Here is a 223,476-nt window from a genome sequence, read left to right on the forward strand (position 1 = left end):
GTGCCAGGCCTGGCGCCACGATATAGCCGACCAGCATGACCACGCTGGACACGTACACCGGCAGCATGCGCCGCGTCAGTGCCGCCAGCACGAAGAAGATGGCGCCGAAGATGAACAGGTTGGGCAGCAGCGACAGTGCGTAAGGCAGCAGGTAATGCAGCAGGTTGAACGGTCCGAGGCGCTCGGGATCGATGCCTGGCACCTGCGTGCCAAGCCATACGCCAAGCGGGATCGAAGCAAACACCACGCACAGCACCAGCCAGGCGCCGAGAAAGCGGCCCAGCATGTACTGGAACTTGCGGATGGGGGCGGAGAAGAAGAAGTGCTGCGTCTCGTACTCGAAGTCCTGCTGCACCGAGCGTCCCATCATGGCAGCGATGATGATCACGCCCATGCAGCCGAGGAAGGAGGAGGTCAGCATGATCGAGCGCGGCGCATTGATGAATACGCGGCCGCCGAAACTGACGATGGCTTCCTTGAACACGCCGCCGGCGGCCGCCATCCACAGGATGGCCAGCAACAGGAACATGCCGAAGTAGACCCAGGTCGAGAACAGCTTTAGGCGCTGCTTTGCTTCAAAAAGGGCGATGGCAAACATGGCGGCCCCGGTCAGTCGCAGGCTTTGCTGACGTCGTGGCGGCCGAGGATGGTCGCGAAGTACAGGTCTTCCAGGTCGCCCAGTGCTTCCTCGAAGCCATCGCCCGGATCGTCGTCGTTGTAGACGTGGATCAGGGTGCGGCCGGACATCAGGCGGGTCGAAATCACGGCATGGCGCTGCTGGAAGTACGACAGTTCCTTCTTGTCGATGAAGCGCGCCCAGATCTTGCAGCTCACGTCATCGATCAGTTGCTGGGTGGCGCCCGCCACCAGCAGCTTGCCCTTGTTGATGATGGCCATGTTGGCGCACAGGTCGGCCACATCGGACACAATGTGGGTCGACAGGATCACGGTGCGGTCTTCGCCGATGTCGGACAGCAGGTTGTGGAAGCGCACGCGCTCCTGCGGATCCAGGCCGGCGGTCGGTTCGTCGACGATGATCAGCTTCGGGTCGCCCAGCAGGGCTTGCGCGATACCGAAGCGCTGGCGCATGCCGCCGGAAAAGCCGCCCAGGCGCTGGTTGCGCACTTCGAACAGGTTGGTTTGCTGCAGCAGGCCATCGACTACTTCGCGGCGGCGGGAACGGTTCGACAGGCCTTTCAGGATCGCGAAGTGATCCAGCATCTCGTATGCGGTGACTTTCGGGTAGACACCGAAGTCCTGCGGCAGGTAGCCGAGCAAACGGCGGATTTCGTCCTTCTCATCCAGCACATCAAGGTCGCCGAAGAAGACCGAACCGGAGTCGCATTCCTGCAAGGTGGCCAGGGTGCGCATCAGGGTCGACTTGCCGGCGCCATTCGGGCCCAGCAAGCCAAACATGCCGGAAGGGATGGTCAGCGACACGTTGTCGAGCGCGACGACCCCATTGGCATAGGTCTTCGATAAATTCTTGATGCGCAATTGCATGGTGGCTCCGCTAACCCCTTTTTACATGATGGCATTGTATTGAATGCGCGACATACCGGTTGCCCGTATGCGATAGCCCGCACAATCCGCGCCCCAGGATGCACTTTATTGGGAACGAAAAGTGCGCTTCCGGCCTTGGTTTAGCATTAAAGTTTCAAGGGTAACAAGGTTGATACCCCCGCGCAAGGAACAATTCCGGATCAAAGTGCTATATAGTCCCTAGCCATGCAAGCAAACCATCCAAAACTTGACGCTGCAGTGCAGGAGAAAATCCTGACCGTCACCCGTTGCGGGCTGACTGCCGGCGAGTCCACCGGTTTTTTCCGCACCGCGATCGGCTTGTATTACCTGGCCAGCCTGATGACCAAGGAACAGCTGGACTTCAAGGCGCTGGACAAGGCCTTCAACCGTTTCGTCTACCGCACCATCGGCGGTGGCCACAGCATGACCAGCATCCTGCAGTTCATGAGCGGGGGAAAAGTGGTAGAGGTGCTGGAGTCGCCGCGCTTCATGCGGGCGATGGCGGACTACCTGCCGGAGGTGCCGGTGGATTCCATTCCCTTCCTGCTTGGCCTGAACCTGGGCGTGGCAAAGGACATCTCCAAGATCGACGCCCGCGGCCCGGTGGCGGACTGGCTGGAAAAGCAGCGCATCCTGCGGGAGGGGAGCTGACGCTTGCCTGGGTTGCGCTGGCCCTGTTCGTATGGCTTGGTTGGCTGCTACGCCGGCGGAGCGGCAGCCGGCACTGGTGTTTGAAGTCGCCAGTCACGGAGCTGGGCCTGGGCGTTTTAAGATACCTGATTAACGCTGGTTGCTATGAGGTTCAATAGCGATAGAGAGGAGCATTTGGTGGAGATGTTGATTGGCGGTTTGGTAGTGGTGTTGACGCTGTTGGCCAAGGCGGTAGCCTGGGGGGGCAGGCAAATACAAATTGACGTGGTGGCGAGCGTTCTCGTTCGGCGCCGCGGTGATCATGGTGTGGATGCTTTTGTGGGACTTTGTTTTCAAGCCCGCCAATACGGAAGTGGCGGCAGTGCTGGTACTGCTGGTGCTGGGCGCCGGCGTTGGCGCTGGGCTTCTTGCGAATCGGTCCGATGATGAACCGGAGCGATCTATCGGTCGCCAGCGCGGGGCTGTGTTCGGCGCTGTGGCCGGCCTCATTGGTTGCGTCGCGCCCTACCTTTTTCTGATCAATCTTGAATTCCCGCGGATAGGGTAAAAGAAGGACAGCGGATGCGTGTCCCGGCTATGCGCGGTGGTGAGTTATCCGCAGTACCGGGCATATAATGTGGTTTTCCGAACAAGCTGGACGAACCATCATGAACCGCTACCATAACCCCCTCGACCGTTTCATCACTGGTGCCGACAAGGCCTTGCGCGTGCTGGCTGGCGTGCATTCGGCGTCGCGCCCGAACCCGGCGGTGCATGCGGCCGATGCGGAAATGACGGAGCAGGAGCACCGCCGCAGCGCCGGCCTGATGCGGGTGAACCATGTGGGAGAGGTAATGGCGCAGGCGCTGTATAACTCCCAGTCGCGCTTCGCCAAGAGCGACGAGGCGCGTGCGGCTTTCGATAAGGCCAGCCGTGAGGAAGAGGATCACCTGGCCTGGTGCGCGCAGCGCTTGTCGGAACTGGGCTCGCAACCGAGCTTCCTGAATCCCTTGTTCTATGCCGGTGCTTATGCGCTGGGCACCGCCGCCGCATTGGCGGGCGATAAGCAAAGCCTGGGTTTCGTGGTGGAGACCGAACGCCAGGTTGAAGCCCACCTGGCCAGCCACCTGGACCGCTTGCCGCCGCAGGACGCCAAGTCCCGCGCCATCGTCGAACAAATGCGTGTCGATGAAATCGCGCACGGCAAGGCAGCCGAAGAGATGGGCGCCGAGAAGACCCCGTTGCCGATTCAGTTGGCAATGAAGGCCATGTCCAAGGTCATGACCTCAACCACCTACTACATTTGACGCGAGTTCGTCCTTGAGTGAGGCCTGGTAGTCGGCCAGCGCCTGGGCACGCGGCGTGCCCTCGTTTTCCCATGCGATGGCGTTGTCGACGCGCTTGATCACGACAGGCAGGGCCGCGGTCCAGTCGTCCTTGCGCAGCAGGCGGCGGCCGGCGGACACCAGCTCTTCGGATGGCGCTACGCGCCAGCTGATGTGGCGCACCAGGTTCAGGGCGAAAGGTGGGCAGGTCAGGGATTCAAAGGCGAGTGTGCCGACTTGGCGGCCTGTCAGCAGCAAGGTGCTGCGTTGGAACCAGATATAGGCCAGCGCAAACAGCGCGGTGGCGTAGAACAGCAGGATGCCGGCGGCGATGGCCACGTTGCCGTAGCGGGAAAACAGGCCAGCAGGAATCAGGCCGAACAGGGACAGCGCCATCAGCCATACAAACGGCGCCAGCACTTTGTAAGGAGCGAAGGAGGGCGGCGCCCAGCGTTGCGAGGCAGGCACGCCAGCACCGACCTGGAGCTTCCAGCGCAGGGGAAATACCGGGCGGTGCGGCAGCAGGGGATGGGGCAGGAACGGTTCCTTGCCGCGCAAGGTGTAGTTGCCGGCGCCGAAATGCAGCGACCAGCGGCCACCCAGGGTGGCCGCCAGCACGCCTTCGTTCGAATGCAGCAGGCGCGCCGAGTCGTACAGATAGAGGCCAAGCATGGCCGCTACCAGCAGGATTTCGGCGTGGAGTGCGATCAATTGCTGCTATCTTTCTTCTTGAACAGCGACCTCAGGCCCGCGATCACCGCAATGCCGCCGATCGCAACTAGCTTCCACATCTTGGCCAGGAAGAGTGCCGCGGCAGCCCAGAAACCTTTTTTGGTGGCGATGGCAGCTGCGCCGCCGGTGACCAGTGCGGCCAGGCCGAATTCGGCCACGTGGTCGCCGGCCTTGAACTCGGAGTAGCGTTCGCCATCGTTGTAATCGAAGCCGGTCAGGACCTTGCGGAAGCTTGCCACGTCAGCGTCCAGCGTTTCCGGCGACGACACCAGGGTCGCGCTCATCACACCGCTGCGGCCCAGCAGCCGGATCGTGTAGTTCAGCGAAACGCCGTCTTCAGAGCGCAGTTTCAGGCCCCATTCCAGGCGCTTGGTCTTTTCGTCGTAGTGCGGCGGAACATACCAGCCTTCGGTAGTCAGCGTGCCCATGCCGAGGCGCTTGCGCTCTTCGTTGGCCGGCCCATCGTTCTCTTTCAGGGTTTTCAGCAGCGCGTCGGCGTCGATCTTCTCGCCTTCCTTGACATAACCGCTCTGGTCAAAGGAGAACGCAGCCCACCAGTCGCTTTCGGAATCCAGCACGATGAAGTTGCCGTTTTCCGGCAGGTTGCCGGTCAATTCCAGGAAGCGGCGCGAGTTCTTCTCATCCAGGAACAACACCTTGTCGTTGGGCGTCTTTAGAGTTGCCTTGGAGGCAATGGCTTCGGCGCGCGGGCCGGCATGCCAGTCAAGCTTGTCGAATTCCGCCTTGCGCTGCTCGGGAGTCATCGGTTCCGCGATAGCCATTAACGGCACCAGTGCAAGCGCAACCACCCAGTGACGAATCTTCATTTTAATTTCCCCGTTGAGTTAATTTTTGTGATAAACCCAAGAGGATAGCAGCCGCGACCCCTTTCAAAATGCGCGCTTTCTCACATCCGCAAGCTGCGCTCGATGGCGCCGGAAGCGGCTGCTTTCAACAGGCGCTGGAATTTCGGGCATTCCGCATGGCTGGGCGCGGGGCAGGCGGCTGCGTGCCGCAGGCCCTCGCTCATGGCCTTCAGGCGCTTGGCCAGGGCATCGATTTCTTCCGCTTTGGCCAGCAGGAAACCGCGGTCGATCGAGGTGCCGCCGTCAGGCGTGAACATGGAACCGATTTCATCCAGCGACAAGCCGGCTGACTGGCCGAGCGAAATGATGGCCAGCGTATCGAGCACGCCTGGCGCATAGGTGCGGCGCAAGCCATTGCGGCCTGTGGGCCTGATCAGGCCTTTTTTCTCGTAATAGCGCAGCGTGGAGGCGGCCATGCCCGAACGCTGCGCGACTTCGGCGATATCCATCAAAAATCCCTTGACTTGAAGTTGACTTCAACTTCTACAGTGTGCACACCAACCAGGGAGATTGCAATGGAAATCATCGTTATCGGCATCGGCGCCACCATCGTGTTCGACTTATGGCTGCTGCTGCTCAAGCACATGGGTGTGAAGACCATGAACATGGCCTTTATCGGCCGCTGGGCCGGGCATCTGGCACAAGGCCGCTTTGCCCATGAATCAATTGCGGCCTCGCCGGCCGTCAGCGGCGAACACGCGCTGGGATGGCTGGTGCATTACGCGACCGGCGTGGCGTTTGCCGCGGCGCTGGTAGCCGTGGCGGGCCAGGGCTGGCTGCATGCGCCGAGCATCGGTCCGGCGCTGGCGGTCGGCATTGCAACCGTCGGCGCACCGCTGTTCGTCATGCAGCCATCGATGGGCCTTGGCGTGGCATCGAGCAAAACGCCGGCGCCGCTGAAGAATTGCCTGCGCAGCCTGGCCAACCATACCGTCTTCGGCCTCGGCCTCTACTTTTCCGCCTTACTCATCAAAGGAATTGCGCAATGAAGAAACTCGCCGTCATTTACCACAGCGTCAACGGCCACACGGAGCATATCGCCTCGCACATCGCCCACGGTGCCGCCAGCGTGGCGGGAACGGAAGTACATGTGCTCAAAGCTTCGGCGCTGGCAGGGGCGCCGGACGCGCTCCTGCAGTACGATGGCGTTCTGCTCGGTTCCCCAACCTACCTTGGCGGCGTGTCGGGCGTGTTCAAGACCTTCATGGATGCCACCGGCAAGATGTGGCGCACGCAGCAACTCAAGGGCAAGCTGGCGGGCGGCTTTACCGTGTCGTCGCTGCCGTCGGGCGACAAGCAGTCCACGCTGGTGTCGATGTTCACGTTCTGCATGCAGCACGGGATGATCTGGGCCGGCAATCCTATCCTGCCGGAGCAGCATGCCGGTGTGCCTTATGAGGAAGCGGCCAACCGCCTGGGGTCATGGTCGGGCCTGATGGCGCAGGCCGGGCACGGCACGGCGGCGCATGAATTCCCCGCCGGGGATACCAAGACTGCCCGCATGTTCGGGCAGGGCTTTGCCGAGACCTTGCTCAGGCTTCGATAATTTCGAAGCTGTGGGTGATCTGCGCCGTCTTGGCCAGCATGATGCTGGCGGAGCAGTACTTGTCGTGGGACAGGGTGATGGCGCGGTCAACCACTTCCGGCTTGAGGTCTTTGCCGGTGACGACAAAGTGGAAGTTAATGCTGGTGAAGACTTTCGGTTCGGTATGCGCGCGTTCGGCTTGCAGTACGACTTCGCAGCCGCGCACGTCGGCACGGCCCTTCTTCAGGATCAGGACGACGTCGTACGCGGTGCAGCCGCCGGTGCCCAGCAACACCATTTCCATCGGCCGCGGCGCCAGGTTATGGCCGCCGCCTTCCGGTGCGCCGTCCATGGCGACCATGTGGCCAGAACCCGTCTGGGCGCGGAAACTCATGCCCGACGGGCCATTCCAGCTAACTTTAACTTCCATCTGAACTCTCCGTTAAATGCGTCCGGGCATTATACGGTCATCATGTATTTCTCGCTCTTCATGCGCCGCTCGGTATACCAGACGCATAGCATGGCCAGCAGCAGGCTGCTGAAGAAGGTTTGCAGGAAAGGCAGCATGCCGATGCTGCCGCCCTTGGCCAGCTCGCGCAGCAAGGTCTGGTTGGACAGCACGGGCACCATGTACATCCACCAGCTGTTGGTCAGGTTCATCATCGGCACCAGGATTACCGGCACCAGCGGCACGATCATGGTGAAGCTGACCAGGGTCTGCGCCTCCTTGAAGGAGCGGGCGTTGATGGCCAGCGCGATCTCCAGCGCCGCCGCGAACAGCGACAAGGTGGCGGACGCCAGGCAGACCATCGCCAGGTCGCGCCAGCCCAGGCGCCAGGACAGGCCGATTTCCTCCAGCGGCAGCCATTTCAGGATGCCGTGCGCGATTGCCAGTTCCAGCGTGATGCCCACAATCGACAGCAGCGAAGCGGCCAGCCATTTGCCGACGATCAGGTCGGCCGGGCGCACCGGCTGTGCCATCAGCACCTCCAGCGACCGCCGTTCGCGCTCGCCGGCCGTGCTGTCGACCGCAGTGCTCATGCAGAACATGAAGGCCGGAATGAAGAAGATACCGAGCATGGTGCTGATGGTATTGGCCGAACGCGAGGCGCTGGTGCCGGCGTCGTAGCGCTGCACCAGCACCGGGTTCAGGTTGACGGGCGAGACGCCGTGGGCCAGCAGGCGCGCACTGGCGATGTTGCGGCTGTAATCGCGCAGCACATACTCCACCTCATCGATCTTGCGTGAACTGTCGGAGGCGGAATCGAACCACAGTTCGACGCGCGCCGGACGCATGGCGTGATAGTTCTCCGCGAACTCCGGCGCCAGGCGCAGCACGGCAGTGACGGTCTGGCGCCGCAGCAGGGCGTTGATTTCTTCCTCCCCCATCGGTTCCAGTTCCGTGATGTTCACATTGCGCTGGCGCAGCTGGTTCATCAGCGTTGGCGCCTGGTCGCTGCCTATCACCGCGATCTCCACGCCTTCGCGCTCCGGCTTGGTGGCGCGGTCGATCTGCCGGTGCAGCATGAAGCCGACCAGGATGGGGTACATCAGCACGAACAGCAGCAGCAGGCTGAGGGCGCGGCGGTCGCGCAAGGTTTCCACCAGTTCCTTGCGCAGCACGATGGGGAATTTCAGCTTCATAGCTCGATGCCCTCCTCGGTGCCGACCAGGCGCACGAAAGCGTCCTCCAGGCTTGGCAGGCCCGCCTGTTCGCAAAGCTGTTGCGGCGTGCCCTGGGTGACGGTGGTGCCGTTGGCGATCACGATCACGTCGTCGCAGGAGTGGATCACTTCCTGCATCACGTGGGTTGCCATGATGACGCAGCAGCCGTCCGCCTTCAGTGCAGCCAGGGCACGGCGCAGGGCCCGTGTGCTCATCACGTCCAGGCCGCGGCTTGGTTCGTCAAGCAGCAGGTGGCGCGGACGGTGCAGCAGGGTGCGCGCCAGGGCGACCTTGATGCGCTGGCCTTGCGAAAAACCTTTGGCGCGGCGGTCGATGATGTCTTCCAGCGACAGCAGTTCAGTCACTTCCTTCGTGCGCTGCTCGATCGCAGTGTCTTGCATGTCGTTCAACTCGCCGAAATAGCGCAGGTATTCGCGCGTGGTCAGGCGTTCGTACAGGCCAAACTGGTCGGTCAGCACGCCGACATTGCGCCGCACCGCCATCGGGTCGACGGCGGGATCGACGCCGTCGATGGAGATGGTGCCGTGGTCGCGCTGCAGCAGCCCGACCAATGTGCGCAACAAGGTGGTCTTGCCGGCGCCGTTCGGGCCGAGTAGTGCGGTGATGATGCCGTCGCGCGCGGTGAAGCTGGCGCCGGCCAGTGCTTGCACCTTGCCGAAGCGCTTGCAGAGGTTCTGGACTTCGATCATGGTTGTGGCCCTGCGCTATTGAGCTGGAAAGTGGGAGCGGGGATCTCGTTGAGGCATTGCGCCTTCACCGGCGCTCCAGGCTGGTCGAGGAAGCCGCGCAGCAGGCGCGGCATGCATCCAAGCGGCGACACGATGTGGCCGCCGTTCCTGACGATCAGGTGCTGGGCGTTCTTCATGTACTTGCGCGCGGCTTCAGCGCGGCGGGGCGGGGTGACCGGGTCGAGTGCGCCGGACATCAGCAGCACCGGCGCTTCGATCATGGCCGGCTCCTTGTATGGCACGGGGGGTACCGCCATGGTTTCGCACATCTTCCCAATGCGCATGATCTGCGGCGCGCCGAGGAAAGAACCCTTCGTGTCTTCCTCCAGCAGCTGCGGCGTCAGGCGCGGAAAGTCTTCGGCGCAAACCACGGCCAGGTGCAGCGGCATGGCCGGCCCGCCTTCGGAGGAGAAATCGCGCGACACGTTGCTGCGCGCGATGAAGGGCTGCCAGCGGTCCTGGTAGGCGCTGTGGATCAGGAAGGGCAGGCGCCGGCTGTCCGCCTGCGAATACAGGATGTTATGCACGGTGCCGATGAAGCGCATGCTGGTCATTTCGACCTTGGTGGTTTCCGCCGTTCGCGGATCGGGCAAGGTCAAGGTCTGCGGCGACCTCGCCAGGCGTGCCGCCAGCGAGTCGAATTCGGAGCGCAGGCTGGGGAAGGCGGTGGCGCAGACGGTATCGTCGGCGCATTGCTTGAACAGGGCGTCGAGCGCCGCTTGCGCGTCGCGCGCGCCGGCCGGCACCACCTGGTCGGGCGCCGCCACGCCATCCAGCACCAGGGTGCGCACGCTGCCGGGGAAAAGGCGGGCGTAGGCCTGGGCCAGGCGGCTGCCGTAGGAGCCGCCCCAAAGATTGATGCGGCCGTAGCCCAGGGCGCCGCGCACCGCTTCGATATCGCGCGCCGCCTGCTCGGTTGTGTACAGGTTGAAGCGCTTGTTCAAGCCCTTGATGCAGGCGCGGGTCTCGGCCAGCAGCTCGTCTTCCGTAGCCGTTTCGGCATTCTTGCCGGGTTTGCAATCGAGCTTGCCGGATAACCCGGTGCCGCGCTGGTCGATCAGCACGATGTCGCGCGTGGCGCGCACCTTGCGGAAGGTGGTGTTCAGCAGGGGCACCAGGTCGGAACCCGCCTCGCCCGGGCCACCGGCCAGCAGGAACAGCGGATCGCGCCGCGCCGATTCGCGCAGGGCAGGGGCGACAGCGACGTGCAGGTTGAGGGTGGCGCCGGGCGCATGATGGTCGAGCGGCACCGCAAGGCGGATGCAACGCAGGGCTTCTTCGGCACCGGGCAGATGGCAACTTTTGCCGGGTTGGGCCTGTGCCATGGCCGGCCCGAGGCACAGGGCAAGCAATGTGGCCAGCAGGGGCAATCGCATGGCCGTCTCCTCTCGTGATTCTGGGGTTCCATAGTATCCCGGCAATATCTGCTTAGCAACGGCAACCCGGTACGGGGCGGGGTTGACCCAGCGGGCCGGGCCGGGCTATAATCGCCAGCTTTCCGTTCGCTCAGGAAAAGCATATAAGAAGGATGCGTCCGCTGAAGTAACCGGGCGGAACCACCGATTGAGCGTTTTTAATCTTTCACAGAAAGTTCAAACATGAAAACTTTTTCCGCTAAGGGCCATGAAGTCCAGCGCGATTGGTTCGTGATTGACGCGACGGACAAAGTCCTCGGCCGTGTTGCCAGCGAAGTGGCACGCCGACTGCGCGGCAAGCATAAGCCAGAATTCACCCCTCACGTTGACACCGGCGACTTCATCGTTGTCGTGAACGCAGGCAAACTGCGCGTGACCGGTACCAAAGCAACCGAGAAGACCTACTACCGTCACTCCGGTTACCCAGGCGGCATCTACGAGACCAACTTCCTGAAGATGCAACAGCGCTTCCCAGGCCGCGCCCTGGAAAAGGCAGTGAAAGGCATGCTGCCGAAGGGTCCTCTGGGCTACGCCATGATCAAGAAGCTGAAAGTGTACGCTGAGGGTTCCCACCCACACGCTGCCCAGCAACCTAAAGCACTCGAATTCTAAGGAACTGACATGATCGGTAACTACAACTACGGCACCGGCCGTCGCAAGAGTGCAGTAGCTCGCGTGTTCATCAAAGCTGGCACCGGCCAGATCATCGTGAACGGCAAGCCAGCAGCTGAGTACTTCTCCCGTGAAACCGGCCTGATGGTGATCCGTCAGCCGCTGGAACTGACCGGCAACGTTGAACGTTTCGACATCAAAGTCAACGTGCACGGCGGCGGCGAGTCCGGCCAGGCAGGTGCAGTGCGTCACGGCATCACCCGCGCACTGATCGACTACGATGCAGGCCTGAAGGGCGACCTGGCACGTGCCGGCTTCGTCACTCGCGATGCGCGTGAAGTTGAACGTAAAAAAGTTGGTCTGCGCAAAGCACGTCGCGCAAAGCAATTCTCGAAGCGTTAATCTTTACGCTCTCGTACAGAAAGCCGCTGGTTTCCAGCGGCTTTTTTGTTTTCTGGAACCGGCAAACCAGGTGTCTGACCCTGTGGGTCAGACACCGATTTACCGGTTTTGATAAAATGACCCCTCATTCAAAATTACCTCGCAAGGAAGAGATCATGATCAAAGTAGGCATCGTCGGCGGCACAGGTTACACGGGTGTGGAACTGCTGCGACTGTTAGCCGCACACCCTGAAGCCGAACTGACCGCGATCACGTCGCGCAAAGAGGACGGCTTACCGGTGGCTGAGATGTATCCCTCCCTGCGTGGCCGCGTGAACATCGCCTTCTCCTCCCCGGACAAGGTCGACCTGACCCAGTGCGACGTGGTGTTCTTCGCCACCCCGCACGGCGTCGCGATGGCGCAGGCGCCTGAACTGCTGGCCAAGGGCGTGAAAGTGATCGACCTGGCGGCGGACTTCCGCATCAAGGACCGCGCCGTGTTCGAGAAGACCTACAAGATCGACCACAGCGCGCCGGAACTGCTGGAGCAAGCCGTATACGGCCTGCCAGAGCTGAACCGCGAAGACATCAAAAAAGCAAACCTGATCGCCAATCCGGGCTGCTACCCGACCACCATGCAACTCGGTTTCGTGCCGCTGCTGAAGGCCGGCCTGATCGATGCCGGCCACCTGATCGCCGACTGCAAATCCGGCGTATCGGGCGCGGGCCGCAAGGCGGAAATCGGCACCCTGTTCTCCGAATCGTCCGACAACTTCAAAGCCTACGGCGTGAGCGGCCACCGCCACACGCCGGAAACCGCAGCCCAGTTGCAGCGCTACACCAGCGAGAAGGTCAACCTGATCTTCACCCCGCACCTGACCCCGATGATCCGCGGCATGCACTCGACCTTGTATGCGCGCCTGACCAGGGAAGTGTCGAACGAAGAGCTGCAAAAGCTGTTCGAAGACGCCTACGCCGGCCAGCCCTTCGTCGACGTGATGCCCTGGGGCTCGCACCCGGAAACCCGCAGCACCCGTGGCGCCAACATGCTGCGCCTGGCGCTGCACCGCCCGAACAACGGCGATACCCTGATCGTGCTGGTGGTGCAGGACAACCTGGTCAAAGGCGCGTCCGGCCAGGCCGTGCAGTGCATGAACCTGATGTTCGGCCTGGACGAAGGACTGGGCCTGCAAACCATCGCCCTGATGCCTTAAGTGGAAGCCGGTACGGAGCAGGCGCGCGCGCCAATGCTGGTGCGCGTGCTGGGCCTGGCTGCCGTCCTGGTCGCCGGCGGCGCGCTGGCGGTGTGGGGCGTCGACCTGGGCAAGCGCGTGGTTGGCCTGTCGAAGGGCGAATCCGGCCCTGCGCTTGCCAAACAGCTTGCCGCGGCTGAGCTGGAGTTGGCGCGGGTGTCGGCCGAGCGCGATGCAATGGCCGAGCAGTTGAAGGCAGCGCCCACTGCCTCTGCTGCCTCGAATGCCGAATTGGCAAAACTGAATGCCGACCTGGCGCTACTGGAAGCAGTGCTACCGCCGGCCAAGGCCGGTTCCGGCCTGGCCATCCTCGGCATGCAAGCCCGCATGGCGGCGCCAAAGCTCTTGCATTACACGGTTTTGCTGCAATATGGTGCGAAGAAGAAGGGCCCCTCCGCCTTCGATGGCCGGCTCAAGCTGGCAGTCGCCGTCATTCAAGATGGCAAAAAGGCGGTACTCGAATACCCCAAGGAAGGCGCCGAGCGCTACGACCTGACAGTGGACCGCTACCAGCGGGTCGACGGCACGCTGGAGCTGCCGGAAGGCGCCAAAATTGTGGCGGTCAGGGCCAGCCTGTCGGAAAATGGCAAAATTATTGCCGATGAAACAATGACAGTGCGCAGCCTCTAAAGCGGCCAAGTCCGGCATGGACTATAATGGGACAACTGATTTTAAGTAGGAGTAACACATGACTGCAGTAGCCGAAGACGTGATTCCGGCACCGATCGTTTTCACCGACGCCGCGGCCGAGAAAGTAGCGCAACTGATCGAAGAAGAAGGCAATCCGGACCTGAAGCTGCGCGTATTCGTGCAGGGTGGCGGTTGCTCCGGCTTCCAATACGGCTTCACCTTTGACGAAATCGTCAACGAAGACGACACCACCATGGTGAAGAACGGCGTCCAGCTGTTGATCGACTCGATGAGCTACCAATACCTGGTCGGCGCTGAGATCGACTACAAGGACGACCTGGAAGGCGCGCAATTCGTGATCAAGAACCCATCCGCAACGTCGACCTGCGGCTGCGGCTCCTCCTTCTCCGTCTAAGCTTTTCCTCACGGCTCAGCCCGTGTCACACCATGGGGTCACACCCCAACTGTGACACGGCCTCAGCTATGACACGGTCGAGCCCGTGTCACACTTCGGGTGTGACCCCATGGTGTGACACGGGCTCGGCCGTTAACGGGGATACAATGCGCCGAGGATGCGCTCGCCACGGGCGCCGGTGACCGTGGGCAGGTTGCCGGATTGACGCTCGCCGAAGCGGTAGGCGAGCCAGGCGAATACCATCGCTTCCACGCGGTTGGGCGGCACGCCCAGCGCATCTGTTGACTGTACTTTGGTCGATTCCCCCAGTTCTGCCTGCAGTTCACGCATCAGTGTGGCGTTGTAGGCGCCTCCGCCGCATACGTAGAGCGCGTCCGCGCCGTGCGGGGCGATGTCGCGCGCCAGACTGACCGCTGTCAGGCGAAGCAGGGTGAACATCACGTCTTCCGGTTTGGCGCTGGCGAAGGGCGCCAGGCGGGCATCAAGCCAGTCTGCGTGGAACAGGTCGCGGCCTGTGCTTTTCGGCGCGGGCAGGGTGAAATAGGGTTCTGCCAGCAGCGCGGCCAGCAGGCCGGGAACTTCCTGGCCACTGGCTGCCCAGGCGCCGTTATCGTCGAATTCCACGCCTTTGTGGCGCGAGATCCAGGCATTCATCAACACATTGCCGGGCCCGGTGTCGTAGCCACCGACGGTACCGTCCTTATGCAGCAAGGAGATGTTGGCGATGCCGCCGATATTGGCCAGCACGCGCATCTTGCCTTCCTTGCCGAACAGTGCCTTGTGGCCGGCCGGCACCAGCGGTGCGCCCTGGCCGCCTGCCGCCACGTCGCGCGAGCGGAAATCGGCAATCACGTCGATGTCGCTCAGCTCGGCCAGCAGGGCGGCGTTGATGATCTGGCGGGTGAAGCCCAGCTCGGGGCGGTGGCGGATGGTTTGCCCATGGGCGCCAATGGCGCGCACGTCGGCCGATTTCATCTCGGCCTTGGCCAGGAGTTCGGCCACGCAGTCCGCGTAAAGCTCGGCCAGCTTGTTGGCGGCCAGCGCTTCGCGTTCGATCTCGTTTGGCGATGCTGCCTGCAGCGCCATCAGTTCGTCACGCAGCGATTGCGGGAATTCCACATAGGCTGCGGACATGGTGCGCGCAGCCCCAGCCCAGAAGTCCACGAGGACGCCATCGACGCCGTCCAGGCTGGTACCCGACATCATTCCGATATATAGGCTCATGGTCTTATTGTAGTGCGGTGCCGGGTCTGTCAAATGGACAAAAGGCGCACAAATGTGCGCCTTTTGTCCATTTGACAGACCCGGCACCGACTTTCTACTTGGCAGCGAGGTTGTTGGTGTTGTTGTTCGGGCGCAGCAGGGCGAAGCGGTGGATCATGTCGCCGGCCACCGATTTGAAGCGGGCCAGTTCGGCCGCGGTCAGCGGGGCTTGCGCTGTAATGTTCAGCTTATTCGGGTCCTTGGCTTCGCCGGCTACGCGGAATTCGTAGTGCAAGTGGGCGCCGGTCGACCAGCCGGTCGAGCCGACGTAGCCGATGATGTCACCCTGGCTGACCTTGGCGCCCTTCTTCATACCGGCGCCAAAGCGGCTCATGTGCGCATACGCGGTGGAGTAGTTGGCCCAGTGCTTGATCACGATCACGTTGCCGTAGCCGCCCTGCACGCCGGCGAAGTCGATCACGCCGTCGCCCGCTGCGCGGATCGGGGTGCCGGTCGCTGCGGCGAAGTCGGTGCCTTTGTGCTGCTTCCAGTTGCCGGAAATCGGGTGCGAGCGCATGCCGAAGCCGGACGAAATACGCGAGAACTCCAGCGGCGATTTCAGGAAGGCTTTCTTCAGCGATTTGCCGTCGAAGCTGAAGTAGCCGCCGCCCGATTTGGTCAGCGGATCTTCAAACCACACGCTCTGGTAGGTGGTGCCCTTGTTGGTGAATTCGCCAGCGAGGATGCGGCCGGCACGCACGAACTCGCCGTCCTGCCAGAAGGTTTCGTACACCACATTGAAACGGTCGCCGCGCTTCAGGTCGGAGCGGAAGTCGATGTTGGTGGAGAACATTTCAATGATCTGCGCGACGATGGAGTCGGGCAGGCTGCTGCCGTCGGAGCTCGAGTCGGTCGCGGCATACAGGGTGGTGGTAATTTCACGCGCGCGCATTTCAACGCGACGTTCCAGCTTCGCGGCCGTCTCTTCGGCCGTGAATTCTGCGTCGCCCGAACGGGTGACCATAATATTCTTGACGGGATTGTCCTTGCCGTCCACAACGGTGGCCTTCAGCCACAGCAGGTTGCCGTTATCGTCGGTCTGCGCCTGCACGCGTTTGCCGCTGCGCAGCTGCATGATGGCGCGCGCGGTCTTGTCTTTCTTGATGAAGTTTTCTGCGGCGTCGTCTTCCACGCCCAAACGATTGAGCAGCGTGGCGAGCGTGTCGCCGGCGCGGATCTTTTCTTCGTGGACGTATTTCTGGGAAGCTTCTTGCTGCTGCAGGGCGGTGATCTGCGAGGACAGGTCAGGTAGCTGGATATCCTGGGCAATGGTCTTCACGGGCAGGTCGCTCGCATCAGGGGCGAGCGGGGCCACGCCAGCAGCGCCAAAAGCGCACACGGCAAGGAAGATCGCCGATGCGCTGATGATTCGCGACTTACGCGTCGAACCTAGCAGATTGTGCAAGCGCGAGCTTGCGAACTTGTTTATAGGGTTCATGCAATCAGTTAAAATTTGCCGCTTGAACTTTTAGGATTCTTGGTATTTTGTTCTAAGTTGTTGATTTAATTCGTTTTCATCGGGCAAGATTGATGGGATCGGGCATTATAACAAAGTCCTGGGCCGTGCCAACAATTTGAGAGAATTTCGCAAAAATGGATACAGACAACAAAATCCTGCCGCTGACCGATAGCGTCCAGGAAGCCCTCGCCATCACCAAGCGTGGTGTGGACGAGCTCATCATCGAAAGCGAATTCGCTCAAAAACTGGCGCGCTCGGAAAAGACCGGCGTGCCGCTGCGCATCAAGCTGGGCCTGGACCCGACCGCTCCGGACTTGCACCTGGGACACACTGTGGTGCTGAACAAGATGCGCCAGCTGCAGAACCTGGGCCACCAGGTGATCTTCCTGATCGGCGATTTTACTTCCATGATCGGCGACCCTTCGGGCCGCAACGTGACCCGTCCGCCGCTGACCCGCGAGCAGATCGAGCTGAACGCCCAGACATATTTCAAGCAGGCATCGCTGGTGCTGGATGCTGGCAAGACCGAAATCCGCTACAACTCGGAGTGGTGCGATCCGCTGGGCGCACGCGGCATGATCCAGTTGTCCTCGCGCTACACCGTGGCGCGCATGATGGAACGCGACGACTTTTCCAAGCGCTTCAAGAACGGTACCCCGATCTCGGTGCACGAGTTCCTATACCCGCTGATGCAGGGTTACGACTCGGTGGCGCTGAAGGCTGACCTGGAACTGGGCGGCACCGACCAGAAGTTCAACCTGCTGGTGGGCCGCGAGTTGCAAAAGGATTATGGCCAGGAGCAGCAGTGCATCCTGACCATGCCGCTGCTGGAAGGCCTGGATGGCGTCGAGAAGATGTCCAAGTCCAAGAACAACTATATTGGTATCACCGAGCCGGCCAACACCATGTTTGCCAAGGTGATGTCGATTTCGGACGTGATGATGTGGCGTTACTACGACCTGCTGTCTTGGCAGTCGATAGAGCACATCGCTGGCCTGAAGAAGGCGATCGAAGGCGGCGCGAACCCGCGCGATGCCAAGGTGGCGCTGGCGCAGGAAATCGTGGAGCGCTTCCACTCCCGTCAGGCGGCGGAGGATGCGCTGGCGGACTTCGTCAACCGTTCCAAGGGTGGCATTCCGGACGACGTGCCGGAAGTTGCCTTGTCCGGCGCTCCAGTTGGCATTGGCCAGCTGCTGAAGCAGGCTAACCTGTGCGCTTCGACTTCCGAGGCGCTGCGTATGATCGACCAGGGTGGCGTGCGGATCGACGGTACCGTGATCAGCGATAAGGCGCTGAAGATCGAGCCGGGCGTGTTCGTGCTGCAGGTTGGCAAGCGCAAGTTCGCCAAAGTGACCTTGTCGGCATGATCGGGCTGCTGCAGCGGGTTACTTCGGCCAAGGTTGTTGTTGATGGCGAGACGACCGGCGCTATCGACGGCGGCCTGATGGTGCTGGTGTGCGCGGAGAAGGGCGATACGGAGAAGGAGGCGGACCAGTTGCTGGCCAAGCTGCTGTCGTATCGCGTGTTTTCCGATGACGCCGGCAAAATGAACAAATCGGTGACCGATGTGGCGGGTGGATTGCTGCTGGTGCCGCAGTTTACGCTGGCGGCGGATACCAATTCGGGCACGCGGCCTTCATTCAGCCCGGCGGCGGCGCCGGCTGATGGGAAGCGGTTGTTTGAGTATTTTGTTTCGCAGGCGCGGGTCAGGCATGCTGTCGTAGGTACTGGCGTTTTCGGGGCGGATATGAAGGTGTCGCTGACCAATGATGGGCCGGTGACGTTTTGGTTGCAGGTGAATCCTAAAACATAAAACCGGGAGGGCGGTGTCTGACCCGCAGGGTCAGACACCAGTCATGCGGCAGCCGCGTACCGGGTGTCAGACCCTGCGGGTCTGACACCGGTTTGCCGGTTTAAAAAGCAGCTGGGAGATGAAGATGAAAATCTGGAGCGATTCCTTCAAGGATGGCGCCGCCATCCCCGGCGAGTTTGCCTTCGCGGTGCGCGACAAGGCGACGAAAGTGCGCCTGTCCGCCAACAAGAACCCGCACCTGGCCTGGTCCGAAGTCCCTCCCGGCACCGAATCCCTGGTCCTGCTCTGCATCGACGGCGACGCCCCAACCGACGGTACCCACGTCAACCAGGAAGGCCATACGCTGCCGGCATCAATGCCGCGCGCCGACTTCTACCACTGGTCGCTGGTCGACATCCCCGCCACCCGTACCAGCATCGCCGCCGGTGAATTCTCGAACGAAGTCACGCCCAAAGGCAAACCGGCCAGCCTGCCGCCGCCGCTACGCCACGGCATCAACGACTACACCGGCTGGTTCGCCAGCGACAAAGACATGGCGGGGGATTACTACGGCTACGACGGCCCATGCCCGCCCTGGAACGACGAGCGCACCCACCACTACATTTTCCGCCTGTACGCGCTGGACACCCCACGCCTGGAGCTGGAAGGCCGCTTCACCTGCCAGGACGTGCTGGGAGCGATCCACGGCCATATCCTCGACGAGGCACAGGTAATCGGCAGCTATTCGCTATTCGAATGACAAGAATCCTCCTGATACGCCATGGCGAAACCGCGTGGAACGCCGTGCGGCGCCTGCAAGGCCACACCGACATTCCCTTGAGTCCCACCGGCGAGCGCCAGGCTGAAGCCCTGGCGCGCGCGCTGGCGTCCGAGCCATTGGACGCCATCGTCGCCAGCGACCTGGGACGCGCCCTGCAAACCGCGCAGGCGGTGGCTGCCCACCACCCCGGTCTGCCGCTGCACACCGACCCAAACTTGCGCGAACGCGGCTACGGCGCCTTCGAAGGCCTCTTATATACAGAGATCGCCGAACGCTACCCGGTCGAATTTGCGGAATGGCAAGCGCGGGACGTGGATGCCGTGATGCCGGCCGGCGACCGGGTGGCCGAAAGCTTCCGGCAGTTCTTCCAGCGCTGCCAGGAAGGTATCGCGCGCTGGGCCGAGCGCTACCCGCAGCAATCCATCCTGATCGTCGCCCACGGCGGCGTGCTGGAATGCGCCTATCGCGCCGCCCGCGGCCTGTCGATCGACGGCCCGCGCGATTTCCAGGTCAAGAACGCGAGCATCAATCGCTTTATCTTTGATAAAGGGGCGTTGTCGCTCGAGCAATGGGGCGAGGTGGCCCACCTGTCCGCAAGCCTGGACGACATTGTTTAAAAAAGTGATTAGTTTTTGGGCAGTGGATCGGTTAAAATAGCCCCCTTTCCCGCACTGTCTTACGGATTTACTAAGTGAATATCGGACCTCACGAGCTCCGCAATAACGTCTTTGTCGCGCCTATGGCAGGTGTGACGGACCGCCCGTTCCGCCAATTGTGCAAGGAACTGGGCGCGGGTTACGCCGTGTCCGAGATGGCCGCTTCCAACCCGCGCCTGTGGGCCAGCGAAAAGTCGTCGCGCCGCACCGACCACACCGGCGAGATGGAGCCGAAGGCAGTGCAGATCGCCGGCGCGGTGCCGGAAGAACTGGCCGAATGCGCCAAGTTCAACGTGGACCGCGGCGCCCAGATCATCGATATCAATATGGGCTGCCCGGTGAAAAAAGTGTGCAACAACTGGTGCGGCTCCGCCCTGTTGCAGCATGAAGACCTGGTCCAGCGCATCCTGGAAGCGGTCGTGCCGGCAGTGAACGTGCCGGTGACGCTGAAATTCCGCACCGGCTGGAACCGAGAGAACAAGAACGCCCTGCGCATTGCCCGCATCGCCGAGCAAGCCGGTATCCAGATGCTGACGCTGCACGGCCGCACCCGTGCCGACGGCTACACTGGCGACGCCGAATACGACACCATTGCCGCCGTCAAGGCAGCAGTAAAAATCCCGGTGGTTGCCAACGGCGACATCACCACCCCTGAAAAAGCGCGTTATGTGCTCGACAAGACCGGCGCCGACGCCGTGATGATCGGCCGTGCCGCCCAGGGGCGACCATGGATCTTCCGCGAAATCGACCATTTCCTGCGCACCGGCGAACACCTGCCGGCGCCGCTGGTGGCCGAGGTGCGCAAGCTGATGGACGAACACCTGCAGGCCCACTACGCCTTTTACGGCGAATTCCTGGGCGTGCGCACTGCGCGCAAGCATATTGGCTGGTATGTGCGCGACCTCCCGGGCGGGGAGGAGTTCCGTCAGGAGATGAACCGCCTCGAGTCGACCGCAGAACAACTGCGCGCAGTCGACAGTTTCTTCGAATCCCAATGGAAGTACGGCGAGCGGTTACAATACCGCCTCGCCGAAGAACCGCTGGCTGCGTGAACCGCGCCTGCATTGGCAAATATTTAGCAAGATCGATAAGAAAATGAGCAAAGAAAGCATTCAGGAAGTGGTCCAGAAGAGCCTGGAAGACTACTTCAATGACCTGGGCGAGCAGCAGGCATCGAACGTATATGACATGGTAGTGATGACTGTTGAACGTCCGATCCTCGAAGTGGTGATGGGCCGCGCCGACGGCAACCAGTCGCACGCAGCCCAGATGCTGGGTATTAACCGCAATACTTTGCGCAAGAAATTACAGGAACACGGCCTGCTGTAAGGCTGATTCCGCGTCCCGGTCCCTATTGGCCGCGACGGGCCGTGGGGCCAGGTGGTTTTGTACAGATTTCCGTAACCTTCCCCCACAGCTATGATCAAACAAGCTCTCATCTCCGTATCCGACAAGACCGGCGTGCTGGATTTCGCCAAGGCCCTGTCGGCCATGGGCGTCAACATCCTGTCCACCGGCGGTACCGCGAAACTGCTGGCCGATAACGGCGTGCCGGTCACCGAAGTGGCCGACTACACCGGTTTCCCGGAAATGCTCGATGGCCGCGTGAAGACGCTGCACCCGAAAGTCCACGGCGGCATTCTGGCCCGCCGCGACTTCCCTGAGCATGTCGCCAAGCTGGAAGAGCACAGCATTCCGACCATCGACATGGTGGTGGTGAACCTGTACCCGTTCCAGGCGACCGTGGCCAAGGCCGAGTGCTCGCTGGAAGACGCGATCGAGAACATCGACATCGGCGGCCCGGCCATGCTGCGTTCCGCAGCCAAGAACCACAAGGACGTGGTGGTGATCTGCGACCCGACCGACTACGGCGTGGTGCTGGCGGAGATGAAGGGCACCGACAACGCCCCTGGCTACGTGTCGTACGACACCCGCTTCAACCTGGCCAAGAAGGTCTACGCGCACACCGCGCAGTACGACGGCGCCATTACCAACTACTTCTCCAGCCTGGGCCCGGACCGCAAGCACGAGACCCGTTCCGCTTACCCGGCAACCCTGAACGTGGCCTTCGAGAAGGTGCAGGACATGCGCTACGGTGAAAACCCGCACCAGTCGGCGGCTTTCTACCGCGACCTGGCTCCGGTAGCCGGCGCGCTGGCCAACTACCGCCAGCTGCAGGGCAAGGAACTGTCATTCAACAACATCGCCGACGCTGACGCAGCGTGGGAATGCGTGAAGTCCATGGGCTCCACCGCTTGCGTGATCATCAAGCACGCCAACCCATGCGGCGTAGCCTTGGGCGCGACCGCCCTGGAAGCCTACCAGCGCGCGCTGAAGACCGACCCGACCTCCGCTTTCGGCGGCATCATTGCCTTCAACGTGGAAGTGGATGGCGCGGCCGCAACCGAACTGGCCAAGCTGTTCGTGGAAGTGCTGATTGCACCTTCCTTCACCGCCGAGGCACGTCAGATCATGTCCGCCAAGCAGAACGTGCGCCTGCTGGAGATTCCACTGGGCGAAGGCGTGAACGCGATGGACTTCAAGCGCGTGGGCGGCGGCCTGCTGGTGCAGTCGGCTGACTCGAAGAATGTGCTGCAGTCGGAACTGCGCGTTGTGACCAAGCTGCAGCCTACCCAGCAGCAGCTGGCTGACCTGATGTTCGCTTGGCGCGTCGCCAAGTACGTGAAGTCGAACGCCATCGTCTTCTGCGGCGGCAATATGACCCTGGGTGTGGGTGCGGGCCAGATGTCCCGTATCGACTCCGCGCGCATTGCTTCGATCAAGGCGCAGAATGCCGGCCTGTCGCTGGCTGGCTCCGTGGTGGCTTCGGATGCATTCTTCCCGTTCCGCGACGGCCTGGACGTGGTGGTTGATGCAGGTGCGACCTGCGTGATCCAGCCGGGCGGCTCGATGCGTGACCAGGAAGTGATCGATGCTGCCGACGAGCGCGGCGTGGTAATGCTGTACACCGGCACTCGCCACTTCCGTCACTAAACCGGTAAACCAGCCGGATGGCCGGCTACCGTCGCGTATTGGTGTCAGACCCTGAGGGTCTGACACCGGTTTACCGGTTTCTACCGTAAAATCCGGGAATGATAATTCTCGGCATCGACCCCGGCTTACGTACCACTGGCTTTGGCGTCATCCAAAAAGTGGGCAACAAGCTGCGCTACATCGCCTCCGGCACCATCAAGAGCGGCGAGGGCGACCTGCCGCAACGCCTGAAAGTCATCCTCGACGGCGTGGCCGAAGTCGCCGCCACCTACAAGCCCGATTGCGCCGCAATCGAAAAAGTTTTCGTCAACGTCAACCCGCAATCGACCTTGCTGCTCGGTCAAGCCCGCGGCGCCGCGATCTGCGCCCTGGTAACGCACGAGCTCAAAGTTGCCGAATACTCCCCAACGCAACTGAAGCAAGCGGTCGTCGGTACCGGCCGCGCCACCAAGGCGCAAGTGCAAGACATGGTCGCACGCCTGCTGGCGCTGCCCGGCCTGCCCGGCACCGACGCCGCCGACGCCCTCGGCATCGCCATCTGCCACGCCAACAGCCAGGCCACGCTGTCTGTCGTCACCAACGCCCATCCCGCCCTGTCCGGCCTGCGTATGAAGCGCGGCCGCCTGGTGGGCTAACTGCACCCAAAGGAAAAATATGATCGGACGTCTCACCGGCATCCTGCTCGAAAAGAACCCCCCGCAACTGCTGGTAGACGTACAAGGCGTCGGCTATGAAGTCGACGTACCGATGTCCACCTTTTACAACCTGCCCGGCGTGGGCGAGAAGGTCAGCCTGTTCACTCACCTGACGATCCGCGAAGACGCGCACCTGCTGTTCGGCTTTGGCAATGCGGAAGAACGCGCCGTGTTCCGGCAATTGATCAAGATCAGCGGCATTGGCGCCCGCACCGCGCTATCAATCCTGTCCGGGCTCTCGATCGCGGACTTGGCGCAAGCCGTCACGCTGCAGGAAGCCGGCCGCCTGGTGAAGATCCCGGGCATCGGCAAGAAGACCGCCGAACGCCTGCTGCTGGAACTGAAGGGCAAGCTTGGCGCCGATATTGGCGCCGCCGGCGCACACCCGGTCCACGATTCGCAAGCCGACATCCTGAACGCGCTGCTGGCGCTGGGCTACTCGGACAAGGAAGCGTTGCAGGCATTGAAGACCGTGCCTGCCGGGTCGTCGGTCTCCGACGGCATCAAGCAAGCCCTGAAAGCCTTGTCCAAAGGCTGACAATTGAGGTCTCCTCGCCTTCGAACAACGCTAAGCAGCAAAGCTTGTCGTGCAGTTAATAACGCTGGATGCTCCTGATGGCGATGACTTGCCACGGCAGGTTACTTCCGCATAAACTGAACGGTACCCCACCAACAACAAGCTGTAATTATGAGAACACTTATCGTATTGGCTATCCTTGCGTCGACCATGGTCGGTTGCGCAGTTTACACACCGTCCGGCTCCGTCGTGGTTGATCCTTCTGCGCGTCAGGAGTCCGGCAAAGGGAAGTTCTGCCCGCCTGGTCAAGCCAAGAAGGGCAACTGCTAACTACCCGCATCGTTTGAACCTGTCTGACGGTTGTGGTAGCCGTTCAGACAACACTTCCATGCGAGCAATCTGGCAAGATTGGGCCAGCCTGTTGCTCGTACACGAAGCCTACGACAATGAGGTCCCATGAAGATCGAGAGAATCCACGGTCCACTGGTAGCGGCTCTCGATCGCGAAGAGAACACGTTCACGTCCAGCGAAGTATTCGACATCAGCTTTGTCGAGGACGAATTCCGGCTTAGCACTCGTACCGTTGAACGGTTCTCCAAACGCTACGACACGGATGGCGAATGCGACGACGACATTGAAGCTTACGGAGCATTTGTGGATGGAGCGCTGGCAGGCAAGATCGAGCTCACATCAACCTGGAACGAGCTTGCTTCTATCGAACACATTCTCGTCGCCCGCAATTTTCGTCAACGCGGCATTGCAACTGCGCTGATCGACTTCGCCAAATCGTGGGCGCAGAATGCGCAGCTTAAGGGACTGCGACTGGAAACGCAGACCAACAACGTCGCGGCCTGCAAACTCTATTTGCGCAACGGCTTCAAGGTAGGTGGCTTCGATCGGTTCGTCTACCGCACGCAAGAGCATGTGGCCAATGAGACCGCACTGTATATGTACTGGTTTCCCGAGCGGTAGAAGTTGTAAGAAAAGTAGTATGCTTCGGTTCTCTGAAATCAACTGTACGTCACGTGAAATCGATTGTCCGCAAGAGCCTCTTCGCCTTGGTGTTGTGTAGTCCAATGTTCGCGAGCGCGGGTTCCAAAACCCTGACGGTCGCCTTCTTCGATTACTCGAACGGCATCGGCAAAAAGTCCTTCAAGGCGCTGCGCGCGAGCGGTTACGAGCACCAGTGCTGGCGTGAGAGTTTCGTAGAAATCAATGGGATTGACACCGCCTATATTGAAAGACCGCCAGCGAGTCTCCAAGGCGATCTGCTGCTGCGAGCAGTGCGCGGCGACGCGGCTGCGGCAGAACAATTTCGCCAGCAGCTTAGCAATGCGAGGCTTAATGGAGCCTATGCGTTTGTCCCCGATCCCTCCGGGGAATACGCCACCATATATGGCTTGGGCTACCAGACGATCGCAGTAACGTCGTCGGCCTCCGTCAGCATTCCGGAGGACGGCAAGCCGATCGCCAATAGCACCTTTTCCAAGCGCCTGTGCGAGGCTGGCAAGGCGATGGATTGAACCGCAGGCTCGTGATTAGCGGTCCAATGGGCTGAGAACTGCATTGCCACCGCGGTTGAGAACATGCGTATAGATCTGGGTTGTACGAACATCTTTGTGACCGAGTAATTCCTGGACGGTCCGAATGTCGTACCCGCTTTGCAGCAAATGCGTCGCAAAACTATGCCGTAGCGTATGAGGCGAGACCTTCTTCTGAATGTTCGCGTCCTGCGCCGCTTGCCTTACAGCGCGCTGCACACGCTGTTCGTCAATATGGTGCCGCCGGAGGACACCAGAGCGCGGGTCCTCCGACAGACCGTCGGCTGGAAGGATGTACTGCCATTTCCACTCTCGTGCCGCCGCCGGATACTTTCGATCCAGGGCAAACGGCAAATAGACTTCTCCACCGCCTTGATCGCAGTCGCGCTGATGCTGCAGCATGATCAACTCCAAATGGGATTTGAGTGGAACAACGAGAGAGCCTGGCAACATCGTCACGCGGTCTTTCGCGCCTTTTCCGTTGCGGATAGTGATCTGCCGCATATTGAAATCGATATCGAGCACGCGCAAGCGGCAGGCTTCCATGAGGCGCAGACCGCTGCCATATAATAGCGATGCGACCAGCCAGGTTTCACTTTTCATGTGCGAGAGCAGCGTTCGAGTTTCGTCGATCGTCAATACAGTTGGCAGGCGCTGAGGCTGCTTCGCTGCGACGACATCTTTCAACCATTCGACCTCCAGTTTCAGTACCTTCTGGTACAGGAAGAGCAAAGCGGCCTTGGCCTGCGATTGTGTGGACGCCGCGACTTTGCGGTCGACCGCGAGATGGGTCAAGAAGGCCTCGATCTCAGCTTTACCCATCTGAGAGGGATGGCGCTTATTATGAAAGAGGATGAAGCGCCGCATCCAATCAACATAAGCTTCCTCGGTTCGAATGCTGTAATGCATGGTTCGGATCAATGCTCGCGCCTGATCCAGTAGCTTTGGCTCATTTGTCGGCATGACGTAGTTCTCCGGTGTTAGGAAGAATTATGTTCACCGACTTTTGGCACGCGGATATAGACATTGATCAATGAGACATTAGGCGTCATAATGAAATTTATTAAAACGTCAATATGACGTCGACTTTACGTTATGCTTCCGAGCCCCGATGATCGCTGACAAATTCGATACCGCTGCTGCCGCAGCAGCCGTCGCCGCCGGCGACGCAGCTGATCCGGCTTTGCTCCAGTGGGTTCAGGACTTGAATTGGCCTGTTGCCACTGTATTGGCTCCGTTTCTTGCTTGCGGTGGACGCACTGTTGTTCCAGGTATTCGCCAGGTGTTCGCTTCGAGCGACGATACTTGGAAGTACAGCATTCTTGTTGGTGTGGTCGCAAAATCATCTGAACTGGTTGCGCTCCTTCGGAGTGACCTCGAACGCCTCGCTAGCCAAGCTACGCCTGGGGAGCGCGCTGAAGAACTTGATAAATTAGCGGCGGATCTCCTGGAATCGAAATGACGCAATTGCATAACAACTCATTCCAGCGGACGCCTACGGCGCCGCTGAATTCAACACGTTAGGCTCAATCCATGATCTCCTTAGCTGAAGCTCGCGCCTTGGTGGAGCAACGCCTTTTTACGTACGAGGCGTTGCCCGATGACGATGCCTGGGTCTTGATCCCCGAGAGCACGGTCGAACGTAACTTCGGTTGGGTGTTCTTCTATAATTCTCGCAAGTTCCTTGAGACTGGGGATTTGCAATTTGCGCAGGCTGGAAATGCTCCTCTTCTGGTCAAAAGAGATAGCGGAGAAATTGTTGTCCTTGGCACCGCTTATCCGGTAGAACACTACATAACTGAGTATGAAAAACGTACTGCGCCTAACACTTAAATCAACTGGACGCGCTAGAGCGCGCCAGTTATTGTCACGTTGGGCCCCGCTTTGAACTTCATGCATGCATCGTCCTCTCCGCTTGGCTCTTTGGCCGCTGGCAAATCAGCCAGTGCGGCTTATGCCGGCGCATGGGCCGCTGGCGGCGCCACCATCTTTGGCATGCACTTTCAGGTGCGGTATGCTGCTGTCCGTGTGGGCGCTGACGCGGACACGCAATCGGTGGGCATTCGCTGCGAGTTCACGCGCGGTGTCCAACATTCCATTCAAGCGGACGCGCTAAAGCGCGCCGCTTAACGCAACGTTGGGCTGCCGAACTCCGATGAAAAATCCTACAAACGAAGAAATCGAAGGCCTGTTGATAAACATCCTTAGCGACGGCTTCAATCGCTCTCTTAGCGAATTTAGAAGCGTCGGCGTCGTCGACCAAAAAAAGTTGAGTGAAAGGTACAAGGGCGTTGGATCTGAGTACTACGATCGAGTGACGGAACAGATTGAGCTAACCGCAAGGTTGGCAGCTCCGGCTGTTCGACGCCTTTTTTTGGACGAGCCGCAATGAGGTCCTCCGACGTGAACTTCTTTGCCCAACCATGCATTCCAGCGGACGCCTTCGGCGCCGCTGAATTGAGACGTTAAGCCTCAATGATCTTCACCCGAGAAAACTGCAAACCCGTCTTCGCTCCTGGCGCAAGAAAGCTTGCTCTTGACCTGTCGCGGACAAAGCAATCATTTGCAAATTTAGCTGCCGAAGATGGCTCCTTTATGCAAGTGGCGGGCGGCCCAGGATTATTCCTGTTGGAACGCAAGGAGCACTCGGGGTCACATAGCCGCGCCTATCAGGATCATCCGGTTGCAATTCACCCTGACGGAACACTCCTTCAGTCCAGCGCCGGCAATTTTAATCTGGCACAAGATGAATGGTTCTTGCTAAGGCAGGTCGTGGAAATCTTTGAGGCATTTTCGAATGGCCAGCCAATGCCACCGTACGTACGTTGGCGAGAGTTGGGATACAACTATGCTGTTAAAGCTTAACTATTCCGTCGAGCGGACTGCCAACGGGCTTCGCCCGCAGGCGGCCGCTCACGTCAAACGTTAGGACTTTGACCGTAATTGTGCGTTGGTCGCCGATGACACCCAATGAAGAAAAATTTCGCCGCCCTTGACTCTTCGATTCTCGAGACGCTTACCGAGCGCCCGTTGCGCCGAAACGAACTTTTGGCGGTGGTTTCTATTCGTGAGGAAGCACTACGCCTTAATATTCGGCGAGCCGGCGTCTCTCCGAGTGAAAGTGCCGACGCGACCGTGAATGAGCGATTGCAAGCTTTGCGACGTGATGGCCGAATTATTTACGATCCAGCGACAAGTCGCTGGGAAAGTAAAGTGATGGATCAATGAACTATTTGCCTAACCTCTCAATCAACCGGACGTCTTCCGCGCTGCGCGCTCCAGCCGCCGGTTATCGGCCACGTTGGGCGTCGGGTACAGAGACGTTGACGCAACGCTCTAGTATCTAAAGCGCTTGCTCCTGCCAAAATCCTCAAGGAAAAAAATGAACACTCGATTAGTATTCAGTATTTCGCTTTTTCTTGCGACGATCAGTCCTCTCAGCGCGCAAAACTCATCTTCAAGCCAAGCAGTAGGGGATGCATCAGGCAGGATCGAACAATATCAGCAAGAGTCCAAGAAACTGGATCCGCAGAGCATATTCAACGAATTGGAGCGCTTGCGCACTATCATTGCGCTCAAGAGACAAGACCATGCCTGGCCTGACCTCACAGATGACGATACGCTTAAAGCTACTGCTTACGCTATGGCGTTGGAAACAAAACGGAAATTGCGAGATCCTGCGGCGTCCTATTACTGGGGAATCTACAACGCACGCATTTGTGGAGCCCTGGATGCTAGCAAGATCTCAGGGGCGCCTTCCGCACAATGTTGGAGCGACACGTTGGAAAGCTTCAAGATCGCGAACGAAGGTGGAATTCTCCGTGCTTCCCTCAACGTGGGCCTTATGTACGAGAACGGGTGGGGCGTTCCTAAATCCAGGTACGTGGCTGCGGACTGGTACTTCAAGGCGGCCGACAAATTCAGCTTAGTTGGAGAGCGGGAAGGCGCACTCGAAGCCCTTGAAGCTACCATTCGCATGGTTCCCGACCACCCTGCTGCAACTCGACTGCGCGCCCAGTTGCAAAGATAATGACGCTATGCCCAACCAATCATTCCATCGGACGCCTGCGGCGCCGCTGAATTCAAAACGTTAGGAATTACATGATCTGTCGAAGCTGCAGCACACAAAATCTACCGACAAGCATGCGCTGCATTCAATGCGGTACAGGACTTGTCAACGAAACTACTGAAACTACTGAAACTACTGAAACTACTGATGCCTACCGTGCCGCGGCCCGGGCCGTAGATGCTCGAATGTATGGTGGTATCGGCGCATTCGTTGGTTTTGCGCTCACCTTCGTCGTTCTCAAATTCGTTCTTGAGGATATGTACTTTGATACTCGTGAAATTTATGGCGGCGCCCTTGCTGCCGCGGTTGTTTGCGGGGCCGCTGGTCGCCTCATCGCACACAAGAAGTGGAAATAATCCTAACCTTATGCTCCAGCCGACGCCTTTGGCGCGGCTGAACCGGAACGTTAGCCCATTGCCGAACACGGCCTGGATGAAGCGATGAAGCTAATCAACTGCAAACCTAATGGTCCTCCTTGGAGCGAAGAACTTGTTCGACGGATCTCAGAAGACCATTTCGACGACGGACACGCTTGCGTCATCTCAGACCCGGACGCGTTTGACGATTTGCGCGTTGACGCATACCGCTACAATGATGAACCGGGGTTCGCAGTCGATCACGATCTGGCTATGAACAACGAGCGCTCGGACTTTACTGCACTATTTGAGTTTAAGAAGACCGAGCATGGATATGAAATTCTTCTCGAAGATATTCACGTTCTCTTTGAAAAAGCCCAACAATCCAAGCCAGCGGTCGCCTGAAGGTGGCGTTGATCGACAACGTTGGGACCAATTCGAATGAAGCAACTTCTCATGCTCTTGCTCGTGTCCGTTCACCTTGAAGTCCTTGCGCTTGACGGTGCGGCATCACTCGACTGCCTGCGGAAGGGGAGTCACTTTTGGCTTCGAGCGAGTTTTTGAAGGCATTGGATGCCTACCGCCAGGGGCTGAGGATTCTTGGAGATGGCTACTCGTCGCCCGAGTTGATTGATGACACCGATCTCAAGCTCTTTGCAGCGTCCCTTCGAGAAAAAGAAGGGCAGCTCGACGATGCTGCGCCGGTGACATGCCGCATTCTGCGAAGTCGGTACGAACTATGGCAATCGAAGATCCATATGGGCAGAGAAAAAATCAACCGTTCATTCAACATGGACGTGCTAAAGGGCGCCGGTTAATTCACGCACGTTAGATTCAATTTTGCACACGCCGATGGCAAGACATTGGAAAGAAGAGCTGGACCCGGGCAAGCACCGAGACTTCATGCACGGTCATCAAAACGCCGGCGGATTACCCGTGGAACCGCCACGGGACAACCTCCTGTCTGCGTGGATTTACTTTGTCGATGTCGCCGGCTTCACATTTCAGTTCGCTTCAACTGATCAAATTCATGAAGCATTGCGCTACTTTGAAGAAAAGGTCCATCCAAGCACTAGAGAATACAACAACGGGCTCGAACATTTTTGGCAACCATGGTACTGCCGTCTTCCCCCTGGAATAAAATCAGAAGCCAGGCGTACCAAAGTGGTCAAAGCACTCAAGGCAGCATTGATTGAATTCGCACCCAAGACCTAACTTCATGCTGAATCTCGCTCACTTCGTTCGCTGGACACGCCAAAGCTGCGCTTAGTCCGTGCCGGTTAGCGTGAACGTTCGCCGGTGTAACAATGGATACTAGAAAGCTTAATGTTCTACCCGCTCCAAATGCATACACGTGGCCGAGTGGGGACTGTGTAGATCTAGCGCTATTGCCCATAACTCCAAGGGAGGTGGCCGCTTCAGTTGGTTCGACGGCGATAGCAGGTGTCGAAACCGGGCTTGGACCTTGGACAGCTGTTGGGATTCAGTTGCCATCCGGCGTTGTTGTCGAACTCATCGAATACGTTGAACGCCCTGGCCCTGTCGGTACAATTGCACGGGTAGACCGGAATTTTGCGCTGGCGAATGTCCTTGATGAAATACTTCGCGTTTTTGAACTGCAATTTTCAGATTTACCTTGGGTCTCGCAGCTGATGGCGCCGAACAACGCATTCCAGCCGATGCCTTCGTCGCGGCTGAATTGAGACGACATACGCTGGATCTACACCGGCTATCGTCGCGTCAATTGCGGCGTGCTGGGAAGTTGCCGATCGGAAGGTCGGGTATGGGCCGTCGCTCGGTTTGCTGTCCCGGGCTAACGACACAGTCGGGCGGTCGCTGCGCGATGAAGGCGGGCAGCGACTGCAATAATGCGGGCATGAGGGCAACCATCGAAGGTGGTGCGCTTACGCCATAGGATGTGCAAGGGCGAGCGTTACGGCGGTCGGGATATTAACGCGGCCCCTGTTTTCGGGACGCCCTCCTACATTTCAAATCAATACTCGTATGCTTAAAAAACTTACAGGCCTGTTTCTCATCGCAGCCTTCTTCGGAAATGCTGTTGCCGCTCAAGACTATTCGACTACCCAGTGCGCAAAATATGGCCAGCCGGAGTTTGTTTTCTCTGTCGATGACGGATCGCTAGGTGAAAAGGACGCGCAGTGGTTCCGTGCGACCTTGGAAGGGATGGTCGCAGATGGAGAAAAGTTCAAGGCAGGCGAAACACTTCTCGTCGGCCCTGTGCCTCTGAAACTTGAATCGGCGGATGGCGGCAAGCTTCGCGTCCTGGAACCTGACATGAAGTCGATTCCGTTTAAGTTCGTGCCAAGCGTTGCCAGGACACTCAGGATCGTACGGAGGCAGCGCTATGCAGCCGACAGCCTGGGAGCTGCGAGCGCAATGCGATTCGCGCCGTTGCATCATCCTCTCATGGTGACTCCCGGTGCATTGAAGGCGCCTGCGATCATTATGATCAGGGCGAAGAAGCAAGACGGTATCACCGGCTGGGTTCTGACGGATTTGGAGAACAAGAACAGGACAAAGGATGATTTGGAGGTCATTTCTGTCTACGAAGCCATGCTCCAGCGGCCGGATATCATGGACTTCCTGGCATTGCCGGAGCAGTTCTCAGTCGTCGTTTCAAGCCGCACGAAGTTCGAAATTTTCAAAGATGGCAGCCCTGTCGAACCGCGGAAAGGCAGCTATCTCGATTTACGTTCAAAGCAGTAAGGGAGATTCTTGTGGGACTAAGTATTCAAGTTGGCGGCCTTGAAGAGGCGGAAATGTATGAGCCCTTGTCAAAGGCCTTGGTGGAGGCCGGCCTGCCGCCCCACACGGAACCGGATTCGGAGGGGGCGGAAGAGTTCTTTTCATGCCAGATGTGGGGCTATTCCGGCGTGCATTACCTGAGGCGGATCGCCGCCTACGTCGGGCTTGGCAAGGAAGTCCCAGGCCCGGGCGGCGATAACCCGGCGAGTGATCCGGTCTTGGAGGAATATTACGATCATCTCGCTCCAGGCTTTGAGCACCTGGTCATGCACAGCGACGCGGAAGGCTTTTACGTGCCACTGGACTTCGAGGATGTTATATATCCGAGCGAAGAACTTGGCGTCGCTGGAGGCATTGTCGGTTCCTCCGTGCGCCTGCTGTCCGAGTGTAAGCGCCTTGCTGCATGGCTGGAATTGCCGCTGGATCTTGATCCTGAAAGCGAGGAGGTGTGGGACGCTGCGAATTCGCCTGAAACACACGGCCCCAAATGGAAACGATATGGCAAGGAGTCCTTTGCCTGCATTCGCCTCATCAGGGCTGCCGAGGCTTCGATTGATTCTGGCGCCGCCATCGTGTTCTGCTGACTGAGGCATGACCTTGTACCAAAGCGGCCTGCCCAACACGCGACGGCTTGAGCTGGTCTCTGCGAAGCCGCTCAGTAACGGCGCGGTTGCCATGCACTACCGGCGCGTTCTTGAGCAATAAACGATTGTTGCGCAGCGCGACTTCCCGACCACTTAACTCAAAGATTCATTAAAATGCCGCTGAACAAACGACTGCTTATCATCATGTCCCTCTTCTCATACTTCGGGATCGCCTCAGCCCAAGACTTTGCAGAAGGGCAGGTGTGGAGCTATAAAGCTCGCAAAGGTGAAGAAGAATCGCGAGTCCTCATCAACAAGATCGAAACCGATCCCAAGCTTGGGAAGATTTTTCACATCAGCGTATGGGGCGTTAAAGTAAAGAATCCTCATATCGCGGGCGGCATCTCAACGGATCTTCCCCATTTTCCCGTTTCGGAAGAAACGTTGAAGAAGAGCCTTACTAAGCTCGACAGTAACAAGAAATCCAACCCCGATTACCGCGAGGGTTACCAGACTTGGAAAGCCGCTTTTGACAAAGGGGAGGCGGGGATCTTCACCATTGGCGTGGCCGATATCGTTGGTGTAGTTGAGCAATCGATCAGCAAGCGATGACCCATTGCGCGGGCATTGGATGCCGAAGGTAAGCAGGTCCCTGCGTTGCTGTGGCGACAAACAGTCCCGTAAGAGCTTGCTTATCCTGCATATCAAAGAACAACTATGACATCGGAAGTTTACTGGATTCGCGATATCGAGCCTTTAAGGCTAGCGATGATGCCTCGGCCTGGCCTCACTGTGGCCTGTGTGTTGCTAAAACTTGGTGTACCCGCATCGGAGGTGTTTACAATGTTGTCGCGGGCGCGTCGCCTGCCGATGCCTGATACGGAATCTCAGATCGAGTGGTTTCAATCCGTCGCAGTCCCACGGCTCCTGCGCTCCGCCGAAGTACGATCGCAGGAGGCATGGTGACAGTCAAGCGCATGGACAACGTGGGCATCGTGGTTGAGAACATCGATGCCGCTATCGAGTTTTTTATCGAACTTGGGCTCAATCTCGAAGGGCGCGCGCCAATTGAGGGCGACTGGGCGGATGGCGTCACCGGGTTGTACGGCATGCGTGTCGAAATAGCGATGATGCGTACGCCGGATGGTCATAGCCGCCTCGAACTGTCCCGTTTCTCCGCGCCGGCGGTCGTTGACGATCACCGTGGCGCACCCGTCAATGCGCTTGGCTACCTGCGCGTCATGTTCACTGTGGATGATATCGATGACACGCTGGCCCGGCTGGGAAAGCTGGGGGCGCGGCTGGTGGGCGAAGTGGTGCGGTATGAAAACGCGTACCGGCTCTGCTACATTCGAGGGCCGGAAGGAATCCTTATCGGGCTGGCGCAGGAACTCGAACAGGTGTGACGTTTCAATATGATCTCACGGCGACTGGCTGAAATGGTTGAAGCGCTGCCACTGCAGCCAGGCATGCGCGTGCTGGAAATAGGCTGTGGTCCCGGGGCTGCTGCCCGCGCCGTTTTGTCGCATATCGGAGACGGCTACGTGCTCGCTATCGACCGCTCGGCCAAGGCCATTGCGCAGGCGGTAGCAGGTTCCGCGAGCGAGCTGGCGACCGGCCGGCTGGAATTTCGACAAGTAGCGGTCGAGCAGTTGGAGCTCGGCCAAGGCGAGCGCCCTTATGACCTGGCATTTGCCGTGCGGGTTGGTGCGCTGGATGGGCGCTACCCCGAGCAAGGCCGGATCGCACTCAAGCAGATCCGGAAGGCTTTGGCACCGAACGGGCGCCTGTTCATCGACGGTGTTGAAGCAGGCGCCATGGAAAAACTGGTTAGTCGATAGCGCAGTGCACTATACTCGCCACGGTTTCCATTCCGCGCCGCGTATAGAGCATCTCAAATGACCAACCTCACTGCTAATCAAGTCCCTCCAAGAATCCTTCGAAGGCAAACCCTGGCGCTGGTGCTGCTGGTGGCAACTGGCGTCATTAACTACCTGGACCGCGCTACACTGGCCGTGGCGAACGAGTATATCCGCGCGGACCTCGGCCTGTCGCTGGGTGAAATGGGCTTGCTGCTGTCGGCATTCTCGTGGAGCTACGCCTTGTGCCAGCTTCCGGTTGGGGCCCTGGTCGACAAGATCGGCCCGCGCTGGCTGCTTGGCATCGGCCTGGTGGTCTGGTCGGTGGCGCAGGCGGCGGGCGGGCTGGCGTCGACCTTTGGCTATTTTGTACTGGCGCGTATCGCACTCGGGATCGGGGAGGCGCCGCAGTTTCCTTCCGCGGCGCGGGTGGTCAGCAACTGGTTCCCGCTGCGATCGCGCGGCACCCCGACGGGCATCTACAATTCGGCATCGCCGCTGGGCGTCGCCCTGGCGCCGCTGCTGCTGCCGCCATTGATTGCGGCGACAAGCTGGCATTGGGCGTTTTACATCACGGGCGCGCTCGGGCTGGTGGCGGCGGTCGTCTGGGTGAGCTTGTATCGCGATCCCGTGCGCGAGGAACTGAGCGCGGAAGAACGTGCTTACCTGGAGGCGGGCGAGACGGTTGAAGCTGCGCCGAAAACCAGTTTTGCCGCCTGGCGTGCCCTGTTCCGCCATCGCGTGACCTGGGGCATGATGTTCGGCTTTTTCGGTTCCGTGTATCTGAACTGGGTGTACCTCACCTGGCTGCCCGGCTACCTGCGCACTGAACGGCATATGGAACTGACGAGTGCGGGCTTTGCGTCTGCAATTCCTTTCCTGTGCGGCTTTGCCGGCGCGCTGATCGCAGGTTGGGCGTCCGACCGCATCGTGCGCTTTTCCAGCACGCCGATATCCGGGCGCCGTAATGCGGTAGTGCTGGCCACGCTGGGGATGGTGGCGTTCACGATTCCTGCCGCGCTGGTGGAGAGCAATGTCGTGGCGGTGGCGTGCATTTCCATCGTGATTTTCCTCGCCAACGCTTCGTCGGCCTGTGCCTGGTCGTTGGCCACGGTGGCGGCGCCCCGCAGCCGCATCGCTTCGCTCGGCGCGATCCAGAATTTCGGCGGCTTCCTTGGCGGCGCGCTGGCGCCTGTGCTGACCGGCTATATCGCACAGAACTGGTCCTTTGTGCCCGCATTGCTGACCGGCGCAGCCATCGCCTTCCTTGGCGCCATGTCCTACCTGTTCCTGGTGGTGCGCCCGATTCCGGAAGATGGCTCGCTAAAGCAGGCCGTGTAATTTTTTGAGAGAATTTGACGCATTGCGGGCGCGTACAATCCTGCGCCCATCCCTGCAAACGCATCGGCGTCAAAAGCTAAATGAAGACTCAATTTTTTACAGCCACCAGCCTTGACGGCTTCATCGCAACCGAGGACGACTCGCTCGACTGGCTGTTCCCGCTCGGTGATGTCAACGACAGCAGCTATCCGGAATTCATTGCCCAGGTGGGGGCCATTGCCATGGGCGCCACCACTTACGAGTGGATGCTGCGCAATGCCGATACGGTGGCGGCAGAGGTGGGCGCGCCCTGGCCCTATACGCAACCGACCTGGGTATTCTCTTCGCGCGAGCTGCCGGCCATTCCCGGCGCCGACCTGCGTTTCGTGAAAGGCGATGTGCGGCCGGTTCACGATGCCATGCGCGAGGCCGCGGGTAGCAAGAACCTCTGGATCGTGGGCGGCGGCGACCTTGCAGGTCAATTCCATGACGCCGGGCTGTTGGATGAGATGATCGTGCAGGTCGGTTCGGTCACGCTGGGGCAGGGTAAACCGCTGTTCCCGCGCCGCCTGACGAACCCGCCGTTGTCGTTGCAGTCGGCGCGCAAGATCGGCTCCGGCCTCGTGGAATTACGCTACCTGGTGCAAAAACATTGAACATATGCTAATCCGTCCTTATCAAACATCCGATTGGCAGGGAATCTGCCTGGTGCACGACGCGGCACGCAAATTCGAGCTGGCGGCCAGCGGCTTGGCCGACGCCTTTCTGACGCTGGAGGAAACCGGCGAGGAGGAGGGCCTGTTCGATGCCACCTTGCTGGTGGCGGAAGTCGACGGCGAAGTGGCCGGCTTTGCAGGTTTTACCGATGACGAAGTCACTTGGCTGTACGTCGATCCTGCGCGTTATCGCCAGGGCATTGGCCGCGCGCTGCTGGACGCGGTGTTGCGCGCAGCCGGCAAGTCCTTGTCGCTCGATGTGCTGGTTGGGAACACGGCAGCGCTGTCACTTTACCAAAGCGCAGGTTTCAGGATTATCGACACGATCAGCGGCAAGCTGGCAGGCAATGAGCAATTCGCCGCGACAGCGCATGTTCTCCATTATTCGAATTGACAGGCGATTCGCGACGATCATGGCAGCGCGGGGAACCGCAACCAGCAGGCAGGAAGCCAAGCTGAACAGCTTGTCGTGCGCTAGCCAGGCCGCAGGATCACCTTGCGGCATTCCTCCTCCTTCTTGTCGAAGATGCGATAGCCCTGCGCCGCCTGTTCAAGCGGCAGGCGGTGGGTGATGATGGTTTCGGGATGCAGCTTGCCTTCGCCGATGAATTCCAGCAGTTCCGGCATGAAGCGCTGTACGTGTGTCTGGCCCATCTTGAAGCTGATGCCTTTGTCGAAGGCGTCGCCAAACAGGAAGCCGTGGATGAACCCCGAGTACACGCCTGGCACGCTGACCGTGCCGCCGCGCCGGACGGCAGCAATGCACTGGCGTAGCGCGGCGCCGCTGCTGCCTTCGAGCTTGATGGCCGTCAGGGCCGTCTCCAGCGCGCTGCCCTTGGCTTCAAAGCCGACGGCGTCGATCACCGCATCCACGCCGCGCGAGGCGGTGTTGTCGATGATGTATTCGGCGGCGTCCACTTCATCGAAATTGATCGGAATCGCGCCATAGGCCTGGCGTGCAAAGTCGAGCCGGTAGCCGTTATGGTCGACCATGAAGATGGTGTCCACGCCCAGCATGCGGGCGCAGGCCGCCGCCATCAGGCCTACCGGGCCGGCGCCGTAGATTGCCAGGCTGTCGCCCGGCCCGACGCTGGCGTTCAACACGGCCTGGTAGCCGGTCGGCAGGATATCGCTCAGGAACAGCACCTGTTCGTCGTCGAGTGCGTCGGGGATGCGGATCGGGCCGACGTTGGCTTTCGGCACCCGCACGTATTCGGCCTGTCCGCCGGGCATGCCGCCGTACAGGTGGGTGTAGCCGAACATGGCTGCGCCCGGGCGCAGGCCTTTCCTGTTCAAGATGGCGCCGCGGTCGGGATTGGTGGTCTCGCAGGCGGAGAACAATTGGCGCTCGCAGAAAAAGCAATTGCCGCAGGCAATCACGAAAGGCACCACCACCCGGTCGCCCCTGGCCAGCGCGCTGACGCCGGGCCCCGCATCTTCGACGATGCCCATGAACTCGTGGCCGAGAATATCGCCTTCATGCATGGCCGGCACCTTACCGCGGTAGAGGTGCAGGTCCGAGCCGCAGATGGCGGTGGCGGTAATGCGCAGGATGACGTCGTCCGGTTCCTGCAGGATGGGATCGGGCACCGTGTCCACCTGGACATCATGTGCGGAATGGTAGGTGAGGGCGCGCATGACAAGCTCCTTGGGTTTGCATTGCGCCAGTATCGACACCACAGCCTGCGCGCCAAGCGGCGCGCGCGCCGTGCCGGTGTAGGCGCAAGCCTGCAAGGCCGGGCATGCTAGACTTTGGCGAACCTTCGACGAGCACTGGGCATGACTATTCGACAACTGTGGGCGGCACCGCTGGGCCTGCAGACGAAATGCAGCGAAACGGCGAACACGGCCGCTTCCAACATGAAGTAAGGCCCGGGCCGCCCGGCCTTGATAAAATCATGCCCTGAACCTAATTCCGACCCGGCATGAGTATCCAAACCGACAATTTCACCGAGCAGCGCATCATCGATGCGGCGCCATCGTCCCCGAACGAGGAGGCCATCGAGCGCGCGCTGCGCCCCAAGCACCTCGATGAATATGTCGGGCAGTCCAAGATCCGCGACCAGCTCGAAATCTTCATTTCGGCGGCCCGCAAGCGCAGCGAGGCGCTGGACCATACCTTGCTGTTCGGGCCTCCCGGCCTGGGCAAGACCACCCTGGCCAATATCATCGCGCGCGAAATGGGGGTCAACCTGCGCCAGACTTCCGGCCCGGTGCTGGAGCGCCCGGGCGACCTGGCGGCGATCCTGACCAACCTGGAGGCGAACGATGTCCTGTTCATCGACGAGATCCATCGCCTGTCTCCTGTGGTCGAGGAAATCCTGTACCCGGCGCTGGAGGACTACCAGATCGACATCATGATCGGCGAGGGCCCGGCGGCGCGCAGCGTCAAGCTGGACCTGCAGCCCTTCACCCTGGTCGGCGCCACTACCCGCGCCGGCATGCTGACCAACCCGCTGCGCGACCGCTTCGGCATCGTGGCGCGGCTGGAGTTCTACAGCACCGATGAACTGGCGAAGATCGTCGCCCGCAGCGCCGCCCTGCTGAAGGCGAATATCGACGATGGCGGCGCGCTGGAAATCGCGCGCCGCGCGCGCGGCACGCCGCGCATCGCCAACCGCCTGCTGCGCCGCGTGCGCGATTACGCGGAAGTGAAGGGCAACGGCGACATCACGCGCGAGCTGGCCGACGCGGCGCTGCGCATGCTCGACGTCGACCATGTAGGCTTTGACGTGATGGACCGCAAGCTGCTGGAAGCGGTGCTGTACAAATTCGGCGGCGGTCCGGTCGGCATCGGCAACCTGGCGGCGGCCATCGGCGAGGCGGCCGACACGATCGAGGACGTGCTGGAACCCTACCTGATCCAGCAGGGCTTCCTGCAGCGCACGCCGCGCGGCCGTGTCGCCACGGCGCAGGCCTACCAGCATTTTGGCGTGACCCCGCCGCGCAGCAGCGCCACCGGAGACTTGTGGGATGCGTAAGCTGGCGGCGCTGGGCGCGGCGGCGCTGGCCGCGCAAATCGCATCGGCGGCCGTGCCGGTGCAGGGCTACTCGATCAAGGCGGCTTACCCGCACGATCCGCAAGCGTTCACCCAGGGGCTGTTCTTCAAGGACGGCTTCCTGTGGGAGAGCACCGGCCAGTACGGCGCGTCTTCGGTGCGCAAGGTGGAGCTGGCCACCGGCAAGGTGTTGCAGAAGCGCGACCTGCCGGAAAAGGTGTTCGGCGAGGGCATTGCGCCGCACGGCGACAGTATCGTCGGCATCACCTGGATGAACCAGGCCGGCTATGTCATGGACCAGGGCAGCCTGGCGATCAAGGGCACTTTCAATTACCTGGGCGAGGGCTGGGGCCTGACCAGCGATGGCGAGCGGCTGTACATGAGCGACGGCACGCCGGAAATCCGCGTGCTCGACCCGAAGAACTTCGCCGAGCAGCGCCGCATCAAGGTCACTGCCGACGGCCAGCCGCTGGCGCAGATCAATGAGCTGGAATGGGTGGATGGGCAGATTTTTGCCAACGTCTGGCAGTCCGACCGCATTGCCCGCATCGACCCGTCCAGCGGCCGCGTCGTGGGGTGGATCGACTTGTCCGGGCTGGCCGCCACTGCCAGGGCGGGCAATGATGTCGACAATGTCCTGAACGGCATCGCCTACGACGCCAAATCGCGCCGCCTGTTCGTGACCGGCAAGCGCTGGCCCAAGCTGTTCGAAATCGTCCTGCGGCCGCACAAGAAATAGTAATTGTCGGTAGGCTTGCTTCATGGAGTTTTCCGCGCAAGAATAGGGTGAAAACCCAGCCTTGCGGAGGCTCGCCGTGCTCGCACGTTCCAGCAGCTTGTTCTGGAAGCTGTTCCTGCCAATCGCCTTGCTGCTGGCCGGCTGCGGTCTGGTCATTTCGGCATTATTGCCAATCCTGGTCAGCGAGAATGCGGAGCGCGATGCCGTGGATGCGGCGCAGGCCACGGTGCGGCAATTCCTCCTGCTGCGCAAGTACTACACCGAAAACGTGGCCGCGCGCGTGCTGGCGCAGTCGGAGATGCAGGTGGACCCCGACTACCGCAGCAAGGCAAACGCCATCCCGCTGCCGGCCACCATGATCCACGACCTGAGCGCCTTGATGCAGGGCGGCGGCACCACGGTCAAGCTGTACAGCCCATTTCCCTTCCCGCAGCGGCGCGAGCGCGCCAGCGACCAGTTCGCGCAGGATGCCTGGAACTACCTGCAGAAGGCCCCGGACGGCGTCTTCTCCCGCACCGAGACCGTGCATGGCCGCAGCACGGTGCGCGTGGCGCTGGCCGACCGCATGAGCGCGCAAGCTTGCGTGTCCTGCCACAACAGCCACCCGCAAAGCCCGAAGACCGACTGGCAGCTGGGCGACGTGCGCGGCGTACTGGAGGTCAATTCCACGCGCGAGGTGGCCAGCGCCACACGCATCGTCAGCTGGGTGCTGGCCGCTTTCTGCGCCGTGCTGGTATTGGTGGCGGTGGCGCTGCGCGTGTTTTACCAGCGCAATGTGGCGCAGCCGCTGCACCGGGCACTGGCATCGGCGCGCGCGCTGGCCGATTCACGCGCCGGCCATGTGGCGGCGGTGCAGGCCGTGGCAAGCGGCGACCTTGGTCATGATTTCGCGCCGGGGCCGCTGCCGCAGCTGGACCTGGCGGGCGTGGCGCATGACGAGGCGGGCGACCTGCTGCTGTCGGTGGCGGCGCTGGCCGAATCGCAGCGCAGCTTTGACCAGGCCTTCGCCAGGATGACCGAGGCGCTGCGCGCCAGCAACATCGCCGAGCGCGCGCGCGATTGGCTCAAGTCCAGCCAGAACGAGCTCAATACGGTAATGCGCGGCGAGCAGGAGCTGGCCGTGTTCGGGCAGCGCATCCTGGACTTCCTGGCGCAGCGCCTGGAGGCGCGGGTGGGGGCGTTGTATGTCGACGAAGGGCTGGGGGCGGGCATGTGCCTGCTGGCCGGCTACGGCCTGGCGCAGGAGCGGCATGCGGCGCGCGTGGTGCCGGGCGAGGGATTGGCCGGGCAGGCCATCCGCGACGGCAGGCGCATGCTGGTCAGCGAGGCGCCGCCGGGCTACCTGGAAATCGGTTCCGCCCTGGGCCGCGCGCAGCCTTGCTGCGTGCTGGTGCTGCCGCTGCAACACGGGCGCAGCATGGTGGGGGTGCTGGAACTGGGCGCCTTCCGCCGCTTCAGCGACAAAGAGCTGGCTTTTCTCGACCTGGGCGCGGAGGCCATCGCGATCGGGCTGGAAGTGAACATCACGCGCCACCGCACGCGCGCCTTGCTGGCGGAGACGGCGCAGCAGGCGGAGGAATTGCGGGTGCAGCAGGAGGAGCTCCAGCAAAGCAATGCGGAACTGGAAGAGCGCGCCGACCTGCTGGAACGGCAGCGCGAGGAGATCCAGCGCGTGAGCGCCTACAAGAGCGAGTTCATGGCCAATATGTCGCATGAGCTGCGCACGCCTTTGAATTCCATGCTGATCCTGTCGGCGCTGCTGAAAGAGAACAAGGCGCAAAACCTGAACGAGCGGCAGCTGGAGTATGCCGGCACCATCCACCATGCCGGGCGCGACCTGCTGAACCTGATCAACGATATCCTGGACCTGGCCAAGATGGAGGCCGGCAAGGTGGAGCTGAACATCGAGCCGGTGGAGCTGGCCGGCCTGTGCGACGACCTGCTGGCGCAATTCCAGCCGCAGGCGCAGCAGAAGGGGCTGGCATTGCAGGTCGAACGCCTGCCCGGTACGCCGGCGGCGGCGATGATGGATGGGCAGCGCGTGCAGCAGGTGCTGCGCAACCTGCTGGCCAATGCCCTCAAGTTCACGCACCAGGGCAGCGTGGCGCTGCGCGTGTCGGTGGCGGGCGAGCAGCTGTCGTTTGCGGTCAGCGACACGGGCATCGGCGTGCCGGCCGATAAGCAGGTGGCCATCTTCGAAGCGTTCCGCCAGGCAGACGGCAGCATCAGCCGGCATTACGGCGGCACGGGACTGGGCCTGTCGATTTCGCTCCAGCTGGCGCGCACCATGGGCGGTGCCCTGCACCTGCACAGCGTGGAAGGGGAAGGCAGTACCTTCACGTTCATGCTGCCGCTGCAGCCCGGCGCCGGCGAGGAGCGGGGCGGCGCGGCGGAGCCGGCACCGGCGGCCGCCGCGCGGCCCGTCCCGGCCGGGGACGACGGCGCGCGCCGCATCCTGATCGTGGAAGACGATCCCTTCTTCGCCAGCCTGTTGGCAGACTTCGTGCGTGACCGCGGCTATACGCCGCTGGTGGCGCCGGATGGAGAGCAGGGCTTGCACCTGGCGCGGCATGAAGCGCCGCATGCCGTGCTGCTGGACGTGATGATGGCGCGCATGGACGGCTGGGAGGTGATGCGCGAGCTGCGCGCCGATCCGCGCACCAGCCACCTGCCGGTGCACTTCATCTCATGCCTGGGCGAAATCCAACGTGCACGTGACCTGGGGGCGCTTGGCTTGGTGACCAAGCCGGTCAGCCCGGAGCAGCTGGCGCAGGTCTTCGACACCATCGAACAGGCCTGGGCCAGCGCGCTGAAACGGGTGCTGGTGGTGGAGGACGACGAGAGCCAGTCGAGCAGTCTGGCCGCGCTGCTGGCGGGGCGGGACGTGGAAGTGGTGCGCAGCAAGTCCGGCCATGAGGCACTGGATTTGCTGGTGCACGGCCACTTCGACGGCATGGTGCTGGACCTGGGCCTGCAGGACATGTCCGGCTACGAAGTGCTGGAGGCAATGCAGGCCACACCTGGGCTGCGCCACCTGCCGGTGGTCATCCACTCCGGCCAGGACCTGACGCGCGATCAGCTGCGCATGCTGAACCATTACGCGCGCAGCGTGATCGTCAAGGGCGCGCACAGCCCCGAGCGGCTGCTGGGCGAAGTGCAGCTGTTCCTGCACAGCGTGGAGCAGGGCGGCCATGACGCGCAGCCGGAAGCCTTTGCCCTTGCAGGCAGCAAGGTGCTGGTGGTGGATGACGATATGCGCAACCTGTTCTCGCTGGCCAGCCTGCTCGGCGACCGCGGGGTGCAGGTGCTGGAAGCGGAAAACGGCCTTGAGGCGCTGGCCCGGCTGGAGGCGGAAAGCAAGGTCGACGCGGTGCTGATGGATATAATGATGCCGCAGATGGATGGCTACGAAGCGATGCGCCGCATCCGTGCCGATGCCCGCTTCAGGGACTTGCCCATCATCGCGATGACCGCCAAGGCGATGCCGGGCGACCATCAGCATTGCCTGGAGGCGGGAGCCAGCGATTACCTCGCCAAGCCGATCGATACCGCGCAGCTGCTGTCGCTGCTGCGGGTCTGGATAAGACGCTAGGGGAGCGCATGGAACTGAACATCCCGGTGCTGCTGGTCGACGACCGAGCGGAGAACCTGACGGCACTGGAAGCATTGCTGGAAGATATGCCGCTGCCGCTGCACCTGGTCAAGGCCATGTCCGGCAACGAAGCCTTGCGCCAGTCGCTCCGGCAGGACTTCGCGCTGGTGCTGCTGGACGTGCAGATGCCGGAGATGGACGGCCTGGAGACGGCCGAACTGCTGCGCGCCAATCCGCGCACCCGCCACCTGCCCATCATCTTTGTCACGGCCGGCCTGCATGACCGGGTACGCCAGTTCAAGGGCTATGAGATGGGGGCGGTGGACTTCCTCAACAAGCCGATCGAGCCGGCCGTGCTGCGCAACAAGGTGGCCGTGCTGTGCGAGCTGTATGCCAAGGTGCAGGAGCGCACGCAAGCCCTGCACGAATCGGAGCGGCGCCTGCGCATGGTGATCGACAGCGCCTGCGAAGCCTTCATCGCCACCGACAGCCAGGGTGTTGTCACCGACTGGAATAACGCTGCGGAAGACCTGTTTGGCTGGCGCCGCGACGAGATGCTGGGCCAGCCGGCAAGCAAGGTCCTGCTGCCGGCGCAGGAGTGCAGCCAGCGTGCACGCCACCGTACGGGGCGCGAATTCGATGTCGAAGTGTCGCAGTGGCAGGTGCCGCAATCGCAGCCGCCCGCTTTTGCGGCGCTGGTGCGCGACGTCACGCAGCGCAAGCAGGCCGAGGAGGCGCGCAGTTGCGAGCTGCGCCAGGCCTTGCAGCAGATCGTCGAACAGGAAAAGATGGTGGCGCTGGGCGGCATCGTGGCCGGCGTGGCGCACGAACTGAACACGCCGGTCGGTAACCTGGTGCTGCTGGCATCGACCTTGCGCGACCGTGTCGGTGAGCTGGCCGACAACGCGCTGGCCGGCAAGCTGACGCGCTCCTGCCTGGTCCAGTCGGCAGGCGAATGCCGCCAGGCGAGCGAAGTGCTGATCCGCAGCGCCGACCGGGCGCGCGAGCTGATCGAGAGTTTCAAGAACGTGGCGGTGGACCAGACCAGCCAGCGCCGGCGCCAGTTCGACCTGCATGCCTGCCTGCACGACATCCTGGTCACGCTGGGACGCATGATGCGCCAGGCGAATGTGACGGCCGAGCTGCAGGTGCCGCCCGGTGTGCTGATGGATTCCTATCCCGGCCACCTGGAACAGATCCTCAACAACCTGATCGTCAACTCCATTTTGCACGGCTTTGAAGGGCGCGGCTGCGGCAAGGTGTCGATCGCCGCCAGCGTGGCCGGCGACCATGTGCTGCTGGTCTACAGCGACGACGGCGCCGGCATCGCGCCGGAACTGCAGCAGAAAATCTTCGAACCCTTCTTCTCGACCAAGGTCGGCGCCGGCGGCTCCGGCCTTGGCATGTACATCGTGAATAACCTGGTATGCGGCGCGTTGCAGGGCAGCGTCAGCCTGGCCAGTGCACCGGGCCATGGCGTGCGGTTTGAATTCAGGTTGCCGCTGGCGGCCGGCTGACCCTTTCCCGCAACCGGCCCTATTCGTCGCTGTAGATCTTGCCGCCGGATTTGAGGGCGCTGCACTCGCGCTGCGACTGGAGCAAGGGGTAGAACATCTGCCTGTCCCAACGCTCCGCGCCGAACAGCTGGTCGTCGCGCAGGCCGACTTCGGCGGGGTAGCGGCGCGTGATGTGGGCGGTGCCGAACAGCACGTCCCAGAAGAACAGCAGGTTGCCGAAGTTGCCCTTGTAATGGCCGATGCCGTCGGCATTGGTGAGGGCGTGGTGGGCACGGTGGGTGGCCGGGGTGGAAATGGTGCGCTCCACCACCCACATCAAGGGGCGCAGCGCGCGGATCTTGTATAGCGGTTCGTCCCAGGCCCAGGCGCAGTGCGCGCCCAGGATCACGGTCTGCTTGACGACGATATAGGCGAAATACATCCAGCCGCAACCCAGGTAGAGCATGGCGCCGGCAAACCAGATGCCCGGCATCATCAGGTAGTAAAAGAAGTTGTTGCGGTAGGTGATGCGAATGCTCATATAGGACGCCGAATGGTGGGCCCGGTGCAGCGGCCACAGCTTCGGCGAATGCGAGATGCGGTGCCACCAGTACTGCGTCATGTCGTCGCCCACCAGCAGCAGGCCGGCCCAGGCCCACCCGGGCAATCCGGCCCAGGCACCGCGCATGCCGGGCGCCAGCCATTGGCCCAGCGCGCCGGTGGCCAGCAGGATCAGCGGCTGGGTGAGCGCCAGCAGGCTGACAGTCATCCCCGCTTCCAGCGCGGTATCATTGGCGCTGGCGTGCACCGTGTCGCGGTAGCGGCGGCTGGCGATTTCCGCCATGGCAAGGCCCGCGATCACCAGTGCGAGCAGCGCGTACATCGTGTAGTTGTCCATATGCGGGTCTCCTTTGGCATCCATGATGCAGGGGCGCGCCGGCGAAGATTGTTCAATTGCGGGCAATTCGGGATCTTTTTTTGCATGCAGATATTCTTCAACAACCCCTGGTTTGCGCGCTTGCCGGCGGCGCAGGCCGGCGCCTTGCTGGCCGTCACGCGCAGGGTGCGCCTGGCGCAGGGCGAGGTGCTCTACCTGCAGGGAGAGCGGGCGGGCGGGGCGCAGGACGGGCTGTGGGGCGTGCTGCGCGGCGCGGTGCGCCTGTCGGTCGTGCATGCGGACGGCAACGAAGCCATCGTCACCATGGCCGAAGCGGGCAACTGGTTCGGCGAAACGGCGCTGCTGGCGGACTTGCCGCGCAGCGCCACGGCTACGGCGCAGGAAGAGAGCGAACTGCTGGCGGTCAGCGCCGACCGCTTTATCCTCCTGATGCAGGACGTGGTGTTTGCCAATGCCATGGCGCGGCTGGAAGCGGAGCGGCTGCACGCGGCCTTTGGCCTGGTGGCCGACATGGCGCTGCACAGCACCCGTACCCGCCTGGCGCGGCGCCTGCTGATGATGGCGCGCGGCGACCTGACCCAGGCTGCCAGCACGCGCGCCAGCATCAGCGCTTCGCAGGACCAGATCGCCATGATGCTGGGTGTCGGGCGCACCACCCTGAACCGGGAATTGCAGGCGCTGGCGCGCTCGGGCGCGATCGCCCTGCGTTACGGGCAGATCGAGCTGCGCGACCTGCAGGCATTGCGCGCTGCCGCGGCCTGAGGGGCGTCACTGCCGCGGCATTTCGGTGCCGGCCAGCTGCGCCAGGATTTCGCGCGCCGCCTGCAGCACGCGCTGCGCGCCGGGCGACAGGGTGCGGCCGCGCAGGCGGATGGTGGCAATGTCGGCCCACAGCGGCGGCAGCGGCACCTGCACCTGCGCCAGCCTGCCCTCGGCAGCCGCCTCGGCCAGCGCCGCATGGCTTGAGATCAGCAGCAGATCGCTTTCGGCCACCACGTCGACCAGGGTGTGCACGCTGTCGCAACTGAGCATGATGGGCAGGTCGCGTCCGGGCGGCAGGCGGAACAGCTTGTTCATCTGCGTCATCAGCACTTCCGGGATGGTGGGCGCCGCCATGCCGTAGGGCAGCAGCTCGGGCGGGGTGACGTCGGCGCGTCCCAGCAGCGGATGGCCGGGGCGGCAGTAGATGCCGCCGTACTGCCGGCATTCGTGGGTGATGATCAGGTCTTCGGCCGGTTCGATCAGGCGCACGTCGGACATGAAAAACTCCATTTCCTCGCCGCGCAGGTGGTCCACCAGGTAGGTCGAGGTATTGATGGTGACCGACAGGCTGATGCCCGGCTGGTCGGCGCGCACCTGGCGCAGCATGCGCGGCAGCAGGGCGCCCGAATGCAGGGGGCCGATGCCGAAGGCCACGTGGCCGCTGTCGCCATTTCGCAACAAGGACAAATCGTGCTCCATGTTGCGTACATCAAACAGCAGGCGCCGCGCGTGGTTGAAGAAGGCGGCGCCGGCCACCGTCACGGCCACGTTGCGGTTGCCGCGGTCAAACAGCAGGAAGCCCAGCTCTTCCTCCAGGGTTTGCACGGCGCGCGACAGGGCGGGCTGGCTGAGATTAATCTTCTCTGCGGCGCGCACGAAATTGCCTTCGTCGGCCACGGCCAGGGCGTAACGCAAGCGCTTGAAATCCATGAAATACCTCTTGTATGCGAAATATGCATTGTGCGGATAAATACAATGCATTGGACGAATAGTAGTGTCAAACACATACTCATTTCAACGACAGCGTTAATAAAGCGCGGCGCAACTGGAGACACTGTGATGAAAGTTCAGGAATTCGACCCGGCCGTCGTAGGATGCGGCGCGCCGCTGCTTGAGGTGCTGCAAGTGCAGCGGGCGGCGTTCAATGCCGACATGCTGCCGGCGGCCGCCGTGCGGCGCGCCCGGCTCGACCGCCTGCAGGCGCTGGTGGCCGACAACGAGGCGGCCCTGCTGGCAGCGATCGATGCCGACTTCGGCGGGCGCGCGCGGCAGGAGATGGTGCTGACGGAACTGTTTGTCGTGCGCTCGGCCATCCGCCAGCAGCGGCGCCAGCTGGCGCGCTGGATGCGGCCGCGCCGGGTGGCGACGCCGCTGCACATGCTGCCCGGTTCCAGCGCCATCATGCCGCAGCCGCTGGGCGTGATCGGCAACATCGTGCCGTGGAACTACCCTTGCCAGCTGGCGCTGGTGCCGGCGGCTGCAGCGCTGGCGGCCGGCAACCGCGTGATGATCAAGCCCAGCGAACTGACGCCGGCCTTTGCGCGCCTGCTGGCGCAGCTGGCGGCCCAGTATTTCAGCCCGGACGAACTGGCCGTGGTGGAAGGCGGCGTGGAGGTCAGCCGCGAATTTGCCGCGCTGCCGTTCGACCACCTGATCTTCACCGGCTCCACGGCAGTGGGGCGCCAGGTCGCTGTCGCCGCGGCGCACAACCTGACGCCGGTGACCCTGGAACTGGGCGGCAAGTCGCCCGCCATCATCGATGAAAGCTGCGACCTGGCGGAAGCGGCGCCGCGCCTGGCCTTCGGCAAGCTGTTCAACGCCGGGCAGACCTGCGTCGCACCGGACTATGCGCTGGTGCCGCGTGCACGCGTCGAGGAGTTCGTGCGCGCAGTCAGCGCGGCGGCGACGGCCATGTACCCGCAGTTTGCCGGCAACGAACAGTACACCAGCATCGTCAGCGAGCGTCATTACCAGCGCCTGGAGCGGCTGCTGCGCGAAGCGCAGGAGCAGGGCGCGCGCGTGGTGCGCCTGGGCGCCGGCGCGGCGGAGCCGGCCAGCGGGCGCGCCGCCGGCGCCGAGCGGCGCATGGTGCCGGCGCTGCTGCTGGACGTGACGCCCGAAATGGCCGTGATGCGCGAAGAGATCTTCGGCCCGCTGCTGCCGGTGGTGCCGTATGACACGCTGGCGCAAGCGATCGCCTTCATCAACCAACGCGAGCGCCCGCTGGCGTTGTACTGGTTCGGCAAGGAGCGGCGCAACTGCAGCAAGGTGCTGCGCTCGACCATCTCCGGCGGCGTGACCGTCAACGACGCGCTGTGGCATGCGGCGCAGGAGAACCTGCCCTTTGGCGGTGTGGGCGCCAGCGGCACCGGCGCCTACCACGGCGAGCATGGCTTCCTGGCCTTCTCCAAGCAAAAGCCGATCTACCGCCAGGCGCGCCTGAATGGCTTCGGCCTGTTCCGTCCACCGTATGGCCGCCTGTTCGACACGCTGGCCGACTTCCTGAAACGCCGCATGTAGCGCATTAGTGCATGCAAGCTGGGCAGTTCCCCCCCGCGCGATGAAGTGTTAGGCTAGCTTGCCGGCGGCGTCGCAGCCAAAGGCAGTGTGCAGAAGACCAAGTTGCGCGAGCAGTTCACGCAGTTGAATAAGCCTTTATAAGAAGCTGTAAAACCATTAGGAGACACAAGGATGACGAGGAAGTACAACCGTACCATGGCGCTCGCCGTGGCCGCGGCGCTGGCAACCCCACTGGCGCACGCAGATACCTTCACCACCGGCAATGGACTGGAAGGACGCTGGTCCCTCAATGCTTCGGTCGGCACCAGCATCCGGATGAAGGATGCAGACAAGAACCTGATCTCCGTCCCCAACGGCGGCACGGCAGGCGCCGGCGCCGACGACGGCAACCTGAACTTCAAGAAGCACGATGCCTATTCCACCGTCGGCAAGCTGACCGGAGAGCTGGAACTGAAAGGCAGCACCTACGGCCTGTTCATGCGCGGCTTCGCCTGGTACGACAAGACGCTGAAGGGCGAGGAGATGTCGCACGGGCACTTCAACAACGGCTACAAGACCAACGGTGAGCTGAACGACAATGGTTTCGACCAGCTCTCCACCTTCGACGGCGCGGCGCTGGCCGACGCCTACGTCTTCGCCAACTGGGACCTGGGCGGCAAGGCGCTGAGCGCCAAGCTGGGCAACCAGGTGATCAACTGGGGCGAATCGCTGTTCGTGCCGGGCATTAACGCGATGGGCGCCTTCGACACCAGCGCCGCGCGCCGCCCCGGCGCCCAGGTCAAGGAAATCCTGCGCCCGCAGCCGGCCCTGATGGCCAACCTGGGCCTGGGCAACGGCCTGTCGGTGGAAGCGTTCTACAACCTGGGCTGGCGCCAGAACGTGGTGGACGGCTGCGGCACCTACTGGTCGGCGGCCGATTCGCTCAACTGCAACAACGGCACCGTGCTGTTTGGCGACGGCACCAAGCTGAATGACCAGGGCCAGTACAACGGCGCGCCGTTCCTGGCCGCGCTGCCGGCGGCGCTCAATCCGGTGCTGGCCTCGCTCGGCCTGTCGCGCAGCATGCCGCTGAACTTCCGCATGACCACGGCGGAAAAGATCAAGCCGAAAAAATCGGGCCAGTTCGGCATCTCGAGCCACTACTTTGCCGACGCCATCTCCACCGACTTCGGCGTCTATTTCGCGCGCTACCACAGCCACTCGCCGATCGTGTCGGTGGTCAAGCAGCCCTCGCCGCTGCCGTCGGTATGGTCGGGCCGCCTGGCGCAGCTGGTGAAAGCCGTGCCGTCGCTGGCGCCGGCCCTGGGCACGCTGGGCGTGCTGCCGGCCGGGAATATCGTGTGGGACTACAGCGGCGAAAACGTGAAGATCCTGGGCCTGTCGGCGGCCACCGAAGTGGGCGGCTTCTCGCTGTTTGGCGAAGTGTCGCGCACCAAGGACATCCCGGTGCAGATCAACGCCATCGACCTGCTGGTGGGCACGGCGCTGGGCATCGGGCCGCAAGCCGGCCTGGCCGTGATCGCGCGCAACCCGGCGGTGCCGAACGGCACCGTGATCCACGGCTACGACCGCAAGGACAAGACCCAGGCCCAGGTCTCCTTCATCCGCCAGTTCCCGCAAGTGCTGGGGGCCGACTCGCTCACCCTGCTGGGCGAGGTGGCGGGCCAGAAGTGGAGCGGCATCGGCAACCCGAACACCAGCACCCGCTATGTGCGCGGCTTCATGTACAACTTCGGCCCGACCGCGGCGCTGGGCGGCACCTGCGGCCCGGCCGGCATCCAGCCCAACGCCTCCTACTGCGAGAACGAAGGCTATGCCACCAGCAGTGCCTGGGGCTACCGCCTGTCGGCCGAGATGCTGTTCCCGAACGTGGTGGCCGGCATCAACTTCAAGCCGCGCGTCTACTTCGCGCATGACGTGAAGGGCTATGCGGCGGACAACCTGTTTGTCGAAGACCGCCAGACCCGCTCGGTCGGCCTGCGCGCGGACTACAACAACCGCTACTACGCCGACATCAGCTACACCAGCTATAACAAGAGCGCCAAGTACGACCAGTTCCACGACCGCGACAACATGCAGTTCGTGATTGGCGCCAACTTCTAATAGAGACACAGGAGACACGTAGATGAAGATGATGAAGCAAAGCTTGCTGGCCGCTGCGCTGGCGTGCATCGCCGGCAGCGCCCTGGCCGGCCTGTCGCAGGCCGAAGTGGAGCGCCTGGGCAAGGACCTGACCCCGGTCGGGGCGGAAAAGGAAGGCAACAAGGCCGGCACCATCCCGGCCTGGGGCGGCGGCATCACCAAGGCGCCGGCCGGCTTCGACAGCAAGAACGGCTATGCCGACCCGCTGCCCAACGAGGCGCCGCAGTACACCATCACGGCGGCCAATATGGACAAGTACAAGGACGTGCTGGCGCCGGGCCAGATGGAAATGCTGAAGCGCTACCCGAGCTACAAGATGAATGTCTACAAGAGCTACCGCACCGCCGGCTATCCGCAGGCCGTGTACGACACCGTCAAGGCCGAGGCATCCAAGGCCGAACTGGCCGGCGGCGGCAACGGCGTGACCGGCATCGCCCGGACCACGGTGCCGTTCCCGATCCCGAAAAGCGGGGTGGAAGTGATCTGGAACCACCTGATGCGCTACCGCGGCGGCACCATCGAGCGCTATACCGCCGAATTCCCGGTGCAGACCAACGGCGCCTTCACGCCGGTGACCCGCACCGAGAAAGTGGCCTTCGCGCAGGGCATGGCCAATCCCGAGCCGAACCGCCTGCTGTACTACATGGCGACCCTGACCGGACCGTCCTCGGTGGCCGGCGACGCGCTGCTGGTGGTCGACCCGCTGGACCAGGTGAAGGAATCGCGCCTGGCCTGGACCTACAACCCGGGCCAGCGCCGCGTGCTGCGCGCGCCGAACGTGGCCTATGACTCGCCGGGACAGGGCGCGGACGGCCTGCGCACCACCGACGACTACGACGGCTTCAACGGCGCGCCCGACCGCTACGACTGGAAACTGGTGGGCAAGAAGGAAATGCTGGTCTCCTACAACAACTACAAGATCACCAACAAGTCGGTCAAGTATGCCGACATCGTGCGTGCCGGCCATATCAACCAGGACTTCGTGCGCTACGAGCCGCATCGCGTGTGGGTGGTGGAGGCGACCCTGAAGAAGGACAAGCGCCACATCTACGCCAAGCGCGTGTTCTACGTGGACGAGGATAGCTGGCAGGTGGTGCACACCGATTCGTACGACGGCCGCGGTGAACTGTGGCGCGTGCACGAAATCGGCGGCATCCAGTACTACGATGCGATGACCCACTACTTCGCCTACGAAGTGTTCTACGACCTGCAGGCACGCCGCTACCTGCTGTCCGGCATTTCCAACCAGGAGAAGCCGATCAAATTTGGCGTCAAGCTCGATCCGTCGAACTTCACGCCAGATACGCTGCGCCGCTCTTCCAACTAAGAGGGCGTAGCGGGTTTGGGGGTGTCTCTTCGGGCGCTTGCGTTCTCAGGGAGCGCTGCGCCCATTTTTTCGCAGGTAGAGCATGAATAAAGTCTTGTTTCAGGCCGCTGCTGCGCTGCTGGGCGCATTGGCGGTGCTGCCGGCCGTGGCGCGCGACCCGCTGCAAACGCCGGCGCGCATGTCGGTACGGGCGCCCAAAGCCATGCTGACGGCCATGGCGCTGGCGGGCCAGCGCACGGTGGCAGTGGGTGAACGCGGCATCATCCTGGTGCGCGATGGCGGCGCCAATGCGCCGTGGCAGCAGGCCAAAGTACCGGTGTCGGTCACGCTGACCGACGTGGCGTTTGCCGATGCGTCCAACGGCTGGGCCGTCGGGCACGACGGCGTGATTCTTTCCACCAATGACGGCGGGGCGCAGTGGCGCAGCCGCTTTGACGGTAACCAGGCCAACGCCTTGATGCTGGCCGATGCCAAAGCTGCAGTCGAAAAGGCGCAGGCGACCGGGGGCAATGCGCTGGCCGACGCCGAGAACGCGCTGGGCGATATCGAAGCGGCGGCCAAGTTCGGCCCGTCGCGCCCTTTGCTGGGCGTATGGTTCCGCGATGCCAGGACGGGCTACGCGGTGGGCGCATACGGCCAGGCCTTCCGTACCACGGACGGCGGGGCAAACTGGACTTCCATGGGCGCAGGCCTGCCCAATCCCGAAGGCTTGCATTACAACGCGATTGCGGGCGGGCCTGGCAATATGCTGGCCATCGCCGGCGAGGGCGGCTACGTGTATCGCTCGCTCGATGGCGGCGCGAGCTGGCAGCGCATCGAGACCGGCTACGGCGGCCAGCTGTATGGCGTGATGTTCACCGGCCGCAGCATGCTGGCCTACGGCTTCGGCGGCCATGTGTTCCGCAGCGAGGACGGCGGCGCCACCTGGCGCGAAACGCCTTCTGTGACGAAAAAGAGCTTGGTGGGCGGCGCCATGCAGGGCGGCAGCATCGTGCTGGCGGCCCAGGACGGCGCGCTGCTGCGCAGCGATGACGACGGCGCCAGCTTCCGCGTGGTGCGCCAGGGCGACGCGGTGCCAACGGCCGGCATGCTGGCGCTAAATGGCATGGTGCTGCTGGCTGGCGTGGGCGGCGTGCGAGCGGCCGGCGATGCCGCCGGGGAGGGCGCCAAATGATCCGCGAAGACCAAAAAGCCGGCGCGGCGGAGCAGCAAGACCACCAGCGCTTCGCATCCTTCGAGCACTGGCTTGAGCCGCGCCTGTTCCGGCACCGCTTCGTCATCATGCTGGCCTTTTTGCTGGCCTCAGTGCTGTTTGCCTGGCAGGCGGCGCTGCTCAAGCCGGACGCCAGTTTGCAGAAGATGGTGCCCGCCACCCATCCCTTCATCGCCAACTACCTGAAGTACGAGAACGAGTTGCGCCCGCTGGGCAACAACATCCGTATCGCGGTGGAGGCGAAGAACGGCGACATCTACTCCAAGGAGTACCTCGACACGCTGAAGGCGGTGACCGACGAGGTGTTCTACATCCCCGGCGTGGACCGCGGCAACCTGAAGTCGCTGTGGACGCCCAACGTGCAGTGGATGGAGGTCACCGAAACTGGCCTGAACAGCGGCCAGATCATCCCGCAGGGTTTTGACGGCTCGCCGGCCATGCTGGACGAGGTGCGCGCCAACGTGGCGCGTTCCGGGCGCATCGGCAGCCTGGTGGCGGCGGACCAGAAGTCCACCATCGTGCAGGTGCCGTTGCTGGAAATCGACCCGGACAAGGGTACCAAGCTCGATTACGGCCTGTTCTCGGAGCGGCTGGAAAAACTGGTGCGCGAGAAGTACGAGGCGCAGGGCGTGAAGATCCATATCGTCGGCTTTGCCAAGGTGGTGGGCGACCTGATTCACGGCGCCAAGGCGATCGGCATGTTCTTCGCGATCACCTTTGCCATGACGGTGGCGCTCCTGCTGTGGTATTCGCGCTGCTGGAAGTCGACCCTGGTGACGGTGTTCTGCTGTTCGCTGGCGGTGATCTGGCAGCTTGGCATCGTGCGGCTGTTGGGCTTCGGGCTCGATCCCTATTCGATCCTGGTGCCGTTCCTGACTTTTGCCATCGGCGTATCGCATGCGGTGCAGAACATCAACACCATGGCGGCCGAACGGCTGTCCGGCAAGAGCGACACCGAGGCTGCCAAGCAGACCTTCCGCCAGTTGTTCATCCCGGGCACCATTGCACTCCTGTGCGACGCGGTGGGCTTCTCGACCCTGCTGGTGATCGAGATCGGCGTGATCCGCGAGCTGGCCATTTCGGCTTCGGTGGGTGTGGCGGTGATCGTACTGACCAAGATGTTCCTGCTGCCGGTGCTGATGTCCTATGTCGGCGTGACGCAGGCCTGCCTGCGCAACCAGGAAAGGAAGGCGCAGCGCAAGCACCGCTTCATGCATAAGCTGTCGCGCATTGCGGAGCCGAAGTTTGCCAAGCTGGCGGTGCTGGGCGCGTTGGCCGTGTTTGCCACCGCGTTCGTGCTCAACCGCGACCTGAAGATCGGCGACCTCGATCCGGGCGCTCCGGAACTGCGGGCCGACTCGCGCTACAACCGCGACAACGCCTACATCACCAGCCACTACTCGACCAGCTCGGACGTGTTCGTGGTGATGGTGAAGACGCCGGCCGGCGAGTGCGGCGCCTATCCGACCGCCCAAGTGGTGGACCGCTTCCAGTGGGAGATGGAGAACGTGCCGGGCGTGGAGTCCACCACGTCGCTGTTTACGGTGCAGAAGCGGATCATCTCCAACGTCAACGGCGGCAGCCTGAAATGGCAGGCGCTCTCGCGCAACCGCTTCGTGTCCAACTCGGCGCAGCGCATGATTCCGTCCGAGTTGTACAGCAACGATTGCTCGATGCTGCCGGTGCTGGTGTTCCTGGCCGACCACAAGGCCGACACGCTGGCGCGGGTGGTGCAGGCGGCGCAGGCCTTTGCGAAGGAGAACAACACGCCGCAGGCGCAGTTCATCCTGGCGGCGGGCAATTCGGGCATCGAGGCTGCCACCAATATCGTGATCAAGCAGGCCGAAATCACCATGCTGGTGCTGGTGTACGCTATCGTGGCGCTGCTGGTATGGTGGGAATTCCGTTCGCTGCGCGTGACCATCTGCATCATGGTGCCGCTGTATATCACGTCGGCGCTGTGCGAAGCCATCATGGCGCGCCTGGGACTGGGGGTGAAGGTGGCGACCCTGCCGGTGATCGCGCTGGGCATCGGTATCGGCGTGGACTACGGCATCTACATCTACAACCGCCTGCAGCATTTCCTGGAGCGCGGCATGGAGCTGAAGGAGGCTTACTTCGAAACGCTGAAGAGCACCGGCGTGGCGGTCGCGCTGACCGGCGTGACTCTGGCGCTGGGCGTGCTGACCTGGGTCTGGTCGGACATCAAGTTCCAGGCCGACATGGGCCTGCTCCTGATGTTCATGTTCCTGTGGAATATGGTGGGGGCGATCGTGATGATTCCGGCGCTGGCGTCGTTGCTGCTGCCGAAGCGTTAAAACCGGTGAAGCGGGGGGCAGACCCAAGGGTCTGACCCCCAACGGTACCGCGGGTTTACCGGTTTTACTCCTGCCGTTCCCAGGTCTGCGACCGGCCCAGCCAGGAAACGCCGACATAGCCGCGCACCTTGAGCTTCTTGCCGCCGTCGGCCACTTCCAGCTTGCTCTTGTACACCTTGCCGTTGTTCGGGTCGAGGATCTCGCCGCCGTTGTATTCGCCGCCGTCCTTCTTCAGGCCGGACACGATCACCATGCCGACGATCGGCTTGTCCTTGCGCGCGTCGGTGCACTTGTCGCACACCGGGTTCTGTTCTTCGTTCGGGCCGCGGTACAGCTTTTCGATCTTGCCCTGCAAGGCGCCGTTTTCCTCGGTGATGCGGATCAGGGCTTTGGGCTTGCCGCTGACGTCATCGATGTTCTTCCACAGGCCGACAGGGGAGGGATCTTGGGCGAATGCCGGAGCGGCAGCCAGCAAGGCTGCAGCCGCCAGCGCCGCTGTGCGGGTAAGGCGCATGGGAGTGTCTCTTTTTTAGATTTGGGGAAAATTAGTGTAGCGTATGACCCGGCACGGCACCGTACGGTCATGCTATTTTTTTTGGAGGGAAGCCTCTAGATTTGAAAGTCGGGGTCAGCTCCGGCAATCGGACATTTTGTCCGATTGCCGGAGCTGACCCCGACTTTTATTTTAGGACTTGAAGGTGCCGTCGTTGCGCTGCAGGGGGCTGCTGCATGCGGCCGGGGTGCTGAACTCGCGGTTGCCGGAGGCGGTGCCCTGGCTGCCTTCCCATGCTGCCGTGCTGCCATTCCATTTCACGTATTTGTATTCGATGGCTGTGGCGGCGGGCAGGGTGAGGGTGCCGCTCCATGGCACGTTGGCGCCGCTGCCCTGGATTGCCAGCGCGAAGCCGTTGGCCGGACTCCAGTTGCCAAGGGCTGCGCCGTTGCCCACGACGTACAGGTTCTGCCCCATGAGCGTGTTGGCGTTGGCAATCGTGAAGCTGACCTGGCAAGCCGCTGCCGCCGTGGTCGTTACCGCCAGTGCGGCGCTGGCCGGCGAGGTGTTGCCGGCGGCGTCGTAGGCCTGGACCATATAGCTGTAGCTGGTGGCGGGGGCCAGGCCTGTGTCGCTGTAAGTGGTGGCGCTGGTGGCGGCGATCTGCGCGTTGTTGCGCAGGATGTTGTAGCCGGCGACGCCGATGTTGTCGCTGGCGGCGGCCCAGGACAGGGTGGCGGACTGGCTGCCGACGTTGCTGCCGGCCAGGCCGGCGGGCGCGCTGGGCGGCGTCGTGTCGGCGCCGGCGCAGGGATTGGCGCTGGTGACGGTGCCGGCGCTGACGGCGGAGATGCCGCTGCCCAGCGCATAGTTCTTGCCGCCGTTGTTGTCCCAGTTGCCGCTGCCGTTGTTGAATACGGCCTGCCAGCTGTTGGCAGCGCCGAGGCTGGCGCGGTAGGACATCCAGCCGCTGCAGGCCGGTGCCATCGGCACGCCGGGCACCGTGGTCCAGGTGCCGCCGGCAGGGCTGTAGTGGACATTGGCGCGGCTCCAGCCGCCGGGCAGGCGGTAGTAGACGGTGGCGAGGTTGCCGGCGGCGGTGGTGAGCGTGCGGGCGGCCGATGCGGGGCCGGTATTGCCGGCCGCATCGCGTGCCTTGACCGTATAACTGTAGCTGGTCGAGGGCGTCAGGGCGTTGTCGGTGTAGCTGGTGGCTGCCGTTGCGCAGCACCAGGTATTGCGCGACGCCGTAGTTGTCGCTGGCGGCGGTCCAGGACAGGGTGGCGGCAACGGCTGTGATGCCGGAGGCGGCGGGCTGGCCGGGCGCGCTGGGGGGCTGGGTGTCGGCCGCCAGGGTGGTGATGGCCAGGGCGGGGCTGGCGGCGGACTGGTTGCCGGCAGCGTCGTAGGCGCTCACTGTGTAGCTGTAGGCGGTGGCGGGCGCCAGGCCGCTGTCGGTGAAGCTGGTGCCGGCGGGCGATCCGGCCAGCACGCCGTTGCGGAACACCTTGTAGCCGGTGACGCCGATATTGTCGCTGGCCGCGGTCCAGGCGAGGGCCAGCGAGCGGTCGGTCAGCTGGCTGCCGGCCGGCTGGCCGGGCGCGCTGGGCGCCGTGCTGTCTACCGTCAGGAAGGGGTGGACGCCATTGATGCTGCCGTTGATGTCTTCGGTGAAGCCGGAGCCGCCGGCCACCGCGCGGTAGCGGCCGGCGCCCACGAACACTTGCTGGATTTCCGAGCGCGTGACGTTGCCCAGGGTGTCGGTCATTTCGACGTAGTAGTCCAGCAGCTGGTTGCGGTAGCCGGAGAGGTAGGCGTAATACAGGTCGCCGCTGTCTTGCGCCGGCAGTGCGGCGATGGTGTCGCGCGTGGTGGGGATCCATGCCACGCCGTTCATGTCCGGCTGCAGATCGCGCACCTGCATCGGCACTTCCTGCCAGGGCCCGACGTTGGCCGGGTTGATCGACAGGCCGGGCTGGCCGGCCAGCGCCGCCGGATCGTACACCTTGTAGCTGTCGTCGGCGGCGTTGATGTCGTTGCTGGCGTGGACGCGCACCTTCACCGTGGCGCTGGCGATGCCCGACACGTCGTGGCCGTAGGTGTAGATGGCGAAGGCATTGCTGTAATGCTGCACGATCCAGCCTTCGGCCTTGGAAGCGTTGACCGAGCCGGGATTGTAGGGGTAGCGCTGGGGCCACCAGACGGAAGGGCCGGTGCGGTCGCTGGCCAGGCGCGCCTGCACATAGGGCCGCGAGAAGGCCAGCGAATTGTTGAAGGCGAGCGTGGGCTTGACCGAATCGTCCTTGTTTTCGTCGTAGTAGCCGAAGCCCGAGTCCATCGCCGGCAGCAGGAAGTACCAGGCCAGTTCGGCCGGGTTGGCGCCGCCGGCATAGTCGTTGGCGGCGTCGCCCTTGACCGGGTAGGACAGCATCCACGGGTTGAGCTGGTTGCCGGGGTGCGTGACCTGGCGATCGAGCGCGCTGCCGGGCGACCAGTGGCTGGGGTGGCTGTCCAGCCAGATTTGCTCGGCGGTCTTGGCGTAGTTGAGGGCGGCCTGCAGCAGGGCGAAATTGCGCTCCAGGTAGTGCCAGCCGTATTCGAAGGACACGGTGGCGCCTTCCTGCTGCCCTTTCAGGTTGGTCTTGGGCGCCAGGTTGCTGCCGGTGACGCGGTTGAAGTCGGCGAACTGGCCTTTCCAGATCAGGAAGGGCAAGTGCCAGTGGTACCAGGTGGGATCGGATGAGGAATCGCGGGTGTCGATCCAGGAACCATCCTGCACGTGCTGCACGTCGGCTTCGGGAATCGGCTGGGCGCGCAGGTATTCGTCGATGCCGAGGCAGTAGCCGTTGCCGCTGCAGGTGCTGGCATGGCCGGCCTGCCAGGTGCTGAGGGCGCCGGCGCGGCCGCCGGAGTTGTCGCCATCGTGCGCCACCACGAAGAACTGGCGCGCTTCCAGGCCGGCGTAGGGCGCCAGCTCGTCGACCGTGACCGCGCCTTCCCAGCCTTCCAGCCAGGAGCCGTTCTGGCTGACAGGGATGCCGGCCAGGCGCGTGACGGCGCCGCTGGCCGGGTCGACGTGGCGCACCCAGTGCGGGGTGGAGGCAAAGGGGAATTTGTTGACCACCACCTGCTGTTCGTGCGCCATATTGGCGGCGACCCAGCTGCCGCTGGCGGAGGTGTTGCGCAGGTCGGCGCGGTTGGGCGGGGAGGTCAGGGTGTCGCCCGCGGCGTCGAAGCTCTGGTAGGGGTAGTCCTTCAGCGTGCGTGAAAAATGGTTGTTGCCGATCACCGACCACTGCACACCCAGCTTGACCAGGGTTGGGATCAGGCGCTCGGAGAATCCCAGTTCGGTGGGGAAGAAGCCCCTGGAGGCGACAAAGCTGTTGCCCAGGAAGTAGGGCTGGGCCAGCGTGACGTTCTGGTAGACCAGGTCTTTCAGGAAGTAGTCGGGACCGACCAGGGGACCCATGCTGTGGTGGCCGGTGAAGTGCACGGTGTCGAGCGTGCGGTGCTGATTGGCGGTCTTCAGCGTGTTCCAGCTATTGAGCCATGAGGCGCCCCAGCCGGTGTTGCTGTAGCCGGGCACGTTTTGCAAGGTGGCCAGGCTTTGCACGTTGTTGATGACGGCGCCGGACATGGTGACGTGGACCTGGCCTTTGGCGCCGGACCAGCTTTGCATCTCGTTGGCCACCTGCATCGGCCAGTACTGGTAGGCGCCGGTCTTGGCGTCCGGCGTGTAGTAGGCGACGAGGTCGTCGTGCGGCATGATGGCACCGCCCAGCGCGGCGGGCAGATAGTAGCTGTAGCCGGCCGGCGGGTTGTTTTTCAGCTTGATCACTTCGCCATCGTAGGCGTAGCGCACCGGCGCGCCGATTGGCGTGGCGTTGTATTTGGCCAGTGGATCGACGGCGTAGAAGGGCCAGAAGTTCGGCATGTGGTTGTGGTACACGTGGGCCGCCGGGATGGCGCCGGCGCCGGCCGGGCTGGCGGCAAACAAGGCCGCTACGAAGGCGGCCAGCGGTTTCAGACGCGATTGCATGCACATCTCCTTTCACAGGTGGGAACTGCAAAAACGGGTGCGCAAGGGCGCCTCGCCAGCGGGGCGATAGCAGCTATCGGTTGGACCGTCTCAATGCGTGATGCCCTGTGCGGGACTGCTTGGGTGCGGATGTACTATTACTACCGCTGGCTGCGGGTTTGCAGGGGTAGAGAGGGGTAAACTACGGGCGATTTGACTACATGTCAACGCGATTGATGTAGTTTAGCTACGCATCGGGCGTAAAAAATGCCCGGCCGGAACCGGGCATTGCTCAAAAAATGGGGTACGTCCCTATTTTTTATGCCGCTGGCAGCTTGGCCAGTTGTTCCTGCATCTTGGCCAGGGTGGCGCCGAAGGTGGCGACGCGCTCTTTTTCCTGCGCCACCACAGCTGCCGGGGCGCGCGCGACGAAGCTGTCCGACGACAGCTTGCCGTTGGCTTTGGCGATCTCGCCTTGCAGGCGGGCGATTTCTTTCGACAGGCGCTCGCGTTCGGCCTTGACGTCGATTTCCACTTTCAGCATCAGTTTGGTGGTGCCGACCACGGAGACGGCGGCCGGCGATTCCGGCAGCGCGTCGACGATCTGCACTTCCGACAGCTTGCCCAGCATCTGGATGTAGGGCGCGAAAGCGGCCATCTTTGCCTTGTCGTCGCCGGAGGCTTCCACGATCAGCGGCACCCGCACCGATGGCGCCAGCTTCATTTCGCCGCGCAGATTGCGGGCGGCGTCGGTCAGGCCTTTCAGCTCGCCCATCCAGGCTTCGGCGGCGGCGTCGATCGCCGCTTCGTTCGGCAGCGGGTAGGCCTGGGTCATGATCGACTGGCCGTCGCCGCCTTTGCCGGCCAGCGGCGCCACGCTCTGCCACAGCTGCTCGGTGACGAACGGGATGATCGGGTGCGCCATGCGCAGGATCACTTCCAGTACGCGCAGCAGGGTGTGGCGGGTGGCTTGCTGCTGACCCGGCGTGCCTTGCTGGACCTGGACTTTCGCCAGTTCCAGGTACCAGTCGCAGTACTCGTACCACACGAACTGGTAGATGGTGGAGGCGATATTGTCGAAGCGGTAGTCGGCAAAGCCTTTATGCACTTCCTGCTCGGCGCGGTTCAGGGCCGAGATGATCCACTTGTCGGCGGCCGACAGCTCGGCTTCATTGGCGCTGCAGTCGTGGCCTTCGGTGTTCATCAGCACGAAGCGGGTGGCGTTCCACAGCTTGTTGCCGAAGTTGCGGTAGCCTTCGCAGCGGCCCAGGTCGAAGTTGATGTTGCGGCCCAGCGAGGCGTAGGAGGCCATGGTGAAGCGCACGGCGTCGGTGCCGTAGGCGGGAATGCCTTCCGGGAATTCCTTGCGGGTGGCTTTTTCGATCTTGGCCGCGTCTTTCGGGTTCATCAGGCCGGTGGTGCGCTTGGCTACCAGCTCTTCCAGCCCGATGCCGTCGATCAGGTCGATCGGGTCCAGGGTGTTGCCCTTGGACTTGGACATCTTCTGGCCTTGCGAGTCGCGCACCAGGCCATGCACGTACACGGTTTCGAACGGCACCTTGTTGGTGAAGTGGCTGGTCATGATGACCATGCGCGCCACCCAGAAGAAGATGATGTCGAAGCCGGTCACCAGCACGGAGCTTGGCAGGAAGGCCTGCAGTTCAGGCGTTTCGTTCGGCCAGCCGAGGGTGGAGAACGGTACCAGCGCGGACGAGAACCAGGTGTCGAGCACGTCGTTGTCGCGGCTCAGGGCGCCGGTCACGCCTTTGGCGGCGGCTTGCGCTTGCGCGTCTTCTTCGCTGCGGGCGACGTAGATATTGCCTTGCTCGTCGTACCAGGCCGGGATCTGGTGGCCCCACCACAGTTGGCGCGAGATGCACCAGTCTTGGATGTTGTTCAGCCACTGGTTGTAGGTGGTGCTCCAGTTTTCAGGGACGAACTTGATCTCGCCGCTGGCGACTTTTTCCAGCGCCACTTCGGTGATGGATTTGCCCGGGTTGAAGGTGCCTTCAGGAGCGGGCTTGCTCATGGCGACGAACCACTGGTCGGTCAGCATCGGCTCGATCACGACGCCGGTGCGGTCGCCGCGCGGCACCATCAGCTTGTGCGGCTTGACTTCGACCAGGAAGCCTTGCGCGTCCAGGTCGGCCACGATCTGCTTGCGGGCGGCGAAGCGGTCCAGGCCCTGGTAGGCGGCCGGCGCGTTCTCGTTGACCTTGGCGTCCAGGGTCAGGATCGACGGCATGTCCAGGTTGTGGCGCTGGCCGACGGCGTAGTCGTTGAAGTCGTGCGCCGGGGTGATTTTCACGCAGCCGGTGCCGAACTCCTTGTCGACGTAGCTGTCGGCGATGACCGGGATCTCGCGGCCGACCAGCGGCAGCTTGAGCATCTTGCCCACCAGCGCGGTGTAGCGCTCGTCGGTCGGGTCGACTGCCACGGCGACGTCGCCCAGCATGGTTTCAGGACGGGTGGTGGCGACGACCAGGTGGCCGCTGCCGTCGGCCAGCGGGTACTTGATGTGCCACATCGAGCCGTCTTCTTCTTCCGATACCACTTCCAGGTCGGAGACGGCGGTGCCCAGCACCGGGTCCCAGTTGACCAGGCGCTTGCCGCGGTAGATCAGGCCTTGTTCGAACAGGCGCACGAATACTTCGCTCACCACTTTGGAGCGCTCGGCGTCCATGGTGAAGTATTCGCGCTGCCAGTCGGGGGAGGTGCCCATGCGGCGCATCTGGCCGGTGATGGTGGAGCCGGATTTTTCCTTCCACTCCCATACTTTTTCGACGAATTTTTCGCGGCCCAGGTCATGGCGCGACACCTTTTGCGCGTCCAGCTGGCGCTCCACCACGATCTGGGTGGCGATGCCGGCGTGGTCGGTGCCCGGGATCCAGGCGGTGTTGTGGCCCAGCATGCGGTGGTAGCGGGTCAGGCCGTCCATGATGGTCTGGTTGAAGGCGTGGCCCATGTGCAGCGTGCCAGTGACGTTCGGCGGCGGCAGCTGGATGCTGAAGGACGGCTTGCTCAGGTCGAGGGAGGCTGCGTAGTAACCGCGCTTTTCCCACTCGCTGCGCCAGAACTGTTCAATGTCGGCAGGCTCGAAAGACTTGGCTAATTCCATGATTTGGGCTGTAAATTTGGCGAAAACTTTCATTATAAGGTAGATTGCTGGGGACATGGACGCCAGCAATTCCCCCCCGCCCCGCAAGCGCGGCCGCCCTGCGCAGGCCGCTTCCGACAGCCTCAAACCGCTGCTTATTGCCGTTTCGGCAAGGTTATTCCGCGCGCAGGGGTTTGACAATACGACGGTGCGCGATATTGCCGCTGCCGCGGGCGTGCAGGCGGGGTCGTGGTTTTATCACTTCAAGTCCAAGCAGGACATCTTGCAGGCGGTGATCGAGGAGGGCATGCAGCAGGCCTTGGCCCGCATCGAGGAGGTGGCCGCGCTCGGCTTGCCGCCGCGCGAGGCGTTGCGGCGGCTGGTGCATACGCACCTGGAAACCTTGCTGTCGCCGGGGCAGGATTTTGTCTACGTCATGCTGTATGAGTGGCGCGCGCTGTCGCCGGAGGGGCAATTGCGCATCGTCGCGGCCAAGGACCGCTATGAGGCGCTGTGGGATGCCGTGCTGCGCGAGCTGCAGGCTTCCGGCGAGTGGCCGGCGCCGGGCAAGCTTGATCGGCTGTGGCTGTTCGGGGCGCTGAACTGGTCGGCGCAATGGTACCGGCGCGAGGCTGGCGTCAGCATCGATGAACTGGCCGAGTCCGCCATCCGGTTCCTGCTTCGGTAGTCCTTTGCACCGCTGTCGCAGGCTGCTACTGAACGCTACTGAAATTTTCACTGAAACTACTGAAAACTTGAATTTTTGGGCCCTGATAACGCTCTAAGGGGAAAAATTTCAGGAGCATTCAGTATGAATACGCGAGTCATCTTGGAGGTAAGCCTCCCAACCCTGCGCGCACTGCTCGATTACCATGCTGAACAGGCGACAGGTATCGCCCTTGCGGACCTGGCCGACATGGCCATCGGCGAGTGGCTGCAAAGGCAGCGCGCCGCCAACAAGCCTGTCGATCCAAGTGGCTTGTTCTGGAAAACCATCTTCCTGCCAAATGGAACACGCTTGCGCATTTGCAGCCGCGCGGGCCCGCATTTCGCGCAGGTGGTCTGTGGCGAGCTTGTCTATCAGGAGCGGCCACTCTCGCCAAACCAGTTTGTGACGGCCAGCCTTGGCAATGTCGGCAACGCGTGGAAGGTGATCCACGTGCAGCTTCCCGGCGATTGCGATTGGACGCCGGCGCTGCGCCTGCGCCACGCGGCGAAGGCGCACGCCTTCCGCACGGCCAAACGCAAGGCTGAACGCACCGCGCCACCGGCGGTGCCGGGTTCCGCTTAGCCGTACAGCGCCAGGTGCTTGGCGCGCAGAACGTGTTTCTGGATCTTGCCGGTGGAGGTCATCGGCAAGGCATCCGCGATGGCAATGTGCTTGGGGATTTCGAAGCCGGCCAGCGTGCCGCGGCAATGTTCCTGCAGCGCGCCGGCATCCGCGGTTTGGCCGGGCTTGAGGCAGACGAAGGCGGTCACCGCCTCAATCCATTGGCTGTGCGGCAGGCCGACCACGGCCGCTGCAGCCACGGCGGGATGGCCGAGCAGCGCCTGTTCCACGCGGATGGCGGGTACATTCTCGCCACCGGTCTTGATCATGTCTTTCAGCCGGCCCTTAAAGTGCAGGTAGCCGTCCTCGTCCCAGGCGCCCAGGTCGCCGGTATGGTGCCAGCCGAAACGGCGCACGGCCGCCGTCGCCTCCGGATCCTTGAAGTAGCCCAGCATGGCATTCGGGCCGCGATGCACGATTTCGCCGACTGCTCCTTGGTCCAGCAGGCGCCCGTCGGCATCCATGATGGCGGTGTCGTTGACCGGCGTCGCCTGGCCCCAGCAGTTGCCGCTGCGGTGCTGCTGCTCTGGAGGGAAATAGACCGTCATCGGGAACATCTCGGTCTGCCCGCTGCCCAGGGCAAAGCGCGGACAGAATTCCTGCGTCAGGCGGCGCAGCAGTTCCGGCGCCATCGGGGCCATGGCGTAGATGGCCAGGCGCAGCGCAGACAAGTCATGTTCCGCGCGCGCCGGGTACGCCAGCATGGCGCCGTACATCGCCGGCAGGGCGGCCACCAGCGTGACGCGGTCGCGCGCCAGCGCGGCCAGCACGGTGGCCGGGTCGAAACCGCGCGAGAGCGAGATGGCAGCGCCGCAGGCCAGCCCCGCTGCCGCGGCAGGATGGCAGACAGCACGTCCTGCGGCACGATCGACACAGTCACCGCGTTCGACATCACGGCCGACAGCACCGAGCGGTGCGAGTGCATTGCGCCTTTCGGGTTGCCGGTAGTGCCGCTGGTGTACATGATCAGGGCCAGCGCGTGTTCGTCGATCTCCAGCGCGGGCGGCGTTGCCGGCTGCCCGGCAAGGGCCTGGACCAGCGTGCCCGCGCCGTCGGCGCCCGGGCCACAGCGCAAGAGCGCCATGCCAAGCGCCGGCAATGCCGCGCTCCAGGCCGGATGGCTGGCAAGCTGTCCATCCACCACCAGCAGGCGCGCCTCCGCATGCTGCACGATATAGGCAACTTCCGCCGGCGACAGCATGGCGTTCACCGGCACCCATACCATGCCGGCTTTCAGGATACCGAATGCGGCCACCACAAAGTCCATCGAATTGGGGCTCAGCATGGCAACCTTGTCGCCGGGCTGCAGGCCGCTGGCCAGCAGGTGGTGCGCGAAGCGGTTGCTGTCCTCCTCCAGCCGGGCGTACGGCATGCTGCGGCCGTTCTCCAGCAGCGCCGTCGCGGCGCCGTTGCGGCGTGCGCTGCGGGAAAGGAGATTGCCCAAACTATCGTGCATGCGCTCAGTCATGGCCGGCCTCCACGAACAGGTCGATCATCGGCTCCACGCCCGGCGTCACCTGGTACCGGGAAAAGTCGGTGACGCCGCTGCCGCGCAGGACCTGCTCGTCGATGAAGAAGTTGCCGTTCGTTGCGCGGCTTTCCCTTGTCAATATCAGGTGGGCGGCATCGGCCATGATGTCCGGCGTGCGGCCGTACCGGGCGCCGCCGGGCAGCGCGACGTTGAGGGCGGCTGTTGCGATAATCGTGCGCGGCCACAAGGCATTCACGCCGATCCCGTCCTCCGCAAGCTGGGCGGCAAGGCCATGCACGATCATGCTCATCGCGTACTTCGACGTGGTGTAGGCCGTGTGGCGGGCGAACCATTTCGGATTCAGGTCGATCGGCGGCGACAGCGTCAGGATGTGCGGATTGCTGGCGTTCTGAAGGTGGGGGATGCAATGCTTGGCGCAGGTAAAGCTGCCGCGGACGTTGATGTCCATCATCAGGTCGTAGCGCTTCATCGACGTGCTTTGCGCGTTGGTGAGGCTGATGGCGCTGGCATTGTTGACCAGTATGTCAATGCCGCCAAACTGCGCGGCGCCCTGTTCGATGGCGGCGATGACCTGCTCCTCCTGGCGGATGTCGACCGCCAGCGGCAGCGCATTGCCGCCGGCGGCGCGGATCTCCTCGGCAGCCGAATGGATGGTGCCCGGCAGGCGCGGATCGGGTTCGGTGGTCTTGGCGGCGATGATCACATTGGCGCCATCGCGCGCCGCGCGCAAGGCGATCGCCTTGCCTATGCCCCGGCTCGCGCCGGTGATGAACAGGGTCTTGCCTTGCAGCGTAGTCATGGGCTCTCCGTCAGGGGGTGATTTCCAGCAGCAGCTGCCCGGTCGCCACTTGCGTACCCAGTGCAATGGCGAGCGCGGACACCTTGCCGTCGCGCGTGGCGAGCATACTGTGCTCCATTTTCATCGCTTCCAGGGCCAGCAGCGGCTGGCCGATGCTGACTCTTTCGCCTTCGCGCACATGGAGCGCGACCACGCGCCCGTTCATGGGCGCTGCAATGCGGCCGTCGGCGCCAGCGTTGCCCGCCACGCGCGGCGGCGCCTCGCCCAGGTCCTCCAGCGCATGTTCGATGCCGTCCAGTAGGAAGTACAGGCGCGCGCGTTCGGCGGCGAAATGCAGTGCCGCCGGCTGGCCGTCGAGGCACAGTTGCAGGCTGCCCGCGCCGGCGCCGGCCACGCTGGCGCGCAACGGCGCCGCCGCGCCGTCAATGCCGATGCGCCAGGCGCCGGGCCCGTCGGCGCTGGCACGGGCCTGGTGCGCGGCGCCGTCCAGCATGAAGCGCAAAGGCCGGGCATGGGCGTGGCTCGAGCTCCAGCCAGCCAGCTCGGCCGGGTAGCGGCGCGCTTGGCGCTGGGTGCCGTGCCAGGCCAGCAGCGTGGCTGCTGCCGCCAAGGTGCGGCTTGTCGCGGCGGCGCTGCCGCGCTGGCCGGGCGGCAGGTGCTGGCCGATAAAGCCGGTGCTGGCCCGGCCGGCGGCAAAGACGGGGTGGGCCAGGCATTGCGCCAGGAAGGCGCGGTTGCTGGGCAGGCCGAGCAGCACGCATTGGCCCAGCGCGCGCTGCAAGCGGCGCAAGGCCTCGGTGCGGTCGCGGCCGTGGGCCACCAGCTTGGCCAGCATGGAATCGTAGTACGGCTGCACCTGCGCGCCGTCGGCCAGTGCGTGCTCGCAGCGCACGCCGTCCGGCGCTTGCCAGCGCAAGAGCTTGCCGCTTTGCGGCAGGAAGTCCTGTTGCGGGTCTTCCGCGCACAGGCGCACTTCGATGGCATGCCCGCCGGTGGCGCGCCGCGCGTCCAGCTCGGATTGCGTCAGCGGCAGCGGCGCGCCGGCCGCCACCAGCAGCTGCCACTCCACCAGGTCGATGCCGGTGATGGCTTCCGTCACCGCATGCTCGACCTGCAGGCGCGTATTCATCTCCATGAAATAGAAGCCGCCATCGCCGTCGAGCAGGAATTCCAGCGTGCCGGCGCCGACATAGCCGATGGCGCGCGCCGCCGCCAGCGCCACGGCGCCCATTCTTTCGCGCAGCGCCGGCGGCACGGCGGGCGAGGGCGCCTCTTCGATCAGCTTCTGGTGCCGCCGCTGCACCGAACAATCGCGTTCGCCCATGTGCACGACGTTGCCGTGGCTGTCGGCAAAGACCTGGATTTCGATGTGGCGCGGCTCGATCACGGCGCGCTCTAAGATCACCTGCGCGCTGCCGAAGGCGTGCAGCGCTTCGGAGCGCGCCGCCGCCAGCGCGGCGCCGAACGCGCCGGCGTCGTCCACCCGCCGCATGCCGCGCCCGCCGCCGCCGGCAGCAGCCTTGATCATCAGCGGGTAGCCGATGCCGCGCGCCTCGGCCGCCAGCCGCTCATCCGACTGGTCGTCGCCCTGGTAGCCCGGCACGCAGGGCACGCCAGCTTCCAGCATCAGGCGCTTGGCGCCGGCCTTGTTGCCCATGGCCGCGATGGCGGCGGGCGGCGGACCGATGAAGACCAGTCCCGCCTCGGCGCAGGCTTGCGCGAAGTCGGCGCGCTCGGCCAGGAAACCGTAGCCGGGATGCACGGCGCCGGCGCCGCCGGCCCGGGCGGCGGCGATCAGGGCCGGGATGTTCAGGTAGGAGTCGGCCGGCGCCGGGCCGCCGATGCGCAGCGCGGCATGCGGGCCGGCCGCGCCGGCGGCGCCGCTGCAGTGCGGGGCGTCGGCATCGGCGTCGGAATACACGGCCAGGCAGCGGTAGCCCATGCGCCGTGCCGTGCGCATCACGCGCAGCGCGATTTCGCCGCGGTTGGCGACCAGGATGGTGTCGAAGGCGCTCACGCTTTGCGGCCCGGCAGGATGTCCATGTATTTGCAGATGATGCCCAGCATGACTTCGTCGGCGCCGCCGCCGATCGACGTCAGGCGGGCGTCGCGGTAGAACTGCGATACCGGGTTCTCCAGCGTGAAGCCCATGCCGCCCCAGAACTGCATGCAGCCGTCGGTGACTTGGCGCGCCAGGCGGCCCGCCTTCAGCTTGGCCATGGAAGCCAGTTCGGTGACGTCGGCGCCGCCGATATACAGGCCGCAGGCGCGGTGGGCCAGGGCGCGCAGCGATTCGAGTTCGGTCTGCATTTCGGCCAGCTTGAAGTGCACCCACTGGTTATCCAGCACGCTGGCGCCGAAGATTTTGCGCTCGCGCGTGTATTCGATGGTGGCGTCGATGCAGTTCTGCATCTGCTGCACGATGTTGGCCGCGCACCACAGGCGCTCTTCCTGGAACTGCAGCATCTGGTAAGTGAAGCCCTTGTCTTCCTCGCCCACCAGGTAGCGCTGCGGCACCCGGACTTCGTCGAAGTGGATCAGGCCCGTGTCGGAGGAGTGCATGCCGATCTTGCGGATCTTCCTGCCGACGCTGATGCCGGGCGTATCCATCGGCACGATGATCAGCGACTTGTTGCGGTGGGCCGGGCCGTCGCCGGTGATGGCGAGCAGGCACATCCAGTCCGCCTGCAGGCTGTTGGTGATCCACATCTTGCTGCCGTTGATGATGTAGTCGCCGCCGTCCTTGCGCGCAGTGGTGCGGATGGCCGCCACGTCCGATCCGGCGCCCGGCTCAGACACGCCGATGCAGGCCACCGCCTCGCCGCTGATGGCGGGCGCCAGGAATTCGCGCCGCAGCGCGTCCGAGCCGAAGCGCGCCAGCGCCGGCGTGGCCATGTCGGTCTGCACCCCGATCGCCATCGGCACGCCGCCGCAGCGGATGTGGCCCAGCGCTTCGGCCATCGCCATCGAGTACGAGTAGTCCAGGCCCAGGCCGCCGAATGCCACCGGCTTGGACACGCCCAGCATGCCCAGCTTGCCCAGCTTGCGGAATACCTCGCTGGCCGGGAAAATCTCCGCCGCTTCCCATTCGTCGACCAAGGGGTTGATATCGGTGTCGATGAAGCGTTTCAGGTTGCGCTGCAGTTCCAGGTGTTCATGGCTGTATTCCATGGGGTCTCCAGTGTTATGGGCGGGCGACGCCGAATTGCACCGGGCGCAGCTCGCGCCGGCGCGCTTCTTCGCACACTGCCAGCACGCAGGCCAGCACCTTGCGCGTGTCGCGCGGATCGATGACGCCGTCGTCCAGCAGGCGTCCGGATGTGGTGAAAGCGTCGGTCTGGCGCTCGAAGGTGTCGATCACTTTCGCGCGCATGGCGGCAATGGCCGCCTGGTCGACTTCCTGGCCCTTGCGCCGCATGCTGCCCTCCATCACGATGGCCATGGTCGTGGCGGCCTGCTCGGCGCCCATCACGGCGGTGCGCGCATTGGGCCAACTGAAGCAGAAGTCCGGCATGAAGCCGCGCCCGCACATGCCGTAATTGCCGGCGCCGTACGATGCGCCGCAATGCACCGTGATGCGCGGCACGTTGGCATTGGCCAGCGCCTGGATCATCTTCGCGCCGTGCTTGATCATGCCCGCCTGCTCGTAGGCCTTGCCGACCATGAAGCCGGTGGTGTTCTGCAGAAAAACGAGCGGGGTGCCGGACTGGCAGCACAGCTGGATGAAGTGGGCCGCCTTGGTGGCGCCGGCCGGGTCGAGCGGGCCGTTGTTGGTGACGATGCCCACCGCCATGCCGCAGATGGCCGCATGGCCGGCCACCGTGGCGGCGCCGTAGCCGGGCTTGAACTCGAGCAAGGCCGAGCCGTCCACGATGCGCGCGATCACCTCGCGCATGTCGAGCGGCTTGCGCTGGTCGCAAGGGGCGATGCCTGGCAGTTCGCCGGCGTCGTAGCGCGGCGCTTCGTATGGCGCTTGGTGCGGCGCTTGGTGCGGCGCGCCGGACGCCGCCGGCGCGGCGTTCCAGGCCAGGCTTGCCACCAGTTCGCGCGTGATGCGCAGCGCGTCGGCGTCGTCCTCGGCCAGGTATTCGGCCAGCCCGGAAATCGCCGCGTGCATTTGCGCGCCGCCCAGTTCTTCCTCGCTGGCGAGCTCGCCGGTGGCCGCCTTGAGCAGCGGCGGGCCGGCCAGGAAGGCCTTGGCGCGTTCGCGCACCATCACCACGTAATCGGACAGCCCCGGCATGTAGGCGCCGCCCGCCGTGCTCGAGCCGTGCACCACGCTGATCACCGGCAGCCCGGCCGCCGACAGGCGTGCCAGCCAGTAAAAGCCGCTGCCGCCGTGGATGAAGGTCTCGACCTTGTAGTCCAGCAGGTTGGCGCCCGCGCACTCGACCAGGTGGATGAAGGGCAGCTTTTGCGCCAGCGCCACCTGCTGCAGGCGCTGGAACTTCTCGATCCCCATCGGCTGTACGGCGCCGGCATCGATGCCCGAATCGTCGGCCACCACCATGCAGCGCACCCCGCTGACAAAGCCGATGCCGCCCACCAGCCCGCCGCCCGGCACCGAGCGTTCGGGATCGGGATGGTCCAGCAAGTAGCCGGCCAATGTCGCCATCTCCAGGAAGGGAGCGCCGGGGTCGAGCAGGGCGCCCAGGCGCTCGCGCGGCAGCAACTGGCCGCGCTTGGCGAACAGCGGCGCCGAGGCGGCCGACTTGTCGCGCGTGCGCGCTTCCAGTTGGCGCAGGCGCGCCAGCTGCGCCTCCAGCGCCGCGCGGTTGGCCTGGAAGGCTTCCGCCTGCGGCACGATGCGGCTCTCCAGCGCCGGCATCACTCGCCCTCCAGCACGCGCGGCGTGGCCGCCAGGTGAAAGCCGTTGAAGGCGGCCGTGGCGCCGGCCTGGCGCGGCCCCGGCATCGGCATGCCCGGCCGCACGTTCGGCCGGCCGCCGTCGACGCGCACCGTGGTGCCGGTAATGAAGGCCGCCGCGTCGGACAGCAGGAAGGCAATCGCCGCCGCCACTTCCGATTCGGTGCCGAAGCGGTGCAGCGGTACCGTGCGCGGGAAGGCGCGGATGGTCTCGCGCATGGCGGGCGGATACTGGTCCATGCCGGATGAGGCGATATAGCCCGGCGCCACCGCGTTCACCCGCACCCCGTACTGCGCCCACTCGAAGGCGGCGGTCTCGGTCAGGCTCACCATGCCGGCGCGCGCGGCGCCGGAGTGGCCCATATTGGGCATGCTGCCGAACATGTCCGCCACGATGTTGACGATGGCGCCGCCATGCTCGGCCATGCTCTGGTTCAGGCATTCGCGCGCCAGCAGGAAGCCGCCGGTCAGGTTGGTCTGCAGCACCGCCTCCCAGCCCTTGTGCGAAATCTCGCGCAGCGGCGCCGGGAATTGCCCGCCCGCGTTGTTGACCAGGCCGTAGAGCGGCCCATGCTCGGCCGCCAGGCGCGCCACCAGCGCGCGCACCGCTTCCTCGCTGCGGATATTGCAGCTGTAGCCGTGGGCGGCGCCGCCGGCACGCGCGATCTCGGCGCCTACGGCGTCCAGCCTGGCCGGGTCGCGCCCCACCAGCAGCACGTGCGCGCCCAGCGCCGCCAGTTCGTGCGCCGTGCAGCGCCCGATGCCGCTGCCGCCGCCCGTGACCACGATGGTGCGGCCGTCGAACAGGCCGGGTTTGAAGATCGATCGGTACATTGCGCTTCCTTTCAGGACCAGCCGAGCTGGCGCGCGGCCAGGTCGTTGAGGATTTCTTCGGCGCCGCCGCCGATCATATACACCTTGGCGTCGCGGTACACCCGTTCAGCCACCGTACCGCGCATGAAGCCCATGCCGCCCAGGATCTGCACCGCTTCGCCGGCGCAGGCCTGCATGGTTTGCGCGGCGAAGTTCTTCAGCATGCACACTTGCGCCACGGCCGCCGCGTCGGCGTCCGGCGCGCCATCCAGGCGCGCCACGATGCTGTCGATGAAGGCGCGCGTCGCTTCGATCCGCGTCGCCATCGCCACCAGCTTGTGGCGCACCGCCTGGTGCTGCAGCAGCGCCTGGCCGAAGGTCCTGCGCTGCCGCGCCCACTGCAGCGCCTCGTCCAGGCAGGCTTGCGCCAGGTAGCAGGCGTGCATGGCCAGCATCAGGCGTTCGTCGTTGAAGTTGCGCATCAGGAGCGCAAAGCCGGCGTTCTCCGCGCCCAGCAGGTGGGCGGCAGGCACCCGGCACTGGTCGAAATGCAGTTGCGCCGTGTCGGAGCACCACCAGCCCATCTTCTTCAGCGGCGTGCGCGCCAGGCCGGGCGTATCGCCGGCCACCAGCAGGGCGCTGATGCCGGCCGCGCCGCTGCCGCCGGTGCGCACGGCCACGGTGATCCAGTCGGCGCGCATGCCGGAGGTGATGAAGGTCTTGCTGCCGTTGACGATGTAATGGTCGCCCTCGCGCACCGCGCTGGTGGCCAGGCTGGCCACGTCCGAGCCGCCGCCCGGCTCCGTCACGGCCAGCGCGCTGATCTTCCGGCCCGACAGGATGGCGGGCAGCACGCGCGCGCGCAGTTCCGGCGCGCCGCCATGCACGATTGGCGGCGCGCCGATGCGGTGGCTGAACAGGGAAGCCAGCAGGCCGCCGCAGCCGGCGCGGCACAGCTCTTCATTGAGCACCTGCAGCTGGCGGTAGCTGGCGGCAATGCCGCCCTCCGCCGCCGGGAAGCCCAGGGCCAGCAGTCCCAGCTCGCCGGCCTGGCGGTACAGGGCGCGCGGGAAGGTGCCGGCCTCCTCCCAGTCGGCCACGTGCGGCCGCAGCTCCTGCTCGACGAAGCGGCGCACGGTGGCGCGCAAGTCCTGTTCCATCATGTTCTGCGGCTGGTGAAGTCGGGCGGCACCGCAACGGGCATCGCCAACAGCCACTGCGCCATGCCCTTGCCGAGCGGATCGTGGCGCAGGGAAGCCATGCCGCCGCCGCCCAGTGCCTGCTCGCAGACAAAGTTAAAGGCGTGGATGCCGGGCAGTTCGTAGCGGGTGACCGGACCGAGCACCTTGTCCGCCAGGTGCGCAGCCACCGCTTGCGGCGTCAGCTGATCGCGCAGCAACGGCAAGTCGTCGGCATGGCGCGCGATGACGCCGATATTCGACGTGTCGCCCTTATCGCCGCTGCGCGCCCAGGCCAGTTCGATCAGCGGCACGCAGCGCCAGCCCTCTCGCGGCCCAGCCCGTGTCACACCCTGGGGCCAGACCCCAGGGTGTGACACGGGCTGGGCTGTGGTGGCGGCGCCGGGCGCAATCGCGGGGCGGATTTGCCCGCCGCCGGGCAGGTGGACGACGGGCTGCAGTCGGCTTTTGTCGAGCAGGAAGGAAAATTGCTTGATGGCGGGCGAGACCGAAGGGCGGCCGCCAAAGCCGGTGGTGCCGGGCGCCCACGCGGTGCCGGCGGGGGCGATCTCGCGGGCAAAGATCTCCAGCGCGGCGCGCTGCGGGTGCGACACCGCCAGCCACATGACTGCCTGGCCGAAGCCTTCGGCTGCGCCAAGGACGTCGGTATGGGTGGCCGCGTAGTCGCCCAGGCCGGCGCGTGCGAACATGGCGCGCGTGCGGGCCAGGATGGCTTCGGCGCTGCGGCGCGCCTTGCGGCCGGCGTCATGGCCGACGATGGTCAGCTGCGCGGCGCTGCGGAAACCGTCGGCGTAGGTGGCGCTGACTTTGTAGGCCGGCGTGGGTGCCTGGCCGCGTGCGCCCTGTACCAGCACGCGCTGCGGGCCTGCCTGCTCCAGCGTGACGCCGCTGAAGTCGCACACCACGTCCGGCAAAACGTAGCGTGCCGGGTCGCCGATTTCGTACAGCAGCTGCTCGGCCGCCACGGCCGGCGTGACCAGGCCGCCCGTGCCCTCCGGCTTGCCCAGCACGAAACTGCCGTCGGCGCGGCATTCGACCACCGGGTAGCCGCTGTTGGCCCAGTCCGGCACCTGTTCCCAGTCGGTGAACAGGCCGCCGCTGCCCTGGCAGCCGCACTCGATCAGGTGCCCGGCCAGGCTGCCGGCAGCAAGCAGGTCGTAGTCGCCGGGCGCCCAGCCGAATTCGTGCAGCAGGGCGCCCAGCGTGACGGCGCTGTCGACGCAGCGGCCGGTAATCACCACGTCGGCGCCGGCGTCGAGTGCGGCCTTGACCGGGAACGCGCCAAGGTAGGCGTTGGCACTCAGTACCGTGGCCGGCAGGGCTACGCCTTCGGCGCGCAGCTGCGGCAGCAGGCCCGATACGTCGTCGCCTTCGACCACGGCGATGCGCGGCGCCAGCCCCTGCTGCGCCGCCAGCGCGCGCAGCGCCGCAGCGCAGCCTTGCGGGTTGATGCCGCCGGCATTGGCCACGATGCGCACGCCGCGCGCGAGCGCGTCGCCCAGCACATCGCGCATGACGTCGATGAAGTCGGTGGCGTAGCCCAGCTCCGGCTGCTTGCGGCGCGCGGCCGCCAGCAGCGACATGGTCAGTTCGGCCAGGTAATCGAAAACCAGGTAATCGAGTTCGCCGCCATCGAGCAACTGGCGCGGGCCGAGGGCGCTGTCGCCCCAGAAGCCTGCCGCACCGCCAATCCGGACATGGTTCCTGCCTGCGCGCACCCTGGCTCCTTTTATTAAATCATTCGATTGAATAATTCAGGATACCGCGGAAAAGCGCAGGCGCGCAAGCGGCGCGCGTTGCAGCCTGGCGACGCGCAAAAGAAAACCCCGGCTGCCGCCTGGAGGCGGCGCCGGGGCTGTGGCACCAGCGGAGCCGGCGCAGGTGCTTACGGCACCAGGTTGAAGTTGACGTTGACGGCGTTGGCGACGTTGATGTCGACCGCGGCGTTGGACAGCGTGCTGTAGCCGGTGGCCGAGGCGTCGACCTTGTACATGCCGGTGGCCGGGATGGTGCCCGCGCTGGAGAAGGTCAGCGGCAGGGTGGCGCTGTAGGCAGCGTACTGCGGCGCGGCCAGCGGCAGCTTGGCGATGCTGTAGGCGCCGCTGGCCAGGTCGGCGTTGGCGTAGCGCAGGGTCACGGTCGGGCCGCCGGTAATGGCTTGCTTGGCCGAGACCAGGGCCGATTCGGTGGCGCTGGCCGGGGTCAGGGTGGCAGTGCCGCTGATCGAACCCATCAGGCTGGTGGTGGCCAGGGTGAAGGGCGCGCCCGTGGTGCTGATCGGCACCATGGCAGTGGTGGAAGTCACCGGCACGCCGCCCACCACGTAGGCGGCATGGGTGTTGGAGGTGATCACCACGTCGTAGTTACCGAGAGGCAGGCGTGGCAGCACGAATTCGCCGGTGGCGCTTGGCACCGTCGCGGCCACCACGGCACCATTTTGCTGGGCGCTGACGGTAATGCCATCGGACAGCAGCGGCACGCTGACGAAACCGCTGATGCCGTTCAGGGCAGTCGGGATCACTTTCACTACCGGTTTCAGCGCGTACTTGCCATTGCCCTTGGTGACGATGGATTTGCAGGCGTCGAAGTCCATCACCAGATCGTAGCGCTGGCCCGCTTCCACGGTGAAGTCGGCATTCATCTTGATGCCGCTCTGTACCGCGCTCGGGGTATCGAGCGAGATCTCGGTGGTCGTGCCGCTCAGGACCACGGAGTTGGCAGTCGCGTTGCCGGTGTTCGGGTCCAGCACCAGGCGCACCTGGTTGTAGCGGCCGGCTGCCAGCGAGGTCTGGCCCAGTGCTTCCAGGGTGCCGTTGGTCAGGTTCAGCAGGTTGATCTTCTTGCCGGGCGACAGGGTGACGTCGGTCCAGCCGCTATCGGTATCGCTGGCGGTGGCGCTGGTGTTGACGCGCACTTTGTTGACCGTCACATTGACGGCATCAAAGCCGCAGGCCGGGGCGTCGGTGATCGAGACGCCCAGGGTACCCATGGTCTGGGTCGGCGGCGTATCGCCGCCGCCGCCGCCGCCGCAGGCAGCGAGCAGGAGGGAGGTCAGCGCGAGTGGGAGCAGGGAGACTTTGGTGTGCATGGTGGTGCCTCTCGTAGTAGTTATTGGTGCTCTTCCATTATCGGAATCAAGAGGAAAACCGCTACGTGCGATTACGCACATAGTAACGATTTGTTACACTTGCAGATGGAAAGCCACTGGGCAGCGCGGTGGAGTGTTGCTGTCTGGCAACGCTTCAATGTCGCTAGCTACCCTGGTCACGGGCAATTGACGTTCCAGGCAGTGAGTTCGGCGCGCGCGGTGCGGACCGTGATCTCAAGCTTGCTGCCGATGTCGCTCGCATAGCCAAGCAGGAACATGCCGTCCGCGCTGCGGCCCAGCGTGCGCAACTGGAAGTTGCGCGCCCGGGTCGGGGCGCAACTGGTGTTGCCGGCCATGAGCAGGCGCGCGCGCTGCAGCAGTTCGCCCTGTGCCTGGATCAGGCGCAGCATGTCGATCTCGGCCAGCGGGGCGCGCAGTTCGACCATCGCCGCCGGCGGCGTGCCGCAACTGGTGGTGTGGTGGATCCAGACGTGCTCGCTGCTGTCGGCGCGCCAGCTGTCGTCGGCCTGCTGCGCATAGCGGGTGCGGGTGACGCGGCACAGCGGCAGCACCAGGCGCACCGGCGGCGCGTCGCTGCTGGCGCTGGCAATCCACTTGCGCCCGTCGCGCCCGCGTTCAGCGCGCAGCGGGGGCACCGGCGTGCCCGGCGCGGTGCGCTGCATGAACTGTTCGAACGAGCGCTGCTCGGCCAGCGTGGGCTCGCGCGCAGCAGCGCCAGGCGTTGCCGCTACAGGCGCCGCGGCCGCCGCAGCCTGCGCGGCCATCGCCGCCAGGAATACTACATATCGCATCCGGTCTCCTTTCAATGCGCATCGATTATAGATATAATCCGCTCGCTGCCGAAAGGTGGCACACGCTAGGGGTCCTGTGCGCTCAATTCCATATTGAGTGCGCGGGTGAGAAATACCCTCCGAACCTGATCTGGATAATGCCAGCGAAGGGAAGCTTCAGGATACGCACGGCTGCGCCACGACAGGCGCAAGCGCAGGCGCAACCTAACCTCCTTTGCTGGCTCCTGCGCCAACAAAGGAGCCAAAATGAACGCCAATCCAACCTTCCTCGCCGCCCAGGCCGAGGTCGACTCCGCAGCAGTCACCCCGCTGCCGAATTCCCGCAAAATCTATGTCACCGGCAGCCGCGCTGACCTGCGCGTGCCGATGCGCGAAATCAGCCTGTCCGGCGACAATGCGCCGGTGACCGTGTACGACTGCTCCGGCCCGTACAGCGACCCGGACGCGACGATCGATATCCGCAAGGGCCTGTCCACCCCGCGCGCCGCCTGGATCGCCGAGCGTAACGACACCGGGCTGCTGGACGGCCCGAGCTCCGACTACGGCCGCCAGCGCCTGGCCGACGCAAAGCTCGATGCGCTGCGCTTCGAACTGCACCGCCAGCCGCGCCGCGCCCTGGCCGGCCGCAACGTGACGCAGATGCACTATGCGCGCCAGGGCATCGTCACGCCGGAAATGGAATACGTGGCGATCCGCGAGAACCTGCGCCGCAAGGAATACCTGGCCGGCCTGCGTGGCCAGGGCGAAAAGGGCGCGCGCATGGCCGACCTGCTGGGCCGCCAGCACCGCGGCGAATCGTTCGGCGCCGCCATCCCGGAAGAAATCACGCCGGAATTCGTCCGCGACGAGATCGCCCGCGGCCGCGCCATCATCCCGGCCAACATCAACCACCCGGAACTGGAGCCGATGATCATCGGCCGCAACTTCCTGGTCAAGATCAATGCCAATATCGGCAATTCCGCGGTGACCTCCTCCATCGGCGAGGAAGTGGAGAAGATGACCTGGGCCATCCGCTGGGGCGGCGATACCGTGATGGACCTGTCGACCGGCAAGCACATCCACGAAACGCGCGAATGGATCGTGCGCAATTCGCCGGTGCCGATCGGCACCGTGCCGATCTACCAGGCGCTGGAAAAGGTCAACGGCAAGGCCGAAGAGCTGACTTGGGAAATCTTCCGCGACACCCTGATCGAGCAGGCGGAGCAGGGTGTCGACTACTTCACCATCCACGCCGGCGTGCTGCTGCGCTACGTGCCGCTGACGGCCAAGCGCATGACCGGCATCGTCTCGCGCGGCGGCTCGATCATGGCCAAGTGGTGCCTGGCGCACCACAAGGAAAACTTCCTGTACACGCACTTCGAAGAGATCTGCGACATCATGAAGGCCTACGACGTCAGCTTCTCGCTGGGCGACGGCCTGCGTCCCGGCTCGGTGTGGGATGCCAACGACGACGCGCAGCTGGGTGAACTGAAGACCCTGGGCGAACTGACCCGGATCGCCTGGAAGCACGACGTGCAGGTGATGATCGAAGGCCCGGGTCACGTGCCGATGCAGCTCATTAAGGAGAATATGGACCTGCAGCTGGAGCAGTGCAGCGAAGCGCCGTTCTACACCCTGGGCCCGCTGACCACCGATATCGCCCCCGGCTACGACCACATCACTTCGGGCATCGGCGCGGCGCAGATCGGCTGGTACGGCACCGCCATGCTGTGCTACGTGACGCCGAAGGAGCACCTGGGCCTGCCGAACAAGGCCGACGTCAAGGAAGGCATCATCACCTACAAGATCGCCGCCCACGCCGCCGACCTGGCCAAAGGCCATCCCGGCGCGCAGATCCGCGACAACGCGCTGTCGCTGGCGCGCTTCGAGTTCCGCTGGGAAGACCAGTTCAACCTGGGCCTGGACCCGGACCGCGCGCGGGAGTTCCACGACGAGACGTTGCCGAAGGATTCGGCCAAGGTGGCGCACTTCTGCTCCATGTGCGGCCCGCATTTCTGCTCGATGAAGATCACGCAGGAGGTGCGCGACTTCGCGGCCAAGGGCATGCAGGAAAAGTCGATCGAATTCGTCAAGGGCGGAGCCAACATCTACCGCGAGCAAGCATGATCGAGATCGAACTGAACGGCGCCGCGCATGCGGTGCCGCCGCAGCAGACGCTGGACCAACTGGTCGATTCGCTCGCGCTGGCCGGCCAGGCGCTGGCGCTGGCGGTCAACCGCCAGGTCGTGCCGCGCCAGCGCTGGCCGCAGGTGGCGCTGAAGCATAACGATAAAGTAGACATCGTCCGCGCCATCGGCGGGGGCTGAATAACAGGGGAGACTGCAAATGCAAGACAAACCGTTGGTCATCGCAGGTAAGGAATACAGCTCGCGCCTGCTGGTCGGCAGCGGCAAGTACAAGGACTTGCCGCAAACCCGCGAAGCCACGCTGGCGGCGGGCGCGGAAATCATCACGGTGGCGATCCGCCGCGTCAATATCGGCCAGGACCCGCACGCGCCAAGCCTGCTGGACTATGTGCCGCCGCATGAATTCACCATCCTGCCCAATACGGCCGGCTGCTACACGGCGCAGGATGCGGTGTACACGCTGCAGATGGCGCGCGAACTGCTGAATGGCCACAAGCTGGTCAAGCTGGAAGTGCTGGGCGACGAGAAAACCCTGTTCCCCAACATGCCGGAAACACTGGTCGCCGCGCGCGCACTGGTGAAGGACGGCTTTGACGTGATGGTCTACTGCAGCGACGACCCGATCCAGGCGCGCATGCTGGAAGATATCGGCTGCTGCGCGGTGATGCCGCTGGCCTCGCTGATCGGCTCGGGCATGGGCATCCTCAATCCCTGGAACCTGTCGCTGATCATCGAGCAATCGCAGGTGCCGGTGCTGGTCGATGCCGGCGTCGGCACGGCGTCCGACGCGGCCATCGCCATGGAGCTTGGCTGCGACGGCGTGCTGATGAACACCGCCATCGCCGCCGCCGGTGATCCGGTGCGCATGGCGCGCGCCATGAAGCTGGGCGTGCAGGCCGGCCGCGAAGCCTTCCTGGCCGGCCGCATGCCGCGCCGTTTCGCCGCCTCGCCGTCTTCGCCGATGGCGGGGAGGCTGGCATGAGCGACCGGCCCTGCGTGCTGGTGTTCTCCGGCGCCGATCCTTCGGGCGGCGCCGGCATGGCGGCCGATATCCAGGCCATCACGGCGATGGGCGCGCATGCGCTGCCGGTGCTGACTGCCATCACGGTGCAGGACAATAACCGCGTGCATGCGGTGATGCCGGTGGCGCCGGAGGTGGTGCTGCAGCAGGCGCGCGCGCTGCTGGCGCAGGTGCCGGTGGCGGCGGTCAAGATCGGTATTCCCGGCAGCGCGGAAAATGCGCAGGCCATCGCCACGCTGATCGGCGAGCTGCGCGCAACGCATCGCGCAGCGGCCGGCGCGGCGCCGGGCTGGGCGCAGCGCCTGTACAGCGATCCGCCGGTGGTGCTCGATCCGGTGCTGCGCAGCGGCCACGGCGATGCGCTGGGCCGCGACGATGCGGTGCAGGCGCTGGCACCCTTGCTGCCGCTGGCCACCCTGATCACGCCCAATGGGCCGGAAGCGGCCGCCCTGGCCGGCAGCGCAGCGCGTTACCGTGCCCCGGTCCGCGTAGGCGTCGCGGCGGCCTACGGCACCGGCTCGCTTGCCGGCCCGGTCGCCGCTGCCGGCGCAGAGGAGGAGGGGGCGATGGCCGATGCGGCCATGGCCGCATCGGCATCCGTCGCAAGGGGCGGCGCAACGGTGCGTGGCGCGGCAGGCCAGGCTGCCCCGGGGGACGTGGCGCCGATGGTGGCGCTGGCGACGCCCGGCGTGCCGCCGGCCTGGCACGGCACCGCGCATGGCGACGCGCTGGCCCACGCACGGGCACTGCGCGCCCTCGGCTGCATCCATGTGCTGGTGACCGGCGGCCACGATGAAGGCAGCGACGTGGTGGTCAACCGCTGGCTCGGCCCGGAGCGCCAGCAGAACTGGAGCTGGCCGCGCCTGCCCGGCGGCTTCCATGGCAGCGGATGCACGCTGGCCGCCGCCACGGCCGCCCTGCTCGCCCTCGGCAATACGATGGCGCAGGCATTGACCAAGGCGCAAGGCTATACCCAGCGCGCACTGGCCGCCTCGTACGCAATCGCGCCCGGCCAGCGCATCCCGCAGCGATAAGGAGACATCATGCAAGGACTTTACCTGGTCACCCCCAACTGGGACGATACCGAAAAGCTGCTCGAGGTGACCGAGCAGGCGCTGCGCGCCGGCGTTGCGCTGCTGCAATACCGCCACAAGGACGCCAGCCCGGCGCTGCGGCGCGAGCAGGGCGGGGCGCTGCGCGAGCTATGCCATAAGTACAGCGTGCCCTTCCTGGTCAACGACCACGTCGCGCTGTGCCGCGAGCTGGGCGCCGATGGCGTACACCTCGGCGGCACCGACGCGCCGCTGGCCGAGGTACGTGCCTCGCTCGGCCCCAACAAGCTGATTGGCGCCTCCTGCTATGGCGAGCTGGCGCGCGCGCAGGCGGCGCAGGCGGCCGGCGCCAGCTATGTGGCTTTTGGCGGCTTCTATCCGTCCAAGGTGAAGCAGTACGCCGTCACCACCCAGCCGTCCATCCTGCGCCATGCGCGTGAAGTGATCGCGGTGCCGCTGTGCGTGATTGGCGGCATGACGCCGCACAATGCCGCGCCGCTGGTGGCCGAAGGCGCGCACCTGGTGGCAGCGATTACCAGCGTCTACCTGGCCGATGACGTGGCAGCAGCAGTGCGGGAATTTCAGTCTATAATTTCCCCATTAGCATAACCATAAGGTTGACGCCGATGAACGCCCAGACTCCGCCAAAGCGCCTGATCCTGATCGTCGATGATGACAAGATCCTGACCGAGTTCCTGGGCGAATTGCTAGCCCGCGCCGGCTACGACACCATGCTGGCGCATTCCTCGGACCAGGCCCTGTCCCTGATTGCCGAGCGCGAGCCCGACCTGGCCCTGCTCGACATCCATATGCCCGGCATGTCGGGGCTGGAGCTGGCCAAGCAGCTGAACCGCAACACCACGGTGCCTTTCATGTTCCTCTCCGGCCGCGGCGACGCCGACGCCGGCAAGCAGGCTGCCGCCTATGGCGCGGTGGGCTTTGTGGTGAAACCGGTCGACGAACAGCACCTGATGCCGGCTTTCGAGGCGGGACTGGCGCGCGCCGACGAAATCCGCCAGCTGCGCCGCACTGAAATCAACCTCAATGCAGCGCTGGCGGCCGGGCGCGAAACCAGCCTGGCCGTGGGCTTGTTGATGTGCAAGTACCAGACCGACCGCAACACGGCCTTCGAAGTGCTCCGCGACCATGCGCGCTCCAGCCGGCGCAAGATCAATGAAGTGGCCGACCAGCTGCTGGCTGCGGAGGAAATGTTGAACGGATTGCATGCGGCGTTTAACGCACGCCTGAAAAAATAAAACTTTTCGCAGGCCATGTGCTTGCATTAGACTAATGCGGTGGGCCCCAACTTGCCCACCGCAAGATACCTCAGCGGCCGCCCCTCCTTCGCGGCCCGGCAATATCCTTCGGCCCAGCTCCGCCGACCATCCCTGCAGTGCGGAGAACCGCTTCATGAACATGTCATTTGATTTGCATCCGGCGCCCCGGGTGCTGCACGTCGACAACGACGAAGATAGTGCCGTGGTGCTGGCGACCTTGCTGGCGCCTGAGATCCACGTGGTGCACGCGTCCAGCTACAGCCAGGCGCAAAGCCAGCTGCAGCAGGGGGAGTTTGCGCTGGTGGTGATCGACCCCGAGCTGCCGGACGGCGATGGCCACGCCCTGATCCGCGCGATGCGCCAGACCGACCAGGCCACCCCGGTGTTGCTGTATTCGGCCAGCCAGCCGATGCTGCACCACCAGGCCCACGCTTTCCTGCCCAAGCCCTGGACGTCGCCGCGCCAGCTCTGGCGCACGGTGTCGCATATGCTGGGGCTGGAGTCCATGCTGGCTATCAGGAGTTAGGCTATGCTGTCGTCTTTATCACATTCGGAGTGCAGGGATGAAGACGAGAGCAGCAGTTGCATGGAAGGCTGGCGCACCGCTGACCATTGAAGAGGTGGAGCTGGACGGTCCACGTGCGGGCGAGGTGCTGGTGGAGATCAAGGCCACCGGCATTTGCCATACCGACCACTACACCCTGTCCGGCGCCGATCCGGAAGGGCTGTTCCCGGCCATCCTCGGCCACGAAGGCGCCGGCGTGGTGGTCGACGTCGGGCCGGGCGTCACTTCGCTCAAGAAAGACGACCATGTGATCCCGCTGTATACGCCGGAATGCCGCCAGTGCAAATTCTGCCTGTCGCGCAAGACCAACCTGTGCCAGGCGATCCGCGCCACCCAGGGCAAAGGCCTGATGCCGGACGGTTCCAGCCGCTTCTCGCTGGACGGAAAACCGCTGTTCCACTACATGGGCACCTCCACCTTCTCCAACTACATCGTGGTGCCGGAGATCGCGCTGGCCAAGATCCGTCCCGACGCGCCGTTCGACAAGGTGTGCTACATCGGCTGCGGCGTGACGACCGGCGTGGGCGCAGTACTGTTCACCGCCAAGGTGGAGGCGGGCGCGAATGTGGTGGTGTTCGGCCTGGGCGGCATCGGCCTGAACGTGATCCAGGCAGCCAGGATGGTGGGTGCCGACAAGATCATCGGCATCGACATCAACCCGGCGCGCGAAGCGATGGCGCGCCAGTTCGGCATGACCCACTTCATCAACCCGCGTGACGTGGGGAACGTGGTGGACGCCATCGTGCAGCTGACCGACGGCGGCGCCGACTACAGCTTCGAATGCGTCGGCAATACGCAGCTCATGCGCCAGGCGCTCGAGTGCTGCCATAAAGGCTGGGGCAAGTCGATCGTGATCGGCGTGGCGGCGGCGGGGCAGGAAATCTCCACCCGTCCCTTCCAGCTGGTCACCGGCCGCCACTGGCTGGGTTCCGCCTTCGGCGGTGCGCGCGGCCGCACCGACGTGCCGAAGATCGTGGACTGGTATATGGAAGGCAAGCTCAAAATCGACGAACTGATCACCCACACCCTGCCGCTCGAGCGCATCAACGAAGGCTTCGACCTGATGGAGCGCGGCGCATCGATCCGCTCCGTCGTCGTCTACTAAGCCAGGCGGCAGCACCGCAGGCCTGTCAGACCCTGTGGGTCTGACGGGACGGCCATCCGGCCGGTTTACCGGTTTTAAGCCGTCCAGGCGGCGAAATCCGCCGTCCATCGCAATTCCCGCGCCTGGGGCGTCGCGCCCCGCTACATTGCTTCCTGAGCGCTTGCATCCCGAACTAGACAAAAAGTTCTAGACACAAAGTTCTAGATCATTTAATCTAGTTTGCCAGGACACCATCAAACCGGAGCCGCCCGCCATGAGCAACCTGCTGAACGCCGTCATCCCAGCCCTGGGCTGGTCCCTGCTGCACTTCCTGTGGCAAGGCCTGCTGATCGGCTGCAGCGCGGCGCTGGCATTGCACGGACTGCGCAACGCCCGGCCGCACGCGCGCTACCTGGTGGCCTGCATCGCCTTGCTCCTGTGCGCCGCGCTGCCGCTGGCCAACTTCGCCTGGCGCCTGGCCGACGCATACGACACCGGCTACGTGCTGCCGGCGCCACTGGAAGCCACCGCCATCGCCGCCATTCCCGGCGCAGCCGACGGCCAGGGCGCCGAAGCAGCCCTGGTCGACATCGACGCCATGGCCTCCTGGGAATACCTGCTGCGCCGCCAGATGCCGTGGCTGGTGCTGCTGTGGGCCGCCGGCGCCGCCCTGATGACGCTGCGCCTGTCGCTCGGCCTGCAATGGGTGCGCAGCCGCACCTTGCCCGGCCATTACCACGCCGACCCGGGCTGGCAAGCCCGCGCCACGGCGCTGGCGCAGCGCATGGGCATCCGGCGCCCGGTGCGCCTCGGCGTGTCGGAGGAGGCACTGGACGGCCCGATTACGGCCGGCATTCTGCGCCCGATCGTGCTGCTGCCAGCATCGCTGGTCAGCGGCCTGCCGCCCGATTTGCTGGAAGCGCTGCTGGCCCACGAGCTGGCGCATGTACGCCGCCACGATTACCTGGTCAACCTGGCCCAGAGCGGCATCGAGATTTTCCTGTTCTACCACCCCAGCGTGTGGATGCTGTCGCAATGCATCCGCCGCGAGCGAGAACAGATAGCAGACGACTTAGCCGCAAGCACGCTCGGCGAACCGCGGCGCCTGGCACTTGCACTTTCCGAGCTGGACAAGTTCCAGTTCACCACCCATCACTTTGCTGCCCCCGCGGCAAACGGAGGAGACCTCATGTCCCGAATCAAACGCCTGATCCGTCCCGATGCACAGCCTCTGAGCTGGAAGATGGCGACCCCGTTGTTAGGAATTTTTGCGGCCTGCGCCGCACTGTATGCCCACGCGATGCCGCAAGCAGCGTCGCTACCGGCGGCCAGTGCTGTCATTGCACCAGCGTCGATGGCTGCGCCGGCCCAGGATGGCGCGGTAGCGCCGGCAGCCGAGGCCGCACCGGTGCCTGATGCCGCAGCCGCGACCGATGCAGCACCAGCGTCCGAAGCCGCACCGGCCTCCGAAGCCGCACCGGCCTCCGAAGCCGCACCGGCCTCCGAGGCCGCACCAGCGTCCGCCATGGTCGTGCACGTTACCGATGTCGGTGGCCAGCACGATGTCGAACCCGCGCCACCGGCCCCGCCCGCACCACCGGCCGCGGCTGCGCCGCCGGCCCCTCCAGCCATCCCGGCACCGGTGACCGAACTGGCGCCAGCCGCACCGCCGGCACCGATGGCCGCGGTGCCGGCCCCGCCCAAGCCACCAAAACCGCCAAAGCCACCGAAAAAGCTGAGGGAAATCGAAAGCAGCAGCTACCTCTCGATCGATGACAACAGCCGCAGCGCCTATGCCTATGTACGCGAGAGCGACAAGAACCTGTCGGTCAACGGCTTCCAGGGCGCGCCCCGCGACCTGAGCACGTTGCAGCGCCTGCGCCAGGACACCACGGGTGAATTCATCTACGTGCGCAAGGATGGCAAGTCCTACGTGATCCAGGACCCGGCCCTGCTGGGCAAAGTGCGCGAGCTCTGGAAGCCAGCCGAAGCGCACGGCAAGATCATGGAAGAGCAAGGTAAGCTGATGGACGCCCAAGGCAAGCAAGTGGAAGCCATGAGCGCGCAGATTGCGAAAGAGGCCGAAGCAGCAATGGGCAGCAAGCAGCAACAGGCCCTCGAGCGCGAGCTGGAGCGCAAGATGGAACAGTCCGCGCGCCAGCAGGAACGCATTGCCCGCGCCATGGAAAAAGCCAGCCGCAAGATGGAGATGGCCGACGACAAGACCCGCGCTCAGCTGGAACGCGACCTGGAAAGTTTGCGCAAGCAGATGGAACCGCTGACGGCGGAAATGGCGCGCAAGGGACATGAGATTGCCGCCCGCCACGCCGTGCTGGCCGCCCGCCAGGCACCGATCGCCGCCATGCACGCCCGCATCGCCGAAGTCTCCCGGCCGCTGCACGAAATGGGCCGCAAGATGGGCGAATTGGGACGCGAACAAGGCCGCCTGTCGCGGGAGGCCGACAAAGCCTCGCGCGCCCTGGTCGACGAAGCGATCAGCAACGGCAACGCCAAGCCAGTTATGTAATGAAAGTCGGGGTCAGCTCCGGCAATCGGACATTCGCCGAAGGCGAATGTCCGATTGCCGGAGCTGACCCTGACCCTTCCCCTCATATTTTGCAGACACGCACCATCGATATCAGTTCGATAAGTGCGTGTTTGATATCTGTCAGATGGATCGAAGGCGGTTGGGCCTCATTAATCCAATGCATCGCCAATGACAGGATTGACAGAGTGCTGGCAGCCTTCGCGCGACTGCCGTAAGCGACACTGAAACCTGTTTTGCGAGCGGCGAGTCCGATAAGCCAGAGTGCGTAGGTGAGCAATGTCCCCAGCAAGAGCAAAATAGCCAAGCGCCGCAATGTGTGGGTCTGACTAAGGCGTAATCCCATTCCCCACTGCGCGTTCTTGAGGTCGCGGAAGGTTTGTTCGATCTGCATGCGGCCAGCGTAAATGTTGGCGATTTGCTCGGCATTGAGTGAGGCGAGCTTGGGTGAAACGGCGAGCAACCATGGCTCGCGTTGTCCCCGACTATTCTTCTTGCTGTGGCAGCTGCGTGCCGGCTTGCCTATCTTGGTCAATCGGCGCCGCCCCTTTGGGTGGCGTTTCAGCAGCACAAGCCGGCACAGGACAGGATTAGCGCGCGTGTAAAAGTATTGGCCCAGGTCGCGCGCATGGGCGCTGGCCTGCGCATAGAGCGTCTTGCAGCCAACCCAGCCAGGACTGTCGTGCCAGCGCACCATGTCGCGATTGCGGATCCTCCCCACCCAGGCAAATCCGAGCTGGTTTAACAGCTTGAACCAACTGGCGCGAAAGCCGGCATCGGTGATGATGATGGCCCGGCTGCCCGGTGGAAGTATGCTGCGCAACGATTGTAGAAAGTGTTGATGCACAATCGGTGAGCCAAGCTTGGCGCAGGGGTGGGTTTCCTCATAAAGGGTGAACGCACGCCCTTTGACGATGGCTGCTGCCCGTAGCAACTGAATGCTGCTATCGTCTCGTACCGCCGACCAGTCCACAGCAATCTGCACACCAGGCTGGCGGATCACACGGCGAGCCAGCGCACGGTACACGGCATGCTTTTCCTGCGCCAGATGGGGGTTACTCAACAGCCTATCACAGCATTTGATGCGATGGCGCAACTGCGTCGCCGAAGCCAGCTTCTTCCCCATGCGCACCAGACTTAGGCCACCATGCAACGCCGCTGTCGCCACCTTGGCCAAGCATGTCCGCCGCTTGGCATGCATGTTCGGACATTCCTGATCCAATAACCCCTGTATGATTGCATGTGCATGCATGGCGTATTCCTTTCCCTCGCAGTTTGGACGCTACGAATGAAAGGGGTGACACAGCCATGCATGCGCCGTTTTTGGGATTGAAAGTTAACAGCTTCCTTCAACGTTTACAACAAAAATATGAGGGGAAGGGTCAGGAGCTGACCCCGACTTTCAACATTCTAGGCGCGGGCGAGCTGGGCGGGCAGCAGCAGTGCTTCGAATTCGGCTATCGGCAGCGGTGCGCCGAACAGGTAGCCCTGGAAGGCGCGGCAGCCCTGGCGTGCCAGGTAATTCTGTTGCTCCACCGATTCCACGCCTTCGGCAATGGCGGATAGCCCCATGCTGTCGGCCAGTGTAAGGATCGTCTTGGTGATGGCCGCATCGTCGGCGTTGTGCAGGATGTCGCGCACGAACGAGCGGTCGATCTTCAACTGGCATAGCGGCAGGCGCTTCAGGTAAGCCAGCGAAGAATAGCCGGTGCCGAAGTCGTCCAGCGATATGCTGATGCCTGCCGCTTTCAGCAGCGCCATCTTGGCGATCGATGATTCGACGTCGTCCAGCAGCAGGCCTTCCGTCAGTTCCAGTTTCAGCAGGCGCGGCGAAGCGCCGCTGCGCACCAGCGCGCCCATGACCTGTTCGACGAAATCGGCCTGGTAGAACTGGCGTGGGCTGACGTTGACCGCAAGTTCCAGGGCGGCCGTCGCGGGTTCGCGTGACCAGGCGACCAACTGGGCGCAGGCATGCTCCAGCACCCAGGCGCCGAGCGGCAGGATCAGGCCGGAAGCTTCGGCTGCTGCGATGAACTGCATCGGCGGCACCAGGCCGCGCGTGGGATGCTGCCAGCGCAGCAGGGCCTCGGCCCCGGTGATGCGGCCTTCGGCATCGACTTGCGGCTGGTAGTGCAGCGCGAACTGCTGCAGCGAGAGACCGTTGCGCAAATCCGCATCGAGTGCGGCGCGCGCGCTGACCACCGTCTGCATGGCCGGGTCGAAGAAACACATGGTGTTGCGGCCGGCAGCCTTGGCCTGGTACATCGCGAGGTCGGTTTGCTTCAGCAGGTCCTCCACGCTTTCCCTCTCACCGCGGAATACCGTGATGCCGACGCTGGAGGTGCAGCTATGCTGGTGCGGGCCCATGATGTAAGGCTCGTTTTGCCGCGCCAGCAGCTTGGCACCGATGGCGCGCGCCTGTTCCGCTGCCAGTTCGGTATCGTCAGGCAGGTTTTCCAGCATGATCACGAATTCGTCGCCGCCCAGGCGCGCCACGGTATCGCTCTCGCGTACGCAACCGACGAAGCGGCGTGCTGCCTGCTGCAGCAGCATGTCGCCCACATTGTGGCCCAGCGTGTCGTTCAGGTCCTTGAAGTTGTCCAGGTCGATGAACAGCAGGGCGCCGCACTGGCCGGTGCGAGCGCTGGCGGCCAGCGCGTGATGCAGGCGGTCCATCAGGCAGCGCCGGTTCGGCAACTGGGTCAGGAAGTCGAATAGCGCCAGGTTGCGGATTTCCTGCTCCGAGGCCTTGCGCTCGGTGATGTCGGTCAGTGCGCAGACGTGGTGGGTGATCTCGCCGGCCGCGTCGCGCACTGCCGTTACCACCAGCCAGCACGGGAACCGTCCTCCGCTCTTGCGCAGCTGCCAGACTTCGCCCTGCCAGGCGCCGTGCGCCGCTACGCCCTCCCAGATGCGCTGCTGCAGCGCCGGCTCGTCGCATACGAGCAGTTCCTGGTCCAGCGCATCGCGTTCGGAAAAGCCTGTTATGTCGGTATAGGCGCGGTTGACGCGCAGGATCATGTGGTCGGCGTCGGTGATGGCCATGCCCTCCAGCGATTCGAAAGCGGTGGCGGCGACGCGCAAGTCGGCATCGGCCTTCTGCTTCTCGCGCAAATAGAGTGCGGTGGCGGTGGCTGCTGCTACCAGCATGCTGCCGGCGAATTCGATCAGTATGAACAGCCAGAAGCGGCGGGTTCCCTGGTGCAGCAAGGCGGGCAAGGGACGCGGTACCGTGACCGACAGGCTGCCGTCGGCGAGTTGGCGGTTTGCCAGCACGCTGGGCACGCCAGCACCGGCAATGCGCGCCACAGCCGGCATGGCCTCGCTATCCCATGGCTCCAGCGTAATGCTGTCGAAACGCTCGCGCCCATAGCGCTGGCGGCGCTGCGCCTGATCCAGCCCGTACACGCGCGCAGAGGGCAGGGCAAGATGGAGCAGGGTGGTGTTGGCAGAGTGGATGATCACGCCGTTGGCATCGGCGACCCAGGCCTGGAATGGGCCGGCCATGGCCGCCAGCGCGCCGGCATTCAGCTTGACCACCGCGACGCCAAGGAATTTTCCGCTGACACGTACCGCATGGGCGTAATACACCGAACCTGCCATGCCGTCGCGGCCGACGGCGTACTGCTGCCCTTCTTCGTTGGCGCGTGCCAGGATAAAGTAGTCGCGGCTGGCGAAATTGCGTCCCAAATAGAAGCCGGCCTCCGACAGGTTGCTGGTGGCGATGCAAACGCCTTCGGCGTCCAGCACGAACATGCTGTCCACCTTCAATGCGCGCGCGGTACGTGCCAGCCGTTCGTTCGCGGGCTGGTCCGCCGTGCCGTGCATGGCGATATTGCGGATGCCGTCGTCGCTCGCCAGCATCAATGCAAAACCGCGCAGGCGTGCCGTTCTTTCCTCCATGCCGCTGGCCAGGTTGTCGGCCTGCTCCTGGGCCACTTGCAGCTCGTGCTGGTAAAGTTCGTCGGCCATGCGCTGCTGGAAATAGCTGGCACCCAGCCAGGCGATCAGGCTCCATCCCAGGATCAGCAAGACAATCAGGCGGTAGGAGCGCTCAAAGGTGAACAGGCGGCGCTTGCCGACATAGGTGGCAACAATCGTGACCACGATCAGCAGGCTGGTAAACACCAGCACCGAGGCGGCCAGCATGCTAGGGCTGATGTGCGCAGTTTCGGCGATGCCTGCCCCACTTCCGCTGCCCCGCCTGTCGCGAACGAAGTAAGCGGCGGCCATCGCCGTGTAGTGCATGCATGCGACGGCCAGGCCCATGACAACGGAGCTCCACAGCGGGGAGGCCCAGCGTCCTTTCAGGCGCGCCAGCCGGAACTTGAGCCACAAGGCCAGCGTCGCCATCGCCACCGCCACCACAATCGACAGCAGGAACAAGCGCAGGTCGTACTGGATCATGCCGTCGAACTGCATGGCAGCCATCCCGGTGTAATGCATGGCGCCGATGCCCGCACCCAGCAAAGTTCCGGCCACCCATAGCCTCAATGTGTTGGGCGGCCCCTGGCTGATCACATGCAAGGCCAGGCCGCTTGCCAGCATGCCGGGGATGGTGGAGAGCAGTGTCAGTCCGGCGTCGTAGCTATTGGTGCAGGGCAGGGTGAAGGCAAGCATGCCCACGAAGTGCATGGCCCAGATGCCCAGGCCCAGGCAGCCGCCGCCCGCCGCCAGCCATCCGGCGCGGCGGGCGGGGCTGGCGGCGGATGGCAGCAACTGCGCCACCAGCAGCGCAGCATAGGAAGCGAAGATGGCAACCGCCACCGACAGGATGACCAGTACGGGATCGTAATGGCCAAGGTAAAGCACACTGCTGTCGGGCGCGCCGAGAACGAGGATCAGGTAGTCGAACATTGCAACCCTTATCGGTATGTATTGCAGTGTGGCCAGCGCTCTCCTCAATCTAGCAGAAAAAAATCCCGGCAGAAATTAACTACTTAAAAGCAAGATACTGTGCCGCCAGCCTGCCGACCCGGCGCCGGCCTGGATTGTTCCCGGCAATCCACTCTTCCGGCGGGAACAGGTCGAACAGGCCGACCTTGGCGACGGTAGGGATGGCGGCTGCGAGTTGCTGCTCTATGTCGCCGCGCTCGCCGGCGTTGTAGAGTTCGATATTGCGCAACATGGTGGCCACAGTCCCGGTTTGTACCTTGCTGCCGTCTTTCAGTTGCACCAGCGGCAGGGACTCGCCGTCGGCAAGGATCTTCCGGTTGATGGCGGCGAGGTCGTTCGGATTATTCATCATTGCTCCTTTCGTATGAGTGAGGCGCATATTCGCATCTGCCGCCCAACCTTCAAGGGCCCCGGCCGCAGCTTGGCGGATTCGCGACAACATGTGGCGAAAACCCATCATTCGGTAAAATGCATGGCACCATGCATACACGACTTTTGACACCCGGCGATGCCTCCGCCTATCACGCCTTGCGCCTGGCCGGCTTGCGCGAAACACCATCCGCCTTCACGGCCAGCTTTGAAGAAGAGTCCACCACACCCCTGAGCGAAATTGAGCGGCGCCTGTCGCCCGGTTCGGGGCGCCACTATCTTGGCGTGTTCGATGGCGCGGACTTGATTGCGATTGCGCGCGTGGATCGCGACAGTAGCGCTAAACAGCGCCATCGTGCGCACATTCGAGGAGTGTACGTGGCTGCTATACATCGCGGCAGAGGCGCCGCCCGCAAGTTGATGGACTATGCATTGGATCGTGCGGCCGCGCTGGAAGGTGTAACCCACATCAGCCTTGCCGTTACTGCAGGCAATGAGCCGGCGCAGAAACTATATGAATCTTTGGGCTTCCGGGCCTGGGGCTGCGAACCAGCAGCACTGATTGTCGATGGCGTGGCGTACGATGAAATCCCCATGACCAAAGTCCTGAAACGCCAGGAATGAGCACTCCGATAGGCGAGATCCTGTCGGGTGACCCTGCCAGGATCTGGTCGAGCGCATGCGCGATTATCAAGCTTCACGATACTGCCAAACTGGGGGCACTCGCATCGAAGGCCTGACTTCCGTCACAGCAGCTTGATGATCGCCACGCCAGCGAGCAGCAGTACTACGCCAGTCAAGCGCAAAGCCGAAACGTCCCGCTTTGGCAGCCGGAACCAGCCATGCCGGTCAACGAAGACGGAAGCCACTTGTTGCCCGGCTACGGTCAGTCCGACAGCCGCCGACGCACCAATGACTGGAATCGCGGTAAACACGGTGGTTACGTAGATCGCACCGGCGAAGCCGCCCAGCCAGCCCCACCAGGGCATAGCGGGCAAGCCTTGCAGTGTGGGCGCGGGCGTGCGCAGGAAGGTGGCGGAGAACATCATCGCCACGGCCATCGCCAACGTGGCGACGAGGAAGCTTACGGCGCCCACTACAAACGGCGCCCCGAGGTCGTGCCGCAGCAAGCCGTTCACCACACCCTGCACAGGTAGTACTGCACCGGCCAGCAAGGCGAGAACGATCCAGCCCGTCTTTCCCGCGACCGGCTGCGATTGCTGGCCAGCCTGCCCTTTTACGATGATCGCGGCGCCAGCCAGGATCGCCAGCATGCCGATGGCGAGCGGCGCATCAATGGTGCGCGGCGCACCGCCGGCCAGGCCGCTGACATCGAGCGCAAATGAAGCCAGCATCTGGCCCGCAATGAAAAGGCCAACCGACACGATTGCGCCAAGGCGCGGAAACAACAGGATCGTGGAGACGACATAAAAGGCGCTTGCCACGCCGCCGACAGCGTGCCACCAGGGCACCTGGGGCAGGGCTGCGGCCGCAGTCAGCGTCCCGGTCAACAGCGCAAGCACCAGCAATGCAAGCGTGCCGACCGAGAGCTGCAGCGTGGTCGCCGCAAAGGGACTGCCGGTAGCCTTCGAAAGTTGTGCATTGGCGCCCGCCTGGACAGAAAGCAGGCCGCCAGCAAAGAGTGAAGCGGGGATCAGAAAGGATTCCATGTGTAGCCTCCGGGAGAATGGGGTGACGATGGCACCCACTCTAGGCTATGCTTCGTTGCATGAGTATTCCCAATTATCGCGTTTGAGCTATGCAAAAACGCAGAACAAAAATTCGGATCAAAACGGCACTGACGATGTGTTGGAGAATTTATCGTATCGGTGGGGAGGCGGGAGGCCGGAAATTCCGACTGCGCTGGTGCGCAAATTTGCAGAGTTCCTCGATGGCGAAATCCAGGGCGAGGCGCTGATCTTCAAGTGAGGCGCAAACTGAACCTGTCAGCTAGCTGAGCCTCAGGCCTCGGACGCGAGCAGCTGAATTGGTTCGAACTCAACCGTTTCAGCGATAGGATGCACTATGTATTGTTCGATTGTGACAATATCGGCATCGACGAGCTTACGGACATCCTCTTCGACATCGGAGAGATTTCGCTGAAGGCGAACGGAAAGTGCCTCGATTGAACTTGAGCCTCGCAGTATCTCTGCCAGCAATTCCCTCCTCGAAGGCGTGAAAAGTGCCAGCATGTCCTCCGAGTCTTCAAAACTTCGGATACACGCCTCAGGAATTCTCTCGCCGCGGTCTACCATTTGCGCAAGCTCTTCGCTCCAGTTGAGCATTTCTTCCCAACTCTCGACTTTGATTATCATCTTCCGCATCATGATTAATCCCCTTTCAAGAGCGATGCCAAGTCCCTGTTGAAGCGGGCTCTGATGTCGCCGAAGCCACGATAAGCGACTTCTTCAGTCTTGCCCATGCCGTGGTCGTCTTCCGAGACTTCATGGCGCACTTTTCCATTTCCCCTCTATCGGGAAATAGTACTGTATTGTCGGTGGTTTTCTTCTCTGGCATTCATCAATCGTGTCATGCCAGGGGAGGAGGGGATTAGATCTTGCTCAAGTCTTCAGCGAGGTGGAACAACGTGCGGAAATGCGAGCATTTCCGCACCGGATGATGGCATCAGAGCCGTTCCAGCTTGGCGACGGAGAGGTCGAGCACCTTCATGCCGAACGAGCCGAAGTTGATTTGCGCGCGGCAGTTGGCGCCGCTGCCTTCGAGATTGACGATCACGCCTTCACCGAACTTGGCGTGCGCGACGGACTCGCCGATACGCCAGCCACCTGAGGCACCGGAGCGTTCGTTCATGCGTGCAGCCAGGCGGTTGTCGGCGCTCGGTACCGACGGCATTTCATCCCACGCCGACTTGCGCGAGCCACTAGAGAACCAATTGTTCTGCACGCGAGCTGTCAGCCACTTCAGCGATTCCTCCGGCAATTCGTCGAAGAAGCGCGACTTCATGTTGTAGCGCGTCTGGCCGTGCAGCATGCGGGTCTGGCAGAACGACATGTACAAGCGCTTGCGGGCACGCGTAATCGCGACGTACATGAGGCGACGTTCTTCTTCCACGCCGCCTTCTTCCTTCGAACTGCTCTCGTGAGGGAACAGGCCTTCCTCCAGGCCGGTGATGAAGACGTTGTCGAACTCCAGGCCCTTGGCCGAGTGCACCGTCATCAGCTGCAGCGCATCCTGGCCTTCCTGCGCCTGATTGTCGCCGGCTTCCAGCGAGGCATGCGACAGGAATGCGGACAGGGGCGACATCACGGTCGCCAGCGGAGCATCGGCATCGATGATCTCGACGCCTTCGGCCACCACGACCTGTGCGCCGGCGGCAGCCGAGGCCTGCGGGCCGAGGTGCGCAGGCGCACCCTGGCCGAAGCCTTCCTCCGATACGAACTGCGTTGCCGCGCTGACCATCTGCTCCAGGTTTTCGACGCGATCGGCGCCTTCCTTCTCGTTCTGGTAATGCTGCAGCAGGCCAGAAGAATCCAGCGTGATCTTCACCAGCTCCGGCAGCGCCAGTTGCTGCGTTTCGAAACGCACGCCTTCAATCAGCTTGGTGAAGGCAGCCAGCGAGCTGCCTGCCTTGCCGACCATGTACGGCACGGCGGCGTACAGCGAGCAGTTGTAAGTGGCCGCTGCATTCTGCAACTGCTCGATCGAGCGCGCACCGATGCCGCGCGCCGGGAAATTCACCACACGCAGGAAGGCCGAATCGTTGTGCGGATTGTCCATCAACTGCAGGTAGGCGATAGCGTGCTTGACCTCAGCGCGCTGGAAGTAGCGCAGGCCGCCGTACACGTGGTAAGGCATGCCGGCCGAGAACAGCGCATGTTCGATCACGCGCGACTGTGCATTGGAGCGGTACAGGATGGCGATCTCGCGGCGCAGGGCGCCTTCAGCGATCAGCGATTTGGCTTCCTCGATGATCCACTGCGCTTCCTGCAGGTCCGAACTGGCTTCGTACACGCGTACCTGCTCGCCGTGACCTGCGTCGGTGCGCAGGTTCTTGCCCAGGCGGCGGCTGTTGTTCGAGATCAGCAGGTTGGCCGAATCCAGGATGTGGCCATGCGAGCGGTAGTTCTGCTCCAGCTTGATCAGGTTCTTGACCTGGAACTCGCTCTCGAATGCCTGCATATTGCCCACGTTGGCGCCACGGAAGGCGTAGATACTCTGGTCATCGTCGCCCACGGCGAACAGCGCACCGCCGAAAGGCGAGGCGTGGCCGGCCATCAGCTTCAGCCAGGCGTATTGCAGGTTATTCGTATCCTGGAACTCGTCAACCAGGATGTGGCGGAAGCGCTGCTGGTAGTGCTGGCGCAGCGGTTCGTTGCGTAACAACAGCTCGTAGGTGCGCAGCAACAGTTCGGCGAAATCCACCACGCCCTCACGCTGGCACTGGTCGTCGTACAGCTGGTACAACTCGACCAGCTTGCGCTCCAGCGCGTCGTAGGCCTCCACCTGCGAGGCGCGCAAGCCCTGTTCCTTGTTGTTGTTGATGAAGTACATCACCTGCTTCGGCGGGAACTTCTCGTCGTCGATATTGTTCGCTTTGAGCAGGCGCTTGATCATCGAGAGCTGGTCCTGCGAGTCGAGGATCTGGAAAGTCTGCGGCAGCGCGGCATCCTTGTAATGGGTGCGCAGCAGGCGGTTGCACAGGCCGTGGAAAGTACCGATCCACATGCCGCGTGTATTGATTGGCAACATCGCGCTCAGACGGGTGAGCATTTCCTTCGCTGCCTTATTGGTAAAGGTCACCGCCAGCACGCCGGCAGGGGAGACCTGGCCGGTCTGGATCAGCCACGCGATACGGGTGGTCAGCACGCGCGTTTTGCCCGATCCGGCGCCGGCCAGGATCAGGGCATTTTGCGGTGGCAGTGTGACTGCTGCGAGTTGTTCGGGGTTGAGGTTGTGGAGGAGATTTTGCATCCTGCCATTATACCGGCGGAGCGCTTGGGCAGCGGGTTTGGGCGGTAGTTGGGCCGAGTTCGCCGAGGCATTGGTGATTGATTGACTCGGCGTTAGGCGTCATAATGAGGTTTATTAAAACGTCAATATGACATCGAATTTACGTTAGAGTTCTTATGTGGCCATTCAAACAGAAACCCAAAGCTTCCTTTGTTCCTACTCCGCAGATGATTGAGGAAGCTCGACAAAACCCTGGTGGTTGGGTGTATCAAATTCAAGGGAATTTTGGCCCCAACGACCATGTCCCGCCTGAAGCTATCGTGGGCGCTTTTAAAGTCGATGCAAAAGGCGAGTTGACCGGTGAGTTTCAAGCCAACCCCAATTTCCGTGGCAGCTAAAGCCCTAACATTTCAATCCACCGGACCCGCGCAAAAAGCCGCGCGGTCCGGTGATTTCTCACGTTAGACCATGCCCGATACTGATACTTGGCCAATTCTTCGACAGGGCACCTGGCTCTATGATGGCTCGGTTCCTGTCGAAGTTCGCGTTCTCGAAAGTGCAGAATTTTGGGGCTCCGGCGACTACGAGGATGATGAAGAGGTTCGAGAAGATCGTGAGGAACTTTGCTATTTTCTTGCATACGAAATGGCGGGGGCTCCTGGTGTATTCTGCAACCTCATTCCAAACCTTGTGACGCTCGATGCTGCGATTGCTTATGCTGAAATGAAGTTCCCCGGCATTCATTGGGAGAGGACGCAATGACTTTGCGCGAAAAGTCTAACCTTCACGTCAACCGGACCTCCGCAGCGCTGCGCGCTACTGCGGCCGGTTACGTCCAACGTTAGCGCCATGGCATATCTTCGCTATTCCGGAACCTGTGAGTGGTACATTTTCGAGCGGAGCGATTCGCGGCTCGCGGTATGGCACAAGGACTTTCGCGAAATCGATGCGAGCTTCGATCGTTCCGAGGTCGCCTCATTCTTGGAAAACAATTCGTTCGAGGCAGTTCCTGGCTATCGACTGGATCAAGCTGAAATTCTTCGTGCAGCATTCGAAGCATGGCTTCAAGATCCTGCCGAATAGGCTCTAACCATTTAATCCAACGGACGCCTGACGGTGCCGCTGATCGCCAACGTTGGGCGTAAGTGCATGGATCTCGCTGATCACATTTTTTTGAAGAGGGTGCCTTCGGCCAAACCTGAGTGGATCGCCGAATTATTGACACGCTTGGTTTGGCTGACCGACGACAATGGACATGAAATCTCAAATTCGTTACGGCGTTGGCTCGCCGAAGAAGACCTCGCGAAAGTTGAAATTGCATTGGCATTTCGGGAAGTCTGGCTATGGAATACGCGTCAAGAGATGGATACCATCCTTCGCTCAGTCGAAGCACGCTTTCCGATTTTGCTTGGGCAATGTGCCGCATTGCGTGCCGCCTGGCAGAACCAATTTCCTGAACTGTGAGGTTAATGCCCAACCATGCGCTCAACCTCGCTCACTCCGTTCGCTGGACACGCCAATCGTTGCGCGCTTGGCGTGCCGGTTAGCTTGAAACGTTGGGCTTTTAACTTTAGGAATTCCTTGTAATGAAAATTTGGATCGTACTGCCACTTGCTTCGCTTTTGGTCACCGGCTGCGCTACAGGTGTGGTTCCGATGGATAAAGGCGAGTTCATGGCTTCGAAGTCAAGCGCAGGCGGCGCATTCGGCGATCCGCAAGCGGTCCTTGCTGACTTGTATATCGATGCTAATGCACACTGTTCCAAGTCTGGTCAAACTCCCGAGACCATTTCAGCGATGCCTGAGAAGGGAGTGCCATTTGTGAGACCGGCGCGAGCAACGTTGAAATTTCGTTGCGTAAGCAAGTGAGTGCCAGGAATGTGGCAAGGCTTTTGGCCCAACCTTACGGTCAACTGGACTGCCTCCACGCTGCGTGCTTCGGCAGCCAGTTACCTTGAACGTTGGGCATCGCTGTGAACATGTTTCAAATTTCGGCCACTTCGTTCGGCACTTGGGCCGCTGGCAAATCCGCCAGTGCGGCCGTCGCTGGCGTCTGGGCCGCCGGCTGCTCGCAGTTTGCGGGCAAGGGTCTGCACTCGCGGCATGCTGCCGTTCGTGCGGGCGCATTCGCGGACACGCTGTCGTCAAAGCCTTCGTGGCAAGTTCACGCGCGTGTCCAACATTCCGCTCAACCGGACGGCTACAGCGCTGCGCGCCTCCGCCGCCGGTTAGCATCACGTTGGGCGCGAGCATCGTGGATCTATGGCTGATATCAAAAATAATGAGCCGATCGAATGGGTAATGGAGGAGATTGTCCTTTGCACGATCGACCGCTTCGATCTGGTCCGGCTATCCGAGGAGCGGAGCGGTTTCTGCAACAGCGATGGAGGTCATGGAGTGGCATATCCTGAAGAACTGGATGAGTACCAACGAGTAGTTGAAGGGATTGAAATTCCACCGGGTTACGTTTGGATGTTCGGCCGCGCCAACTTTCCTGGTAATGATCCTGGTTACGAATTTTTTGTTCCAGAATCGCGTTATCTAGCGGTACTGGCCAAGGTGCTCGAACAAGAGGGATACAAAGAGAGGGCAAAAGCTGTTCGTAAGAATCGAGCCTTTGCCCAACCAATCAATCCAGCGGACGCCTAACGGCGCCGCTGATCATCGACGATAGTCATCTCTGTGAACATGATGCACGCTTCGTCCGCTACGCTTGGCTTCAAGGCCCACTGCTCGCCCTTCGCGGCTAACGGTGGCGTTTGGGCCGCTGGCAGCGCATCCGACTTTGGCAAGGGTATGCCGGTGCGGTATGCTGCCGTCTATTCGGGCGCATTCGCGGATGCGCAATCGGTTGGTCATTCGCTGCGAGTTCGCGCGCGTGTCCAACTTCCCGCTCAACCGGACGGCTTACGCGCTGCGCGCTCCAGCTGACGGTTATCGCAAGCTATAAGGGGGCTGCTCCATGGACTTCTCTAAGATATTTTGCAAGGACGTCTCGTACAGATCTGGATTCGTTGAAGTGAATCCTGGGATTCACAACGACCACATCAACTTGGAGATTTGGAACACTGATCCTGATCGTGCCTCGAAGATCGCTGACGAACGCTCTTTGATCGACGGAGATGTCACCGCCGTAACCGAGATTGAGTTAAGCGTGCCACAGACAAGAGAATTGATTCGCCAGCTGCAGCTGGCGATCTCCAAATTTGAGACGAGATAAATGCCCGGCAATTCCGTCAACCGGACCTACGCACCGCTGCGCGCTACAGCGTCCGGTTACGTTCCGTTGGGCTGCTTAAAAACGTGATCGCATCTGTTCATTGAAAAGCGACCCATTGTGACGTCTGAAAACCGTTGGGTGGATAGTTCAATCCGCAGGCCGGGACGATCGCGTGCGAAGGCGAATCTGAGTCGATTGACGCCGCTGGCCGGATGCTTGTGCAGGTAAGTACCGAGCGTCCTTGCTGTGTTGAATCTACAGAGGGTATGTCACGTTTTCTCGTGCTATCTTCGCAGGTGCTGCGACAATGACGTTATCGCCCAACCTTGCGGTCAACAGGACTACTTACTCGCAGCACGCTACTTTATGGAAACCTTTATGCGAACGACTTTCGCGACCGTCATCGCAGCGGCTCTTTTACTAAATGGCTGCAGCAAAATTCCGGATGAAAAAGCCTCTTACATCGGCACCTGGAAATCTCAACATGCCACGCTTACCATCACCAGAGCATGGCGTATGCAATATCACCGCTCCGCGAATGAAACCCGCGTAGAGGAAAATTTCAACGTTAACATCAAACAATTCTCTGAAAACGAAATTATTGGCAATGTAGGCGATGCACGGCTCGACATAACAGCGCCACCCCATCAAGAGGGCGGGTCATGGCAGATGACTGTTAATGGTGACGTGCTGTACAAGCAGTGAGGCCAAATCCCTGCGCCTGGTTTAGTGCGGCCCCTCGTGGCGCACTCCTGCGGCTGGAAACGGCGCCATACGTTGACGGGAACCCCGATTATTGGCCAGGTGAGGAGGTTTCGCTGCAATTGGTCTCAGTACTTTGTATTGATATTTGGGATAATTGCCCACCATGAGAATTCCACGCTTCCTTCCATTGATCTTCGCCGTGCCTGTCGTCGCGATTGCCATTCTGTTTGTCGCAGGGCAGCGGCGTGAAGTTGCGGGCTTTCAGGCCGTGAAAGGGCGGGTCATTGAAGTTTCCTCGACATCGTGCGGAAAGAACGGGCAGCATACCTGCTGGCAGCCGGTCGTCGAGTACAGCCTAAATGGCGGGACTACGCACATACTCCGATCACGCGACCGATTGGGCTTGAAGCCGGGCTTGGGTTCGGAGATCGAACTCCTCGTCAACCCAATCGCACCGGAAGACGCACGAATCGATAACCGTGACGGCCACTGGGGCGCGAGCATTGCCGTTGTACTCTTTGCGGGAATTTTCCTCACTATGGCACTCGCATATGGCTTCGTACCGCGGAAATACATGCCTCCTGACTCTCGTTAGCATGTGCTGGGGCTTGCCGGAAACGTGCTGTTTGCGGCAGACTGTGGTGATTGCCAATTAATCAATCCCCTTGTATGAAGCCATCAATTCGCGCAATTGTCTGGAACGACTGGCCAGCACTGGCAAGCGGTATTGGGATCGTCATGGTGTGGTTGGCTCATACGGGATACCGCTGGTCGATGCGTGCCGCCGCGGAGGAGTTGACGCTAGACGGTTTCGCAATCGTCGTTACGGCGCTCCTGCTTGCAGTGCTTGTATGGCGCGTGTCGCGCGTCTACGCTCTTTTCGCAAAGGGCGTGGAACTGCCTGCCACGATCACCTCGATCTATCTGGTGAGGGATCGCGGCCGCCTTGAATTTGCGTACCAGGCGGAAGGTTTCGCGGCTTCCTCGTGGATTCCGGTGCATCGGACGAAGCGAGTCCTCGGATTTGAAGTTGGCCAGCCGGTTCGTGCGCTTGTTGATCCGTCTAATCCCAATCATGCGATCGTTAAGGAGCTTTTTCTTCGCCATTTTGCGTAAGGTGACGAAGCGGGCCGGTTGCGGCAAATTGAGTAAGTCAGGGTTTAATTGACCATGGAAGGTTTTGAATGAAATTTGGGAAAACTACGCCGATCCTTCGCATATTCGACGAAGCGAAAGCACGGGAGTTCTATGTCGATTTCCTGGGATTCGAGATCGACTGGGAACATCGCTTTGAAGCTGGCCTTCCGCTTTATCTACAGGTTTCGCGGGACAATTGCGTGCTCCACCTGTCGGAACACCACGGTGACTGCAGTCCCGGAGCCGCAATGAGGATCGAGACAAAGGTTCTCGAGGCCTTTCACAAGCAACTGACGGCCAAGGAGTACAGGTACGCGAGGCCGATGATCGAGGAAATGCCATGGGGCAGTCGGGATATGTCGATACAGGATCCGTTTGGCAATCGGCTTACGTTTACCGATGCCATCGGCACCTGATATCGTGTGCACCCCGTAATTTGCGTGGGTGGACGACGAAGTTCACCCAGCTTTAGCCCCGCTTCAATACTGGTCAGAGCACTTCGGAGCATCACTCGCTTGCAGCTGCGCCCGGCAGCTTTGGCTCGCCAAAAATTGTCTTGTAGGCCGCATACACCGAGCACTGGATCACCATGACGACGATCATCAAGGACGATTGCAGCACCGCCATGCCCAGCAGGGTTTTACCAAGCAGGAGCAGCACCACATTGGTCAACAGCATCACGATCGCCACCCAGCACAGGAAGTAGAGCAGGAAAGCGCGCAGCGCGCGCCAAACGGCGAAGAAGCTATAGAACAGCGCTTTGCCGACGCGCATTTGCTGCCAGAAGATCAGCGGCGCGGCGAACAGCATCGCCATGCTGAGCGGCAGCGAGAGCAGGAAGATGACGAACATCGCCCAGCCGAAGTTGCCGTTGGCGGCTGCAGCCGCCGCAGCAGCATCCGGCTTTGCCTGTTGCTCTGCCATTTGGCGCACGGTGTCCATGCCGACCACGGATGCAAACAGCATGGCCAGCAGCGCAAGCACCAGCACGAACAATGCGCCCAGGCCGGCCAGGCGCGGGAAGATCGGCTTCTGGAAGATCGGTCGCAGCATTTCCGGCGTCAGGCTTTGTTTGCGGTCGGCCGCCGAGCAAGCCTGCACGAATACTGCGGTGAACACTGGCGCCAGGATCATTGGCAGCCATTGGCCCAGCAGGGGAATAATCCCAAGTACGACGCCCGCCACCAGGTAGGCCAGCATCAACAGCATCAGCCCTCCTGGCTGTTTGCGGAAGATGGCGAAGCCTTCGCGGATCCAGGCGATGCCTGCGCTGGCGGGTATGCTACTCATTTAATACAACTCCGGGGCCGGAACGGCAATGCGTGTGCGCAGGATGCGCTCAAAGTGGGTCGGGTCGTGCGGCGTCAACATTTCGGCGGCGCGCGGCAAATAGAAATCGTACAGGCGCGAGAGCCAGAAGCGCAAGGCGCCGGCACGCAGCAAGGCCGGCCACAGCGAGTGCTCGGTGGCGTTGAATGGCCGCACCGCGTGGTAGGCGCCCAGCATGGCGCGCACGCGTGCTTCGTCGAGCGCACCGGTAGCCAGGTCGATGCACCAGTCATTGACCGTCACTGCAACGTCGAACAGCCAGCTATCGCAGCCGGCGAAGTAGAAGTCGAAGAAGCCGGTCAGGCGCTCGCCGTCGAACATCACGTTGTCGCGGAACAGGTCGGCGTGCACCGGGCCGTGTTGCAGCGCGTGGTAGTCGGCGGATGCATGCAGCGCTTCCTGGAACTTCATTTCATCGTGCAGCAGGTGAGCTTGTTCCAGCGCCAGGTGCGGCAGCACGGCGGCGGTGGCTTCGCGCCACCACGGCAGGCCGCGCAGGTTGGGCTGCTTCAGCGCGAAGTCCTGGCCGGCCAGGTGCATGCGCGCCAACATGGCGCCAACGGCAGCGCAATGCACCGGCTGCGGCGCCATTTGCGGCTTGCCTTCGAGCTTGGAGACGATGGCGGCGGGCTTGCCGTGCAGCGGCACGCAAAGCTCGCCCTGGTCGTTGGCGACCGGCGCCGGCACCAGCACGCCGTGGTCGGCCAGGTGGCGCATCAGCTGCAGGTAGAACGGCAGCTGCTCGAAGCTGAGGTTTTCAAAAATCGTGAGCACGAACTCGCCGCGCTCGGTAGTCAGGAAAAAATTGCTGTTTTCGATGCCGGAAGCGATGCCTTTCAGCGCGACGGCTTTGCCAAGGGGGAATTGCTTGATCCAATGGCCGACATCTTCCAGTGAGACCGGGGTAAAAACTGCCATGAGAAACCAGGTTAAGTGTTCGAACGGGAGCGCGCGCTTACTTCGTTGGCGCGGCCGGCTGGGCTGGCGGTGGAGGCGGCGGGCCGTCTTCCTTGTCCGCTTCCTCGGCAGAGCGTTTCTTCTTCTTGGCGAGGAGGTCGAACTCCAGCACGGTCCACTGCGGGCCACGGTTGGCGGAACCGGCGGCATCGCCGGGCAGTGCGCTGCCAGCCGGGGTATTCGGCTTGACGGTATACGTGCTCTTGCCGCTCTTGACCTTGGCTTCGGTCACGCGGCCACCTTCGCGCTTTTCGACAATCTTTGTTTCCGTGGACGGCTTGGAGCTCACGGTGACGGGATTGTCCACTTCCTCGATGCGCTCCAGTTGCGGCGGCTGGGGCGGGGTCGATTGCGCCAGGGCGCCGGTAGCCAGCAGGGCGAGGGGGAGGGCAAGCCAGGAAGTTGGGGCGCGCATGATGGGATTTCGTTCAATTTATTGGTTTAACCATTGTATCAAATGCCCTCCTGTCCCGTTGTAAAACTCTGCGATAATGGAATATTGAGATTTACACCACGCTCCCGCTATGCAAAAGACCCTGTTGCTGGTCGATGGTTCCAGCTACCTGTACCGTGCCTTCCATGCCTTGCCTGACCTGCGCAGCGCCGAAGGCCATCCAACCGGCGCCATGCACGGCATGGTCAATATGCTGCGCCGCCTGCGCGCCGATTTCCCGGCTGCCTACATTGCCTGCGTATTCGATGCCAAGGGCAAAACCTTCCGGGATGATATGTATCCCGACTATAAGGCGACCCGCGCGCCGATGCCGGACGACCTGCGCCTGCAGATCGAGCCTATCCACGAGGCGGTGCGCGCCATGGGCTGGCCGATCCTGATGGTGGAGGGCGTGGAAGCGGACGACGTGATCGGTACGCTGTCGGTGCAGGCCGAGCAGGCAGGCATGGAGGTGGTGATTTCCACTGGCGATAAGGACCTGGCCCAGCTGGTTACGCCGAAAGTCATGCTGATCAACACCATGACCAACGAGAAGCTGGACGAGGCGGGCGTGCTGGCCAAGTTCGGCGTTCCACCGAACCGCATCATCGATTACCTGACCCTGATCGGCGATACAGTCGACAACGTGCCTGGTGTGGCCAAGTGCGGCCCGAAAACCGCGCTGAAATGGCTGCAGGAATACGGCAGCCTGGCAGGCATCATGGAAAACGCAGACAAGATCGGCGGCGTGGTGGGCGGCAACCTGCGTTCTGCGCTGGAATGGCTGCCGAAGGGGCGCGAACTGATTACCGTGAAGACGGACTGCGACCTGTCGGCGCACATGATGTCGATTTCCGAATCGCTGGGCGCGAAGGATGAGGACCGCGAGCAGCTGGTTGCCTTCTTTACCAAGTACGGTTTCAAGACCTTGCTGCGCGAGCTGTCCGGGCTGACCCCGGCTGCACCCGCGCCGGGCAGTGCGGGCGCCGCAGCGCCGGCGCCTGGCGCCACGGCGGACCTGTTTGCCGCGCCGCCGGCGACCATCAGCTATGAAACGGTGCTGACCGAGGAACAGCTTGAGGCATGGCTGGCGCGCATCGAAGCCGCTCCGCTGACCGCGCTCGATACCGAAACTACCTCGCTGGAACCGATGCTGGCTGAAATGGTCGGCATTTCCTTGTCCACCGAGCCGGGCATCGCCTGCTACATCCCGCTGGCGCACCGCTATCCGGACGCGCCGCAGCAATTGCAGCGCGACTGGGTGCTGTCCAGGCTGAAGCCTTGGCTGGAAGACGGCAGCAAGCCGAAACTGGGCCAGAACCTGAAGTACGACGCGCACGTCTTCGCCAACCATGGCGTGACCTTGCGCGGCATCGTGCACGACACGCTGCTGCAATCGTATGTCTTCGAATCGCACCGCACGCACGATATGGACAGCCTGGCGCTACGCCACCTGAACCACAAGACCATCGCTTACGAAGAAGTGTGCGGCAAGGGCGCCAGCCAGATCGGCTTCGACCAGGTTGAAATCGGCCGCGCTACCGAGTACGCGGCGGAAGATGCAGACATCACGCTGCGCCTGCACCTGGCAATGCACGGCCAGGTCTCCGGCGACGAAGGGCTGACCCGCATCTATAACACCATCGAGCTGCCGACTGCCGTCGTGCTGCAGAAGATCGAGCGCAACGGCGTGCTGATTGACGCCGGCCTGCTGGCCACCCAGTCCAACGAACTGGGCGCGCGCATCCTGGAACTGGAGCAGAAAGCCTACGAGCTGGCAGGACAGCCGTTCAACCTCGGCTCGCCGAAGCAGATCGGCGAGATCTTCTTCACCAAGCTGGAATTGCCGGTGGTGAAGAAGACGCCAAGCGGGGCGCCGTCCACTGACGAAGAGGTGCTGCAAAAGCTGGCCGAGGACTATCCGTTGCCGAAGGTGCTGCTGGAGTACCGCGGCATGGCCAAGCTCAAGTCGACTTATACCGACAAGCTGCCGAAGATGATCAACAAGCTCACCGGCCGCGTGCACACCAACTATGCGCAAGCGGTGGCAATCACCGGCCGCCTGGCGTCGAACGATCCGAACCTGCAGAACATCCCGGTGCGTACCGCCGAAGGACGCCGCATCCGCGAAGCCTTCATCGCGCCGCCTGGCTCGCACATCGTCTCGGCCGACTACTCGCAGATCGAGCTGCGCATCATGGCCCACATCTCAGGCGATGAGGCAATGCTGCGCGCCTTCGCCGACGGCGAGGACATCCACCGCGCCACCGCTGCCGAAATCTTTGGCGTGGCGCCGGCCGATGTGCAGCCGGAGCAGCGCCGCTACGCCAAGGTGATCAACTTCGGCCTGATCTACGGCATGAGCGCCTTCGGCCTGGCGGCCAACCTGGGTATCGACCGCACTGCGGCGCAGAACTATATCGACCGCTATTTCGCCCGCTTCTCCGGCGTCAAGCGCTATATGGACGAAACCCGTGCCGAAGCCAAGGCGCGCGGCTATGTGCAGACAGTGTTCGGCCGCCGTTTGTGGCTGCCGGAGATCAATTCGCCAAACGGCCCGCGCCGTCAGGGCGCCGAGCGCGCGGCGATCAATGCGCCGATGCAAGGCACGGCGGCCGACCTGATCAAACTGGCCATGATCGCGGTGCAGGACTGGCTCGAGCGCGAAGGCCTGGCGAGCAAGATGATCATGCAGGTGCACGACGAACTGGTGCTGGAAGTGCCGGATGCCGAACTGGCGCTGGTCAAGGACATGCTGCCGAAGCTGATGTCCGGCGTGGCCGAACTCAAGGTGCCGCTGGTGGCGGAAGTTGGCGTCGGCTGCAACTGGGAAGAAGCCCACTGAACAGCTTCTTCGAGCGCCAAAATTTGTCAGTACTGACAAATTTTGGCAGTCGGCTCCGACAAACCTTGTCAACTTACTTGAAATGATAACAATAAAAGACTCGCAAGTTGGCGCCACCATCGATCTCGAAGTGGATGGTCAGGCCGTGCCGGTCTACGTCGCCTATCCGGAACACACGAACCGGCCGCCCGTCATACTTGTCATTTCTGAAATCTTCGGCGTGCACGAATATATTGCAGATGTGGCGCGCAGCTTTGCCCAAGCCGGCTACCTGGCGCTGGCACCCGACCTCTTTGTGCGCCAGGGCGATGCCCGCCGCGAGCAGCCGATTCCTGCGCTGATGGCAAACATCGTCCGCAAAACCCCCGATGCGCAGGTGATGAAGGACCTGGATGCGGTGGTGGAGTGGGCGCGCACTTATGGCGCGGACGTCGAGCGGCTGGGAGTCACCGGTTTCTGCTACGGCGGCCGCATTACCTGGTTGTACAGCCACCATAACCCGCGCGTCAAAGCCGGCGTGGCCTGGTATGGCCGCCTGGTCACAGAACGTACGGCCAAGTGGCCCGCGCTGCCGGTCGATATTGCGCCGTCCCTGACGGTGCCGGTGCTCGGGCTGTATGGCGGCAAGGACGAGCTTATCCCGCCTGAAACGGTGGAACAGATGCGTGCCGCACTGGCCCTGGGCAGCAGCCAATCGCAATTTCACGTCTATCCCGACGCCTCCCATGGCTTTCATGCCGGCTACCGCCCCGAATACCGGGCGGACGACGCGCAAGACGGCTGGCAGCGGGCCCTGGACTGGTTCCGCGCCCACGGCGTGGTCTAAGTTAGCGAAAAATGCGGCAGGGCGGTAAAATGCCCGGTTTGCACAAGAAGGAAGCACCATCGACCCCGTCCTGACCTCCATCCTGCTGGCCACTACGATTGCCGGCGTTGCCAGTATTACGGCAGCGGCGGTGTTTTCGTTCGCCCTGCTGTCCAAGGTGGTCGAGAAGATGGTCAGCCTGTCGGTCGGCATCATGCTGTCCACCTCACTGCTGCATGCTCTGCCGGAAGCGTTCGAGTCGGGCACCGACCCGCGCCACCTGTTCGGCGCCTTGCTGGCCGGCCTGCTGGCCTTCTTCCTGCTGGAAAAGCTGGCAATCCTGCGCCACTCGCATCACCACGAGCATGACGGCCACCACCACCACCACGGCCACGACAAGGCGGAAGCCGGCCGCGCCGGCTGGATGATCCTGCTGGGTGACGGGATGCACAATTTCACCGACGGCATCCTGATCGCGGCCGCCTTCCTGGCCAACCCGCAACTGGGCATCGTTACCGGTGTGGCCATCATTGCCCACGAAATTCCACAGGAAATCGGCGACTTCATCGTGCTGCTCAATGCCGGCTTCACGCGTACCCGCGCCTATGTCTACAACCTGCTGTGCAGCCTGCTGTCCGTGGCTGGCGGCGTGCTGGGCTACTATACGCTGGACAAGGCCAGCAACCTGATCCCCTACGTGCTGGTGTTTGCATCGTCCGGCTTCATTTACATTGCCGTCAGCGACTTGATGCCACAAATGCAGCGCCGCGCCACCATGCGCGAAACCATTCCGCAAGTTTTCTTAATTGCACTTGGTGTTGTAATTGTGCTATTTTTCACTGCCGGCGCGCACGATACGCATTGAACTGTTACGCATTGGCATCATTTTTGCTACGCTACGGGGGATAGGAGATCCCTCATGCTTGAAACCTCGACCGAAAACCACACTGCAGATGCCCTGATGGCCGCTTTCCAGCGCGGCGCAGGGGTGCAACCGAACTGGCAACTGACGCCGGAATTCATGGAAATGCTGGGAAAACTGGTCGCAACTTCGATCAGCGGCGCCCATGGCCTGCTGGTGAGCCGCGCGGAACTCAAGCGCAACATTCACGCAGACGCAACTGTCGTCGTCGTACGCAACAATAATCCCCTCAAATTCCTGCCGGACAGCCAGGCTGCCAAAACCCAGATGCTGCGCAAGAAAATGCCCGGTTTTATGGGCCCGGTGGAAGCGCTGGAAGATGCCTTTGCCGACCTGGCCGCCCACCAGAAGTGCATGAAGGCCGGCATGGAGGGCACCGTCGCGGAAGCCCTGGCGCGCGTCTCGCCGAAAGCGCTCGAGGACAAACAGAAGCGCAGCGTGCTGGGCACGGCCCTGCCGATGGCGCGCAAAGCAGCGTTGTGGGACAGCTACCGCGCCAGCCATGCCGCCCTGGTTAAGGCGACTGCTTCCGACTTCAACGGTACGCTGGGCGATGCTTTCCTGAACGCCTATGAGCGCCGCCAGGACGAGATGGAATAAGGGAATCGATCATGGCCGATATGCCCCAGCGCATTGCGCTCAATGTCGCGGAGGTCAGCTCCGTCGGCGGACGTGCATCCAACCAGGATGCCATTGGCCGTGCCGAGCGCGGTGAACTGGTGTGTTTTGTCGTTTCCGACGGCGCGGGCGGCCATGAGGGCGGCGAAGTCGCCTCCCAGACGGTGGTGCAGACGGTGCTGACCAATTTCGGCGCGCACCCCGCCTTCAGCGCCGATGCCACGCCGGCCATGGTGGCCGAAGCGGCAATCGCGGTTGCACGCAGCAAGAAACAGCGCCCTGCGCTGCAGGGCATGAGCGCCACCGTGGCGCTGGCGCTGGTGGACCGCGCCGGCGCCCAGGCAACCTGGGCGCACATGGGCGACACCCGCATCTATCTGTTCCGCCGGGGGCGCCTGCTGCATGCCACGCGCGACCATAGCATGGTGCAACAGATGATCGATGCCGGCCTGGCCGCCGGCGCCGATCCGCGCAGCCATCCCAAGCGCAATGTGCTGTATGCTGCTATTGGCACCGACAACGAAGTACCGCCGTCCGTGATGCCGCCGATGTCTCTGCGCGCCGGCGATGCGATCCTGATCTGCACCGACGGCCTGTGGGAATGGGTGGCCGAGCCGCAGATGGAATTGCTGCTGGCAAAAGCAGGCAGCGCGCAGGAATGGCTGACCGCCCTCTGCGCCCTGGCCGACGAGCGCGCGGGCCTGGTGCACAAGGCCCGCGATAATTACAGCGCGCAGGCTATCTTTATTGGTGAAGCTCCATGAACAAAGCAGTCGAACTGCCTAACAGCCTGCCAATCGGCACCCGCGTCGCGGAATTCGAGATCCGCGAAGTGATCGGGGAGGGCGGTTTCGGCATCGTCTACCTCGCCTTCGACCACTCGCTGCAACGCACGGTGGCGATCAAGGAATACATGCCGTCGGCACTGGCCTCGCGCACGACCGACAATACGGTGACGGTGCGTTCCAAGCGCCATGCGGAAGCATTCGGCGCCGGCCTGCGCAGCTTCATCAACGAAGCGCGCCTGCTGGCCCAATTCGACCACCCGGCACTGGTCAAGGTGTACCGTTTCTGGGAATCGCACGGCACGGCATACATGGCCATGCGCTATTACGAAGGGCGCACCTTTAAATCGGTGATCCGCGACAATCCTGAACTGGTCAACGAAGCGTGGCTCAAGCGCCTGCTGCAGCCGGTACTGGGCGCGCTGGACGTGCTGTACGCGGCCAAGATCCTGCACCGCGACGTTTCGCCGGAAAACATCATGATCCAGCCGGATGGCCAACCGGTGCTGCTCGACTTCGGCGCCGCGCGCCAGATCGTGCAGGACATGGCGCAGTCGCTGACCGTAATCCTGAAGCCCGGCTTTGCCCCTGTCGAGCAGTACGCCGACGACGAGTCGATGCGCCAGGGCCCTTGGACCGACATCTACTCGCTGTCGGCCGTGATGTACGCCGCGATCACCGGCAAGGCGCCGCCGGCAGCCGTGGCGCGCATGCTGAACGATCCGATCGAGCCGCTGGCGATCAGCGGGCGCGAAGGCTACAGCAACCAATTCCTGGAAGCGATCGACCGCGGCATGGCCGTGCGTCCCGAGATCCGTCCGCAATCGATCGCGGAGTTCTCCGCGCTGCTGGGCTTTGACGCTGCCGCGCCGGCTGCTGCGCCGGCGGCCGACAGCAATAATGCGCCTGCGGCAGCCGCCGCCGAAGGCACTGCCGAAGCCGCGCAAGCCAGCGCCGCCAAGGCATCGTCGGAAAGTGCCGCGCGCCGCAATCGTGTGCGGGCGGCCCGCAACGCCGAAAAGGGCGCGCCCGGCTCCGCTGAAGCCAGCGCCAGTTCGAGCCCGAGCGCAAGCTCGCCGTTCGATTCCGGAAAACGCTCCAGCCGAAATAAGACCAGCAGCAAATCGGGCAAGCAAACAGCGCCTGTGGCACGCAGCGCGCGCCCATCGAACAATATTATCGCCGGCGGCCTTTGCGTGCTGGCCTTGCTGGTCGCCGGCATTACCTGGTTTGCCGACGGCAGCCCGGTCAAGCCTGCCGCGCCCGAGGCAGCGGGCGCGCAAGTCCAGGCGGTGGCCAGCGCAAGCGGCGAAGCATCGGCCAGTGCGGCAGCGGCAGGCGAAGCGCCGGCAGGCACTGTCGCTGCTGCCGGCACGCCGGCGGCCGAGCCGCAGCTTGCCGTTGCCGGCAGCAGCACCAATGCCTCCGCGACGGCCGGTGCGGCACCGGCAGCGCAAGCTGCGCCGGGCACTGCAGCCGCGCCAAGCGAAGCTCCCGCTGCAACGACCGGGTCACTGAGCATCGCAGTGCAGCCGTGGGCTACAATCTACGTTGACGGCGTCCAGAAAGGCATCACACCGCCTTTGAAGAAACTGACGCTGCCGCTGGGCGAGCATGAAGTGCGCCTCGAGAACCCCAATTTCCCGCCCTATGTCCAGAAAGTCACTGTGGACGCAAGGAAGCCGGTCACCATCAAGCATGACTTTGGACAATGAAAAATAAGATTTTCCTGATCGCCGCCGCGCTGCTGCTGGCCGGCTGTGAATCCTTCGGCCCGCTGCAAGACAAGTCGGCCGCTCCCGCGACTGCAAAGGAAACCGCACCGCCGCCGGTCAAGAAGGCTGCTCCTCCTGCCCCGCCGCCGGAGCCGGAAGTGCCGGATGCGCGCAAGGCACTGAATGCCGGCATTGAAATGTACAAGGCCGGCAATTTCAACGGTGCGATCAAGCAGCTCAGCGCGCCCGAACTGGCCAATGCCGAGAAGCCGCTGCAACTGGAAGCGCTGAAATATACCGCCTTCAGCTACTGCGTCACCAACCGCACCACGCTGTGCCGCCAGCAGTTCGTCAAGGCCTTCAAGCTGGACAAGTCTTTCAACCTGAGCCCGGGCGAGAAGGGCCATCCGCTGTGGACCCCTTCGTTCGAACGGGCCCGCAAGGAAGCCGCAAAAAAAAAGTAACTGCTAGTGAACGACGCGCAATGACGGGGTGTGACGCAGCAAGTTCATGATCTCCTCGTCCCGGAAGCCATTTTGCTTCAGGAAGATCCAGGCATGAATGCTGCCTGCTTCCACGTTGATGCGCATGGCAATCTGGACGATGTCCTGCGTTTCGAATTCCGCGGCCGCCAGCTCTGTTCTGATTTTCATATGTTTGCTCTCGCAACAAGTCCGTTATCCCCGACGAACTCCCAAGAACATAGTCACACTTTCACCGCGAAATTTCCAACGAAAAGCGAGCTGGTGCGGCAAGCGCGCCACGTTGTCATACACTTGTCACAATCTTTTTATAGGCTGGCATCATGATTTGGACAATGTTGAATACCTGGTACGCGCGGCGCATCACGCAGCGTTCGCGGCACGGCAAGGCCCTCAAGGAATTACCACCCGGCCTCTATCATTACTGGAAAAGCAGCGCACGCCTCGAATACCACGGCATCCCGACGGATGCCGTTTTTTTTGCCCGCGCCACGATAGGGCTGCTCGACTTCTTCGCGTGTGCCGCGCAGGACACGAAGCCATGTGCGCTGCCATCGAAGGCGGCCGACTCCGTGTGGCACGCCTGGCTGCGTTTCTCGCCGCTCAAACTGGAAGCATTCTGCCGCAAGCATTTCGGCCGGGTGGTGCCGCATGTGGAAGCTTCTGCCATGGACGGCCGGGTGGATGACGCGCTGGCGGTCTGCCTGGTACGGGCACGGCAGGCTGAAGGCCTGAACCCGGAAGGACCGCGGATGCCATCGCTCTTCTTGCTGGACAAGAAATTAAAGATGCCGTTCGGTTTCGGATACGCGGTCAAGCGCGGCCAGCCAGGCTACAGCCAGCTCGATGCGCAGGGCGGCTTCGACGCGAACATCCACTGCCCGCCGCAGCTGGCAGCGGCCGGCCTGCTGACGGCCGGCCTGATCACGACTGCCCAGTTCAACGACTTCGAAGAACGCGCCCGCCAGCAAGCAGGCAACAGCAGCGATGGTGGTGGCGGCAGCAGTTGCGGCACCGGCTGCGGCAGCTCGCTCAGCTGCAGCGATTCCTCCAGTTCCAGCTGCGACAGCGGAGGCAGTAGTTGTGGCAGCAGCTGCGGCAGCGGTTGCGGCGGCGGAGACTAACGCCCGAGCCCGTGTCACCCCTTGGGGTCACACCCTAATAGTGACACGACCTCGTCCGTATTAGTGCCGAGCCCGTGTCACACTTGGGGTGTGACCCCATGGTGTGACACGAGCTGGACTGTATGGTGGCGGGCGATCAGATGGGGCCGGTGGCGATGGGGCGGCTGCTGTCGGCGCACCATTCGGACCAGGAGCCGGGATACAGCGCGGCGCCTGGCAGGCCGGCAATTTCCAGCGCGAGCAGGTTGTGGCAGGCGGTTACGCCGGAGCCGCATTGCATGACGGCGTTCGCTGGCGTACCCACCACTGGGGCCAGTTCCTGCTGCAGCGCCGCTGCGTCCTTGAAGCGGCCGTCGGCTTGCAGGTTGTCTTTGAAGAAGCGGTTGCGCGCGCCGGGGATATGGCCGCCTACCGGGTCGATCGTTTCGTTCTCGCCGCGGAAGCGGTCGCTGGCGCGGGCGTCGATGACTTGCAGTCGCTTTGTATCGAGGTTTTCAAGCAGGGCGCCCGCCGATACCGTGCGCACCAGCGCTGCCTTGTCGGCGAGCTTGCCGCGCGGGCGTTCGGCGACCGGCATCACCAGCGGCTGGCCGGCGGCGCTCCAGGCGGCCAGGCCGCCGTCCAGCACTGCTGCCGCGCCGTGCCCAACCCAGCGCAGCAGCCACCACAGGCGCGCTGCGTACATGCCGCCGTGCGCGTCGTAGGCGACAACCTGCGTGTCGTCATTGATGCCCCAGCGGCGCAGGGTCTCCAGCAGCGCCGCGCGCTCCGGCAGCGGATGGCGGCCGCGGAATACGCCGTCGGCGTCCGTCTTCGGGCCCGAGAGGTCGGTGTCGATATTGGCGAATTGCGCGTTCCGGATGTGGCCTTCGGCAAAGGCATTGCGGCCGTGGTCCGGGTTCATCAGGTCGTGGCGGCAATCGAGGATGACCCATTGCGGGTCCGTCAGGTGCTGCGAAAGGGTGTTGGCGTCGATCAGGGTCGTGAACATGCTTGGTCCTTATACTTCGCTGGCAATCGGGTCGGTTTCGGAAATGGCTTTGCCACGTTCCGTGCTGCGCGTATTGTAGAACGTTGCGGCCACACCGGACAGCAGGATGATCGCCATCCCCACCCAGCTAAGCCAGCCAAAGCTGTCGCTGAACAGCAGCACGCCCCAGATGCTGGAAAAGACGATGCCGGTGTACTGCAGGTTGGCCACCACCAGCGTCTTGCCCAGGCGGTAGGCGCGCGTCATCGCCACTTGCGCGGCGGTGGCGCACAGGCCAATGCCCAGCATCAGGAACACGCCGTGCGCATTGTCCAGCGGATGCCAGTTCCAGCCGCTTTCCAGTACGTGGCCGCCGAAACCGGCCACGAAGTTGGTCACGCTGAAGAAGAACACCACGCGCGATTCCGGCTCGCCGGCCAGGCCCAGCTTGCGCACCTGCATATAGGCCATGGCCGACAGCACGGACGAACCCAGTGCCACCAGCGCGGGGCCCAGCTGGTTGGCGTCGAAAGCCGGCTGCAGCAGGCAGGTGACGCCGATAAAGCTCATGCCGACGGCCAGGATCAGCGGCCATTCGACGCGGTTCTTCCGGTGCCACCAGCCATGGCCGAACAGCCACACGGCGATCCAGATCGGCGCCATGTAATTGAGCGTCATGGCGGTAGCCAGGGGGAGCTTGGCGATGGTGTAGTACCACATCCAGAGGGAGACGACGCCGACCACGCCGCGCCACAAGTGGGCCAGCGGCATGGCGGTCTTGAGGCTGCCCCCTTGCAGGCGCAGCATGGTGAACAGGATGACCATGCCGATCATCCCGCGGTACATCACCATTTCGGAAACACTGAATTCACCGGACGCCAGTTTCACGCACACCCCCATGGCGGCGAACAGGAAACTGGCAACTAACATCCAGAGCGATTGCATCAGATGTCCAGTTTGCTCCGGTACCATTCATGGAAGTGCTGCATGCCGTCTTCCATCGGCGACTGATACGGGCCGGCATCGTTCTCGCCGCGCTCCATCAGGATCTTGCGGCCGGCGTCCATGCGGGCGCCGATTTCATCGTCCTCGACGCAGGTTTCCATATAGGCTGCGCGTTCGGCTTCGATGAATTCCCGCTCGAACAGCACGATTTCTTCCGGATAGTAGAACTCCACCACGTTGCGGGTGCGGTTCGGGCCTTCCGGCCACAGAGTCGATACCACCAGCACGTGCGGATACCACTCGACCATGATGTTCGGGTAGAGCGTGAGCCAGATGGCGCCGTGCTTTGGCGGCTCGCCATTGCGGAACTTGAGCAGCTGCTCGTGCCATTTCTGGTAGGTGTCGGAGCCGGATTTCTTCAGGCCGCGGTTCACGCCCACGGTCTGCACGCTGTAGTCCTGGCCGAACTCCCAGCGCAGGTCGTCGCAGGTGACGAAGCTGCCCAGGCCCGGGTGGAATGGCTCGACGTGGTAGTCCTCCAGGTAGACCTCGATGAAGGTCTTCCAGTTGTAGTCGCAGTGGTGCACTTCCACGTGGTCCAGCATGTAGCCGCTGAAATCCAGGTCTTTGGTGACGGACAGGGTGCCCAGCTTCTCCATGACGTTGTAGCCGTTCTGCTCGAACAGGAGCCCGTTCCAGTTTTGCAGCCTGGCTTTCGGCAGGTTCAGGCACGGGGTGTCGGGGAAGTGCGGCGCGCCAATCAGCTCGCCCTTCAGGTCGTAGGTCCAGCGGTGCAGCGGGCAGACGATGGTGTCGGCATTGCCGCGGCCATTGAACATCAGCGCCTGGCGATGGCGGCAAACATTGGATAGCAGTTCGATGCCGTTGGCATTGCGGACCAGCATGCGGCCTTCATTTTCAGCCGCCAGCGTGGCAAAGTCGCCGATATTCGGCACCATCAGCTCGTGGCCGACGTAACGCGGGCCTTTCTTGAACAGTTCCTGCATTTCACGCTGCAGCAGCGTTTCGTCAAAATAGACGTTGACCGGAAGTTGCGCGTTCGAACGCGCCAGCTTGGCGTGGCTACCCAGATCGGACATCCAAACCCCCCTTAATTAAATATCAAACCAAGAAGAGAAAGATCCGCAAAGACCTGAATTCAGAGAATAAAAACGGTATTTCGGACAGAACCGGAGATTATAGCGCGAAACAGGCTATCTTCGCTGAACTTTCTGATGGCGGGCGCCCGGCTGGCGGCGTGAATGTAATTGCAACGTTCCCGCCCTGATTAGAGGCCGCTTTTTAGACCGAATACAGGAGTTTGTTCTAAAATAGCGGGCTACACTAGTGTTATACAGCTTTATGACCAAGAAAATGAATGCGCCCGCCACCTTTGAGGAAGCGATGGCCGAACTGGCCCAGCTGGTCAGCCAGATGGAAGCCGGCCAACTGCCGCTGGAAGCTTCGGTCGCGGCCTATGCCCGCGGTTCCGAACTGGTGAAGTTCTGCGCCGGACAGCTCGACAAGGTCGAGGCCCAGGTCAAGGTGCTGGAGGGCGACATGCTCAAGCCCTTCGCCGAAGGCGAGGAGGCAGCCCAATGACCGCATCGTTCCAGGACTGGATGAAAACCATCCAGGCCGGCATGGAGCAGGACTTGTCCGCCTACCTGCCGGCCGAAGACGCCGTCCCGGCCAAGCTGCACGCCGCCATGCGCTACGCCGTGCTCGATGGCGGCAAGCGCGTGCGCCCGCTGCTGGTGCATGCTGCCGGTGCGCTGTCCGGCGCCGATGCGCAGGCCCTGAGCCGCGCCGCCGCCGCCTTGGAAATGATCCACGCTTATTCGCTGGTGCACGACGACATGCCTTGCATGGACGACGACGCGCTGCGCCGCGGCAAGCCGACCGTCCATGTCGCCTATGACGAAGCGACCGCGCTGCTGGTGGGCGATGCGCTGCAGGCGCAAGCCTTCAGCGTGCTGGCCGGCGTCGATTCGGTGCCGCCGCAACGCCTGGTCGGCATGCTGCGACTGCTGGCCGAGGCGGCCGGTTCGGCCGGCATGTGCGGCGGCCAGGCCATCGACCTCGATAGCGTCGGCATCAGCCTGACCCTGGAACAGCTGGAGCGCATGCACCAGCTCAAGACCGGTGCGCTGCTGCGCGCCTCCGTGGTGCTGGGCGCCATGGCGGGCAAGGATTTGACGCAAGCCGAGCTGGCGGCGCTGCACGCTTATTCGCGCGCCATCGGCCTGGCATTCCAGGTGGTGGACGATGTGCTCGACGCGACGGCCGATTCGGCCACGCTGGGCAAGACGGCGGGCAAGGATGCGGCGGACAACAAGCCGACTTACGTATCCATCCTCGGCCTGGAGCCGTCGATCGCCCTGGCGGAAAAACTGCGGCAGGATGCGCATGCTGCGCTGGCGCCGTTCGGAGAACAAGCTCTGCGCCTGCGTGAACTCGCAGACCTGATCGTGCAGAGAAAGGCATAAATGAAACTGCTCGAAACCATCAATAACCCGGCCGACCTGCGCAAGCTGGGCCGCAACCAGCTCACGCCACTGGCAGAGGAACTGCGCAGCTTCCTGCTCGATTCCGTGTCCAAGACCGGCGGCCACCTGTCGTCCAACCTGGGCACGGTGGAACTGACCGTCGCCCTGCACTATGTGTTCAACACGCCGCAAGACCGCATCGTGTGGGACGTGGGCCACCAGACCTATTCGCACAAGATCCTGACCGGCCGCCGCGACCAGTTCCATACGCTGCGCCAGTTGAACGGCATTTCCGGCTTCCCGCGCCGCGTGGAATCGGAATACGACACCTTCGGCACCGCGCACTCTTCGACCTCGATCTCCGCTGCGCTGGGCATGGCCCTGGGCGCCAAGATCAAGGGCGAGCACCGCCACTCGATCGCCGTGATCGGCGACGGCTCGATGACCGCGGGCATGGCGTTCGAAGCGTTGAACAACGCCGGCGTGGAAAAGGACTGCAACCTGCTGGTGATCCTGAACGACAACGACATGTCGATCTCGCCGCCGGTCGGCGCACTGAACCGCTATCTGGCGCGCCTGATGTCCGGCCAGTTCTATGCCGCCGCCAAGAATGTCGGCAAGTCCGTGCTGCCGGGCCCGCTGCTGGAAGTGGCCAAGCGCCTGGAGGAACACGCCAAAGGCATGGTGGTGCCTGCCACCATGTTCGAAGAGCTGGGCTTCAACTACATCGGCCCGATCGATGGCCACGACCTCGATTCGCTGATCCCGACCCTGCAGAACATCAAGCAGCTCAAGGGCCCGCAATTCCTGCACGTGGTTACCCGCAAGGGCCAGGGCTACAAGCTGGCCGAGGCCGAGCCTATCCTGTACCACGGCACCGGCAAGTTCAACCCGGCCGAAGGCATCAAGCCCGCGCTGGCGCCTTCCAAGAAAACCTATACCGAGGTATTCGGCGACTGGCTGTGCGACATGGCCAAGGCGGACAAGCGCCTGGTGGCGATTACGCCTGCCATGCGCGAAGGTTCTGGTATGGTGCGCTACGAGAAGGAGCATCCCGACCGCTACTTCGACGTCGGCATCGCCGAGCAGCACGCGGTGACTTTCGGCGCCGGCCTGGCCTGCGAAGGGCTCAAGCCTGTCGTGGCGATCTACTCGACCTTCCTGCAGCGCGCCTACGACCAGCTGATCCACGACGTGGCGCTGCAAGACCTGGACGTGACCTTTGCGCTGGACCGTGCCGGCCTGGTAGGCGCCGACGGCGCAACCCATGCCGGCAATTACGACCTGGCTTACCTGCGCTGCATTCCGAACATGGTGGTGATGGCGCCGTCCGACGAGGACGAATGCCGCCAGATGCTGTCGACCGGCTACCACTATCCGGGTCCCGCCGCCGTACGTTATCCGCGCGGCGCCGGCATCGGCGCGCCTATTGCGCAGGAACTGAGCACGCTGCCGATCGGTAAAGGCGAAATCCGCCGCAAAGGGCAGAAGATCGCCATCCTGGCCTTCGGCTCGATGGTGGCGCCTGCCATGGGCGCGGCCGACCTGCTGAACGCTACTGTGGCGAACATGCGCTTCGTCAAGCCGCTGGACGTGGAACTGGTCAGGCAGCTCGCCGCCGACCACGATTTCCTGGTGACGGTGGAAGAGGGCTGCATCATGGGCGGCGCCGGCGCAGCCGTGGCGGAAGCGCTGTCGGCGCAAGGCATCACCAAGCCGCTCCAGATGCTCGGCCTGCCGGACAAGTTCATCGACCACGGCGACCCGGCCAAGCTGCTGGCGCTGGTGGGCCTGGATGCTGCCGGCATCGCGGCCTCGATCAAGGCCCGCTTCGGCGACGAGCCACGGCTGGTCGTCAACAACGGCTGACTTGGCAACGGCTGAGATGACAACGGCGCCCGGCAAGGCGCCGTTGTCATTTGGAGCGGCCGCCGCGTCTGGCTGAGTCGCTTACGCGCATCATGTGATTATGTGCGTATTTGTGGCGGCCGTGCCTGCCTATACTGGTTTAGTTCCAGGTCCAACCACCTAGCCAGGCCATGCAAACCTTGCACCTTGAATTGCAAGAAGGCTTCGACGACGATCGCGTCGTCGCGCGCCTGAATGGCGTGGAAGTCCTGAACCTGGACCACGTAACCACGCGTATGCAAACAGGCTTTGCCGCCGCTGGCAGCACGCAAGCCGCCGATGGCAGGGCCGTGCTGGAAGTCGCGCTGCCCGCTTCAGGGCAACAGGCCAGCACCGAAATCGACCTCATACAAACCTTATGGGCCGGCATCAATGTCGGCCCGGGCAAGGCTATCCAATTCAGGATTTCGCAAGCACCGTTCGGTTACGTGTAGGGTGCGCGCTGGCCCGCGGCGGCCAGTAATTTCTGAAAGGAGACATCATGCGTGTTCAAGACACCCCGGCCGGCGTCATGCAGCCGGCCAGCCTGGCGGAACCGGTCGAGCAAGACAGTATCGAAGCGCTGGATTTGCCCATCTTGCCGGTACCGCCGCTGCTGGTGACGGCGAGCGGCCTGTATTTGTGGAACACCTCGGTGCCGCTGCCGGCCGTCGCCGGCAAGCTGGCGCTGGAGGACAGCGGCCCGACCGACCAGCTGGACATCGTTTTCCCGCTGACATCCGAGCGGCTGTGCCTCGATATTGACGGGCGCTATCCGCAAATGACGGCCAGCGGTACCATCACGCGCCTGTTGAGCCAGCAGACACACTGGATCGCCAAGCTGAAGCCAGGCCCCAACCCCAACCAGTACCTGGGGACGATCTGGTACAAGGATGGCAATGTGGCCGCCTTCCCCTACACCAACGTCGAACTCCTGGTCACGACCAGCATTTTCCCCGGCCTGCGCAAAGCCGTGGCCATCTTCACCGGTGGCGGCGGGGCCAAGCGCGTGCGCGGCTTTCAGTACGAATCGCCGTACTTCCACCCGGTCCAGTTCGAGTTCGACTGCACCGCCGATGCCAAGCCGGTGTTCGCGATCCAGACCCACGCCCATCCCAACCGGCCGGCCAGCCTGCCGAGCGAAACGCTGACCCTGCAAAAGGTTTACCAGCGTGCCGGCTTTGACGTCACCACCACGCCCGCTCCCAGCATCGTCCCGCTGGCAGGAGCCGGCGGCAACGGCAAGTGGAGCGACCAGGAAATGCACGATGCCATGCAAGTCTACTGGTCGAAGTTCGCCAGCAAGGCGCAGTGGGCCTTGTGGACCTTCTTCGCCGCCCAGCACGAACAAGGAAGCAGCCTGGGCGGCATCATGTTCGACGATATCGGCCCCAACCACCGGCAAGGGACGGCCATCTTCACCAACTCCTTCATTACGGTGCCGCCGGCCGGCGACCCCAACCCGGCAGCCTGGATCAACCGCATGGTGTTCTGGACCGCCGCCCACGAAATGGGCCACGCCTTCAACCTGGCGCACTCCTGGCAGAAGGCGATGGGCGTGCCGTGGCATCCCGGCCTGGGCAATGAGCCGGAAGCGCGCAGCTTCATGAACTATCCCTATAACGTGGCCGGTGGCCAGACCGCATTCTTCAGCAACTTCCAGTTCCGTTTCAGCGACCAGGAACTGCTGTTCCTGCGCCATGCGCCGGCCCGGTTTGTCCAGATGGGCAATGCGGCCTGGTTCGACCACCACGGCTTCGAGCAGGCCCGCGTATTGCCGGAACCGAGCTTCAAGCTGGAGGCGCGCGTCAACCGGGCCGATGCCCGCTTCGACTTCCTGGAACCGATCACGCTGGACCTGAAGCTGACCAACACCAGCGACCAGCCGCAGCTCATCGAGGACAAGATCCTGGAGGAGCTCGAGCACATGACCGTCATCATCAAGAAGGAAGGCAAGGAAGCCCGCAGCTTCCATCCTTACGCCAACCGCTGCTGGGAGGAGAAGAAACGCGTGCTGCTGGCGGGCCAGGCCACCTACCAGTCGCTGTTTATCTCGGCTGGCCGCAACGGCTGGGATATTTCCGAGCCAGGCCGCTATACGATCCAGCTCTGCCTGCACCTGGAGACGGAAGACATCGTCTCGCCGCCGCTGCACCTGCGCATTTCGCCGCCGCGCAGTTACGACGAAGAGTATCTTGCGCAGGACTTGCTCACCGAAGATGTGGGGCGCATCCTCAGCTTCGACGGCAGCCGCGTGCTGGGGTCCGGCCTGGATACCCTGAATACCCTGGTGGAGCGCCTGCCGGAGTCGCGTGCGGCCCTGCATGCGAAAGTGGCGCTGGCCTCGCCGCTGGTACGCGAAGGCAAATCGCTCGACATGTCCAGGCTGCCGGACGGCCAGCTGTTGTCGGCGCGCGATGCCCAGGCCACGCTGCTGGTGCAGCGCGCCGACATCGGCGCCGGCTCGCGCCTGTTCCGGGAAGCGCTGCTGGCCAAGCCGCAGCTGGCGGCGGAAACGCTGTCGCACTTCGACTACCACTATTACGTCGACCGCTTCAGCGATGCGCTGGAAGAACAGGGGCGGCAGGATGAAGCTGCCGATGCCCAATCAACCTTGCTGCAAGCTTTGCAGCAACGCAAGGTGATTCAGCCGGTACTGGAAAGCATCCGGCTGCGCGAGCGCGAACTGCGCGGAGGCAATTGACGTCAGTGCGCCGTGGCGCCAGTGGCTGGTGCCGGCCCTGGCGTCACGGCGCTGTCTTGCGGCAGGCGCGCCACGCGCAGCGTCGGCGCGTCCTTGTCGCGCGCATCGAGGGTGAACGCGTAGCGGCCTGCGCGCTCCACCTTGAGCCGCAGGCGCTTGCCCTGTTTTGCCAGTGGCACGGCCACCCCGTCCTGGGCCTGCTGTTCCGGCGCCGGCGCGCCAAGGTCGATCGCCGTCAGGCCGCGGGTACCCACCTTGAACGAATGTGAGCCCCTAGCCAGTGCCATTTCGGCCGTATAGATGCCTTCTTCAACCTTGCGCAGCGGGTTGCGCGAAGCCCAATCGCTCATCGAACCGACCACGAACAGCGTTTGCAGCCAGGGGTCGGCTTTCTCTTCCGGGGTCAGTTCGGGGGCGTAGCGCAGCTCGATGCGCGCTTCGTTCGACCAATCGCTTTCGCCGATCGGCGAGCGGTAGCTGAAATCGCTGGTCTCGATCCTTTCGCGGCGCCCACCGTCCACGATCTCCGCGCCTTCCAATGGTCGCAGACTGCGGAAGGAGAACCTGACCTTCTTCTTGTCGAAGCTCATGGCGCACCAGTTGCTCGTCATGGTGACCGTGTTGACGAACAATTTCATCATCAATCCCATTTCCTTCTTGGCGATGGCGATCATCACCTGGCATTCCAGGCGCAGGTCGCCCAGGCGGCGGACGTTTTCCGGCAGGCCTGGCGTGCGGATATCGGGATAGCCTTTCAGCACGCCCTTCTTGCGGTTCAGTATCAGGTCGGCATCGTCGTCGATCGCCGATTGCACGCGCGGCAGGGAGAAGGTGCCGTCCCGGGCGATGGGCACAGGGACCGGATCGCCGTTGCCGACAATGCGCAGGTAGAGCGCATCGCCGGCAGTTTGCTCCTGGCCCTCGCGTGCCGCCAGCCGGAAGCGCAGCTCCGGCACCGCCGGCGCCAGGGCGTGGTGTTCCTCGAAGGCGTCCAGGCCGGCCACCACGGCGCGGTAGGATTTCATGTCCGGGTTCTTCACGCCTTGCACCTCGACGCTGGGCGTGGTGTCCTGGGCGATTGCGCCACCGGCCGCCGATGCGAGCGCGATGGCAAAAGCATATTGTTGAATTTTCTTCATCTGGGCAGTCTAGCAAATATCTTGTGCCAATGCCGGGTGTGGCCTAAATTGGTATAAACAGTTTATTCCAATCGTGGGTGGTGAAATGCGCTATCTCCTGCTGGTATTCCTGGTAATGGCTTCGCGGGCGAATGCGCAAGTGCCCGACTCCGGCCGCTGGCAGGAGCTGCGATTCGCGACGGAAGAAGTCGGGCAGCGCGCAGAAGACCGGTATATCGAGCGGACGGTGTCGCTTGCCGCCGCCGGCCGGCTTGACCGCGACAAGGACCTGCTGTTTCGCGCGAAGCGCATCAGCGAGGGACTGGTGCATGCCGCTGTTGCACTCAGGCCCGAGGCTGCGGGATGGCCGTGGGAGGTGCACGTGACCGACGACCCGCTGGTGGAAGCCGAAAGCGAGGCAGGCGGCAAGCTGCTGCTCGGCAGCCTGTTTGTCCGGCGCCTGCGGCTGGACGACGGCGAACTGGCGATCCTGTTGGCGCATGAAATTGCGCATGCCGTTGCAGAACACGGGCGCGAGACCTTGTCGGAAGCATTGCTCGACAGCCGGCGCCACTTGCCGCTCGATGTGGTTGAAGAACGGCTCGCTTCCGACACCTCGCTGCAATTCCGGCTGTCGAAGCTCTCTGCCATCCAGGAGAGGGAGGCCGACCAGCTTGGCATGTTGCTCGCCTATCGCGCCGGCTGGCCTTGTTCCGCCATGCTGGGCTTTTACAGCAAGCTCGCCGCCGATGCCGCCGCCCCAGCCCTGCTTGCCAGCCACCCCAGCGGCGCCACCCGCCTCAGCCTCGCCAAAGCCATGTCGCGCTTACTGGGCGACTAACGCTGCGGCGCGCGCCATTTCCGCGTAGCCGGCGTCGCCAGGATGCAGGTGGTCGCCGGAATCGTACTCGGGGCGCAGGCGCGAAGGGTGTGCCGGGTCGCGCAGCAGCCGGTCGAAATCGATGGTGGCGTCGAACTCGCCGCTTTGCCGGATCCATTCATTCACCTCGCGGCGTACCAGGTCTTTGGCCGGCGAGTAATGGCCGGAGTAGGGCGTGCCTTGCAGGGCACCCTCGAAGGGCAGCAGGGTGCCGCCAATGATGCGGACCTGCCTCGCGCGCGCTGCGGCGATCAGCTTGCGGTAGCCGGCGATCATGGCGCCGGCCGTGGCGGGCGTCTCGTTCGGGGCGAAGGCGCTGCCGGGCCAGCCGATGTCGTTGATGCCAAGCAGGACGATCACCGTGTCGACGCCCGGCTGCGACAGCACATCCTGTTCAAAGCGCGCCGCCGCCTTTTCTCCCATGCCGTCCGACAGCAGCCGTGCACCTGAGATGCCGGCATTGACGATGGCGACACCGTCGCTGCGGGCGGCCAACTGGTCGGGCCAGCGCAGGTTGCGGTCGGGCGTGGAGCCGTTACCGTCGGTGATCGAATCGCCGAAAGCCACAACGGTGCGGCGTGCGGGACCGGCGACCTGCACGGCGCTCAGGAAACTGCGGCCTGTCAGCGCTTGCGCGTGTGGCAGCGCGGCGGCGGCGGCCAGGTTGCCGGGTGCTGCAAAGGCCGTCTGCTGGGCGCCCCAATGGAAGGTCGTGAGCGAAGAACGCTGTGGCAGCCAGGTCGAAACCGACAGGCGCTGGCGGGCCGCTACCGGCAGCGCGGCGGCGTCGCTGGTGGCGGATTGCCCCGGCGCGATGGTTATGCCGCGCCGGCCGCCAAAGGTCAGCTGCACACCTGCGCCATCCTGCTGCGACGACGAGGCACGCGATGGTTCGTCGCGGGTGGGGGCCAGGCGCGCTTCGCCGATCACGAGCGGCGCGCTGCCATAGCGGTTGGAATAGGTGACGCGCACCTGTTCGCCGCCGACGCTGGTGCGCACGACTTCGCGCACGGTCTGGGCTTCGAATGCCGGCGGCATCATGGTGGGCAGTGCGAATTCGCTGCCCCAGGCGGGCATGGGAGCGGCGTACCAGGTGGTGTGCCACTCGGCGGCGTGGACGGCGGTGGCGGCCAGCAAGGCTGCCAGGGATAAGGCGAGGCGTTTCATGAGGATGCTCCAGGTGGGTTCAGGTGGAGTCATCGTCGGTTATTCTTTGTCTGACTGGTAGCTGGCAAAATGAACTATAGTTAAGTCCAAAATGGAATGACTATGGATACCTTACGCTCCCTCCAATGCTTCGTGCGCGCCGTCGAACTGGGCAGCCTGTCGGCAGTCGCGCGCGAACAGCACACCACGCAGTCGAACATCAGCAAGATCGTTGCGGCGCTGGAGGACGACCTTGGCGTGCGCCTGCTCGAACGCAGTACCGCCAGCCTGTCGCCCACCATGCCCGGCCGCCGTTTCTACGAACGCGCCCGCGGCGTACTTGAGGAATATGCCGACGCGGTGGCCGACGTGCGCGGCGAAACAGCCGCCGCCAGCGGTCTGCTGCGGCTCAACGCACCGGTGGCCCTGGGCCAGTTCTGCCTCAACGGCCATGTGCAGGACTTCCTGCAGCAATACCCGGGCATCGAAGTGGAGCTGATCCTGAACGACCGCATGGCGGACCTGGTGGAGGAGGGCGTCGATATCGCGGTGCGCCTTGGCAGCGACTTGCCGCCGCAGGTGATCGCGCGCCGCGTTGGCGAGTCGCCGCGTTTGCTGGTCGCTGCGCCGTCTTACCTGAAAGAGCGCGGCACGCCGCAAGTGCCCGCGCAACTGTCCGAACACGAGTACATCCGTTTCGCATGGCTAAGCAGCGGCGACAAACTCGAACTGTCGGATGGGGAGCGCAGCGTGACAGTCGCTACGCATGGCCGTTATCGCGTTAACAACGCGCTGGCCATCCGCGACACGCTGGCCGCGGGCGGCGGCATCGGCCTGTGCCCGGAATGGCTGGTGCACGACCTGCTGGCCCAGCGCAGGCTGCGCCGCGTGCTGCCCGGCTGGCAGGGGCCCGGGCAGGAACTGAACCTGCTCTACCCCAGCCGCCGCTATTTGCCGCACCGCGTGCGGCTCATGCTCGATTTCCTGCAGCAGCGCTTGGCCGCGCAGGCGGGCTTTTAGCCGCGTTTGCGGTCGTGGTGCCACAGCACGTCGCTGCCGCCGGCAAAGCGGTTCAGCACGCGCGCCAGCACGAACATCAGGTCCGACAGGCGGTTTACGTACTGGCGCGGGAAGTCGTGAATGGTTTCCGTCTTGCCCAGGGTGACAATGGCGCGCTCGGCGCGGCGGCAGACGGTGCGGCAGACATGCGCCACCGCCGCGGCGCGCGACCCGGCCGGCAGGATGAATTCCGTCAGCGCCGGCAGCGTGGCGTTGTACTTGGCCAGCAGCGCGTCCAGGCGCTCGACGTGTTCTTCCTTGATCATCTGGTAGCCGGGAATGCACAGCTCCCCGCCCAGGTCGAACAGGTCGTGCTGGATCGAGACCAGTTCCTCGCGCATCTCGTCCGGCAGCGGCTCGGCCAGCAGCACGCCAAGGTTGGAGTTCAGTTCATCCACTTCGCCAATGGCCTGGATGCGCACATTGTCCTTGTCCACGCGCGAGCCGTCGCCCAGGCCGGTGGTGCCTTTGTCGCCGGTGCGGGTGGCGATTTTCGAGAGTCGATTGCCCATTGCAGCCTCAATTTGTCGATAACGGTGGCAGGATACGACAAATTACCATTGCTTGGGAGGGGATTTCCGCGTGGTTGCAGGATTTGAACTTACAATGGATCAATGAATAACAGCACAGCCTTCGTTGCCGCCCTGCGCGCGGCCTTACCGCCGTCCAGCGTGCTGTCCGAACAGGAGGATACCCGTCCCTACGAATGCGACGGCCTGTCTGCCTATCGCCAGCTTCCGCTGGCCGTTGCCTTGCCGGCCGACGAAGCGCAGGTATTGGCGGTGCTGAAGATCTGCCGCGAATTCAAGGTACCGATCGTGCCGCGCGGCGCCGGCACCGGCCTGTCCGGCGGCGCCATGCCGATCGCGCAGGGGCTGGTGCTGTCCACCGCGCGCATGAACCGGATCGTACGCGTGGACGCCAATGCGCGCACGGCAGTGGTGCAGCCGGGCGTGCGCAACCTCGCCATTTCCGAGGCGGCGCAGCCATACGGCCTGTATTACGCGCCTGATCCCTCGTCGCAGATTGCCTGCACCATCGGCGGCAATGTGGCGGAAAATTCCGGCGGCGTACACTGCCTGAAATACGGCCTGACCGTGCACAACGTGCTGCGCGTGCGCGTGGCCACCATCGAGGGCGACATGGTGGAGCTGGGCAGCGAAGCGCTGGATGCGCCGGGGCTGGATCTGCTGGCTGCCTTCATCGGTTCGGAAGGCATGCTGGGCATTGTCACCGAGGTCACCGTCAGGCTGGTGCCAAGGCCCGCCAGCGCGCGTGTCATCATGGCATCGTTCAATGAAGTTGCTGCAAGCTGCAGCGCCGTGGCGGACGTGATCGCGGCCGGCATCATCCCGGCCGGGCTGGAGATGATGGACCGTACCTCCTCGCGCATGGTGGAACCCTTTGTGCGTGCCGGTTACGATACCGATGCGGCTGCGATCCTGCTGTGCGAAGCCGATGGCACGGTCGACGAAGTCGAGGAGGAAATCGCCCGCATGACGGCCGTGCTGAAGACGGCCGGCGCCAGTGCGGTACTGGTATCGGCGAGCGAGGCGGAACGCCTGAAATTCTGGTCGGGGCGCAAGAACGCCTTCCCGGCCGCGGGCCGCATTTCCCCCGACTACTACTGCATGGATGGCACCATTCCGCGCAAGCAGCTGGCGCGCGTGCTGCTGGGCATCGGTCAGATGGAAGCAAAGTACGGACTGCGTTGCGCCAACGTGTTCCATGCCGGCGACGGCAACCTGCATCCGCTGATCCTGTTCGACGCCAACCAGCCAGACGAACTGCAGCGTGCGGAAGCCTTCGGCGCCGAGATCCTCGCTTTGTGCGTGGAGGTGGGCGGCACCATCACCGGCGAGCATGGCGTGGGCATCGAGAAGATCGACTCCATGTGCGCCCAGTTCAGCGATGCCGAACTGGCGGCCTTCCTTGCGGTGAAACACGCTTTCGATCCCTTGTCGCTGCTGAACCCGAACAAGGCCATTCCCACCCTGAACCGCTGCGCGGAGTTCGGCAAGATGCATGTGCGTGCGGGGCGCTTGCCGCACGCCGGATTGCCGAGGTTCTGACATGGATGCGATCCTCGAACAGTTTTGCGCCCGCATCCAGGCCGCCAGTGCCGGCGGCATGCGGTTGCTGTTGCGCGGTGGCGGCACCAAGGACTGGTACGGACAGAACGTGGTGGGCGATGTCTTCGATACGCGCGCCTATGCTGGCGTAGTCGCATATGAACCGAGCGAGCTGGTGATCACGGCGCGCTGCGGCACGCCACTGGCGGAGATCGAGGCCCTGCTGGCCCAAAATGGCCAAATGCTGGCGTTCGAGCCACCCCGTTTTGGCGCCGCTTCGACCATTGGCGGCGTGGTGGCCAGCGGCCTGTCGGGACCGCGCCGTGCGACGGCGGGGGCGCTGCGCGATTTTGTACTGGGCGCGCAACTGATGGATGGCCGCGGCGAGTTGCTGTCCTTCGGCGGCCAGGTGATGAAGAACGTGGCAGGCTATGACGTATCGCGGCTGCTGGCAGGTTCGCTGGGGACGCTGGGGCTGATTACGCAGGTATCGCTGAAAGTGCTGCCGGTGCCTTTCTGCGAGGCGACTGTCCGCTTCGAGGTGGATCAGGCCAGGGCGCTGCGCATGATGAACGAATGGGCGGGGCGCCCGCTGCCGGTGTCGGCGACGTGCTGGCACGCTGGCCTGCTGACTGTGCGCTTGTCAGGGGCGCAGGCGGCGGTCAGGACGGCGCAATCGGGCATGGGAGGCGATGCGTTGGCTGAGGGCGAGGTATTCTGGACCGCCCTGCGCGACCAGCGGGGCGACTTCTTCGCAGGCGCGGAAGCGGGAGCGGCGGAACTGTGGCGTCTTTCGGTGCCGGGTACTGCCAGCGCGCTGGTCATGCGCGGCGAGCAGATGATCGAGTGGGGCGGCGCACAGCGCTGGCTGCGCACCGACCACGGCGTGGCTGACGACATCCGGCGCGCCGCGGCGGCGGCGGATGGCCACGCCACGCGCTACCGGGTGGAGAGCGAAGAGCTTGGCGCGGGAGTGGGGGCTTTCCATCCTTTGGCGCCGGCCATCGCACGTATTCATGACCGCTTGAAGGCCGCCTTCGACCCGGCGGGCATTTTCAACCGCGGCCGCATGTACTGATATGCAAACGAACCTGGCCGATTTCATCAAGGGCACGCCGGAAGGCGATGAGGCGGAAGCGATCCTGCGCGCCTGCGTGCATTGTGGCTTCTGCACGGCCACCTGCCCCACCTACCAGCTGCTGGGCGACGAGCTGGATGGACCGCGCGGCCGTATCTACCTGATCAAGCAGGTGCTGGAGGGCGCGCCGGTATCGGCCAGTACCCAGCTTCACCTGGACCGCTGCCTGACCTGCCGCAACTGCGAAAGCACCTGCCCCTCGGGCGTCCAATATGGCCGCCTGGCCGATATTGGCCGCAAGGTCGTGGAACAGCGCGTGCCGCGCAAGCTGCCCGAGCGCATCAAGCGCTATGTGCTGAAGGAGGTTTTGCCGCGCCGCTGGCTGTTCGAACCGGCCCTGCGTGCAGGCCAGTTGCTCAAGCCTTGGCTCAGCAAGCCATTGCAGGACAAGCTGCCGCAGCGCAGGCTGGCCACGGCCTGGCCGACGCGCGGGCATGCGCGCAAGATGCTGGTGCTGGAAGGCTGCGTGCAGCCGGGCATGGCGCCCAACATCAACGCAGCCACCGCGCGCGTACTCGATACGTTGGGCGTGCAGCTGGTGGCGGCGCCCGGCGCCGGCTGCTGCGGCGCGCTGCGCTTTCACCTGAACGCCCAGGAGGCGGCGCTTGCAGACATGCGCCGCAATATCGATGCGTGGTGGCCCTTGGTGGCGCAAAGGCAGGTGGAGGCGATCGTGATGACCGCTTCCGGCTGCGGCGTAACGGTCAAGGACTACGGCCACCTGCTGGCGCACGACATCGCCTATGCGGCGAAGGCGGCGCGCATCTCCGGCATGACGCGCGATCTCAGTGAGATCATACCGGAGTTCGAAGCGGAGCTGGTGCGCCAGGCAGGCGCGCGCCAGGCCGGCGGCGAGGCCGGGGCCGGCACGGCAGTCGCATGGCACCCTCCTTGCACGTTGCAGCACGGCCAGCAAATTCGTGGCAAGGTCGAGGGATTGCTGCGTGCGATCGGCGTGCATGTGAAAATGTGCCGCGACGCGCACCTGTGCTGCGGTTCAGCGGGAACCTACTCGCTGCTGCAGCCGGAACTGTCACAGCAACTGCGCGACCGCAAGCTGGCCAGCCTGGCCGAGACCGGCGCCGAACGGATCGTCTCTGCCAACATCGGCTGTATCGGCCACCTGCAGTCCGGCACCCCCACCCCGGTTGAACACTGGATCGAACTGCTCGACCGCGCCTTGCACGGCTAGCTTCAACGCTCCGCCCACTTGTCCATGATGCGCGTCACCTCGGGCAACTGGCCGAGGAACAGGTCCACCAGGCGCGGCTCGAAATGCCGGCCGCGCTGGTCCCGCATCCAGGCGCAGGCATCTTCCAGCTTCCACGCTGCCTTATAGGGACGCACGGAGGTCAGCGCATCGAATACGTCGGCTACCGCGACGATGCGGCCCGCCAGCGGGATGTCTTCGCCAGCCAGGCGGTTGGGATAGCCGGTGCCGTCCCACTTTTCATGATGGGACAGCGCGACGTCGTGCGCCATGGCCAGCATGCCGCTTTCATGGTGGCCGATGATGTGGGCGCCGATGCCGGGGTGGGTTTGCATGACCGCGTATTCTTCCGGCGTCAGGCGGCCCGGCTTTTGCAGGATGTTGTCGGGGATGCCGATCTTGCCGATATCGTGCATCGGCGCCGAAATGAACAGGTCGTCGGCTTCCTGCTCGTCGAATCCGGCCGCGGCGCCGAGCAGGCGCGCGTAGTGGCTCATGCGGATCACGTGCAGGCCGGTTTCGTTGTCCTTGTACTCGGCAGCCAAGCCAAGCCGCTGCACGATGGCCAGGCGGCTGGCGCGCAATTCCTCCATGCGCACCATGGACAGGTGCAGCTTGACGCGGGCCTTGACCACGGCCGGGCTCACAGGCTTGCTGATGAAGTCCACGGCACCGGCCTCGAAGCCGTCCACCTCGTCGGTCGAATCGCTCAGCGCGGTGACGAAGATCACCGGGATATTGCTGGTGGCGGCATTGGCCTTCAACACCCGGCATACGTCGTAGCCCGTCATCTCGGGCATCATCACATCCAGCAGGATCAGGTCGGGTTTCTCGTTGACGGCCAGTTCGATGGCCCGCGCGCCATCCTTGGCAAACAGCAGGCGGTACCGCTCCTGCAGGATCTGCCGCAGCAGCTGCAGGTTGGTCGATTCGTCATCGACGGCAAGCACAGTGGCTTGTCGGGTCATTGCGTTTTCCTTTGCGTGTCCAGGCAATCGTCAAGCAGCGTTTGCAATGCGTCGCGTGCGGCAGCGAAATCGAAGTCGTCCAGCGCGCGCTGCAAGTCCAGCAGGCGGTCATCGGCAACACAGCCGCGCAGGACGGCGGCCAGTTGCGCCAGTTCCTGCTGGTTGAAGCTGCCGCGCTCGAGGGAATGCAGCATGGCCTTGCCCATCGCCTGCACCCGTTCCAGGTCGAGCGGTGCGGCAGGGCCTTCGGCAGCCAAGGCGCCGGCATCGTCGGCATCGTCCTGCGCCCACACGGCAGCCAGCGCATCCGTCAAGCGCAGCACCCCCTGTTCCAGCAGCTCGGGCTGCGCCGCGCGGCCGTCCTGCGCCTGCAAGCCGGTCTCCAGCCGCCACAGTGCGTCGGCCAATTGTTCCATGCCAAGATTGGCCGCGGCGCCACGCAGCCGGTGCGCCAGGGCTGCGCAAGCTGCATGCCGGCCAGCCGCAAATGCGGACCTGAGCTCCTGCTCCGCGTTTTCGTAGTCGTGCGCAAAACGCCGCAGCGCACGCTGGTAGGCGTCACGCTGGCCGGCCCAGCGCGCCAGGCCTTTCTCGGCATTCAGCACCATGCCGCGCGCCGCAACGGCGGCCGGCGCCAGCTGCGGCGCGCCGGCGGGCATGCCCAGCACGCGCGCCAGTTCCTGTGTCAGCACGGCCACCTCCACCGGCTTAGTGGTGAAACCGTCCATGCCTGCCTCGCGCGTGGCGTCGCGGTCGCGTTCCAGCACGCTGGCCGTCATGGCGATGACCGGGGTGCGCTTGCGGCCGCTGGCCGCTTCGTCGGCGCGGATGCGGCGCGTGGCTTCCAGGCCGTCCATGCCGGGCATCTGGACGTCCATGAGGATGGCGTCGAACTGCGCCTCCGAGGCCAGCTGCGCTGCCATGGCGCCGTCGCTGGCGCCGGTGACCGTGTGGCCAAGCTTTGCCAGCAGCAGCATCAGCACTTCCAGGTTCTGCGGCACGTCGTCGGCAGCCAGGATATGCATCGGCGGCAGCAAGATTGGCGCTACGGCGCTGCGCACCGCCTCGTCGCGCGCCGCCAGCAGGGGCAGCATGAGGTGGAAGGTGCTGCCTCGTCCTGGGGTGCTCTCGGCCCACAGGCGGCCGCCCATCAGCTCCACCAGCTGCTTGCAGATGGTGGTGCCCAGCCCGGTGCCGCCAAAGCGGCGGTTCATCGAGGCGTCGGCCTGCACGAAGGGCTCGAAGATGGCCGGCATGCGGTCGGGCGCGATGCCGATGCCAGTGTCGCTGATGGCGAAATGCAGCAGGCGCCGCTCGCCTTCGCGCGCGGCATTTACTGCCAGCGACACGCCGCCCTGGCTGGTGAACTTGATCGCGTTGTCCAGCAGATTGGTCAGCACCTGCCGCACGCGCAGTTCGTCGCCGTGGATCCAGTTCGGCAGGGCGGGGTCGTAGTGCAGCGACATCGACAGGCCCTTGGCCTTGGCAGCGTTGCCCATGGTGGAAGACAGTTCGTCCGCCAATGCCAGCAGGCTGAAATCGTGCAGCTCAAGTTCCACCGCGCCCTTATCCAGCTTGGCCGTATCGAGGATGGCATTCAACAGGCGCAGCAGCGAACGGCCGGCATTGCGCACCGTGTCGAGGTGGCGCCGCTGCACCGCGGTCAGTTCGCCGTGCAGCAGCACGTCGGTGAAGCCGAGGATGGAATTCATCGGCGTGCGGATTTCATGGCTCATATTGGCCAGGAAGGCGGCGCGCGCGGCGGCGGCCTGCTCGGCGCGCTCCTTGGCAATGCGCAGGTCCTGTTCCATCAAGCGCCGGTTGCTGATGTCGAGCACCACGCCGTCCAGCAGTTCGACCTCGCCGCTCGGGCCGAGCACCACGTTGCCGTTGCCCCAGAACCAGTGGACGCTGCCGTCGCGGTGGATGATGCGGTATTCCAGCGTGAAGGCGCGGCGCTGTTCGACCGCGCTGCGCGCGCCCTGCAGCACGCCCGGCAGGTCGTCCGGGTGCACCAGCTCGCCGAACAGGCGCTTGGGCGGATCGCCCAGGAAGTCGGATGGCGGATAGCCGGTCATCGCTTCGATGGCGTCGCTGACAAATACCAGCGGCCAGCCCGGTGCGTTGCGGCAGCGGAAAGTAATGCCCGGAATATTGGTGACCAGCGAGCGCAATTGTTCTTCGCTGGCACGCAGCGCCTGTTCCAGGTCGCTGACGTGGTGGAACAGGGCGCGGTAGCGCAGCATGCCGTTGGCGAACACCACCAGCGCCGTCAGCAGCGCCGTGGTCAGGGTCACTGCGAGCGCCAGGAAGCCGGCGTTGGCGATGCCGCTTGCCGGGTCGAGCGGAACGCGGCCGACGAAGCGCGCGGCCGCCATGCCGGTATAGTGCATGCCGGAGATGGCGCAGCCCATGATCAGGCCCGCCAGCGCGGTCGTGCCGCTTTGTCCCAGGCGCCGGCGCACACCCTGCAGGCCCTGCAAGCCAAAGCGCACCCACAGCGCCAGGGTGGCCAGCGCGACGGCGACCACGATGGACAGGGCGAACATCCACGGGTCATAGCGCAGTTGCAGCGCCGAGCGCATGGCTGCCATCCCCGTGTAGTGCATGGCGCCGATGCCGGCGCCGACCAGGACGCCGCCCACCAGCAGGCTGCGCAGGCCGATACGATGGCGGCTGAGCAGCGACAGGGCGACGGTGGAGGCGGCGATGCTGGGCAGCATCGACAGCAGGGTGATGGAAGGATCGTAGGAGACCGGCGTGCACAGGTTAAAGGCCAGCATGCCGATGAAGTGCATGGCCCACACGCCGCTGCCGAGGGCCAGGCTGCCGGTCACCAGCGCGGCCAGGCGCAGCATGCGCTTGCTGCTGCGCGCCGCCTGGCCGGCCATCTGCAAGCCCATGGCGGACGAAAAACTCGCCACCAGCAGCGACAGGATGACCAGCGAGGGGGCGTAAATCCCGTCAGTGAGTAGCGCCGGGTCAGCAGGCGGGGAAAATAGCTGGATCAAGAAGTGCTTGATCTCGCCCATGACGGCGCGCCCTCCTTATTGCGCTAACAGCTTCCTGATCTGGTCTGCCAGGTCGGCAGGCTTGGTGGCCGGCGCATAGCGGTCGTGGACGCTGCCGTCCTTGCGTACCAGGAACTTGGTGAAGTTCCACTTGATGCTTTCCGTGCCGAGGATGCCCGGCGCGTTCTTTTTCAGGTGCTGGTACAGCGGGTGGGCGTTGTCGCCGTTGACCTCGATCCTGGCGAACAGCGGGAAGGTGACGCCAAAATTCCTTTCGCAGAAGGCGCCGATCTCGTCGGCGTTGCCGGGCTCCTGCTGGCCGAACTGGTTGCAGGGGAAGCCCAGCACCTCGAAGGACTGGCCGGCGAACTGCTTGTGCAGTTCTTCCAGCCCCTGGTACTGCGGCGTGAAGCTGCATTTGCTGGCGGTGTTCACGATCAGCAGCACCTTGCCCTGGTACTGCTTCAGGTCCACGTGCTGGCCTGACAGGCTGTCGGCGCTGAAGTCGTAAACAGAGGTCATCAGATGATCCCCAGGTGCTCGGTGCCGGCTGCCAGGTCGCGGTTTTTCGCTTCCTTCGATTCCAGCTTGATGGCCAGGCGCAGGTCGTTGACCGAGTCGGCGTTGCGCAGCGCATCTTCGTAGGTGATCTGGCCGGCTTCGTACAGGTCGAATAGGGCCTGGTCGAAAGTCTGCATGCCCAGCTCGCGCGAGCGCTTCATCAGTTCCTTGATTTCGTGCACCTGACCCTTGAAGATCAGGTCGGCGATCAGCGGGGAGTTCAGCATGATCTCCACCGCCACGGCACGGCCCTTGGCGTCTTTTTTCGGGATCAGGCGCTGCGAAATCATGCCCTTCAGGTTGAGCGACAAGTCCATCAGCAGCTGCTGGCGGCGCTCTTCCGGGAAGAAGTTGATGATACGGTCCAGCGCCTGGTTGGAGCTGTTGGCGTGCAGGGTGGCCAGCGCCAGGTGGCCGGTTTCGGCGAAGGCGATGGCGTGGTCCATGGTCTGGCGGTCGCGGATCTCGCCGATCTGGATCACGTCCGGCGCCTGGCGCAGGGTGTTCTTCAGCGCCACTTCCCAGTCCTCGGTATCGACGCCCACTTCGCGCTGCGTGATGATGCAGTTGCGGTGCGGGTGCACGAATTCCACCGGGTCTTCGATGGTGATGATGTGGCCGTAGCTGTTGGCATTGCGGTGGCCCACCATGGCCGCCAGCGTGGTCGATTTACCGGAACCGGTCGCGCCGACCATGATCACCAGGCCGCGCTTGGACATGATCACATCCTTCAGCACCGGCGGCAGGCCCAGTTCGTCGAACTCCGGGATCGAGCTGTTGATGGTACGCAGCACCATGCCCACGGAGCTCATTTGCACGAAGGCCGAGACACGGAAGCGGCCCAGGTCGCCCGGGCTGATCGCGAAGTTGGCTTCCTTGGTCTGCTCGAAGGAAGCGGTTTGCTTGTCGTTCATGATCGAGCGGGCCAGGTCGGCCGTGTGGGCCGGTGTCAGCGCCTGCGCCGACACGGGCGTCATCTTGCCGTCGATCTTGATGGCCGGCGGGAAGCCGGCGGTGATGAATAAGTCGGAGCCCTTCTTGCTGACCATCAGGCGCAGCAAGTCGAACATGAATTTTGAAGCCTGGTCGCGTTCCATGATTAGCCTGGGAAGTTTTCTGGGATCTTGGCCGCTGCGCGCGCCGCGGCCGGGGAGATCATATTGCGACGGATCAGGTCCGTCAGGTTCTGGTCCAGCGTCTGCATGCCGACGCTGTTGCCGGTCTGGATCGAGGAATACATCTGTGCGATCTTGGCTTCGCGGATCAGGTTGCGGATTGCCGGGGTACCAATCATGATCTCGTGCGCGGCGACACGGCCCGAACCGTCCTTGGTTTTGAGCAGGGTCTGGGAAATGACGGCCTGCAGCGATTCGGACAGCATGGCGCGCACCATTTCCTTTTCTTCCGCCGGGAACACGTCGATGATACGGTCGATGGTTTTCGCGGCCGAGGAGGTGTGCAGGGTGCCGAACACCAGGTGGCCGGTTTCCGCCGCCGACAGCGCCAGGCGGATGGTTTCCAGGTCGCGCAATTCGCCCACCAGGATGGCGTCCGGGTCTTCCCGCAGCGCCGAGCGCAGCGCGTTGTTGAACGACAGCGTGTGCGGGCCCACTTCGCGCTGGTTGATCAGGCACTTCTTCGATTCGTGCACGAATTCGATCGGGTCCTCGATGGTCAGGATGTGGCCGTACTCGTTTTCGTTGAGGTGGTTGATCATCGCTGCCAGCGTGGTCGACTTGCCGGAGCCGGTCGGGCCGGTCACCAGCACCAGGCCGCGCGGCTTCAGTGCGAAGTCGGCGAAGATCTTCGGCGCATTCAACTCTTCCAGCGAGAGAATCTTGGAAGGAATGGTACGCAGCACGGCTGCGGCGCCGCGCTCCTGGTTGTAGGCGTTGACGCGGAAACGCGCCAGGCCAGGAATGGCGAACGAGAAGTCGCATTCCAGCATCTCTTCATATGCCTTGCGCTGGCCATCGTTCATGATGTCATAGATCATGCCGTGCACGTCCTTGTGCTCCAGCGGCGGCAGGTTGATGCGGCGCACGTCGCCGTGCACGCGGATCATCGGCGGCAAGCCTGCTGACAGGTGCAAGTCGGATGCCTTGTTTTTAACGGAGAATGCGAGAAGTTCGGAAATGTCCATTTATAATCCCTGTGCTTTTTCAATAGCCAAAAAGCTTGGCCCTGTCTCATTCGATTATGTCCACAATAGCCCACAACTTGCAAGTTGTTACTGAAGCAATTAACGTTGCCGCACGCGAAGCGCGGCGCGCGCCCAACGAAGTGCAGCTGCTGGCCGTTTCCAAGACCTTCCCGGCACAGGCAGTTTTCCAGGCGGTGCTGGCGGGGCAGCGTGCTTTCGGTGAAAACTATGTGCAGGAAGGTGTGGACAAGATCCACCAGCTGGCCAGAATGCGCGGCTGCACGCCGTTGGAGTGGCATTTCATAGGACCAATCCAGAGCAATAAGACGCGTCTTATAGCCGAAAACTTCGATTGGGTGCACACGATTGAACGCGAAAAGATCGCCCAGCGCCTGAGCGAGCAGCGGCCGGCAGGCCTGCACCCCATGCAGGTGTGCATCCAGGTCAATACCAGCGGGGAGGCCAGCAAAAGCGGCGTGCTGCCCGCCGACGCGGCAGCGCTGGCCCGTACCGTGGCCGCATTGCCGCGTCTTGTCTTGCGCGGCCTGATGGCCATCCCCGAGCCGGAAGACGATTTCGACAGGCAGTGCGCGGCTTTCCGCGTGCTGCGTGAACTCTACGATCAACTGCGCGCCGAAGGCATGGCGCTCGACACGCTGTCGATGGGCATGTCGGCCGACATGCGCGCTGCCATCCATGAAGGGGCGACCATTGTGCGCGTCGGCAGCGCCATTTTTGGCGCCCGCGACTACAACAAAGGATAAGGTGATGAAGATTGCATTTATCGGCGGCGGGAATATGGCCGCTGCGCTGATCGCCGGCCTGGCCGGCAAGCTGACGCCTGGGGCGAATATCCACGTGGTGGACCCGAACCCGGCCTCGCTCGAGAAGCTGCGCCAGGAATACGGCGTGAGCGTGGCGGACTCGGCGGGCGAGCCGGTGGCGGCAGCCGAAGTGCTGGTGCTGGCGGTCAAACCGCAAGTGATGCATGAAGTGACACAGCAATTGCTGCCGCTGCTGCAGGCGGCGCAGGCGGCCGGCCGTTCGCCGCTGGTGCTGTCGATCGCGGCCGGCATCCGTGCTGCCGACCTGTCGCGCTGGCTGGGCGGCTACCAGGCCATCGTGCGTACCATGCCGAATACCCCGGCCCTGATCGGCATGGGTGTGACCGGCATGGTGGCGTCTTCCGGCGTCAGCGCCCAGCAGCGCGACGCGGCCGACCAGATCCTGCGCGCCGTCGGCAGCACCGTATGGCTGGACGATGAAGCGAGCATCGATGCGGTGACGGCCGTTTCCGGTAGCGGGCCGGCTTATGTGTTTTACTTTATCGAAGCAATGCAGCAGGCGGCCGAGGAACTGGGACTGACTGCGCAACAAGGCAAGGAGCTGGCCCTGGCCACCTTCAGCGGCGCGGCCCAGTTGGCGCTGCAGTCGCCTGACCCGGTGCCGGTGCTGCGCGAAAAAGTGACGTCGAAGGGCGGCACCACCTACGCTGCGCTGGCCAGCATGGAAGCGGGCGGCGTCAAGGCTGCCATCATTACTGCCGTCAAGGCCGCCGCCGCGCGCGGCAAGGAGCTGGGCGAGCAGCTCGGCGCAGCCGGCTAAGGGGCGTCAGGCCGGCGCCAGGCTGGCTTTGGCGGCAGTTTGGGCCAGGCTGGCCAGCAGTGCCGCCAGTTCGCTTTCCACCTCGGCGAGCAGCGGCGGGATGCGCTCGATCTTGCCGCCATCGGCCAGCATTTCGACCAGGCCGCACAGGGCGCTCAGTTCGCGCGCACCGAACAGGCCGGCGCTGCCTTGCAGGCTGTGCGCGTTCAGGCTGATGGCCGCCATATCGGCACACTGGATGCCTTGCCGGATGGCGGCCAGCTGGCGTGGCCCTTCCTGCATGAAGGCGGCGCAGGCGGCTGGGCTCAAGGCGCGGGCGGGGACAGGCGCGGCGCTGGCGCCGGCGGTGCCGAACATGGCGTCAAGCTCGGCCTGGCGCGGCGCGTGCAGCAGCAAGCCGGCATGGCGGCCGATCTCGGCGTGCAGGTTCGCTTCGTCGATCGGCTTGGGCAGGAAGCCATTGGCGCCGGCTTCCATGAAGCGCTCGCGTTCTTCGGCTGCCGCATTGGCGGTCAGCGCGATCACCGGTATCGACGGCTGGCGCACGCCGGCCGCACCGGCGCGCAGCAGGCGCAGGGCGGCAATGCCGTCCATGCGCGGCATGCGGCTATCCATGATCACCAGGTCGAAGTCGCGCTCCGCCAGGCGCGCCAGTGCGGCGGCGCCATCTTCCGCGATGGTGACGGCGTGACCCATTTCGCCCAGCAGTTCGCGCAGGATGATCTGGTTGGTGCTGCCGTCTTCCGCACACAGGACCTGCAGGCGCGCCGCATGCGGCGCGCGCGTTTCCAGCACCCGCTCGGCTGCCGGCTGGCCCGCTTGAAGCGGCAGGCGCACTTCGAACACGCTGCCGGTGCCGCGTTCGCTGCGCACCTCGATCGTGCCGCCCATGGCGTCGACGATGTTCTTGCAGATTGCCAGGCCCAGGCCGGCGCCGCCGTATTTGCGCGACGTGGCGGCATTGGCTTGTTCGAATTTGCGGAACAGGCGGGAAATAGCATCGGGCTCGATGCCGATGCCGGTATCGCTGACCGCCAGCGCGATGCCGCCGCCTTGCGCCACCCCGGCAGTCATCCGCACTTCGCCGCGCTCGGTGAACTTGACGCCATTGCCGACCAGGTTCATGACTACCTGCCGCAGCCGCACCGGATCGCCGCGCCACCAGCGCGGCAAGGCCGGGTCGATCTCGGCCACCAGCGAAATACCCTTGGTTTCGGCGCGATCGGCCAGCAGCGCCGCCACGTCGCGCAGCAGGGCAGGCAGATCGAAGTCGATGCTCTCGAACGGCATCTTGCCTGCCTCCAGGCGCGAGAAATCGAGGATGTCGTTAATAATGTGCAGCAGCACTTCGGCGTTGCCCAGGCCGATGCGCAGCTTGTTGCGCGTTTCCGCCGACAAGCTGCGGTCTTTCTTGGCCAGCTGCAGCATGCCGATCACGCCGCCCAGCGGGGTGCGCACCTCGTGGCTGATCATGGCCAGGAATTCCGATTTCTGCTCGTTCGATTCCTCGGCCGCCTTGCGCGCGGCCGTCGATTCGCGCAGCTCCAGGTCGCGTGCCTGAAGGGCGGTAACCTGCTGCTCCAGCGCTTGCTGTACCGTGCGCTGGCGCGCCAGTGCCCCGTCCAGGCCATGCAGCAGGTAGGCGCAGGACACCACCAGCACTGCTGCCACCAGGGTGAAATTGAGCGATACCAGCGACCAGTGCATCAGCATGCTGACAAAAACATTGCTCAAGCCCGGATCGATGCCGCCAAAGTAGCCCACCACGAACAGGGTGGCGCTGCACCAGAGCAGGGCGGCCATGGCGGGCCGCATGCCGAGCAGCACGGTGCACAGGATCGGCACGGCGAGCAGGTAGGGCTGGACCAGCGGGCCCACCGAGAACAGCTGGACGACTGCCAGCAGGTAGCTGATGGCCAGGAATGCCAGGGCGCGGAAACGGAAAGAGGGGGAGCGGCAGAAATACAGGGCGCCGACGCACAGCAGGGCGACGATATCGCTCACGATCAGCGGCCAATGGTTCATCTTCATGCTGCCGACGACACTGGGCACTGCTACCAGCAGGCCAAGGAAGAAGGCTACGGCGCACAAGCCGTTCAGCAGGTTGTCGCGCCACGACTGCAGGCATTCGGCCTGTTCGTTCAGGCCGTCGAGCCGCCGCGAGATGAAATCCCCCGGCCCGTCGTACTGCGCGGGCCGGTCCGGGTTGGCGGGAGAACTCTTGGCGGGGACGAACATTGCAACATAAAAGTTTTAGATAAGGGGTTGATTTTACTATAACCGTCACATGTTCAAGCGAAGTTCGACCCCGACCTGGCGCGGCGAATTGACCATCGCATAGGGCGTACCCAGCAAGCCTGTGGTCATATTGCCAATACTGGTCACGTAGCGCTTGTCGAAAAGGTTGTTGGCATACAACGCCACCGCCCATTGGTGGCTGGCCGCTTCATAGCCGGCGCGGAAGTCGGTGCGCTGGGTGGCGCCGCCCACGCGAAAGCGCGGCGTGGTGAGGCAGGCACCCTGCAGCGCATCGGCATTGCAGCGGGTGGCGCCGGTGTAGGCGTGCTGCAGCGTGAAGTTCAGGTCGCCGCCCGCCACATTGCGCACCCAGTAATCGGCGCCGAGCGCGGTGGTCCACTTCGGCGTGCCGACCGGCTGGCCATCGAGCCGGATGCCGTCGCTGGTGGTGAAGGTCTTGTAGGTCTGGTCGATATAGGCGGTGCTCATGTTCAGACGCAGGTCGCGCACCGGCTGCCAGCGCATCTCGAAGTCCAGGCCGTGGGCTTCCTGGTCGCTGCTGGTGACCTGGTAGGTCGGAATGGCCGAGCCGTTGTTCACCAGGGCCAGCGATTGCAGGTTGCTGAACTTGTATTTGTACAGCGAGGCGTTCACCAGCAGCTTGTACTGGCGGTAGTAGTTCTTCATCCCGATTTCGGCATTCCACACCTTTTCCGGTTCGTAGGTGGCGTTCACCTGCAGCGCGTTGAAGCCGCCCGCCTGGTAGCCCTTGGCGAGCGAGCCGTAGACCATCATGTCGTCATTGAGCTTGTAGTCGAGCACTGCACGCGGGCTGGTGTCGTTCCACTTGTTCTTCCTGGAGAGCGGGGCCGTGCCGGCTCCGGCGCTGGTGAACTCGATGTTCTGGGTCATCGCGCCCAGCGCCATCATCAATTGTTCCGGCGTGAGGGCGCCCATGGCGACCAGTGCGTCGAAGAAGCCGAGGTTTTGCAGGCGGTCGATGCCCTGGTCCAGGCCAGCTGCGGTGCGCGGCGGGCTGTACCAGCTAAAGCGCTTGTCGTCGCGCGTGTAGCGCACGCCGGTGGTCAGGTTCAGCTTCGGCGCCAGGTGCCAGATGACGTCGCCGTAGATTGCGCTCGCCTTGAAACGGCCTTCGACGTGCATGTTCTCCTGCCACGGGTTGCCCAGCAGGCCGGCAGGGATGTCGACGGCCGCGGCTGCCCCTTCCAGCAGGCTGAAAACGGGGAAGCTGGCGACGTTGCCGAAAATGGTGTCCAGGGTGTTGGTGTTGGTGTTGACCTGGCTGGTCTGCTTCGCCTTCTCGTGATAGAAACTCAGGCCGGTCACCCAGTCGGCCGGGCCGGTATTGCCGGACAGGCGGAACTCCTGCTGCCAGCTTCGGTTGCGTTCCGAATTTTCCGTATCGACGTAATGGGTCGGCAGCCTGGTGCCGTCGTTGTCCTGCCGGTTGCGCGAATCGAAGCGGCGGTAGCCGGTGGTGGCGTTCAAGGTGGCCCAGCCCAGTGGCACTTCGATGCGCAGCGTGCTGCCCCTGAAATCGCGCGTTTCGCCATTGTTCATGGCATCGTTATAGACCGGCGCCGTGCGCGGATCGAGATAGGTGGATGGATCGGACGGCACCACCGGCACGCCGGCCACCAGGCCGATGGCGGGACGCGCCATGTGGTCGAGTTTTTCCGCTTCCACCGCCAGCAGCACCTTGGCGCGCGCCGGGGCATCCCAGCGCAGGGTGGCGCGCACGCCGTTGTCGGTACCGTGCTGCAGCCTGGCGCCGGTAGCCGCATCTTTCAGCCAGCCGTCGCTGCCGTGGTGCACGGCGGTGATGCGCAGCGCCGTCGTGTCGCCGAGCGGGGTATTGGCCAGCAACTCCACGTTGCGTGTGTGGAAGCGGCCGTAGCGCAGGCGCGCTTCCAGTTCCTTGTCGCGGCCCGGCTCGCGCGTCACGACCGAGATGGCGCCGGCCGCGCTGTTGCGGCCGAACAGCGTGCCTTGCGGCCCTTTCAATACTTCGATGCGCTGCACGTCGTTGAAGTTCATCACTGCGCCGCCGGTCTTGCCGGCGTAGACGCCATCGATGTACATGCCGACCGGGGCATCGGTGCCGATGCCGAAATCGCCGGTGCCGATGCCGCGCAGCGACATCGAAGGCTGGGTCGGCTGCTCGGCGCTGACCGACAGGCCGGGAATATAACCGTTCATCTCGGCCAGGTTGGGAGCGGCCAGCTTGTCGATCTGGTCGGCGCCGATGATCTGCAGCGCGATCGGCACATCCTGCGCCTGCTGCGTGCGGTTCTGTGCAGTGACGACCACCACATGGGTTTCTTCCTTCGGCGCCGGATCGGCGGCCATGGCAGCGCCGTTGCAGACGAGCAGGGCGCTGGAAATGCTGGATGACAGGACTTTCTTGCGCAGCTTCATGTGGTCTCCTCGTTATTGTCAGTTGCAGCTTTCCTTCATCGATGCAATCCATTGGCGGATCAGGTCCACGCCTTCGCTGTGCGAAGTCGTGCGGCCCAGCTCCGGCATCATCACGCCCGTTTCGCTGGACTGCAGGCGGAATACGAAGATCGAATCATCGGGCTTGCCGGGATTGATGCCGAATGCGTTGCCGCCGGTGCCGGCGCCTGCCGCCACCGGCGGTTTGCACAGGCCCAGGTGCCGGTCGGCCGGCGCGCCGATTTCCAGGTGCAGGGCAGTGGTGTTGGCGGTGCCCTTGTTGTTGTGGCAGTGGGCGCAATTGATGTCGAGGTAGGCGCGGGCACGGGCATCGATCGACTGCGCCTTGTCGCGCCAGTCGACGTTGCGTGGCACATCGGCGGCGACCGGGGCCCCGCTCAGGTAGCCTGCCTGCGCCATCTTCTCCAGCTGGCCGTCCAGGTTGATGTGGCGCGCCTTCAGGCCAAGTGGCTCGAATTTCTTACTTTTCAGGTCCGCCACGTGGCAGGAGGCGCACTGGTTCACGTTTGGCACCACATAGGTGAACTTCTGGCGGCCCCGGGCCGACACCAGCTCCATCGGGACCTGGTCGCCGGTACGTTTCAGTTCGGCCTCGGTCTGCGCCTCGTTCCACACATAGGGCAGGGCGATCCAGCCGGCTTCGCGGCGCACCAGCAGGCGCGTTTCCATCAGCCGGACCTTGGCCAGGTCGAGCGTGGCGTCGGTGCCGTTGTCGTCGGTCGCCAGCACGGCCTTGCTGCGGCCATCGCGCGGGTAGTAGAAGGTCTTGCTGATGATGGTCCCGACCGGAAAGTCGAAGGCGGTGTCGGGCTGGTAGGCGGCCGACACGCCCTTCGGCATCCACACCGTGCGCAGCTTGTGGGCATAATCGCTGAACAGCGGCGTATTCAGGGTATAGGGCAGCACTTCCTTGTTCAGCACCAGGCGGCCCGCGCTGGCGGCCATCAGCCGCCATTCGCTGAGCTTTTCAGGGCGGCCTTCGGCGATGAACTTCACGGCTTCGGCAGGCGGGGCAGGGTTGCGGGCGCAGGACGCGAGAGCGAACGCGCACGCCGCCATGCCGGCCGCCCACAGCGGGCGGATAGCAGGAACGGCAAGCTTCATCAGGATTGCGAGCTGAGTTGAGGGATGGTGACCGGCGGCAGCTTGTCCAGCTGGCAGCGGTGCGGGGCCGAATCGGCTTTCGGATTCTTGTACTTGTTGGGGCCATCGGCATTTAGCACTTCGGCACCATCCTGTACGCAGATGCGCGCTTCGGCCGGCATGACGCCATTCCTGGCCAGTGCATGGTCGGCGTAGCCGTCCCATAGCACGTCGGGCAGGTGGCCGGACAGGCCGTACAGTGCCACTTTCAGCGCTTTCAAATCCAGTCCGTCGGGCGCATCGCCGCCGCCCTGGAAGCGGTTGCCGTAGACATAGATCGCCTTCGGATACGGGTCGTAATCCTTGGCCACGCCCTTTTCGGTGAAATAGCCGGTCGAGTGGTAGCTGGAAATGATGATGTTGGCGGTCCGGTTGTTGCTGATGTCGTTGTCGAAGATCTCGACCTTCGAATTCGAGTTGATCACCACGCCCGAACCGGCCGGCACGCTGGCCACTGCCGTGCCCTTGGCGGCAAAGTTGCCCAGGTTGTTTTCGGCGACCTTGTTCCTGAACACGCGCGTGCTGTGGCCCGGCTGCTGCAGGTTGGGCATATTGAACACCAGGATGCCGCCCGTATTGCCGGTGGCGACGTTGTCGTATACGTCGGCGTTGATGGTGTTCTCGATTTCGATGCCGGCCACATTGGCTTCGGCGCGCGAATTACGCACCACCACGTTGTGCGACTGGCCGACGTAGATGCCGGCGTCCGACGCGGCGATGGCCACGCAGTGTTCGATCAGCACATTCTGGGTCTTGACCGGATAGATGCCGTAGGCGCCATTGGTCACTTTGGAGCCGCCGGTCCACTGCACCTTCACGCTGCGGATCGTGATGTGGTCGCCGTCATTGATCTTCAGCCCGTCACCCTTGGAATCCTCAATGGTCAAGCCTTCGATGGTGAAGTTGTTGCCGTAGACGAGCAGGCCTTCCGGCCCGGTTATTTGCGGCTTGAAGGACAGGATGGTCTTGTCCATCCCGGCCCCGCGTATGGTCACGCCATCGGCGCGCAGCTGCAGCCCGCTGGTGAATTGGTACTTGCCGGCCGGGATCTCGATTACCGAGCCGGGCTTGGCGTCGAGCAGTTGTTCCTGGAGTTGCTTCTGGAAGGCAATGTCGGCAGCCGAAGCCGGCGCCGGCAGTGAAGGCGTCGTCTTGTAGCAGGCGGAAAGCAGGCCGCACAGCGCGAGGGCGCCGATGGCTTTATACATACATGTCTCCCATTTATTGTTGTAGGGATGCAGCAGCGCAGCCAGTATATCTGTCCATTGTTGAAATGTTATGTGCAAGATCGGCCAATTCTGCTGTTAGTATCGGCCAGGATGAGAGCGCCAGTTTCTATCGCCATTTATGTGGGGGACGACTGCTGGGGGGGCCTTGCCCTGCTGGCGCGCGAAGCGTTTGCCATTGCCGGCACCCTGCATGCGCGCAATGCCGACTTGCGGGCCGCGGAACTGTTCCGGGCGCGCCTGGTGGCGATCGGCACGGCGCCGGTGCGCTCCTTCACCGGCCCGCCATTGCAGCCGGAGGCCACGCTGGCCGACATGCCGGTGCCGCACGCCGTGATCGTGCCGCCCTACTATCTGCCGCTGGCCGCGCGCCAGCCGATCGCACCGGCGCTGCGCGCCTGGCTGCTGCAAGCCCATGCCGCCGGCGCGGTGCTGGTGGGCATGGCGGGCGGCGTGCGCATCCTGGCCGAAACCGGCCTGCTCAATGGCCGCGAGGTCACCGGCAACCTGTCCGATCAGCGCGTTTTCGCCCAGCACTATCCGGATGTGCGCTTCAGTCCTGACGTGCCCCTGGTGATCGACGGCAGCATCATCAGCGCCGGTTCGGTCAATCCCTGCCTGGACGCCTGCAGCTACCTGGTCGGCCATTTCCATGGCGACGCGGTGGCGCACAAGCTTTCGCGCTACACCAATCCGCCCAGCCAGCCGAGCGCGGGCCATCTCGCCCTGCGCAATGCCGGACTGAAACAGCATGGCGACCAGCGCATACGCCAGGCGCAGGAATACATCGAGCGTTGCTTCAAGCAGGATTTGACGGTGGAGGGCGCGGCGCAGCGTACGGCCATGAGCGTGCGCAATTTCTCGCGCCGCTTCCAGCATGCGGTGGGCATGCCGCCGCATATCTACATCGCGCGCTGCCGCGGCGAGTATGCGAAGGAATTACTGGCCCGGCCTGGCCTGTCGATGCTGCAGGTGGCGCTGCAATCGGGCTTCCGCACGGAAGCCATGCTGCGCCGCACCTTTTCCCAGCTGTTCGGCCTCACGCCGAGCGCATATCGCGCCGGTGCCGCTCAATCGCCGGCCAGGTATCTGTAGTAGATCGCCTGGAATCGGCCGCTTTCCTTCAAATGCTTCAGGCCGGCGTTGAAATCGTCGCGGATAGCCGGATCGCGGAATACGGGGCGGTAATCCATCGGGTTCAGCTTGACGAAAGGGTGCTCCGCCACCGGCCTGGGCTTGAAAGACCTGTTTAGTTTCAGCTGCAGCGTGAAGTATTTGAAGATGTTCCGGTCGCTCAGGACCACGTCGTATCGTCCGCGATCGAGCGTCAGCACCTGCAGCGCCTGGTCGTTCTGCTCGTAATAGCGGCCGGCCTTGCGCACCGCATCGAGCCACTCGGGATAGCGCCGGGACGCGCCGACGAAGGCGATCACGGTAAGGCCCTGCAAATCTTCCGGCCGCGTGATCGTGAGGTGGCGCTCCTTCAGCGTAATGAAGACGTTGTCGTAAATGACGGCAGGATTGCCATAGTTTGCGCCCCAGCTGCTCATGTCCTCGCCCAGGTCGGTCATGGCGGCGTCCACTTCGCCGGCCTTGAAGGCGACCGGAATGCGGGCAAACGAGTAATAGCGTGGCTTCAGCACGTGGCCACGGAAGGCCAGCGATTCCCGCATCACGTCGAGCTCGATCCCGGAATCCGTCTCGGGGAAACAGAACGGGGGAATCTTTTCACCAAAAGCCATGCTGACTTCGGCGGCCACGGCTGCCTGCATCCATACCGCCAGCACGGCAGCGGACTTGCAAATGCCCAGGCCGGGAAGCTTATCGCGCCGGTTCACGAGCGCCCCTTGGTGGAGTAGTGGATTCCACTTTGTACCCCGGCGCGCGCCGCAATGCAATGCAAAGCCTGCACAGTGTTTTGCTTTCGCGACAGGATCGGCGCGCGCCAGGAGGGCGCGCTGGCCGGACAAACCGGCCAACGCCAGGCGCTGGCAATGCCGTCTACGCCAGCGTCGATGGCGCCAGGCGCATGCCGGCCGGCGCGTTGCATACGCCGGGCGGGCTGGTGTTCGATCCGGACCTGCCGCCCGCCATTTCCGACTTTCGCCTGTCGACCTTACGCTGCAGGGAAGTGGTCCGGCAGTCCGACCGCTTCCGGCAACGGGAGCAGGACATGCTGCAGCAACTGCGTGCCAGTTATGGCATTGGCGACGCCAAGCGCAACGGGCGCTAGCGGCGCGCGATCAGCAGGCCGACAATCACACCGATGGCGGCGCCGGTGGCGACCGACTTCCACGGATGGTCATGCACATAGTGGTCGGTGGCCTGGGCTGCCATCTTGCCGCGGGCGATCATGCTGTCTTCCAGCTTCAGCAGGTCGCGCTTGGCGGTGCGCAGGGTATCTTCGAACTTGGCCTTGACCATGCCCAGGTCTTCGGAATTGGCCGTGGCGGCATTGCGCAGCCAGGTTTCCGCATCCTGCACGGCCTGTTTCAGGTCGCCCATCAGCTTTTCGCGTGCTTCCGCGCTTTCGTTGTGGCTGTGGCTCTTGCCGTTGGCAACGCCGCCGCCGTTTGGTTTTGCGCTAGTTTGTGGTGTCTGGTCCATGATCGCCTCGTCTCAGTGAACAGCACTCGGAGTAAATTCCAGTATAGGTCAGCGCAGCGCGTAGTCGAGCGCAATACCTGCGAAGACAGCGGCGCCGAGGTAGTTATTGTGGCGGAAGGCGGCAAAGCAAGGCGCACGCTCGCGCCCGCGGATCAGGAAGTAGTGGTAAATCGCGCAGCCAGCCGCGCCCGCCATGCCCAGCAGGAAGGGCCAGCCCAGGCCGAAGTGCCGGCCCACCGCCAGCAGGATGGCCAGGTGCACGCCATAGCAGAGCATGATGGCGGCCACGTCGAAGCGGCCAAAGGTGATGGCGGACGTCTTGATGCCGATTTTCAGGTCGTCGTCGCGGTCGACCATGGCGTATTCGGTATCGTAGGCCACGGCCCAGAAGACATTGCCCACCAGCAGCAACCAAGCCACCGGCGGCACCGTGTTTTGCACGGCGGCGAAGGCCATCGGCATGCCGAAGCCGAAGGCGATGCCGAGGTAGGCCTGGGGGATGGCAAAGAAGCGCTTGAAGTAGGGGTAGGTGCCGGCAATGAGCAGTGCCGCCACGCTCAGTTGCTTGACCAGCGTATTGAGCGGCTGGATCAGGAGGAATGCCAGCAGCGACAGGCCGGCGGCAATCAGCAGCGCTTCCTTGCCGCTGACGCGGCCGCTGGTGATGGGGCGCTCGGCAGTGCGCTTGACGTGCCGGTCGAAATCCTGGTCGGCATAGTCGTTGACGGCGCAGCCGGCCGAACGCATCAGGAAAGTGCCCAGCGAGAAGATCAGCAGCAGCTTCCAGTCCGGCACGCCGCCGGAAGCCAGCCACAAGGCGGCCAGGGTCGGCCACAGCAGCAGCACGGTGCCGATCGGCTTGTCCAGCCGCACCAGGCGGAAATAGAGTTCGAGTTTGCTCAGGGGTGGGGTAGTCGCATGCATCCCGGCATTTTACTCTGCATGCCCATTCAGCATGTGGACGCCGGGCAGTTGGCAGTCGGCCACCGCGGCCACGATGGCATCGATGGCGGCCTTGCGCGTAAAGCTCTTGCGCCAGACGATCACCACGCGCCGGTTCGGCTCGGGATTCTCGAAATAGCGGAATGCCAACATGCCGTCGCGGCCTTCCATGTCCGGCACCGAGGCGCGCGGCAGCACGGTCAAACCAATGCCGCTGGCCACCATGTGGCGGATGGTCTCCAGCGAGGAGCCCTCGAAGGTGCGCTGCATGCCGTTGCCGGGCGAGGAAAAGCGCGCCATCTCCGGGCACACTTCCAGCACCTGGTCGCGGAAGCAGTGGCCATTGCCCAGCAGGAGCATGGTTTCGCTTTTCAAGTTTTCGGCCGGAATGGCCACGCGCGCGGCCCAGGGGTGGTTTTTGGGCATCGCCACCACGAACGGTTCGTCATACAGGGGCTGCACGGCCATGCCGTGTTCCGGTAGCGGCAGCGCCATGATGGCCGCGTCCAGCTCGCCCTGGCGCAGCATTTCCAGCAGCTTGACGGTGAAATTCTCTTGCAGGATCAGCGGCATCTGCGGCGTGGTTTCAATCATCCGCTTGACCAAAGGCGGCAGCAGGTAGGGACCGATGGTGTAAATGACGCCCAGCCGCAACGGGCCGGCCAGCGGGTCCTTGTTCTGCTTTGCCAGTTCCTTGATCGCTGCCGTCTGCTCCAGCACCCGTTCGGCCTGGGCCACGATCTGGGCGCCCAGTGGAGTGACGGAGATTTCCGCCCCGCCGCGCTCGAACAGGACGACGCCGAGCTCGTCTTCCAGTTTCTTAATTGCGACAGAAAGGGTAGGTTGAGCAACAAAACACGCCTCGGCGGCATGGCCGAAGTGTTTCGCTCTGGCAACTGCTACGATATATTTGAGCTCGGTCAGTGTCATGAACCCATTTGAACACAGTTGAATGCCTTGTTGCAATGCCGTGAATGGGGGAGCGCACTGGCTATAATGACCTGCAAAACCCTATAACGAGGCGAATATGTCTTCCACACTAGGCCACGAAGAAGCCCAGTCGTATATTTTTAAATTGCTGACGGCCATGCACCAGGTCGGCGGCTCCGACTTGTTCATTTCGGCGGATTTCCCGCCCAGTATCAAGTCGCAGGGCTCGATGCGCGCCCTGAGCCAGCAGCGCCTTACTCCGGACGTGACCCGGGCCCTGGCGTACGCCATCATGAACGAGAAGCAGCGCCGCGAGTTCGAAACTGAACTGGAGTGCAATTTTGCGATCTCGCTGCCCAATGTCTGCCGCTTCCGCGTCAATGTCTTTGTGCAGCAGCAGGCGGTGGGCATGGTGTGCCGCACCATCGCTTCCGAGATCCCGAATTTCGAGAAGCTGGACCTGCCGGAAGTGCTGAAAGAAGTGGTGATGACCAAGCGCGGCCTGGTGCTGGTGGTGGGCGGGACCGGCTCCGGCAAATCGACCTCGCTGGCGGCCATGATCGACTACCGCAACCAGAATTCGGCCGGCCACATCATCACCGTGGAAGACCCGGTCGAGTATGTGCACAAGAATAAGAACTGCCTGATCACCCACCGCGAAGTGGGTGTGGACACCCTGTCCTGGCACCATGCGCTGAAAAACACCCTGCGCCAGGCACCGGACGTGATCCTGATCGGCGAGATCCGCGACACCGAAACCATGGAACATGCGATTGCTTTCGCCGAGACCGGCCACCTGTGCCTGGGCACCCTGCACGCGAACAATGCGAACCAGACCATGGACCGCATCATCAACTTCTTCCCGGAAGAGCGCCGCAACCAGCTGCTGATGGACCTCTCGTCCAACCTGCGCGCCATCGTCTCGCAACGCCTGATCCGCACCGAAGACGGCAAGGGCCGCAAGGCCGCCATCGAGATCCTGCTGAACACACCGACCATCTCGGAGATGATCTTCAAGGGCAATTTCCACTCGATCAAGGAAATCATGGCCAAGTCGCGCGAACTGGGCATGTGCACCTTCGACCAGGCCTTGTTCGAACTCTATAATAAGGGCTACATCGCCTACGAGGAGGCGCTGCGCAACGCCGACTCGACCAACGGCCTGCGCCTGCAGATCAAGTTGCACAGCAACCGCCCACCGCCGGATGCGGCCGCGCCGAGCGTCGCCGCGCCGAAATCCTCGGGCGGCCTGAGCATGCAGCTGGATGAAGAAGAGGAAGAAGAAGGCGAATGATCGAGTTTGAAAAGAAGATGTGCGCGCGCGAGGAACTGGCCGCGCGGGTGGCGGCGCTGCCGAAACCGGTGGTGATGACCAATGGCGTGTTCGACATCCTGCACCGCGGCCACGTGACCTACCTGGCGCAGGCGCGCTCGCTGGGCGCCTCGCTGGTGGTGGCGGCCAATACCGACGCCTCGGTCAAGCGCCTGGGCAAGGGCGACGACCGCCCCCTGAACAATTGCGAAGACCGCATGGCGCTGCTGGCGGCGCTGGAGTCGGTCAGCCTGGTGGTGCCCTTCGACGAAGACACGGCGCTGGAAGCGGTGCTGCAGGCCAGGCCCGAGATTTATGCCAAGGGCGGCGATTACGATATGACCGCCATCCCGGAAGGGCAGGCGGTGCTGGCTTACGGCGGCAAGGCGGTGGCCATCGATTTCGAGCACGACCGCTCGACCACCAAGCTGCTGGCCAAAGTGCGCATGTTTGGAAAATAGGAGGCCGTCATGGCTTTTGGTGTGCTGCTGACCGACGAAGGCGTGGCGGAACTGGGCGCCACGCTGAAGGATTACCTGTCCGACGGACCTTCCGGCAAGTTCCTGCCCTGCAAGGAGGCCAGTCCCGACCGCAGCTTCTTCCACCTGATATCCGAGGCGCGCAATGCCGAGGGGGCGATGGTGGAAGTGGAGTTGTACATCCCCAACCGCTACATCAAGCTGGTGATGTCGGGGCTGGAGCGCAAGCACATCGGCTTCCTCTGATTTTTGTGCGCTTTAGTGCTGCAAGATCGTGATCTTGCCGTCCGCCTCCAGGAAAGCGTATTTCATTTTCTCAAGCGGGCAGTCCGCCTCGCGCAGCGACTGCTCCAGATCGCTTTCCGCGACATGATTCCGGCGCAGTGCTGCCTTGAAAACTTTCCCGTCGCGCCCCAGCAGCACGGCGCTGCCTTCCATCAGGTCGGCGGCTTTCTTGCTGCGGGCGGTGATGAAGGCGATCGCCACGTTGAGAGCGACCAAGGTTAGCACCACGATCAAGCCGCCAGCGACCGAGTCATCGCCGCCGGTCAGGCCGGGCGATACCGATTCGCTGAGCAGCATCACGACCAGCAGGTCGAATGGCGTGAACTGGCCAATGGTGCGCTTTCCGCTCAGGCGCATCATGATGAGCAGCACGCCGTAGATCGCGATGCCTCGCGCGATATATTCCCACCAGGGCAGGTCGAGATCGAACATTGCCGCCTCCTTCCCGCCCGGTTATACGACGATTCACCGGTGCCCGCCCACACGCTTCCTGTTGTCAATCCCGCTGTTGACGCGCTTTGATTGTTGTTGCAAAATAGCTAATCTTGATACATGGAAAGTAAACAATGCAAAAAGCGCTTGCTGTACTGGGTTTATGTGGCTGCCTGCTGCCGGCCGTGGCGCAGTCCGACGAACTGGATGACTTCACCGACAAGCTGTTGAAGATCGCCCCATCGACGTGCTACGCGGAGGCGGCCGTTATTTCAGGGAACCACTTGCGGCGCATCGTACCGGATTTGCTGCTGGACGGTGTCCGCGAGGGGGCCAAGCTTGACAAGGCTTGGGGCGGCGGCAACGAAGACTATCGCCAGGCCCGCGACGTGGTGGAAATGGCTCTGCAAGATGAGGAGTTGAACAATGGGCCGCTGGTAGACTTCGGCTTGCACAAGCTGGTGCGCGATGCAGCTGACAAGTGGTCGCCGACCGAGCGGGCAGAATACCTTGCCTTCCTGAAGCAAAAGGGTGGGCGCCTGTATTGGGATTCGCTGATTGACGGTGCATTCTGCGCCGCGGTGATCGAGTCGGTGACCGTGAGACTGCCCCATCCGCTGTCGCCGGGCGAGGAGAAAAATCGCGCAGGTGCGCTGAAGACCGACGCGGACTTGCGCATGATGGCGGCGGATGTGCAGGCAAACCTGCTGCCGAAAGACCAGCGCGCCAAAATCAACAAGCTGGGGCCGGGCTTCATCAAATCGCTCCAGGATGCGTTTGGCGCGGCGAATATGGCCTACGGCCCACGTGCAGGCAAAGCGATTGAGCCCGTAGTGCCGCAGTTGATGAAGTTCACAGCCGGCTACAAGCAGTAAGCCAGCGCCCGTTCAGGCGCCGCCGGCATAGCCGTGCTGGCGCCAGGCTTCAAATACCACCACCGCAACGGTGTTGGAGAGGTTGAGGCTGCGGTTACCCGGCATCATCGGCAGGCGAATGCGCTGTCCGGCCGGGAACGATTCGCGGAATTCGGGCGCCAGGCCGCGGGTTTCGCTGCCGAACACGAATACATCGCCCGGCTGGAAGGCCAGTTCGGCGAAGGGGCGCGAGCCGTGCGTGGTCATGGCGAAGATGCGGCTGGTGTCCGGCTGCACCTGGGCCAGGAAGGCTGCCCAGTCCTTGTGCACTTTCATCTGCGCGTACTCGTGGTAATCGAGCCCGGCGCGGCGCATCTTGGCGTCGTCCAGCGGGAAGCCAAGCGGCTCGATCAGGTGCAATTGGGCGCCGGTGTTCGCGCACAAGCGGATCACATTGCCCGTATTGGGTGGGATTTCCGGGTTGACCAGCACTACATGAAACAAGTTCTTCTCCTAATTCGTGTTCGGGGGCGTGCGGGCGAATACGTAGTTCGTTACGCGCGCTGCGCCGTGGCGCTTCAGCGTCGCGGCTAGCTCCTGCAATGTCTGGCCGCTGCTCATGACATCGTCCACCAATGCGATATGCCGGCCTTCGACCAGCGCCCGGTCGGGGATGGCGAAGGCGTTCGCTATATTGGCATGGCGCGCGCCGTGCGGGGTACTGCTCTGGGCCTGCGTATCGCGCACGCGTACTGCCAGCCTGGCATGGACGGCGATGCCGAGGGCCTTGCCTAGCGGGCGGGCGATCTCCAGCGCCTGGTTGAAGCCGCGCTCGGACAGGCGCTGCAGGCCAAGCGGCACGGGACAGAGCAGGGCGGGGCGCGGGTGGCGGCCGGCGCCGGCACGCTGCACCGCATCCGCCAGCAGGCCGGCAAACAGGCGCGCCAGCGCGAGCTGGCGGGCGAATTTTAACTGAAGCACGAGGCGGTCTACCGGAAGGGCGTAGTCTGCAGCCGCCACCGTCGCGTCGAAGGCGGGATGCTCGGCCAGGCAGCGGCCGCACGGCACGCTGCGCGGCGGGGCCTGGTCGGCGCCGGCCAGTGTGGCGGCGGTCGGGGCGATTGCTGGGGCGGGCGGCAGCGGATTGGCGCAGATCGGGCAGCGGGCGACGGCGGCGGCGAAGAATTGCCGGTGGCATCCGGGGCAGAGCAGGGCAGGGCCACTGGCGCCGCACAGGACGCAATTACAGGGCAGCAGGGCGGCCAGCAGGCCGCCGGCAATCGCACCAGCCATCGCAAATCCCCGCGAACGAGTAAACTGCCCGGATTATCCCATTAAAGAGCCGTATTAAATATGCAAGTCCCAGCAAAACCGCCGAAATTAAGCGCTCCTATTGACCTGGATCGAGTCCGCGCCCTGTTTGCCGACCCGGCGCGCGTGGCGGAAGCCGATTTCCTGCGGCGCGAGATCGCCGGCCGCATGCACGAACGCCTGCAGCTGGTCAAAGTGAACCCGCTGCGCGTGGTCGATGCCGGCTGCGGCACCGGCCCGGATTTGCCGGCCTTGCAAAAGAGCTATCCGGCCGCCCAGATCCTGGGGGTCGACACCTCCCCGGCCATGATTGCCGCTGCGCGCGGCCAGGCCGGCAAGTCGGGCCTGAGCCAGCTCATTGGCAAATTGTTACCAGCAAAGTCCGGCATTGACTACCTGTGCGCCGATATGGCCGACCTGCCGCTGGCACGCAACAACGTCGACCTGGTCTGGTCTAACCTTGCGTTGCACTGGCATCCGCAGCCGGACCGCGTGTTCGCGGAATGGCACCGGGTGCTGAAGGTGGGCGGCCTGCTGATGTTCTCGTGCTTCGGCCCGGACACGCTGCAGGAATTGCGCACGGCCTTTGCCGATGTCGACCTGGCGCCGCACACGCTGCCCTTTGTCGACATGCACGACTTCGGCGACCAGCTGGTGGAAGCCGGCTTTGCCGAGCCGGTGATGGATATGGAAAAGATCACGGTGACCTACGACAGCGCCGACAAGCTGCTGGCCGACGCCCGCGCGCTGGGCGGCAACCCGCTGCAGACGCGCCGCAAGGGGCTGCTCGGAAAACAGGCCTACCAGCGCATGCTGCAAGGCCTGGAGCAGCAGCGCCGTGCCGACGGCAAGCTGGCGCTGACGTTTGAAGTGATCTACGGCCATGCCTTCCGCCCGGCCCCGAGGGTAACCAGCAGCGGTGAAGCGATCATCCGTTTTGACTTACCAAGGAAGCCTAAAAAATAGGCAGGTAAGGGCGCAGTAACTTGCGTATACCACAGCCAGGGGTGTGCTGCCCTTGATGCAGGACATGTTCACTGAGTATAATCATTAGCTAATTTTGCCAGCACTTCGCCTAGCCGAGCGCAACAAGGCGGTCCAGGCCAGGCAAACATGGCAGCAAAGCTACTGGTGATGTGTGGTCATCGGGAGTGTTTTTCAAGGTTCCAGCACAGTATGGCCGCGAATTTTTTCGCGCTGGCTAGGCTCGGAGCCTTTAGGTGTTTAGCGTGTGGCGGGATGCCGGCTAAGCCGGCCTGGCGCACAAAAATTTTCTTTATTTTTGGGTGGTTGGGGAAAACATGAAACTTGCGAAGCGACTTCAATCGTTGATGCTCGGCTTGGCCGTCACCGCCGCGGCAATGCCGGCGTGGGCCGAGCCTGCGGCGACAGCGGCCGGCGACTACACGGCCAAGACCGGTGGCACCGGCGGTCCGATGGTCAACCAGTTGAACCTGCAGGCTCCTGCAACAAAGATCGCTGAAAACATCTATGACCTGCACACCTTGATGATGGTCATCATCATGGTCATCTTCGTCGCCGTGTTCGGCGTGATGTTCTATTCGATTTTCAAGCACCGCAAGTCGGTCGGCCACAAAGCCGCCACCTTCCATGAATCCACCGCCGTCGAAATCGCGTGGACCGTCGTGCCTTTCCTGATCGTGATCGGCATGGCCCTGCCGGCAACCAAGACCGTGGTTGCGATGAAAGACACCTCCAACGCCGACATCACCATCAAAGCCACCGGCATGCAGTGGAAATGGGGCTATGACTACCTGAAGGGCGAGGGCGAAGGCATTTCCTTCGTTTCCAACCTGTCCACCCCGCGCGCCCAGGTGGGCAACCCGGGCGAAGAATTCACCGGCAAGCGCAACGAAAACTACCTGATGGAAGTGGACAACGAAGTGGTCGTGCCAGTGGGCAAAAAGATCCGCATCGTCACCACCGCCAACGACGTGATCCACGCCTGGATGATCCCGGCCTTCGGCGTCAAGCAGGATGCGATTCCCGGCTTCGTGCGCGACACCTGGTTCAAGGCCGAATACACCGGCACCTTCCGCGGCAATTGCGCCGAGCTGTGCGGTAAAGAGCACGCCTTCATGCCGATCGTGGTCAAGGTAGTGACCGCCGAAGAGTACACTGCCTGGGTCGACGGCAAGAAGAAGGAAATGGCTGCCCTGGCAGACGATCCGAACAAGACCTGGACCATCGACGAACTGAAGACCAAGGGTGAAAAAGTCTACACCGCCAATTGCGCAGTCTGCCACCAGGCAAACGGCAAGGGCGTGCCGAACGCCTTCGCCCCCCTGGACGGCTCCGCAGTCGTGAACGGCCCGAAAGCCGAGCAGGTCAAGGTCCTGCTGCATGGCCAGAAGACCGGCAAGTTCCCGTCCGAGATGCCGGCATGGAAGCAGCTGTCCGATACCGATATCGCGGCTGTCATCACCTACACCCGCAACACCTGGTCGAACAAGCCAGCGGAAAACATCGTCCAGCCAGCCGAAATTGTGGCTGCACGCGCCAAGTAATTAGGAGCATTACATGAGCACTCTCGATAAGGCACACGATCACGCCCACGGCGACCACGATCACGCACACGACCATCCGCACGGCTTGAGCCGTTGGCTGTTCGCGACCAACCACAAGGACATCGGTACCCTGTACATGTGGTTCTCGTTCATCATGCTGCTCTCCGGCGGCGTGCTGGCGCTGATGATCCGTACCGAACTGTTCAAGCCTGGCCTGCAGTTCTTCCAGCCTGAATTCTTCAACCAGCTGACCACCATGCACGGCCTGGTGATGGTGTTCGGCGCCATCATGCCGGCCTTCGTCGGTTTCGCCAACTGGATGATCCCGCTGCAGATCGGCGCATCCGACATGGCGTTCGCGCGCATGAACAACTTCTCGTTCTGGCTGCTGCCGCCTGCGGCGATCCTGCTGGCCGGTTCGTTCTTCGTGCCTGGCGGCGCGACCGCTGCCGGCTGGACCCTGTACGCTCCGCTGTCGACCCAGATGGGTATCGGCATGGACATGGGCATCTTCGCCATGCACATCATGGGCGCGTCCTCGATCATGGGTTCCATCAACATCATCGTCACCATCCTGAACATGCGCGCTCCCGGCATGACCTTGATGAAGATGCCGATGTTCTGCTGGACCTGGCTGATCACCGCCTACCTGCTGATCGCCGTGATGCCGGTGCTGGCAGGCGCCATCACCATGACCCTGACCGACCGCCACTTCGGTACTTCGTTCTTCAACGCCGCCGGCGGCGGTGACCCGGTGATGTACCAGCACATCTTCTGGTTCTTCGGCCACCCGGAGGTGTACATCATGATTCTGCCGGCCTTCGGCATCGTGTCGCAGATCATCCCGGCCTTCGCCCGCAAGCAGCTGTTCGGCTACGCTTCGATGGTGTACGCTACCGCGTCCATCGCGATCCTGTCGTTCATCGTCTGGGCCCACCACATGTTCACCACCGGCATGCCGGTGACTTCGCAGCTGTTCTTCATGTACGCCACCATGCTGATCTCCGTGCCGACCGGCGTGAAGGTCTTCAACTGGATCGCGACCATGTGGAAAGGCTCGATGACCTTTGAAACCCCGATGCTGTTCTCGGTCGGCTTCATCTTCGTGTTCACCATGGGCGGTTTCACCGGCCTGATGCTGGCGGTGACCCCGGTCGACATCCAGCTGCAGGATACCTACTACGTGGTGGCGCACTTCCACTACGTGCTGGTGGCAGGCTCGCTGTTCGCACTGTTCGCCGGCTTCTACTACTGGGCGCCGAAGTGGACCGGCCACATGTACAACGAGACCATGGGCAAGGCCCACTTCTGGCTGTCGCTGATCACCTTCAACATCACCTTCTTCCCGATGCACTTCCTGGGACTGGCGGGCATGCCGCGCCGTTACGCCGACTACCAGGCGCAGTTCACGGACTTCAACTCGATCGCCACCATCGGTGCTTTCGGTTTCGGCCTGAGCCAGGTGTTCTTCCTGTTCTGCGTCGTGCTGCCAACCATCCGCGGCGGCAAGCAGGCGGAAGCCAAGCCATGGGAAGGCGCGGAAGGCCTGGAGTGGACCGTGCCGTCGCCGGCCCCGTTCCACACCTTTGAAGTGCCGCCGACCGTCAAGTAATCAGTTTTTCGGGGACGGGTCGCACCGTCCCTGTAGAAAGCAGCAAATGCCTGATCCGAAGAAGCAATCGAATATGCGCCTGGCCCTGATCCTCGGGTCGGTCGCCCTGGTGTTCTTCGCGGCGGTGATCGCGAAACGCTGGATACTTGGTGCGTAAATGAGCAACGGCGTGAGTACCCGCGAATCGAACCGCAAGATGCTCGGCAAATTGCTGGTCATCGCAGTCATGATGTTCGGTTTCGGTTATGCGCTGATTCCGGTGTATAAGCACCTGTGTGAAGTGCTCGGCATTAACGTGCTGACCCAGTCCGACGGCACCACGCTCGACGATGCGAAGAATACGCAGGTGGACGCCAGCCGCAGCATCACCGTGGAGCTGGACAGCAATGTGCAGGGCACGCTGCGCTTCCGCCCTACGCAGAACAGCATTACCGTGCACCCGGGCGAAATGGTGACCGTGGTGTACGAGGTGGTAAACAGCTTGCCGCGCGAGGTGAAAGCCCAGGCGATTCCAAGCTACACGCCGCAAAGCGTCACGCCGCATTTCAGGAAAGTGGAATGCTTCTGCTTCAAGGAGCAGACCCTGAAGGCGAACGAGGCGCGGCAGATGCCGGTGATGTTCTACATCGATCCGGCGGTGCCGAAGGATATCAAGGTTATGACGATGTCTTATACCTTCTTCGAAACCGGGATGGTAGGGAAATCGTGAAGTCGTTCCTGTACTCGATGAAAGCAGTGCTGTGGTCGTTCGTCGGCCTGCGCCGCAAAGGCGATTTTGACCAGGATGAGCAGAAGCTGAGCATCTTCCATGTCATCGTTGCCGCCTTGCTGGGCGCGGCCATGTTGATCGGCCTGCTGGTGTCGATTGTTAAATTTGTCGTCTTAAAGTAATTTAAAGTAAATTTTGCAGGATTTTAGGGAGAACAAGATGAGCTCTAATAACGCCGCGGCACCGTACTACTTCGTGCCTGGTCCTTCCAAGTGGCCGATGCTGGCAGGTATTTCCCTGCTGGTGACCATGATCGGTGCTTCCGCCTGGGTCAACGACGCCTCCTGGGGCATGGTGGCCTGCCTGGCCGGCATCGTCATGACCCTGGGCGTGCTCTACTGCTGGTTCGGCGATGCCATTTCCGAATCGGAAAAAGGCCTGTATTCCAAGCGTATCGACGTGTCCTACCGCTGGTCGATGGGCTGGTTCATCTTCTCCGAAGTGATGTTCTTCGGCGCCTTTTTCGGCGCGCTGTACTACGCCCGTTCCATCACCTTCCCGTGGCTGTCCGACCTCGACCACAAGCTGATCTGGCCTGACTTCTCCGGCGCCTGGACCGCCAGCGTCGGTCCGGCCGGCACGGTGGACAGCTACACCCCGATGGGCCCGTTCCCGATCCCGACCATCAACACTGCGCTGCTGCTGGCGTCGGGCATGACCCTGACCATCTCGCACCACGCGCTGCAGGCGGCCAACCGCTCCAAGGCGATCTTCTGGCTGGCTGCCACCGTGCTGCTGGGTGCAGTCTTCATGGGCTTCCAGGCATATGAGTACATCCACGCATACAGCGAACTGAACCTGAAGCTGACCTCGGGCATCTACGGTTCGACCTTCTTCATGCTGACCGGCTTCCACGGCTTCCACGTGACCATGGGCGCGATCATGCTGTCCGTCGTGCTGTACCGCCTGATCCGCGGCGACATGAGCGCCGAACACCACTTCGCCTTCGAAGGCGCGGCCTGGTACTGGCACTTCGTTGACGTGGTCTGGCTCGGCCTGTACGTGGTCGTGTACTGGTTGTAAGACGCAGGTATAATCTACCCGCAAAAAAAGCCGCATCGGCCAGAACGCGCCCCAGGTCGCGCTCTGTGCAGATGTGGCTTTTTTGCATTCAGGACGGGGCTACCTGATCCCGGTCGGCTTGATATAGCCCAGTTTTGCCAGCACCAGGATGGCGATGAACAGCGCGATCGAAAAACCGACGCGCAGCGCAAAGGCGCGCACCATTTTCGGGTTGGCCGATTTGCTGCGCATCATGCTGATGAAGGCCGAGGCCAGGCTGCCGATGATCAGCACGAAGGCGACGGCGACAAAGTATTTCATGGTATTTAGGCGGTTTCAGAGGAACACTTATTGTATGGCATTCCGCTTCCGGTTGATCCCTTTCCTGGCCACCCTGGCGCTGGTGGCTATCGGCATCTCCGCCGGCCGTTGGCAGGATGGCCGCGCCGCCGGCAAGCTGGCGCTGGAAGCGCAGCTGGCCGCCGGTAATGCCGCCGCGCCAGTGGTGCTGGGCGCTGCGCCGGTGGCCGCCGCCGCCGTCGAATTTCGCCGCGTGCGGCTGCAGGGCGAATGGGCCGGCGCCTGGCCGGTCTACCTGGATAACCGTCCCCACGCCGGCAAGCCTGGCTTTTACCTGTTGATGCCTTTGCGCCTGGCCGGCAGCGATATGCACGTGCTGGTGGCGCGCGGCTGGCTTCCGCGCGATATGGCCGACCGCAGCAAGTTGCCGGCGTATGCGACGCCAACGGGACCGGTGCTGGTCGAGGGCATTGCGCGCCTGGCGCCGGGGCATGTGATGCAATTGGGCGAGGCGCCCAGGCTCGAACCCGGCGCCATCGTGCAGAATGCGGATGCGGCGGCGCTGGCCGCGGCGACCGGCTGGAAATTCCAGCCGCTGCTGGTCGAACAGACGACGCCCGATGGCGCGGCGGCCGCCGAAGCGCTGGTGCGCGACTGGCCGGCGCCGGCACTGGGCGCCGACAAACATAAAGCTTACGCCTTCCAGTGGTACGCACTGGCGGCAATGGCAGGTCTTTTCTTTGTATTCACCGGGTTGAGAAAAAGTGGAAAACGCTAAACTAGACGACAACCAGCGCCGCCGTGGCCGCTGGAGCATGTTCGCGGTGCTGCTGGTCTGCGCCGCACCGATCATTGCTTCCTATATCACCTATTACTTCATCAAGCCGGAAGGGCGTACCAATTACGGCGACCTGCTCGACCCGCGCATGCACCCGATCCCGGCCATGGCCAGCACCACGGTCGACGGCAAACCGCAAACGCTGCAGGATTTCAGGGGCAAATGGCTGATGGTCAAGGTGGGCGGTTCGGCCTGCGACCAGAAGTGCCAGGACATGCTGTTCATGATGCGCCAGCTGCGCACCATGCAGGGCAAGGAGGCCGACCGCATCGAGCGCGTGTGGCTGATCACCGACAATGAGCCGCTGGAAACCTTCATGCTGCGCGTGAACGACGGCACCCGCTTCCTGCGCGCGCCGGCCGACGTGGTGGGCAAGTGGCTGCCGCTGGAGCAGGGCGGCAAGGTGGAGGAGCACATCTACCTGATCGACCCGATGGGCCACCTGATGATGCGTTTCCCGAAAGATGCCGACCCGGCCAGGGTGAAAAAGGACCTGGGCAAGGTGCTCAAGGCTTCGGCCATCGGTTGAGGCGGGCGCAATGGACCATCACTCCCTTGCCCATATGGCGATTACGGCGCTGCTGGTGGCGTCGCTGCCGCTGTCGGTGGTCTGGATCTCCAGGGACACCAATAAGTACCGCAAGCTGGTCTGGATCGCTGTTTTCCTGACCTTCGATCTGATCGTGTTCGGCGCCTTCACGCGCCTGACCGACTCCGGCCTGGGCTGCCCGGACTGGCCGGGCTGCTACGGTGAAGCCAATCCATTCATCGCCCATGAACAGATCCGCGCCGCCGAAGCGCTGATGCCGACCGGTCCGGTCACCATGGTGAAAGCCTGGATCGAGATGATCCACCGCTACCTGGCCATGGGCATTGGCGTACTGATCGTGGCCATGATGGGGGTGGCGTGGTGGCGCTCGACTGGACGGGGCCGCGCCGGCGCTGGGGCCGGCATGGCGCGCCGCATCCCGCCGGGCTTCCCGACCTTCCTGTTCTTCTTCATCCTGCTGCAAGGGGCGTTCGGCGCCTGGACCGTGACCCAGAAATTGCAGCCGATCTTTGTCACCGGCCACCTGGTGCTGGGCATGTCCCTGCTGGCGCTGCTGGCCTGGTTCGGCGGCCGCGAGGACCAGTTGCACGCGCCGCTGCCGCGCGCCGGCGGTTCCCAGGCGGCGCGCCTGGGCCGCATCCGCCTGCTGGCGGCGCTGTCCGGCGTGGTGCTGCTGGTGCAGCTGGCGCTGGGCGCCTGGGTCAGCTCGAACTATGCGACACTGGCCTGCACCGAGTTCCCGACCTGCGGCGGCACCTGGGTGCCGCCAATGGACTTCGAACATGGCTTCCACCTGTGGCGCGACCTTGGCAAGACTGCCGCCGGGCATTACCTGCCGTTCGAGGCGCTGACGGCGATCCATTGGGTGCACCGCAACTTCGCCGCCGTGGTGCTGCTCGTTCTGGGCATGACCGCCTGGCAGGCATGGCGCGTCGAAGGCCTGGGCAAGCATGCGCGCTGGTTGGCGGCGGTGCTGGCATTGCAGGCCTTTACCGGCGTGGCGACCATTTATTTCAACTTCCCGCTGGCCATTGCGGTGGCCCATAACGCGGGGGCGGCAGCCCTGGTGCTGTTGCTGACCATGATAAACTACAGGGCTAAGTACCTGGCTGCCCCCGCCTACCAATAACAATGAAATCCTCGACTTCCCGCATGGCCCAGTTCTGGGCCCTGACCAAGCCGCGCGTGACGCAGCTGGCCGTGTTTTGCGCCGTCATCGGCATGTTCCTGGCGAGCGACGGCATGCCCGACTGGCGCGTGGTGATCGCGGCAACGGCCGGCATCTGGCTGCTGTCCGGCGCGGCGTTTGCCGTCAATTGCCTGGCCGAGCGCGAAATCGATGCCCGCATGGCGCGTACCGCGCGCCGCGCGACGGCGATGGGCGACATCACCGTGCCGCAGACCGTGGTGTTTGCGCTGGTGATCGGCGGCGCCGGCATGTGGATCCTGCACCAGCTGGTCAACCCGCTGACCATGTGGCTGACCTTTGTCACCTTCGTCGGCTACGCGGTGATCTACACCATGATCCTGAAGCCGGCCACGCCGCAGAACATCGTGATCGGCGGCCTGTCCGGCGCGATGCCGCCGGCACTGGGCTGGGCAGCCATTGCCAACGACGTGCCAATGCAGGCCTGGCTGCTGGTGCTGATCATCTTCGTCTGGACCCCGCCGCACTTCTGGGCGCTGGCCATGTACCGCAAGGCCGACTACGAGCGTTCCGGCTTGCCGATGCTGCCGGTCACCCACGGCATGGGCTTTACCGCCTTCCACGTGTGGCTGTATTCGATCATCCTGGCCGCCACCACGCTGCTGCCGTTCGCGGTGAAAATGAGCGGCCTGATTTACCTCGCCAGCGCGATTGTGCTGAACGCGGTATTCTTGTACTACGGCTGGCGCATCTACAAGCATTACAGCGATGTCGTTGCGCGCAAGGCTTTCACCTGGTCCATCATTTACCTGTCGCTGCTGTTCGCGGCGCTGCTGGTCGACCATTACTTCAAGTTCTGAGTGCTATGAAAAAACTGTTTGCGGCGCTATGCATGCTGCTCGCCCTGGCCGCTTGCGGCGAGAAGCAGCTCAAGTTTGAGAACACCGACCTGACCGGCCTGGAGTACGGCAAGGGCTTTTCGCTGAACGACCACAGCGGCAAGCCGGTAACGCTGGAATCCTACAAGGGCAAGGTGGTGGTGCTGTTCTTCGGCTTCACCCACTGCCCGGACGTGTGCCCGACCACCATGGCCGAAATGTCGGCCGTGATGAAGGAGCTGGGCCCGGATGCCGACAAGGTGCAGGTGCTGTTCGCCACCCTTGACCCCGAGCGCGATACCAGGGAGCTGCTGTCGCAGTACGTGCCGGGCTTCGACCCGCGCTTCGTGGGCCTGTATGGAACACCGGAGCAGACCGCCGCCACTGCCAAGGAGTTCAAGGTGTTCTACCAGAAGGTGGCGGGCAAGACTGCCGGCAGCTACACCATCGACCACACGGCCGGCAGCTACGTGTTCGACAAGAACGGCAAGCTGCGCCTGTTCCTGCGCCATGGCGGCGGGCCGGCGCCGATCGTGCACGACCTGAAGCTTCTCGCCGCCAGCTGATTCCTGATAAGCTAGGGCATGGAAAAACGATTTCAGCCCTATAGCCGCCTGGCAGCCATTGTCTTTCTCGTCATTGGCTGCCTGTATGTCCTGCGTCCCTTCCTGGCCGGCATACTGTTTGCCGCCGCCATTGCAATTTCCTCCTGGCCCCTTTACCAGCGCCTGCTGGGGCGCCTGCAAGGCCGCCGCACCCTGGCTGCGGCGGTGATGACGGTGTCGCTGGTGCTGGTCATCGTGCTGCCGCTGTCGCTGGTGACCTGGAATATCGCCGACAGCGTGAGCCACTTCTACCACGGCGCGCGCGAAGCGATCGATGCCGGCGGCTTCGAACCGCCGGCCTGGCTGCGCCAGTTGCCGCTGGTGGGCGAGTCGGTCGACTTGTACCTGCGCCAGATCTTGAGCAGCAAGGAAGAACTGCTGGCCGTGGCCAAGAAATACGTGGAACCGGCCCGCAACATCCTGCTGAACAGCGGCATCGTGCTCGGTGCCGGCGTGGCGCAGGTCAGCCTGGCCGCCTTTGTCTCGTTCTTCCTGTACCGCGACGGCCATAACATCGTGGCTGCGCTGGAAGTGGGAATGGACAAGATCATGGGCGAGCATGCGGTCGAAGTCGCCGAAACCGTCAGCCGCACCGTTACCGGCGTCATGTACGGCATGCTGGGCACTGCGCTGGCACAGGCTGCGGTGGCGGCAATAGGTTTCCTGATTGCCGGCGTGCCGGCAGTGGCTTTGCTGTCGGTGGCCACCTTCGTCTTCTCCCTGGTGCCGGTGGGGCCGCCGCTGATCTGGGGCGGCGCCGCCATCTGGCTGTTCTCGCAGGGCATGACCGGCTGGGGCATCTTCATGCTGGTCTATGGCATGGTCGTCATCAGCGGCGTGGATAACGTGGTCAAGCCGATCCTGATTTCGCGCGGTTCCAGCTTGCCGTTTGCGCTGGTGCTGCTGGGGGTGATGGGCGGTGTGCTGGCCTTCGGCTTTGTCGGCCTGTTCATCGGTCCGACTCTGTTGGCCGTGGCGCTGGGCTTGCTCAGGAACTGGACCGAGGTCAAACCGGTCGTTTAGAAGGCCGGCAAGGGTTTAGTGCACCAGCATGGCCAGCGCCCGTTCCGGGCTGGTATGCCGTTCCATGATGGTCTTGATGGCGCCGTCTGCGCGCATGGCACGCAGTGCCTGTTCGAGCCTGATGGCCGAGGTGCCGGCAACCCGGTGGGAAATGACCAGCGATCCCTGTACGTTCTCGCGCGGTACCAGGTCCAGTACGCGGAACTGGCCGCGCAAGCGGGCATCGCGGTACACGGCATCGACATTGCTGTTCAACTGGAGGATGGCCTGCACGCGCCCGTACTGGAATAGCCGCAGCAGCGTGGCGTAATCGGGCGTGTCGTGGACACGGCCCTGCTTGCGCAGCCGCTCCAGCCAGGCATCGTAGGTGGCGCCATGCCTGAAGCCCCTGATGACCGCGACTTTGAGTTCCGGCCGCGCTGAAAATTGTTCGAGCGTGGCGGCATGCCGCGCCGCCTCGCTGCGCACCAGGAGCATATTGCGCGACTGGAGGTAGGGCGTGAAGCGTGCAAAGCGTGCGCGCTCGGGCGTGGCAATGCCGGACATGGTCATGTCCAGCGTGCCTTCCTGTAGCATGGTCCAGATGCGGATGCGCGAGTCGCGCGTCATGCGCAGTTCGCAGCCGGTGCGCCGCGCCAGTTCGTCGACGATATCCTTGTCGATGCCGGCCCATTGCTCGCCGCTGCGATAGTACAAGGCGCCATGTTCGTACATGGCGACCGTGTAGGGGCCGCAGGATGCCGCTGCGGCGCTGCCGGCAAAGCAGGCCGCCACTGCAAGCAGGACACTGCGCAGGTGCATGTCAATCCTGTTCGTCGGAATCGGGCGGCAGGTTGCGCGGGATTACCTTTACCAACAGTATACGCGGGCCATTCATCTTTTTCACCACCAGGTCGAAGGCGTCGAATTCGACGCGCTGGCCCTGTTTCGGGATGTCGCCGAGCTTGAGCATGATCAGGCCGCCGACCGATTCCACTTCCTCCAGTCCCAGCTCTTCGTTCTCGATGTCGACGCCGAGGATGCGCTCGAGCGAGAAGATCGGCAGGCTCGCCTTGCCGATCAGCGAACCGTCGGGCTGCCTGAGCCAGTCGTTTTCGTTGAGGCGGAATTCGTCGTGGATCTCGCCGACCATGGCGCCCAACAGGTTGTCCAGCGTGAGGAAACCGACCGGGCGCTTGCCTTTTTCGCCGATCAGGGCGAAGTGCGGCGCGCCATCCTTGAAGCGGCGGAACAGTTCCAGCGCCGGGGTACGGGCCGAGATCGTCTCCACCGGGCGCAGGTAGCCGGACAGGTTCTTGATCTCCTTGCGCGACTGCAGGGCAAAGAACAGGTCCTTCAGGTGCACGACTCCCAGCACGGTATCGCCTTCCTCATCGAAGTAGGGATAGCGGCTGAAGCGGTTGCGCACTACGGTGTCGAGGTTTTCGTCGATCGAGCGGTCGGCGTGCAGCCCGATCACTTCATTGATCGGGCGCATCAGGTCGGCCACGCGCAATTGGGAAAAGTCCAGCGAGTTGGCCAGGATATTGCGTTCATCCTTGTTGAAGGATTCGCCCGGCTGGCTGGTGCGCAGGATCAGCTTCAGCTCTTCGTTCGAGTAATGGGATTCGTGGCCGCCGGCGTCGCCCAGGCCGGCCAGGCGCAGCACCGCATTGGCGCTCTGGTTGAGCATCCAGATGGCCGGGTACATGGCCCAGTAGAAAGCGTACAGCGGGATGGCGCTCCACAGCGCGACCGCTTCGGGAAGGCGGATGGCCAGCGATTTCGGCGCCAGTTCGCCCACCACGATGTGCAGGAAGGAGATGGTGACGAAGGCAAATACGAAGGAAATGCCGTGCACGATGTCCGGCGAGCTGATGCCGATCCAGGTGAGCAAGGGTTCCAGCAGGCGGGCAAAGGCAGGCTCGCCGATCCAGCCCAGGCCGAGCGAGGCAAGCGTAATGCCCAACTGGCAGGCGGACAGGTAGGCATCAAGGTGGCCATGGACCTTGGCCAGGATGCGGCCGCGCAGGCCCTGGGTCTTTTCGATGGCACGCACGCGGGTGCGGCGCAGGGTGACGATGCTGAATTCGGCGGCGACGTAGAAGCCGTTCAGTGCTACGAGGAAGAGTGCGAAAAATACTAGTAAAAGGTTGTCCATATGCGCCCTAAGGCGGGGAGTCGAAAACCTCTATCTTATCCGACCCGGGGCACGCCTCGCGCATTTCTGACAATTTCTTAGTGGAAAGCTACGCCTGCGGCGCCAGGCCGCTCGCCTTGCAGATGGCCAGCAGGCGCAGTGCCAGTTCGCTGTCGCTGGCGGCGCGCTCGCGCTGGACGGCAAGCAGGGCGCGCTGCGCCTGCAGCACGGGCAGCTCGTCGCTCATGCCGCGGCGCGCGCGCATGGCAGCCAGCTCCAGTGCGGAGCGGGCGCTCGCTTCGCGTGCCGCGAGCGCCTGCCGGCGCTGGCGCGCGGCGGCATAGGCGGAAAGTGCGTCGTCCATTTCGTGCCAGGCTTGCAGCACGGTTTTATGGAAATTCACAGCCGCTTCCTGTTCTTCGAGCTTGCGCAATTCGACCGTCGCGCGGCGGCGGCCGTTGTCGAACAGCGGCAGCTGCAGGCTTGGGCCGAGCGACCATTGGCGGCTGCCCCAGTCGCCGAATTTGCCGCCGTCCAGCGACTCGAAGCCCAGCGACAGGCCCAGCGTGATGCGGGGATACAGGTCGGCCGCCGCCACGCCGATCCGTGCGGTGGCGGCTTGCAGGCGGGCCTCCGCTGCCTGGACGTCCGGGCGCTGGCGCATTACTTCTGCCGGCACGCCCAGCGCGAGGTCGGGCCCGTGCGGCGCCGCATCGGCGTGCGGCGCCGGGAGTTGCTCCTGAAGTGCGCCTGGCGGCCTGGCGAGCAGCATGGTCAGCCGGTTGCTGGCGGCGGCCTCCTGTTCGAGCAGCGCCGGCGCACGCCCTTCCAGTTCGGCGAGGGCCAGGCGCTGCTGCTCGGATTCCAGGCCGGTGGCGAGCCCGCCGCGCTGGCGTGCCGCCACCAGCGCAGCCATGTCGCGTGCGCCTGCCAGCTCTGCCTGCAGCACTTCCTGCTGGCGCCGGGCCGCGCGCAATTCGTAGTAATTGCGCGCCACCTCAAGTTGCACGGCCAGTTGCACGTCACGCAGGAGCGCGCTGGCCTGCGCCATGTCTGCCTGCGCCGCCTGCACGCTGCGCCGCACGCGTCCCCAAAGGTCGAGCTCCCAGGCGGCATCGAAGCCGGCCTGGTACAGCGCAAAGGGATCGCTGAGTTTTTCGATCAGCGCATCCCGATTGGCCGGCCCGATCGCATCGACCATGCGCGTTCCTGCACCGGACTCCGATTGGCGCTGGCGCGCGGCGCCGGCATGGGCGGTGAGCTGCGGCCCGTGTGCGCCGGCCGCAATATTGCGTGCCAGCCGGCTCTGGGCAAGGCGCAACGCTGCCGATTGCAGGTCGAAGCTTGCGGCCAGGGCCTGCTGTTGCAAACTGTGCAAAACAGGATCGTTGAAGCGGGCAAACGCCTGCGCCGAGCCGGCTGCCAGGCCAGTGTCGCGCAAGGCCGGCGAGCCGCCGTGCCAGTCGCCATAAGCGGCGGGCGCCTGCACGGCAGGCTGGCGGTATTCCGGCCCGACCGCGCAAGCGGCCAGCGACAGGCAGAGAAGGGAGAGTGTGAGCTGTTTCATGATGTTTCCAGTTCAGGCGAGGCGGTGGCGGAACAGCCATGCCGCCAGCGGCAGCGTGACGAGGGCAATCAGCACGAGCGGCACCATGTTCGGCCACAAGGTGCCGAGGCCGACGCCTTCGAGGTAGACGCGCTGCACCATGTCGATGGCAAAGCGCAGGGGATTTGCCATGGTGGCCACTTGCAGCATGTGCGGCATGTTGCGCACCGGAGTGGTGAGCCCGGAAAGCAGCATCATCGGCATCACCAGCACGAAGGTGTACAGCATGGCCTGCTGCATGTTCAGCGACACGGCCGATATCGACAGTCCGATGCCAACACTGGCAATCGTGAACAGCGTCAGCCCGGCGTAAATGGAAAGCAGCGAGCCGGCCATCGGCACGCCGAACCACAGCCGCGTGACCAGCAGGATCAGGGTCGACTGCAGCAGCCCGATCATGATGGGCGGCAGGGCCTTGCCGAGCATGATGTCGATCGGCGTCAATGGCGTGACCAGCAGCTGGTCGAAGGTGCCTTGTTCACGTTCGCGTGCCACCGATAGCGCCGTCAGCAACAGGGTTTGCAGCATGCTTAAGGCCGCGATCATGCCCGGCATCAGGTACCAGCGCGTTTCCAGGTTCGGGTTGAACCAGGCGCGCGATTCGATGCGCAGTGCGGGCCCGCTGCCGCCGTGCTTTAGCCGCCATTGGCGGTTGAAGTCGGCCACCACCGCGCCGATATAAGCGGCAGCCGAACCGGCGGTATTGGAGTTGCGCCCATCCAGCACTATCTGCAGGGGCGCCGCCTCGCCGGAATACAGCCGGCGCTCGAAATCGACGGGTATGCTGATGGCGATCAGCGCCTTCTCGCTGTCGATCGCTTCGCGCAGCGCCGCCTGCGTCTCAAAGGTGAGCGTGCGGCGGAAGGTGCCGCCGGCATCGAGCTTGGCCAGCAATTCGTCGGAAGCGGCGCTGTGGCTGGCATCATTGAGCGCATAGGGCACATGGGCCAGGTCATAGGTCGCCGCATAGCCAAACAGCAGGCTTTGCACGATGGCGGGCACCACCAGGATGAAGCGGCTCTTCGGGTCCTTGAGCACCGCCAGGAATTCCTTGCGGACGATGACGGCAATGCGGCGAAAGAAGTTGATCATGTCTGCCTCAATCCAGTCGTTTGCGGGTAACGGCGCGGGCGATGCCCAGTAGCAGCACGGCATAGGCGGCGAGGATGGCGCAGTTGCGCAGTATGAGCGGCCAGACATTCCCGGCCAGGAACAGGGTCTTGACCAGCTCCATGAAGTAGGTGGCGGGCAGGATGCGTCCAACCACCTGCACCGCCACCGGCACATTGCGCAGGTCGAACAGGAAGCCGGACAGCATCAGCGACGGCATGAAGCTGCTGACCAGTGCGAGCTGGCTGGCGAGGAACTGGTTCCTGGTCGCTGCTGAAATCAGCAGGCCCATGCCGACCGCTACTATCAGGTACAGCATGGAAGCTAAGACGATGACCGGCAGCGAACCCTGCATCGGCACCTTGAACAGGAAGTGCGCGGCGGCCAGGCACAGGAAGAGCCCCATCATGCCGACACAGAAGTAGGGGATGACCTTGGCCAGCAGGATTTCGGCCGGCCGCACCGGTGTCACGAACAGCGCTTCCAGCGTACCGCGCTCCCATTCGCGCGCCATGACCAGGGCGGTAAGGAAGGCGCCCACCAGGGTCATGATCAGCACGATCAGCCCTGGCACCAGGTACCAGGTGCTGGTGTTGGCACTGTTGTACCACATGCGCTGTTCGATGCGCACAGCGCCGTTGGCGGGCACGCTGGCGGAGTAGGCGGCGCTGCCAAGGCGTTCGGCGCGGCGGATGCTCCATTGCTGTAACGCGCCGCTGGCGTAGTTCAGGATGATGTTGGCGCGGTTGGCTTCCGCACCGTGCACGAGGACCTGTACTGCGGCGTTCCCTGCCGCGGCGTCGCGCGTGAAGCTGGCGGGCAGGCGGACGATGGCATCGACCCGGCGCTCGCGCATCAGGGCTTCCGCGGCACGCATCGAAGCGACAGGTATCGGGGCGAAAGTTGGCGAGAGGCTGAAGCCGGCCACCGCTTCCTGTGCTGTTGGCGAGCTGTCTTCCATTACGATGGCAATGGGTGCGTTCCTGACGTCCAGCGACAGGCCGTAGCCGAAAATCAGGATCAGCACGATTGGCAGGGCGATGCCGATTGCCATGTTCGATGCATCGCGCAGGAGCTGGCGGAATTCCTTGCGCACCAATGCCGCCAGACGGGAACGGAAGCCGCTGTTCATGGTGCGCCTGCGCTGCGGTTCTTTTCGACGATGGCGATGAAGGCATCTTCCATATTGCCTGCATCGCCGGCTTGCGTGCGCACTTCGAGCGGCGTACCGATGGCGAGCAGCTTGCCCGCGTCCTGGATCACGATGCGGTCGCAGTACTCGGCTTCTTCCATGAAGTGCGTGGTTACCACGATGGTGACGCCTTGCTCCGACAGCGTGGTGATGCGGCGCCAGAATTCACGCCGCGCAAGCGGATCGGCGCCGCTGGTTGGCTCGTCCAGGAATAGCACTTCAGGTTCATGCAGCAACCCAGTGGCCATCGCGAGGCGCTGCTTGAAGCCGCCCGGCAACTGGCCGCTTGGCATATCTTCTTGTCCGCGCAGCTGGAACTCCTCCAGCACCTGGCTGGTGCGCTGTGCCAGGCGCTTGCCATACAGGCCGTAGGCGCCGCCAAAGAAGTCGAGGTTCTCCTGTACCGTCAGGTTGCCGTACAGGGCGAACTTCTGCGAGACATAACCGATCCTGGCTCGTGCCTGCGCGCGGGCGTGGCGCAGGTTGACGCCCGCCACCTGGAGGAAGCCGGAGCTTGCAGGAAGAAGTCCGCATAGCATGCGGAAGGTGGTGGTTTTGCCGGCGCCATTGGGACCCAGCAGGCCGAATATTTCGCCGCGCGTGACGCTGAAGCTGGTGCTTGCGACGGCCGTGAAATCGCCAAACTTGCGCACCAGGTCGCGCACCTCGATCATTGCCGCCCCGCGCACCGCCGCTCCCGCCCCGGCAGCCGCATCGCCGCCCCGGCCACGCGCCGCCGCAGCCGGCGCGACAGCTGCGCCAGGGGCGGCCGATGCGGCACGCAGCAGCATCATAAATCCATCTTCCAGGCGGGCTGGCACGGGCTTGGCAGGCAAACCGTCAAGCAACTGCGCCACCGCGCGATCCGAAGCATCCGCCCGGCGGATAAAGCGCACCTGCCCGCCCTGCGGCACCGCGTCGACCACCACCGACCGCGCATCAATCATGCGCGACTGCAGTATCCGCGCCGATTCGCCGGCGCGCGGCATGGCAGTGAAACACAGGCCGTCGGCGTGCGAGCGCAAGTCGGCAGGCGGGCCCGAGGCCAGCAGCCGCCCCTCATGCATGACAAATACCTGCCCGCAGCGCTCCGCCTCGTCCATGTACGACGTGCTGACGATCACCGACAGCCCTTCCTCATCCACCAGCTGCTGCACGATCTGCCACAACTCGCGCCGCGACAGCGGGTCGACCCCGACAGTCGGCTCGTCGAGCAGCAGCAGCTCCGGCAGGCGCACCAGCGTGCAAGCGAGCCCGAGCTTCTGCTTCATCCCGCCGGACAGCTTGCCCGCCGGCCGCGAGGTGAACCGTTCCAGGTCGGTCATATGCAGCAAGCGCGCGAATCGTTCGCGCCGCACGTCCTGCGGCACGCCATGCAGGTCCGCGTACAGGTCCATGTTCTCCTGTACGCTCAAGTCCTCGTACAGGCCAAAGCGCTGCGGCATATAACTGATACGGTCCTGCACCTGCTGGGGATGCGCCGCGACATCGACGCCCAGCACCGACAAACTGCCGCCGCTCGGTGCCAGCAAGCCCGCCGCCATGCGCAGCAAAGTTGTCTTGCCCGCGCCATCCGGCCCGACCAGCGCCGTCAGCGCGCCGCGCGGCACGTCCAGCGACACCCCGCGCACCGCCTCCACAGGCGCGACAGCGCCCTTGACCTCGAAATGGCGGGACAGGCTACGTCCGCTGAGCACTGCAGCTTCCATAATCAGCGCCCTGCAGCGATGCGCACCGTGGCCGGCATGCCCATGCGCAGCACATCGGCCTGGTCGTCAGCCAGCACGCGTACCTCATATACGAGCGAAGTGCGCAGTTCTTCGGTCTGCACGGTTTTCGGGGTGAACTCGGCCACCGAGGAAATGTAGCCCACTTTGCCGGCCAGCGCCTTGCCCGGCTGGCTGTCTATCGAAATGCTGGCAGGCGCGCCTGGCCTGATGCGCCCCAGGTCGGCCTCGCGCACATAGGCGCGGACCCACTTGGGATCGGCAATCGCCAGCGTATAGACGGGACGCTGCGGCGACGCCATGTCGCCGGCTTCCATCAGGCGCGCCCGCACCACGGCATCGACGGGCGCCTTCAGTGCAGCCTCGCCAAGCTGGTATTGCAACAGTGCGAGCGCCGCATTGGCGGCGTCAAGCTGGGCCTGCGCTTGCGCGATATCTTCCCGGCGCGGGCCGTGCAGGGCCAGCTGCTGGCCCTGGCGCGCCTGTTCCAGCGCGGCCTGCGCCGACCTGGCCCGGGCGCGTGCCGCATCGGCATCCTGCTGGCTGACAGCACGGCCGTTGCTGTCCTGCTGGACCGCCAGGATGCGCTCGAGCTGCTGGCGCGCCAGATCGGACTCCGCTTGCGCCGCCACCGTGCGGGCCCGTGCTTGCGCCACTTCTTCCTGGCGGGTGCCGGCCTTCAGGCGCGTCAGCGCTTGCTGCTGGGCACCGGCCTGGGCTTGGGCCTCGGCCAGGCGCAAGCGCAGGCCACGCGTGTCGAGTTCCGCCAGGACCTGGCCGGCCTGCACTTTCTGGCCCTCCTCCACCAGCACCCGTGCCACTCTTTCGCTGGCAGGGAAGGCCAGCGCCACCTGCCGCAAGTCGACATTCCCGTACAGGACCAGTTCCCTGCCGTCTGGCGCAGGGCGGCTCCAGTACCAGGCGCCGGCCGCGATGGCCGCCGCAGCAAGTAGGGTAATTCCAGCAAGTTTTTTGTTCATGGCAGAACCTCCTGCAGAAATTCTACATTAAATTCAAATTTGGATTTGAATTCATTTTCGACGTACAATGCGAGCCATGCAAAAGAAGACTGCAACCCGTGCCAGCCGCCAGGACGGCGATGCCACCCGCCAGGCCCTGTTGGACGTGGCGGGCCAGGTGTTTGCCGAACGCGGCTTTGCCGACGCCACCAGCAAGGAAATCTGTGCCCGCGCCGGCACCAATATCGCTGCCGTCAACTATCACTTCGGCAGCCGCGGCGCGCTGTACGAAGCGGTGCTGGTGGAGGCGCACCACCATTTGCTCAAGCTTGAGGAAATGCAGGAAATTGCGTCGCGCGACATGGCGCCGCGCGACAAGCTGCGCGCGATCCTGCACGGCATCGTGCTGCGCGCCACCGGGCCCGCTGCACATTGGGGCGCGCGTGTCGTGATCCGCGAACTGATGTCGCCCACGGAACACGCGCCGGTACTGGTGCATAAAGCCATCGCGCCGAAAGCCATGGTCATGCTGGGACTGGTGTGCGAAATCCTCGGCCTGCCGCCGGCCACGCCCGGCCTGCAGCGCGCGCTATTCCTTTTGATGTCGCCCTGCCTGGCGCTGCTGGTGGCCCCGCGCGAAATGCGCACCAAGCTGTTTCCCGCCCTGGGCGATACGGCAGGCCTGGTCGAAGACATGATGACTTACGCGGGCGCCGGCCTTGACGCTATTGCTGCGAAATATTCAGCATCGCCTCGACCACCGGGTGGCTGATGCGCCGCTCGCTGGAAATGGCATAGAACTGCTCCTGCAGCTCGGATGCCGGCCCCACCGGCACGGCGCCAAACTGTTCCAGCATATCGCCGGCCAGTGCTGCCGGCGCGAAGAACAGCCCCATGCCGCTGCGGCCGAAAGTATTTAGCATCGCACTGTCTTCGAATTCGCCTGCCACGTCAGGCCGCACGCCCTGTTCAAGCAGCCAGGCGTCGATGCGGCCGCGCAGCGCCGTATTCCGGGTCGGCAGCAGGATCGGGGCGCCGTTCAGGCTTTGCGGGAAATCCCTGGCGTATTTGCGGGCCAGCGCACGCACACCGAACAGCTGCATTTCACTTTCCCCCAGCAGGTGGCTGAACACCTTGAGCGATGCGCTGGCGCGCACGGGGCGGTCGGTCAGCACCACGTCCAGCTTGTGCAGTGCCAGTTCCGCCAGCAGGGTGTCGAATTCGCCCTCGGTGCAGACCAGGTGCACCGGCGTGTCGGGCGGCAGCGCCGCCTGCAGGTAGTGCGCCGCAATCAGTTTGGGCATGGAGTCGGATATGCCCACCGCCAGGCGGATCTTGCCGACGTCAACTTCCTCGAGTGCCTCCTGCATCCGGTCGCCAAGCTGGAAAATCTGCTCGGCATAGGCCAGGGCGACCCGGCCCGCTTCGGTCGGCACCAGGCGGCGGCCCTGCTGGGTCAATAGTGACTTGCCGATTGATTGTTCCAGCGCCGCGATCTGGGTGCTGACTGTCTGGATGGCTAATCCCAGCCGGTCGGCGGCCCGGGTCACGCTGCCCTCGGCAGCAACCATGCGGAAGAAGTAGAGGTGGCGGAAATTCAGGCCGGGATTTTTCATGTTTCCATTTTTTCGAAGTAATACTTCGATTATCTTCTATTTTATAAATGGCGTCCTGCCCTTACACTGGCTCGACTTATCAACAAGAAAGGGTCAACCGATGAAGCACTTCAGGATCTCATTCCTGGTCTCCTTCATCTGCCTTGCTGCGGCAGGCTGGTGGGGGTACCAACACACAGGCGTCAGTGGCGCCCTGGCGGCCTTGTGGATCGCCTTTATCCTGAGCGTGATGGAAGTCTCGCTCTCCTTTGACAACGCGGTTGTCAACGCCTCCGTCCTGAAGAACTGGGATGAATTCTGGCAAAAGCTGTTCCTTGGCGTCGGCATCATCATCGCGGTATTCGGCATGCGCCTGGTATTCCCGCTGGTGATCGTGGCGGTGGCGGCAGACCTCAGCATCCCGGATGTGTGGACGCTGGCGCTGAACGATCCGAAAGCCTTCTCGACCCACCTGACCAACCACCACGCTGAAGTGGCGGCATTTGGCGGCATGTTCCTGCTGATGGTGTTCCTGAACTTCATCTTCGACCATGAAAAGCAGATGCACTGGCTGGGCAATGTGGAACGCAAGCTGGGTGCGCTGGGCAAGGTTTCCTCGATCGCCATCATGATCTCGATGGGCGTGTTGCTGGGCAGCCTGAGCATCGTTGAAGAGTCGCAGAAGTTCATCGTGCTGGTGGCCGGCATGTGGGGCCTGCTGATCTACATCGGCGTCGATGCGCTGTCCAACTGGCTGGAAAAGGAAGAGGAAGGCGGCGTGAATGCCGGCGACCTGGTCAAGCGTGGCGGTATCGGCGGCTTCCTCTACCTGGAAGTGCTGGATGCTTCGTTCTCCTTCGACGGCGTGATCGGCGCGTTTGCGATCACCAGCGACGTCGTGATCATCATGCTGGGCCTGGCCATCGGCGCGATGTTCGTACGCTCGATGACGGTCTACCTGGTGCACAAAGGCACCCTGGAAGAATACGTCTACCTGGAACACGGCGCGCACTATGCGATCGGCATCCTGGCAGTGATCATGTTGGCGAGCATGAAGTTCCATATTCCGGAAGTGATCACCGGCCTGATTGGCGTGGCATTTATCGTGGCATCGCTGTGGTCTTCGATCCGCCACAAAAAGCTCGAACTGAAGAGGGCCTGAGACGTGCGTGCTGATACGGCAGCAGGCTAAGCAATACGATTACCTCCGTTGACGCCCCCATGGCGTTCTTCCTTGCGGTGGCCCTGGAAACAGGCCACCGTTTTTTTTTATTGGAGGGCGAGCATGCCGGCGTTGTACAGGGCGTGCACCAGCATAGGGGCGAGCAGGGATTTGCTGCGTTCCGCGGCGATTGCAGTGCAAAGTCCCAGCACGAACACCGGTGCCATGGCCGGCGGGGGATGGATGACCGCGAACAGCGCGGCGCTGGCGGCCATCGCCTGCCAGGCCGGCAACGACCGGCGCAGGCCGCCGAAAAGCTGGCCGCGGAAGATGAATTCTTCAAAAACTGGCGCTGCCAGGATAGCCAGTGGTGCCAGCCACGCCAGGGCAAGCTGCTTCGGCGCGCCCGGCATTGCCCCGAAGTGGCGCAGTATGGCCAGCCACAGGAAACCGCATGCCAGTGCGGGCAGGGCCATCAGCAGTCCCCATCCGAAGACGCTGCGCCAAGCCTTCGTCCATGGACCGTTCCACAGGCGCGGCACGCCGGCGGCGGCGCTACGCCAGTACAGCAGGCGCGCCAGCCCGTAGACGAAGGCGCCGGCCACGACGAACGACAGCGTTACCGTCGTCATCGACAGGGGTTTGCCGGCCAGGTAGAGTGCACCTGCGACCAGCAACTGCAGCAGGAAGAACAGGATGGCCGCCACGATGCCGTCCGATGCCGAGACGCGCGGCGGCGGCGAAGCGGCAGGATCGAGCAGGTAGGGCAGGCAGTCGCGGGCGCGCTGCCACAGCGACAGCGCGAGGGCCGCCAGAAGTACGATGGCGGCCAACCGGACATGCCATTCGTGCGTGTTCAGCGCATACGTGTACAGCGACGACAGGATCAGGTAGGCATAGGCAAAGGTGGGGCGCACGCGGGCGTGCATGTCCTGCGCCAGCGGATCGCAGGCCCATACGCCCAGCGCGACGGCGATGGTTGCGAAGATGGGAATGCCGGCCATGACCAGCACGAGCTGCGCAAGCAGGCGCCCATCGGCCGGCACGCCAAACCACAATCCCATGGCGAATACGGCCAGCGGGTAAATCAATGCCAATACGGACCAAAGCTGCGCCTTCTCGGCCAGCATGGCGCCAATGCTTCTCGGGTAGGTATACAGCAGCCACAGGGCGTGGCCTTCGGTATTGATGGTCTGGAAGGCGGACAGCATCAGCACATATGCGCCGAGGCCGAAGGCGACGGAAGACAGCAGTGCCGGATTGCCGATGAACTGGCCCATATCCTGCACCTGCCCGTTCAGCACCAGCTGGCTGCCGAAGATGACCAGGGGGATCAGCAGGCTTTGCACCAGGAAGTTGCGGTCGCGGCTAAGCAGGCGCAGCTCGCGCCGCTGCAAGGGTGTGCCGGGCGCCCAGCCAGCGAAAGCTGGCCGCACGGCGGCGCCGCGGCCGGTCTCGCGCGAACTGGTGGCGACGACGCCATCGGCCAGCAAGGCATGCAGCAGGCGCAGGCCGAACCAGATCGCGAACGCGGTTTGGGCTGCCAGCAGGGCGCCATAGCCCAGGCCATGCATTGCGTCGCGCGCATTCAAGGCCTGCAGCGCCAGGCCGGGCGGCGTCCACAGGGACCAGGCCGGGAATTGCGCGGCCCAGCCCATTGTCAGCGTGGCGGTCGGCATGGCAAGCGACATGGCCAGGTACATCAGCGGCATGCTGGCGACTGAGGCGATCGCTTGCAGGTTGCGCAGCTGCGAAGGCGCGAGGCGCAGCCGCAGGCCGGTATCGGCCACCGTACGCAGGGTCGCCGCGCTGGCCAGCAAGGGCAGGGTGCATGCCGCTGCCAGGAATGGGGTGCTCCAGCGGTAGCCCGAATGCCAGGCCACTGCCATGAACATGGGCCATAAAGCGAGGATGCCGGAGGGATTGGCCAGCGTGCGTTCCGCAATGCGTGCCAACAGCAAGGTGCGGCGTTCCAGCGGCAGCGTGACCAGCCATTCCAGGTCCCAGTCGGGCTGCGCCAGTTCCCTGCTGCCCAGCGGCAGCAGGAAGGCGATGGCGAACAGCAGGCTGGCCTGCATCGCGGTGGCCTGCATCAGTACGCGATGGAACGGCGCCGCCTGCAGTTCCGCGCGCGCCTTGCGCATGGCGGCGCGCGGTGCGGCGTCCGATTCTGCGGCAACGCACTGGCTGCCGGTGGGCAGGCGGCATTGCATGTTCAGCAGCGAGGTGCTGGCGGTACTCAGGAAGGCGAGCAGCATGAAGGCCGACAGCACGAAGGTGGCCAGCCAGCGGGCATTTTTCTTGCCGCGCGTGGGCGCGCGGCTCGGTCCGGTCCGGCCCTTGCGCAAGCGCACGGCATTGCCGATGTTCAGGAGCCGCAACAGGCGCAGGCGTGCAAGCAGCCAGAATGCACGCGGGGCGCTCGGCAGCTCCATCATGCGGCCAGGCTGTCTTCGTCGGTGAGTTTAAGGAACAGCTCTTCCAGTGTGCTGTTTTCGCTGCTGGCGCCGCGTAGTTGTTCCAGCGTGCCGGTGGCAACCAGGGCGCCGCGGTTGATGATGCCGACGCGGTTGCACATGCGCTGCGCCATGTCGAGCAGGTGGGTGGAAACGAAGATGGTCTTACCGGCCGCAGCGCTGGCAACCAGGCGATCCTGCACTTCGCGTGCGGCGCGCGGATCGAGGCCGTTGATCGGCTCGTCCAGGATCAGTACGGCGGGATCGTGCACCAGGGCGCAGGCCAGGCCCAGCTTCTTTTTCATGCCCATCGAGTAGTTGACGGCGAATTCCTCGCTCACGTCCTGCAGGCCGAATTCCTGCAGCAATTGCGCAGCGCGTTCGATAGCGGCCTTGCGCTGCATGCCGTGCATCTCCGCCACAAACTGCAGGATTTCCCGTCCGCGCAGGAAATCGTAGAAGATCGGGTTGTCCGGCAGGTAGCCGACGTGGCGTTTTACTTCGGCGGCATCGGCCTGGCAATCGAGGCCGTCGACCAGCACGCGGCCGGCGCTGGGCACCAGGATGCCCATCATCATGCGGATGGTCGTGGTCTTGCCCGCGCCGTTCGGCCCAAGGAAGCCAAACACTTCGCCGCGCCGTACGGTCAGCGTGAGCGGCTGCACGGCGGGGAAGTCGCCGTACTGCTTGGCCAACCCCTGGAATTCGATCATGGCCGCAAGCTCATGCCGATGCGTTCCGTGCGCGGCGCCCAGTTGCCCAGGATGTCGGCGGAAACCAGCACGCGCTCGGCGCGGCCGATCAGCAGCTTGCGTGGCACGAAACCGATGAAGCGCGAGTCGCGGCTGTTGTTGCGGTTATCGCCCAGCATCAGGTAGCTGTCGGCAGGTACGGTGACGGGACCGAAGTCGCGCTGCGCATCGACTTCGGGCAGCACCTGGATGCTGTAGCTGGCGCTGGCATTGTGTTCCCGCAGTTGCAAGGCCTGCAGCTCGCCGACCTTGTCGATTTGTTCGGTAGCCTTGCCCAGCACCGCGTAGTCGGAGGTCTTGCCGTTGATGACCAGGCGCTCCTCGCGGATTTCCACGCGGTCGCCCGGCAAGGCGACGATGCGTTTGATCAGGCGGGTGCGGTCTTCGGGCGAGAAAAAGGTGACCACGTCGCCGCGCTGCGGTTCGCCCAGGTGGCTGACGGAGATGTCGGTCAGCGGTACTTTCAGGTCGTATGCAATGCGGTTGACGAAGACCACATCGCCCTCCAGCAGGTTGGGGTGCATGGAGGCGGAAGGAATCGGGTTCCAGTCGGCGATGGCGGAGCGGAACACGCCCAGCATCAGCAGGAAGACGATAAAGCCTTTGTTTTCACGAATGAGTTTTTTCACGACCGGAGTCTCCGTCTTGGTTCAGGAAACCGCATCATCTTATCAAAACCTTAAGCACCGCTTAGACCGAAGGCCGCCAGCATCTGGCGCTGGCCTTTTGGCGCAACTTGCAGCGCGCGGCTGTCGAGATCCTGCTCGACCCAGCCGCGCTTCAGGGCCAGTTGCAGCAGCGCCGCGCCAAGCGCACCGCCCAGGTGGGGCTTGCGTTCGCTCCAGTCCAGGCAGGGACAGGCGAAGCGGCGCCGCAGCTTGCGCAGGGCCGGCAGATCCAGCCCAAGCTGCGCGAACTGCTGCTCGCCCGCCGCGCTCAGTTCATATCCGTCGCTGGCTGCCGCCAGCCATCCCTGCGCGGCGAAATGGTCATGCAGCCTGACTGCAACCGTGCCAGCCATGTGATCGTAGCAGGTGCGCGCGTTGCGCAGCCGGTCAGGCGTATTGGGCTTGAACTCATTGCGCGGCAAGCCCGCGACGACCAGCAAGGCTTCCAGCGCGCTCGCGACTTCCTGGTTGGCGAGCTGGTAGTAGCGGTGCTTGCCCTGCGCGAGCTGCACCAGCAATTGCTCGTCCTTCAGTCGCGCGAGATGGGCGCTGGCGGTGGAAGGGCTTACTTCCGCCACGATCGACAGCTCGGTGGCGGTACGCGCGTGACCGTCCAGCAGGGAGCACAGCATGCGGGCACGGGCGGGTTCGGCGATGGCGCCGGCGATGTTGGCAAGCTTGGAATCCATATTTCGATGTCGGGCGAATTGTCGTTGCGCTCTTTTCAGCATACTGCAATTTCCTGAACATTGCCGGAGGAATGAAATGCAGAAGCTGGAATGGGACGCGGGACGGGTCTTGTGGCTTGCCGCAGGTACCGCACTGGTGGAAGAAGTGCTGGGCCATCCTTTACTGCGCGTGCGGCCGCTGGCCGAGCCGGTGCCGGCCGCCATTGCCGGCGGCAGCGCCGGCGAGGTGTTCGGCGCGCTGGTACGCATGAACGAAGGCGAACGCCACGCCGCACCCAGGCTGGCCTTGCAGCGCGCCCTGGCATTCGCAGCCAGCGGGGACCTGGCGCAGCGGCGCGCCCGGGCCTTGGCGGCGCACCTGCTGGCCGAGGGCCGTCCGATCGGCGCCTGGGCCTTCGAGGCGCCGGTCAGTACCGTCGCCAGCCTGCTTGGCTTCGCCGATGCCCAGTTGCCCGCAGTGGCGCGCTGGATGGCGGATTTTGTGGCCTGCCTGTCGCCCTTCAGCAGCGCTGCGCAGGTCGACCTGGCGCACGCAGCGAGCCTGCGCCTGCTGGCGGCGATGCGTGAATTGCTGCAAGCCGCGCCCGAAGGATCGTTGGCAGCGACGGTTGCGCAGGAAGCCGCGGCAGCAGGTTGGCAAAACGACCACGCCATCCTCGCCAACCTGGTCGGCCTGTTGTCGCAAACCTACGAAGCCACTGCCGGCCTGCTCGGCAACAGCCTGGTCGCGATCCAGCAGGGCGCAGCGAGCGGCGACGCCAACGCGCTGGTGGCGCAGGTAATGGAAAGCGACCCACCCGTCATCAACACCCGCCGCTTCGCCGCCGCGCGCTGCGAGGTGGGCGGCGTGACCGTCGAAGTGGGGCAGGCGATACTGGTCATGCTCGGCGAGGCGGGACGCGGCTTTGGCCACGGCCGCCACGCCTGCCCCGGCCGGCAGCTTGCGCAGCAAATTGCCGCCGGCTGTATCGAAGCGCTGCGCAGCACGGCGCTGCCACGCCTCACCTGGACTTACCGCGCATCGGTCAATGCGCGCATACCGGAGTTCCACCAATGATTGCAGTGATATTTGAAGTGACGCCGGCCGAAGGCCGCAAGGACGCATACCTGGACATTGCCGCCCGGCTGAAGCCGGTGCTGGAACAGATTGATGGCTTCATCAGCGTCGAACGCTTCCAGAGCCTGGCCGATCCAGGCAAGGTCTTGTCGCTATCGTTCTTCCGCGACGAGGGAGCCGTGCAGCAATGGCGCCGTAGCGAAGCGCACCGCTGCGCCCAGCAGGCCGGGCGCGAACGCCTGTTTGCCGATTACCGCCTGCGCATTGCCAGCGTGGTGCGCGACTACGGCCTCAATGAGCGGGAACAGGCGCCGGCTGACAGCCGCGAACGGCACGGCTGATCAGTGCCCGCGCTGTTGCACCAGCGCGCTGCCTGCGCCATGGCGCTTGCCTTCGCTGACTGCCGTCACGGTGCCGTCGGGGTTGAAGACAATGGCGTTGGCGGCGCCGATTTCCTCCGCCGCGCCATCCCAGCGCTGGCCGAAGCGTTCCAGTGCTTTGGCCTGTGCGCTGCCCGCAAACCCGGGTTCGACGGAGGTGGCCAGCCCATTGCGTTCGGAGATACGGGGCGCATTCAGCGCGGCCGGCATGTCCATGCCCAGGTCGATATGGTTGAAAATGGTCTGCAGCACCGTGGTCACGATGGTCGCGCCGCCGGGGCTGCCGATGGTGAAGGCCGGCTTGCCGTTGCGGAAAGCGATGGTGGGCGACATGCTGCTGCGCGGGCGCTTGCCCGCTTCCGGCACGTTCGGGTGCGGGCCGGTGAAATCGAAGTCCGTCATCTCATTGTTCAGGATAAAGCCATAGCCCGGCACCGTAATGCCGCTGCCGCCCCATGATTCGATGGTGAAGGTGTAGGCCACGATATTGCCGTCCTTGTCGGATACGGCCAGGTGCGTGGTGTGCGCGCTTTCCGACAGCAGTCGGGCTTTGGCGGCGCCGGCCGGGCGCAGCGGCACGCTCGGGTCCTGCTGGAACAGGTACGGATCGCCGGGCTGCGCGTGGTGCTGCGCCCGGGTCGGGTCGATCAGTTCGCGGCGCCGCGCCGCATACTCCTTGCTGACCAGGCCCGCCACCGGCGCATCGACATATTCGGGATCGGCCAGGTAGGCATTGCGGTCGGCAAACGCCAGGCGCGCCGCTTCCATGTAGAGGTGTTCGGCTTTCTCGCGCGGCATTGCCTTCAGGTCGAAGCCTTCCAGGATATTCAACGCTGCCGCAATCGTCACGCCGCCGCTACCCGGCAGCGGCATGCCGGCCAGTTCATAGCCGCGGTAAGTGCTGCGCACCGGCTGGCGCCAGCGTGTTTCGTAGTTGGCCAGGTCGGCCAGCGCCATCTGGCCCGGACGGACCGAAACCCCCGCGGCGACAGGGGGACGGTTGACCGAGTCGACGATGGCCTGCGCCAGCTTGCCCGAGTAGAAGGCCTTGACGCCGCCGGAGGAGAGCAGGCGGTAAGTCTTCGCCAGGTCGGGATTGCGCAGCATGGTGCCGGCCGGCAGTGCCTTGCCGTCCCGCATATAGCGCGCGGCGGTGTCGGGGAACAGCGCGAACTTTTTCTCGTTCTCTTTGACCAGCGCGACGAAGTTGTCGTTCAGCTTGAAGCCGTCCTGCGCCACCTTGATGGCCGGAGCCAGCACCTGTTTGAACGACATGGTGCCGTAGCGATCGAGCGCATCATGCCAGCCGCGCACCGTGCCTGGCACACCGACTGCCATGCCGCTGGCAACCGCGGTGTCGAAATCCGTCGCCTTGCCGTTTGCCGAGAAGGCGTTGGACGTGAAAGATGCCGGCGCCACCTCGCGATGGTCGAGCGTGATGACGCGGTTCTCCTTTGCCAAGTAGATCATCATGAAACCGCCGCCGCCCACGCCGCAGCTAAAGGGGTCGGTCACCCCCAGCGTGGCCGCTGCCGCCACGGCCGCATCGACCGCGTTGCCGCCCCTGTTCAGGATCGCCAGCGCCGCTTGCGAGGCCGGTTCGCTGATGGTCGCCACGGCGCCGCCGGTGCCGTTGGCAACCGGAGTCTTGGCCCAGGCCGGGGCGCTGAACGCCAGCGCGATGATGATGGTGGAAGTCAGTCGTCGGGGCAGGGCGTTTGGCGTCATGGGCAGCTACGTTGGCTGGGAAATATTTACCCGCAAGCTTACCCGATAATCGGGCGCCGGTGCCTTCAGCGGCGGTGCCTCGGCCGGTTCCATCCCCAGCAGGGTGAAGGTCAGCCCGTTGCGGGTCACCGACTTGCTGGCGCCCGGCATAGCGTCCGCCAGGACGAAAGCGGTGTTGCCCCGCTGGTCGGCCAGCACAAAACTGTAGCTGATATATCCAGCCCAGACGCAAACTGCGCCCTGCTTACAACGGCTGTCGTTGACTCGCTCGAGCTTGAGCGTAACGTTAGGGGCCAGCCTGACGACTTCCCCCTGTGCCAGGACATAGCTGGCGCTGGTGCGCGGTGCGGGACGGCTGGCTGCGTCCTCGGCAGTACTGCGGGTCGAGCCGCAGGCGGCGGCGATGGCGAGGACCAGGCCCGCCATGCCCAGACAGATCAGTCTAGCTTGCATGATGTTCTCCTCTGGCCTGAGAACAGCTTAGCAAATCGCAAACCCTCGTGTTGCACTGTTGAGTCCACTCAACAGTAAGCGGCCGGCAAAAAAAGGGCGCCCCGCAGGGCGCCAGTTCTTCTTATTGGAATTGACCACTTATGCTTTGCGGCGACGGCGGAACCCTCCCATGCCCAACAGCCCGACGCCCAGCAGTGCCAGAGAAACAGGTTCCGGCACCTCGCTGGCTGGACTTGGCGGCGCATCGTCGACGTTGCCGGCCAGTACCTGGAAGTGGATGTTGGTGTTGTTGTCGTGAAGGTTCAGGGAATTCAGCTTGAAGGTATGCACGCCGCCGCCTGTCAGTGTCACGTCATCCCAGTAGGCCGAGAACCCGGCGGGCTTGGTTTTGTTGGCCGAGTTGTTGTCCACGATGAGATCGAAGTCGAAATCGTGCACGTTGCCGCCATTAGGCGGCGCAATGCCGAAGTCGAAAGTGGTGTCGGTTGTTACTTTGACGTAGAGCACCTCAAGGTCCTTGATATGGATCCAGTCGGCAAAAGTCCAGACTGAATCGCCGTCCGGATTCCAGCCGGCACTGATCGAACTATCCATTGTCAGCATCAGCGGGTTGGCAGCGGTCTGGCCAGGCTTGGTGGGACCGGCGGCGGCAGCGCCGGCAGCCAGGGCGAACATCGCGGTCAATGCAAGCTTCGTGAACATGGTAGCTCCTCGGTTGGTGTGCTCAACAGATACGAAGCAATCGTTGTGCCAGTGACCGAAACTCAGCCATATCAAAGGCTTACAAAATATTTCTCAATGGAATGTAAAAATTCCCGACATTAATAACCGTGTTTTGATGTAAAAAAAGCACCGGTCCTTGCGGAACCGGTGCTTTCGCTGGGGCACTACGGGCTTACATATAAGCGGCCAGGGCGCCCTTCATTTTCTTCAAGGCAGCCGCCTCGATCTGCCGGATGCGCTCGGCCGACACGCCAAACTCTTCAGCCAGCGTGTGCAGCGTGGCACCCGAGCCATCGTCGTTGGCCAGCCAGCGCGCTTCCACGATGCGGCGCGAACGTGGGTCCAGCTTGGACAGGGCCGTTTCCAGGCCTTCGGAATGCAGGCGCACCACCTGTTCCGCTTCCAGCACCTTGGTCGGCTCCATGCTGTCCGACGACAGGTAGGCGATCGGCGAGAACTTGTCGTCTTCGTCGTCGGAAGGCGCTTCCAGGGCGATATCGCGGCCGCTCAGGCGGGTTTCCATCTCGATCACATCTTCGCGCTTGACGTCGAGGGTCCTGGCCAGTTCGTCGATCTGGGCCGGCGACATCGCATCCAGGCCCTGCTTGTGGCTGCGCAGGTTGAAGAACAGCTTGCGCTGGGCCTTGGTGGTGGCCACTTTGACCAGGCGCCAGTTCTTCAGGATGTATTCGTGGATTTCAGCCTTGATCCAGTGCATGGCGTACGACACCAGGCGCACGCCCTGGTCAGGGTCGAAACGCTTGACTGCCTTCATCAGGCCGATATTGCCTTCCTGGATCAGGTCGCCGTGCGGCAGGCCATAGCCCAGGTAGCCGCGCGCGATCGATACCACCAGGCGCAGGTGGGAAGTCACCAGCATTTCCGCAGCCTTGAGATCGTTCTTTTCCTTCAGGCTTTTGCCCAGCGCCACTTCTTCCTCGTGGGTCAGCATAGGCAGGCGATTGACAGCCGAGATATAAGCGTCCAGGTTGCCCAGGCTACCGCTGAAGCCAAGGGCCAGCGCGTTGCTGCCGGCAGGTACCAGTGCGTTTGTTGCGGTCATCTTGTCTATCCTCGCTTGAAGGGAATGCTTTTCAGAGTTACCAGCATGCACGACAGAACTTAAATGATTCTTAACCTCTATCATGCCGTTCTGAACATATATTAGCACTCTCCCCAAGTGAGTGCCAATTGCTGGGATTTTATGGCTCTGATAGCAAAAACACTATCGGCACAGGCCTATTCCTTGCGCTGGATCAAAGTCAGGATAAGGGCGCGAAGATTATGCCTCCGTGCGGGTACGCACGCAGGCATTGAAAGTCGGGACAGGCCTGGCTGCGCGAGCAGCCTTGCGCTTCCAAAGGGCGAATGTCCGATTGCCGGACCTGACCCCGACTTTTAATTTAGACGGGAAAGGTGGCGTTGGACGCTGAGCAGGGCGCCCACCAGGCCGAGGCCGGCGGACAGGGCCAGCAGGCCGGCAGTCGCCCATGGGTCGAGCGGCACCAGCTGGAATTCGGAGGCGTACAGCCTTGCCAGGTCGGTAATGGTACGGTTCAACGGCTGCAGGGCCAGCGCTACGCCGCCCAATGCCACGCCGCCGGCACACAGGCCCAGCAGGGCGCCGGTGTAATAGAAGGGGCGGTGGATGAAGCTGTCGGAAGCCCCGATCAGGCGGGAAACCAGAATTTCTTCACGCTGGGTCATCACCTGCAGGCGGATGGTATTGAATACCACTGCTACCACCACCGTGCCCAACGTGACTGCCAGCAGCAGCAGGGCCTGGCGCACTACGCCCAGGATGGCGGCCAGACGCATCACCCAGGCCGAGTCGACCTGCACCGACTCTACGCCAGGCAAGGCGCGCATCTGCTCTGCAATGGTGTCGATCTGGGCGCTTTCTGCCGCGTTCTGGAAAGCATTCAACTTGATCACGTAGCTATCGGGCAGCGGGTTCTCGCCCAGCGTGGCGACCACGTCGGACAAGCCGTTCTTGGCGTTCAGTTCTTCCAGTGCCGCTTCGCGCGTCTTGAAGATGATCCGGGCTTGCGGCGTGATGCTGCGCAGCGAAGATGCCAGGCCGGCGGCCTGTTCGCGTGGCGTGTCGGCCTGGATGAAGACGCTGAGTTCGGGTTCCACGCCCATGTGGCCGGACATCGGCCGCACATTGTCGAGCAGGGTCACGCCCATGAAGGGCAGGGCCAGCGCAATTGCGACCACCAGGATATTGAACAGGAAGGAGCCCGGTGCCCGGCGCACATGCACCAGGGCGGCGCCGAGGGCGAACAGGTGATGGCGCAGCCAGGCGCTCATGCGGCCTCCCGCATCAGTTCGCCGCGCTCGAGGTGGATCACCCGTGCGGCAGCGTCCAGGATCTGCTCGTCGTGCGAAGAAATCAGGCAAGTCACGCCGACCGAGTGGAAGGCGTGCAGTGCATCGATCACCTTGCTGGCGCTGGCGCGGTCCAGGTTGGCAGTGGGTTCGTCGGCCAGGATGATTTGCGGGCGGTTGACGATGGCGCGCGCGATCGAGACGCGCTGCTGCTCGCCGCCGGACAGGGCCAGCGGCTGGCCGTCGGCGCGGTCGAGCAGGCCGACCTTGTCCAGCGCGGCGCGCGCACGCTGCTCGGCTGCCGAGCGCGGCGCACCGGTCACCAGCAGCGGCATCATCACGTTGGCCAGCACGGTGCGGTCGTTCAACAGGCGCTGTTCCTGAAAGATCAGGCCCAGGTTGCGGCGCAGGAAGGGAATACCGGCGCGCTTCAGGGCGCCGATGTCCTGGCCATTCACCAGGACCTTGCCGGAAGTGGGCCGCTCCATGGCGGCGATCATTTTCAGCAGGGTCGACTTGCCGGCGCCCGATGGGCCGGCGAGGTAGACCAGCTCGCCTTTGGCAATGGTGAGGGAAATGTCGCGCAAGGCGACACCGTCCGGGGAATACTGTTTGCTGACGTGCTGGAATTCGATCATGTAGGCCGATTAAGCGAGCAGTGCTTCAACAAATTCAGCCGCATTGAACGGCTGCAGGTCTTCAATCTTTTCGCCGATGCCGATGAAGTAGACCGGCACCGGGCGGACGCGGGCGATGGCGGCCAGGATGCCGCCTTTCGCAGTGCCGTCGAGCTTGGTAATGATCAGGCCCGACAATTGCAGCGCGTCGTCGAAAGCCTTGACCTGGGCCAGGGCATTCTGCCCGGTATTGCCGTCGATCACCAGCAGGGTCTCGTGCGGGGCACCTTCCAGGCCTTTGCCGATCACGCGCTTGACCTTTTTCAACTCTTCCATCAAGTGGAGCTGGGTCGGCAGGCGGCCGGCGGTATCGATCATCACCACATTGGTGCCGCGCGCCTTGCCGGACTGCACCGCGTCAAAAGAAACGGCGGCCGGGTCGCCCGACTCCTGGGAGATCACGGTGACATTGTTGCGCTGGCCCCACACCATCAGCTGTTCACGGGCTGCGGCGCGGAAAGTGTCGCCAGCAGCCAACAGTACCGACTGGCCGTGCGCCTGCATATGCTTGGCCAGCTTGCCGATGGTGGTGGTCTTGCCGGCGCCGTTGACGCCGGAAATCATCATCACCAGCGGCTGGTGGCGGCCCAGCTCGAATGGCTTTTGCAGCGGTTGCAGCAGGGCGATCATCAATTGCTTGAGCGCTTCCTTGACCTGGGCGGCATCCAGCAGCTTTTCTTCCTTGACCTTGCGCTTTAGTGCATCGAGCAGGTATTGGGTGGCGTCGACGCCGGCATCGGACATCAGCAGTGCCGCCTCCAGCTCGTCATACAGGTCGTCGTCGATCTTGGCGCCGACGAACAGGATGGACAGGTTGGCGGAGGTTTTCGACAAGCCAGCCTTCAGGCGGCTCATCCAGCTTTGCCTGGGTTCGGGCTTGGCGGCAGTTTCGACTTCAAACGCCAGCGGGGCCGCCGGCTCGGCGCCGGCTGGCAGGGAAGGAGCAGGGGCCGCGGCAGTTGCGGCCGGCGCTGCGGGCGCGGCTTCCGGCGCGACCGGTTTCTTCTTGAAAAAACTGAACATGGACAGGTTGGCAGAGGGTCCTTCAATCGAACCGCGTATTCTACCAGAGGCTAGCTGAGGGCTTGCCGTTGGCGTTGCCGCCATGCCGTTACTGCCGGGCCGATTTCGGCCAGTTCGCAAACCAGTACCGAGCTTGGCGGACGCTTGCGCAAGGCCGGGTTGTTGCCGCCGGCCCAGATTTCGGCCTGTTCCGGCAGGCGCACCCGCAATTCGCGCAGGCTGTCATGGACGTGGCGCGGGTTCACGGTAGCCGAAAAAGACAGTGCAACGATGTCGGCCTGCAAGGCGCGCGCCCCTTCGACGATGTCGGGCAGCGGCGTCTGGACACCTAGCGGAATGCAATGCGCTCCTTCGGCGGCGAACATGGCTTCGGCCATCAGCAAGCCCAGGCCGTGCCGTTCCTGCGGCAGGGTGGTCAGCAGCACGCGGGGACGTGGCGCCGCGCTGCTATGGTTGACCTGGGGGACGGAAAAGACGGCGCTGCGCAACACGATCTGCACCGATTCTGCAAACAAATGCTCTTCAAATACCGCGAACTGTCCGCAAGCCCACGCCTCGCCCACCAGGGTGGCAAGCGGCGCAACCAGGTTGATGACGAAATTCTTCAAACCCATCACCAGCATCGCCTGCGTCAGCTGGCGGCGGAAACCCTCCATTTGATGGGTTTTGCAGAGTTCTAAGTAGGCTAGCAATTCAGGGTGAGGCAGGGCGGCCGCGTCCCGCTGGCTGGCGGTAGTCTTTTGCGCCAGTGCCTGCAGTTCGTCGGCCGAACAGCCAATGACCTTGCCGGGACGATACCCCAGATCAATCAATCTCTTGATCAATCTCAATTTGACGACTTGTTCACTTGGATAGACTCGCTCTCCGAACGTGTCGCGTTCAGGGCGGGGGAAATCGTAACGACGTTCCCAGACCCGCAAAGTTTCCTTGGCAAGGCCGGTATCCCGTTCCACGTCGCTGATCGTGGATGGAATTGTTACAGAAACCGCACTCGTTTTCATTTGCCGACAGCGCCCCCCAGATTGATACCGACCTGCATTCTAACGCCGAAGTCGTGCGCAAAGTTGCCTGCGGTGCAGGGGAGTTTCACTATGAAACGGGGCGCAAACCGCTTGTCCATGACATAATCCCGGCGCCATCAGTTTAGCCGGCAAATGAACGGAAAGTGTGAAATGTGTCCTGAACAAACAAGTTGAAAGTTGCCTAAATTTTGTTCGGCGCTAGTGGCAAAAGCCGCCATCTTGCAATACGTATTACTACGTGAATAGCAGGAAATATTGAGATCATATAGAATGGCGGGCGATCAGTGCCGAAGAGCCCTGGTGATCGATAACAAAGCAAAGAAAAGGAAGAAGCACATCATGAAAAAAACCCTGATTTCCCTCGCGGTTCTCGCAGCAGCATCGGGCAGCGCCTATGCCCAGTCCAACGTAACCATCTTCGGTATCATGGATGCCGGCATCGTGTCCGAACGCGGTGGCAAGAACGGTAACGTGACCAAAGTGTCCTCCGGCGTCGCCAATGCATCGCGCATCGGCTTCAAAGGCACCGAAGACCTGGGTGGCGGCCTGTCCGCAGTGTTCCTGCTGGAAGGCGGCATCAAAGGCGATACCGGTGAATCCGACGTATCCGGTTCCGTATTCCAGCGCCAGGCTTACGTTGGCCTGGTGTCGAAATCGGCTGGTACCCTGACCCTGGGCCGCCAGTACACCCCTTGGTACAACGCCTTCGTGCAAGTTGGCGACCCGTTCCAGGCTGGCCTGTCCGGTTCGGCCAAGAACATCTTCCCAGCGAACGGCATCAACGTACGTAACAGCAACTCGGTGTACTACAAGTCCCCGGACATGATGGGCATCACCGCTGAAGTGTTCTACGCTGCCGGCGAGCAGAAAGAATCCTCGACCGGCCGTCAACTGGGCGCGTCGATCGGCTACCAGAACGGCAACTTCAACGGCCGCCTGGCTTACAACAACCGTAACAACGACACCGTTGCCAACGGCATCGTGACCGGTCGCGACATTGGCCACAACACCCTGCTGGCCGTGAACTACGACTTCAAAGTAGTTAAAGCCTTCGCCATGTTCGGCGCCAACAAAGGCTTGAACAGCGTTGCATACCCGAACGGCGCCGCCTACACCACCGTGGCAGTGGCTCCATCGACCGACAGCCGCAACTACCTGCTGGGCGCAACCGTGCCTGTGTCGGCTGCTGGCTCCCTGGTCGCTTCCGTGGCCCGCGCGGATGACCGTGATGTTGCCAACCGCGATGCCAACCAGTTCGCAATCGGCTACCTGCACAAGCTGTCGCCACGCACCACCACCTACATGTCCTACGGCAAGATCAAGAACCGTAACGGCGCTTCCTACACCGTTGGCAACAACGCTGAAGCCGGCACCGGTGACTCCGCTTACAACGTAGGCATCCGTCACACCTTCTAATCCCTGCCAGTTCCAGGTCAAAACGGCTGCCTCGCGCAGCCGTTTTTTTTTACAATGCTTACATGAAAACTGCCCATCGCATCGGCAGCGCGCTGCTGCTCGCTTCAGTCACAGTCTTGCCTGCCGCACTGGCGGCCAACAAGGCCGGCGGCCTGCCGCGCCATGGCATGGTGGTCTACTCCGACCTGTGCGTACATGAAGGTAGCGGCGAATACGGCGGCCAGCGCATTACGCTGCAGCGCTTTGCCGAAGTTGATACGGTGATTTACGAATACACGGCCGGCGGCCTGAGCTGGCCGCTGGTGGCGACCGACGTGAATGTCGACCCGCGCGGCAAGATGATGTACTTCACCGTGCAGGAAGGGGAGGAAGAGCGCACCATCAGCGGCAAGTTCTCGCCCAATGGCGAAACACTGACGCTCGATGGCGGCTATTGCGACGACCAGTCGCAGCCGATGGTGCTGTCCAAGGTGCGCGACTTCAGCCGCGCCGCCAAAGCCTGCAAGGCCTGCCCCGCGCCGAAGCGGTAGCCGAAAAATCAAAAGGGCTGGCCGCGCAAGCGCGGGACCAGCCCTTGAACCGGAAAGGTCGGGATTACTTGCCGGCGGCAACCGCCTGCTTGCGGATGGTGTCGAGCGTGGCGCCTGGGGTGATCAGGTTGCCGTCGTAGCGCAGCTCAATGATGGCCGGCAGGTTCTGTTCGCGGGTGAAGGCGAGGGCGCGCTGCAGGGCCGGCCCGAATTCCTCGGTGGCTGCTACGGATTCGCCATGGCCGCCGAAGGCGCGTGCCACGGCGGCGAAGTCCGGGTTGTGCAGCGTCGTGCCGAATACGCGGCCAGGATATTCGCGCTCCTGGTGCATGCGGATGGTGCCGAACATCTGGTTATTGAACACGATGATGACCACGCCCGCCTTGTACTGCACGGCGGTAGCCAGTTCCTGGCCATTCATCAGGTATTCACCGTCGCCCGCGAACGTGAGCACGGTACGCGCCGGATCGATGATCTTGGCCGCCACCCCGGACGGTACCGAATAGCCCATGGCGCCGCTGGTGGGTGCGAGCTGGGTGCGCATGCCGCCGTAAGGCCAGTAGCGATGCGCCCAGGTGGCGTAGTTGCCGGCGCCGTTGGTGATAATGGTGTCTGCCGGGCACTGGGCTTTCAACTCTTGTACCACTTGCCACAGGTTCAGTGGCGCGTTGTTGTCCTTGAAGATCGTCGGCTGCTGCTGCCAGGCGTTGTACTCGGCGCGTGCCTGCTCGACGCTATCGCGCCACGCGCTTGAATCGACCGGCTCCATTGCGGCCAGCATGGCCGCGGCCTGCGGCATGCCGGAGGCGATCATCAGTTCGCCCTGGTACACGCTGCCCAGTTCTTCGGGGCTGGCATGGATGTGCACCAGGCGTTGTTGCGGGACCGGCGAAGCAATGATCGAGTAGCCGCTGGTGGTCATTTCGCCCAGGCGCGGGCCGATGGCGATCAAGAGGTCGGCCTCTTTCACGCGGGCGGCCAGCTTCGGGTTGATGCCGATGCCGACGTCGCCGATGTAGTTCGGGTGGGAGTTGTCCAGCAGGTCCTGGAAACGGAAGGCGCAGCCGACCGGCAGTCGGTTGGCTTCGGCGAACTGGCGGATGTCGGCGCTTGCCTGCGCATTCCAGCCGCCGCCGCCCAGCAGCAGCATCGGGCGCCTGGCTTCGGACAGCATCTGGCGCAGTTGCGCGATCTGCGGCGCCGATGGCGCACCCTGGGTTGGCACGTAGGCGCGGGTGTCGGCCACGGTGGCCTTGGTGGTCAACATGTCCTCCGGCAGGGCCAGCACGACCGGACCCGGGCGGCCGCTGGTGGCGACCTGGAAGGCACGCGCAATGTATTCGGGGATGCGGTCGGCGCGGTCGATCTGGGCTACCCATTTCGCCATCTGGCCGAACATTCGGCGGTAGTCGACTTCCTGGAAGGCTTCGCGGTCCATGAAATCGCTGCCGACCTGGCCGATGAACAGGATCATCGGGGTCGAATCCTGGAAGGCGGTATGCACGCCGATCGAGGCATTGGTGGCGCCCGGGCCGCGCGTCACGAAGCAGATGCCTGGCTTGCCGGTCATCTTGCCGTAGGCGTCGGCCATGAAGGCAGCGCCGCCCTCCTGGCGGTTGATGATGAAGCGGATGCCGGATTCGTGCAGGGCGTCCAGCACGTCCAGGTAGCTTTCACCGGGCACGCCGAAGGCGGTATCGGTGCCGTGGACTTTCAGCGCATCGACCAGGATCTGGCCGCCGGAACGAGGAGTTTGCGTCATGGTACTTGCCTTCTTATACATGGATTTGGCATTCTATGCCTGCTCTAGAGAAATAGCTTTCCGAAATGCGACACCTTTTTATGGTTGGTGTCAGCGCTAAAAAATAGGGACGTACCCCATTTTTCGGAAAATGGGGTACGTCCCTATTTTTTGACGCTGACTGCAATGATGTAGAATATCGCCCGAAGCAAGCCAGACAGCCGCTGGCCGAGGTAGCAATACCGAGGCGGGAGGAAGGTCCGGACTCCACAGAGCGGGGTGACGGTTAACGGCCGTCCGCTGAAAGCCAGCAATGGTATAAGGCGAGGAATAGGGCCACAGAGACGAGCGTATTAAGTTACGGTGAAACGCGGTAACCTCCACCTGGTGCAATTTCAAATAGGCACGCGATGATGTTGCTCGCGGAGCGTGCGGGTAGAAAGCTTGAGCGGCGGAGTAATCCGTCGCCTAGAGGAATGGCTGTCATAGCACCTTCGGGTGCCGTAACAAAATCCGGCCTATCGGCTTGCTTCAACTAATTCTTGAGAGATGACCCAATACATCCTCGCCCTGGACCAGGGCACAACCAGCTCACGCGCCATCCTGTTCGACCACGAAGGCAAAATCGCAGGATGCGCAGCGCAGGAGTTTCCCCAGCACTTCCCCCAGCCCGGCTGGGTTGAACACGACCCCAACGAAATCTGGAACAGCCAGATCACCGTGGCGCGCAAGGTCCTGCAGGACTTCGATGTCAGGAAGGTGCGCGCCATCGGCATCACCAACCAGCGCGAAACCACGGTGGTGTGGGACCGCAAGACGGGCGAACCGATCGCGCCGGCCATCGTCTGGCAGGACCGCCGCACCGCCGGTTACTGCGAAGAGCTGCGCGCCGCCGGCAAGGCGAAACTGATCTGCGACGCGACCGGCCTTGAGCTGGACGCCTATTTCTCCGCCACCAAGGTCAAGTGGATCCTGGACCACGTGCCGGGCGCGCGCGAACGGGCACGCAAGGGCGCGCTGTGCTTCGGCACCATCGACTCCTGGCTGGCCTGGAAGCTGTGCGGCGTGCACGTCACCGACGTGTCGAATGCCGCGCGCACCATGCTGTTCAACATCCACCTGATGCGCTGGGATTCTGACCTGCTGCAGCTGTTCGACATCCCGGAAGAGATGCTGCCGCAAGTGGTGTCTTCCAGCGAGGAGGTCGGCACCACGCGCGAAGCGCTGTTCGGACATGGGATCCCGGTCGCCGGCATCGCTGGCGACCAGCAGGCTGCCACCTTTGGCCAGGCCTGCCACAAGCCGGGCATGGTGAAAAATACCTATGGCACCGGATGCTTCATGCTGATGCACGCCGGCCGCCATCCGCGCACATCCCACAACCGCCTGCTGTCAACCGTGGGCTGGCGCGTCGACGGCACCACCGACTACATGCTCGAAGGCTCGGTCTTCATGGGCGGCGCCACCGTGCAATGGCTGCGCGACGGGCTCGGCATCATCCAGCAATCAAGCGATGTGGAAGCGCTGGCCAACAGCGTGCCCGACAGCGGCGGCGTATTCCTGGTGCCTGCCTTTGTCGGCCTGGGCGCGCCGCACTGGGACCCGTATGCGCGCGGCACCATCGTCGGTCTGACGCGCGGCAGCAATAAGGCGCACATCGCGCGCGCCGCAGTCGAATCGATCGCCTACCAGAGTGCCGAACTGCTGGCAGCGATGCAGAAGGACGCGTCCATGCCGGTGACCGAAGTGCGCGCCGACGGCGGCGCCGCCCGCAACGATATGCTGATGCAGTTCCAGTCCGACTTGCTGGGCGTGCCCGTGCTGCGTCCAAAAGTCACGGAAACGACAGCGCTGGGTGCAGCCTACCTGGCCGGCCTGGCCGTGGGTTTCTGGGAGTCGCAGGAAGAAATCGCCACGCAGTGGGCCTGCGAGCGCCGCTTCACCCCAGCGATGGGGGGTGACCAGCGGGCCGAGTTGCTGGCAAAATGGAATCGCGCCACAGAGCGCGCCAAAGCATGGGAGACACCTTTATGATGGACCGTCCGTGGAACGTGGAACTGGACGCGATCGAAAAACTGTTCGACGCGATGACCGAAGTAGCCTTCTTCGTGAAAGATCGCGATGGCCGCTATGTGGCTGTCAACAACACGCTGGCACGCCGCTGCGGCCTGCGCAGCAAGTCCGACATCCTCGGCAAGACCGTGATGGACGTGCACCCGCGCCCGCTGGCTGCAGCTTATGAAGCGCAGGACCGGCAGGTGATCGACATGGGCGCCACCATTGAAAAGCACCTGGAGCTGCACCTGTATCCAAACCGCCGCCGCGGCTGGTGCCTGACCCACAAGGCGCCGCTGCGCAACGAGCAAGGCGATATCGTTGGCCTGGTCGGCACCTCGCACGACCTGGGACTGGTCGACGAGCAGCATCCGGTGTACCGCCAGGTAGCGCGCATTGCGCAGCGTATCCGCGAGAACTTCCACATGCAGCTGAACCTGGCCGACCTGGCGCGCGAGGAAGGGCTGTCGCTGGCTCGCGTGGAGCGCCTGTTCCAGAAGGTCTTCCACTACAGCCCGCGCCAGCTCCTGCTGCAATCGCGGCTGGAAGGCGCGCTGGCGCTGATCGAAGCATTCCCGGCGCGCAGTATCGCCGACATCGCGCGTGAATGCGGCTACACCGATCACAGCGCCTTCAGCCGCCAGTTCAAAGCGATGACGGGCTATACGCCAAGCCAGTTCCGCACCGGTTCGGGCTCTCGTCCTGTGGCTTTTTCGTCCCTCGCCTGTGCAGTTCACGTTGCCTGAACCGGCGAAATCACCCTAATGGCGCGCACGATTGCAGCTGCGCCACTCCTCCTCGTTAGCATGGGCGCTCCCATTAATATAAAGAAGAGGTGGAGACATGATGTTGAAAGTAATTGGCGCAGCAGCCCTGCTGCTCGCCGCACAAGCCCATGCGGATAGCGGTAACAAGCTGCACCAGCCGCCCGCGCCGCACCAGCGGCAAGCCCTGCCGCCGACAGCGGAGCAAAGCAAGTACGACCTGGCGCCGACGCGCAAGCCGCGCAACGACCTGATGCCGCGCAACCTGAAGACCAGCATGGCGCCGATGGCCGCAACGCCGCAGTGCAAGGACATGAACACCCTGGCCAGCTACAGCGGCGCTGCACTGGCCGAGTATGTGGCCACGCTGCCGGACTTCGAGTGCACCTATCCGCTGTTCTCCGTTGCCCCATCGCTGGCAACCAGCATCTATTCCAGTGCCAACGTGAGCGCCGTCGCCAGCCGCCTGGCCAGCGAAGCGGCCAGCTACAACGGCAGCAATATGAAGCTGGTGAACCTGGTGCTCTACCTGCGCGCCGGCTACTACCAGGCCAGCGGCGGCACCATCCCGGCGCTGACCGAATCGGTGCGCGCGCCGCTGCGCACGGCCATCCATGGCCTGGTGCAGGGCAGCGCCCTGTACGCCAACAACACCGTGGCGCCCACCACGGCGGGTGAGACCTGGAAACTGGTCACCAATATGAACGACGAGGTGCACTTCCTGCCGGATGCGAAAGCTGCCGTGGCGCGCTTCACCAATACCGCGGCCAAGCCAACGGCGGCCGAAGCGCTGAAGCAGAACAGTGCCGGCGGCGGCATGACCGGCGCGCTGACCGTGCTGTTCCGCGCGCATGGCGCGCCTAACGTGGGTACCACCCTGTCGAACGACATCTCGTATGCCAACACGCTGTACGCTTTCATCACCAACAATAAAGCAGCGCTGCTCAATTCCAACGCCAGCTACCAGCTGACCGATGCCTCGAACGAGACCTTCCGCTTCATGCAGTACGCCGGTCTCAAGCCGCAGGTCAAACCGATGGTTCAGAACACGCTGAACACCAGCACCATGCTGGGCGCCGACAGCGGCATGTGGCTGGCGGCAGCGCAGGCCGTGAAGTACTACGACAACGGCAATTGCGCGCAATACGGCGTATGCAACTACGAGCAGCAGCTGGCCAACGCCGTGCTGAAGACCACCTATAACTGCAGCCCGACGCTGCGCCTGCGCGCGCAGGACGTCACGCAGTCGCAGGTGCAGGAAATCTGCGCCACGCTGGCCGCGGGGGAGAACTACGCCCACGCCATGCTGCAGACCAAGCGCACCCCGGTGGCGCATGACAACAACAGCGCGCTGGAACTGGTGGTGTTCGACGACTACGCCAACTACAGCAAGTATGCCGGCGTGATCTACGGCATCGACACCAACAACGGCGGCATGTACCTGGAAGGCGATCCTTCCGTGGTGGGCAACCAGGCGCGCTTCATCGCCCACGAGGCTTCGTGGCTGCGTCCGACCTTCAAGGTCTGGAACCTCGAGCATGAATACGTGCACTACCTGGATGGCCGCTTCAATATGTACGGCGACTTCGGCGACAGCACTTCGGTGCCGACCGTGTGGTGGATCGAGGGCATCGGCGAGTACCTGTCGCTGAAGAATAACAACCAGCCGGCGATCGACATGGCGCGCAGCCGCAAGTATCGCCTGAGCGACATCTTCGGCAACACTTACTCGATGTCGGACTACCAGGACCGCGCCTACCGCTGGGGCTATATGGCGACCCGCTTCATGATGGAGCGCCATCGTTCCGATGTGGACCAGGTGCTGGCCAAGTTCCGCGTCGGCGACTATGCACGCTACAACGACTTCATGCGCGACATCGGCACCCGCTACGACAACGAGTTCGCGGCCTGGGCCGACGCCGCCACCACGGCCGGCGAGCCGCCGCTGCCGGATAGCGTGTCCAACCTGCCGACCTGCAGCGGCCAGGCTTCGCCAACCTACCTTGGCAAGAACTGCGCAATCCGCAACCTGTCGTCCGGCTCGCGCACCTACCTGCACCTGATGGTGCCGGCCGGGGCCCGGAACGTGAAGCTCATGAGCGCGGGCGGCAGCGGCAATATGGACATGTACGTGGCCTTGAACCGCTATCCGAGCACCACTTCCTACGATTACGCCTCCACCAATGCCGGCAACGTTGAAAATATCAGCATCCCGAGCCCGGTCGCCAACCAGTGGTATTACATCGTACTGGAAGCCAAACAGCCCTTCAGCGGCGTCACGGTAGGCGTCACTTACGATTGACAAGTGTGCCAAGCCGTATAATGTAGGCAAGCGGCGGCAGCGCCATTTGTCTATACAAGTTGCCGCCCAGTCCACACTGGGCGGCATTTTATTTTGAGGGTAAGGATCGCGCGCAAAGCGCGGCAGGCAGTCATCTCCCGCCATTCCGGGACGGCGGCACTTGTTGTTAAATTGATAAAGTGTCGTTGTCTTCAGGCAACCAAATGCTGTTTTCCAAATTTATTTCTAGTCATTTTTTCAGCGTTTGGCCAGCCCTGCAGGTGAAGTAGCACTTTCAGTATCTTTCATAAGTCCCTAATTTCTCAATGGTTTTTACTTCGGTCATTTCTCAAGGAATGCCGCTAAGTCCTTAATTTCATTGGACAAATCGCTGTTTTCGCTTGGGAAAATCGCTTGACCACCTTGTGAGCATCCTCTAAAGTGGGCGATAGTGTGAAAAAGTGTAGTTTTGTGGGATTTTTTAGATAAGGTTAAGTCGTGTTCCAAGGCGCGTCCGCGATCACATTAGATGCGAAAGGCAGGATGTCCATCCCGGCCAAGCATCGTGACGCACTGCTGATCCAGTGCGAAGGACGGCTCACGCTTACCAAACACCCGGACGGCTGCCTGTTGATGTATCCGCGCCACGTCTGGGAAGCCAAGCGCGACCAGATTGCCGCGTGGCCGATGTCGGCCCGTGGCTGGCAGCGCATTCTGCTGGGCAATGCCGCCGACGTCGAGATGGATTCGGCCGGCCGCATCCTGGTTGCCCCTGAACTGCGCGACGCTGTCGGCCTCGGCCGCGAAGTCGTGCTGTCCGGCATGCTGACCCACTTCGAGATCTGGGATCCGCTCAAGCGCGCCGCAAACGAGCAAGCCACCATCGAGGTGGGCATGCCCGATACCCTGTCCGATTTCTCCTTCTGAGGCCCGGTTCAAGATGACGACGACCTCGGTGCCAGAATTCCAGCATCGTACGGTGCTGTTAGATGAAGCGGTGGATGCGCTCGACCTGGAGGGCGCGCGCGCCAACGGCATCTATATAGACGGCACCTTCGGCCGCGGCGGCCATAGCCGCCTGATCCTGTCCCGCCTGGGCCCGGAAGGGCGCCTGATCGCCTTCGACAAAGACCTGCAAGCTATCGCCAACGCCGAAACCATCGGCGACAAGCGTTTCACCATCGTGCATGACAGCTTCGCCACCATGGCGGACGCGCTGGCCGAACGCGGCATTCCCGCCGTCGACGGCATTTTGCTGGACCTCGGCATCTCGTCACCACAAGTGGATGATGCTGCGCGCGGCTTCAGCTTCCGCAACGATGGCCCGCTCGACATGCGCATGGATACCACGCGCGGTATCTCCGCTGCGGAGTGGCTGGCCACGGAATCAGAAAAAACACTGGAAAAGGTGATAAGGGATTATGGGGAAGAACGGTTTGCTTTTCAGATTGCAAAGGCGATTGTTGCTCGCCGGGCAGTCGAGCCAATTTCAAGCACACGACAGCTTGCCGGTATCGTGGCAGGCGCGGTCAAGACTCGCGAGAAGGGCAAAGATCCGGCCACCCGCACCTTTCAGGCTATCCGGATTTTCGTCAATAAGGAGCTTGAGGACCTCGAATCGGCCTTGAACCAGGCCTTCAAGGTCCTGAAGCCGGGCGGCATCCTCGCCATCATCAGCTTCCACTCGCTGGAAGACCGCATGGTCAAGCAGTTCCTCGCCTCCAAGGCCAAGGTGGAACAGCCGGACCGGCGCCTGCCGATCAAGGCGGCCGACCTGCCGCAGCCGGAGCTGAAACTGCTGGCCCGCATCAAGCCTTCCGACAAAGAGGTCGATGAAAACCCGCGCGCCCGTTCGGCCGTGATGCGGGTCGCCATGCGCCTGCCTTCAAGCGGAGGCGTGCCATGAGCAACAAGGTCAATATCGTGCTGACGGCATTACTGGTCGCTTGCGGCCTTTCTGCCGTTAACGCGCAGTACCAGGCGCGCCACCTGTTCGTGGACAAGGAGCGCGCCGAGGCGCAGGCGCGCCAGCTCGATACCGAGTGGGCGCAGCTCCAGCTCGACCAGTCGACGCTGGGCAAGCACGCCCGGATCGAAGAAATCGCACGCCGTGAACTGAACATGACCCAGCTCACGCCGAACCGCACCCAATACCTGACGGAGGGCGAAAAGTGATGCGCTCCAGCGGCGGAACCGGAACGGCACGCGTGGCGCGCTCGCAGGGCGTGGCCTTCTCCAAAAGCCCGGTATTGGCAGTGCGCCTGCCAAGCTGGCGCTCGCGCGTCGTGCTGTTCGGGATGTTCATTGCCTTTGGGGCGCTGGCTGCACGCGCGGTCTGGCTGCAGGGCACATCCAGCCAGCAGCAATTCCTGCAGGAGCAGGGCGCCAATCGCTACCAGCGCACGCAGGAATTGCCGGCCGTGCGCGGCAAGATCACCGACCGCAATGGCCAGGTGCTGGCTTCGTCCATTCCTGTGCGCGCCATCTGGGCTGCGCCGGAGGAATTGCTGGCCGCGCCGAAAGAAAAGATCCGTGCCCTGGCCGGCCTGCTGGAAATGAGCGAGGCCGAACTGCGCAAAAAGCTCGACTCCGACCGCAGCCTGGTTTACCTGAAACGGCAGGTTGAAGTGGAAACGGCCGACAAGATCAAGGCGCTGGATCTGGCCGGCATGGATATCCGCCCTGAATACAAGCGCTTCTACCCGCAAGGCGAGGTGATGACTCACCTGGTCGGCTTCACCAATGTGGACGACAAGGGGCAGGAGTCGATCGAATTGGCGCAGCAGGCCAACCTGGTCGGCAAGCCCGGTTCGCGCCGCGTCATCAAGGATGGCCAGGGCCGCATCGTCGAAGACATCGGCGGCAAGGTGGAACCGCACAACGGCAAGGATGTGGTGCTGTCGGTCGACAGCAAGATCCAGTACATTGCCTACACCCAGCTGAAGCAGGCGGTCGAGCATTTCGGCGCCAAGGCCGGCGGTGCGGTGGTGCTGGACGTGCATACCGGGGAAGTGCTGGCACTGGCCAACTACCCGAGCTACGACCCGAACGACCGCCGCAAGCTGACCGGTGCCCAGTTGCGCAACCGCGTGATGACCGACTCCTTCGAGCCGGGCTCCACCCTGAAGCCGATCACCGTGGCGCTGGCACTGGACACCGGCCGCGTCAAGCCGTCGACCCTGATCGATACCGGTAACGGCAGGCTCACCATCGCCGACCGCACGATTTCCGACACCAAACCGCACGGCGTGATCGACGTGGCGCATATTATTGAAACGTCGTCGAATATCGGTACCTCCAAGATCGCCCTTAGCATGCCGGCCCAGGAAATGTGGGAAATGTTCACCAAGGTCGGCTTCGGCCAGCAGCCGAAATGGGGCTTCCCCGGCGCGGTGGCGGGAAGGGTGAGGCCCTATAAATCATGGCGGCCGATCGAGCAGGCCACCATGAGCTACGGCAACGGCATTTCGGTTTCAGTGATCCAGTTGGCCCGCTCTTATATGATGTTTGCACGGAATGGTGACACCATTCCTTTGTCGTTCGAGAGGGTCGACAGGGAACCTGTCGGCCAGCAGATCATCAAGCCGCAAACCGCCGCGCAGATGCGCGAGATGCTGGAAGCGGTAGTGTCGGGCAAGGAAGGCACCGCCAAGAAGGCCCAGATCCCAGGCTACCGCGTGGGCGGCAAGACCGGAACCGCCTACAAGGTGGAGAACGGCCGCTATGCGATGCCGCGCAAGTACATCGGCACCTTCGTCGGCATGGTGCCGATGTCGGCGCCGCGCTTCATCATTGCCGTCATGATCGATGAACCGACCCAGCACGGCCACTTCGGCGGAGCGGTCGCAGCACCCACTTTCGCGGCTGTCGCAATCAATGCCTTGCGCGCCTCCAATGTGCCTCCTGACTCCAATGTCACCGAAATCGTGGTGCCGGCGGATACCGGTCCGGAGGCCATGTAAATGACAACGATGACCCATCAAGAAATTATCAGCTGGATGCGAGAAACTGCGCCAAACGCGCAATTGGCATCCGATTCGCGCCGCATCAAGGCCGGCGACGTGTTCTTTGCCTATCCCGGCGACGCGAAGGATGGCCGCAGCTTTATCGCCGCCGCCATCGCCAACGGCGCCGCCGCAGTGGTGTACGACGACACGCACTACGCCTGGGACGCCGCGCACGCTGTGCCGCGCCTTGCCGTGCCGGGCTTGAAGAAGCAGGCCGGCCCGATCGCGCACGCCTGGTACGGCCAGCCCGACGCAGGCATGTTTACCGTAGCCGTCACGGGCACCAACGGCAAAACTTCCTGCGCGGTGTGGACCGGGCAGGCGCTGGCCAAGGTCGGCGAAACGACCGCCGTCATCGGCACGCTGGGCGTCGGCATGTTCCGCGCCCGCGGCGAAGTCGAATTCGACGAAACCGGCTACACCACGCCGGACGCCGTCCTGCTTGCCCGCAAGCTGAAGCAAGTGCACGCCGACGGCGCCAATGCGCTGGCGATCGAGGCTTCCTCCATTGGGCTGCACCAGGGCCGTACCGATGGCATGCATTTCGACGTGGCGATCTTCACCAACCTGACGCGCGACCACCTTGACTACCATGGCGATGAGGCAAACTACGAAGCGGCCAAAACCATCCTGTTCGACTGGCCGGGCCTGAAGCATGCCGTGGTGAACCTGGACGACCCGATGGGCCACCGCCTGCTTGCCCACATCAAGGCTTCCAAGGCAGCGCGCAAGCCGGCCATCATCGGTTACACGCTGAAAGACATCAAGGCGCAGCCGAATGTGCCGGGCATTTCGATGTTGCGCGCCAGCTCCCTGCGCAGCCGCAACCTGGGTACCGAATTCAATCTCGATTCGACCTTCGGCCACGCGCACGTGCGTACCCAGCTTGTCGGCCCGTTCAACGTAAGCAACGCGCTGGCCGTGCTGGCTGCGCTGCTGGCGAAAGGCATTGCCTTCCGCACCGCCATCGACGGCATCGAATCGCTGCAGCCGGCCCCGGGGCGCATGCAGCAGATCGGCGGCCAGGAAGCGCCGATGGTCGTGATCGACTACGCCCACACGCCCGATGCGCTGGAAAAGACGCTGGAAGCGCTGCGCTTTGTGGCGGCCGACCGCGGCGGCCACCTGTGGTGCGTGTTCGGCTGCGGCGGCGACCGTGATCCGGGCAAGCGTCCGCAGATGGGCAGGATTTCGCAGATGGCGGATCATGTGCTGGTCACCAGCGACAATCCGCGCAGCGAAGATCCGGTGGAGATCATCCGCCAGATCGTGGCGGGAATGGACCCGAGCCATCCGAACTCCGAATTCATGACGGTGGAAGACCGCGCCGCCGCGATCCTGTCCGCCGTGCGCAACGCCGGCAAGACGGATGTGATCCTGCTGGCAGGGAAGGGCCATGAACCCTACCAGGAAATCAAGGGCCGCAAGATGCCGTTCTCGGACGCCGAGCATGCGCAGCTTGCATTGTCTGCACGCCTTACCATGATGAGGCCGCACTGATGCGTAGCTCTATCGCCCACATCCTGCCGGCCCTGAGCGGCGCGCACCTGCACCATGGGGTGCTGTCCCGTGAGGCCGCGCTGGCGCTGGACTTCGAAGGCGTGTCGACCGACACCCGTACGGTTGGCGTCGGCCAGTTGTTCGTCGCCCTGCGCGGCGAGGTATTCGATGCCCACGACTTCCTGCAGCAGGTGGTCGACAAGGGCGTGGTCGCTGTGGTCGTTGAAAAGCTGCCTGAGGGCTGGACCCTGCCGGCCATCGTGGTGCCGGACACCCTGGTGGCGCTGGGCCAGATTGCCAACTGCTGGCGCAAACAGTTTGCGCTGCCGGTGATCGGCGTGACCGGCTCGAACGGCAAGACCACCGTCAAGGAAATGATCGCCTCCATCCTGGCTGCCGCCCATGGCGAAGACGGGCGGCTGGCGACGCGCGGCAACCTGAATAACGAGATCGGCGTGCCGTTGACGCTGTTCCGCCTGAATGCTTCGCACCGCTCCGCCGTGGTGGAACTGGGTATGAACCATCCGGGCGAGATCGGTCGCCTGAGCGCCATCGCCGCACCGACCATCGGCATGGTGAACAACGCCCAGCGCGAGCACCAGGAATTCATGCACACGGTGGAAGCGGTGGCACGCGAGAACGGCAGCGTGCTGGCCGCCTTGCCGGGCGACGGCGTGGCCGTGTTCCCGCACGGCGACGAATTCACCCCGCTCTGGCGCGAGCTGTCCGTTGGCCGCCGTGTGCTGACCTTCGGCCTGGATGCCGCCGCCAATGTCAGCTGCACCTATACCGCCGGCGACTTCGGTGCCGACATGGAGGTGACGGTGCGTCCAGCGGCCACCGAGCAGGCGGCCGGCCATGGCGCCTCCGCATCCTTCTCCGCGCCCGACGCTGTGCCGCGGCATTTCAGCGTCTCGCTGCAGGCGGCCGGTGAACATAACGTGCGCAATGCCCTGGCTGCGATTGCCTGCACTTATGCCGCCGGCATCGACACTTCCACCATCCGCACAGGGTTGGAAGGGTTCGCGCCTGTGAACGGCCGGCTGCAGAAAAAGCAGGCCGCCAACGGCGCCCTGCTGATCGACGACAGCTATAACGCCAACCCGGATTCGGTGCGCGCGGCCATCGACGTGCTGGCCAGGGCCAGGGCGCCGCGCGTGCTGGTGCTGGGCGACATGGGTGAAGTCGGCACGCAAGGCAAGGAGTTCCATGAAGAAGTCGCCGCCTATGCGGCGACGAAAGGCATCGAGCACTTCTTCGCTACCGGCACGCTGGCCGCCCACATGGCGCCGCATGCCGAGCACCACCAGGAATTCGACGCGCTGCTGCAGGCTGTAAGCGCCGCAGTCACGCCGGATGCAACCGTATTGATCAAGGGCTCCCGTTTCATGAAGATGGAACGGGTCGTGCAGCATTTGATTGGATCGCAACACGCTACAAAGGAAACACACTAATCATGCTGCTCTGGCTTGCACAAATCCTGCAGGACGATATCGGGGCCTTCCGCCTCTTTAACTACATCACCTTCCGCGCCGTGATGGCTACCATCACGGCCCTGCTGATCGGCCTGATCGCCGGTCCCGCCGTGATCCGCAAACTGACCGTCATGAAGTACGGCCAGGCGGTGCGTACCGACGGCCCGCAGACCCACCTGAAGAAACACGGCACCCCGACCATGGGCGGCGTGCTGCTGCTGATCGCCGTCGGCATCGCCACTGTGCTTTGGTGCGACTGGTCCAACCGCCTGATCTGGCCGGTGGTCGTCGTGACCATGGGCTTCGGCGCCGTGGGCTGGGTGGACGACTACCGCAAGGTGGTGCGCCAGGACCCTGAAGGCATGCGTTCGGCGGAAAAGTACTTCTGGCAGTCGCTGGTGGGCATCGCCGCCGCGCTGTACCTGGCCTTCTCGGTGTCGGCGCCAACGCCGGCCAAGGTGTTCGAACTGTTCTTCCAGTGGGTACAGTCCGGCTTCTCGATGGACCTGCCTCCCAAGGCCGACCTGATCGTGCCGTTCGTGAAGTCCATCAGCTATCCGCTGGGCGTTTGGGGCTTCATTGCGCTGACCTACTGCGTGATCGTGGGTACGTCGAACGCGGTGAACTTCACCGACGGCCTGGATGGCCTGGCCATCATGCCGACCGTGATGGTGGGTTCGGCCCTGGGCCTGTTCGCCTACCTGACCGGTTCCGCGACGTACTCGAAATACCTGTTCATCCCGCATATTCCTGGCGCGGGTGAGCTGATCATCTTCTGCGGTGCGATGGCGGGCGCCGGCCTGGCCTTCCTGTGGTACAACGCGCACCCCGCGCAAGTATTCATGGGCGACGTCGGCGCACTGGCGCTGGGCGGCGCGCTCGGCACCATTGCGGTGATCGTGCGCCAGGAAATCGTCCTGTTCATCATGGGCGGCATCTTCGTGGCGGAGACGCTGTCGGTGATCATCCAGGTGGGCTGGTTCAAGTACACCAAGAAGCGCTACGGCGTTGGCCGCCGCGTCTTCCTCATGGCGCCCTTGCACCACCACTTTGAACAGAAGGGTTGGAAAGAAACCCAGGTTGTCGTGCGCTTCTGGATTATCACGATGATGCTGGTCCTGGTCGGACTGTCCACTTTGAAGCTGCGCTGATGATCTATAACGGCAAAATTGCACTGGTGCTGGGGCTCGGCGAATCGGGCCTGGCGATGGCGCACTGGCTGGCGCGCTGCGGCGCGCTGCTGCGCGTGGCCGACACGCGCCCGGTGCCGGACCGCCTGCCGCTGCTGCGCGAGCAGTTGCCCGGCACCCAGTTCATTTCCGGCCCTTTCAACGCCGCGCTGCTGGACGGTGTGGACTTCGTCTGCGCCAGCCCCGGCCTGGGCCCGAACAAGGAGCTGGCCGAGATCATCCCGGCCGCCGCGGAGAAAGGCATTCCCGTCTGGGGCGAGATCGAACTGTTCGCCCAGGCCCTGGAATGGCTGAAGGACGACCGCGCCTATGCGCCAAAGGTCATCGCGATCACCGGCACCAACGGCAAGACCACCGTCACCAGCCTGACCGGCCAGCTGTGCGAACGCGCCGGCCTGTCGGTGCGCGTGGCCGGCAATATCAGTCCGGCCGCGCTGGACGTGCTGCGCGAGGTGATGGAGAACGATACCCTGCCGCAGGCCTGGGTGCTCGAGCTGTCGAGCTTCCAGCTGCACACGACTTACAGCCTGAAGGCCGACGCTGCCACCGTGCTGAACGTAACCCAGGACCACCTGGACTGGCACGGCAGCATGCAGGCCTATGCCGACGACAAGAAACGCATTTTCGGCGACGACACCGTGCGCGTGCTCAACCGCGACGACAAGTGGACCATGGCGATGGCCAACCCGATTGGCGAAAACGTCACCTTCGGCACCGATGCGCCGGAACTGGCGCACAGCTTCGGCCTGGTCAACGAGCGCGGCGTGTACTGGCTCGCTACTGCCGAACCGAGCGATGATGCCGAGCCGCCGAAACGCCGCAAGAAGAACGACCCGCCGCCACCGCCGGTTGAGTGCTACAGCAAGAAGCTGATGCCGGCGGACGCGCTGCAGATCCGCGGCACCCACAACGCATCCAACGCGCTGGCTGCACTGGCGCTGTGCCGTGCCATCGGCCTGCCGTTTGCGCCGCTCCTGCATGGCCTGCGCGAATACAAAGGCCAGCCGCACCGGGTGGAACTGGTGGCATCGATCAATGGCGTCGACTATTACGACGACTCCAAGGGTACCAACGTGGGCGCGACTGTCGCCGCGCTGGTGGGACTCGGCCAGTCCTTTGCAGGCAGCGAGCAAAAGCTGGTGGTGATCGCCGGCGGCGACGGCAAGGGGCAGGAGTTCGACCCGCTGGCCGGCCCGGTGCGCCGATTCGTGCGCGCCGTGGTCCTGATCGGCCGCGATGCGCCGGCCATCCGTGCCGCGCTGGAACCGACCGGCGTGAAGATGGAAGATTTCGCCACGCTGGAAGAGGCGACCAAACGCGCCGCAGCGCTGGCCCATGCCGGCGACGCCGTGCTGCTGTCGCCAGCCTGCGCCAGCCTGGACATGTTCAAGAACTACGCGCACCGCGCGCAGGTGTTCATCGACACCGTGCGCGAAATCGCACTTGATGCGGGACAGGAGATTTGATGGCAATCCAGCTTCCATTCCGCTTCGGTGGTTCCGAGTCCCCAGCTCCGCTGGATGGACGCGCACGCCATTCGAAGATGATGGATTACGACCAGCCGCTGGTATGGTCGGTGCTGTTGCTCATGCTGTTCGGGATGGTGATGGTGTATTCGGCTTCGATTGCGCTGCCGGATTCGCCCAAGTTCGCCGCCTACAAGAACCATTATTTCGTGCAGCGCCAGGCGGTCTTCATTGCCATCGCGATCGTGGCCGCTGCCGTGGCATTCCGCGTGCGCGTGGCAGACTGGCAGAGGGCCGCGCCTTACCTGTTCATCGCTACGCTGGTGGCACTGGTGCTGGTGCTGGTGCCCGGCCTTGGCGTCAACGTCAACGGCGGAACCCGTTGGCTCAATCTCAAGCTGTTCCAGTTCCAGCCGTCCGAGCTGATGAAACTGTTCATCGTGCTGTACGCGGCCGACTATACCGTGCGCAAGCAGGAATTCATGCACCGCCTGTCCAAAGGTTTTGCGCCGATGGCGCTGGCGGTGGCCTTCGTCGGCCTGTTGCTGCTGCTGGAGCCCGACCTGGGCGCCTTCGGCGTGATCGTCTGCATCGCGATGGGCATCCTGTTCCTGGGTGGCGTCAACGCGGTCTGGTTCGGCGGCATTGCCGGCCTGCTGGTGACTATTTTCGTGGCCATCATCTGGCTCTCGCCATTCCGCCGCGCGCGCCTGTTTGCCTACCTCAATCCGTGGGAAGAGGAAAACGCCCTGAACAAGTCCTACCAGTTGACCCACTCGCTGATCGCCTTCGGCCGCGGCGAGATCGGCGGCGTGGGGCTTGGCGCCAGCGTGGAAAAGCTGCATTACCTGCCGGAAGCGCATACCGACTTCCTGCTGGCGGTGATCGGCGAAGAGCTGGGCATGATCGGGGTGCTGGTCACCATCGGCATGTTCTACTGGATTGTGAAACGAGCTTTCGATATCGGCCGCCAGGCCATTGCCATCGACCAGACCTTCGCCGGCCTGGCCGCGAAAGGCATCGGCATCTGGATCGGCATACAGACATTTATCAATATGGGCGTAAATCTCGGCTTGCTGCCGACCAAAGGGCTGACGCTGCCGCTGATGAGTTACGGCGGCACCGGCATCATCATCAACTGTGTCGGCCTGGCGATCCTGCTGCGCATCGATTATGAAAACAGGGTCCTGATGCGGGGAGGGCGGATATGACGAAGCGCCTGATGATCATGGCTGCCGGCACCGGCGGCCACATATTCCCTGGCCTGGCAATCGCCCAGGCCATGCGCGCGCGTGGCTGGGAAGTTTCCTGGCTCGGTACCTCGCATGGCATGGAAACGGACCTGGTGCCCAGGCACGGTGTCGAAATGGACCTGGTGCGCTTCAGCGGCATGCGCGGCAAGGGCCTGGCGCACACGATCGGGGGGGCGTTCAAGATGGTCGGCGCCTTCATTGATTGCTTCCGCTTCATCGGCAAGCGCAAGCCGGACGTGGTGCTGGGCATGGGCGGCTATGTCTGCGTGCCGGGCGGCGTCATGGCTAAACTGCGCGGCGTGCCGCTGGCCCTGGTGAATGCCGATGCCGGCCTGCTGCTGTCGAACAAGACGCTGGCGCCGATGGCGAAGAAAGTCTTCTTCGGCTTCACGGCCGATTTCGGCGCCGTGGCCGGCAAGGCAGTCGTCACCGGCAACCCGGTGCGCAAGGAAATCCTGGCGCTGCCGGCGCCAGAGCAGCGCTTCGCGGGCCGCGAAGGCGTGCTGCGCATACTGGTGGTGGGCGGCAGCCTGGGCGCCAAGGCGCTCAACGATGCGCTGCCTGCGGCGTTGGCGCTGATTGCGCCGGAACAGCGTCCGCTGGTGACCCACCAGTCGGGCAAGAAGAATATCGAAGCCCTGCGCACGGCTTATGCGCAGGCGCATGTGGAAGCAAACGTGGTCGATTTCATCGACGACATGGCAAGTGCGTACGCACAGGCGGACGTGGTGATCTGCCGCGCCGGCGCCATCACCGTGTCGGAACTGACGGCAGCCGGCGTTGCCAGCGTGCTGGTTCCCCTGGTGGTGTCGACCACCAGCCACCAGCGCGACAACGCGCAATGGATGGCCAGACAGGGCGCCTCAATCCACATGCCGCAGACGGAATTGAATCCGGCAAGCCTGGCAGCGCTGTTGCAGACATTGAACCGCAGCACCTGCCAGAAGATGGCGGCTGCCGCGCTTGGAGTGGGCAAGCGCGATGCGAATGACGCCATCGCACAAGAATTGGAAGCACTAGCATGAAACACAAAGTAAAAAACATTCACTTCGTCGGCATCGGCGGCAGCGGCATGAGCGGCATCGCCGAAGTGCTGGTGACGCTGGGCTATAACGTCTCCGGCTCTGACCTCGGCTCGAACGCGGTGACCCAGCGCCTCGTCGACATGGGCGCCACGGTGCACCAGGGGCACGATGCGGCCTTCATCGGCAACGCCGACGCGGTCGTCACTTCGACTGCCGTCAAGGCCGACAATCCGGAAGTGGTCGCCGCGCGCGCCCGCAAGATCCCCATCGTGCCGCGCGCTGTGATGCTCGGCGAGCTGATGCGCCTGAAGCGCGGCATCGCCATTGCCGGCACCCACGGCAAGACCACCACCACCAGCCTGGTGGCGTCCGTGCTGGCTGAGGGCGGCCTGGATCCGACTTTCGTGATCGGCGGCCGCCTGACAGCTGCCGGCGCTAACGCCAAGCTGGGATCCGGCGAATATCTGGTGGCCGAGGCGGACGAATCGGATGCCTCGTTCCTGAACCTGACCCCAATGATCGAAGTCATCACCAACATCGATGCCGATCACATGGAGACCTACGAGCACGATTTCGAGAAGCTGAAACAGGCCTTCGTGCACTTCACGCACCGCCTGCCGTTCTACGGCCGCGCCATGCTGTGCATCGACGATCCGCACGTGCGCTCCATCATCCCGCAGGTGACCAAGCCGGTCACGACTTACGGCTTCGCGGAAGACGCCGAAGTGCGCGCCGTCAATGCGCGCGCCGTCGGCACCCAGATGCACTTCACCGTCCTGCAGGAAGGTTATCCGGACCTGGACATCGTGTTGAACCAGCCCGGCATGCACAACGTGCAGAACGCCTGCTCGGCAGTTGCCATTGCGCGCGAAATCGGCGTGCCCGATACGGCGACCCAGGCCGGCCTGGCCGGTTTTGCAGGCGTCGGGCGCCGCTTCACCAAGTACGGCGACATCGCCGTGCCGTCGGGCGGAACCTTCACACTGGTGGACGATTTCGGCCACCACCCGATCGAAATGGAAGTGACTACCGCTGCTGCGCGCGCCGCCTATCCGGGCCGCCGCCTGCTGCTGGCCTTCCAGCCGCACCGCTACAGCCGTACACGCGACCTGTTCGAGGACTTCGCAAAGGTTCTCAGCACGGTTGACGTGCTGGTGCTGTCGGATGTGTATGCAGCGGGCGAGGCGCCGATCGTGGCTGCCGACGGCCGCGCGCTGGCGCATGCGATCCGCGCGCGCGGCAAAACCGAGCCGGTATTCGTCGAAAACATCGCCGACATGCCGGAAACGATCATGAACGTGGTGCGCGACGGCGACGTCGTGCTCACGATGGGCGCAGGCTCGATCAGCGGCGTCCCGGCAAAACTTACGAACTGGAAGGCTTGACGCGATGACGAAACTGACTGCACAGGAAGCGCAAGCATTTGGCAAAGTGGGCGTGCTGATGGGCGGACTGTCCGCCGAACGCGACGTCTCCATCATGTCCGGCACCGGCGTGCTGGCGGCCCTGCAATCGCAGGGTGTGGATGCCCATGCCTTCGACCCGGGCCAACGCTCGCTGGCCGAACTGGCCGCTGAAAAATTCGACCGCGTGTTCATCGCGCTGCACGGCCGCTACGGTGAGGACGGCAGCATCCAGGGCGCGCTGGAACTGCTCGGCATTCCTTATACCGGCTCCGGTGTGATGGCCAGCTCGGTGGGCATGGACAAGATCACCACCAAGATCCTGTGGCTGCGCGAAAACCTGCCGACCCCGGAATACGCGGTGCTGGGCGTAGATTCCGACCTGGATGCGGAAGCTGCGCGCCTCGGCCTGCCGCTGATCATGAAGCCGCCGCATGAAGGTTCGACCATCGGTATCACCAAGGTCAACGACAAGGCCGGCCTGCAGGCAGCCTACGACGCTGCCGCTGCGCTGGACGATTGCGTGCTGGCCGAGGAATTCGTGGAAGGCCGCGAGTTCACCGTCGCCGTGCTGGGTACCGGCAAGGACGCGCGCGCGCTGCCGATCGTGGAGATCGTCGCGCCGCAGGGCAACTACGACTACAACAACAAGTACTTCACCGACGACACCAAGTACTTCTGCCCGCCGCAACTGGACCAGGCGATGCAGGACGAAATGCAGCGCCTCGCCGTGGCCGCCTACCGCGCGGTCGGCTGCGAAGGCTGGGGACGGGTCGACGTGCTGCTGCGCGCCAGGGACAACAAGCCTTTCCTGCTGGAGGTGAACACCTCGCCGGGCATGACCAGCCACTCGCTGGTGCCGATGGCTGCCCGCGCGACCGGCGTGAGCTACGAAGAACTGTGCGTGGAAATCCTGCGTACGGCGCGCCTGAAGCTGAAGAAATAGAGGACCGAAGAACGCTATGTGGCACGACGTCAAAGCCTTGAATGCATCCGCCAGCGGCCTGTTCGCGCTGTCGGTGCTGGCTTGCGCCGTTGCCGGCGTGTGGTGGCTGGCGAATCGTCCTGTATTCGATTTGCGCTCCATCCGCGTTGAGACCATGGACAAGTCCGAGTTCAAGCATGTGAACCACCTGACGCTGCGCAATGGCACCCAGGGCCGCCTGGCGGGAAATTTCTTCACGGCCGACCTGGAGCAGGTGCGCAAGGTGTTCGAGTCGGTGCCGTGGGTGCGTCGTGCCAGCGTGCGGCGCGAATGGCCGAACCAGCTGATCGTGTCGCTGGAAGAGCATGAAGCGCTCGGCACCTGGGGCGAGGATGGCCGCCTGCTGTCGGTGAAGGGCGATGTGTTTACCGCCAACCTGGCCGAGGCGGAGGAGGACCACGAGCTGCCGGCCTTTTCAGGTCCGGATGGCAGCGAGAAGGAAGTGCTGGCGCGCTACGGTGAGCTGAAAAGCTGGTTTGCACCGGCCAGCCTGGTGCCGAAGGCCGTGGCCCTGTCGGGACGCTATGCGTGGACGGTAAAGTTGGACAACGGCGCCAGTGTGGCGCTAGGACGCGAGGCAACGCATGACACCCTGCATCAAAGGGTGCAGCGCCTGGTCGGGATCTGGCCGCAGATTTCCAGCCGCGTGCCGAATATTGAAACGATTGATATGCGCTACCAGAACGGCCTGGCTTTGAGCGCAGCGGGATTGAAGATCCCGTCAGATACGAAGAAACGTTGAAAGCAGGGCATAGAGATGACTAAAGACGCTAAAAACCTGATCGTCGGCCTCGACATCGGCACCTCCAAAGTGGTGGCCGTGGTGGCCGAAGTGATGGGCGATGGACGCCACGAAGTGATTGGCCTGGGCCAGCACGAATCGAGCGGCCTGAAAAAAGGCGTAGTGGTGAACATTGAAGCGACCGTCGAATCGATCCAGCGCGCGCTGGAAGAAGCGGAGCTGATGGCCGACTGCAAGATCCGCAATGTGTACGCGGGCATTGCGGGCAGCCATATCCGCAGCTTCAACTCCAGCGGCATGGTGGCGATCAAGGACAAGGAAGTCACGGCCACCGACGTGGCGCGCGTGATCGAAACGGCCAAGGCAGTCAACATCCCGACCGACCAGCAGCTGCTGCATACGGTGCCGCAGGAATTTATCGTCGACTCGCAGGACGACGTGCGCGAGCCGATCGGCATGAGCGGCATCCGCCTGGAAGTGAAGGTGCATATCGTGACCGGCGCGGTCAGCGCGGTGCAGAACATCGTCAAGTGCGTGCGCCGCTGCGGCCTGGAAGTGTCGGACCTGATCCTGCAGCCGATGGCTTCGGCCGACGCCGTGCTGACCACGGATGAAAAGGAACTGGGCGTGGTGCTGATCGACATCGGCGGCGGCACCACCGACGTGGCGGTGTTCAGCGACGGCGCCATCCGCCATACGGCCGTGATCCCGATCGCCGGCGACCAGATTACCAACGATATCGCGATGGCGCTGCGCACCCCGACCGGCGAAGCGGAAGAAATCAAGATCCGCTACGGCGTCGCCAAGCAGGTGCTGGCCGACCCGGGCGAGCACCTGGAAGTGCCGGGCCTGGGCGACCGCGGCCCGCGCAACCTGTCGCGCCAGGCGCTGGCCGCCGTGATCGAGCCGCGCGTGGAAGAACTGTTTGCGATGGTGCACCAGGTGGTGCGCGAGTCCGGCTACGAGGGCGTGCTCTCGTCGGGCATCGTGCTGACCGGCGGCACCTCGATCATGCCGGGCATGGTGGAGATGGCGGAAGACATCTTCCTCAAGCCTGCGCGCTTGGGCACCCCGGACTACCGCGGCCAACTGGCCGACGTGGTACGCAGCCCGCGCTATGCAACCGTGTTGGGCCTGTTGTTGGAAGCTAAGAAGCAGTATCTGCGCGGCCACATCGTGACGCGCCAGGATGGATCGGTAAAAGCAGTTTGGCAGCGCATGAAGGAATGGTTCCTGGGTAACTTTTAATATTCAAAATTTTTAAAAAACTACGCAGTTTTCAATCTCCAGTTCTCCTAATTTTATGAGGCCTGGCGCTTGAAAACCGCATTCTAGATAGGAGTAAATCATGGAGTTTGATATGGTTGATAACGCAACACTGGGAACGGTCATCAAGGTCGTCGGCGTTGGCGGTGCGGGCGGTAATGCCGTCCAGCATATGATCAACAAAGGCATGAGCGGCGTGGAATTCATCGCCGCCAATACCGACGCACAAGCGCTGGCCGCTTCGAAGGCAAGCAACATCATCCAGATCGGCGCGAGCGGCCTGGGCGCAGGCATGAAGCCCGACGTCGGCCGTGCGCTGGCGGAAGAATCCCGTAGCCGCATCGAAGATGCGCTGCGCGGCGCGCACATGGTGTTCATCGCTGCCGGCATGGGCGGCGGCACCGGCACCGGCGCAGCCCCGATCGTGGCGGAAATCGCCAAGCAGCAGGGCGCGCTGACCGTGGCTGTCGTCTCCAAGCCGTTCTCCCACGAAGGCCAGAAATGCCTGGACATCGCCGAAGCGGGCCTGGAAGCGCTGTCGCAGAACGTCGACTCGCTGATCGTGATCTGCAACGAGAAGCTGGAAGAGATCTACGAAGACGAGTCCCTGATCGAGTGGCTGCAGCACGCCGACGACGTCTTGAACAATGCCGTAGCCGGCATCGCCGAGATCATCAACGTGCCTGGCCACATCAACGTCGACTTCAACGACGTCAAGACCATCATGGGCGAGCAGGGCAAGGCGATGATGGGTACCGCCACCGCTTCCGGCGTGGACCGCGCGCGCGTGGCTGCCGAGCAGGCGGTTGCATCGCCGCTGCTGGACGGGGTCGACCTGGCGGGCGCACGCGGCGTGCTGGTGAACGTCACCGCATCGCGCGGCCTGAAAGGTAAGGAAATCAAGGAAGTCATGGCTGCCGTGCGCGCCTTCGCCGCACCGGATGCGTCGATCGCACAAGGCATCGCCTACGACGACGCGATGGGCGACGATATCCGCGTGACCGTGGTGGCGACCGGCCTGGGCAAAGCCAAGAAGCATGTGCAGCTGGTACCGCAACAGCAACTGCGCACCGGCACCCATGGCGGCAACCCGCTGAACGTCAACGCAGGCCTGGGTGGTGCGGCAACTGCAGCAGTGGGCGGTTTCGGCAACGCTGGCTTCTCCGGTGTGCCGTCCGACGTGCAGAAGCAGCCAGCAGTGTGGCGCCGCGAATCGGCCACCGAGCAGGTGAACGCACTGGCCAAGTCGGGCATGGAAACCTACGACATTCCTGCCTTCCTGCGCAAGCAGGCTGACTAAATAAGGTCAGCCGCGCCGCCGGATCACGCGTCCGGCGGCGCGGAGTTATACTCTGGGTTTTCACAAGAAGGAGAACCCGAAATGACCATCAAGATCGGCGACAAACTGCCGGAAGGCCAACTGTCCGAATTCATCGAAACCGAGACCGAAGGCTGCTCGCTCGGCCCGAACACCTTCAATGTGCAGGACATCGCCAAGGGCAAGAAGATCGCGATCTTCGGCCTGCCAGGCGCCTACACCCCAACCTGCTCCGCACAGCACGTGCCAGGCTACGTCAAGCACGCTGCCGACCTGAAGGCCAAGGGCGTGGATGAAATCTGGTGCATCTCCGTGAACGACGCCTTCGTGATGGGCGCATGGGGCCGCGACCAGAAAGCTACCGGCACCGTGCGCATGATGGCTGACGGCAACGCTGCTTACTCCAAGGCCCTGGGCCTGGACGCGGACTTTTCCAAATACGGCATGGGCACCCGCTCCCAGCGTTACTCGATGCTGGTGGAAGACGGCGTGGTCAAACAACTGAACGTCGAGCAAGGCGGCAAGTTCGAAGTATCGAACGCCGAGACCATGCTGGGCCAGGTGTAAGCGCCGGATTTACTCTGCTAGAGACGGCGCTTCGGCGCCGTTTTGCGTTTCAAGCTGCGTTTTAGCGCGCGACTTGCGCTTCTTGGGCGCCAGCATGACGCCGCTGCAGGAAGGCGCACCGCAGTAGCAGGCGAATTCCTTTTTCACCTTGGCAGTGTGGCGGGCCTCGTAAATCAGGCCGTAGTTGTAGTTCAGCTCTTCGCCTTCCTCGATGTCGCGCAGGGAGCAGATGTAGACGCGGTCATCGTCATCCTCCTCGGCTTCGCAGTTGGGCTCGCAGGAGTGGTTGATATAGCGCGCTTCGTTGCCGCCCGAGCCGCCGTCGATCAGCATGCCGTTGTTCAGGCTGAAGAAGAAGGTGTGGCCGATCGGGCCCCCTTTCTGCTCGGTGCGGCGGCAGCATTCCTCCCAGTCGACGATTTCGCCGGTGTACTCGATGATGCGGGTGCCGGCCGGTATCATCCGACGCGCAAAAACACCGCGCCCATGCACTGGCGACTCGTGGACCACATAGAGTGGCTCAAGCTCTGCGATCACTTCGACTGGTAGCGCTTCTGTATTCATCCCGCCATGATAACCCGCTATAAAATTCCTCGTAATTCTTTCAGCATGAAGGAACAAACCGTGGACCGCCTGGGCTAAAGCGGCCTCAGCAGCAAACCATTTCTTTCAGTACAATGGACGACCCGGCAAAAGATTTGGGCCTTCCATTGTGACTCCACAACAAAAAGAAAACCTGCAAGCTATTTACGCCATGGTGGCCGCGGTCGCCATGTTCTCCCTCATGGACGCATCCATGAAAGTGCTGGCCGCGCGTTATCCGGCAGTGCAGGTGACCGCGTTGCGATGCATGCTTTCGATGCCGCTGGTGTGCGCCTTCATGGCTTACCGCGGCAAGTTCACGGGGATCTTCAAGGTGCGCTGGCCGCTGCACCTGTTGCGCGGCGCGGTCGGCATTGCCATGCTGTCGCTTTTTGCGTTCGCGCTGAAATCGCTGCCGCTGGCCGATACTTACGCCATCTTCTTCATCGCACCGGCGCTGGTGACGGCGCTGGCTGTATTCATCTTGGGAGAGAAAGTCAGCTTGGGCCAATGGCTGGCGATTTTGGTCGGCCTGGGCGGCGTGCTGGTAGTCCTGCGCCCGGATGGCAGCAATTTCGTGTCGATCGCGGGGCTGGCCGTGCTGGCCTCGGCCGTCTGCTATGGCATTTCCGCCATTGCCGGCCGCGTGCTGGCCAAGACCGACGCCCCGGAGCACGTGATGTTCTGGGTGCTGACCCTGATGGGCGTTGGTGTCGCGCCGCTGGCGATCAACGCCTGGGTGCCGATCGACTGGTCGCTGTGGCCGGCCATGGCCGCGCTGGCGGTGACCGGCTTTTTCGGCCAGCTCGCGCTGACGCGCGCTTTCAGCATGGGCAAAGCTTCCATCGTGGCGCCATTCGAATACACCGCGCTGGCCTGGGGCGTCGGCATCGACTGGCTGATGTGGCACACGCTGCCGGACGCATATACCTTGCTGGGCGCCGGCATCATCATTGCTTCCGGCATCTACCTGGTGCGCCGGGAGACCGAACATGCCGAGGCCGAGCACCCGTAAGCGGGGAAGGGCGCAGGGCGCTATAATCCTTGCATGCTGAAACAAC

The 223,476-nt window shown here is 63.4% G+C and carries 221 protein-coding genes, 1 other RNA gene, 2 pseudogenes and 1 riboswitch (2 of these 225 cut by a window edge); of the genes and pseudogenes, 139 read left to right on the forward strand and 85 right to left on the reverse strand.

Translation table 11 applies throughout. The features are described from left to right. Nucleotides 1-598 carry the beginning of a M1 family aminopeptidase gene (locus tag ACWBU6_RS06270; RefSeq protein WP_452647969.1) on the reverse strand. It extends 2,978 nt beyond the left edge of the window, so only the first 598 of its 3,576 coding nucleotides appear in the window; it begins with the start codon at nt 596-598; the stop codon falls past the left edge of the window. Between the two features lie 11 nt (nt 599-609). Continuing rightward, on the reverse strand, nt 610-1,503 hold the full coding sequence (locus ACWBU6_RS06275) for an ABC transporter ATP-binding protein (RefSeq protein WP_452647970.1): 894 nt from the start codon (nt 1,501-1,503) through the stop codon (nt 610-612). A gap of 225 nt (nt 1,504-1,728) precedes the next feature. On the opposite strand from ACWBU6_RS06275, the gene ACWBU6_RS06280 reads away from it, so the two are divergent. From ACWBU6_RS06280 to coq7, 3 genes are all read left to right on the forward strand, one after another. Next, entirely contained in the window at nt 1,729-2,175 is a 447-nt protein-coding gene (locus tag ACWBU6_RS06280; protein WP_452647971.1) for a hypothetical protein, read from the forward strand. Between the two features lie 259 nt (nt 2,176-2,434). Beyond that, on the forward strand, nt 2,435-2,722 hold the full coding sequence (locus ACWBU6_RS06285) for a hypothetical protein (protein ID WP_452647972.1): 288 nt from the start codon (nt 2,435-2,437) through the stop codon (nt 2,720-2,722). A 100-nt stretch (nt 2,723-2,822) separates the two neighbouring features. Beyond that, nucleotides 2,823-3,461, forward strand: a complete 639-nt coding sequence (gene coq7, locus ACWBU6_RS06290) for a 2-polyprenyl-3-methyl-6-methoxy-1,4-benzoquinone monooxygenase (protein WP_452647973.1) — start codon at nt 2,823-2,825, stop codon at nt 3,459-3,461. On the opposite strand, the gene ACWBU6_RS06295 is transcribed toward coq7, so the two are convergent. The 3 genes from ACWBU6_RS06295 to ACWBU6_RS06305 all read right to left on the reverse strand — a co-directional run bounded on the left by ACWBU6_RS06295 (nt 3,441) and on the right by ACWBU6_RS06305 (nt 5,526). After that, the gene (locus ACWBU6_RS06295; protein ID WP_452647974.1) at nt 3,441-4,190 is read right to left on the reverse strand and encodes a hypothetical protein; all 750 of its coding nucleotides are present in this window, start codon (nt 4,188-4,190) and stop codon (nt 3,441-3,443) included. The two genes, coq7 and ACWBU6_RS06295, sit on opposite strands and share 21 nt — an antisense overlap. Continuing rightward, nucleotides 4,187-5,038, reverse strand: a complete 852-nt coding sequence (locus ACWBU6_RS06300) for a DUF2167 domain-containing protein (RefSeq protein WP_452647975.1) — start codon at nt 5,036-5,038, stop codon at nt 4,187-4,189. Before ACWBU6_RS06300 ends, ACWBU6_RS06295 begins: the two co-directional genes overlap by 4 nt. A gap of 80 nt (nt 5,039-5,118) precedes the next feature. Next, entirely contained in the window at nt 5,119-5,526 is a 408-nt protein-coding gene (locus ACWBU6_RS06305) for a helix-turn-helix domain-containing protein (RefSeq protein WP_452647976.1), read from the reverse strand. Nucleotides 5,527-5,592: 66 nt separating this feature from the next. Here ACWBU6_RS06305 and ACWBU6_RS06310 point away from each other — a divergent pair, with 66 nt between their 5' ends. Next, nucleotides 5,593-6,066 (forward strand): DUF2938 domain-containing protein, encoded by a 474-nt coding sequence (locus ACWBU6_RS06310; protein WP_452647977.1) that lies wholly within the window; start codon nt 5,593-5,595, stop codon nt 6,064-6,066. Further along, nucleotides 6,063-6,623 carry a flavodoxin family protein gene (locus tag ACWBU6_RS06315; protein ID WP_452647978.1) on the forward strand — a complete coding sequence of 187 codons (561 nt, stop codon included), beginning with the start codon at nt 6,063-6,065 and terminating at the stop codon, nt 6,621-6,623. Before ACWBU6_RS06310 ends, ACWBU6_RS06315 begins: the two co-directional genes overlap by 4 nt. On the opposite strand, the gene ACWBU6_RS06320 is transcribed toward ACWBU6_RS06315, so the two are convergent. From ACWBU6_RS06320 to ACWBU6_RS06335, 4 genes are read right to left on the reverse strand one after another with little or no spacing between them, the layout of a single operon-like run. After that, nucleotides 6,610-7,032 (reverse strand): OsmC family protein, encoded by a 423-nt coding sequence (locus ACWBU6_RS06320; RefSeq protein WP_452647979.1) that lies wholly within the window; start codon nt 7,030-7,032, stop codon nt 6,610-6,612. The genes ACWBU6_RS06315 and ACWBU6_RS06320 overlap by 14 nt on opposite strands. Nucleotides 7,033-7,061: 29 nt before the next feature. Then, nucleotides 7,062-8,246: an ABC transporter permease gene (locus tag ACWBU6_RS06325; RefSeq protein ID WP_452647980.1), complete on the reverse strand. Its 1,185-nt coding sequence runs from the start codon at nt 8,244-8,246 to the stop codon at nt 7,062-7,064. Beyond that, on the reverse strand, nt 8,243-8,977 hold the full coding sequence (locus ACWBU6_RS06330; protein WP_452647981.1) for an ABC transporter ATP-binding protein: 735 nt from the start codon (nt 8,975-8,977) through the stop codon (nt 8,243-8,245). Before ACWBU6_RS06330 ends, ACWBU6_RS06325 begins: the two co-directional genes overlap by 4 nt. Next, nucleotides 8,974-10,392 carry an alpha/beta fold hydrolase gene (locus tag ACWBU6_RS06335; RefSeq protein ID WP_452647982.1) on the reverse strand — a complete coding sequence of 473 codons (1,419 nt, stop codon included), beginning with the start codon at nt 10,390-10,392 and terminating at the stop codon, nt 8,974-8,976. The genes ACWBU6_RS06330 and ACWBU6_RS06335 overlap by 4 nt, the downstream gene beginning before the upstream one ends. Nucleotides 10,393-10,614: 222 nt before the next feature. On the opposite strand from ACWBU6_RS06335, the gene rplM reads away from it, so the two are divergent. The 5 genes from rplM (at nt 10,615) to erpA (ending at nt 13,722) form a co-directional block, all read left to right on the forward strand. Beyond that, entirely contained in the window at nt 10,615-11,043 is a 429-nt protein-coding gene (gene rplM, locus ACWBU6_RS06340; protein ID WP_028102306.1) for a 50S ribosomal protein L13, read from the forward strand. Between the two features lie 9 nt (nt 11,044-11,052). Then, complete coding sequence (gene rpsI, locus ACWBU6_RS06345; protein WP_028102305.1) at nt 11,053-11,445, forward strand: 30S ribosomal protein S9; 393 nt, start codon at nt 11,053-11,055, stop codon at nt 11,443-11,445. A 155-nt stretch (nt 11,446-11,600) separates the two neighbouring features. Beyond that, the gene (argC, locus tag ACWBU6_RS06350; protein ID WP_452647983.1) at nt 11,601-12,638 is read left to right on the forward strand and encodes an N-acetyl-gamma-glutamyl-phosphate reductase; all 1,038 of its coding nucleotides are present in this window, start codon (nt 11,601-11,603) and stop codon (nt 12,636-12,638) included. Continuing rightward, nucleotides 12,639-13,307 (forward strand): DUF6776 family protein, encoded by a 669-nt coding sequence (locus ACWBU6_RS06355; protein WP_452647984.1) that lies wholly within the window; start codon nt 12,639-12,641, stop codon nt 13,305-13,307. Nucleotides 13,308-13,365: 58 nt separating this feature from the next. Next, complete coding sequence (gene erpA, locus ACWBU6_RS06360) at nt 13,366-13,722, forward strand: iron-sulfur cluster insertion protein ErpA (RefSeq protein ID WP_028102302.1); 357 nt, start codon at nt 13,366-13,368, stop codon at nt 13,720-13,722. A 132-nt stretch (nt 13,723-13,854) separates the two neighbouring features. Here the strand turns inward: erpA and ACWBU6_RS06365 are convergent, their stop codons facing one another. Further along, nucleotides 13,855-14,946 (reverse strand): anhydro-N-acetylmuramic acid kinase, encoded by a 1,092-nt coding sequence (locus tag ACWBU6_RS06365; RefSeq protein WP_452647985.1) that lies wholly within the window; start codon nt 14,944-14,946, stop codon nt 13,855-13,857. A 94-nt stretch (nt 14,947-15,040) separates the two neighbouring features. Beyond that, nucleotides 15,041-16,423, reverse strand: a complete 1,383-nt coding sequence (locus ACWBU6_RS06370; protein ID WP_452647986.1) for a M23 family metallopeptidase — start codon at nt 16,421-16,423, stop codon at nt 15,041-15,043. Nucleotides 16,424-16,578: 155 nt separating this feature from the next. Between ACWBU6_RS06370 and tyrS the strand changes: the two genes are divergently transcribed. From tyrS to ACWBU6_RS06425, 11 genes are all read left to right on the forward strand, one after another. Next, nucleotides 16,579-17,811 (forward strand): tyrosine--tRNA ligase, encoded by a 1,233-nt coding sequence (tyrS, locus tag ACWBU6_RS06375; protein WP_452647987.1) that lies wholly within the window; start codon nt 16,579-16,581, stop codon nt 17,809-17,811. Then, a complete protein-coding gene (dtd, locus tag ACWBU6_RS06380) occupies nt 17,808-18,257 on the forward strand; it encodes a D-aminoacyl-tRNA deacylase (protein WP_452647988.1) in 450 nt (149 codons plus the stop codon). The genes tyrS and dtd overlap by 4 nt, the downstream gene beginning before the upstream one ends. Before the next feature lie 124 nt (nt 18,258-18,381). Next, complete coding sequence (locus ACWBU6_RS06385; protein WP_452649534.1) at nt 18,382-18,996, forward strand: YbhB/YbcL family Raf kinase inhibitor-like protein; 615 nt, start codon at nt 18,382-18,384, stop codon at nt 18,994-18,996. Beyond that, on the forward strand, nt 18,993-19,634 hold the full coding sequence (locus ACWBU6_RS06390) for a histidine phosphatase family protein (protein ID WP_452647989.1): 642 nt from the start codon (nt 18,993-18,995) through the stop codon (nt 19,632-19,634). Before ACWBU6_RS06385 ends, ACWBU6_RS06390 begins: the two co-directional genes overlap by 4 nt. A gap of 74 nt (nt 19,635-19,708) precedes the next feature. Beyond that, on the forward strand, nt 19,709-20,725 hold the full coding sequence (gene dusB, locus ACWBU6_RS06395; RefSeq protein WP_452647990.1) for a tRNA dihydrouridine synthase DusB: 1,017 nt from the start codon (nt 19,709-19,711) through the stop codon (nt 20,723-20,725). Nucleotides 20,726-20,768: 43 nt separating this feature from the next. Beyond that, a complete protein-coding gene (locus tag ACWBU6_RS06400; protein ID WP_028102293.1) occupies nt 20,769-21,002 on the forward strand; it encodes a helix-turn-helix domain-containing protein in 234 nt (77 codons plus the stop codon). A gap of 90 nt (nt 21,003-21,092) precedes the next feature. Beyond that, nucleotides 21,093-22,667 carry a bifunctional phosphoribosylaminoimidazolecarboxamide formyltransferase/IMP cyclohydrolase gene (gene purH / locus ACWBU6_RS06405; RefSeq protein ID WP_452647991.1) on the forward strand — a complete coding sequence of 525 codons (1,575 nt, stop codon included), beginning with the start codon at nt 21,093-21,095 and terminating at the stop codon, nt 22,665-22,667. Between the two features lie 98 nt (nt 22,668-22,765). Further along, nucleotides 22,766-23,302 carry a crossover junction endodeoxyribonuclease RuvC gene (ruvC, locus tag ACWBU6_RS06410; protein ID WP_452647992.1) on the forward strand — a complete coding sequence of 179 codons (537 nt, stop codon included), beginning with the start codon at nt 22,766-22,768 and terminating at the stop codon, nt 23,300-23,302. 19 nt (nt 23,303-23,321) lie between these two features. Further along, entirely contained in the window at nt 23,322-23,900 is a 579-nt protein-coding gene (ruvA, locus tag ACWBU6_RS06415; protein WP_426168854.1) for a Holliday junction branch migration protein RuvA, read from the forward strand. Nucleotides 23,901-24,335: 435 nt separating this feature from the next. Beyond that, nucleotides 24,336-24,851: a GNAT family N-acetyltransferase gene (locus tag ACWBU6_RS06420; protein WP_452647993.1), complete on the forward strand. Its 516-nt coding sequence runs from the start codon at nt 24,336-24,338 to the stop codon at nt 24,849-24,851. 53 nt (nt 24,852-24,904) lie between these two features. Further along, a complete protein-coding gene (locus ACWBU6_RS06425) occupies nt 24,905-25,402 on the forward strand; it encodes a hypothetical protein (RefSeq protein ID WP_452647994.1) in 498 nt (165 codons plus the stop codon). Nucleotides 25,403-25,417: 15 nt separating this feature from the next. On the opposite strand, the gene ACWBU6_RS06430 is transcribed toward ACWBU6_RS06425, so the two are convergent. Next, nucleotides 25,418-26,383, reverse strand: a complete 966-nt coding sequence (locus ACWBU6_RS06430) for an integron integrase (RefSeq protein WP_452647995.1) — start codon at nt 26,381-26,383, stop codon at nt 25,418-25,420. 148 nt (nt 26,384-26,531) lie between these two features. On the opposite strand from ACWBU6_RS06430, the gene ACWBU6_RS06435 reads away from it, so the two are divergent. From ACWBU6_RS06435 to ACWBU6_RS06520, 18 genes are all read left to right on the forward strand, one after another. Beyond that, the gene (locus ACWBU6_RS06435; protein WP_452647996.1) at nt 26,532-26,882 is read left to right on the forward strand and encodes a DUF5071 domain-containing protein; all 351 of its coding nucleotides are present in this window, start codon (nt 26,532-26,534) and stop codon (nt 26,880-26,882) included. 71 nt (nt 26,883-26,953) lie between these two features. After that, nucleotides 26,954-27,253, forward strand: coding sequence for a YrhB domain-containing protein (locus ACWBU6_RS06440; RefSeq protein WP_452647997.1), 300 nt, complete (start codon nt 26,954-26,956; stop codon nt 27,251-27,253). A gap of 642 nt (nt 27,254-27,895) precedes the next feature. Next, a complete protein-coding gene (locus tag ACWBU6_RS06445) occupies nt 27,896-28,285 on the forward strand; it encodes a hypothetical protein (RefSeq protein ID WP_452647998.1) in 390 nt (129 codons plus the stop codon). A 105-nt stretch (nt 28,286-28,390) separates the two neighbouring features. Next, entirely contained in the window at nt 28,391-28,648 is a 258-nt protein-coding gene (locus ACWBU6_RS06450) for a hypothetical protein (RefSeq protein ID WP_452647999.1), read from the forward strand. A 154-nt stretch (nt 28,649-28,802) separates the two neighbouring features. Continuing rightward, a complete protein-coding gene (locus ACWBU6_RS06455) occupies nt 28,803-29,450 on the forward strand; it encodes a hypothetical protein (protein WP_452648000.1) in 648 nt (215 codons plus the stop codon). Nucleotides 29,451-29,563: 113 nt separating this feature from the next. Next, complete coding sequence (locus tag ACWBU6_RS06460; protein WP_452648001.1) at nt 29,564-29,845, forward strand: hypothetical protein; 282 nt, start codon at nt 29,564-29,566, stop codon at nt 29,843-29,845. An 84-nt stretch (nt 29,846-29,929) separates the two neighbouring features. After that, nucleotides 29,930-30,250 (forward strand): DUF7668 domain-containing protein, encoded by a 321-nt coding sequence (locus tag ACWBU6_RS06465; RefSeq protein ID WP_452648002.1) that lies wholly within the window; start codon nt 29,930-29,932, stop codon nt 30,248-30,250. Nucleotides 30,251-30,387: 137 nt separating this feature from the next. Further along, the gene (locus tag ACWBU6_RS06470) at nt 30,388-30,663 is read left to right on the forward strand and encodes a hypothetical protein (RefSeq protein WP_452648003.1); all 276 of its coding nucleotides are present in this window, start codon (nt 30,388-30,390) and stop codon (nt 30,661-30,663) included. A gap of 34 nt (nt 30,664-30,697) precedes the next feature. After that, complete coding sequence (locus ACWBU6_RS06475; protein ID WP_452648004.1) at nt 30,698-31,060, forward strand: hypothetical protein; 363 nt, start codon at nt 30,698-30,700, stop codon at nt 31,058-31,060. Between the two features lie 194 nt (nt 31,061-31,254). After that, nucleotides 31,255-31,548, forward strand: a complete 294-nt coding sequence (locus tag ACWBU6_RS06480) for a hypothetical protein (protein WP_452648005.1) — start codon at nt 31,255-31,257, stop codon at nt 31,546-31,548. A gap of 301 nt (nt 31,549-31,849) precedes the next feature. Beyond that, nucleotides 31,850-32,572, forward strand: coding sequence for an immunity protein Imm33 domain-containing protein (locus ACWBU6_RS06485; RefSeq protein WP_452648006.1), 723 nt, complete (start codon nt 31,850-31,852; stop codon nt 32,570-32,572). Between the two features lie 53 nt (nt 32,573-32,625). Then, on the forward strand, nt 32,626-33,195 hold the full coding sequence (locus tag ACWBU6_RS06490) for a hypothetical protein (protein ID WP_452648007.1): 570 nt from the start codon (nt 32,626-32,628) through the stop codon (nt 33,193-33,195). A 174-nt stretch (nt 33,196-33,369) separates the two neighbouring features. Further along, nucleotides 33,370-33,807 carry a hypothetical protein gene (locus tag ACWBU6_RS06495; RefSeq protein WP_452648008.1) on the forward strand — a complete coding sequence of 146 codons (438 nt, stop codon included), beginning with the start codon at nt 33,370-33,372 and terminating at the stop codon, nt 33,805-33,807. Between the two features lie 350 nt (nt 33,808-34,157). After that, a complete protein-coding gene (locus tag ACWBU6_RS06500) occupies nt 34,158-34,601 on the forward strand; it encodes a VOC family protein (protein WP_452649535.1) in 444 nt (147 codons plus the stop codon). Nucleotides 34,602-34,610: 9 nt separating this feature from the next. Continuing rightward, nucleotides 34,611-35,036 (forward strand): SAM-dependent methyltransferase, encoded by a 426-nt coding sequence (locus ACWBU6_RS06505; protein WP_452648009.1) that lies wholly within the window; start codon nt 34,611-34,613, stop codon nt 35,034-35,036. A gap of 57 nt (nt 35,037-35,093) precedes the next feature. After that, on the forward strand, nt 35,094-36,395 hold the full coding sequence (locus tag ACWBU6_RS06510) for an MFS transporter (RefSeq protein ID WP_452648010.1): 1,302 nt from the start codon (nt 35,094-35,096) through the stop codon (nt 36,393-36,395). A gap of 80 nt (nt 36,396-36,475) precedes the next feature. Continuing rightward, a complete protein-coding gene (locus ACWBU6_RS06515; protein WP_452648011.1) occupies nt 36,476-37,030 on the forward strand; it encodes a dihydrofolate reductase family protein in 555 nt (184 codons plus the stop codon). 4 nt (nt 37,031-37,034) lie between these two features. Next, nucleotides 37,035-37,484, forward strand: a complete 450-nt coding sequence (locus tag ACWBU6_RS06520) for an N-acetyltransferase family protein (RefSeq protein WP_452648012.1) — start codon at nt 37,035-37,037, stop codon at nt 37,482-37,484. A gap of 80 nt (nt 37,485-37,564) precedes the next feature. Here ACWBU6_RS06520 and ACWBU6_RS06525 read toward each other — a convergent pair whose 3' ends face one another. Further along, nucleotides 37,565-38,728: a zinc-dependent alcohol dehydrogenase gene (locus ACWBU6_RS06525; protein WP_452648013.1), complete on the reverse strand. Its 1,164-nt coding sequence runs from the start codon at nt 38,726-38,728 to the stop codon at nt 37,565-37,567. A 287-nt stretch (nt 38,729-39,015) separates the two neighbouring features. Between ACWBU6_RS06525 and ruvB the strand changes: the two genes are divergently transcribed. The 4 genes from ruvB (at nt 39,016) to ACWBU6_RS06545 (ending at nt 45,937) form a co-directional block, all read left to right on the forward strand. After that, the gene (ruvB, locus tag ACWBU6_RS06530) at nt 39,016-40,071 is read left to right on the forward strand and encodes a Holliday junction branch migration DNA helicase RuvB (RefSeq protein ID WP_452648014.1); all 1,056 of its coding nucleotides are present in this window, start codon (nt 39,016-39,018) and stop codon (nt 40,069-40,071) included. Next, nucleotides 40,064-40,828 (forward strand): glutaminyl-peptide cyclotransferase, encoded by a 765-nt coding sequence (locus tag ACWBU6_RS06535; RefSeq protein ID WP_452648015.1) that lies wholly within the window; start codon nt 40,064-40,066, stop codon nt 40,826-40,828. Before ruvB ends, ACWBU6_RS06535 begins: the two co-directional genes overlap by 8 nt. Nucleotides 40,829-40,904: 76 nt before the next feature. After that, complete coding sequence (locus tag ACWBU6_RS06540) at nt 40,905-44,420, forward strand: response regulator (protein ID WP_452648016.1); 3,516 nt, start codon at nt 40,905-40,907, stop codon at nt 44,418-44,420. A gap of 8 nt (nt 44,421-44,428) precedes the next feature. After that, the gene (locus tag ACWBU6_RS06545) at nt 44,429-45,937 is read left to right on the forward strand and encodes an ATP-binding protein (protein WP_452648017.1); all 1,509 of its coding nucleotides are present in this window, start codon (nt 44,429-44,431) and stop codon (nt 45,935-45,937) included. 19 nt (nt 45,938-45,956) lie between these two features. On the opposite strand, the gene ACWBU6_RS06550 is transcribed toward ACWBU6_RS06545, so the two are convergent. Beyond that, complete coding sequence (locus ACWBU6_RS06550) at nt 45,957-46,814, reverse strand: sterol desaturase family protein (protein WP_452648018.1); 858 nt, start codon at nt 46,812-46,814, stop codon at nt 45,957-45,959. A gap of 84 nt (nt 46,815-46,898) precedes the next feature. Between ACWBU6_RS06550 and ACWBU6_RS06555 the strand changes: the two genes are divergently transcribed. Then, nucleotides 46,899-47,576, forward strand: coding sequence for a Crp/Fnr family transcriptional regulator (locus ACWBU6_RS06555; protein ID WP_452648019.1), 678 nt, complete (start codon nt 46,899-46,901; stop codon nt 47,574-47,576). A 6-nt stretch (nt 47,577-47,582) separates the two neighbouring features. Here ACWBU6_RS06555 and ACWBU6_RS06560 read toward each other — a convergent pair whose 3' ends face one another. Then, complete coding sequence (locus ACWBU6_RS06560) at nt 47,583-48,506, reverse strand: LysR family transcriptional regulator (protein WP_452648020.1); 924 nt, start codon at nt 48,504-48,506, stop codon at nt 47,583-47,585. A 129-nt stretch (nt 48,507-48,635) separates the two neighbouring features. Between ACWBU6_RS06560 and ACWBU6_RS06565 the strand changes: the two genes are divergently transcribed. From ACWBU6_RS06565 to ACWBU6_RS06585, 5 genes are all read left to right on the forward strand, one after another. Beyond that, the gene (locus ACWBU6_RS06565; protein ID WP_452648021.1) at nt 48,636-50,096 is read left to right on the forward strand and encodes a coniferyl aldehyde dehydrogenase; all 1,461 of its coding nucleotides are present in this window, start codon (nt 48,636-48,638) and stop codon (nt 50,094-50,096) included. 171 nt (nt 50,097-50,267) lie between these two features. After that, a complete protein-coding gene (locus ACWBU6_RS06570; protein WP_452648022.1) occupies nt 50,268-52,199 on the forward strand; it encodes a DUF1302 domain-containing protein in 1,932 nt (643 codons plus the stop codon). A 22-nt stretch (nt 52,200-52,221) separates the two neighbouring features. Continuing rightward, nucleotides 52,222-53,565 carry a DUF1329 domain-containing protein gene (locus ACWBU6_RS06575; protein WP_452648023.1) on the forward strand — a complete coding sequence of 448 codons (1,344 nt, stop codon included), beginning with the start codon at nt 52,222-52,224 and terminating at the stop codon, nt 53,563-53,565. A gap of 82 nt (nt 53,566-53,647) precedes the next feature. Then, entirely contained in the window at nt 53,648-54,739 is a 1,092-nt protein-coding gene (locus ACWBU6_RS06580; RefSeq protein ID WP_452648024.1) for a WD40/YVTN/BNR-like repeat-containing protein, read from the forward strand. After that, nucleotides 54,736-57,096, forward strand: coding sequence for an efflux RND transporter permease subunit (locus ACWBU6_RS06585; RefSeq protein ID WP_452648025.1), 2,361 nt, complete (start codon nt 54,736-54,738; stop codon nt 57,094-57,096). Before ACWBU6_RS06580 ends, ACWBU6_RS06585 begins: the two co-directional genes overlap by 4 nt. Nucleotides 57,097-57,160: 64 nt before the next feature. Here the strand turns inward: ACWBU6_RS06585 and ACWBU6_RS06590 are convergent, their stop codons facing one another. The 4 genes and pseudogenes from ACWBU6_RS06590 to ACWBU6_RS06605 all read right to left on the reverse strand — a co-directional run bounded on the left by ACWBU6_RS06590 (nt 57,161) and on the right by ACWBU6_RS06605 (nt 64,725). After that, entirely contained in the window at nt 57,161-57,610 is a 450-nt protein-coding gene (locus ACWBU6_RS06590; RefSeq protein WP_452648026.1) for a DUF2147 domain-containing protein, read from the reverse strand. A 171-nt stretch (nt 57,611-57,781) separates the two neighbouring features. Continuing rightward, on the reverse strand, nt 57,782-58,879 hold the full coding sequence (locus ACWBU6_RS06595) for a carbohydrate binding domain-containing protein (protein ID WP_452649536.1): 1,098 nt from the start codon (nt 58,877-58,879) through the stop codon (nt 57,782-57,784). 142 nt (nt 58,880-59,021) lie between these two features. Further along, a pseudogene (locus tag ACWBU6_RS06600) lies at nt 59,022-61,634 on the reverse strand (alpha-amylase); the annotation flags it as partial. 292 nt (nt 61,635-61,926) lie between these two features. Then, a complete protein-coding gene (locus ACWBU6_RS06605; RefSeq protein WP_452648027.1) occupies nt 61,927-64,725 on the reverse strand; it encodes a valine--tRNA ligase in 2,799 nt (932 codons plus the stop codon). Nucleotides 64,726-64,780: 55 nt separating this feature from the next. Between ACWBU6_RS06605 and ACWBU6_RS06610 the strand changes: the two genes are divergently transcribed. Next, nucleotides 64,781-65,392 carry a TetR family transcriptional regulator gene (locus ACWBU6_RS06610; protein WP_452648028.1) on the forward strand — a complete coding sequence of 204 codons (612 nt, stop codon included), beginning with the start codon at nt 64,781-64,783 and terminating at the stop codon, nt 65,390-65,392. 123 nt (nt 65,393-65,515) lie between these two features. Next, nucleotides 65,516-65,995, forward strand: coding sequence for a hypothetical protein (locus ACWBU6_RS06615; protein WP_452648029.1), 480 nt, complete (start codon nt 65,516-65,518; stop codon nt 65,993-65,995). On the opposite strand, the gene ACWBU6_RS06620 is transcribed toward ACWBU6_RS06615, so the two are convergent. From ACWBU6_RS06620 to ACWBU6_RS06670, 11 genes and pseudogenes are all read right to left on the reverse strand, one after another. Further along, nucleotides 65,992-66,804, reverse strand: coding sequence for a class I adenylate-forming enzyme family protein (locus ACWBU6_RS06620; protein ID WP_452648030.1), 813 nt, complete (start codon nt 66,802-66,804; stop codon nt 65,992-65,994). The genes ACWBU6_RS06615 and ACWBU6_RS06620 overlap by 4 nt on opposite strands. 122 nt (nt 66,805-66,926) lie before the next feature. Next, a pseudogene (locus tag ACWBU6_RS06625) lies at nt 66,927-67,502 on the reverse strand (AMP-binding protein); the annotation flags it as partial. Beyond that, entirely contained in the window at nt 67,495-68,325 is an 831-nt protein-coding gene (locus ACWBU6_RS06630; RefSeq protein ID WP_452648031.1) for an SDR family oxidoreductase, read from the reverse strand. The gene ACWBU6_RS06630 and the pseudogene ACWBU6_RS06625, both read right to left, overlap by 8 nt. A gap of 10 nt (nt 68,326-68,335) precedes the next feature. Then, on the reverse strand, nt 68,336-70,342 hold the full coding sequence (locus ACWBU6_RS06635; RefSeq protein ID WP_452648032.1) for an ATP-binding protein: 2,007 nt from the start codon (nt 70,340-70,342) through the stop codon (nt 68,336-68,338). Further along, entirely contained in the window at nt 70,339-71,496 is a 1,158-nt protein-coding gene (locus ACWBU6_RS06640; protein ID WP_452648033.1) for an acyl-CoA dehydrogenase family protein, read from the reverse strand. Before ACWBU6_RS06640 ends, ACWBU6_RS06635 begins: the two co-directional genes overlap by 4 nt. A 13-nt stretch (nt 71,497-71,509) precedes the next feature. After that, entirely contained in the window at nt 71,510-73,153 is a 1,644-nt protein-coding gene (locus ACWBU6_RS06645; protein ID WP_452648034.1) for an acyl-CoA carboxylase subunit beta, read from the reverse strand. After that, nucleotides 73,153-74,025, reverse strand: a complete 873-nt coding sequence (locus tag ACWBU6_RS06650; RefSeq protein WP_452648035.1) for an SDR family oxidoreductase — start codon at nt 74,023-74,025, stop codon at nt 73,153-73,155. Before ACWBU6_RS06650 ends, ACWBU6_RS06645 begins: the two co-directional genes overlap by 1 nt. An 11-nt stretch (nt 74,026-74,036) precedes the next feature. Next, on the reverse strand, nt 74,037-75,167 hold the full coding sequence (locus ACWBU6_RS06655) for an acyl-CoA dehydrogenase family protein (protein ID WP_452648036.1): 1,131 nt from the start codon (nt 75,165-75,167) through the stop codon (nt 74,037-74,039). Continuing rightward, the gene (locus ACWBU6_RS06660; protein ID WP_452648037.1) at nt 75,164-76,921 is read right to left on the reverse strand and encodes an acyclic terpene utilization AtuA family protein; all 1,758 of its coding nucleotides are present in this window, start codon (nt 76,919-76,921) and stop codon (nt 75,164-75,166) included. The genes ACWBU6_RS06655 and ACWBU6_RS06660 overlap by 4 nt, the downstream gene beginning before the upstream one ends. A 167-nt stretch (nt 76,922-77,088) precedes the next feature. After that, entirely contained in the window at nt 77,089-78,291 is a 1,203-nt protein-coding gene (locus ACWBU6_RS06665) for a DUF4382 domain-containing protein (protein ID WP_452648038.1), read from the reverse strand. 176 nt (nt 78,292-78,467) lie between these two features. Beyond that, a complete protein-coding gene (locus ACWBU6_RS06670; protein ID WP_452648039.1) occupies nt 78,468-79,103 on the reverse strand; it encodes a hypothetical protein in 636 nt (211 codons plus the stop codon). A 57-nt stretch (nt 79,104-79,160) separates the two neighbouring features. After that, nucleotides 79,161-79,272: riboswitch (TPP riboswitch) on the forward strand. Between the two features lie 77 nt (nt 79,273-79,349). On the opposite strand from ACWBU6_RS06670, the gene thiC reads away from it, so the two are divergent. The 9 genes from thiC (at nt 79,350) to ACWBU6_RS06715 (ending at nt 88,755) form a co-directional block, all read left to right on the forward strand. Next, nucleotides 79,350-81,209, forward strand: coding sequence for a phosphomethylpyrimidine synthase ThiC (gene thiC / locus ACWBU6_RS06675; RefSeq protein WP_452648040.1), 1,860 nt, complete (start codon nt 79,350-79,352; stop codon nt 81,207-81,209). Beyond that, the gene (gene thiS, locus ACWBU6_RS06680) at nt 81,206-81,409 is read left to right on the forward strand and encodes a sulfur carrier protein ThiS (protein WP_452648041.1); all 204 of its coding nucleotides are present in this window, start codon (nt 81,206-81,208) and stop codon (nt 81,407-81,409) included. Before thiC ends, thiS begins: the two co-directional genes overlap by 4 nt. Before the next feature lie 19 nt (nt 81,410-81,428). Then, a complete protein-coding gene (locus tag ACWBU6_RS06685; RefSeq protein ID WP_452648042.1) occupies nt 81,429-82,211 on the forward strand; it encodes a thiazole synthase in 783 nt (260 codons plus the stop codon). Then, nucleotides 82,208-83,284 carry a bifunctional hydroxymethylpyrimidine kinase/phosphomethylpyrimidine kinase gene (gene thiD, locus ACWBU6_RS06690; protein ID WP_452648043.1) on the forward strand — a complete coding sequence of 359 codons (1,077 nt, stop codon included), beginning with the start codon at nt 82,208-82,210 and terminating at the stop codon, nt 83,282-83,284. Before ACWBU6_RS06685 ends, thiD begins: the two co-directional genes overlap by 4 nt. Before the next feature lie 9 nt (nt 83,285-83,293). Next, nucleotides 83,294-83,911 carry a thiamine phosphate synthase gene (gene thiE, locus ACWBU6_RS06695; RefSeq protein ID WP_452648044.1) on the forward strand — a complete coding sequence of 206 codons (618 nt, stop codon included), beginning with the start codon at nt 83,294-83,296 and terminating at the stop codon, nt 83,909-83,911. Nucleotides 83,912-83,928: 17 nt separating this feature from the next. Continuing rightward, complete coding sequence (locus ACWBU6_RS06700; protein WP_130315487.1) at nt 83,929-84,558, forward strand: response regulator; 630 nt, start codon at nt 83,929-83,931, stop codon at nt 84,556-84,558. Nucleotides 84,559-84,712: 154 nt separating this feature from the next. Further along, nucleotides 84,713-85,105: a response regulator gene (locus ACWBU6_RS06705; protein ID WP_452648045.1), complete on the forward strand. Its 393-nt coding sequence runs from the start codon at nt 84,713-84,715 to the stop codon at nt 85,103-85,105. Between the two features lie 37 nt (nt 85,106-85,142). Beyond that, nucleotides 85,143-86,249, forward strand: coding sequence for an S-(hydroxymethyl)glutathione dehydrogenase/class III alcohol dehydrogenase (locus tag ACWBU6_RS06710; protein WP_452648046.1), 1,107 nt, complete (start codon nt 85,143-85,145; stop codon nt 86,247-86,249). Nucleotides 86,250-86,502: 253 nt separating this feature from the next. Next, a complete protein-coding gene (locus tag ACWBU6_RS06715; RefSeq protein WP_452648047.1) occupies nt 86,503-88,755 on the forward strand; it encodes a M56 family metallopeptidase in 2,253 nt (750 codons plus the stop codon). 82 nt (nt 88,756-88,837) lie between these two features. On the opposite strand, the gene ACWBU6_RS06720 is transcribed toward ACWBU6_RS06715, so the two are convergent. The 3 genes from ACWBU6_RS06720 to ACWBU6_RS06730 form a co-directional block, all read right to left on the reverse strand. Further along, nucleotides 88,838-90,025, reverse strand: coding sequence for an IS4 family transposase (locus ACWBU6_RS06720; protein ID WP_452644803.1), 1,188 nt, complete (start codon nt 90,023-90,025; stop codon nt 88,838-88,840). Nucleotides 90,026-90,183: 158 nt separating this feature from the next. Further along, on the reverse strand, nt 90,184-93,630 hold the full coding sequence (locus ACWBU6_RS06725; protein ID WP_452648048.1) for an EAL domain-containing protein: 3,447 nt from the start codon (nt 93,628-93,630) through the stop codon (nt 90,184-90,186). A gap of 79 nt (nt 93,631-93,709) precedes the next feature. After that, a complete protein-coding gene (locus tag ACWBU6_RS06730) occupies nt 93,710-94,021 on the reverse strand; it encodes a DUF7709 family protein (protein WP_452648049.1) in 312 nt (103 codons plus the stop codon). 128 nt (nt 94,022-94,149) lie between these two features. On the opposite strand from ACWBU6_RS06730, the gene ACWBU6_RS06735 reads away from it, so the two are divergent. Further along, on the forward strand, nt 94,150-94,662 hold the full coding sequence (locus ACWBU6_RS06735; protein WP_452648050.1) for an N-acetyltransferase family protein: 513 nt from the start codon (nt 94,150-94,152) through the stop codon (nt 94,660-94,662). 122 nt (nt 94,663-94,784) lie between these two features. Here the strand turns inward: ACWBU6_RS06735 and ACWBU6_RS06740 are convergent, their stop codons facing one another. Continuing rightward, nucleotides 94,785-95,708 carry a DMT family transporter gene (locus ACWBU6_RS06740; RefSeq protein ID WP_452648051.1) on the reverse strand — a complete coding sequence of 308 codons (924 nt, stop codon included), beginning with the start codon at nt 95,706-95,708 and terminating at the stop codon, nt 94,785-94,787. Nucleotides 95,709-95,730: 22 nt separating this feature from the next. Here ACWBU6_RS06740 and ACWBU6_RS06745 point away from each other — a divergent pair, with 22 nt between their 5' ends. Continuing rightward, the gene (locus tag ACWBU6_RS06745; RefSeq protein WP_452648052.1) at nt 95,731-95,967 is read left to right on the forward strand and encodes a hypothetical protein; all 237 of its coding nucleotides are present in this window, start codon (nt 95,731-95,733) and stop codon (nt 95,965-95,967) included. Between the two features lie 32 nt (nt 95,968-95,999). On the opposite strand, the gene ACWBU6_RS06750 is transcribed toward ACWBU6_RS06745, so the two are convergent. Together ACWBU6_RS06750 and ACWBU6_RS06755 are read right to left on the reverse strand one after the other, a co-directional pair. Then, nucleotides 96,000-96,365 carry an HVO_A0114 family putative DNA-binding protein gene (locus ACWBU6_RS06750; RefSeq protein WP_452648053.1) on the reverse strand — a complete coding sequence of 122 codons (366 nt, stop codon included), beginning with the start codon at nt 96,363-96,365 and terminating at the stop codon, nt 96,000-96,002. Nucleotides 96,366-96,663: 298 nt separating this feature from the next. After that, nucleotides 96,664-98,970: a UvrD-helicase domain-containing protein gene (locus tag ACWBU6_RS06755; protein ID WP_452648054.1), complete on the reverse strand. Its 2,307-nt coding sequence runs from the start codon at nt 98,968-98,970 to the stop codon at nt 96,664-96,666. Between the two features lie 155 nt (nt 98,971-99,125). Between ACWBU6_RS06755 and ACWBU6_RS06760 the strand changes: the two genes are divergently transcribed. The 10 genes from ACWBU6_RS06760 to ACWBU6_RS06805 all read left to right on the forward strand — a co-directional run bounded on the left by ACWBU6_RS06760 (nt 99,126) and on the right by ACWBU6_RS06805 (nt 104,426). Then, a complete protein-coding gene (locus ACWBU6_RS06760; RefSeq protein ID WP_452648055.1) occupies nt 99,126-99,347 on the forward strand; it encodes a hypothetical protein in 222 nt (73 codons plus the stop codon). Nucleotides 99,348-99,417: 70 nt separating this feature from the next. Then, the gene (locus tag ACWBU6_RS06765) at nt 99,418-99,711 is read left to right on the forward strand and encodes a hypothetical protein (protein ID WP_452648056.1); all 294 of its coding nucleotides are present in this window, start codon (nt 99,418-99,420) and stop codon (nt 99,709-99,711) included. A 387-nt stretch (nt 99,712-100,098) separates the two neighbouring features. Further along, entirely contained in the window at nt 100,099-100,413 is a 315-nt protein-coding gene (locus tag ACWBU6_RS06770; RefSeq protein ID WP_452648057.1) for a hypothetical protein, read from the forward strand. 122 nt (nt 100,414-100,535) lie between these two features. Continuing rightward, nucleotides 100,536-100,817, forward strand: a complete 282-nt coding sequence (locus ACWBU6_RS06775) for a hypothetical protein (RefSeq protein ID WP_452648058.1) — start codon at nt 100,536-100,538, stop codon at nt 100,815-100,817. Nucleotides 100,818-101,210: 393 nt separating this feature from the next. Next, complete coding sequence (locus ACWBU6_RS06780; RefSeq protein ID WP_452648059.1) at nt 101,211-101,597, forward strand: hypothetical protein; 387 nt, start codon at nt 101,211-101,213, stop codon at nt 101,595-101,597. 313 nt (nt 101,598-101,910) lie between these two features. Further along, on the forward strand, nt 101,911-102,168 hold the full coding sequence (locus ACWBU6_RS06785; protein WP_452648060.1) for a hypothetical protein: 258 nt from the start codon (nt 101,911-101,913) through the stop codon (nt 102,166-102,168). Nucleotides 102,169-102,546: 378 nt separating this feature from the next. After that, complete coding sequence (locus ACWBU6_RS06790) at nt 102,547-102,873, forward strand: hypothetical protein (RefSeq protein WP_452648061.1); 327 nt, start codon at nt 102,547-102,549, stop codon at nt 102,871-102,873. 163 nt (nt 102,874-103,036) lie between these two features. Continuing rightward, nucleotides 103,037-103,468: a DUF3592 domain-containing protein gene (locus ACWBU6_RS06795; protein ID WP_452648062.1), complete on the forward strand. Its 432-nt coding sequence runs from the start codon at nt 103,037-103,039 to the stop codon at nt 103,466-103,468. Nucleotides 103,469-103,542: 74 nt separating this feature from the next. Further along, nucleotides 103,543-103,989 carry a hypothetical protein gene (locus ACWBU6_RS06800; protein ID WP_452648063.1) on the forward strand — a complete coding sequence of 149 codons (447 nt, stop codon included), beginning with the start codon at nt 103,543-103,545 and terminating at the stop codon, nt 103,987-103,989. 68 nt (nt 103,990-104,057) lie between these two features. Beyond that, entirely contained in the window at nt 104,058-104,426 is a 369-nt protein-coding gene (locus ACWBU6_RS06805) for a glyoxalase superfamily protein (protein WP_452648064.1), read from the forward strand. Between the two features lie 91 nt (nt 104,427-104,517). Here ACWBU6_RS06805 and ACWBU6_RS06810 read toward each other — a convergent pair whose 3' ends face one another. Genes ACWBU6_RS06810 through ACWBU6_RS06820 form a run of 3 tightly spaced genes read right to left on the reverse strand, consistent with a single transcriptional unit; the run spans nt 104,518 to nt 106,711 of the window. Continuing rightward, the gene (locus ACWBU6_RS06810; RefSeq protein WP_452648065.1) at nt 104,518-105,300 is read right to left on the reverse strand and encodes a BPSS1780 family membrane protein; all 783 of its coding nucleotides are present in this window, start codon (nt 105,298-105,300) and stop codon (nt 104,518-104,520) included. Next, a complete protein-coding gene (locus ACWBU6_RS06815; protein WP_452648066.1) occupies nt 105,301-106,257 on the reverse strand; it encodes a homoserine kinase in 957 nt (318 codons plus the stop codon). A 37-nt stretch (nt 106,258-106,294) separates the two neighbouring features. Beyond that, entirely contained in the window at nt 106,295-106,711 is a 417-nt protein-coding gene (locus tag ACWBU6_RS06820; protein ID WP_452648067.1) for a hypothetical protein, read from the reverse strand. A 109-nt stretch (nt 106,712-106,820) separates the two neighbouring features. Between ACWBU6_RS06820 and polA the strand changes: the two genes are divergently transcribed. The 7 genes from polA (at nt 106,821) to ACWBU6_RS06855 (ending at nt 114,883) form a co-directional block, all read left to right on the forward strand. Next, nucleotides 106,821-109,574, forward strand: a complete 2,754-nt coding sequence (gene polA / locus ACWBU6_RS06825; RefSeq protein ID WP_452648068.1) for a DNA polymerase I — start codon at nt 106,821-106,823, stop codon at nt 109,572-109,574. 82 nt (nt 109,575-109,656) lie between these two features. Continuing rightward, on the forward strand, nt 109,657-110,400 hold the full coding sequence (locus tag ACWBU6_RS06830; protein ID WP_452648069.1) for a dienelactone hydrolase family protein: 744 nt from the start codon (nt 109,657-109,659) through the stop codon (nt 110,398-110,400). A gap of 130 nt (nt 110,401-110,530) precedes the next feature. After that, on the forward strand, nt 110,531-111,244 hold the full coding sequence (locus tag ACWBU6_RS06835; RefSeq protein ID WP_452648070.1) for a ZIP family metal transporter: 714 nt from the start codon (nt 110,531-110,533) through the stop codon (nt 111,242-111,244). 54 nt (nt 111,245-111,298) lie between these two features. Next, nucleotides 111,299-111,901 carry a type VI secretion system-associated FHA domain protein TagH gene (gene tagH / locus ACWBU6_RS06840; protein WP_452648071.1) on the forward strand — a complete coding sequence of 201 codons (603 nt, stop codon included), beginning with the start codon at nt 111,299-111,301 and terminating at the stop codon, nt 111,899-111,901. Nucleotides 111,902-111,912: 11 nt separating this feature from the next. Then, entirely contained in the window at nt 111,913-112,683 is a 771-nt protein-coding gene (locus ACWBU6_RS06845; protein ID WP_452648072.1) for a PP2C family protein-serine/threonine phosphatase, read from the forward strand. Next, nucleotides 112,680-114,419, forward strand: a complete 1,740-nt coding sequence (locus tag ACWBU6_RS06850) for a serine/threonine-protein kinase (RefSeq protein WP_452648073.1) — start codon at nt 112,680-112,682, stop codon at nt 114,417-114,419. The genes ACWBU6_RS06845 and ACWBU6_RS06850 overlap by 4 nt, the downstream gene beginning before the upstream one ends. After that, a complete protein-coding gene (locus ACWBU6_RS06855) occupies nt 114,416-114,883 on the forward strand; it encodes a TssQ family T6SS-associated lipoprotein (protein ID WP_452648074.1) in 468 nt (155 codons plus the stop codon). The genes ACWBU6_RS06850 and ACWBU6_RS06855 overlap by 4 nt, the downstream gene beginning before the upstream one ends. Before the next feature lie 3 nt (nt 114,884-114,886). Here ACWBU6_RS06855 and ACWBU6_RS06860 read toward each other — a convergent pair whose 3' ends face one another. After that, nucleotides 114,887-115,072: a hypothetical protein gene (locus ACWBU6_RS06860; protein ID WP_452648075.1), complete on the reverse strand. Its 186-nt coding sequence runs from the start codon at nt 115,070-115,072 to the stop codon at nt 114,887-114,889. 152 nt (nt 115,073-115,224) lie between these two features. Between ACWBU6_RS06860 and ACWBU6_RS06865 the strand changes: the two genes are divergently transcribed. Beyond that, entirely contained in the window at nt 115,225-116,025 is an 801-nt protein-coding gene (locus ACWBU6_RS06865; protein WP_452648076.1) for a hypothetical protein, read from the forward strand. 136 nt (nt 116,026-116,161) lie between these two features. Here the strand turns inward: ACWBU6_RS06865 and ACWBU6_RS06870 are convergent, their stop codons facing one another. The 3 genes from ACWBU6_RS06870 to ACWBU6_RS06880 are packed head-to-tail and all read right to left on the reverse strand — an operon-like array spanning nt 116,162 to nt 119,040. Further along, nucleotides 116,162-117,016 (reverse strand): sulfurtransferase, encoded by an 855-nt coding sequence (locus tag ACWBU6_RS06870; RefSeq protein WP_452648077.1) that lies wholly within the window; start codon nt 117,014-117,016, stop codon nt 116,162-116,164. Between the two features lie 9 nt (nt 117,017-117,025). Then, on the reverse strand, nt 117,026-117,940 hold the full coding sequence (locus ACWBU6_RS06875; RefSeq protein WP_452648078.1) for a DMT family transporter: 915 nt from the start codon (nt 117,938-117,940) through the stop codon (nt 117,026-117,028). Continuing rightward, nucleotides 117,940-119,040, reverse strand: coding sequence for an aromatic ring-hydroxylating oxygenase subunit alpha (locus ACWBU6_RS06880; protein WP_452648079.1), 1,101 nt, complete (start codon nt 119,038-119,040; stop codon nt 117,940-117,942). The genes ACWBU6_RS06875 and ACWBU6_RS06880 overlap by 1 nt, the downstream gene beginning before the upstream one ends. 262 nt (nt 119,041-119,302) lie before the next feature. On the opposite strand from ACWBU6_RS06880, the gene ACWBU6_RS06885 reads away from it, so the two are divergent. From ACWBU6_RS06885 to ACWBU6_RS06905, 5 genes are all read left to right on the forward strand, one after another. Beyond that, on the forward strand, nt 119,303-119,542 hold the full coding sequence (locus ACWBU6_RS06885; RefSeq protein ID WP_130315456.1) for an exodeoxyribonuclease VII small subunit: 240 nt from the start codon (nt 119,303-119,305) through the stop codon (nt 119,540-119,542). Then, nucleotides 119,539-120,429 carry a polyprenyl synthetase family protein gene (locus tag ACWBU6_RS06890; RefSeq protein WP_452648080.1) on the forward strand — a complete coding sequence of 297 codons (891 nt, stop codon included), beginning with the start codon at nt 119,539-119,541 and terminating at the stop codon, nt 120,427-120,429. Before ACWBU6_RS06885 ends, ACWBU6_RS06890 begins: the two co-directional genes overlap by 4 nt. Continuing rightward, a complete protein-coding gene (dxs, locus tag ACWBU6_RS06895) occupies nt 120,430-122,298 on the forward strand; it encodes a 1-deoxy-D-xylulose-5-phosphate synthase (RefSeq protein ID WP_452648081.1) in 1,869 nt (622 codons plus the stop codon). 170 nt (nt 122,299-122,468) lie between these two features. Continuing rightward, the gene (locus ACWBU6_RS06900; RefSeq protein ID WP_452648082.1) at nt 122,469-122,771 is read left to right on the forward strand and encodes a hypothetical protein; all 303 of its coding nucleotides are present in this window, start codon (nt 122,469-122,471) and stop codon (nt 122,769-122,771) included. Nucleotides 122,772-122,818: 47 nt separating this feature from the next. Next, nucleotides 122,819-125,020, forward strand: a complete 2,202-nt coding sequence (locus ACWBU6_RS06905; protein WP_452648083.1) for a hypothetical protein — start codon at nt 122,819-122,821, stop codon at nt 125,018-125,020. Nucleotides 125,021-125,022: 2 nt separating this feature from the next. Here ACWBU6_RS06905 and ACWBU6_RS06910 read toward each other — a convergent pair whose 3' ends face one another. Continuing rightward, entirely contained in the window at nt 125,023-126,159 is a 1,137-nt protein-coding gene (locus ACWBU6_RS06910; RefSeq protein ID WP_452648084.1) for a hypothetical protein, read from the reverse strand. A gap of 85 nt (nt 126,160-126,244) precedes the next feature. Here ACWBU6_RS06910 and ACWBU6_RS06915 point away from each other — a divergent pair, with 85 nt between their 5' ends. After that, nucleotides 126,245-126,979, forward strand: coding sequence for a M48 family metalloprotease (locus tag ACWBU6_RS06915; RefSeq protein WP_452648085.1), 735 nt, complete (start codon nt 126,245-126,247; stop codon nt 126,977-126,979). Here ACWBU6_RS06915 and ACWBU6_RS06920 read toward each other — a convergent pair. Beyond that, nucleotides 126,965-128,185 (reverse strand): SGNH/GDSL hydrolase family protein, encoded by a 1,221-nt coding sequence (locus ACWBU6_RS06920; RefSeq protein WP_452648086.1) that lies wholly within the window; start codon nt 128,183-128,185, stop codon nt 126,965-126,967. The genes ACWBU6_RS06915 and ACWBU6_RS06920 overlap by 15 nt on opposite strands. A gap of 102 nt (nt 128,186-128,287) precedes the next feature. Between ACWBU6_RS06920 and ACWBU6_RS06925 the strand changes: the two genes are divergently transcribed. Beyond that, the gene (locus tag ACWBU6_RS06925) at nt 128,288-129,184 is read left to right on the forward strand and encodes a LysR family transcriptional regulator (RefSeq protein WP_452648087.1); all 897 of its coding nucleotides are present in this window, start codon (nt 128,288-128,290) and stop codon (nt 129,182-129,184) included. Here the strand turns inward: ACWBU6_RS06925 and ACWBU6_RS06930 are convergent. Next, on the reverse strand, nt 129,181-129,735 hold the full coding sequence (locus tag ACWBU6_RS06930; RefSeq protein WP_452648088.1) for a cob(I)yrinic acid a,c-diamide adenosyltransferase: 555 nt from the start codon (nt 129,733-129,735) through the stop codon (nt 129,181-129,183). The two genes, ACWBU6_RS06925 and ACWBU6_RS06930, sit on opposite strands and share 4 nt — an antisense overlap. Before the next feature lie 102 nt (nt 129,736-129,837). On the opposite strand from ACWBU6_RS06930, the gene ACWBU6_RS06935 reads away from it, so the two are divergent. From ACWBU6_RS06935 to glcF, 3 genes are read left to right on the forward strand one after another with little or no spacing between them, the layout of a single operon-like run. Then, the gene (locus tag ACWBU6_RS06935) at nt 129,838-131,295 is read left to right on the forward strand and encodes an FAD-linked oxidase C-terminal domain-containing protein (RefSeq protein WP_452648089.1); all 1,458 of its coding nucleotides are present in this window, start codon (nt 129,838-129,840) and stop codon (nt 131,293-131,295) included. A 1-nt stretch (nt 131,296) separates the two neighbouring features. Then, nucleotides 131,297-132,373: a glycolate oxidase subunit GlcE gene (gene glcE / locus ACWBU6_RS06940; RefSeq protein ID WP_452648090.1), complete on the forward strand. Its 1,077-nt coding sequence runs from the start codon at nt 131,297-131,299 to the stop codon at nt 132,371-132,373. A gap of 1 nt (nt 132,374) precedes the next feature. Beyond that, entirely contained in the window at nt 132,375-133,625 is a 1,251-nt protein-coding gene (glcF, locus tag ACWBU6_RS06945) for a glycolate oxidase subunit GlcF (protein ID WP_452648091.1), read from the forward strand. A 2-nt stretch (nt 133,626-133,627) separates the two neighbouring features. On the opposite strand, the gene ACWBU6_RS06950 is transcribed toward glcF, so the two are convergent. From ACWBU6_RS06950 to ACWBU6_RS06970, 5 genes are read right to left on the reverse strand one after another with little or no spacing between them, the layout of a single operon-like run. Next, nucleotides 133,628-134,611 (reverse strand): response regulator, encoded by a 984-nt coding sequence (locus ACWBU6_RS06950; RefSeq protein WP_452648092.1) that lies wholly within the window; start codon nt 134,609-134,611, stop codon nt 133,628-133,630. Next, nucleotides 134,608-137,643: an MHYT domain-containing protein gene (locus ACWBU6_RS06955; RefSeq protein ID WP_452648093.1), complete on the reverse strand. Its 3,036-nt coding sequence runs from the start codon at nt 137,641-137,643 to the stop codon at nt 134,608-134,610. The genes ACWBU6_RS06950 and ACWBU6_RS06955 overlap by 4 nt, the downstream gene beginning before the upstream one ends. 15 nt (nt 137,644-137,658) lie before the next feature. Then, the gene (locus ACWBU6_RS06960; RefSeq protein WP_452648094.1) at nt 137,659-138,144 is read right to left on the reverse strand and encodes a glutathione peroxidase; all 486 of its coding nucleotides are present in this window, start codon (nt 138,142-138,144) and stop codon (nt 137,659-137,661) included. Continuing rightward, complete coding sequence (locus ACWBU6_RS06965) at nt 138,144-139,280, reverse strand: PilT/PilU family type 4a pilus ATPase (RefSeq protein ID WP_452648095.1); 1,137 nt, start codon at nt 139,278-139,280, stop codon at nt 138,144-138,146. The genes ACWBU6_RS06960 and ACWBU6_RS06965 overlap by 1 nt, the downstream gene beginning before the upstream one ends. Nucleotides 139,281-139,282: 2 nt before the next feature. Then, nucleotides 139,283-140,326, reverse strand: a complete 1,044-nt coding sequence (locus ACWBU6_RS06970) for a type IV pilus twitching motility protein PilT (RefSeq protein WP_452648096.1) — start codon at nt 140,324-140,326, stop codon at nt 139,283-139,285. Between the two features lie 56 nt (nt 140,327-140,382). Here ACWBU6_RS06970 and ACWBU6_RS06975 point away from each other — a divergent pair, with 56 nt between their 5' ends. Together ACWBU6_RS06975 and proC are read left to right on the forward strand one after the other, a co-directional pair. After that, a complete protein-coding gene (locus ACWBU6_RS06975) occupies nt 140,383-141,090 on the forward strand; it encodes a YggS family pyridoxal phosphate-dependent enzyme (protein ID WP_452648097.1) in 708 nt (235 codons plus the stop codon). Nucleotides 141,091-141,094: 4 nt separating this feature from the next. Beyond that, entirely contained in the window at nt 141,095-141,931 is an 837-nt protein-coding gene (proC, locus tag ACWBU6_RS06980; protein WP_452648098.1) for a pyrroline-5-carboxylate reductase, read from the forward strand. 6 nt (nt 141,932-141,937) lie between these two features. Here proC and ACWBU6_RS06985 read toward each other — a convergent pair whose 3' ends face one another. The 4 genes from ACWBU6_RS06985 to ACWBU6_RS07000 are packed head-to-tail and all read right to left on the reverse strand — an operon-like array spanning nt 141,938 to nt 148,998. Beyond that, nucleotides 141,938-144,169: an ATP-binding protein gene (locus ACWBU6_RS06985; RefSeq protein ID WP_452648099.1), complete on the reverse strand. Its 2,232-nt coding sequence runs from the start codon at nt 144,167-144,169 to the stop codon at nt 141,938-141,940. 45 nt (nt 144,170-144,214) lie between these two features. Continuing rightward, on the reverse strand, nt 144,215-146,608 hold the full coding sequence (locus ACWBU6_RS06990) for a TonB-dependent receptor (RefSeq protein ID WP_452648100.1): 2,394 nt from the start codon (nt 146,606-146,608) through the stop codon (nt 144,215-144,217). A gap of 18 nt (nt 146,609-146,626) precedes the next feature. Next, entirely contained in the window at nt 146,627-147,751 is a 1,125-nt protein-coding gene (locus ACWBU6_RS06995) for an SO2930 family diheme c-type cytochrome (protein ID WP_452648101.1), read from the reverse strand. After that, entirely contained in the window at nt 147,751-148,998 is a 1,248-nt protein-coding gene (locus tag ACWBU6_RS07000; RefSeq protein ID WP_452648102.1) for a parallel beta-helix domain-containing protein, read from the reverse strand. Before ACWBU6_RS07000 ends, ACWBU6_RS06995 begins: the two co-directional genes overlap by 1 nt. Nucleotides 148,999-149,109: 111 nt before the next feature. Between ACWBU6_RS07000 and ACWBU6_RS07005 the strand changes: the two genes are divergently transcribed. Beyond that, entirely contained in the window at nt 149,110-150,111 is a 1,002-nt protein-coding gene (locus tag ACWBU6_RS07005; protein ID WP_452648103.1) for a GlxA family transcriptional regulator, read from the forward strand. On the opposite strand, the gene ACWBU6_RS07010 is transcribed toward ACWBU6_RS07005, so the two are convergent. Continuing rightward, nucleotides 150,087-150,854 (reverse strand): substrate-binding periplasmic protein, encoded by a 768-nt coding sequence (locus ACWBU6_RS07010; RefSeq protein ID WP_452648104.1) that lies wholly within the window; start codon nt 150,852-150,854, stop codon nt 150,087-150,089. The two genes, ACWBU6_RS07005 and ACWBU6_RS07010, sit on opposite strands and share 25 nt — an antisense overlap. Nucleotides 150,855-150,874: 20 nt before the next feature. Here ACWBU6_RS07010 and ACWBU6_RS07015 point away from each other — a divergent pair, with 20 nt between their 5' ends. Next, a complete protein-coding gene (locus tag ACWBU6_RS07015; protein ID WP_452648105.1) occupies nt 150,875-151,249 on the forward strand; it encodes a hypothetical protein in 375 nt (124 codons plus the stop codon). Here the strand turns inward: ACWBU6_RS07015 and ACWBU6_RS07020 are convergent. Genes ACWBU6_RS07020 through ACWBU6_RS07030 form a run of 3 tightly spaced genes read right to left on the reverse strand, consistent with a single transcriptional unit; the run spans nt 151,246 to nt 153,495 of the window. Further along, nucleotides 151,246-151,623: a DUF883 family protein gene (locus ACWBU6_RS07020; RefSeq protein ID WP_452648106.1), complete on the reverse strand. Its 378-nt coding sequence runs from the start codon at nt 151,621-151,623 to the stop codon at nt 151,246-151,248. The genes ACWBU6_RS07015 and ACWBU6_RS07020 overlap by 4 nt on opposite strands. Nucleotides 151,624-151,671: 48 nt before the next feature. Continuing rightward, nucleotides 151,672-152,526 carry a 4-hydroxybenzoate octaprenyltransferase gene (ubiA, locus tag ACWBU6_RS07025; RefSeq protein WP_452649537.1) on the reverse strand — a complete coding sequence of 285 codons (855 nt, stop codon included), beginning with the start codon at nt 152,524-152,526 and terminating at the stop codon, nt 151,672-151,674. Nucleotides 152,527-152,556: 30 nt separating this feature from the next. Further along, nucleotides 152,557-153,495, reverse strand: coding sequence for a hydrogen peroxide-inducible genes activator (locus ACWBU6_RS07030; RefSeq protein ID WP_452648107.1), 939 nt, complete (start codon nt 153,493-153,495; stop codon nt 152,557-152,559). A 97-nt stretch (nt 153,496-153,592) separates the two neighbouring features. Here ACWBU6_RS07030 and ACWBU6_RS07035 point away from each other — a divergent pair, with 97 nt between their 5' ends. From ACWBU6_RS07035 to ACWBU6_RS07045, 3 genes are read left to right on the forward strand one after another with little or no spacing between them, the layout of a single operon-like run. Then, nucleotides 153,593-154,789 (forward strand): PilT/PilU family type 4a pilus ATPase, encoded by a 1,197-nt coding sequence (locus ACWBU6_RS07035; RefSeq protein ID WP_452648108.1) that lies wholly within the window; start codon nt 153,593-153,595, stop codon nt 154,787-154,789. Beyond that, nucleotides 154,786-155,268 (forward strand): adenylyltransferase/cytidyltransferase family protein, encoded by a 483-nt coding sequence (locus tag ACWBU6_RS07040; protein ID WP_452648109.1) that lies wholly within the window; start codon nt 154,786-154,788, stop codon nt 155,266-155,268. The genes ACWBU6_RS07035 and ACWBU6_RS07040 overlap by 4 nt, the downstream gene beginning before the upstream one ends. Before the next feature lie 9 nt (nt 155,269-155,277). Continuing rightward, nucleotides 155,278-155,532 carry a hypothetical protein gene (locus ACWBU6_RS07045; protein ID WP_452648110.1) on the forward strand — a complete coding sequence of 85 codons (255 nt, stop codon included), beginning with the start codon at nt 155,278-155,280 and terminating at the stop codon, nt 155,530-155,532. Between the two features lie 12 nt (nt 155,533-155,544). Here ACWBU6_RS07045 and ACWBU6_RS07050 read toward each other — a convergent pair whose 3' ends face one another. Then, complete coding sequence (locus ACWBU6_RS07050; RefSeq protein ID WP_452648111.1) at nt 155,545-156,003, reverse strand: DUF421 domain-containing protein; 459 nt, start codon at nt 156,001-156,003, stop codon at nt 155,545-155,547. Nucleotides 156,004-156,137: 134 nt separating this feature from the next. Here ACWBU6_RS07050 and ACWBU6_RS07055 point away from each other — a divergent pair, with 134 nt between their 5' ends. Further along, nucleotides 156,138-156,878 (forward strand): hypothetical protein, encoded by a 741-nt coding sequence (locus ACWBU6_RS07055; protein WP_452648112.1) that lies wholly within the window; start codon nt 156,138-156,140, stop codon nt 156,876-156,878. 12 nt (nt 156,879-156,890) lie between these two features. On the opposite strand, the gene trmL is transcribed toward ACWBU6_RS07055, so the two are convergent. Beyond that, nucleotides 156,891-157,361 carry a tRNA (uridine(34)/cytosine(34)/5-carboxymethylaminomethyluridine(34)-2'-O)-methyltransferase TrmL gene (gene trmL, locus ACWBU6_RS07060; RefSeq protein WP_452648113.1) on the reverse strand — a complete coding sequence of 157 codons (471 nt, stop codon included), beginning with the start codon at nt 157,359-157,361 and terminating at the stop codon, nt 156,891-156,893. Between the two features lie 9 nt (nt 157,362-157,370). Further along, nucleotides 157,371-158,150 (reverse strand): ComF family protein, encoded by a 780-nt coding sequence (locus ACWBU6_RS07065; protein WP_452648114.1) that lies wholly within the window; start codon nt 158,148-158,150, stop codon nt 157,371-157,373. A gap of 60 nt (nt 158,151-158,210) precedes the next feature. Between ACWBU6_RS07065 and ACWBU6_RS07070 the strand changes: the two genes are divergently transcribed. The 7 genes from ACWBU6_RS07070 (at nt 158,211) to ACWBU6_RS07100 (ending at nt 164,100) form a co-directional block, all read left to right on the forward strand. Next, nucleotides 158,211-159,134, forward strand: a complete 924-nt coding sequence (locus ACWBU6_RS07070) for a methyltransferase domain-containing protein (protein ID WP_452648115.1) — start codon at nt 158,211-158,213, stop codon at nt 159,132-159,134. Nucleotides 159,135-159,469: 335 nt separating this feature from the next. Then, nucleotides 159,470-160,696 (forward strand): cytochrome c oxidase subunit II, encoded by a 1,227-nt coding sequence (coxB, locus tag ACWBU6_RS07075; protein WP_452648116.1) that lies wholly within the window; start codon nt 159,470-159,472, stop codon nt 160,694-160,696. A gap of 13 nt (nt 160,697-160,709) precedes the next feature. After that, nucleotides 160,710-162,308 carry a cytochrome c oxidase subunit I gene (gene ctaD, locus ACWBU6_RS07080; RefSeq protein WP_452648117.1) on the forward strand — a complete coding sequence of 533 codons (1,599 nt, stop codon included), beginning with the start codon at nt 160,710-160,712 and terminating at the stop codon, nt 162,306-162,308. A gap of 46 nt (nt 162,309-162,354) precedes the next feature. Next, on the forward strand, nt 162,355-162,465 hold the full coding sequence (locus ACWBU6_RS07085) for a cytochrome oxidase small assembly protein (protein ID WP_452648118.1): 111 nt from the start codon (nt 162,355-162,357) through the stop codon (nt 162,463-162,465). Then, on the forward strand, nt 162,466-163,017 hold the full coding sequence (locus ACWBU6_RS07090; protein ID WP_452648119.1) for a cytochrome c oxidase assembly protein: 552 nt from the start codon (nt 162,466-162,468) through the stop codon (nt 163,015-163,017). It abuts the gene before it with no gap. Then, a complete protein-coding gene (locus tag ACWBU6_RS07095) occupies nt 163,014-163,199 on the forward strand; it encodes a DUF2970 domain-containing protein (RefSeq protein ID WP_452648120.1) in 186 nt (61 codons plus the stop codon). Before ACWBU6_RS07090 ends, ACWBU6_RS07095 begins: the two co-directional genes overlap by 4 nt. Nucleotides 163,200-163,236: 37 nt before the next feature. Further along, complete coding sequence (locus ACWBU6_RS07100; protein ID WP_452648121.1) at nt 163,237-164,100, forward strand: cytochrome c oxidase subunit 3; 864 nt, start codon at nt 163,237-163,239, stop codon at nt 164,098-164,100. Between the two features lie 99 nt (nt 164,101-164,199). On the opposite strand, the gene ACWBU6_RS07105 is transcribed toward ACWBU6_RS07100, so the two are convergent. Then, on the reverse strand, nt 164,200-164,400 hold the full coding sequence (locus ACWBU6_RS07105; protein ID WP_452648122.1) for a DUF2909 domain-containing protein: 201 nt from the start codon (nt 164,398-164,400) through the stop codon (nt 164,200-164,202). A 34-nt stretch (nt 164,401-164,434) separates the two neighbouring features. On the opposite strand from ACWBU6_RS07105, the gene ACWBU6_RS07110 reads away from it, so the two are divergent. From ACWBU6_RS07110 to ACWBU6_RS07135, 6 genes are read left to right on the forward strand one after another with little or no spacing between them, the layout of a single operon-like run. After that, complete coding sequence (locus ACWBU6_RS07110; RefSeq protein ID WP_452648123.1) at nt 164,435-165,157, forward strand: SURF1 family protein; 723 nt, start codon at nt 164,435-164,437, stop codon at nt 165,155-165,157. Nucleotides 165,158-165,194: 37 nt separating this feature from the next. Beyond that, nucleotides 165,195-165,746, forward strand: a complete 552-nt coding sequence (locus ACWBU6_RS07115; protein ID WP_452649538.1) for an SCO family protein — start codon at nt 165,195-165,197, stop codon at nt 165,744-165,746. Between the two features lie 10 nt (nt 165,747-165,756). Next, entirely contained in the window at nt 165,757-166,896 is a 1,140-nt protein-coding gene (locus ACWBU6_RS07120; RefSeq protein ID WP_452648124.1) for a COX15/CtaA family protein, read from the forward strand. A 2-nt stretch (nt 166,897-166,898) separates the two neighbouring features. Continuing rightward, nucleotides 166,899-167,774: a heme o synthase gene (cyoE, locus tag ACWBU6_RS07125; RefSeq protein WP_452648125.1), complete on the forward strand. Its 876-nt coding sequence runs from the start codon at nt 166,899-166,901 to the stop codon at nt 167,772-167,774. A gap of 5 nt (nt 167,775-167,779) precedes the next feature. Beyond that, nucleotides 167,780-168,358 (forward strand): SCO family protein, encoded by a 579-nt coding sequence (locus ACWBU6_RS07130; RefSeq protein WP_452648126.1) that lies wholly within the window; start codon nt 167,780-167,782, stop codon nt 168,356-168,358. An 18-nt stretch (nt 168,359-168,376) separates the two neighbouring features. Then, nucleotides 168,377-169,420, forward strand: coding sequence for an AI-2E family transporter (locus tag ACWBU6_RS07135; RefSeq protein WP_452648127.1), 1,044 nt, complete (start codon nt 168,377-168,379; stop codon nt 169,418-169,420). A gap of 15 nt (nt 169,421-169,435) precedes the next feature. On the opposite strand, the gene ACWBU6_RS07140 is transcribed toward ACWBU6_RS07135, so the two are convergent. The 7 genes from ACWBU6_RS07140 to ACWBU6_RS07170 all read right to left on the reverse strand — a co-directional run bounded on the left by ACWBU6_RS07140 (nt 169,436) and on the right by ACWBU6_RS07170 (nt 178,154). Then, a complete protein-coding gene (locus tag ACWBU6_RS07140; RefSeq protein ID WP_452648128.1) occupies nt 169,436-170,221 on the reverse strand; it encodes a substrate-binding periplasmic protein in 786 nt (261 codons plus the stop codon). Between the two features lies 1 nt (nt 170,222). Further along, on the reverse strand, nt 170,223-171,560 hold the full coding sequence (locus ACWBU6_RS07145) for a hemolysin family protein (protein WP_452648129.1): 1,338 nt from the start codon (nt 171,558-171,560) through the stop codon (nt 170,223-170,225). An 88-nt stretch (nt 171,561-171,648) separates the two neighbouring features. Further along, the gene (locus ACWBU6_RS07150; protein ID WP_452648130.1) at nt 171,649-173,106 is read right to left on the reverse strand and encodes an efflux transporter outer membrane subunit; all 1,458 of its coding nucleotides are present in this window, start codon (nt 173,104-173,106) and stop codon (nt 171,649-171,651) included. 12 nt (nt 173,107-173,118) lie between these two features. Further along, complete coding sequence (locus tag ACWBU6_RS07155; protein ID WP_452648131.1) at nt 173,119-174,237, reverse strand: ABC transporter permease; 1,119 nt, start codon at nt 174,235-174,237, stop codon at nt 173,119-173,121. Between the two features lie 7 nt (nt 174,238-174,244). Continuing rightward, the gene (locus ACWBU6_RS07160; protein ID WP_452648132.1) at nt 174,245-175,387 is read right to left on the reverse strand and encodes an ABC transporter permease; all 1,143 of its coding nucleotides are present in this window, start codon (nt 175,385-175,387) and stop codon (nt 174,245-174,247) included. Further along, nucleotides 175,384-177,156 carry an ATP-binding cassette domain-containing protein gene (locus ACWBU6_RS07165; protein WP_452648133.1) on the reverse strand — a complete coding sequence of 591 codons (1,773 nt, stop codon included), beginning with the start codon at nt 177,154-177,156 and terminating at the stop codon, nt 175,384-175,386. Before ACWBU6_RS07165 ends, ACWBU6_RS07160 begins: the two co-directional genes overlap by 4 nt. Before the next feature lie 2 nt (nt 177,157-177,158). After that, nucleotides 177,159-178,154, reverse strand: coding sequence for an HlyD family efflux transporter periplasmic adaptor subunit (locus ACWBU6_RS07170; RefSeq protein WP_452648134.1), 996 nt, complete (start codon nt 178,152-178,154; stop codon nt 177,159-177,161). A 76-nt stretch (nt 178,155-178,230) separates the two neighbouring features. Between ACWBU6_RS07170 and ACWBU6_RS07175 the strand changes: the two genes are divergently transcribed. Further along, complete coding sequence (locus tag ACWBU6_RS07175; RefSeq protein ID WP_452648135.1) at nt 178,231-178,905, forward strand: TetR/AcrR family transcriptional regulator; 675 nt, start codon at nt 178,231-178,233, stop codon at nt 178,903-178,905. Here ACWBU6_RS07175 and nhaR read toward each other — a convergent pair. Then, a complete protein-coding gene (nhaR, locus tag ACWBU6_RS07180; RefSeq protein WP_452648136.1) occupies nt 178,859-179,749 on the reverse strand; it encodes a transcriptional activator NhaR in 891 nt (296 codons plus the stop codon). The genes ACWBU6_RS07175 and nhaR overlap by 47 nt on opposite strands. 100 nt (nt 179,750-179,849) lie before the next feature. Here nhaR and ACWBU6_RS07185 point away from each other — a divergent pair, with 100 nt between their 5' ends. Then, nucleotides 179,850-180,890 carry a DUF475 domain-containing protein gene (locus tag ACWBU6_RS07185; protein WP_452648137.1) on the forward strand — a complete coding sequence of 347 codons (1,041 nt, stop codon included), beginning with the start codon at nt 179,850-179,852 and terminating at the stop codon, nt 180,888-180,890. 107 nt (nt 180,891-180,997) lie between these two features. Here ACWBU6_RS07185 and ACWBU6_RS07190 read toward each other — a convergent pair whose 3' ends face one another. Genes ACWBU6_RS07190 through ACWBU6_RS07205 form a run of 4 tightly spaced genes read right to left on the reverse strand, consistent with a single transcriptional unit; the run spans nt 180,998 to nt 185,455 of the window. Then, the gene (locus tag ACWBU6_RS07190; RefSeq protein WP_452648138.1) at nt 180,998-183,328 is read right to left on the reverse strand and encodes a CPBP family intramembrane glutamic endopeptidase; all 2,331 of its coding nucleotides are present in this window, start codon (nt 183,326-183,328) and stop codon (nt 180,998-181,000) included. Beyond that, a complete protein-coding gene (locus ACWBU6_RS07195) occupies nt 183,325-184,059 on the reverse strand; it encodes an ABC transporter ATP-binding protein (protein WP_452648139.1) in 735 nt (244 codons plus the stop codon). The genes ACWBU6_RS07190 and ACWBU6_RS07195 overlap by 4 nt, the downstream gene beginning before the upstream one ends. Continuing rightward, a complete protein-coding gene (gene lepB, locus ACWBU6_RS07200; protein WP_452648140.1) occupies nt 184,056-184,727 on the reverse strand; it encodes a signal peptidase I in 672 nt (223 codons plus the stop codon). The genes ACWBU6_RS07195 and lepB overlap by 4 nt, the downstream gene beginning before the upstream one ends. Nucleotides 184,728-184,777: 50 nt before the next feature. Continuing rightward, nucleotides 184,778-185,455, reverse strand: coding sequence for an ArsR/SmtB family transcription factor (locus tag ACWBU6_RS07205; RefSeq protein WP_452648141.1), 678 nt, complete (start codon nt 185,453-185,455; stop codon nt 184,778-184,780). 76 nt (nt 185,456-185,531) lie between these two features. Here ACWBU6_RS07205 and ACWBU6_RS07210 point away from each other — a divergent pair, with 76 nt between their 5' ends. Both ACWBU6_RS07210 and ACWBU6_RS07215 read left to right on the forward strand, forming a co-directional pair. After that, on the forward strand, nt 185,532-186,512 hold the full coding sequence (locus ACWBU6_RS07210; protein ID WP_452648142.1) for a cytochrome P450: 981 nt from the start codon (nt 185,532-185,534) through the stop codon (nt 186,510-186,512). Beyond that, entirely contained in the window at nt 186,509-186,853 is a 345-nt protein-coding gene (locus ACWBU6_RS07215) for an antibiotic biosynthesis monooxygenase family protein (protein WP_452648143.1), read from the forward strand. Before ACWBU6_RS07210 ends, ACWBU6_RS07215 begins: the two co-directional genes overlap by 4 nt. Here the strand turns inward: ACWBU6_RS07215 and ggt are convergent, their stop codons facing one another. The 8 genes from ggt to ACWBU6_RS07255 form a co-directional block, all read right to left on the reverse strand. Then, a complete protein-coding gene (gene ggt, locus ACWBU6_RS07220) occupies nt 186,854-188,620 on the reverse strand; it encodes a gamma-glutamyltransferase (RefSeq protein ID WP_452648144.1) in 1,767 nt (588 codons plus the stop codon). A 6-nt stretch (nt 188,621-188,626) separates the two neighbouring features. Continuing rightward, complete coding sequence (locus ACWBU6_RS07225) at nt 188,627-189,073, reverse strand: hypothetical protein (RefSeq protein WP_452648145.1); 447 nt, start codon at nt 189,071-189,073, stop codon at nt 188,627-188,629. A gap of 138 nt (nt 189,074-189,211) precedes the next feature. Next, on the reverse strand, nt 189,212-189,775 hold the full coding sequence (locus tag ACWBU6_RS07230) for a PEP-CTERM sorting domain-containing protein (protein WP_452648146.1): 564 nt from the start codon (nt 189,773-189,775) through the stop codon (nt 189,212-189,214). Nucleotides 189,776-189,968: 193 nt separating this feature from the next. Next, entirely contained in the window at nt 189,969-190,859 is an 891-nt protein-coding gene (rpoH, locus tag ACWBU6_RS07235) for an RNA polymerase sigma factor RpoH (protein WP_452648147.1), read from the reverse strand. Nucleotides 190,860-191,194: 335 nt separating this feature from the next. Beyond that, nucleotides 191,195-192,109 carry a permease-like cell division protein FtsX gene (gene ftsX, locus ACWBU6_RS07240; RefSeq protein ID WP_452648148.1) on the reverse strand — a complete coding sequence of 305 codons (915 nt, stop codon included), beginning with the start codon at nt 192,107-192,109 and terminating at the stop codon, nt 191,195-191,197. Then, nucleotides 192,106-192,765 carry a cell division ATP-binding protein FtsE gene (locus ACWBU6_RS07245; protein WP_452648149.1) on the reverse strand — a complete coding sequence of 220 codons (660 nt, stop codon included), beginning with the start codon at nt 192,763-192,765 and terminating at the stop codon, nt 192,106-192,108. Before ACWBU6_RS07245 ends, ftsX begins: the two co-directional genes overlap by 4 nt. A gap of 9 nt (nt 192,766-192,774) precedes the next feature. Beyond that, nucleotides 192,775-193,827 carry a signal recognition particle-docking protein FtsY gene (ftsY, locus tag ACWBU6_RS07250; protein ID WP_452648150.1) on the reverse strand — a complete coding sequence of 351 codons (1,053 nt, stop codon included), beginning with the start codon at nt 193,825-193,827 and terminating at the stop codon, nt 192,775-192,777. A gap of 50 nt (nt 193,828-193,877) precedes the next feature. Continuing rightward, nucleotides 193,878-194,828 (reverse strand): MerR family transcriptional regulator, encoded by a 951-nt coding sequence (locus tag ACWBU6_RS07255; protein ID WP_452648151.1) that lies wholly within the window; start codon nt 194,826-194,828, stop codon nt 193,878-193,880. 360 nt (nt 194,829-195,188) lie between these two features. Here ACWBU6_RS07255 and ACWBU6_RS07260 point away from each other — a divergent pair, with 360 nt between their 5' ends. After that, nucleotides 195,189-196,265 carry a porin gene (locus ACWBU6_RS07260; RefSeq protein WP_452648152.1) on the forward strand — a complete coding sequence of 359 codons (1,077 nt, stop codon included), beginning with the start codon at nt 195,189-195,191 and terminating at the stop codon, nt 196,263-196,265. 62 nt (nt 196,266-196,327) lie between these two features. Beyond that, nucleotides 196,328-196,795 carry a hypothetical protein gene (locus ACWBU6_RS07265; RefSeq protein WP_452648153.1) on the forward strand — a complete coding sequence of 156 codons (468 nt, stop codon included), beginning with the start codon at nt 196,328-196,330 and terminating at the stop codon, nt 196,793-196,795. 64 nt (nt 196,796-196,859) lie between these two features. Here ACWBU6_RS07265 and ACWBU6_RS07270 read toward each other — a convergent pair whose 3' ends face one another. Then, nucleotides 196,860-198,557: a thiamine pyrophosphate-binding protein gene (locus tag ACWBU6_RS07270; RefSeq protein WP_452648154.1), complete on the reverse strand. Its 1,698-nt coding sequence runs from the start codon at nt 198,555-198,557 to the stop codon at nt 196,860-196,862. A gap of 184 nt (nt 198,558-198,741) precedes the next feature. Between ACWBU6_RS07270 and rnpB the strand changes: the two genes are divergently transcribed. From rnpB to ACWBU6_RS07370, 20 genes are all read left to right on the forward strand, one after another. Further along, nucleotides 198,742-199,073, forward strand: an RNA gene (gene rnpB / locus ACWBU6_RS07275) — RNase P RNA component class A. A 12-nt stretch (nt 199,074-199,085) separates the two neighbouring features. Continuing rightward, nucleotides 199,086-200,570 carry a glycerol kinase GlpK gene (glpK, locus tag ACWBU6_RS07280; RefSeq protein ID WP_452648155.1) on the forward strand — a complete coding sequence of 495 codons (1,485 nt, stop codon included), beginning with the start codon at nt 199,086-199,088 and terminating at the stop codon, nt 200,568-200,570. Further along, nucleotides 200,567-201,337 (forward strand): PAS domain-containing protein, encoded by a 771-nt coding sequence (locus ACWBU6_RS07285; RefSeq protein ID WP_452648156.1) that lies wholly within the window; start codon nt 200,567-200,569, stop codon nt 201,335-201,337. The genes glpK and ACWBU6_RS07285 overlap by 4 nt, the downstream gene beginning before the upstream one ends. Before the next feature lie 97 nt (nt 201,338-201,434). Further along, on the forward strand, nt 201,435-203,657 hold the full coding sequence (locus ACWBU6_RS07290; RefSeq protein ID WP_452648157.1) for a collagenase: 2,223 nt from the start codon (nt 201,435-201,437) through the stop codon (nt 203,655-203,657). Between the two features lie 477 nt (nt 203,658-204,134). Next, nucleotides 204,135-204,563, forward strand: a complete 429-nt coding sequence (gene mraZ, locus ACWBU6_RS07295; protein WP_452648158.1) for a division/cell wall cluster transcriptional repressor MraZ — start codon at nt 204,135-204,137, stop codon at nt 204,561-204,563. A 13-nt stretch (nt 204,564-204,576) separates the two neighbouring features. Further along, entirely contained in the window at nt 204,577-205,542 is a 966-nt protein-coding gene (gene rsmH, locus ACWBU6_RS07300) for a 16S rRNA (cytosine(1402)-N(4))-methyltransferase RsmH (RefSeq protein WP_452648159.1), read from the forward strand. Next, nucleotides 205,539-205,811, forward strand: coding sequence for a cell division protein FtsL (gene ftsL / locus ACWBU6_RS07305; RefSeq protein WP_130315381.1), 273 nt, complete (start codon nt 205,539-205,541; stop codon nt 205,809-205,811). Before rsmH ends, ftsL begins: the two co-directional genes overlap by 4 nt. Beyond that, a complete protein-coding gene (locus ACWBU6_RS07310) occupies nt 205,811-207,598 on the forward strand; it encodes a peptidoglycan D,D-transpeptidase FtsI family protein (protein WP_452649539.1) in 1,788 nt (595 codons plus the stop codon). The genes ftsL and ACWBU6_RS07310 overlap by 1 nt, the downstream gene beginning before the upstream one ends. Beyond that, on the forward strand, nt 207,599-209,143 hold the full coding sequence (locus ACWBU6_RS07315; protein WP_452648160.1) for a UDP-N-acetylmuramoyl-L-alanyl-D-glutamate--2,6-diaminopimelate ligase: 1,545 nt from the start codon (nt 207,599-207,601) through the stop codon (nt 209,141-209,143). It begins immediately after the preceding gene. After that, nucleotides 209,143-210,597, forward strand: coding sequence for a UDP-N-acetylmuramoyl-tripeptide--D-alanyl-D-alanine ligase (locus ACWBU6_RS07320; protein WP_452648161.1), 1,455 nt, complete (start codon nt 209,143-209,145; stop codon nt 210,595-210,597). Before ACWBU6_RS07315 ends, ACWBU6_RS07320 begins: the two co-directional genes overlap by 1 nt. A gap of 2 nt (nt 210,598-210,599) precedes the next feature. Then, the gene (mraY, locus tag ACWBU6_RS07325) at nt 210,600-211,769 is read left to right on the forward strand and encodes a phospho-N-acetylmuramoyl-pentapeptide-transferase (RefSeq protein ID WP_452648162.1); all 1,170 of its coding nucleotides are present in this window, start codon (nt 210,600-210,602) and stop codon (nt 211,767-211,769) included. After that, nucleotides 211,769-213,274: a UDP-N-acetylmuramoyl-L-alanine--D-glutamate ligase gene (gene murD / locus ACWBU6_RS07330; protein ID WP_452648163.1), complete on the forward strand. Its 1,506-nt coding sequence runs from the start codon at nt 211,769-211,771 to the stop codon at nt 213,272-213,274. The genes mraY and murD overlap by 1 nt, the downstream gene beginning before the upstream one ends. Then, entirely contained in the window at nt 213,274-214,485 is a 1,212-nt protein-coding gene (gene ftsW, locus ACWBU6_RS07335; RefSeq protein WP_452648164.1) for a putative lipid II flippase FtsW, read from the forward strand. Before murD ends, ftsW begins: the two co-directional genes overlap by 1 nt. 11 nt (nt 214,486-214,496) lie before the next feature. Next, nucleotides 214,497-215,552 carry an undecaprenyldiphospho-muramoylpentapeptide beta-N-acetylglucosaminyltransferase gene (gene murG, locus ACWBU6_RS07340; RefSeq protein WP_452649540.1) on the forward strand — a complete coding sequence of 352 codons (1,056 nt, stop codon included), beginning with the start codon at nt 214,497-214,499 and terminating at the stop codon, nt 215,550-215,552. Next, complete coding sequence (murC, locus tag ACWBU6_RS07345; RefSeq protein WP_452648165.1) at nt 215,549-216,937, forward strand: UDP-N-acetylmuramate--L-alanine ligase; 1,389 nt, start codon at nt 215,549-215,551, stop codon at nt 216,935-216,937. Before murG ends, murC begins: the two co-directional genes overlap by 4 nt. 4 nt (nt 216,938-216,941) lie before the next feature. After that, nucleotides 216,942-217,901 (forward strand): D-alanine--D-alanine ligase, encoded by a 960-nt coding sequence (locus tag ACWBU6_RS07350; protein ID WP_452648166.1) that lies wholly within the window; start codon nt 216,942-216,944, stop codon nt 217,899-217,901. A gap of 16 nt (nt 217,902-217,917) precedes the next feature. Then, nucleotides 217,918-218,682 (forward strand): cell division protein FtsQ/DivIB, encoded by a 765-nt coding sequence (locus tag ACWBU6_RS07355; RefSeq protein WP_452648167.1) that lies wholly within the window; start codon nt 217,918-217,920, stop codon nt 218,680-218,682. A 15-nt stretch (nt 218,683-218,697) separates the two neighbouring features. Beyond that, complete coding sequence (ftsA, locus tag ACWBU6_RS07360) at nt 218,698-219,930, forward strand: cell division protein FtsA (protein WP_055932698.1); 1,233 nt, start codon at nt 218,698-218,700, stop codon at nt 219,928-219,930. A 100-nt stretch (nt 219,931-220,030) separates the two neighbouring features. After that, on the forward strand, nt 220,031-221,248 hold the full coding sequence (ftsZ, locus tag ACWBU6_RS07365) for a cell division protein FtsZ (RefSeq protein ID WP_452648168.1): 1,218 nt from the start codon (nt 220,031-220,033) through the stop codon (nt 221,246-221,248). Between the two features lie 81 nt (nt 221,249-221,329). After that, nucleotides 221,330-221,833: a redoxin family protein gene (locus tag ACWBU6_RS07370; RefSeq protein WP_452648169.1), complete on the forward strand. Its 504-nt coding sequence runs from the start codon at nt 221,330-221,332 to the stop codon at nt 221,831-221,833. A 9-nt stretch (nt 221,834-221,842) separates the two neighbouring features. Here the strand turns inward: ACWBU6_RS07370 and ACWBU6_RS07375 are convergent, their stop codons facing one another. Next, nucleotides 221,843-222,397 (reverse strand): SET domain-containing protein, encoded by a 555-nt coding sequence (locus ACWBU6_RS07375; RefSeq protein WP_452648170.1) that lies wholly within the window; start codon nt 222,395-222,397, stop codon nt 221,843-221,845. A gap of 190 nt (nt 222,398-222,587) precedes the next feature. On the opposite strand from ACWBU6_RS07375, the gene ACWBU6_RS07380 reads away from it, so the two are divergent. Beyond that, nucleotides 222,588-223,430: a DMT family transporter gene (locus ACWBU6_RS07380; RefSeq protein ID WP_452649541.1), complete on the forward strand. Its 843-nt coding sequence runs from the start codon at nt 222,588-222,590 to the stop codon at nt 223,428-223,430. A 33-nt stretch (nt 223,431-223,463) separates the two neighbouring features. Beyond that, nucleotides 223,464-223,476, forward strand: the start of a protein-coding gene (lpxC, locus tag ACWBU6_RS07385) for a UDP-3-O-acyl-N-acetylglucosamine deacetylase (RefSeq protein WP_452648171.1). Its footprint extends 923 nt past the window's final position; the window shows 13 of its 936 coding nt (coding positions 1-13); its start codon is at nt 223,464-223,466; the stop codon falls past the right edge of the window.

Source organism: Pseudoduganella sp. HUAS MS19, from assembly GCF_053615455.1.

Coding starts and splice junctions, on each gene's coding strand:
- ACWBU6_RS06275 (WP_452647970.1), bottom strand. CDS start 1,503: ATGCAATTGCGCATCAAGAATTTATCGAAGACCTATGCCAATGGGGTC.
- ACWBU6_RS06280 (WP_452647971.1), top strand. CDS start 1,729: ATGCAAGCAAACCATCCAAAACTTGACGCTGCAGTGCAGGAGAAAATC.
- coq7 (WP_452647973.1), top strand. CDS start 2,823: ATGAACCGCTACCATAACCCCCTCGACCGTTTCATCACTGGTGCCGAC.
- ACWBU6_RS06300 (WP_452647975.1), bottom strand. CDS start 5,038: ATGAAGATTCGTCACTGGGTGGTTGCGCTTGCACTGGTGCCGTTAATG.
- ACWBU6_RS06305 (WP_452647976.1), bottom strand. CDS start 5,526: ATGGATATCGCCGAAGTCGCGCAGCGTTCGGGCATGGCCGCCTCCACG.
- ACWBU6_RS06310 (WP_452647977.1), top strand. CDS start 5,593: ATGGAAATCATCGTTATCGGCATCGGCGCCACCATCGTGTTCGACTTA.
- ACWBU6_RS06315 (WP_452647978.1), top strand. CDS start 6,063: ATGAAGAAACTCGCCGTCATTTACCACAGCGTCAACGGCCACACGGAG.
- ACWBU6_RS06320 (WP_452647979.1), bottom strand. CDS start 7,032: ATGGAAGTTAAAGTTAGCTGGAATGGCCCGTCGGGCATGAGTTTCCGC.
- ACWBU6_RS06325 (WP_452647980.1), bottom strand. CDS start 8,246: ATGAAGCTGAAATTCCCCATCGTGCTGCGCAAGGAACTGGTGGAAACC.
- ACWBU6_RS06330 (WP_452647981.1), bottom strand. CDS start 8,977: ATGATCGAAGTCCAGAACCTCTGCAAGCGCTTCGGCAAGGTGCAAGCA.
- ACWBU6_RS06335 (WP_452647982.1), bottom strand. CDS start 10,392: ATGCGATTGCCCCTGCTGGCCACATTGCTTGCCCTGTGCCTCGGGCCG.
- rplM (WP_028102306.1), top strand. CDS start 10,615: ATGAAAACTTTTTCCGCTAAGGGCCATGAAGTCCAGCGCGATTGGTTC.
- rpsI (WP_028102305.1), top strand. CDS start 11,053: ATGATCGGTAACTACAACTACGGCACCGGCCGTCGCAAGAGTGCAGTA.
- argC (WP_452647983.1), top strand. CDS start 11,601: ATGATCAAAGTAGGCATCGTCGGCGGCACAGGTTACACGGGTGTGGAA.
- erpA (WP_028102302.1), top strand. CDS start 13,366: ATGACTGCAGTAGCCGAAGACGTGATTCCGGCACCGATCGTTTTCACC.
- ACWBU6_RS06365 (WP_452647985.1), bottom strand. CDS start 14,946: ATGAGCCTATATATCGGAATGATGTCGGGTACCAGCCTGGACGGCGTC.
- ACWBU6_RS06370 (WP_452647986.1), bottom strand. CDS start 16,423: ATGAACCCTATAAACAAGTTCGCAAGCTCGCGCTTGCACAATCTGCTA.
- tyrS (WP_452647987.1), top strand. CDS start 16,579: ATGGATACAGACAACAAAATCCTGCCGCTGACCGATAGCGTCCAGGAA.
- dtd (WP_452647988.1), top strand. CDS start 17,808: ATGATCGGGCTGCTGCAGCGGGTTACTTCGGCCAAGGTTGTTGTTGAT.
- ACWBU6_RS06385 (WP_452649534.1), top strand. CDS start 18,382: ATGAAAATCTGGAGCGATTCCTTCAAGGATGGCGCCGCCATCCCCGGC.
- ACWBU6_RS06390 (WP_452647989.1), top strand. CDS start 18,993: ATGACAAGAATCCTCCTGATACGCCATGGCGAAACCGCGTGGAACGCC.
- ACWBU6_RS06400 (WP_028102293.1), top strand. CDS start 20,769: ATGAGCAAAGAAAGCATTCAGGAAGTGGTCCAGAAGAGCCTGGAAGAC.
- purH (WP_452647991.1), top strand. CDS start 21,093: ATGATCAAACAAGCTCTCATCTCCGTATCCGACAAGACCGGCGTGCTG.
- ruvC (WP_452647992.1), top strand. CDS start 22,766: ATGATAATTCTCGGCATCGACCCCGGCTTACGTACCACTGGCTTTGGC.
- ruvA (WP_426168854.1), top strand. CDS start 23,322: ATGATCGGACGTCTCACCGGCATCCTGCTCGAAAAGAACCCCCCGCAA.
- ACWBU6_RS06420 (WP_452647993.1), top strand. CDS start 24,336: ATGAAGATCGAGAGAATCCACGGTCCACTGGTAGCGGCTCTCGATCGC.
- ACWBU6_RS06430 (WP_452647995.1), bottom strand. CDS start 26,383: ATGCCGACAAATGAGCCAAAGCTACTGGATCAGGCGCGAGCATTGATC.
- ACWBU6_RS06435 (WP_452647996.1), top strand. CDS start 26,532: ATGATCGCTGACAAATTCGATACCGCTGCTGCCGCAGCAGCCGTCGCC.
- ACWBU6_RS06440 (WP_452647997.1), top strand. CDS start 26,954: ATGATCTCCTTAGCTGAAGCTCGCGCCTTGGTGGAGCAACGCCTTTTT.
- ACWBU6_RS06445 (WP_452647998.1), top strand. CDS start 27,896: ATGATCTTCACCCGAGAAAACTGCAAACCCGTCTTCGCTCCTGGCGCA.
- ACWBU6_RS06450 (WP_452647999.1), top strand. CDS start 28,391: ATGAAGAAAAATTTCGCCGCCCTTGACTCTTCGATTCTCGAGACGCTT.
- ACWBU6_RS06455 (WP_452648000.1), top strand. CDS start 28,803: ATGAACACTCGATTAGTATTCAGTATTTCGCTTTTTCTTGCGACGATC.
- ACWBU6_RS06460 (WP_452648001.1), top strand. CDS start 29,564: ATGCGCTGCATTCAATGCGGTACAGGACTTGTCAACGAAACTACTGAA.
- ACWBU6_RS06465 (WP_452648002.1), top strand. CDS start 29,930: ATGAAGCTAATCAACTGCAAACCTAATGGTCCTCCTTGGAGCGAAGAA.
- ACWBU6_RS06475 (WP_452648004.1), top strand. CDS start 30,698: ATGGCAAGACATTGGAAAGAAGAGCTGGACCCGGGCAAGCACCGAGAC.
- ACWBU6_RS06485 (WP_452648006.1), top strand. CDS start 31,850: ATGCTTAAAAAACTTACAGGCCTGTTTCTCATCGCAGCCTTCTTCGGA.
- ACWBU6_RS06490 (WP_452648007.1), top strand. CDS start 32,626: ATGTATGAGCCCTTGTCAAAGGCCTTGGTGGAGGCCGGCCTGCCGCCC.
- ACWBU6_RS06495 (WP_452648008.1), top strand. CDS start 33,370: ATGCCGCTGAACAAACGACTGCTTATCATCATGTCCCTCTTCTCATAC.
- ACWBU6_RS06505 (WP_452648009.1), top strand. CDS start 34,611: ATGATCTCACGGCGACTGGCTGAAATGGTTGAAGCGCTGCCACTGCAG.
- ACWBU6_RS06510 (WP_452648010.1), top strand. CDS start 35,094: ATGACCAACCTCACTGCTAATCAAGTCCCTCCAAGAATCCTTCGAAGG.
- ACWBU6_RS06515 (WP_452648011.1), top strand. CDS start 36,476: ATGAAGACTCAATTTTTTACAGCCACCAGCCTTGACGGCTTCATCGCA.
- ACWBU6_RS06520 (WP_452648012.1), top strand. CDS start 37,035: ATGCTAATCCGTCCTTATCAAACATCCGATTGGCAGGGAATCTGCCTG.
- ACWBU6_RS06525 (WP_452648013.1), bottom strand. CDS start 38,728: ATGCGCGCCCTCACCTACCATTCCGCACATGATGTCCAGGTGGACACG.
- ruvB (WP_452648014.1), top strand. CDS start 39,016: ATGAGTATCCAAACCGACAATTTCACCGAGCAGCGCATCATCGATGCG.
- ACWBU6_RS06535 (WP_452648015.1), top strand. CDS start 40,064: ATGCGTAAGCTGGCGGCGCTGGGCGCGGCGGCGCTGGCCGCGCAAATC.
- ACWBU6_RS06545 (WP_452648017.1), top strand. CDS start 44,429: ATGGAACTGAACATCCCGGTGCTGCTGGTCGACGACCGAGCGGAGAAC.
- ACWBU6_RS06550 (WP_452648018.1), bottom strand. CDS start 46,814: ATGGACAACTACACGATGTACGCGCTGCTCGCACTGGTGATCGCGGGC.
- ACWBU6_RS06555 (WP_452648019.1), top strand. CDS start 46,899: ATGCAGATATTCTTCAACAACCCCTGGTTTGCGCGCTTGCCGGCGGCG.
- ACWBU6_RS06560 (WP_452648020.1), bottom strand. CDS start 48,506: ATGGATTTCAAGCGCTTGCGTTACGCCCTGGCCGTGGCCGACGAAGGC.
- ACWBU6_RS06565 (WP_452648021.1), top strand. CDS start 48,636: ATGAAAGTTCAGGAATTCGACCCGGCCGTCGTAGGATGCGGCGCGCCG.
- ACWBU6_RS06570 (WP_452648022.1), top strand. CDS start 50,268: ATGACGAGGAAGTACAACCGTACCATGGCGCTCGCCGTGGCCGCGGCG.
- ACWBU6_RS06575 (WP_452648023.1), top strand. CDS start 52,222: ATGAAGATGATGAAGCAAAGCTTGCTGGCCGCTGCGCTGGCGTGCATC.
- ACWBU6_RS06580 (WP_452648024.1), top strand. CDS start 53,648: ATGAATAAAGTCTTGTTTCAGGCCGCTGCTGCGCTGCTGGGCGCATTG.
- ACWBU6_RS06585 (WP_452648025.1), top strand. CDS start 54,736: ATGATCCGCGAAGACCAAAAAGCCGGCGCGGCGGAGCAGCAAGACCAC.
- ACWBU6_RS06590 (WP_452648026.1), bottom strand. CDS start 57,610: ATGCGCCTTACCCGCACAGCGGCGCTGGCGGCTGCAGCCTTGCTGGCT.
- ACWBU6_RS06605 (WP_452648027.1), bottom strand. CDS start 64,725: ATGGAATTAGCCAAGTCTTTCGAGCCTGCCGACATTGAACAGTTCTGG.
- ACWBU6_RS06610 (WP_452648028.1), top strand. CDS start 64,781: ATGGACGCCAGCAATTCCCCCCCGCCCCGCAAGCGCGGCCGCCCTGCG.
- ACWBU6_RS06615 (WP_452648029.1), top strand. CDS start 65,516: ATGAATACGCGAGTCATCTTGGAGGTAAGCCTCCCAACCCTGCGCGCA.
- ACWBU6_RS06630 (WP_452648031.1), bottom strand. CDS start 68,325: ATGACTACGCTGCAAGGCAAGACCCTGTTCATCACCGGCGCGAGCCGG.
- ACWBU6_RS06640 (WP_452648033.1), bottom strand. CDS start 71,496: ATGGAATACAGCCATGAACACCTGGAACTGCAGCGCAACCTGAAACGC.
- ACWBU6_RS06645 (WP_452648034.1), bottom strand. CDS start 73,153: ATGCCGGCGCTGGAGAGCCGCATCGTGCCGCAGGCGGAAGCCTTCCAG.
- ACWBU6_RS06650 (WP_452648035.1), bottom strand. CDS start 74,025: ATGTACCGATCGATCTTCAAACCCGGCCTGTTCGACGGCCGCACCATC.
- ACWBU6_RS06655 (WP_452648036.1), bottom strand. CDS start 75,167: ATGATGGAACAGGACTTGCGCGCCACCGTGCGCCGCTTCGTCGAGCAG.
- ACWBU6_RS06665 (WP_452648038.1), bottom strand. CDS start 78,291: ATGCACACCAAAGTCTCCCTGCTCCCACTCGCGCTGACCTCCCTCCTG.
- ACWBU6_RS06670 (WP_452648039.1), bottom strand. CDS start 79,103: ATGCGATATGTAGTATTCCTGGCGGCGATGGCCGCGCAGGCTGCGGCG.
- thiC (WP_452648040.1), top strand. CDS start 79,350: ATGAACGCCAATCCAACCTTCCTCGCCGCCCAGGCCGAGGTCGACTCC.
- thiS (WP_452648041.1), top strand. CDS start 81,206: ATGATCGAGATCGAACTGAACGGCGCCGCGCATGCGGTGCCGCCGCAG.
- ACWBU6_RS06685 (WP_452648042.1), top strand. CDS start 81,429: ATGCAAGACAAACCGTTGGTCATCGCAGGTAAGGAATACAGCTCGCGC.
- thiD (WP_452648043.1), top strand. CDS start 82,208: ATGAGCGACCGGCCCTGCGTGCTGGTGTTCTCCGGCGCCGATCCTTCG.
- thiE (WP_452648044.1), top strand. CDS start 83,294: ATGCAAGGACTTTACCTGGTCACCCCCAACTGGGACGATACCGAAAAG.
- ACWBU6_RS06700 (WP_130315487.1), top strand. CDS start 83,929: ATGAACGCCCAGACTCCGCCAAAGCGCCTGATCCTGATCGTCGATGAT.
- ACWBU6_RS06705 (WP_452648045.1), top strand. CDS start 84,713: ATGAACATGTCATTTGATTTGCATCCGGCGCCCCGGGTGCTGCACGTC.
- ACWBU6_RS06710 (WP_452648046.1), top strand. CDS start 85,143: ATGAAGACGAGAGCAGCAGTTGCATGGAAGGCTGGCGCACCGCTGACC.
- ACWBU6_RS06715 (WP_452648047.1), top strand. CDS start 86,503: ATGAGCAACCTGCTGAACGCCGTCATCCCAGCCCTGGGCTGGTCCCTG.
- ACWBU6_RS06720 (WP_452644803.1), bottom strand. CDS start 90,025: ATGCATGCACATGCAATCATACAGGGGTTATTGGATCAGGAATGTCCG.
- ACWBU6_RS06725 (WP_452648048.1), bottom strand. CDS start 93,630: ATGTTCGACTACCTGATCCTCGTTCTCGGCGCGCCCGACAGCAGTGTG.
- ACWBU6_RS06730 (WP_452648049.1), bottom strand. CDS start 94,021: ATGATGAATAATCCGAACGACCTCGCCGCCATCAACCGGAAGATCCTT.
- ACWBU6_RS06735 (WP_452648050.1), top strand. CDS start 94,150: ATGCATACACGACTTTTGACACCCGGCGATGCCTCCGCCTATCACGCC.
- ACWBU6_RS06740 (WP_452648051.1), bottom strand. CDS start 95,708: ATGGAATCCTTTCTGATCCCCGCTTCACTCTTTGCTGGCGGCCTGCTT.
- ACWBU6_RS06750 (WP_452648053.1), bottom strand. CDS start 96,365: ATGATGCGGAAGATGATAATCAAAGTCGAGAGTTGGGAAGAAATGCTC.
- ACWBU6_RS06755 (WP_452648054.1), bottom strand. CDS start 98,970: ATGCAAAATCTCCTCCACAACCTCAACCCCGAACAACTCGCAGCAGTC.
- ACWBU6_RS06760 (WP_452648055.1), top strand. CDS start 99,126: ATGTGGCCATTCAAACAGAAACCCAAAGCTTCCTTTGTTCCTACTCCG.
- ACWBU6_RS06765 (WP_452648056.1), top strand. CDS start 99,418: ATGCCCGATACTGATACTTGGCCAATTCTTCGACAGGGCACCTGGCTC.
- ACWBU6_RS06770 (WP_452648057.1), top strand. CDS start 100,099: ATGGATCTCGCTGATCACATTTTTTTGAAGAGGGTGCCTTCGGCCAAA.
- ACWBU6_RS06775 (WP_452648058.1), top strand. CDS start 100,536: ATGAAAATTTGGATCGTACTGCCACTTGCTTCGCTTTTGGTCACCGGC.
- ACWBU6_RS06780 (WP_452648059.1), top strand. CDS start 101,211: ATGGCTGATATCAAAAATAATGAGCCGATCGAATGGGTAATGGAGGAG.
- ACWBU6_RS06785 (WP_452648060.1), top strand. CDS start 101,911: ATGGACTTCTCTAAGATATTTTGCAAGGACGTCTCGTACAGATCTGGA.
- ACWBU6_RS06790 (WP_452648061.1), top strand. CDS start 102,547: ATGCGAACGACTTTCGCGACCGTCATCGCAGCGGCTCTTTTACTAAAT.
- ACWBU6_RS06795 (WP_452648062.1), top strand. CDS start 103,037: ATGAGAATTCCACGCTTCCTTCCATTGATCTTCGCCGTGCCTGTCGTC.
- ACWBU6_RS06800 (WP_452648063.1), top strand. CDS start 103,543: ATGAAGCCATCAATTCGCGCAATTGTCTGGAACGACTGGCCAGCACTG.
- ACWBU6_RS06805 (WP_452648064.1), top strand. CDS start 104,058: ATGAAATTTGGGAAAACTACGCCGATCCTTCGCATATTCGACGAAGCG.
- ACWBU6_RS06810 (WP_452648065.1), bottom strand. CDS start 105,300: ATGAGTAGCATACCCGCCAGCGCAGGCATCGCCTGGATCCGCGAAGGC.
- ACWBU6_RS06815 (WP_452648066.1), bottom strand. CDS start 106,257: ATGGCAGTTTTTACCCCGGTCTCACTGGAAGATGTCGGCCATTGGATC.
- ACWBU6_RS06820 (WP_452648067.1), bottom strand. CDS start 106,711: ATGCGCGCCCCAACTTCCTGGCTTGCCCTCCCCCTCGCCCTGCTGGCT.
- polA (WP_452648068.1), top strand. CDS start 106,821: ATGCAAAAGACCCTGTTGCTGGTCGATGGTTCCAGCTACCTGTACCGT.
- ACWBU6_RS06830 (WP_452648069.1), top strand. CDS start 109,657: ATGATAACAATAAAAGACTCGCAAGTTGGCGCCACCATCGATCTCGAA.
- tagH (WP_452648071.1), top strand. CDS start 111,299: ATGCTTGAAACCTCGACCGAAAACCACACTGCAGATGCCCTGATGGCC.
- ACWBU6_RS06845 (WP_452648072.1), top strand. CDS start 111,913: ATGGCCGATATGCCCCAGCGCATTGCGCTCAATGTCGCGGAGGTCAGC.
- ACWBU6_RS06850 (WP_452648073.1), top strand. CDS start 112,680: ATGAACAAAGCAGTCGAACTGCCTAACAGCCTGCCAATCGGCACCCGC.
- ACWBU6_RS06855 (WP_452648074.1), top strand. CDS start 114,416: ATGAAAAATAAGATTTTCCTGATCGCCGCCGCGCTGCTGCTGGCCGGC.
- ACWBU6_RS06860 (WP_452648075.1), bottom strand. CDS start 115,072: ATGAAAATCAGAACAGAGCTGGCGGCCGCGGAATTCGAAACGCAGGAC.
- ACWBU6_RS06865 (WP_452648076.1), top strand. CDS start 115,225: ATGATTTGGACAATGTTGAATACCTGGTACGCGCGGCGCATCACGCAG.
- ACWBU6_RS06870 (WP_452648077.1), bottom strand. CDS start 117,016: ATGTTCACGACCCTGATCGACGCCAACACCCTTTCGCAGCACCTGACG.
- ACWBU6_RS06875 (WP_452648078.1), bottom strand. CDS start 117,940: ATGCAATCGCTCTGGATGTTAGTTGCCAGTTTCCTGTTCGCCGCCATG.
- ACWBU6_RS06880 (WP_452648079.1), bottom strand. CDS start 119,040: ATGTCCGATCTGGGTAGCCACGCCAAGCTGGCGCGTTCGAACGCGCAA.
- ACWBU6_RS06885 (WP_130315456.1), top strand. CDS start 119,303: ATGACCAAGAAAATGAATGCGCCCGCCACCTTTGAGGAAGCGATGGCC.
- ACWBU6_RS06890 (WP_452648080.1), top strand. CDS start 119,539: ATGACCGCATCGTTCCAGGACTGGATGAAAACCATCCAGGCCGGCATG.
- dxs (WP_452648081.1), top strand. CDS start 120,430: ATGAAACTGCTCGAAACCATCAATAACCCGGCCGACCTGCGCAAGCTG.
- ACWBU6_RS06900 (WP_452648082.1), top strand. CDS start 122,469: ATGCAAACCTTGCACCTTGAATTGCAAGAAGGCTTCGACGACGATCGC.
- ACWBU6_RS06905 (WP_452648083.1), top strand. CDS start 122,819: ATGCGTGTTCAAGACACCCCGGCCGGCGTCATGCAGCCGGCCAGCCTG.
- ACWBU6_RS06910 (WP_452648084.1), bottom strand. CDS start 126,159: ATGAAGAAAATTCAACAATATGCTTTTGCCATCGCGCTCGCATCGGCG.
- ACWBU6_RS06915 (WP_452648085.1), top strand. CDS start 126,245: ATGCGCTATCTCCTGCTGGTATTCCTGGTAATGGCTTCGCGGGCGAAT.
- ACWBU6_RS06920 (WP_452648086.1), bottom strand. CDS start 128,185: ATGAAACGCCTCGCCTTATCCCTGGCAGCCTTGCTGGCCGCCACCGCC.
- ACWBU6_RS06925 (WP_452648087.1), top strand. CDS start 128,288: ATGGATACCTTACGCTCCCTCCAATGCTTCGTGCGCGCCGTCGAACTG.
- ACWBU6_RS06930 (WP_452648088.1), bottom strand. CDS start 129,735: ATGGGCAATCGACTCTCGAAAATCGCCACCCGCACCGGCGACAAAGGC.
- ACWBU6_RS06935 (WP_452648089.1), top strand. CDS start 129,838: ATGAATAACAGCACAGCCTTCGTTGCCGCCCTGCGCGCGGCCTTACCG.
- glcE (WP_452648090.1), top strand. CDS start 131,297: ATGGATGCGATCCTCGAACAGTTTTGCGCCCGCATCCAGGCCGCCAGT.
- glcF (WP_452648091.1), top strand. CDS start 132,375: ATGCAAACGAACCTGGCCGATTTCATCAAGGGCACGCCGGAAGGCGAT.
- ACWBU6_RS06950 (WP_452648092.1), bottom strand. CDS start 134,611: ATGACCCGACAAGCCACTGTGCTTGCCGTCGATGACGAATCGACCAAC.
- ACWBU6_RS06955 (WP_452648093.1), bottom strand. CDS start 137,643: ATGGGCGAGATCAAGCACTTCTTGATCCAGCTATTTTCCCCGCCTGCT.
- ACWBU6_RS06960 (WP_452648094.1), bottom strand. CDS start 138,144: ATGACCTCTGTTTACGACTTCAGCGCCGACAGCCTGTCAGGCCAGCAC.
- ACWBU6_RS06965 (WP_452648095.1), bottom strand. CDS start 139,280: ATGGAACGCGACCAGGCTTCAAAATTCATGTTCGACTTGCTGCGCCTG.
- ACWBU6_RS06970 (WP_452648096.1), bottom strand. CDS start 140,326: ATGGACATTTCCGAACTTCTCGCATTCTCCGTTAAAAACAAGGCATCC.
- ACWBU6_RS06975 (WP_452648097.1), top strand. CDS start 140,383: ATGTCCACAATAGCCCACAACTTGCAAGTTGTTACTGAAGCAATTAAC.
- proC (WP_452648098.1), top strand. CDS start 141,095: ATGAAGATTGCATTTATCGGCGGCGGGAATATGGCCGCTGCGCTGATC.
- ACWBU6_RS06985 (WP_452648099.1), bottom strand. CDS start 144,169: ATGTTCGTCCCCGCCAAGAGTTCTCCCGCCAACCCGGACCGGCCCGCG.
- ACWBU6_RS06990 (WP_452648100.1), bottom strand. CDS start 146,608: ATGAAGCTGCGCAAGAAAGTCCTGTCATCCAGCATTTCCAGCGCCCTG.
- ACWBU6_RS06995 (WP_452648101.1), bottom strand. CDS start 147,751: ATGAAGCTTGCCGTTCCTGCTATCCGCCCGCTGTGGGCGGCCGGCATG.
- ACWBU6_RS07000 (WP_452648102.1), bottom strand. CDS start 148,998: ATGTATAAAGCCATCGGCGCCCTCGCGCTGTGCGGCCTGCTTTCCGCC.
- ACWBU6_RS07005 (WP_452648103.1), top strand. CDS start 149,110: ATGAGAGCGCCAGTTTCTATCGCCATTTATGTGGGGGACGACTGCTGG.
- ACWBU6_RS07020 (WP_452648106.1), bottom strand. CDS start 151,623: ATGGACCAGACACCACAAACTAGCGCAAAACCAAACGGCGGCGGCGTT.
- ACWBU6_RS07030 (WP_452648107.1), bottom strand. CDS start 153,495: ATGACACTGACCGAGCTCAAATATATCGTAGCAGTTGCCAGAGCGAAA.
- ACWBU6_RS07035 (WP_452648108.1), top strand. CDS start 153,593: ATGTCTTCCACACTAGGCCACGAAGAAGCCCAGTCGTATATTTTTAAA.
- ACWBU6_RS07040 (WP_452648109.1), top strand. CDS start 154,786: ATGATCGAGTTTGAAAAGAAGATGTGCGCGCGCGAGGAACTGGCCGCG.
- ACWBU6_RS07045 (WP_452648110.1), top strand. CDS start 155,278: ATGGCTTTTGGTGTGCTGCTGACCGACGAAGGCGTGGCGGAACTGGGC.
- ACWBU6_RS07050 (WP_452648111.1), bottom strand. CDS start 156,003: ATGTTCGATCTCGACCTGCCCTGGTGGGAATATATCGCGCGAGGCATC.
- ACWBU6_RS07055 (WP_452648112.1), top strand. CDS start 156,138: ATGCAAAAAGCGCTTGCTGTACTGGGTTTATGTGGCTGCCTGCTGCCG.
- ACWBU6_RS07065 (WP_452648114.1), bottom strand. CDS start 158,150: ATGGCTGGTGCGATTGCCGGCGGCCTGCTGGCCGCCCTGCTGCCCTGT.
- ACWBU6_RS07070 (WP_452648115.1), top strand. CDS start 158,211: ATGCAAGTCCCAGCAAAACCGCCGAAATTAAGCGCTCCTATTGACCTG.
- coxB (WP_452648116.1), top strand. CDS start 159,470: ATGAAACTTGCGAAGCGACTTCAATCGTTGATGCTCGGCTTGGCCGTC.
- ctaD (WP_452648117.1), top strand. CDS start 160,710: ATGAGCACTCTCGATAAGGCACACGATCACGCCCACGGCGACCACGAT.
- ACWBU6_RS07085 (WP_452648118.1), top strand. CDS start 162,355: ATGCCTGATCCGAAGAAGCAATCGAATATGCGCCTGGCCCTGATCCTC.
- ACWBU6_RS07090 (WP_452648119.1), top strand. CDS start 162,466: ATGAGCAACGGCGTGAGTACCCGCGAATCGAACCGCAAGATGCTCGGC.
- ACWBU6_RS07100 (WP_452648121.1), top strand. CDS start 163,237: ATGAGCTCTAATAACGCCGCGGCACCGTACTACTTCGTGCCTGGTCCT.
- ACWBU6_RS07105 (WP_452648122.1), bottom strand. CDS start 164,400: ATGAAATACTTTGTCGCCGTCGCCTTCGTGCTGATCATCGGCAGCCTG.
- ACWBU6_RS07110 (WP_452648123.1), top strand. CDS start 164,435: ATGGCATTCCGCTTCCGGTTGATCCCTTTCCTGGCCACCCTGGCGCTG.
- ACWBU6_RS07115 (WP_452649538.1), top strand. CDS start 165,195: ATGTTCGCGGTGCTGCTGGTCTGCGCCGCACCGATCATTGCTTCCTAT.
- ACWBU6_RS07120 (WP_452648124.1), top strand. CDS start 165,757: ATGGACCATCACTCCCTTGCCCATATGGCGATTACGGCGCTGCTGGTG.
- cyoE (WP_452648125.1), top strand. CDS start 166,899: ATGAAATCCTCGACTTCCCGCATGGCCCAGTTCTGGGCCCTGACCAAG.
- ACWBU6_RS07130 (WP_452648126.1), top strand. CDS start 167,780: ATGAAAAAACTGTTTGCGGCGCTATGCATGCTGCTCGCCCTGGCCGCT.
- ACWBU6_RS07135 (WP_452648127.1), top strand. CDS start 168,377: ATGGAAAAACGATTTCAGCCCTATAGCCGCCTGGCAGCCATTGTCTTT.
- ACWBU6_RS07140 (WP_452648128.1), bottom strand. CDS start 170,221: ATGCACCTGCGCAGTGTCCTGCTTGCAGTGGCGGCCTGCTTTGCCGGC.
- ACWBU6_RS07145 (WP_452648129.1), bottom strand. CDS start 171,560: ATGGACAACCTTTTACTAGTATTTTTCGCACTCTTCCTCGTAGCACTG.
- ACWBU6_RS07150 (WP_452648130.1), bottom strand. CDS start 173,106: ATGAAACAGCTCACACTCTCCCTTCTCTGCCTGTCGCTGGCCGCTTGC.
- ACWBU6_RS07155 (WP_452648131.1), bottom strand. CDS start 174,237: ATGATCAACTTCTTTCGCCGCATTGCCGTCATCGTCCGCAAGGAATTC.
- ACWBU6_RS07160 (WP_452648132.1), bottom strand. CDS start 175,387: ATGAACAGCGGCTTCCGTTCCCGTCTGGCGGCATTGGTGCGCAAGGAA.
- ACWBU6_RS07165 (WP_452648133.1), bottom strand. CDS start 177,156: ATGGAAGCTGCAGTGCTCAGCGGACGTAGCCTGTCCCGCCATTTCGAG.
- ACWBU6_RS07170 (WP_452648134.1), bottom strand. CDS start 178,154: ATGAACAAAAAACTTGCTGGAATTACCCTACTTGCTGCGGCGGCCATC.
- ACWBU6_RS07175 (WP_452648135.1), top strand. CDS start 178,231: ATGCAAAAGAAGACTGCAACCCGTGCCAGCCGCCAGGACGGCGATGCC.
- nhaR (WP_452648136.1), bottom strand. CDS start 179,749: ATGAAAAATCCCGGCCTGAATTTCCGCCACCTCTACTTCTTCCGCATG.
- ACWBU6_RS07185 (WP_452648137.1), top strand. CDS start 179,850: ATGAAGCACTTCAGGATCTCATTCCTGGTCTCCTTCATCTGCCTTGCT.
- ACWBU6_RS07190 (WP_452648138.1), bottom strand. CDS start 183,328: ATGATGGAGCTGCCGAGCGCCCCGCGTGCATTCTGGCTGCTTGCACGC.
- ACWBU6_RS07195 (WP_452648139.1), bottom strand. CDS start 184,059: ATGATCGAATTCCAGGGGTTGGCCAAGCAGTACGGCGACTTCCCCGCC.
- ACWBU6_RS07205 (WP_452648141.1), bottom strand. CDS start 185,455: ATGGATTCCAAGCTTGCCAACATCGCCGGCGCCATCGCCGAACCCGCC.
- ACWBU6_RS07210 (WP_452648142.1), top strand. CDS start 185,532: ATGCAGAAGCTGGAATGGGACGCGGGACGGGTCTTGTGGCTTGCCGCA.
- ACWBU6_RS07215 (WP_452648143.1), top strand. CDS start 186,509: ATGATTGCAGTGATATTTGAAGTGACGCCGGCCGAAGGCCGCAAGGAC.
- ggt (WP_452648144.1), bottom strand. CDS start 188,620: ATGACGCCAAACGCCCTGCCCCGACGACTGACTTCCACCATCATCATC.
- ACWBU6_RS07225 (WP_452648145.1), bottom strand. CDS start 189,073: ATGCAAGCTAGACTGATCTGTCTGGGCATGGCGGGCCTGGTCCTCGCC.
- ACWBU6_RS07230 (WP_452648146.1), bottom strand. CDS start 189,775: ATGTTCACGAAGCTTGCATTGACCGCGATGTTCGCCCTGGCTGCCGGC.
- rpoH (WP_452648147.1), bottom strand. CDS start 190,859: ATGACCGCAACAAACGCACTGGTACCTGCCGGCAGCAACGCGCTGGCC.
- ftsX (WP_452648148.1), bottom strand. CDS start 192,109: ATGAGCGCCTGGCTGCGCCATCACCTGTTCGCCCTCGGCGCCGCCCTG.
- ACWBU6_RS07245 (WP_452648149.1), bottom strand. CDS start 192,765: ATGATCGAATTCCAGCACGTCAGCAAACAGTATTCCCCGGACGGTGTC.
- ftsY (WP_452648150.1), bottom strand. CDS start 193,827: ATGTTCAGTTTTTTCAAGAAGAAACCGGTCGCGCCGGAAGCCGCGCCC.
- ACWBU6_RS07255 (WP_452648151.1), bottom strand. CDS start 194,828: ATGAAAACGAGTGCGGTTTCTGTAACAATTCCATCCACGATCAGCGAC.
- ACWBU6_RS07260 (WP_452648152.1), top strand. CDS start 195,189: ATGAAAAAAACCCTGATTTCCCTCGCGGTTCTCGCAGCAGCATCGGGC.
- ACWBU6_RS07265 (WP_452648153.1), top strand. CDS start 196,328: ATGAAAACTGCCCATCGCATCGGCAGCGCGCTGCTGCTCGCTTCAGTC.
- ACWBU6_RS07270 (WP_452648154.1), bottom strand. CDS start 198,557: ATGACGCAAACTCCTCGTTCCGGCGGCCAGATCCTGGTCGATGCGCTG.
- glpK (WP_452648155.1), top strand. CDS start 199,086: ATGACCCAATACATCCTCGCCCTGGACCAGGGCACAACCAGCTCACGC.
- ACWBU6_RS07285 (WP_452648156.1), top strand. CDS start 200,567: ATGATGGACCGTCCGTGGAACGTGGAACTGGACGCGATCGAAAAACTG.
- ACWBU6_RS07290 (WP_452648157.1), top strand. CDS start 201,435: ATGATGTTGAAAGTAATTGGCGCAGCAGCCCTGCTGCTCGCCGCACAA.
- rsmH (WP_452648159.1), top strand. CDS start 204,577: ATGACGACGACCTCGGTGCCAGAATTCCAGCATCGTACGGTGCTGTTA.
- ftsL (WP_130315381.1), top strand. CDS start 205,539: ATGAGCAACAAGGTCAATATCGTGCTGACGGCATTACTGGTCGCTTGC.
- ACWBU6_RS07310 (WP_452649539.1), top strand. CDS start 205,811: ATGCGCTCCAGCGGCGGAACCGGAACGGCACGCGTGGCGCGCTCGCAG.
- ACWBU6_RS07315 (WP_452648160.1), top strand. CDS start 207,599: ATGACAACGATGACCCATCAAGAAATTATCAGCTGGATGCGAGAAACT.
- ACWBU6_RS07320 (WP_452648161.1), top strand. CDS start 209,143: ATGCGTAGCTCTATCGCCCACATCCTGCCGGCCCTGAGCGGCGCGCAC.
- mraY (WP_452648162.1), top strand. CDS start 210,600: ATGCTGCTCTGGCTTGCACAAATCCTGCAGGACGATATCGGGGCCTTC.
- murD (WP_452648163.1), top strand. CDS start 211,769: ATGATCTATAACGGCAAAATTGCACTGGTGCTGGGGCTCGGCGAATCG.
- ftsW (WP_452648164.1), top strand. CDS start 213,274: ATGGCAATCCAGCTTCCATTCCGCTTCGGTGGTTCCGAGTCCCCAGCT.
- murG (WP_452649540.1), top strand. CDS start 214,497: ATGATCATGGCTGCCGGCACCGGCGGCCACATATTCCCTGGCCTGGCA.
- murC (WP_452648165.1), top strand. CDS start 215,549: ATGAAACACAAAGTAAAAAACATTCACTTCGTCGGCATCGGCGGCAGC.
- ACWBU6_RS07350 (WP_452648166.1), top strand. CDS start 216,942: ATGACGAAACTGACTGCACAGGAAGCGCAAGCATTTGGCAAAGTGGGC.
- ACWBU6_RS07355 (WP_452648167.1), top strand. CDS start 217,918: ATGTGGCACGACGTCAAAGCCTTGAATGCATCCGCCAGCGGCCTGTTC.
- ftsA (WP_055932698.1), top strand. CDS start 218,698: ATGACTAAAGACGCTAAAAACCTGATCGTCGGCCTCGACATCGGCACC.
- ftsZ (WP_452648168.1), top strand. CDS start 220,031: ATGGAGTTTGATATGGTTGATAACGCAACACTGGGAACGGTCATCAAG.
- ACWBU6_RS07370 (WP_452648169.1), top strand. CDS start 221,330: ATGACCATCAAGATCGGCGACAAACTGCCGGAAGGCCAACTGTCCGAA.
- ACWBU6_RS07375 (WP_452648170.1), bottom strand. CDS start 222,397: ATGAATACAGAAGCGCTACCAGTCGAAGTGATCGCAGAGCTTGAGCCA.
- ACWBU6_RS07380 (WP_452649541.1), top strand. CDS start 222,588: ATGGTGGCCGCGGTCGCCATGTTCTCCCTCATGGACGCATCCATGAAA.